Source organism: Proteus vulgaris (assembly GCF_016239305.1).
Lineage (GTDB): Bacteria > Pseudomonadota > Gammaproteobacteria > Enterobacterales > Enterobacteriaceae > Proteus > Proteus vulgaris_C.
The window spans coordinates 1-216,121 of record NZ_JAEHOQ010000004.1; the positions used below are offsets into that span (position 1 = coordinate 1).

General features: G+C 37.9%; 193 protein-coding genes, 1 pseudogene and 1 riboswitch. Of the genes and pseudogenes, 99 read left to right on the plus strand and 95 right to left on the minus strand.

The window, feature by feature from the left end:
- The first annotated feature begins 187 nt into the window (after positions 1 to 187).
- On the plus strand, positions 188 to 874 hold the full coding sequence (locus JEP40_RS03700; RefSeq protein ID WP_198622521.1) for a FadR/GntR family transcriptional regulator: 687 nt from the start codon (positions 188 to 190) through the stop codon (positions 872 to 874).
- Positions 875 to 956: 82 nt separating this feature from the next.
- Entirely contained in the window at positions 957 to 2,351 is a 1,395-nt protein-coding gene (mdtD, locus tag JEP40_RS03705; RefSeq protein WP_198622522.1) for a multidrug transporter subunit MdtD, read from the plus strand.
- Positions 2,352 to 2,417: 66 nt separating this feature from the next.
- Here the strand turns inward: mdtD and rbsK are convergent, their stop codons facing one another.
- The gene (gene rbsK / locus JEP40_RS03710; RefSeq protein WP_198622523.1) at positions 2,418 to 3,347 is read right to left on the minus strand and encodes a ribokinase; all 930 of its coding nucleotides are present in this window, start codon (positions 3,345 to 3,347) and stop codon (positions 2,418 to 2,420) included.
- A gap of 279 nt (positions 3,348 to 3,626) precedes the next feature.
- Here rbsK and ravA point away from each other — a divergent pair, with 279 nt between their 5' ends.
- Positions 3,627 to 5,126, plus strand: coding sequence for an ATPase RavA (gene ravA, locus JEP40_RS03715; RefSeq protein WP_198622524.1), 1,500 nt, complete (start codon positions 3,627 to 3,629; stop codon positions 5,124 to 5,126).
- Between the two features lie 7 nt (positions 5,127 to 5,133).
- The gene (gene viaA, locus JEP40_RS03720) at positions 5,134 to 6,591 is read left to right on the plus strand and encodes an ATPase RavA stimulator ViaA (RefSeq protein WP_198622525.1); all 1,458 of its coding nucleotides are present in this window, start codon (positions 5,134 to 5,136) and stop codon (positions 6,589 to 6,591) included.
- Here the strand turns inward: viaA and asnA are convergent, their stop codons facing one another.
- Positions 6,592 to 7,584 carry an aspartate--ammonia ligase gene (gene asnA, locus JEP40_RS03725; protein WP_109399003.1) on the minus strand — a complete coding sequence of 331 codons (993 nt, stop codon included), beginning with the start codon at positions 7,582 to 7,584 and terminating at the stop codon, positions 6,592 to 6,594.
- A 159-nt stretch (positions 7,585 to 7,743) separates the two neighbouring features.
- Between asnA and asnC the strand changes: the two genes are divergently transcribed.
- The 15 genes from asnC (at position 7,744) to glmS (ending at position 22,700) form a co-directional block, all read left to right on the plus strand.
- Positions 7,744 to 8,205, plus strand: a complete 462-nt coding sequence (gene asnC, locus JEP40_RS03730) for a transcriptional regulator AsnC (RefSeq protein ID WP_198622526.1) — start codon at positions 7,744 to 7,746, stop codon at positions 8,203 to 8,205.
- 100 nt (positions 8,206 to 8,305) lie between these two features.
- Positions 8,306 to 8,746, plus strand: coding sequence for an FMN-binding protein MioC (gene mioC / locus JEP40_RS03735; protein WP_198622527.1), 441 nt, complete (start codon positions 8,306 to 8,308; stop codon positions 8,744 to 8,746).
- 377 nt (positions 8,747 to 9,123) lie between these two features.
- The gene (gene mnmG, locus JEP40_RS03740; RefSeq protein WP_198622528.1) at positions 9,124 to 11,022 is read left to right on the plus strand and encodes a tRNA uridine-5-carboxymethylaminomethyl(34) synthesis enzyme MnmG; all 1,899 of its coding nucleotides are present in this window, start codon (positions 9,124 to 9,126) and stop codon (positions 11,020 to 11,022) included.
- Complete coding sequence (gene rsmG, locus JEP40_RS03745) at positions 11,019 to 11,645, plus strand: 16S rRNA (guanine(527)-N(7))-methyltransferase RsmG (RefSeq protein ID WP_198622529.1); 627 nt, start codon at positions 11,019 to 11,021, stop codon at positions 11,643 to 11,645. The genes mnmG and rsmG overlap by 4 nt, the downstream gene beginning before the upstream one ends.
- A gap of 613 nt (positions 11,646 to 12,258) precedes the next feature.
- Positions 12,259 to 12,636 (plus strand): F0F1 ATP synthase subunit I, encoded by a 378-nt coding sequence (gene atpI, locus JEP40_RS03750; RefSeq protein ID WP_115351345.1) that lies wholly within the window; start codon positions 12,259 to 12,261, stop codon positions 12,634 to 12,636.
- Between the two features lie 31 nt (positions 12,637 to 12,667).
- Positions 12,668 to 13,492 carry a F0F1 ATP synthase subunit A gene (atpB, locus tag JEP40_RS03755; protein WP_072071088.1) on the plus strand — a complete coding sequence of 275 codons (825 nt, stop codon included), beginning with the start codon at positions 12,668 to 12,670 and terminating at the stop codon, positions 13,490 to 13,492.
- Positions 13,493 to 13,537: 45 nt separating this feature from the next.
- Positions 13,538 to 13,777 (plus strand): F0F1 ATP synthase subunit C, encoded by a 240-nt coding sequence (gene atpE, locus JEP40_RS03760; protein ID WP_004246596.1) that lies wholly within the window; start codon positions 13,538 to 13,540, stop codon positions 13,775 to 13,777.
- Positions 13,778 to 13,838: 61 nt separating this feature from the next.
- Positions 13,839 to 14,309 carry a F0F1 ATP synthase subunit B gene (atpF, locus tag JEP40_RS03765; protein ID WP_193017162.1) on the plus strand — a complete coding sequence of 157 codons (471 nt, stop codon included), beginning with the start codon at positions 13,839 to 13,841 and terminating at the stop codon, positions 14,307 to 14,309.
- A 12-nt stretch (positions 14,310 to 14,321) separates the two neighbouring features.
- Positions 14,322 to 14,855, plus strand: coding sequence for a F0F1 ATP synthase subunit delta (gene atpH / locus JEP40_RS03770; protein WP_072071086.1), 534 nt, complete (start codon positions 14,322 to 14,324; stop codon positions 14,853 to 14,855).
- Positions 14,856 to 14,869: 14 nt separating this feature from the next.
- Positions 14,870 to 16,411, plus strand: a complete 1,542-nt coding sequence (gene atpA, locus JEP40_RS03775; protein WP_072071085.1) for a F0F1 ATP synthase subunit alpha — start codon at positions 14,870 to 14,872, stop codon at positions 16,409 to 16,411.
- A 58-nt stretch (positions 16,412 to 16,469) separates the two neighbouring features.
- Positions 16,470 to 17,333, plus strand: coding sequence for a F0F1 ATP synthase subunit gamma (atpG, locus tag JEP40_RS03780; RefSeq protein WP_036933511.1), 864 nt, complete (start codon positions 16,470 to 16,472; stop codon positions 17,331 to 17,333).
- A gap of 34 nt (positions 17,334 to 17,367) precedes the next feature.
- Positions 17,368 to 18,750: a F0F1 ATP synthase subunit beta gene (gene atpD, locus JEP40_RS03785; protein ID WP_064718357.1), complete on the plus strand. Its 1,383-nt coding sequence runs from the start codon at positions 17,368 to 17,370 to the stop codon at positions 18,748 to 18,750.
- A 21-nt stretch (positions 18,751 to 18,771) separates the two neighbouring features.
- Positions 18,772 to 19,188: a F0F1 ATP synthase subunit epsilon gene (locus JEP40_RS03790; protein ID WP_006534340.1), complete on the plus strand. Its 417-nt coding sequence runs from the start codon at positions 18,772 to 18,774 to the stop codon at positions 19,186 to 19,188.
- Between the two features lie 152 nt (positions 19,189 to 19,340).
- Complete coding sequence (gene glmU, locus JEP40_RS03795; RefSeq protein ID WP_198622530.1) at positions 19,341 to 20,714, plus strand: bifunctional UDP-N-acetylglucosamine diphosphorylase/glucosamine-1-phosphate N-acetyltransferase GlmU; 1,374 nt, start codon at positions 19,341 to 19,343, stop codon at positions 20,712 to 20,714.
- 159 nt (positions 20,715 to 20,873) lie between these two features.
- Positions 20,874 to 22,700 carry a glutamine--fructose-6-phosphate transaminase (isomerizing) gene (gene glmS / locus JEP40_RS03800; RefSeq protein ID WP_198622531.1) on the plus strand — a complete coding sequence of 609 codons (1,827 nt, stop codon included), beginning with the start codon at positions 20,874 to 20,876 and terminating at the stop codon, positions 22,698 to 22,700.
- A gap of 194 nt (positions 22,701 to 22,894) precedes the next feature.
- On the opposite strand, the gene JEP40_RS03805 is transcribed toward glmS, so the two are convergent.
- Positions 22,895 to 23,533, minus strand: coding sequence for a TetR/AcrR family transcriptional regulator C-terminal domain-containing protein (locus JEP40_RS03805; protein ID WP_198622532.1), 639 nt, complete (start codon positions 23,531 to 23,533; stop codon positions 22,895 to 22,897).
- A gap of 117 nt (positions 23,534 to 23,650) precedes the next feature.
- Here JEP40_RS03805 and JEP40_RS03810 point away from each other — a divergent pair, with 117 nt between their 5' ends.
- Positions 23,651 to 24,751, plus strand: coding sequence for an HlyD family secretion protein (locus tag JEP40_RS03810; RefSeq protein ID WP_198622533.1), 1,101 nt, complete (start codon positions 23,651 to 23,653; stop codon positions 24,749 to 24,751).
- Positions 24,741 to 26,273 (plus strand): MFS transporter, encoded by a 1,533-nt coding sequence (locus JEP40_RS03815; protein WP_198622534.1) that lies wholly within the window; start codon positions 24,741 to 24,743, stop codon positions 26,271 to 26,273. Before JEP40_RS03810 ends, JEP40_RS03815 begins: the two co-directional genes overlap by 11 nt.
- A gap of 106 nt (positions 26,274 to 26,379) precedes the next feature.
- Here JEP40_RS03815 and JEP40_RS03820 read toward each other — a convergent pair whose 3' ends face one another.
- Both JEP40_RS03820 and JEP40_RS03825 read right to left on the minus strand, forming a co-directional pair.
- A complete protein-coding gene (locus JEP40_RS03820) occupies positions 26,380 to 26,829 on the minus strand; it encodes a DUF411 domain-containing protein (protein WP_198622535.1) in 450 nt (149 codons plus the stop codon).
- Between the two features lie 494 nt (positions 26,830 to 27,323).
- The gene (locus JEP40_RS03825; RefSeq protein WP_198622536.1) at positions 27,324 to 27,716 is read right to left on the minus strand and encodes a YgiW/YdeI family stress tolerance OB fold protein; all 393 of its coding nucleotides are present in this window, start codon (positions 27,714 to 27,716) and stop codon (positions 27,324 to 27,326) included.
- A 361-nt stretch (positions 27,717 to 28,077) separates the two neighbouring features.
- Between JEP40_RS03825 and satP the strand changes: the two genes are divergently transcribed.
- The gene (gene satP, locus JEP40_RS03830; protein WP_072070516.1) at positions 28,078 to 28,641 is read left to right on the plus strand and encodes an acetate uptake transporter; all 564 of its coding nucleotides are present in this window, start codon (positions 28,078 to 28,080) and stop codon (positions 28,639 to 28,641) included.
- A gap of 23 nt (positions 28,642 to 28,664) precedes the next feature.
- Here the strand turns inward: satP and JEP40_RS03835 are convergent, their stop codons facing one another.
- The 3 genes from JEP40_RS03835 to JEP40_RS03845 form a co-directional block, all read right to left on the minus strand.
- On the minus strand, positions 28,665 to 29,249 hold the full coding sequence (locus tag JEP40_RS03835; protein ID WP_198622537.1) for a rhomboid family intramembrane serine protease: 585 nt from the start codon (positions 29,247 to 29,249) through the stop codon (positions 28,665 to 28,667).
- An 87-nt stretch (positions 29,250 to 29,336) separates the two neighbouring features.
- Positions 29,337 to 30,248 carry an N-acetylglucosamine kinase gene (gene nagK, locus JEP40_RS03840; protein WP_198622538.1) on the minus strand — a complete coding sequence of 304 codons (912 nt, stop codon included), beginning with the start codon at positions 30,246 to 30,248 and terminating at the stop codon, positions 29,337 to 29,339.
- A gap of 157 nt (positions 30,249 to 30,405) precedes the next feature.
- Complete coding sequence (locus tag JEP40_RS03845) at positions 30,406 to 30,957, minus strand: NADAR family protein (protein ID WP_198622539.1); 552 nt, start codon at positions 30,955 to 30,957, stop codon at positions 30,406 to 30,408.
- Positions 30,958 to 32,320: 1,363 nt separating this feature from the next.
- Between JEP40_RS03845 and JEP40_RS03850 the strand changes: the two genes are divergently transcribed.
- From JEP40_RS03850 to JEP40_RS03890, 9 genes are all read left to right on the plus strand, one after another.
- A complete protein-coding gene (locus tag JEP40_RS03850; protein ID WP_198622540.1) occupies positions 32,321 to 32,719 on the plus strand; it encodes a hypothetical protein in 399 nt (132 codons plus the stop codon).
- A 171-nt stretch (positions 32,720 to 32,890) separates the two neighbouring features.
- Complete coding sequence (bcsA, locus tag JEP40_RS03855) at positions 32,891 to 35,011, plus strand: UDP-forming cellulose synthase catalytic subunit (RefSeq protein WP_198622541.1); 2,121 nt, start codon at positions 32,891 to 32,893, stop codon at positions 35,009 to 35,011.
- Positions 35,012 to 35,013: 2 nt separating this feature from the next.
- The gene (bcsB, locus tag JEP40_RS03860) at positions 35,014 to 37,365 is read left to right on the plus strand and encodes a cellulose biosynthesis cyclic di-GMP-binding regulatory protein BcsB (protein ID WP_198622542.1); all 2,352 of its coding nucleotides are present in this window, start codon (positions 35,014 to 35,016) and stop codon (positions 37,363 to 37,365) included.
- 11 nt (positions 37,366 to 37,376) lie between these two features.
- Positions 37,377 to 41,075 carry a cellulose biosynthesis protein BcsC gene (locus tag JEP40_RS03865; protein ID WP_198622543.1) on the plus strand — a complete coding sequence of 1,233 codons (3,699 nt, stop codon included), beginning with the start codon at positions 37,377 to 37,379 and terminating at the stop codon, positions 41,073 to 41,075.
- A gap of 15 nt (positions 41,076 to 41,090) precedes the next feature.
- On the plus strand, positions 41,091 to 41,561 hold the full coding sequence (gene bcsD, locus JEP40_RS03870; RefSeq protein ID WP_198622544.1) for a cellulose biosynthesis protein BcsD: 471 nt from the start codon (positions 41,091 to 41,093) through the stop codon (positions 41,559 to 41,561).
- 39 nt (positions 41,562 to 41,600) lie between these two features.
- Entirely contained in the window at positions 41,601 to 42,512 is a 912-nt protein-coding gene (locus JEP40_RS03875; protein ID WP_198622545.1) for a sensor domain-containing diguanylate cyclase, read from the plus strand.
- Positions 42,513 to 42,682: 170 nt separating this feature from the next.
- Positions 42,683 to 43,642 carry a UTP--glucose-1-phosphate uridylyltransferase GalU gene (galU, locus tag JEP40_RS03880; RefSeq protein ID WP_232799142.1) on the plus strand — a complete coding sequence of 320 codons (960 nt, stop codon included), beginning with the start codon at positions 42,683 to 42,685 and terminating at the stop codon, positions 43,640 to 43,642.
- 72 nt (positions 43,643 to 43,714) lie between these two features.
- On the plus strand, positions 43,715 to 44,743 hold the full coding sequence (locus JEP40_RS03885) for a glycosyl hydrolase family 8 (RefSeq protein WP_198622546.1): 1,029 nt from the start codon (positions 43,715 to 43,717) through the stop codon (positions 44,741 to 44,743).
- 310 nt (positions 44,744 to 45,053) lie between these two features.
- On the plus strand, positions 45,054 to 45,482 hold the full coding sequence (locus JEP40_RS03890; RefSeq protein WP_198622547.1) for a TOBE domain-containing protein: 429 nt from the start codon (positions 45,054 to 45,056) through the stop codon (positions 45,480 to 45,482).
- 122 nt (positions 45,483 to 45,604) lie between these two features.
- Here the strand turns inward: JEP40_RS03890 and JEP40_RS03895 are convergent, their stop codons facing one another.
- From JEP40_RS03895 to fdnG, 7 genes are all read right to left on the minus strand, one after another.
- Complete coding sequence (locus JEP40_RS03895; RefSeq protein WP_198622548.1) at positions 45,605 to 47,254, minus strand: LTA synthase family protein; 1,650 nt, start codon at positions 47,252 to 47,254, stop codon at positions 45,605 to 45,607.
- A gap of 108 nt (positions 47,255 to 47,362) precedes the next feature.
- The gene (selB, locus tag JEP40_RS03900; protein ID WP_198622549.1) at positions 47,363 to 49,225 is read right to left on the minus strand and encodes a selenocysteine-specific translation elongation factor; all 1,863 of its coding nucleotides are present in this window, start codon (positions 49,223 to 49,225) and stop codon (positions 47,363 to 47,365) included.
- Complete coding sequence (gene selA / locus JEP40_RS03905; protein WP_198622550.1) at positions 49,222 to 50,613, minus strand: L-seryl-tRNA(Sec) selenium transferase; 1,392 nt, start codon at positions 50,611 to 50,613, stop codon at positions 49,222 to 49,224. The genes selB and selA overlap by 4 nt, the downstream gene beginning before the upstream one ends.
- A gap of 15 nt (positions 50,614 to 50,628) precedes the next feature.
- A complete protein-coding gene (gene fdhE / locus JEP40_RS03910) occupies positions 50,629 to 51,549 on the minus strand; it encodes a formate dehydrogenase accessory protein FdhE (RefSeq protein WP_198622551.1) in 921 nt (306 codons plus the stop codon).
- 207 nt (positions 51,550 to 51,756) lie between these two features.
- On the minus strand, positions 51,757 to 52,413 hold the full coding sequence (gene fdoI, locus JEP40_RS03915) for a formate dehydrogenase cytochrome b556 subunit (RefSeq protein ID WP_198622552.1): 657 nt from the start codon (positions 52,411 to 52,413) through the stop codon (positions 51,757 to 51,759).
- On the minus strand, positions 52,410 to 53,348 hold the full coding sequence (gene fdxH / locus JEP40_RS03920) for a formate dehydrogenase subunit beta (RefSeq protein ID WP_036933457.1): 939 nt from the start codon (positions 53,346 to 53,348) through the stop codon (positions 52,410 to 52,412). The genes fdoI and fdxH overlap by 4 nt, the downstream gene beginning before the upstream one ends.
- Before the next feature lie 11 nt (positions 53,349 to 53,359).
- On the minus strand, positions 53,360 to 56,407 hold the full coding sequence (fdnG, locus tag JEP40_RS03925; RefSeq protein WP_198622553.1) for a formate dehydrogenase-N subunit alpha: 3,048 nt from the start codon (positions 56,405 to 56,407) through the stop codon (positions 53,360 to 53,362).
- Between the two features lie 178 nt (positions 56,408 to 56,585).
- On the opposite strand from fdnG, the gene fdhD reads away from it, so the two are divergent.
- The gene (gene fdhD / locus JEP40_RS03930) at positions 56,586 to 57,416 is read left to right on the plus strand and encodes a formate dehydrogenase accessory sulfurtransferase FdhD (RefSeq protein ID WP_198622554.1); all 831 of its coding nucleotides are present in this window, start codon (positions 56,586 to 56,588) and stop codon (positions 57,414 to 57,416) included.
- On the opposite strand, the gene JEP40_RS03935 is transcribed toward fdhD, so the two are convergent.
- The 3 genes from JEP40_RS03935 to umoA all read right to left on the minus strand — a co-directional run bounded on the left by JEP40_RS03935 (position 57,413) and on the right by umoA (position 59,859).
- Positions 57,413 to 58,177 (minus strand): GNAT family N-acetyltransferase, encoded by a 765-nt coding sequence (locus JEP40_RS03935; RefSeq protein ID WP_198622555.1) that lies wholly within the window; start codon positions 58,175 to 58,177, stop codon positions 57,413 to 57,415. The genes fdhD and JEP40_RS03935 overlap by 4 nt on opposite strands.
- 31 nt (positions 58,178 to 58,208) lie before the next feature.
- Positions 58,209 to 59,072 carry an ATP-grasp fold amidoligase family protein gene (locus tag JEP40_RS03940; RefSeq protein ID WP_198622556.1) on the minus strand — a complete coding sequence of 288 codons (864 nt, stop codon included), beginning with the start codon at positions 59,070 to 59,072 and terminating at the stop codon, positions 58,209 to 58,211.
- Positions 59,073 to 59,322: 250 nt separating this feature from the next.
- Positions 59,323 to 59,859 (minus strand): UmoA family flagellar biogenesis regulator, encoded by a 537-nt coding sequence (gene umoA, locus JEP40_RS03945; protein ID WP_198622557.1) that lies wholly within the window; start codon positions 59,857 to 59,859, stop codon positions 59,323 to 59,325.
- A gap of 199 nt (positions 59,860 to 60,058) precedes the next feature.
- Here umoA and JEP40_RS03950 point away from each other — a divergent pair, with 199 nt between their 5' ends.
- From JEP40_RS03950 to JEP40_RS04000, 11 genes are all read left to right on the plus strand, one after another.
- A complete protein-coding gene (locus JEP40_RS03950; protein ID WP_198622558.1) occupies positions 60,059 to 61,027 on the plus strand; it encodes a nitrilase family protein in 969 nt (322 codons plus the stop codon).
- A 175-nt stretch (positions 61,028 to 61,202) separates the two neighbouring features.
- On the plus strand, positions 61,203 to 62,090 hold the full coding sequence (locus tag JEP40_RS03955) for a LysR family transcriptional regulator (RefSeq protein ID WP_198622559.1): 888 nt from the start codon (positions 61,203 to 61,205) through the stop codon (positions 62,088 to 62,090).
- Between the two features lie 428 nt (positions 62,091 to 62,518).
- The gene (locus JEP40_RS03960; protein ID WP_198622560.1) at positions 62,519 to 63,319 is read left to right on the plus strand and encodes a Slam-dependent surface lipoprotein; all 801 of its coding nucleotides are present in this window, start codon (positions 62,519 to 62,521) and stop codon (positions 63,317 to 63,319) included.
- A 181-nt stretch (positions 63,320 to 63,500) separates the two neighbouring features.
- Positions 63,501 to 64,862, plus strand: a complete 1,362-nt coding sequence (locus tag JEP40_RS03965) for a surface lipoprotein assembly modifier (protein ID WP_198622561.1) — start codon at positions 63,501 to 63,503, stop codon at positions 64,860 to 64,862.
- Between the two features lie 41 nt (positions 64,863 to 64,903).
- Complete coding sequence (locus tag JEP40_RS03970) at positions 64,904 to 67,954, plus strand: TonB-dependent receptor domain-containing protein (protein WP_198622562.1); 3,051 nt, start codon at positions 64,904 to 64,906, stop codon at positions 67,952 to 67,954.
- A 27-nt stretch (positions 67,955 to 67,981) separates the two neighbouring features.
- Positions 67,982 to 68,782, plus strand: coding sequence for an energy transducer TonB (locus JEP40_RS03975; protein WP_198622563.1), 801 nt, complete (start codon positions 67,982 to 67,984; stop codon positions 68,780 to 68,782).
- Between the two features lie 189 nt (positions 68,783 to 68,971).
- Positions 68,972 to 69,931 (plus strand): Fe2+-enterobactin ABC transporter substrate-binding protein, encoded by a 960-nt coding sequence (gene fepB / locus JEP40_RS03980; RefSeq protein WP_198622564.1) that lies wholly within the window; start codon positions 68,972 to 68,974, stop codon positions 69,929 to 69,931.
- 3 nt (positions 69,932 to 69,934) lie between these two features.
- Positions 69,935 to 70,942, plus strand: coding sequence for a FecCD family ABC transporter permease (locus tag JEP40_RS03985; protein WP_198622565.1), 1,008 nt, complete (start codon positions 69,935 to 69,937; stop codon positions 70,940 to 70,942).
- Entirely contained in the window at positions 70,939 to 71,979 is a 1,041-nt protein-coding gene (locus tag JEP40_RS03990; RefSeq protein ID WP_198622566.1) for a FecCD family ABC transporter permease, read from the plus strand. The genes JEP40_RS03985 and JEP40_RS03990 overlap by 4 nt, the downstream gene beginning before the upstream one ends.
- A gap of 206 nt (positions 71,980 to 72,185) precedes the next feature.
- The gene (locus JEP40_RS03995) at positions 72,186 to 74,267 is read left to right on the plus strand and encodes a TonB-dependent receptor (RefSeq protein ID WP_198622567.1); all 2,082 of its coding nucleotides are present in this window, start codon (positions 72,186 to 72,188) and stop codon (positions 74,265 to 74,267) included.
- 83 nt (positions 74,268 to 74,350) lie between these two features.
- Positions 74,351 to 75,130, plus strand: a complete 780-nt coding sequence (locus tag JEP40_RS04000) for an ABC transporter ATP-binding protein (protein ID WP_198622568.1) — start codon at positions 74,351 to 74,353, stop codon at positions 75,128 to 75,130.
- A 75-nt stretch (positions 75,131 to 75,205) separates the two neighbouring features.
- On the opposite strand, the gene JEP40_RS04005 is transcribed toward JEP40_RS04000, so the two are convergent.
- The 9 genes and pseudogenes from JEP40_RS04005 to rpmH all read right to left on the minus strand — a co-directional run bounded on the left by JEP40_RS04005 (position 75,206) and on the right by rpmH (position 82,339).
- The gene (locus tag JEP40_RS04005) at positions 75,206 to 75,667 is read right to left on the minus strand and encodes a DUF1097 domain-containing protein (RefSeq protein WP_198622569.1); all 462 of its coding nucleotides are present in this window, start codon (positions 75,665 to 75,667) and stop codon (positions 75,206 to 75,208) included.
- 404 nt (positions 75,668 to 76,071) lie between these two features.
- The gene (locus tag JEP40_RS04010; RefSeq protein WP_198622570.1) at positions 76,072 to 77,385 is read right to left on the minus strand and encodes a type II toxin-antitoxin system HipA family toxin; all 1,314 of its coding nucleotides are present in this window, start codon (positions 77,383 to 77,385) and stop codon (positions 76,072 to 76,074) included.
- Positions 77,386 to 77,643 (minus strand): helix-turn-helix domain-containing protein, encoded by a 258-nt coding sequence (locus JEP40_RS04015; RefSeq protein WP_004249771.1) that lies wholly within the window; start codon positions 77,641 to 77,643, stop codon positions 77,386 to 77,388. It lies immediately after the preceding gene.
- Between the two features lie 335 nt (positions 77,644 to 77,978).
- Positions 77,979 to 78,188: pseudogene (locus tag JEP40_RS04020) on the minus strand (RES family NAD+ phosphorylase); the annotation flags it as partial.
- 261 nt (positions 78,189 to 78,449) lie between these two features.
- Entirely contained in the window at positions 78,450 to 79,814 is a 1,365-nt protein-coding gene (mnmE, locus tag JEP40_RS04025; protein ID WP_198622571.1) for a tRNA uridine-5-carboxymethylaminomethyl(34) synthesis GTPase MnmE, read from the minus strand.
- Between the two features lie 137 nt (positions 79,815 to 79,951).
- Positions 79,952 to 81,592 carry a membrane protein insertase YidC gene (gene yidC, locus JEP40_RS04030; RefSeq protein WP_198622572.1) on the minus strand — a complete coding sequence of 547 codons (1,641 nt, stop codon included), beginning with the start codon at positions 81,590 to 81,592 and terminating at the stop codon, positions 79,952 to 79,954.
- Between the two features lie 2 nt (positions 81,593 to 81,594).
- Positions 81,595 to 81,855 (minus strand): membrane protein insertion efficiency factor YidD, encoded by a 261-nt coding sequence (gene yidD, locus JEP40_RS04035; protein WP_072070482.1) that lies wholly within the window; start codon positions 81,853 to 81,855, stop codon positions 81,595 to 81,597.
- Positions 81,819 to 82,178, minus strand: a complete 360-nt coding sequence (rnpA, locus tag JEP40_RS04040; protein ID WP_071788569.1) for a ribonuclease P protein component — start codon at positions 82,176 to 82,178, stop codon at positions 81,819 to 81,821. Before rnpA ends, yidD begins: the two co-directional genes overlap by 37 nt.
- A gap of 17 nt (positions 82,179 to 82,195) precedes the next feature.
- Positions 82,196 to 82,339, minus strand: a complete 144-nt coding sequence (rpmH, locus tag JEP40_RS04045; RefSeq protein WP_036933424.1) for a 50S ribosomal protein L34 — start codon at positions 82,337 to 82,339, stop codon at positions 82,196 to 82,198.
- Positions 82,340 to 83,093: 754 nt separating this feature from the next.
- Between rpmH and dnaA the strand changes: the two genes are divergently transcribed.
- Genes dnaA through gyrB form a run of 4 tightly spaced genes read left to right on the plus strand, consistent with a single transcriptional unit; the run spans position 83,094 to position 89,137 of the window.
- Entirely contained in the window at positions 83,094 to 84,494 is a 1,401-nt protein-coding gene (dnaA, locus tag JEP40_RS04050; RefSeq protein WP_198622573.1) for a chromosomal replication initiator protein DnaA, read from the plus strand.
- Between the two features lie 4 nt (positions 84,495 to 84,498).
- The gene (gene dnaN, locus JEP40_RS04055) at positions 84,499 to 85,602 is read left to right on the plus strand and encodes a DNA polymerase III subunit beta (protein WP_109409835.1); all 1,104 of its coding nucleotides are present in this window, start codon (positions 84,499 to 84,501) and stop codon (positions 85,600 to 85,602) included.
- A gap of 11 nt (positions 85,603 to 85,613) precedes the next feature.
- Complete coding sequence (recF, locus tag JEP40_RS04060) at positions 85,614 to 86,702, plus strand: DNA replication/repair protein RecF (RefSeq protein ID WP_072070479.1); 1,089 nt, start codon at positions 85,614 to 85,616, stop codon at positions 86,700 to 86,702.
- Positions 86,703 to 86,722: 20 nt separating this feature from the next.
- Positions 86,723 to 89,137 (plus strand): DNA topoisomerase (ATP-hydrolyzing) subunit B, encoded by a 2,415-nt coding sequence (gene gyrB, locus JEP40_RS04065; RefSeq protein WP_198622574.1) that lies wholly within the window; start codon positions 86,723 to 86,725, stop codon positions 89,135 to 89,137.
- 87 nt (positions 89,138 to 89,224) lie between these two features.
- On the opposite strand, the gene asd is transcribed toward gyrB, so the two are convergent.
- Positions 89,225 to 90,331: an aspartate-semialdehyde dehydrogenase gene (gene asd, locus JEP40_RS04070; protein ID WP_198622575.1), complete on the minus strand. Its 1,107-nt coding sequence runs from the start codon at positions 90,329 to 90,331 to the stop codon at positions 89,225 to 89,227.
- Between the two features lie 473 nt (positions 90,332 to 90,804).
- Here asd and JEP40_RS04075 point away from each other — a divergent pair, with 473 nt between their 5' ends.
- A complete protein-coding gene (locus tag JEP40_RS04075; protein WP_198622576.1) occupies positions 90,805 to 91,374 on the plus strand; it encodes a class I SAM-dependent methyltransferase in 570 nt (189 codons plus the stop codon).
- 55 nt (positions 91,375 to 91,429) lie between these two features.
- On the opposite strand, the gene JEP40_RS04080 is transcribed toward JEP40_RS04075, so the two are convergent.
- The gene (locus tag JEP40_RS04080) at positions 91,430 to 92,917 is read right to left on the minus strand and encodes a PLP-dependent aminotransferase family protein (RefSeq protein WP_198622577.1); all 1,488 of its coding nucleotides are present in this window, start codon (positions 92,915 to 92,917) and stop codon (positions 91,430 to 91,432) included.
- A 127-nt stretch (positions 92,918 to 93,044) separates the two neighbouring features.
- Here JEP40_RS04080 and JEP40_RS04085 point away from each other — a divergent pair, with 127 nt between their 5' ends.
- Complete coding sequence (locus JEP40_RS04085; RefSeq protein WP_198622578.1) at positions 93,045 to 93,503, plus strand: GNAT family N-acetyltransferase; 459 nt, start codon at positions 93,045 to 93,047, stop codon at positions 93,501 to 93,503.
- A gap of 94 nt (positions 93,504 to 93,597) precedes the next feature.
- On the opposite strand, the gene JEP40_RS04090 is transcribed toward JEP40_RS04085, so the two are convergent.
- Complete coding sequence (locus JEP40_RS04090) at positions 93,598 to 94,335, minus strand: tetratricopeptide repeat protein (protein WP_198622579.1); 738 nt, start codon at positions 94,333 to 94,335, stop codon at positions 93,598 to 93,600.
- Positions 94,336 to 94,443: 108 nt separating this feature from the next.
- On the opposite strand from JEP40_RS04090, the gene murQ reads away from it, so the two are divergent.
- The 3 genes from murQ (at position 94,444) to JEP40_RS04105 (ending at position 97,328) form a co-directional block, all read left to right on the plus strand.
- Positions 94,444 to 95,343, plus strand: a complete 900-nt coding sequence (gene murQ, locus JEP40_RS04095; RefSeq protein WP_198622580.1) for an N-acetylmuramic acid 6-phosphate etherase — start codon at positions 94,444 to 94,446, stop codon at positions 95,341 to 95,343.
- 432 nt (positions 95,344 to 95,775) lie between these two features.
- On the plus strand, positions 95,776 to 96,081 hold the full coding sequence (locus JEP40_RS04100; protein WP_004249763.1) for a helix-turn-helix domain-containing protein: 306 nt from the start codon (positions 95,776 to 95,778) through the stop codon (positions 96,079 to 96,081).
- Positions 96,078 to 97,328 carry a type II toxin-antitoxin system HipA family toxin gene (locus JEP40_RS04105; protein ID WP_198622581.1) on the plus strand — a complete coding sequence of 417 codons (1,251 nt, stop codon included), beginning with the start codon at positions 96,078 to 96,080 and terminating at the stop codon, positions 97,326 to 97,328. Before JEP40_RS04100 ends, JEP40_RS04105 begins: the two co-directional genes overlap by 4 nt.
- 280 nt (positions 97,329 to 97,608) lie before the next feature.
- Here JEP40_RS04105 and JEP40_RS04110 read toward each other — a convergent pair whose 3' ends face one another.
- From JEP40_RS04110 to JEP40_RS04170, 13 genes are all read right to left on the minus strand, one after another.
- Positions 97,609 to 98,499: a DUF3800 domain-containing protein gene (locus JEP40_RS04110; RefSeq protein ID WP_198622582.1), complete on the minus strand. Its 891-nt coding sequence runs from the start codon at positions 98,497 to 98,499 to the stop codon at positions 97,609 to 97,611.
- Positions 98,500 to 99,136: 637 nt separating this feature from the next.
- The gene (locus tag JEP40_RS04115) at positions 99,137 to 99,292 is read right to left on the minus strand and encodes a hypothetical protein (RefSeq protein WP_198622583.1); all 156 of its coding nucleotides are present in this window, start codon (positions 99,290 to 99,292) and stop codon (positions 99,137 to 99,139) included.
- Entirely contained in the window at positions 99,282 to 99,500 is a 219-nt protein-coding gene (locus JEP40_RS04120; protein WP_162556809.1) for an ogr/Delta-like zinc finger family protein, read from the minus strand. The genes JEP40_RS04115 and JEP40_RS04120 overlap by 11 nt, the downstream gene beginning before the upstream one ends.
- A 295-nt stretch (positions 99,501 to 99,795) precedes the next feature.
- The gene (locus tag JEP40_RS04125) at positions 99,796 to 102,498 is read right to left on the minus strand and encodes a DUF927 domain-containing protein (RefSeq protein ID WP_198622585.1); all 2,703 of its coding nucleotides are present in this window, start codon (positions 102,496 to 102,498) and stop codon (positions 99,796 to 99,798) included.
- Entirely contained in the window at positions 102,495 to 102,725 is a 231-nt protein-coding gene (locus JEP40_RS04130) for a hypothetical protein (RefSeq protein ID WP_198622586.1), read from the minus strand. The genes JEP40_RS04125 and JEP40_RS04130 overlap by 4 nt, the downstream gene beginning before the upstream one ends.
- A complete protein-coding gene (locus tag JEP40_RS04135; RefSeq protein ID WP_332873042.1) occupies positions 102,725 to 103,288 on the minus strand; it encodes a host cell division inhibitor Icd-like protein in 564 nt (187 codons plus the stop codon). The genes JEP40_RS04130 and JEP40_RS04135 overlap by 1 nt, the downstream gene beginning before the upstream one ends.
- Positions 103,289 to 103,292: 4 nt before the next feature.
- Positions 103,293 to 103,826 (minus strand): GPO family capsid scaffolding protein, encoded by a 534-nt coding sequence (locus JEP40_RS04140; RefSeq protein WP_198622587.1) that lies wholly within the window; start codon positions 103,824 to 103,826, stop codon positions 103,293 to 103,295.
- Positions 103,823 to 104,839, minus strand: coding sequence for a P2 family phage major capsid protein (locus JEP40_RS04145; RefSeq protein WP_198622588.1), 1,017 nt, complete (start codon positions 104,837 to 104,839; stop codon positions 103,823 to 103,825). Before JEP40_RS04145 ends, JEP40_RS04140 begins: the two co-directional genes overlap by 4 nt.
- Positions 104,840 to 104,856: 17 nt before the next feature.
- Entirely contained in the window at positions 104,857 to 105,723 is an 867-nt protein-coding gene (locus JEP40_RS04150) for a hypothetical protein (protein ID WP_198622589.1), read from the minus strand.
- 31 nt (positions 105,724 to 105,754) lie between these two features.
- The gene (locus tag JEP40_RS04155) at positions 105,755 to 105,988 is read right to left on the minus strand and encodes a helix-turn-helix transcriptional regulator (RefSeq protein ID WP_198622590.1); all 234 of its coding nucleotides are present in this window, start codon (positions 105,986 to 105,988) and stop codon (positions 105,755 to 105,757) included.
- 361 nt (positions 105,989 to 106,349) lie between these two features.
- Positions 106,350 to 107,039, minus strand: coding sequence for a hypothetical protein (locus JEP40_RS04160; protein WP_198622591.1), 690 nt, complete (start codon positions 107,037 to 107,039; stop codon positions 106,350 to 106,352).
- A gap of 1 nt (position 107,040) precedes the next feature.
- On the minus strand, positions 107,041 to 108,306 hold the full coding sequence (locus tag JEP40_RS04165; protein WP_198622592.1) for a tyrosine-type recombinase/integrase: 1,266 nt from the start codon (positions 108,304 to 108,306) through the stop codon (positions 107,041 to 107,043).
- A gap of 186 nt (positions 108,307 to 108,492) precedes the next feature.
- The gene (locus tag JEP40_RS04170) at positions 108,493 to 109,356 is read right to left on the minus strand and encodes a YicC/YloC family endoribonuclease (protein WP_198622593.1); all 864 of its coding nucleotides are present in this window, start codon (positions 109,354 to 109,356) and stop codon (positions 108,493 to 108,495) included.
- 125 nt (positions 109,357 to 109,481) lie between these two features.
- On the opposite strand from JEP40_RS04170, the gene rph reads away from it, so the two are divergent.
- Both rph and pyrE read left to right on the plus strand, forming a co-directional pair.
- Positions 109,482 to 110,198, plus strand: a complete 717-nt coding sequence (rph, locus tag JEP40_RS04175; RefSeq protein ID WP_072070469.1) for a ribonuclease PH — start codon at positions 109,482 to 109,484, stop codon at positions 110,196 to 110,198.
- An 80-nt stretch (positions 110,199 to 110,278) separates the two neighbouring features.
- Positions 110,279 to 110,923 carry an orotate phosphoribosyltransferase gene (pyrE, locus tag JEP40_RS04180; RefSeq protein WP_198622594.1) on the plus strand — a complete coding sequence of 215 codons (645 nt, stop codon included), beginning with the start codon at positions 110,279 to 110,281 and terminating at the stop codon, positions 110,921 to 110,923.
- Between the two features lie 308 nt (positions 110,924 to 111,231).
- On the opposite strand, the gene slmA is transcribed toward pyrE, so the two are convergent.
- The 3 genes from slmA to coaBC all read right to left on the minus strand — a co-directional run bounded on the left by slmA (position 111,232) and on the right by coaBC (position 113,598).
- The gene (slmA, locus tag JEP40_RS04185) at positions 111,232 to 111,834 is read right to left on the minus strand and encodes a nucleoid occlusion factor SlmA (protein WP_072070467.1); all 603 of its coding nucleotides are present in this window, start codon (positions 111,832 to 111,834) and stop codon (positions 111,232 to 111,234) included.
- Between the two features lie 110 nt (positions 111,835 to 111,944).
- Positions 111,945 to 112,403: a dUTP diphosphatase gene (gene dut / locus JEP40_RS04190; RefSeq protein WP_109409849.1), complete on the minus strand. Its 459-nt coding sequence runs from the start codon at positions 112,401 to 112,403 to the stop codon at positions 111,945 to 111,947.
- Positions 112,387 to 113,598, minus strand: a complete 1,212-nt coding sequence (gene coaBC / locus JEP40_RS04195; RefSeq protein WP_198622595.1) for a bifunctional phosphopantothenoylcysteine decarboxylase/phosphopantothenate--cysteine ligase CoaBC — start codon at positions 113,596 to 113,598, stop codon at positions 112,387 to 112,389. The genes dut and coaBC overlap by 17 nt, the downstream gene beginning before the upstream one ends.
- 296 nt (positions 113,599 to 113,894) lie before the next feature.
- Between coaBC and radC the strand changes: the two genes are divergently transcribed.
- From radC to JEP40_RS04230, 7 genes are all read left to right on the plus strand, one after another.
- Positions 113,895 to 114,566, plus strand: a complete 672-nt coding sequence (gene radC, locus JEP40_RS04200) for a RadC family protein (protein ID WP_198622596.1) — start codon at positions 113,895 to 113,897, stop codon at positions 114,564 to 114,566.
- A 247-nt stretch (positions 114,567 to 114,813) separates the two neighbouring features.
- Positions 114,814 to 115,050 (plus strand): 50S ribosomal protein L28, encoded by a 237-nt coding sequence (gene rpmB / locus JEP40_RS04205; protein WP_036914542.1) that lies wholly within the window; start codon positions 114,814 to 114,816, stop codon positions 115,048 to 115,050.
- An 11-nt stretch (positions 115,051 to 115,061) separates the two neighbouring features.
- Positions 115,062 to 115,229: a 50S ribosomal protein L33 gene (gene rpmG / locus JEP40_RS04210; protein ID WP_006534250.1), complete on the plus strand. Its 168-nt coding sequence runs from the start codon at positions 115,062 to 115,064 to the stop codon at positions 115,227 to 115,229.
- 149 nt (positions 115,230 to 115,378) lie between these two features.
- Positions 115,379 to 116,506 carry a glycosyltransferase family 4 protein gene (locus tag JEP40_RS04215; protein WP_198622597.1) on the plus strand — a complete coding sequence of 376 codons (1,128 nt, stop codon included), beginning with the start codon at positions 115,379 to 115,381 and terminating at the stop codon, positions 116,504 to 116,506.
- A 138-nt stretch (positions 116,507 to 116,644) separates the two neighbouring features.
- Positions 116,645 to 117,646, plus strand: coding sequence for a glycosyltransferase family 9 protein (locus JEP40_RS04220; RefSeq protein ID WP_198622598.1), 1,002 nt, complete (start codon positions 116,645 to 116,647; stop codon positions 117,644 to 117,646).
- Positions 117,647 to 117,649: 3 nt separating this feature from the next.
- Complete coding sequence (locus JEP40_RS04225; protein ID WP_198622599.1) at positions 117,650 to 118,753, plus strand: glycosyltransferase family 4 protein; 1,104 nt, start codon at positions 117,650 to 117,652, stop codon at positions 118,751 to 118,753.
- Entirely contained in the window at positions 118,753 to 119,922 is a 1,170-nt protein-coding gene (locus JEP40_RS04230) for a glycosyltransferase family 4 protein (protein WP_198622665.1), read from the plus strand. The genes JEP40_RS04225 and JEP40_RS04230 overlap by 1 nt, the downstream gene beginning before the upstream one ends.
- Positions 119,923 to 119,929: 7 nt before the next feature.
- On the opposite strand, the gene rfaL is transcribed toward JEP40_RS04230, so the two are convergent.
- Positions 119,930 to 121,183, minus strand: a complete 1,254-nt coding sequence (gene rfaL / locus JEP40_RS04235) for an O-antigen ligase RfaL (protein ID WP_198622600.1) — start codon at positions 121,181 to 121,183, stop codon at positions 119,930 to 119,932.
- Between the two features lie 99 nt (positions 121,184 to 121,282).
- Between rfaL and mutM the strand changes: the two genes are divergently transcribed.
- Positions 121,283 to 122,107 carry a bifunctional DNA-formamidopyrimidine glycosylase/DNA-(apurinic or apyrimidinic site) lyase gene (mutM, locus tag JEP40_RS04240; RefSeq protein ID WP_198622601.1) on the plus strand — a complete coding sequence of 275 codons (825 nt, stop codon included), beginning with the start codon at positions 121,283 to 121,285 and terminating at the stop codon, positions 122,105 to 122,107.
- On the opposite strand, the gene coaD is transcribed toward mutM, so the two are convergent.
- The 3 genes from coaD to waaA are packed head-to-tail and all read right to left on the minus strand — an operon-like array spanning position 122,104 to position 124,635.
- Complete coding sequence (gene coaD / locus JEP40_RS04245) at positions 122,104 to 122,589, minus strand: pantetheine-phosphate adenylyltransferase (RefSeq protein ID WP_109419621.1); 486 nt, start codon at positions 122,587 to 122,589, stop codon at positions 122,104 to 122,106. The genes mutM and coaD overlap by 4 nt on opposite strands.
- On the minus strand, positions 122,579 to 123,358 hold the full coding sequence (locus JEP40_RS04250) for a glycosyltransferase family 2 protein (protein WP_198622602.1): 780 nt from the start codon (positions 123,356 to 123,358) through the stop codon (positions 122,579 to 122,581). Before JEP40_RS04250 ends, coaD begins: the two co-directional genes overlap by 11 nt.
- Positions 123,358 to 124,635 (minus strand): lipid IV(A) 3-deoxy-D-manno-octulosonic acid transferase, encoded by a 1,278-nt coding sequence (gene waaA / locus JEP40_RS04255; RefSeq protein WP_198622603.1) that lies wholly within the window; start codon positions 124,633 to 124,635, stop codon positions 123,358 to 123,360. Before waaA ends, JEP40_RS04250 begins: the two co-directional genes overlap by 1 nt.
- Before the next feature lie 201 nt (positions 124,636 to 124,836).
- On the opposite strand from waaA, the gene rfaQ reads away from it, so the two are divergent.
- The 5 genes from rfaQ to JEP40_RS04280 all read left to right on the plus strand — a co-directional run bounded on the left by rfaQ (position 124,837) and on the right by JEP40_RS04280 (position 130,202).
- Entirely contained in the window at positions 124,837 to 125,901 is a 1,065-nt protein-coding gene (gene rfaQ / locus JEP40_RS04260; RefSeq protein WP_198622604.1) for a putative lipopolysaccharide heptosyltransferase III, read from the plus strand.
- On the plus strand, positions 125,898 to 127,028 hold the full coding sequence (locus tag JEP40_RS04265; protein ID WP_198622605.1) for a glycosyltransferase family 4 protein: 1,131 nt from the start codon (positions 125,898 to 125,900) through the stop codon (positions 127,026 to 127,028). The genes rfaQ and JEP40_RS04265 overlap by 4 nt, the downstream gene beginning before the upstream one ends.
- Positions 127,025 to 128,128, plus strand: coding sequence for a glycosyltransferase (locus JEP40_RS04270; protein ID WP_198622606.1), 1,104 nt, complete (start codon positions 127,025 to 127,027; stop codon positions 128,126 to 128,128). Before JEP40_RS04265 ends, JEP40_RS04270 begins: the two co-directional genes overlap by 4 nt.
- A 36-nt stretch (positions 128,129 to 128,164) precedes the next feature.
- Positions 128,165 to 129,127: a polysaccharide deacetylase family protein gene (locus JEP40_RS04275; protein ID WP_198622607.1), complete on the plus strand. Its 963-nt coding sequence runs from the start codon at positions 128,165 to 128,167 to the stop codon at positions 129,125 to 129,127.
- Between the two features lie 67 nt (positions 129,128 to 129,194).
- A complete protein-coding gene (locus JEP40_RS04280; RefSeq protein ID WP_232799144.1) occupies positions 129,195 to 130,202 on the plus strand; it encodes a glycosyltransferase family 9 protein in 1,008 nt (335 codons plus the stop codon).
- A 17-nt stretch (positions 130,203 to 130,219) separates the two neighbouring features.
- On the opposite strand, the gene JEP40_RS04285 is transcribed toward JEP40_RS04280, so the two are convergent.
- The 4 genes from JEP40_RS04285 to rfaD all read right to left on the minus strand — a co-directional run bounded on the left by JEP40_RS04285 (position 130,220) and on the right by rfaD (position 134,198).
- On the minus strand, positions 130,220 to 131,125 hold the full coding sequence (locus tag JEP40_RS04285) for a glycosyltransferase family 2 protein (RefSeq protein WP_198622609.1): 906 nt from the start codon (positions 131,123 to 131,125) through the stop codon (positions 130,220 to 130,222).
- Between the two features lie 122 nt (positions 131,126 to 131,247).
- Positions 131,248 to 132,204: a lipopolysaccharide heptosyltransferase RfaC gene (gene rfaC, locus JEP40_RS04290; RefSeq protein ID WP_198622610.1), complete on the minus strand. Its 957-nt coding sequence runs from the start codon at positions 132,202 to 132,204 to the stop codon at positions 131,248 to 131,250.
- A complete protein-coding gene (gene rfaF / locus JEP40_RS04295; RefSeq protein WP_198622611.1) occupies positions 132,201 to 133,250 on the minus strand; it encodes an ADP-heptose--LPS heptosyltransferase RfaF in 1,050 nt (349 codons plus the stop codon). The genes rfaC and rfaF overlap by 4 nt, the downstream gene beginning before the upstream one ends.
- Positions 133,251 to 133,259: 9 nt before the next feature.
- A complete protein-coding gene (gene rfaD, locus JEP40_RS04300; protein ID WP_198622612.1) occupies positions 133,260 to 134,198 on the minus strand; it encodes an ADP-glyceromanno-heptose 6-epimerase in 939 nt (312 codons plus the stop codon).
- A gap of 271 nt (positions 134,199 to 134,469) precedes the next feature.
- Here rfaD and kbl point away from each other — a divergent pair, with 271 nt between their 5' ends.
- Positions 134,470 to 135,669, plus strand: a complete 1,200-nt coding sequence (kbl, locus tag JEP40_RS04305) for a glycine C-acetyltransferase (protein WP_198622613.1) — start codon at positions 134,470 to 134,472, stop codon at positions 135,667 to 135,669.
- Positions 135,670 to 135,678: 9 nt separating this feature from the next.
- Positions 135,679 to 136,704 (plus strand): L-threonine 3-dehydrogenase, encoded by a 1,026-nt coding sequence (tdh, locus tag JEP40_RS04310; protein ID WP_198622614.1) that lies wholly within the window; start codon positions 135,679 to 135,681, stop codon positions 136,702 to 136,704.
- Positions 136,705 to 136,755: 51 nt separating this feature from the next.
- On the opposite strand, the gene JEP40_RS04315 is transcribed toward tdh, so the two are convergent.
- The 3 genes from JEP40_RS04315 to rimO form a co-directional block, all read right to left on the minus strand.
- Positions 136,756 to 137,721, minus strand: a complete 966-nt coding sequence (locus tag JEP40_RS04315) for a divergent polysaccharide deacetylase family protein (RefSeq protein WP_198622615.1) — start codon at positions 137,719 to 137,721, stop codon at positions 136,756 to 136,758.
- Between the two features lie 2 nt (positions 137,722 to 137,723).
- A complete protein-coding gene (envC, locus tag JEP40_RS04320) occupies positions 137,724 to 139,016 on the minus strand; it encodes a murein hydrolase activator EnvC (protein WP_198622616.1) in 1,293 nt (430 codons plus the stop codon).
- A gap of 215 nt (positions 139,017 to 139,231) precedes the next feature.
- A complete protein-coding gene (gene rimO / locus JEP40_RS04325) occupies positions 139,232 to 140,560 on the minus strand; it encodes a 30S ribosomal protein S12 methylthiotransferase RimO (RefSeq protein ID WP_198622617.1) in 1,329 nt (442 codons plus the stop codon).
- Positions 140,561 to 140,913: 353 nt separating this feature from the next.
- Between rimO and JEP40_RS04330 the strand changes: the two genes are divergently transcribed.
- The 5 genes from JEP40_RS04330 to JEP40_RS04350 all read left to right on the plus strand — a co-directional run bounded on the left by JEP40_RS04330 (position 140,914) and on the right by JEP40_RS04350 (position 144,453).
- Positions 140,914 to 141,351, plus strand: a complete 438-nt coding sequence (locus JEP40_RS04330; protein ID WP_109373443.1) for a rhodanese-like domain-containing protein — start codon at positions 140,914 to 140,916, stop codon at positions 141,349 to 141,351.
- A gap of 69 nt (positions 141,352 to 141,420) precedes the next feature.
- On the plus strand, positions 141,421 to 141,891 hold the full coding sequence (secB, locus tag JEP40_RS04335) for a protein-export chaperone SecB (protein ID WP_006534205.1): 471 nt from the start codon (positions 141,421 to 141,423) through the stop codon (positions 141,889 to 141,891).
- The gene (gene gpsA, locus JEP40_RS04340) at positions 141,891 to 142,907 is read left to right on the plus strand and encodes an NAD(P)H-dependent glycerol-3-phosphate dehydrogenase (RefSeq protein ID WP_198622618.1); all 1,017 of its coding nucleotides are present in this window, start codon (positions 141,891 to 141,893) and stop codon (positions 142,905 to 142,907) included. The genes secB and gpsA overlap by 1 nt, the downstream gene beginning before the upstream one ends.
- A 167-nt stretch (positions 142,908 to 143,074) precedes the next feature.
- Complete coding sequence (cysE, locus tag JEP40_RS04345) at positions 143,075 to 143,896, plus strand: serine O-acetyltransferase (RefSeq protein ID WP_072064676.1); 822 nt, start codon at positions 143,075 to 143,077, stop codon at positions 143,894 to 143,896.
- Positions 143,896 to 144,453, plus strand: a complete 558-nt coding sequence (locus tag JEP40_RS04350; RefSeq protein ID WP_198622619.1) for a serine acetyltransferase — start codon at positions 143,896 to 143,898, stop codon at positions 144,451 to 144,453. The genes cysE and JEP40_RS04350 overlap by 1 nt, the downstream gene beginning before the upstream one ends.
- Before the next feature lie 72 nt (positions 144,454 to 144,525).
- Here JEP40_RS04350 and trmL read toward each other — a convergent pair whose 3' ends face one another.
- The 12 genes from trmL to rfbA are packed head-to-tail and all read right to left on the minus strand — an operon-like array spanning position 144,526 to position 156,401.
- Complete coding sequence (gene trmL / locus JEP40_RS04355) at positions 144,526 to 145,029, minus strand: tRNA (uridine(34)/cytosine(34)/5-carboxymethylaminomethyluridine(34)-2'-O)-methyltransferase TrmL (protein ID WP_036933349.1); 504 nt, start codon at positions 145,027 to 145,029, stop codon at positions 144,526 to 144,528.
- A gap of 3 nt (positions 145,030 to 145,032) precedes the next feature.
- Positions 145,033 to 146,043 carry an NAD-dependent epimerase gene (locus JEP40_RS04360; RefSeq protein WP_198622620.1) on the minus strand — a complete coding sequence of 337 codons (1,011 nt, stop codon included), beginning with the start codon at positions 146,041 to 146,043 and terminating at the stop codon, positions 145,033 to 145,035.
- 25 nt (positions 146,044 to 146,068) lie between these two features.
- Positions 146,069 to 147,235 carry a nucleotide sugar dehydrogenase gene (locus JEP40_RS04365; RefSeq protein ID WP_198622621.1) on the minus strand — a complete coding sequence of 389 codons (1,167 nt, stop codon included), beginning with the start codon at positions 147,233 to 147,235 and terminating at the stop codon, positions 146,069 to 146,071.
- An 18-nt stretch (positions 147,236 to 147,253) separates the two neighbouring features.
- Positions 147,254 to 148,360: a glycosyltransferase family 4 protein gene (locus tag JEP40_RS04370; RefSeq protein ID WP_198622622.1), complete on the minus strand. Its 1,107-nt coding sequence runs from the start codon at positions 148,358 to 148,360 to the stop codon at positions 147,254 to 147,256.
- A 1-nt stretch (position 148,361) separates the two neighbouring features.
- The gene (locus JEP40_RS04375) at positions 148,362 to 149,426 is read right to left on the minus strand and encodes a glycosyltransferase (RefSeq protein ID WP_198622623.1); all 1,065 of its coding nucleotides are present in this window, start codon (positions 149,424 to 149,426) and stop codon (positions 148,362 to 148,364) included.
- A gap of 35 nt (positions 149,427 to 149,461) precedes the next feature.
- Entirely contained in the window at positions 149,462 to 150,658 is a 1,197-nt protein-coding gene (locus JEP40_RS04380) for a hypothetical protein (RefSeq protein ID WP_198622624.1), read from the minus strand.
- A 32-nt stretch (positions 150,659 to 150,690) separates the two neighbouring features.
- The gene (locus tag JEP40_RS04385; RefSeq protein WP_198622625.1) at positions 150,691 to 151,737 is read right to left on the minus strand and encodes a glycosyltransferase; all 1,047 of its coding nucleotides are present in this window, start codon (positions 151,735 to 151,737) and stop codon (positions 150,691 to 150,693) included.
- Positions 151,724 to 152,287: an acyltransferase gene (locus tag JEP40_RS04390; RefSeq protein WP_198622626.1), complete on the minus strand. Its 564-nt coding sequence runs from the start codon at positions 152,285 to 152,287 to the stop codon at positions 151,724 to 151,726. The genes JEP40_RS04385 and JEP40_RS04390 overlap by 14 nt, the downstream gene beginning before the upstream one ends.
- 7 nt (positions 152,288 to 152,294) lie before the next feature.
- Positions 152,295 to 152,987 (minus strand): WbqC family protein, encoded by a 693-nt coding sequence (locus JEP40_RS04395; RefSeq protein WP_198622627.1) that lies wholly within the window; start codon positions 152,985 to 152,987, stop codon positions 152,295 to 152,297.
- A gap of 5 nt (positions 152,988 to 152,992) precedes the next feature.
- Positions 152,993 to 154,096 (minus strand): DegT/DnrJ/EryC1/StrS family aminotransferase, encoded by a 1,104-nt coding sequence (locus JEP40_RS04400; protein WP_198622628.1) that lies wholly within the window; start codon positions 154,094 to 154,096, stop codon positions 152,993 to 152,995.
- Positions 154,097 to 155,533, minus strand: a complete 1,437-nt coding sequence (locus tag JEP40_RS04405) for a lipopolysaccharide biosynthesis protein (RefSeq protein ID WP_198622629.1) — start codon at positions 155,531 to 155,533, stop codon at positions 154,097 to 154,099.
- Positions 155,534 to 155,537: 4 nt separating this feature from the next.
- Complete coding sequence (gene rfbA, locus JEP40_RS04410; protein ID WP_198622630.1) at positions 155,538 to 156,401, minus strand: glucose-1-phosphate thymidylyltransferase RfbA; 864 nt, start codon at positions 156,399 to 156,401, stop codon at positions 155,538 to 155,540.
- 537 nt (positions 156,402 to 156,938) lie between these two features.
- Between rfbA and JEP40_RS04415 the strand changes: the two genes are divergently transcribed.
- Positions 156,939 to 158,045 carry a glycosyltransferase family 2 protein gene (locus tag JEP40_RS04415; RefSeq protein WP_232799145.1) on the plus strand — a complete coding sequence of 369 codons (1,107 nt, stop codon included), beginning with the start codon at positions 156,939 to 156,941 and terminating at the stop codon, positions 158,043 to 158,045.
- Between the two features lie 10 nt (positions 158,046 to 158,055).
- Here JEP40_RS04415 and JEP40_RS04420 read toward each other — a convergent pair whose 3' ends face one another.
- The 3 genes from JEP40_RS04420 to cpxR form a co-directional block, all read right to left on the minus strand.
- Complete coding sequence (locus JEP40_RS04420; protein WP_198622631.1) at positions 158,056 to 158,949, minus strand: ATP-grasp fold amidoligase family protein; 894 nt, start codon at positions 158,947 to 158,949, stop codon at positions 158,056 to 158,058.
- A 65-nt stretch (positions 158,950 to 159,014) separates the two neighbouring features.
- On the minus strand, positions 159,015 to 160,382 hold the full coding sequence (gene cpxA, locus JEP40_RS04425; RefSeq protein ID WP_198622632.1) for an envelope stress sensor histidine kinase CpxA: 1,368 nt from the start codon (positions 160,380 to 160,382) through the stop codon (positions 159,015 to 159,017).
- Between the two features lie 12 nt (positions 160,383 to 160,394).
- The gene (cpxR, locus tag JEP40_RS04430) at positions 160,395 to 161,093 is read right to left on the minus strand and encodes an envelope stress response regulator transcription factor CpxR (RefSeq protein ID WP_023583423.1); all 699 of its coding nucleotides are present in this window, start codon (positions 161,091 to 161,093) and stop codon (positions 160,395 to 160,397) included.
- A 186-nt stretch (positions 161,094 to 161,279) separates the two neighbouring features.
- On the opposite strand from cpxR, the gene cpxP reads away from it, so the two are divergent.
- A complete protein-coding gene (gene cpxP, locus JEP40_RS04435) occupies positions 161,280 to 161,843 on the plus strand; it encodes a cell-envelope stress modulator CpxP (RefSeq protein ID WP_232799146.1) in 564 nt (187 codons plus the stop codon).
- 134 nt (positions 161,844 to 161,977) lie between these two features.
- On the opposite strand, the gene fabG is transcribed toward cpxP, so the two are convergent.
- Complete coding sequence (gene fabG / locus JEP40_RS04440) at positions 161,978 to 162,733, minus strand: 3-oxoacyl-ACP reductase FabG (protein WP_006534171.1); 756 nt, start codon at positions 162,731 to 162,733, stop codon at positions 161,978 to 161,980.
- Between the two features lie 533 nt (positions 162,734 to 163,266).
- Between fabG and pfkA the strand changes: the two genes are divergently transcribed.
- Both pfkA and JEP40_RS04450 read left to right on the plus strand, forming a co-directional pair.
- Entirely contained in the window at positions 163,267 to 164,244 is a 978-nt protein-coding gene (pfkA, locus tag JEP40_RS04445; protein ID WP_109409901.1) for a 6-phosphofructokinase, read from the plus strand.
- Between the two features lie 265 nt (positions 164,245 to 164,509).
- Positions 164,510 to 165,511 (plus strand): sulfate ABC transporter substrate-binding protein, encoded by a 1,002-nt coding sequence (locus JEP40_RS04450; protein WP_198622633.1) that lies wholly within the window; start codon positions 164,510 to 164,512, stop codon positions 165,509 to 165,511.
- Between the two features lie 105 nt (positions 165,512 to 165,616).
- On the opposite strand, the gene tpiA is transcribed toward JEP40_RS04450, so the two are convergent.
- Positions 165,617 to 166,387, minus strand: a complete 771-nt coding sequence (gene tpiA, locus JEP40_RS04455) for a triose-phosphate isomerase (RefSeq protein WP_069366847.1) — start codon at positions 166,385 to 166,387, stop codon at positions 165,617 to 165,619.
- Between the two features lie 106 nt (positions 166,388 to 166,493).
- Entirely contained in the window at positions 166,494 to 167,129 is a 636-nt protein-coding gene (locus tag JEP40_RS04460) for a DUF1454 family protein (protein WP_198622634.1), read from the minus strand.
- A gap of 97 nt (positions 167,130 to 167,226) precedes the next feature.
- On the opposite strand from JEP40_RS04460, the gene JEP40_RS04465 reads away from it, so the two are divergent.
- A complete protein-coding gene (locus JEP40_RS04465) occupies positions 167,227 to 167,658 on the plus strand; it encodes a DUF805 domain-containing protein (protein WP_198622635.1) in 432 nt (143 codons plus the stop codon).
- Between the two features lie 62 nt (positions 167,659 to 167,720).
- Here the strand turns inward: JEP40_RS04465 and fpr are convergent, their stop codons facing one another.
- The gene (gene fpr, locus JEP40_RS04470) at positions 167,721 to 168,467 is read right to left on the minus strand and encodes a ferredoxin--NADP(+) reductase (RefSeq protein ID WP_198622636.1); all 747 of its coding nucleotides are present in this window, start codon (positions 168,465 to 168,467) and stop codon (positions 167,721 to 167,723) included.
- A gap of 337 nt (positions 168,468 to 168,804) precedes the next feature.
- On the opposite strand from fpr, the gene emrD reads away from it, so the two are divergent.
- On the plus strand, positions 168,805 to 169,989 hold the full coding sequence (gene emrD / locus JEP40_RS04475) for a multidrug efflux MFS transporter EmrD (protein WP_198622637.1): 1,185 nt from the start codon (positions 168,805 to 168,807) through the stop codon (positions 169,987 to 169,989).
- A gap of 102 nt (positions 169,990 to 170,091) precedes the next feature.
- Here the strand turns inward: emrD and glpK are convergent, their stop codons facing one another.
- Entirely contained in the window at positions 170,092 to 171,624 is a 1,533-nt protein-coding gene (gene glpK, locus JEP40_RS04480) for a glycerol kinase GlpK (RefSeq protein ID WP_198622638.1), read from the minus strand.
- A gap of 42 nt (positions 171,625 to 171,666) precedes the next feature.
- Positions 171,667 to 172,482, minus strand: coding sequence for an MIP/aquaporin family protein (locus JEP40_RS04485; RefSeq protein WP_109409908.1), 816 nt, complete (start codon positions 172,480 to 172,482; stop codon positions 171,667 to 171,669).
- 293 nt (positions 172,483 to 172,775) lie between these two features.
- Between JEP40_RS04485 and zapB the strand changes: the two genes are divergently transcribed.
- Positions 172,776 to 173,018, plus strand: coding sequence for a septal ring assembly protein ZapB (gene zapB, locus JEP40_RS04490; RefSeq protein ID WP_072064652.1), 243 nt, complete (start codon positions 172,776 to 172,778; stop codon positions 173,016 to 173,018).
- Between the two features lie 92 nt (positions 173,019 to 173,110).
- Here zapB and rraA read toward each other — a convergent pair whose 3' ends face one another.
- The 7 genes from rraA to priA all read right to left on the minus strand — a co-directional run bounded on the left by rraA (position 173,111) and on the right by priA (position 181,136).
- Positions 173,111 to 173,614: a ribonuclease E activity regulator RraA gene (gene rraA / locus JEP40_RS04495; RefSeq protein ID WP_166539335.1), complete on the minus strand. Its 504-nt coding sequence runs from the start codon at positions 173,612 to 173,614 to the stop codon at positions 173,111 to 173,113.
- Between the two features lie 109 nt (positions 173,615 to 173,723).
- A complete protein-coding gene (locus tag JEP40_RS04500) occupies positions 173,724 to 174,641 on the minus strand; it encodes a 1,4-dihydroxy-2-naphthoate polyprenyltransferase (protein WP_109409910.1) in 918 nt (305 codons plus the stop codon).
- Positions 174,642 to 174,738: 97 nt separating this feature from the next.
- The gene (hslU, locus tag JEP40_RS04505) at positions 174,739 to 176,073 is read right to left on the minus strand and encodes an HslU--HslV peptidase ATPase subunit (RefSeq protein WP_198622639.1); all 1,335 of its coding nucleotides are present in this window, start codon (positions 176,071 to 176,073) and stop codon (positions 174,739 to 174,741) included.
- Positions 176,074 to 176,085: 12 nt separating this feature from the next.
- Complete coding sequence (gene hslV / locus JEP40_RS04510) at positions 176,086 to 176,616, minus strand: ATP-dependent protease subunit HslV (protein ID WP_165121928.1); 531 nt, start codon at positions 176,614 to 176,616, stop codon at positions 176,086 to 176,088.
- Positions 176,617 to 176,728: 112 nt separating this feature from the next.
- Positions 176,729 to 177,526, minus strand: coding sequence for an SPOR domain-containing protein (locus tag JEP40_RS04515; RefSeq protein ID WP_198622640.1), 798 nt, complete (start codon positions 177,524 to 177,526; stop codon positions 176,729 to 176,731).
- 70 nt (positions 177,527 to 177,596) lie between these two features.
- The gene (cytR, locus tag JEP40_RS04520; protein WP_198622641.1) at positions 177,597 to 178,628 is read right to left on the minus strand and encodes a DNA-binding transcriptional regulator CytR; all 1,032 of its coding nucleotides are present in this window, start codon (positions 178,626 to 178,628) and stop codon (positions 177,597 to 177,599) included.
- Between the two features lie 306 nt (positions 178,629 to 178,934).
- On the minus strand, positions 178,935 to 181,136 hold the full coding sequence (gene priA / locus JEP40_RS04525) for a primosomal protein N' (RefSeq protein ID WP_198622642.1): 2,202 nt from the start codon (positions 181,134 to 181,136) through the stop codon (positions 178,935 to 178,937).
- Between the two features lie 203 nt (positions 181,137 to 181,339).
- On the opposite strand from priA, the gene rpmE reads away from it, so the two are divergent.
- On the plus strand, positions 181,340 to 181,552 hold the full coding sequence (gene rpmE, locus JEP40_RS04530) for a 50S ribosomal protein L31 (protein ID WP_151436601.1): 213 nt from the start codon (positions 181,340 to 181,342) through the stop codon (positions 181,550 to 181,552).
- Between the two features lie 213 nt (positions 181,553 to 181,765).
- The gene (gene yjjJ, locus JEP40_RS04535; protein WP_198622643.1) at positions 181,766 to 183,070 is read left to right on the plus strand and encodes a type II toxin-antitoxin system HipA family toxin YjjJ; all 1,305 of its coding nucleotides are present in this window, start codon (positions 181,766 to 181,768) and stop codon (positions 183,068 to 183,070) included.
- A gap of 205 nt (positions 183,071 to 183,275) precedes the next feature.
- Here yjjJ and metJ read toward each other — a convergent pair whose 3' ends face one another.
- Positions 183,276 to 183,593, minus strand: a complete 318-nt coding sequence (gene metJ / locus JEP40_RS04540; RefSeq protein WP_036933283.1) for a met regulon transcriptional regulator MetJ — start codon at positions 183,591 to 183,593, stop codon at positions 183,276 to 183,278.
- A gap of 282 nt (positions 183,594 to 183,875) precedes the next feature.
- On the opposite strand from metJ, the gene metB reads away from it, so the two are divergent.
- From metB to ppc, 5 genes are all read left to right on the plus strand, one after another.
- On the plus strand, positions 183,876 to 185,036 hold the full coding sequence (gene metB, locus JEP40_RS04545) for a cystathionine gamma-synthase (RefSeq protein WP_198622644.1): 1,161 nt from the start codon (positions 183,876 to 183,878) through the stop codon (positions 185,034 to 185,036).
- A 9-nt stretch (positions 185,037 to 185,045) separates the two neighbouring features.
- Positions 185,046 to 187,484: a bifunctional aspartate kinase/homoserine dehydrogenase II gene (locus tag JEP40_RS04550; RefSeq protein ID WP_198622645.1), complete on the plus strand. Its 2,439-nt coding sequence runs from the start codon at positions 185,046 to 185,048 to the stop codon at positions 187,482 to 187,484.
- 123 nt (positions 187,485 to 187,607) lie between these two features.
- Positions 187,608 to 188,120 carry a TIGR00645 family protein gene (locus JEP40_RS04555; RefSeq protein WP_198622646.1) on the plus strand — a complete coding sequence of 171 codons (513 nt, stop codon included), beginning with the start codon at positions 187,608 to 187,610 and terminating at the stop codon, positions 188,118 to 188,120.
- 84 nt (positions 188,121 to 188,204) lie between these two features.
- Entirely contained in the window at positions 188,205 to 188,366 is a 162-nt protein-coding gene (locus JEP40_RS04560; protein ID WP_198622647.1) for a YtxH domain-containing protein, read from the plus strand.
- Between the two features lie 473 nt (positions 188,367 to 188,839).
- A complete protein-coding gene (gene ppc / locus JEP40_RS04565) occupies positions 188,840 to 191,476 on the plus strand; it encodes a phosphoenolpyruvate carboxylase (RefSeq protein ID WP_109409917.1) in 2,637 nt (878 codons plus the stop codon).
- A gap of 60 nt (positions 191,477 to 191,536) precedes the next feature.
- Here the strand turns inward: ppc and JEP40_RS04570 are convergent, their stop codons facing one another.
- Genes JEP40_RS04570 through proP form a run of 3 tightly spaced genes read right to left on the minus strand, consistent with a single transcriptional unit; the run spans position 191,537 to position 195,497 of the window.
- Complete coding sequence (locus JEP40_RS04570) at positions 191,537 to 192,514, minus strand: glycosyltransferase (protein ID WP_198622648.1); 978 nt, start codon at positions 192,512 to 192,514, stop codon at positions 191,537 to 191,539.
- A gap of 39 nt (positions 192,515 to 192,553) precedes the next feature.
- Complete coding sequence (phrB, locus tag JEP40_RS04575; protein WP_198622649.1) at positions 192,554 to 193,984, minus strand: deoxyribodipyrimidine photo-lyase; 1,431 nt, start codon at positions 193,982 to 193,984, stop codon at positions 192,554 to 192,556.
- A 10-nt stretch (positions 193,985 to 193,994) separates the two neighbouring features.
- Positions 193,995 to 195,497 (minus strand): glycine betaine/L-proline transporter ProP, encoded by a 1,503-nt coding sequence (gene proP / locus JEP40_RS04580; RefSeq protein ID WP_198622650.1) that lies wholly within the window; start codon positions 195,495 to 195,497, stop codon positions 193,995 to 193,997.
- A 710-nt stretch (positions 195,498 to 196,207) separates the two neighbouring features.
- Here proP and JEP40_RS04585 point away from each other — a divergent pair.
- Positions 196,208 to 197,221 (plus strand): LysR substrate-binding domain-containing protein, encoded by a 1,014-nt coding sequence (locus JEP40_RS04585; protein WP_072070616.1) that lies wholly within the window; start codon positions 196,208 to 196,210, stop codon positions 197,219 to 197,221.
- Between the two features lie 65 nt (positions 197,222 to 197,286).
- Here the strand turns inward: JEP40_RS04585 and JEP40_RS04590 are convergent, their stop codons facing one another.
- The 3 genes from JEP40_RS04590 to JEP40_RS04600 are packed head-to-tail and all read right to left on the minus strand — an operon-like array spanning position 197,287 to position 199,732.
- The gene (locus JEP40_RS04590) at positions 197,287 to 198,465 is read right to left on the minus strand and encodes a M20 metallopeptidase family protein (protein WP_198622651.1); all 1,179 of its coding nucleotides are present in this window, start codon (positions 198,463 to 198,465) and stop codon (positions 197,287 to 197,289) included.
- On the minus strand, positions 198,465 to 198,914 hold the full coding sequence (locus JEP40_RS04595; RefSeq protein WP_006534124.1) for a hypothetical protein: 450 nt from the start codon (positions 198,912 to 198,914) through the stop codon (positions 198,465 to 198,467). Before JEP40_RS04595 ends, JEP40_RS04590 begins: the two co-directional genes overlap by 1 nt.
- The gene (locus tag JEP40_RS04600; RefSeq protein WP_198622652.1) at positions 198,911 to 199,732 is read right to left on the minus strand and encodes a DUF3100 domain-containing protein; all 822 of its coding nucleotides are present in this window, start codon (positions 199,730 to 199,732) and stop codon (positions 198,911 to 198,913) included. Before JEP40_RS04600 ends, JEP40_RS04595 begins: the two co-directional genes overlap by 4 nt.
- Before the next feature lie 569 nt (positions 199,733 to 200,301).
- Here JEP40_RS04600 and poxB point away from each other — a divergent pair.
- Entirely contained in the window at positions 200,302 to 202,026 is a 1,725-nt protein-coding gene (poxB, locus tag JEP40_RS04605; RefSeq protein WP_198622653.1) for a ubiquinone-dependent pyruvate dehydrogenase, read from the plus strand.
- An 80-nt stretch (positions 202,027 to 202,106) separates the two neighbouring features.
- On the opposite strand, the gene argE is transcribed toward poxB, so the two are convergent.
- A complete protein-coding gene (gene argE / locus JEP40_RS04610; RefSeq protein WP_198622654.1) occupies positions 202,107 to 203,270 on the minus strand; it encodes an acetylornithine deacetylase in 1,164 nt (387 codons plus the stop codon).
- 100 nt (positions 203,271 to 203,370) lie between these two features.
- On the opposite strand from argE, the gene argC reads away from it, so the two are divergent.
- The 5 genes from argC (at position 203,371) to oxyR (ending at position 209,082) form a co-directional block, all read left to right on the plus strand.
- Positions 203,371 to 204,375 carry an N-acetyl-gamma-glutamyl-phosphate reductase gene (argC, locus tag JEP40_RS04615; RefSeq protein ID WP_198622655.1) on the plus strand — a complete coding sequence of 335 codons (1,005 nt, stop codon included), beginning with the start codon at positions 203,371 to 203,373 and terminating at the stop codon, positions 204,373 to 204,375.
- 20 nt (positions 204,376 to 204,395) lie between these two features.
- Complete coding sequence (gene argB / locus JEP40_RS04620) at positions 204,396 to 205,169, plus strand: acetylglutamate kinase (protein ID WP_198622656.1); 774 nt, start codon at positions 204,396 to 204,398, stop codon at positions 205,167 to 205,169.
- Positions 205,170 to 205,244: 75 nt separating this feature from the next.
- On the plus strand, positions 205,245 to 206,453 hold the full coding sequence (locus tag JEP40_RS04625; protein ID WP_198622657.1) for an argininosuccinate synthase: 1,209 nt from the start codon (positions 205,245 to 205,247) through the stop codon (positions 206,451 to 206,453).
- Positions 206,454 to 206,530: 77 nt separating this feature from the next.
- Entirely contained in the window at positions 206,531 to 207,913 is a 1,383-nt protein-coding gene (argH, locus tag JEP40_RS04630; RefSeq protein WP_198622658.1) for an argininosuccinate lyase, read from the plus strand.
- Between the two features lie 251 nt (positions 207,914 to 208,164).
- Entirely contained in the window at positions 208,165 to 209,082 is a 918-nt protein-coding gene (gene oxyR, locus JEP40_RS04635) for a DNA-binding transcriptional regulator OxyR (RefSeq protein ID WP_198622659.1), read from the plus strand.
- Here oxyR and sthA read toward each other — a convergent pair.
- On the minus strand, positions 209,074 to 210,471 hold the full coding sequence (sthA, locus tag JEP40_RS04640) for a Si-specific NAD(P)(+) transhydrogenase (RefSeq protein ID WP_198622660.1): 1,398 nt from the start codon (positions 210,469 to 210,471) through the stop codon (positions 209,074 to 209,076). The two genes, oxyR and sthA, sit on opposite strands and share 9 nt — an antisense overlap.
- Positions 210,472 to 210,670: 199 nt before the next feature.
- Here sthA and fabR point away from each other — a divergent pair, with 199 nt between their 5' ends.
- Positions 210,671 to 211,357 (plus strand): HTH-type transcriptional repressor FabR, encoded by a 687-nt coding sequence (fabR, locus tag JEP40_RS04645; RefSeq protein ID WP_072070605.1) that lies wholly within the window; start codon positions 210,671 to 210,673, stop codon positions 211,355 to 211,357.
- The gene (locus JEP40_RS04650) at positions 211,357 to 211,758 is read left to right on the plus strand and encodes a YijD family membrane protein (RefSeq protein WP_036933245.1); all 402 of its coding nucleotides are present in this window, start codon (positions 211,357 to 211,359) and stop codon (positions 211,756 to 211,758) included. The genes fabR and JEP40_RS04650 overlap by 1 nt, the downstream gene beginning before the upstream one ends.
- A 123-nt stretch (positions 211,759 to 211,881) precedes the next feature.
- On the opposite strand, the gene trmA is transcribed toward JEP40_RS04650, so the two are convergent.
- Positions 211,882 to 212,979, minus strand: coding sequence for a tRNA (uridine(54)-C5)-methyltransferase TrmA (trmA, locus tag JEP40_RS04655; RefSeq protein WP_198622661.1), 1,098 nt, complete (start codon positions 212,977 to 212,979; stop codon positions 211,882 to 211,884).
- 113 nt (positions 212,980 to 213,092) lie between these two features.
- Positions 213,093 to 213,302, plus strand: a riboswitch (cobalamin riboswitch).
- Positions 213,303 to 213,370: 68 nt separating this feature from the next.
- Between trmA and btuB the strand changes: the two genes are divergently transcribed.
- A complete protein-coding gene (gene btuB / locus JEP40_RS04660; RefSeq protein WP_198622662.1) occupies positions 213,371 to 215,227 on the plus strand; it encodes a TonB-dependent vitamin B12 receptor BtuB in 1,857 nt (618 codons plus the stop codon).
- Positions 215,172 to 216,038, plus strand: coding sequence for a glutamate racemase (murI, locus tag JEP40_RS04665; protein WP_198622663.1), 867 nt, complete (start codon positions 215,172 to 215,174; stop codon positions 216,036 to 216,038). The genes btuB and murI overlap by 56 nt, the downstream gene beginning before the upstream one ends.
- Positions 216,039 to 216,121: the final 83 nt, after the last annotated feature.

Below are 216,121 nucleotides of genomic sequence, written 5' to 3' on the forward strand. Positions count from 1 at the left end.
ATGCGCATTATAGGGAGATCTCGGATTAGCGCAAGTGTTTTTTAAAAATAATTTTTCGTTCGCTTTTTTTTTCAACAAAATACGGGAAAGTGCTCTATTTCTATGCTGATAGAGTAAAATCCGAACAGCTTTCTATAGCTGACTCACGTAAGATAGAAGATAAATTATGGTATAGGTAACCTTTATTATGCAATTTAGCGAACAACGTTCAGCTTCTCAAAAAAATCTTTCTTATATTGTTGCTGAAAAATTAGGTAAACAAATTCTTTCGGGCCATTACGAACCTGAATCTTTGTTACCAGGAGAAATAGAATTAGCAGAATTACTCTCTGTCAGTAGAACCGTTATTCGAGAAGCAATAAAAATGCTTGCCGCAAAAGGGATGCTTTTACCTCGTCCAAGAATAGGCACTCGAGTAACCCCAATGCAGAATTGGAACTTATTAGATAATGATCTTCTTAATTGGTGGATAGACAGTGGTGAATTTAATAAAGTCAGTCACTACTTCCATCATGTTCGTTTAGCCATAGAGCCACAAGCCTGTTATCTAGCTGCCTTTAATGCAACCGAAAGTCAAAAACAGTCTCTTTCTTTATTTGGTAAAGAAATGCAGTTACTTAATGAGAATTTTGACAGACAACATTGGTTAGATATTGATACACAATTTCACTACCTTATTTACCAAGCAAGTGGTAATCCATTTTTTGCTTCTTTTGGTTCTTTATTCCTTTCTGCTTATAAAAAGTATTTCGACCTTATTGTGGGTAATGAAACTGTTCAGCCAGAAACACATAACCAGATTGTCCAAGCTATTATTGATGGTGATGGAAAAAAAGCACGCGATCTCTGTTTAATCTTATTAACGAGTGATTGAATAGTTTTAATACAAAAATTGAAGGTTTTCTGTTTATAATGAAGCGATAATCAAAATATAGAACAAAGACGGTATATGCTTCATGTTGAAATCCGCCAAAAATATGTCTGGGTTGCCTTGGATAGCTGCGATGGCTTTTTTTATGCAGGCTCTCGATGCAACCATTCTTAATACGGCATTACCTGATATAGCCAAGAGTCTTAATCACTCGCCTCTGGCCATGCAATCGGCCGTTATTAGCTACACATTAACTGTGGCATTATTAATTCCAGTTAGTGGATGGCTAGCCGACAGATTTGGAACTCGCCAAATTTTTATTATTGCGGTTTCTTTATTTTCTGCTGGCTCTTTATTATGTGCACTTTCTCCTAACCTCTCTTTTCTTGTTATTTCACGAATTATACAAGGAATAGGTGGAGCAATGATGATGCCAGTTGCTCGCCTTGCTTTATTAAGAGCCTATCCACGTAGTGAATTATTGCCTATTTTAAATTTTGTTACGATGCCAGGGCTTGTTGGTCCAATTGCAGGGCCTCTATTAGGTGGGATCCTTGTGACTTACGCCTCTTGGCATTGGATATTTATTATTAATATTCCTATTGGCTTATTAGGTATTTTTTATGCCATAAAGCACATGCCTAATTTTACTATGCCAAAACGTAAATTCGATTTACTGGGTTTTATTTTCTTTGGCTTTGCCTTAGTGATGCTTTCCGTTAGCCTTGATCTTTTTGGTGATAAAAATATTTCTCGCTATATTCCTATAGCCGTTATTTTGGGTGGTTTTTTTCTACTTGGTTTATATATCAATCATGCAAGACGCCACCAGCAGCCACTGATCCCATTAAATATTTTTAAAACACGAACCTTCTCTGTCGGTATTGCAGGTAATATTGCAACACGATTAGGAACTGGCTGTATTCCTTTTTTAATGCCACTTATGTTGCAAGTAGGTTTTGGTTACCCAGCTATTGTTTCAGGTATGATGATGGCACCAATGGCGTTAGGTTCTATTTTAGCAAAATCTTTTGTCACAAAGATCTTAGTTAGATTTAGTTATCGTCGAACTCTCTTTGCTATCACCATTATTATTGGCTTAATGATAACGCAGTTTTCACTTCAATCTCCTGACATGTCTATTTACTATCTTGTTATCCCACTCTTTTTATTAGGCGTGGTAATGTCGATACAATTTACGTCGATGAATACAATTTCATTAGCTGACTTAACAGATAATAATGCGAGTTCAGGAAATAGTGTTTTAGCTGTTACCCAACAGCTGGCTATTAGTTTTGGTATTGCTGTCAGTGCGTCTATCTTAGGATATTTTGATACTCAAAACGTTGGTACTACTGTTGATAACTTCCACTATACTTTTATTACGGTAGGTATCATTACATTACTGTCCTCCTTTGTGTTTTTACTCCTTGATAAACATGATGGCGATAACCTGACGAATAAAAAGAAAAAAGCCTGATAGTTTTATTCAAACTAAAAAGAGAGCATATGCTCTCTTTTTCTTTATATAGATAGAAAAAATGCTCTACAAGGATGATGCTAAAAAAGTATCTACTTCATGACGCCAAGGTACAGAGGGTTGAGCACCAGAACGAGTCACAGCAATTGCAGCTGCGGCATGAGCAAATTTTATGGCTGACATCATAGACTGTCCTTCTAATAAGGCAGTTATTAAAGCGCCATTAAAGGTATCACCAGCAGCAATAGTATCTACGGCTTTCACTTTAAAAGCAGGGACAATACATCCCTTATTGTTTTGCTCGCTAACCCAAACACCACGACTTCCTAATGTAATAAGAACTGTTTTAATTCCTTTATTATGCAAAACCTCAGCTGCTTGCTGTGCACTTTTATCATCAATGACTTTAATTCCAGTCAAATATTCAGTCTCTGTTTCATTTGGCGTAATAATATCAACCAGTGACAGTAATTCATCAGGCAACGCTTGAGCAGGGGCTGGATTTAATATTACCTGCACATTTTCTTGTTTCGCCATTTCAGCGGCTTTCAATACCGAATCAAGCGGAGACTCTAATTGCATTAATAATGCATCGGCTTCTTTTATAATACGACTATGACGTTGCACATAGTGCGTATCTAACCGGCCATTAGCTCCGGCATGAATACCAATAATATTTTCTCCTTGCTGATTAACAAAAATCAGGGCAACACCAGTTGCTTCATTATCAATTAGCTCAATACTATGAGTTTTAATGTTGTCAGTAATTAATTGTGCCTTAGCTTTTTGGCCAATATCATCATTTCCCAAACAAGCTAGAAATGAAATATTAGCACCACAACGCCCAGCAGCAACTGCTTGGTTAGCTCCTTTACCGCCGAATACCATTTGAAATTGATTACCTGAAATGGTTTCACCAGGAAGCGGAAAATGAGCAACATTAAGAATATGATCAGCATTAACACTACCTAAAATCACAAGTTTCTTCGCTTCCATGATTTTTCCTTACTCTCAATAATAAATTCTAAATGCACTGCATAAATAACATGCAATATTTTAAACCGATCATCTCAGCAACATTAATGAAAAAACGTGATCACCATCGAAACGTTTCGCTAGTAAAACAAAAAAGAACCAAAATAAGCAGTAGGAAGCTGAATCGATTTTTGTTATAAACAATTTGTGTGCTAATAGAATGTTTGACTATATGTCGGCAATCCTTTTCTGATATTTTCGGGGAATAATGAAAATAAGTACCCACTATTAGGAGTGTTTATGCAACTAGCAGAACGGATTTCACAACTTAGCCAATACCTTGAGACTGGGCTTTATGAACGACAGTCTGCAATCCGTCTTTGTTTACTTGCTGCTCTGAGTGGTGAAAGTGTTTTTTTACTTGGTCCTCCAGGAATTGCTAAAAGCTTAATAGCAAGAAGGATGAAAGAAGCATTTAAAGAGGCAAAAGCGTTTGAATATTTAATGACACGTTTTTCCACTCCCGAAGAAATTTTTGGCCCTTTATCTATTCAAGCCTTAAAAGATGAAGGTAAATACCAACGTTTGGTTGATGGATATTTACCCGATGCCGAAGTTGTCTTTCTTGATGAAATATGGAAAGCAGGACCTGCTATTCTAAATACGCTATTAACAGCAATAAATGAACGTAAATTTAGAAATGGGGAAACTGAAGTCAGCATCCCAATGCGCTTATTAGTTTCAGCTTCGAATGAATTACCTGATTCAGATAGTAGCCTTGAAGCGCTTTATGACCGAATGCTTATCCGTATTTGGCTAACAAAAGTACAAGATAAGAAAAATTTTCGTGCTTTACTCGTTAATAAAGAAGTTGGCTCTTTTCATATTCCTGCTCATATTCAAATTACCACAGAAGAATTTTCACGCTGGCAATCGGAATTAGAAAAAATCACATTAGATGACCATTTATTCGATTTAATTTATCAGCTTCGCGAGTCTTTAGATAAAAGTGATGCTGCTCCTTATGTTTCGGATAGACGTTGGAAAAAAGCGGTTCGTCTTTTACAAGCTAGTGCATTCTTTAATGGCCGCAGTGCTATTTCGCCATTAGATTTTATTTTATTAAAAGATTGCCTTTGGCACGATCAAGCATCATTTGCATTATTAGATAAATTGTTACACAGCCTTTTAACAGAACAAGCTTATCACCAACTAGAATTGATCAGAAAAACAGAAGGCTTGTGGGCCGAATGGATGCAATCAACGAGAAGCAAACAAGATCAACAAGCTTTTCGTTTTGAAAAACAAAGTGGAATGTTTGGCCGTAATGTTCATTTTACTCTACCAGAAAAAATGCAGGCAGATAAATACACGCTGTTTTTACACATACCTCTGCATATTCATAGTATTCAAGTTAACTTTATTACATTTGAACACAAAGCATTAGAAAACTTCTTATCTAAAGGAGAAGAATTGTCTGCACGTTTAAATGGTATTGGTTTTCCTCAATCTATTAATGCCCAAATTCGTCCAGATGGCGTATTAGAAATTTTAGATGTAAGTCGACGTACAACCTCTCTTTACCAACAACAAGAAACAGCACCTACGCCTCCTATTGAGAATAACAAAGAGTGGCAAGATAAATTAAAAGATCTGACTCAAGAAATTTATGGTGAACAAGAAAAATTTAATCATCATCAACCAAATTTATTTATTGATAATGATTGGCTTATTTCCATAGAGCAAAGTTTTGTTCAGCTAAATGAAAAACTCTCTCAATTAAAAAGCCAAATAAAGTGATGAGATTATGCTGACACTTTCAACATTAGATATGCTTTTAGCTATAAATGAAGGGCAACTTATCGAAGAAGTTATTATTGCTATATTAGCCTCTCCTCAATTAGCTGTTTTTTTTGAAAAGCACCCAAGATTAAAAAAAGCATTACTTAAAGATATCCATCAATGGAAAAAAAGCCTACAACAAAGAGTTAAAGAAACATTAGTACCTACTATGATTGCTGATGAATTTGCCCTTTACCAACAAACGCAATCATTAGGTAATGCGATATTTAATCAGCAAGTTGAACACATTATTGCTGAATTAAATAAATTAGATTCCTCTTTTATTGAAGAAGCCTCTCAGCTTATAAAAACGAACAAGCCGTTTTCTCCAGCCCAGCAAGCTTTATTTATCCAACACTGGCGGATAAGTTTAATTTACCAAGTCACGGCATTACACAAAGCCTTATTTAACCAAGAACAAGAGCAACTCCTCGCTGAACTACAAGAACGTTTAGCATTAAGTGGAAGCTTAAGCCATACATTTTCAGAAAATGAGCGTGCGGCAGGACGATTATGGGATATGAGCAAAGGAGTATTAACGAAAACGCCTTTTGATGAAAAAATTATTCAACGCTATAGCGATTTTCTCGATCAACAACCAGAATTACACAAACTCGCAAGTTTGTTAGGTCGTAGCAAAACAGCCAAATCTCTTCCTGAAGAGAGTATTATTTTTGAACCTATAACTATTGTTGAAAAAGCGCCTGATACGACACCTGAACAAGTTAATGGTATTGGGCTCAGTGACGATATCTTACGCTTACTACCCGCTGAGCTCGCCTTGTTAGGTATTAATGAAATTGAGTATGAGTTTTATAGAAAGCTGGTGGAAAAACAACTTAATACTTACCGATTACAAGGTGATAATTGGCAAGAGCGTACTGTCTTGCGTCCAGTAACTCATCATCATGATGAAGAAAGACCTAGAGGGCCTTTTATTGTATGTATTGATACATCAGGCTCGATGGGAGGATTTAATGAACAGTGCGCAAAAGCTTTTGGGTTAGCACTAATGAAAATAGCGCTTGCAGACAATCGTTCGTGTCATGTGATGTTATTTTCAACGGAAACGGTTCATTACCAGTTATCCTCATCTAACGGTCTACAAGATCTTATCAAATTTTTAAATCAATCATTTAGAGGGGGTACGGATTTAAGTGCATGTTTGGATGATGTTGCAGAAAAACTAAATAGCCCAGCATGGAAAGATGCTGATGCTGTTGTTATTTCTGACTTTGTCGCCCAAAGGTTACCCGAAAACCTAATCAACAAAATCAAAAAAAGCCAACAGCAACAGCACAATCGCTTCCATGCGGTTACCCTATCCAATTACGGTAAACCCAATATCATGAAAATCTTTGACCATATATGGCGTTTTGATACTGGATTAAAAAGTCGCTTGCTTCGACGCTGGCGTCAATAATTACAGCATATCAGCGAAAGCTAAACGGGTATCTTTTTCCCACACACCGCACTGTACTTGACCAATATGCTCTTTTTGTAGAAGTAACATCACTAAACGCGATTGGCCAATACCGCCCCCAATAGTTTGTGGCATATCGCCATGCATTAATGCCTTGTGCCAATCAAGCTCTAAGCGCTTAGTATCATCCGTTAATGTTAATTGACGCATTAATGTTTCAGGATCGACACGGATACCCATTGATGACAATTCAAATGCATCTTGTAATACCGGGTTCCAGACTAAAATGTCACCGTTTAAACCTTCAAATCCATCTTCGTTTGGTGTCGTCCAGTCATCATAATCAGGTGCTCTGACATCATGAGATTCACCACTAGAAAGCTTACCGCCAATACCAATTAGGAAAACAGCACCATATTCTTTTGCTATCGCTTTTTCACGGCCTTTAGCATCAAGGTCAGGATAACGACGCAATAACTCTTCGGTGTGGATAAATTGAATTTGATCTGGCAGGAACGGTACCAGACCAAATTCTTCGCTGACGGCTTTTTCAGTTTCTTTTATTGCCTGATAAATTTTACCCACTGTCTGCTTAAGATAAGGAACAGTACGATCCTTAGCTTCCATCACTTTTTCCCAGTCCCACTGATCAACATAGACAGAGTGGATCTGAGTTAAGCGATCTTCGTCTGGTCGTAACGCTTTCATATGTGTATAAAGACCCTGACCAGAACTAAATCCAAAACGACCTAATGTTTTACGTTTCCATTTTGCTAATGAATGGACTACTTCAAAGGTAGAATCTGGTAAAGATTTGACTTTAACTTGTACCGCCTTCTCATGCCCAGATAAGTTATCTTGAGTTCCATCACCAAGGCGACTTAAGATCGGTCCTTGAACTTCAATCAGTCCTAATTCTTTTTCCAGCAGACGAGAAAAATATGATTTAACAAAGCTAATTTGCTGTTGAGTCTGAATGAATGATTTTTCCATTTTTATATCCCTAGTGGTGATGTTGTGTTTCGCTGATATAGATTAAGCAACAAAACAGGTACTAAATTCAATATACTTCATTAAAAATAGCCTTGCTTGTTTTAAATCGTTAAAAATAGCGCTATAAAAATGAATTATCGTTAAAAACAGGAGGAGTTTATGGACAATATTTATCAGATCGATAATCTCGATCGTGACATACTTCACGCATTAATGGCCAATGCGAGAACACCTTACGCTGAATTAGCTAAAAAATTCGAAGTAAGCCCAGGCACAATTCATGTTCGTGTCGAGAAAATGAAGCAAGCGGGAATTATTACGGGGACACGTGTTGATATCAGTGCAAAGCAATTAGGTTTTGATGTCTGTTGCTTTATTGGCATCATTTTAAAGAGTGCAAAAGATTACCATACAGCATTAGATAAGTTAGATAAGTTAGATGAAGTCGTAGAGGTGTACTACACAACGGGACAATACAGTATTTTTATAAAGGTAATGTGCAAAAGCATAGAAGCACTACAAGACGTACTTATCAACAAAATTCAGACAATTGATGAAATCCAATCAACAGAAACATTGATCTCACTGCAAAACCCGATAGTAAGGACGATCAAGCCATAAGGGTAAATTCTTATTTTTTTTTATAACCACATTATCCACAGGTAGATCCCAAGTGATTCACAGCGTACAATAGCGCGTCTTGAACATAAGGAGATCATTAATGAAAAAAGTCACTCTAATTAGTGGCAGTACTATGGGTAATGCTGAATATGTCACAGAACACCTTGCAGAGATCTTATCTGAAGAAGGTTTTGAGACTGATTTACACCATGGGCCTTCACTTAATGATCTTCCTAATGAAGGGATCTGGCTGGTGGTTACCTCCACTCATGGTGCAGGTGATATTCCTGACAACCTACAGCCTTTTGCTGATGAAATTTCGGCAGACTCTATTGATCTTAGTAATGTCTCTTTTGGTGCTATCGGTATAGGAAGTAGTGAATACGACACTTTTTGTGGCGCGATCAGGACATTGGATCAAAAATTAATAGAAAAAGGGGCTACTCGCCTTGGTGATCGTCTCGAAATTGATATTCAAAAGTATGACATTCCGGAAGATCCAGCTGAAGAATGGATAGCTTCTTGGAAAAATTTACTTTAATTTGCACAAAAAAACAGCAAACAGATGTGGATAACTCTGCTTAAAAGCAGGGGTTAACCCGTAGTTATCCATTGTATAAGCCTCTATCAATAAATGACCTGTGTATAAGTCGTCATTTTGATCCCAGCTTATCAGCAGATAGATCACGGATCATTCACAGTATATGATCCTTTACACTTTTATGATCTTTAAATAGAAAATCCACTTATCCACAGAGGATCGCCTCCTTAATAAAAGATCTAATAAAGAGATCTTTAAATAAAAAGATCTTTAAATAATTACCTGCGGATCAGCTCGCTTGTATCTGTCAAAAAGTTGAGTAGAATTCGTTTTCCCAATGCAACACATTCAGCATTCGTAACATTTAAGGTTCACACATGTTTTATCCAGAACACTTTGACGTCATTGTGATCGGTGGTGGTCACGCCGGTACAGAAGCCGCTATGGCTGCAGCTCGTATGGGGCGTCAAACCCTATTACTGACCCACAATATTGATACTTTGGGCCAAATGTCTTGTAACCCAGCTATTGGTGGGATTGGTAAAGGGCATCTGGTAAAAGAGATCGATGCCATGGGTGGATTAATGGCAACAGCCATTGACCATGCCGGTATTCAATTTAGAACTCTTAACGCAAGTAAGGGACCCGCTGTAAGAGCGACAAGAGCACAAGCAGACCGTGTTCTTTACCGCCAAGCTGTTCGTACCACACTGGAAAATCAACCTAATTTAATGATCTTCCAACAACCCGTAGAAGATCTGATTGTTGAAAATGACCAAGTAACGGGTGCAGTTACTCGTATGGGATTAAAATTCCGTGCTAAATCAGTAGTTTTAACTGTAGGAACTTTCCTTGATGGAAAAATCCACATTGGTTTAGAAAACTACAGTGGTGGTCGTGCAGGAGATCCTCCTTCCGTTTCACTATCACACCGATTACGCGAATTACCTTTACGTGTTGGTCGCTTAAAAACAGGAACGCCACCTCGTATAGATGCTAGAACCATTGATTTTAACCAATTGGCCGTTCAGTTAGGTGATACTCCAATGCCTGTTTTCTCGTTTTTAGGTAATGTGGATCAGCACCCAGAGCAAATGCCTTGCCATATCACATACACTAACGAAAAAACCCACGACGTTATCCGTAATAACCTCGATCGTAGCCCAATGTATGCAGGTGTCATCGAAGGAATAGGGCCTCGTTATTGCCCATCTATTGAAGATAAAGTGATGCGATTTGCTGATCGTAATTCACATCAGATCTTTTTAGAACCTGAAGGTTTAACCAGTAACGAAATTTACCCAAATGGCATTTCAACAAGTTTACCTTTTGATGTTCAAATGCAAATCGTAAATTCCATGAAAGGTATGGAAAATGCGAAGATCATTAGACCAGGTTATGCCATTGAATATGACTTCTTCGATCCAAGAGATCTAAAACAAACGCTAGAAAGCAAATTTATTAACGGGTTATTTTTTGCTGGCCAAATTAACGGTACAACTGGTTATGAAGAAGCTGCTGCTCAAGGTATGCTTGCAGGACTTAATGCAGCGCGTTATGCCTATGATCAAGAAGGTTGGTTCCCACGTCGAGATCAGGCTTACATCGGTGTATTAGTTGACGATCTTTGTACTCTTGGTACAAAAGAGCCATACCGTATGTTTACGTCTCGTGCGGAATATCGTTTGATGCTACGTGAAGATAACGCAGATTTACGTCTGACAGAAATTGCTCGTGAATTAGGTATGGTTGATGATAATCGCTGGGCTCAATTTAGTGAAAAAGTGGAACTTGTTGAAAAGGAACGTCAGCGTTTAAGAAATATTTGGGTTCACCCTCAAGCAGATAAAGTTTCTGAAATCAATGGGTTACTAAATACACCATTATCTAAAGAAGCTAATGGTGAAGATTTATTGCGTCGTCCTGAAATGACGTACGAGACACTGAAAAAAATAGCTCTTTTTGCACCAGGTATTGACGATTCAAAACCACAAGCGGCAGAACAAGTTGAGATCCAAGTTAAATACGAAGGTTACATTAATCGTCAACAAGAAGAGATCGAAAAGAAACTGCGTAACGAAAACGCGGCATTACCGATAGATCTTGATTACAAGCAAGTAAGTGGGTTATCTAACGAAGTTATTGCCAAACTTAACGATCATAAACCGACATCTATCGGTCAAGCATCACGGATCTCAGGTGTAACCCCCGCAGCTATCTCTATTTTATTAGTGTGGTTAAAAAAACAAGGCTTATTACGCAGGAGTGCATCATGAGTGACTTACTTAATCGGCTAAAAAAGCTGGCTAAGCAAGCCAATATTGAGCTAACAGATATTCAGGCTGAAAAGCTAACGGGTTATGTGATGATGCTTGATAAGTGGAATAAAGCGTATAACCTGACCTCAGTCAGAGATCCACAACAAATGCTAATCCGCCATATATTGGATAGTATTGTGGTTAGTCAATACCTTGAAGGTGAACGATTTATTGATGTAGGTACTGGGCCCGGATTACCAGGTATTCCTTTGGCGATAATGCGCCCCGATCATCACTTTGTTTTATTGGATAGCTTAGGTAAGCGAGTTCGCTTTATGAAGCAAGTTCAACATGAACTGGGGCTTCATAACATCGAGCCTGTTCAATATCGTGTTGAAGAGTACCAACCTGAGAAACCTTTTGATGGTGTTATCAGTCGTGCATTTGCATCTATGAAAGATATGCTTTCTTGGTGTTCTCATTTGGTAGCTGAAGAACAAGGATATTTTTATGCATTAAAAGGGCAAATTCATCAAGAAGAGTTGGATGAACTTGCTGATAATGGATTAAAAGTACCTAAGAAAGTGATCAGTTTATCCATTCCTGAATTGAATGAACAAAGGCATCTGGTGATTATTTAATCAGTTTTTACCTGTCTTATTGACCTTTTTTTCGTTTTTTGTGCTCTGGCGATAATATTTACAATGTTATCGCCATTTGTTTTATGGGGAATTATAGGATGCATTAAATTTCACCTCAATAAAACAATAAATTAACATTTTGTTATCTTTTGCGTTAATTCACTTTGTAGCTTGAGTTTTTCTTATTTTATTTCCAAAATAAATTAATAATTCTGTGCATTATAAAAATATTGAATTTATTTAATTGAAAATGGGTCAATTTTTTTCTAATTGACACTAAATTGTTCATAAAAGGGCAGTTAATTGTTAACTTAGTTATATATTTTATGAAATAAGTTTTATTTATACTTTTATATTTGTGACGTCTATCACGCTATTTATTTTATTCGGCTCTATTATTTTTACTCTTTTTGTTCTTAATCATTTTTCATAAATGGAACCTTGGTAAGAAATTTAAATTAATCTTCACTTTTTCGCTACTTATTGATTGAATTCATTGCCACGCCCCGTATAATTTGCTCGTTTTTGTCACTTGACACTTTATAGCAAAGACAGTTTGATACATCATTCAGTAATACCTTTTACGATAGCTAGTCTGGAGAATACAAACGTCATGTCTGTCTCCCTCTACAACGGGAAAGTTGCACTGAAACTGTTATTTTTGCAGTTTATGACTTTTGTTATTCTCAGTGCGGGTTTCTACTTAAAGAGTACAGACTGGAGTTTTTCGGCTTTTTTAGGCGGAATGGCATGTTGGTTACCCAATATTGCTTTTCTTTTGTTAATGCGCCTACAAAAAGTCAACGAAGAAGAAGCTCCAGTTCGCATAAACTGGCTTTTTGCTTTCAGTGAAGGGTTGAAGGTTATATTATCAATAGCCTTGCTGATTGTTGCTTTAGGAGTGTTTAAAGCGGCATTTGCACCACTGGTCATGACCTACTTAGCGGTGCTTGTTATGCAGGTCGTTGCACCAGCCGTCATTAACGGTTAGCGTTTTTAACAACAAAAGGGTAATTGGCATCATGTCTGCATCAGGAGAAGCATTAACCACTAGAGACTACATAGGTCACCATCTGAATAACCTTCAGTTGGACCTACGTACTTTCGAGTTGGTCAATCCCCATGCTGAAAATGCGCCATCATTCTGGGTGTTAAATATTGACTCACTTTTCTTTTCAGTATTAATGGGAGCATTATTCCTATGGCTGTTTAGAAAAGTAGCAGTAAGAGCAACCAGTGGCGTACCGGGAAAATTCCAGACTGCAGTAGAAATGATCATCGGTTTCGTTGATAGCAGCGTTCGTGATATGTATCACGGAAAGAGCAAGGTCATTGCACCTTTGGCATTGACTGTGTTCGTTTGGGTGCTGTTAATGAATGCCCTGGATTTATTACCAATCGACTTCATCCCTTATATCGGTGAACACATCTTAGGGTTACCAGCGTTACGCATCGTTCCGACTGCGGACGTGAGTATTACTCTTTCGATGGCAATTGGTGTATTTATCCTGATCCTTTTCTATAGCATTAAGATGAAAGGCATAAAAGGGTTTACTAAAGAGCTGACTTTACAGCCTTTTAATCACCCAATTTTTATTCCTGTAAACTTAATCTTGGAAGGGGTAAGCCTGCTATCAAAACCTGTTTCACTCGGTCTTCGACTGTTTGGTAACATGTATGCAGGTGAACTGATCTTTATTCTTATTGCTGGTCTGTTACCGTGGTGGTCACAGTGGTTATTAAGCCTTCCTTGGGCGATATTCCACATACTGATTATTACGTTACAAGCCTTTATTTTCATGGTTCTAACGATTGTTTATCTGTCGATGGCATCTGAAGAACATTAATTATTAACTCTTTGAAGAAATAACTGAAACAAACTGGAGACTGTCATGGAAAACCTGAGTATGGATCTGCTGTACATGGCTGCCGCTATTATGATGGGTTTAGCTGCAATCGGTGCTGCAATCGGTATCGGAATCCTCGGAGGCAAATTTTTAGAAGGTGCTGCTCGTCAGCCTGATCTGATCCCTCTTCTGCGTACACAGTTCTTTATCGTTATGGGCCTGGTTGACGCCATCCCAATGATTGCTGTGGGTCTGGGCCTTTACGTGATGTTTGCTGTTGCCTAATGATGGTAATGAGCAGTAAAAGCATCAAGTTAGTTAATAACCAAGAAAGAGGTATTGTGCTGTGAATTTAAATGCAACAATCCTCGGCCAGGCCATCGCATTTGTCCTGTTTGTTTTGTTCTGCATGAAATTCGTATGGCCACCAATTATGGCGGCCATTGAAAAACGTCAAAAAGAAATTGCTGACGGTTTATCATCTGCAGAACGTGCTAAAAAGGACTTAGATTTAGCGAAAGCCGATGCAGGCGATCAGCTAGCGAAAGCAAAAGCAGAAGCACAAGCAATCATTGAATCAGCGAATAAACAACGCACTCAAATGATTGAAGAAGCTAAAGCAGAAGCAGAGCAAGAACGTAGTAAGATCGTTGCACAAGCTCAATCCGAATTGGATGCAGAGCGTAAACGTGCTCGTGAAGAACTTCGTAAACAAGTCGCAATGCTGGCTATCGCAGGTGCCGAGAAAATTATTGAACGTTCCGTGGATGAAGCTGCTAATAGCGACATCGTTGATAAACTGGTCGCTGAACTGTAAGGAGGGAGGGGCATGTCTGAAATAGCAACTGTAGCTCGCCCCTACGCCAAAGCAGCTTTTGACTTTGCTGTGGAAAACCAGGCTGTCGATAAATGGCAGGTTATGCTGGCGTTCACCGCTGAAGTAGCACGCAATGAGCAGGTAACCGAATTACTTTCTGGTTCTTTAGCATCAGAAAAACTGGCTAACATCTTCGCTGACCTTTGTGGCGATCAATTAGATGAACATGCTCAGAATTTAATTCGTGTTATGGCTGAGAATGGCCGTTTATCAACGTTGCCTGAAGTATTGAGCCAATTTATTCAATTGCGCGCAGTACTAGAGTCAACGGTTGACGTTGAAGTAACTTCTGCCATTGAGCTAACTAAACAGCAGCTAGCTAACATTTCTGCAGCGATGGAAAATCGTCTATCACGCAAAGTGAAGCTGAATTGCAAAATTGATAAGTCTGTTATCGCAGGCATGATTATACGCGCCGGTGACCTCGTCATCGATGGCAGTATTCGTGGCCGTTTAGAGCGATTAACTGACGTCTTGCAGTCTTAAGGGGACTGGAGCATATGCAACTGAATTCCACTGAAATCAGCGAACTGATCAAGCAGCGCATTGCTCAGTTCAATGTAGTGAGTGAAGCTCACAATGAAGGTACGATTGTTTCCGTCAGTGACGGTATCATTCGTATCCACGGTTTAGCCGAAGTTATGCAGGGTGAGATGATCGCACTGCCGGGTAACCGTTTCGCTATCGCACTAAACTTAGAGCGCGACTCTGTTGGTGCGGTTGTGATGGGTCCTTATGCTGACTTAGCAGAAGGCATGAAAGTTAAATGTACAGGTCGTATTCTGGAAGTACCTGTAGGGCGTGGTCTGCTTGGCCGTGTGGTAAACACACTGGGTGAGCCGATTGATGGTAAAGGTGCAGTAGAGCATGATGGTTTCTCACCTGTTGAGATGATTGCTCCTGGTGTTATCGACCGTCAATCTGTTGATCAGCCTGTACAAACAGGTTACAAATCCGTCGATGCCATGATCCCAATCGGTCGTGGTCAGCGTGAATTGATCATCGGTGACCGTCAAACAGGTAAAACTGCACTGGCTGTCGATGCGATTATCAACCAACGTGACTCTGGCATTAAATGTATTTATGTCGCTATCGGTCAGAAAGCCTCTACTATTTCGAACGTTGTTCGTAAATTAGAAGAACATGGCGCGTTAGAAAACACCATTGTTGTTGTTGCTTCTGCATCAGAATCAGCAGCACTGCAATACCTAGCTCCTTATTCAGGTTGCGCAATGGGTGAATACTTCCGTGACCGTGGTGAAGATGCCCTGATTATTTATGACGACCTGTCTAAACAGGCTGTCGCATACCGTCAAATTTCACTGTTACTTCGTCGTCCACCAGGACGTGAAGCATACCCAGGTGACGTTTTCTATCTTCACTCCCGTTTACTTGAGCGTGCTGCTCGTGTTAATGCTGAGTACGTAGAAGCATTCACTAATGGTGAAGTTAAAGGTAAAACCGGCTCTCTGACTGCGTTACCAATTATCGAAACGCAAGCAGGGGACGTTTCTGCATTCGTTCCTACGAACGTAATCTCTATTACCGATGGTCAGATCTTCTTAGAATCTAACCTGTTTAACGCAGGTATCCGTCCAGCTGTTAACCCAGGGATCTCCGTATCTCGTGTAGGTGGTGCAGCTCAGACTAAGATCATGAAGAAACTTTCTGGTGGTATCCGTACTGCACTTGCGCAGTATCGTGAGCTGGCAGCATTCTCACAGTTCGCTTCTGATCTGGATGATGCTACCCGTAAACAATTGAACCACGGTCAGAAAGTGACTGAATTGCTGAAACAGAAACAGTACGAACCAATGTCTGTCGCACAACAGTCTTTAGCGCTGTATGCCGCAGAACGTGGTTATCTGGAAGATGTTGAAATTTCAAAAGTTGTGCCATTTGAAGCGGCTTTATTAGCTTATGCTTCTCGTGAACATGCTGATTTATTGAAAGAAATCAACCAGACTGGTACTTATAACGAAGAAATCGAAGCGAAGCTGAAAAGCGTGCTAGAAAACTTCAAAGCGACTCAGTCCTGGTAATAACTATTCGGCCTAATAGTTAAACATTAGGCCGTCTGGTTCATGAGGAGAAGCAGAAATGGCCGGCGCAAAAGAGATACGTTCGAAGATCGCCAGTGTGCAAAACACACAGAAGATCACTAAAGCGATGGAGATGGTCGCCGCGTCGAAAATGCGTAAAACGCAGGAACGCATGGCAGCCAGCCGTCCTTATGCAGAAACCATGCGCAGTGTGATTGGTCACCTTGCGTTAGGGAATCTGGAGTACAAACATCCATACCTCGAAGAGCGTGAAGTTAAACGTGTCGGGTACCTGGTTGTTTCGACCGACCGTGGTTTGTGTGGTGGTTTGAACATTAACTTGTTCAAAAAACTGCTGGCAGACATGAAAGAGTGGTCTGAAAAAGGTGTACAGGTAGATTTAGCACTAGTGGGTTCTAAAGCAGCTTCATTCTTCGGCTCTGTGGGCGGAAATGTTGTTGGTCAGGTAACCGGCATGGGCGATGATCCAAAACTGTCAGACCTTATCGGTCCAGTCAATATCATGTTGCAGGCTTATGACGAAGGTCGTTTAGATAAACTGTATGTGGTGGCAAATAAGTTCATCAATACCATGGCTCAAGAGCCTAAAATTCTTCAGGTTTTACCATTACCACCAGGTGATGATGAAGAGCTGAAAGAAAAATCTTGGGATTATCTGTACGAACCTGATCCTAAGGCGTTACTGGATACTTTACTGCGTCGTTATATCGAATCGCAGGTTTACCAGAGCGTCGTAGAGAACTTAGCGAGTGAGCAGGCCGCCCGAATGGTCGCGATGAAAGCCGCTACAGATAACGGTGGTAACCTGATTAAAGAACTGCAATTGGTGTACAACAAAGCACGCCAAGCAAGCATTACTCAGGAACTTACAGAAATTGTGTCTGGTGCAGCCGCGGTATAACAGCTAGGTTTACGAATTACGTAGAGGATTCAAGATGGCTACTGGAAAGATTGTCCAGGTAATCGGCGCCGTAGTGGACGCCGAGTTCCCTCAGGATAGCGTCCCTAAAGTATACGACGCTCTTGAGGTTATGAATGGTAAAGAAAAACTGGTGCTGGAAGTTCAGCAACAGTTAGGCGGTGGTATCGTTCGTTGTATCGCAATGGGTACATCAGACGGTTTAAGCCGTGGCTTAAAAGTTGAAAACTTAGGCCACCCAATTGAAGTACCAGTAGGTAAAGCAACACTGGGACGTATCATGAACGTTCTGGGTACACCTATCGATATGAAAGGTGATATTGCAACTGAAGAACGTTGGTCTATCCACCGTGAAGCACCAACCTACGAAGAGTTATCAAGCTCACAAGAACTACTTGAAACCGGTATCAAAGTAATGGACTTAATCTGTCCGTTTGCTAAAGGTGGTAAAGTAGGTCTGTTCGGTGGTGCGGGTGTTGGTAAAACAGTTAACATGATGGAATTGATCCGTAATATCGCGATCGAACACTCAGGTTACTCTGTATTTGCTGGTGTTGGTGAGCGTACTCGTGAGGGTAACGACTTCTATCATGAAATGACAGATTCTAACGTTCTTGATAAAGTATCGTTAGTTTATGGTCAGATGAATGAGCCACCAGGAAACCGTCTACGTGTAGCATTGACGGGTCTAACAATGGCTGAAAAATTCCGTGATGAAGGCCGTGACGTACTGTTATTCGTCGATAACATCTATCGTTACACCTTAGCCGGTACAGAAGTATCAGCACTGTTAGGTCGTATGCCATCAGCGGTAGGTTACCAGCCAACATTGGCTGAAGAGATGGGTGTTCTACAAGAACGTATCACTTCAACCAAAACAGGTTCAATTACCTCTGTACAGGCTGTATACGTACCTGCGGATGACTTAACTGACCCATCTCCAGCAACAACGTTTGCTCACTTAGATGCGACAGTTGTACTGAGCCGTCAAATTGCTTCATTAGGTATCTACCCTGCGGTTGACCCACTGGATTCCACCAGTCGTCAGTTAGACCCACTGGTAGTTGGCCAGGAGCACTATGATGTCGCTCGTGGTGTTCAGTCTATCCTGCAACGTTATCAGGAACTGAAAGACATCATCGCTATCTTAGGTATGGATGAACTGTCAGAAGAAGATAAACTGGTTGTTGCGCGTGCGCGTAAGATCCAGCGCTTCCTGTCTCAGCCATTCTTCGTTGCTGAAGTATTTACCGGATCACCGGGTAAGTTCGTTTCCCTGAAAGACACTATCCGTGGCTTTAAAGGTATTCTGAACGGTGATTATGACCACCTGCCAGAGCAGGCGTTCTACATGGTTGGTACTATCGAAGAAGCAGTAGAAAAAGCTAAGAAGCTTTAATACGGCTGACGGGAGGTTGATATGGCCGATACATCGTTCCACCTGAAAGTTGTCAGCGCTGAAAAGCAGTTATATGACGGCGAAGTCAAACGAATTCAGGTAACTGGTAGCGAAGGTGAGCTCGGTATTTATCCGCAGCACACCCCGTTATTAACTGCCATAAAACCGGGCATGGTACGTGTCGTAAAAACATCGGGCGAAGAAGAGGTTATCTACCTTTCAGGTGGTATTCTCGAAGTTCAGCCGACGGGCGTCATTGTACTAGCAGATACAGCTATCCGTGGTCGTGATTTGGATGAAGCGAAAGCGTTGGAATCTAAGCGTAAAGCTGAAGAACACATTCAATCCTCTCATGGTGACGTTGATTATGCTCAAGCATCAGCAGAATTAGCCAAAGCGATTGCGAAACTACGTGTAATCGAATTGACTCGACGTTGATGTAAATAGGCAGTCTATGAATAAAAAAGCCAGTTGGTTCTTAGCTAACTGGCTTTTTTGCGTCATGAAATATTTTGTGTGACGAAATATGTAGTATTATTTGGCATAAACAGGTTTACTTGCCATTCTTTACGGGAGTTATCGGGTTAATTATGTCTAATTCAGCTAAAAGCGTTGTTATTCTTGCTGCGGGAAAAGGCACCCGCATGTATTCACAGTTGCCTAAAGTTCTTCATAAACTTGCAGGTAAATCCATGGTTCAACATGTGATTGATACTGCTAAGTCATTAGGTGCTCAACAAACACATCTTGTTTATGGGCATGGTGGTGAACTAATGAAAGAAAAATTAGGTTCACAACCTGTTAATTGGGTACTACAAGCAGAGCAACTAGGAACGGGTCACGCAATGCAACAAGCTGCGCCTTTCTTTGCTGATGATGAAGATATCCTGATGCTTTATGGTGATGTTCCACTTATTACCAAAGAAACATTAGAACGTTTAATAGAAGTCAAACCAGAAGGCGGTATTGGTTTATTAACGGTTATTTTGGATAACCCAACTGGCTATGGTCGTATTGTTCGTGAAAATGGCGAAGTGACAGGCATTATTGAACAAAAAGATGCATCTGAAGCACAACTCAAAATTAATGAAATCAACACGGGTATTTTAGTAGCCAATGGTGGTGATTTAAAACGTTGGTTAGGTAAGCTCAATAATAACAATGCACAAAAAGAGTATTACATTACTGACATTATCGCGTTAGCGCATAAAGAAGGTCGTAAAATTGAAACGGCTCACCCTCGTCGCCATAGTGAAATGGAAGGTGTGAATAACCGTTTACAACTGGCTGCATTAGAACGTATTTACCAAACAGAACAAGCAGAGCGCTTATTATTAGAAGGCGTCATGTTGCTTGATCCTGCGCGCTTTGATTTACGTGGAACATTAACTCACGGTAAAGATGTGGTGATTGATACCAACGTTATCATTGAAGGCGATGTAACTTTGGGAAATAACGTTGAAATTGGCACGGGCTGTGTCCTAAAAAACTGTGTGATTGGGGATAATTCTATTATTAGCCCATATACGGTGATCGAGGATGCAAATTTGGCACAAGAGTGTACTGTTGGCCCATTTGCACGTCTTCGTCCAGGCAGTGAATTAGCAGATAAAGCTCACGTTGGTAACTTTGTTGAGATGAAAAAAGCCAGCTTAGGTGTTGGATCTAAAGCAGGTCATCTGACTTACTTAGGCGATACTGAGGTGGGGGCTAACGTTAATATCGGTGCAGGTACTATCACTTGTAACTACGATGGTGCGAATAAATTCAAAACTGTTATTGGTGATGATGTCTTTATTGGTTCAGATACCCAATTAGTGGCGCCAGTTACTGTTGCTAATGGTGCAACCATTGGCGCAGGTACAACTCTCACTAAAAATGTGAATGAAAACGAATTAGTGATCAGTCGAGTTAAGCAAACTCATATCAGTGGATGGAAACGTCCGGTGAAGAAAAAACAATAATTTTAAGAGAAGGGCGTATATTTAATTAGCGCCCTTTTCTTGTACGCTATTATTCTAAAAACAAAAAATATCCCCGTTTTCTACAATGGCTTGGGGAGCAAACCAATCAGGTATAAGACATCCAAGTGCGAATAAACGCACAGTTTTAGGAATAACACAATGTGTGGAATAGTAGGTGCAGTTGCACAACGCGATATCGCTGAAATCTTAATTGAAGGCTTACGTCGTTTAGAATACCGTGGATATGACTCTGCGGGTTTAGCCGTTGTTGATAATGACTGCAAAATGACACGTTTGCGTGAAGCTGGCAAAGTGCAAATGTTGGCTGATGAAGCAGAAAAAAAACAAGTAATTGGTGGTACAGGTATTGCTCATACTCGTTGGGCAACACATGGTGAACCTTGTGAAGATAATGCGCATCCTCATGTATCAGGCACTATTGCGGTGGTACACAATGGTATTATCGAAAACTACCAAGAACTGAAAGCAGAATTAATTAAAAAAGGGTATCAGTTTACCTCTCAAACAGATACTGAAGTTATTGCTCACTTGGCAAACTGGGAGCAGCGCCAAGGTGGCACATTACGTGAAGTTGTACAGCGTGTTATTCCTCAATTACGTGGTGCTTACGGTACTGTAATTATGGATAGTCGCACACCAGAATTATTAGTGGCTGCGCGTTCTGGTAGTCCGCTGGTGGTTGGTCTTGGTGTGGGAGAAAACTTCCTTGCTTCTGACCAATTGGCATTATTGCCAGTGACTCGTCGATTTATCTACCTTGAAGAAGGGGATATTGTTGAAATCACGCGCCGCCATGTTCATATTTTTGATGTAAATGGCGAAGAAGTTAATCGTGATACGATTGAATCTAATGTTCAATACGATGCGGGTGATAAAGGTGTCTATCGCCATTACATGCAAAAAGAGATCTACGAACAGCCTCTGGCGATTAAAAACACCCTTGAAGGTCGTTTAAAATCAGATTCGATTGATCTAAGTGAGCTAGGCCCTAAAGCTGAAGAGATCTTATCTAAAGTTGAACATATTCAAATTGTAGCCTGTGGAACGTCTTATAATGCGGGTATGGTTTCTCGTTACTGGTTTGAGTCTTTAGCGGGTATTCCTTGTGATGTCGAAATTGCATCAGAATATCGCTATCGTAAACCGGCAACTCGCCGTAATAGCTTATTGATCACATTATCCCAATCCGGTGAAACTGCAGATACGTTAGCGGCGCTACGTTTATCTAAAGAGTTAGGATATTTATCATCACTGGCGATTTGTAATGTTGCGGGCTCTTCTTTAGTACGTGAATCTGAATTTGTTTTAATGACTAAAGCAGGTGCTGAAATTGGTGTTGCATCAACCAAAGCATTTACAACACAGTTAACCGTTCTATTAATGCTGGTGGCATATATGGGACGAATTAAAGGTGTTTCAACATTAGAGCACGACGTTTCAACCGCATTACATGCATTACCAAGCCGTATTGAAAGCATGTTATCGAAAGATAAAGTGATTGAAGCATTAGCTGAAGATTTTTCAGAAAAAAGCCATGCTTTATTCTTAGGTCGTGGCGACCAATACCCTATTGCGGTAGAAGGTGCATTAAAGTTAAAAGAGATCTCTTATATTCATGCTGAAGCATATGCTGCTGGTGAATTAAAACATGGCCCATTAGCATTAATTGATGCGGATATGCCTGTTATCATTATTGCGCCAAACAATGAATTATTAGAGAAATTAAAATCTAATATTGAAGAAGTACGAGCACGTGGTGGTTTACTGTATGTGTTTGCTGATCAAGATGCTGGTTTTGAAGAAAATGAAACGATGAAGTTAATTTCTTTACCTCATGTTGAAGAGCTTATCGCACCTATTTTTTATACTGTACCGTTGCAGTTGTTGTCTTATCATGTTGCTTTAATTAAAGGTACTGATGTAGACCAACCTCGTAACTTGGCAAAATCAGTTACAGTTGAATAAAAATTAGCTTTTTATAAGTAATTTATTGTTATTTATACTTAAACCCAGTGATATTTTAATCGATTCACTGGGTTTTTTATTATATTTACAGCATTTTTTCCCTTTAGTTATAAATAATATTTATTAAACAAGGGAAGGATTGCTGATTAGTAATAACTCTAATAATAATAAAAGTTAATAATGATTAATATTTATCATTTTTCATTAATTTGATGTTGAAAGCCGAGTAACAATTGCTCTAACCCAAATTCAAAACGGCTTGTAAAATCATCGGCAAAAAGTACATCTCTTGCTTGCCAAGTTTGAGGAAATTTATCTTGGACTAATTGCTCAAATGCCTCTCTTTTATTCATTAATTCTACTTTCTCAATAAGCATGACGGATTGTTGTTCAATACAACATCCTAAAATAAAATAGAGTAACGCCATTGTCATCTTGCTGGCTAATTGAGCTGAAGCACCAGACTGCATAATTGCATTAATAAAAGTATTATTTATACGTAATACATTTTCAGAAATAACATAAGTACCCGCAAATACTCTGGCACCGTCTCTATGACGTAAAAATGCGTTTCTTAAATCACCAGAAAGGCGTGTTATATCTTTTTTCCAATCATTATGAAATTCAAAATCTACAGCAACATCGCTAACTATTCTATCCGCAATCCCTTCAATTAACGTCTGTTTGTTATCAAAATGCCAATAGAGAGAGGCTGCTTTTATCTGTAAAGCATCCGCTAGTTTACGCATTGTTAAGCCTTCAATACCTTCTGTTTCTAGTAATGTAAGGGCGGTATCTAATACTTTTAGCCGTTCAATTTTAGGTATTTTCATAAATAATTCTCATTCCCTCTTTTTTATCTAACAATGTTAGTTTACCATATTTATACAGACTAACAATGTTAGATTGTGATTTGAGTGAGTGGAAATATCGTTATTTGGGAATGAAATATGAAAAACATATCATCAAGAAAAGAAAAAATAATACAATTTATAATGACCTATACTCCTTGGATTGCGGTCATTTTAGTTATTATATTGATTACAACCGCAACGTTAGATTGGGATAAATGGTGGAGTGATGCACGATATCAAACTACTGATAATGCCTACATAAAAACAGACCCCACAATATTAAAGTCTCGAATGACGGGTTTTATTTCTGAAATAAAAAAGGAGGATTATCAGTTCGTTAAACAAGGAGATATTATTGCTAGTATTAATAATAATGAACAGTTACTTAATAAAGAAGCGGCTATTGCTGAGTTTAAAAAAGCACAATTACAGCTTAATAATTTAAAAGAAGAAATAAAAGCTTCTGAACTTAATATTGAAACTTTACATAATCGCTATGAAGCGACAGTGATTGATGTTGCTCAAGCGAAAAGAAATCCTTTATTACGAAAAGATTTAATTCGAAGTGGTGCTATAACTCAACAAAACTACCTTGATGCGCAATCTGATTTACAGCGTTTAATAAAATTACAAAGCGCAGCTAAAAATGAATGGGAACAAGCCAAACAATCATTGGTGTTACTTAAAGCTCAAGAAGAAATACGTCTAACAGAAAAAAATATTGCTCAAACGCGTTATCAACAGACTGAAACAGAACTAACTTATACAAGAATAGAGGCCCCTTTTGATGCTCAGCTAAATAAGATAAAAGTGAATCTTGGCAGTTTAGTTACGCCGGGTACAGAAATCGTAACACTGACTCCTCTAAATCATATTTATATCATTGCGAATTTAAAAGAGACACAGATAAAAAAAGTTCTTCCTGAACAATCTGTTTCTATCAAAATAGATGCTTTTCCTAATGAAATATACCAAGGAAAAGTTCGTTATATTGGTGCACAAAGTAGTGGTGAGTCTGCACTTATTCCTGCCGATAATGCGAGTGGTAATTTCACTAAAGTTGTTCAACGTATTCCTGTTTACATCACTTTTGATAGTAATAATAAATTATTAGCTAAATTGCGTGCTGGTATGTCTGTAGAGGTAAAAATAGACACAGAAAGTTTATCTACAGAGGATGTTGACAATGACGCTTAATTTCTTGTTTGGTGTACAAGAAAATAGACCTTTATTTATAGTATGTTCTGTTTTTCTTGGTGCTATTTTATCTACGCTATTTATTCGTATGTTTTCTATTTCTTTAGCCGATTTACGAGGCATTTTTGCTCTAGATATAGTGCAAGGTTCTTGGTTAAACGTAGCAATTAATTCTGCTCAATTAATCAGTATGACATTAGTGCCTTGGTTTATGGTGATTTATGGTGCTGAAAAAATATTAATTAGCTCAAGCTTATTACTTTTTGTTTGTTGTATTTTTGTCTCTAGTTGTGGCGATTTTATTGGTTTGCCTTTTTTATTAATACTACATTTTTTGATTGGTTTTTGTTTGGGTGTTTATTTGCCAATGACAATTTCTTTGGCATTAAGAAGTTTAAACCCTAATGTATGGTTAATCGTTATGGCTGCTTATAGCCTACGTGTTTCAGTAGGAATGGATGCAGGAATAGGAATTTCAGGTTCAATATTTGAAATCTTAAGTTGGCGCTGGCTCTATTGGATTTCAATGTTATTTTCGTTCGCTATTATGTTTTTTGCTTGGCGTGGAATGCCTATTTCACCAATAAATAAAGAGCAGCTAGCACAAAGTGATTGGGGAGGAATGACATTAAAATGTCTAGGATTAACGCTGTTATATATCGGTGTTATTCAAGGTGAATTGCTTGGATGGTGGGATTCAGGGCTGGTTATTTCTTGTTTACTTGGTAGTGCTATTCTAATGTTCACTTTTATCATTAGAGCTGTAACTTATAGCAAAAGTTTTGGATATTTAAATTGGCTCACAAATTATAATTTAAGGCTCTGTTTTGTCATTGCTTGTTTATACGGTTTTTTAATGTTACCCAACTCATTATTTGTACCTTCCTTTCTGAGTATTGTTGCTGGTTTGAAAGCTCAACAAATAGGAGAAGTAAGCAATATTGGCTTTATCACCTATCTTCTTTGTAGCCCTTTAGCCATTATTATTGCACGTCGACTAGAGCCTCGTTTAGTAATGATGATAGGTATTACTATTATTGGTGTTTCTTGTTTACTTGGCCATCAAATTACTTATCAGTGGAGAGCGAATGATTTCTTTTTGCTTATAGTGGTACAAGCAATTGGAGAATGTATTTTATTAATTGGTTTAATTGCTTCATTTGTTACCAATATTAAACCCAGTGAAGCGTTGCATCTTGGGGCTTATATTTCGATAGCAAGGGTATTAATGCCAGCACTAGCTGGAGCTTTAATGAATACATATTTACGAATATCTTATGATACACACCAAGACTCATTAAGAGGTTATGTTCAAACAGGGGAACAAAAATTATTAGGAAATGGGCTTGATAACTTTCAAGAAATCAAGGCATTAATAGAGAGAGGATCTCATGTCGCTTCTTTTATAGATGGATTTCATTTAATGACATGGTTTGTTGTTTTAGGATTGATTTGTCTATTTTTTTTAAAGCCTTCACCTGTTAATCCTATCGTGCCAACATTATTTACTATCAAAAAATAAAATTCTGCCTGTAAACTGAATACAGGCAGAGGAAAATAGCACTATCGGAGAGATATATCGCTATTAAAACAACACTACAGTAAGAACAAAACTAAATAAGAAAAAACTAGTTGTAAGACTTAAATAAAGACTGGTTACCTGACTTATCAAAAGCGATCACTTGATAAGGCTCTTTATAATCACCCGCATACATACCTAAACTTCCTGCTGGCATACCTGCAACCGCAATACCGGATTTAGATTTATCTACTAAGTTGATATTTTTTAAACTATCGACAGGAATATGCCCGACTAAGTCCTTACCTTGGTATGTTGCCAAGTGACAACTCAATAAATTATTTGGCACGCCTGCTTGTTGATATTTTTCCATTAATTGTGTTTCTGAAACAATATTCACTTTAACGTTAAAACCTGCTTCTTTTACGCCATCAGCCCATAAAGTACAGCAACCGCAACTATCTGTTTTATAAACTTCAATAACATTATGAACTGACGCGTAAGTTGTGCTTGAAAATGCTGAAATTGCAATAATAGAAGTCAGTAATAACTTTTTCATTGTTCATTCCTTTTATTAAATTGATAGATAGAACAATAATCTTTCCCCCTACGGGAAGGTCAATTTAATAAAGGTATAAACACGTAGAGTTTTGTAAAAAAATATTTATATAAAACAAAGATATAAATAATACTCCGTTTATTCTTTCTTGATATTTTTGGGTATATTAGTTGATATAAAAAGAAAAAAGCCTGCATAGCAGGCTGAAAATGGAGAAAATAGGGTAAACGTAGAGTTAGGATGTAAACGATTATGAGGGTATTTCATTAGTTAAATCACCTCTTGCGAAGAGTGATTGTGCTTTAACTGATAGGAAGTATAAACCTAAACTTAACCTGAGGTTAAAGCGGATAAATTTGTATAAGGTATACAATTTTATTGATTGAATTTTTAAAAAATGAAAAATAAAAACAATAAAAGCTAATTAAATTAATTAATTAGCTTTTATTGTAAAATGTATTGGTTTCCTTTAGATACAAATTATTTGATGTTTATTATTTAATAATTGTAATTTGTTTTACATCGATCTCAGTACTTGTCCACTCTTTATCTACTTTACCTTCAATTCTGACGGTATTATCTGGGGTTACTGTTTGCCCGCGCCATCTTTTATTATCAATATCTACATTGATACCGCCGGTACTATCTTCAAAAACATATAGCTCATCACCTATTTTTTTTGTGATTTTGCCAGTTAAGATAACCCAAGTGTCATCAGAAAGATCTTTTGCTTTAGCAACAGTGGTTTCACTAATAGAGGGACCTTTAAATCCACCTTGTTCTATTGGTGCTTGAATTGAACCTTGAAAACCACCTTGCTGTGTTGTATTTGCTTGAGATGCAAACGCTAACGTACTACCAATTAATAATACTAGAATTTTTTTCATAACAAGCTCACTTGTAGGTTAATAATACAACTAATTATTGAGTGAGATTTTATTTCATTTTCATGTATAAAACCGCATATTAAGGTAAATTTCGGTATTAATATATCAACTGATTGATATTATCCCTTAAATTATAGTCCGTTATTTTTCTTTGTGTTTTTTATTAATATAAGCATCTATCACTAAATACTTCTTTTCTCTAAGGTAAATCAACTGGTTATTTCCCCTTAGTCTCAGTGTGGGCGTTTATTCAAAAATATACCCTTCGGGATCATTGTTTTTAGATGTATTACCTCTTATTATCCAGCGCCTTCAAATTTTTTTTAATTTTCCCCTATTATTTTTAGAGGTTTTAGGTTTTATGACTAACGAACGCATTGCCAATCCGGGTCCATTAGGTTTAATGGGTTTTGGTATGACAACGATTTTGTTGAACATACATAATGCCGGTTTTTTCCCTGTTGTCTCTGTCATTATGAGTATGGGAATTTTTTATGGTGGGATCGCACAAGTTATTGCTGGTATTTTTGAGTTCAAAAAAGGCAATACTTTTGGCGCAACCGCATTTACCTCTTATGGCTTCTTTTGGATCACATTAGTGGGAATTTGGTTATTACCCGTAATGGGCTTGAGCGAACCCACAACCCCTGTTTTTTTAGGTGTCTTTTTAGCATTATGGGGAATATTTACCTTTTTTATGTTTATTGGCACATTAAAAGCCAATAGAGCATTACAATTTGTTTTTTTAAGCCTGACAATTTTATTTGCCTTGCTAGCAATAGGAAATATTACTGGTAATGCACTGATTTTAAAAATAGCCGGTTTTGAAGGCATTATTTGTGGCGCCAGTGCTTTTTATCTAGCAATGGCTGAAGTATTAAATGAGATGTATGGCAGAACAATATTGCCAATCGGTCACAAATAATTGTTGTATAGAGAAGTGGCTTTTTATTTAGCCACTTCTACTACTTGGCTTTTTCGTCGTACTAATTTTCTTGCACACCATGCATAAAATAATCCCGCAACCACACCTGCAATATGTGATTCAGTCGATACACCTAATTGACCTGGAATTAACCCATAGGCCATTGAACCATAATAAAATAGAACAAAAAGGGCTATGACAATATCGATAATTTTACGGCGTGTAAATGCGTGAGCAATCAACAAAGACCATAATCCAAAGATCCAGCCACTAGCACCAACATGAATAGCATTTCGTCCAAAAATCCAAACCAATAAACCACTTACGATAATAATAAATAAGCTTGATAAAACATATTCTCGTAAAGATTGTGTCATGGATAAAAAGCTAAGAATAAGAAGAGGAAGTAGATTACTAAAAAGGTGAGACCAAGAGCCATGTACAAAAGGGGCGATAAAAATACCTATTAATCCTTCTCCAGTTCTTGGAATAATTCCCCATTGAAGAAGTGAAATAGGCAATAGAGAGTCAATTAATTGAAGTAGGATTAATGTGATAGTTAATCCACCAAGAAAGGTTAATCTTTTTTTAAACCAAATCTTATCCATAACGATAGCCTTAATACAGAGTGACGTAGATAAAACCATTTTGATAGAAGAGCCTTTAATAAAAGAAGAAAGGCTCTTTTTTGTTTATCAGTCTAATAAATTAAGGCAAGCAGCTCCACGGGCGCCACCTGCATCACCGTGACGCGCTTTTTCTATTGCTGGAATTTGCGCATTTCCATAGACACAGTGTGAGAGATATTCAGGCAATTGGTCATACAATGCATTAAATTGTGATAATCCACCACCAATAACAATTAAATGCGGGTCAAGTACAGTAAGAATATTACTAAGGTAAATCGCAAGTACTTTCATATAGCGATCAACGTGTTCTTCTGTTTTCTTATCCCCAGCATAATATTGCTCAACGATATCAACAGCTCTTTGTGGTGCAAGATTGAAGGCTTTATACATACGTTCAAAGCCTCGGCCTGATAAATACGTTTCAAAACACGCTTTTTTACCACAACCACAGATAATTTTTGGCATTGTATCGCCTATGACGTTATCTGCATCTACATTTAAATTCATATGGCCAATTTCACCGGCAATGCCATTTTTTCCAGAAAGCACTTTGCCATCAACAACAAACCCTCCCCCGACACCTGTACCTAAAATAAGGCCAAGTACAGAAGGATGATGACGAAATTCAGGATCCCATGCTTCTGATAAGGCAAAACAGTTAGCATCATTTTCGACTTTAACAGGCCTATTAAGTATCTGTGCGAGATCATGAACCATAGGTTTGTATTTGGCCGCTGGAACATTGGTGGTAAATACAGTCCCTTCTTTTGAATTTACAATACCAGGCACACCTACGCCAATTTTTCCTTTACATCCTAATTCGTTGTCAGCTTCTAAAGTTAGTTCCTTAAAAACATTTAATAATGCTTGATAGTCATTTTTAGGTGTAGGAACTCGTTTTTGCCATACTTGAGTCAGATCTTTATCAAAAACGGCAAGCTCAATTTTTGTGCCGCCCATATCAAAACCATAATACATATCAGTCTCTTAATTATTCTGTAAATATTATTTATAGTAACAACAAGGTTGTTGCTACCGTGCCATTTCTATTTCAGTCAATATTTAAGTTATCTCTACTGTTTATATACACTAGGTAAAGAAGAACAGTGATTGGTGACAGTTGAGTTTTTTTTACCTATTGATGATTGTCTTCCATTAAAACACTACGTACTTTCATTAGAGCAAAGCCTAATAAATTTAATCCATTCCATAAAAGGGGATTACTGATCTCTTTGTCTTGTTCGCTTAAACCTACACCCCATATCTTATCAACGGGGCTTGCTTCCACAAGCACACGATTGCCTGTTGAAATTAAAAAAGCACCCAATACATTATTTTGAGAAAATTTGGCCATATTGGCTCGGATAACGATATTCATACGTTGCTGTTCCCAAATTTCTTGGTTAAATCCTTTAACTTCTCGGCCAAGAGCTTTAGCTGTACCTGGGTTTGATGTTGCAATAATGCGCTCTCGTATTTCTATATCATTAAAAAGCTTTGCTTTCTCTGCCATCATATAGTGTTCAGCACTGACGTAACGAACATCATCTAAGATAAAAGGTGCTGGATACCATTGGCTAAAGCAACTTTTTGTGACTTCATCTGTTTTATTTTTGTGTCCCCAAAAGTAGATAAATTTTATTTTCTTACCTGTACGGAAATCTTTCTTTAATTGTTCTAAATCCATTTTTTTTCCATTATCACGAAGGCTTTCTTCTTATCTAATAAAGATAGCATAGAAGTAAAGAAGGATAGAGTGCCTTTTTGTGATTCTGTGAGTGGGTGAAGCGATTCCGCTATTTGTTCATATTGATATAATTAAGCGTCTTTTTTTGATTGGTTTTTATCAAATAATAAAAAAATAGAACTTAAACCCGTAGGATTGTTCTTAAAAAAAACATCTGAAAAGTATATTATTTTATATGATTACATAAAAAGATTATCTCAAAGTGATAGTACGTTGTTAGTATAAAGATGTAGTTGATTAAGTATTTTTAATATAAAAAAATACGATTATGGGTATTTATACTAATTATTAGTATAAATAACTATTATTTTATTAATTATATAATAAATTCAGTTAGTTGCTTGTGCTTCACTGTGTTTTTTCATTGTTACATTTATAATTTGAACTATATCACGCTTGTTGGTTTGTTAAGCTAAATTAACAATACTGTTTTAGGTATCAAATATCACTTGAGTTAATTATCCTGAAATACAGGTTATTCTTAGTGGTATTTACCATAAGTAAATAATAATGTTGCTCATAGTTAGATAATCTATTTTTGTCTATTTTGTTAGTGTGTTTTTTCTAGAACTTAACCAACTCTGATGTATTTAATTTTTACTCAATAAAAACAGCTCATCTTAATATGATAAAAAGCAATAAATTCCCCTTTTGAGTGTAAAAAATAAATCATTTTTGATGATGATCAATATGGATTAATAATATTTGACATTTTTTCTGCTCTTTTTTAGAGAGTGAATTTAATAAAAATATGAAGATTTTTTTAATTTGATCTTGAAAGGTTCTTTAGTTTTTAGAGGAAATAATATTAATTAATGATTATTTTAGAATTTTATTTTTATAAAATATATACAAATTGTTATTAGTTAATAGTAGTTATTATCCGGTTTTTGAACGTGTTTTTTTGTGTAAAAAAGACGCTATTTTTAATGATAATAATGAATGCTGAATTAAGTAAAAATACTCGGTTTTATAAAGTGAAAATGAGTAATGCTAAAATTTTTACGCTTTTTTTGATGTTGTATTTTTGATTAAAATAATTATACAATTTAATTTAAATAATCATTATTCCTAATTAGATGGTGTTTATTTGTAATTAAAAAAATAAGTATTTATAAGATTAATTTACCCTACATAGTTGATGTTCATTAATTGATAGTTTAATAAGGGGGCTAAATGTGGATTTATAAAGATATATTTAAAGCTGTTTTAAATTTATCTCTAAGGATCATTCTCTCTTATTTTTTATGAGCATCAAATTATTGAACAAGATTTAATGTGCTGTTATTAAAGGGGCCACACTATGTATGATGATATAAGTAACTTAAAAGATAAGTTCCAGGAGGATGCCTTTGCTTTTCAAGAGTTTCCTTCCTCTGTAACACAAGATGTTGATAATAAAACAGAACAAAAAATCACAAGTAATGAAGATAATAATAAAATTAGTAAGTTAAGTAATAATACGTTTTTAGAAACTTCACTTTCCGTGAAAAACGAACAAAAACAACCTATTACTGTTTCGCCAACTCCTTCTTATCACCAGGATGCTTTAGTTGTTAAAGCAAAGAAAGACAATTTAATTAAGAGTAAGAAAAATTTGTTAGCAGATAATAAAATATTTGATAACAATGAAACAGATAGAGTTCATGCACATGAAAATATATCACTAAAAGATATATTGTCATTTATTGCCTCTGTTTAATTCAAATAAGTAACACTCTTTGTATAAATAAAAAATATTGACTGGTGTCAATCTTTAGCCATTGTTATTTTATTTTTTAAGCTGGGTTTATTTCTTTTCGATATTTATTTATATCGACGGGCAACCTTTGTCTTAAGAAAAGAGCTATGGCGATGACAAAGGTATGGGTTTATGAATAAAATATTTAAAACATTAATTACGGCTTTCTTATTGATAACAATGTTTTCACTCATTGTTATGCCAATGAGTGCCGAACAACAATATATATTCGGCATTATCAATATATTTTTGTTATTTGTTATTGGCTTTAAAAAATCAAAAAAACGATTATTAACAATGGTTTTTATATCGTTGTTGATGTCAACACGTTATCTTTACTGGCGTGCGACGAATACCCTTAATTTTAATACAACTATCGAAGCTGTTTTAGGTAGTGGTTTATTTATGGCTGAAATTTATTCTTGGATTATTTTGGTCTTAGGGTATTTCCAAACATCATGGCCATTAAATAGAAAAATAGCTCCTTTACCTAAAGATATTTCTCAATGGCCAACCGTTGATATTTATATACCAACATATAATGAAAGCTTAGATGTGGTACGTGACACTGTTTTAGCGGCACAAGCTATCGATTATCCTCAAGATAAAATGAAAGTGTATATCCTAGATGATGGTAGCCGTGAAGAGTTTAAACAATTCGCTGGTGATGTGGGTGTAACTTATATTGAACGTGAAGTTCATGATCATGCCAAAGCAGGTAACTTAAACCACGCGATGGGATTAACAGATGGTGAGCTCATTTGTGTTTTCGATTGTGACCATATTTCAACCCGTATTTTCTTGCAAGCAACGGTCGGTAGCTTCCTTGAAGATCCTAAACTGACACTTATTCAAACGCCACACTATTTCTATTCTTCTGACCCCTTTGAACGTAATTTAAGTGCAGCTAAAGATGCACCACATGAAGGCGCACTTTTCTATGGTCCAGTACAGCGCGGTAATGACAACTGGAATGCGACATTCTTTTGTGGTTCATGTGCGGTTATGCGTCGTAGTGCGCTTGAAGAAATCGGTGGTATTGCCGTTGAAACAGTAACAGAAGATGCCCACACAGCGCTGAAATTACAGCGTCTAGGTTGGAACTCTGCATTTATTGATATTCCTTTAGCGGCAGGTCTTGCAACAGAACGTTTAGCATTACATGTTAACCAACGTATTCGTTGGGCGAGAGGAATGACACAAATATTCCGCGTTGATAATCCAATGTTAGGTCGTGGTTTAACATTTCCTCAGCGCCTATGTTATCTCAATGCCATGCTCCACTTTCAGTACGGTTTGCCTCGTATTATCTTTTTGACTGCGCCGTTACTGTTTATGTTATTTAACCTCAATATTATTGCTTCATCCGCCAGCATGATATTCGCCTATGCATTGCCACACTTAATCATGTCGGTTTATGTAAACTCAAAAAATATCGGTAAATATCGTTATTCTTTCTGGGGTGAAATTTATGAAACTGTCATGGCTTTTAGCTTGGTATTGCCCACGCTACTTAGCCTAGTTTCACCAAAATTAGGTAAATTCAACGTAACAGATAAAGGTGATTTACTAGATAAAAGCTATATGGATTACCTCACTGTACGCCCTTTGATTATTACTGCTCTTCTTTTAATTACGGGTATTTCATGGGTCGTTATTCGTTATTTATTAAACGATTTCCAAGGTATTGATCCTTTGGTTATTGTTTTAAACCTGACTTGGGCAACTTACAGCTTATTTATCATTCTTGCATCGATTGCTGTCGGTAAAGAGACTCGCCAGATTCGTAAACATACGCGAATTAAAGCCTCTCTTCCTATTACATTGCATTTTGATGATGGTGCGGAATTAAGTACCACCACTGAAGATATTTCAATGGGTGGTGTTCGTATCGCAGTGAATAAAATGGCGGAATTACGCCAACGCAATGTCACTTCAATCACTCTAAATGTTCAACGTGATGAGGTTTCAGTTCCGGCTGAAATAGTTAGTTTAGAAAACAACCAATTACGCCTTGAGTTTTTACCTATCAATTTAAATGTTCGCCGTAAATTGGTGCGTATTATCTTTGGTCGTGCGGATGCATGGATCCATCAAACAGATTACAAAGATAAACCTTTTAAAGAATTGGCGGGTATTACTCGTTGTATTTTTGAATTGTTCTTTGGTCGTCGTCAAAAAGTAAAACCAGTGACAACAAGAACCAAAGCTAAAACATCACTCTCTGTGCAATCTATTAACGGGGATGACTAAGCATGAAAAAGAAACTGACATTAATGCTAAGCCTGACTGCTATAGCGATTGCGAGTATTAATTTATCTCAAGCGGCGACAGGTATGTTAGAACTCGGCGGCGAAATTTTGCCTGACCCGACTTCTTATACTCAATCACCTGTGCAACAAAATACCAATAATCCTATCCGAATGGGGGATGTGGCATTATCAGATGCTCGTAATATCGAAGAACAATTAACGTTGGCACAGATGGGAAACCCATCGCCTATCGTATTATCAGGAAGAAGATTACTTTCTGGTGTGACTTTTAATATGGCGAATGATTTATTTATTGATAACGCCACCCTAACAATGAAAGTGAAAGCATCTCAAGGATTAGTTCAATCGGATCAAACACTTCATTTAATGTTAAATGGTCAACCTATGGGATTTCTACCGTTAGAAGAAGGTGGGCAAGAGCATGAGTATGTTTTAGAAATCCCTGAAATGATGTTGACGAATGTGAATAATCTGAGTTTCCGTTTAGCAAGTCGTGATGCATTAGATGAAAATCAATGTACACCACCATTAGCTGAAGGACTTAGCCTCGTTATTTCACCTGATTCATCATTAGATTATCGAGGTCGTTGGATTAATGGCGGGTACAGTCTGGAACGATTGCCCCTACCGTTCTTTGATCCCGACAGAATGACAGCGACCTCGTTACCTATCATATTGTCAGATAAACCTGACCATGCAGAGGTAACAACAGCAGCGATTGCAGCATCATGGTTTGGTAGTTTTAGTCATGATATTAAGCAAGTTGATTTACCGGTTTTAATGAACCAATTACCTGAAAGTGACGGTATTTTAGTTGGTTACTCAGGACAAACTATTGCAGGCATTACTCTTCCTTCGGGGAATAGTGGGCAATTAACTATTGTTGATAACCCCGTTGATCCTGTTTTCAAATTATTACTGATCAGTGGTGATAATGAGAAATCATTACGTCAGGCAGTATGGGCGCTAAACAATGGTAAATTGCCACAAAATGATCACTTAGTTGTACCTTCTCAAACATTGACAGTACGAAAAGATTACGATGCGCCACGTTGGTTAAACACCAATAAACCGGTCACATTGGGTCAAATTGCTAATGGTAGTGATGATTTCTCACGTCAAGGTATTAACCATGCGCCGAATCAGTTTTCATTTCGTGTATCACCAGATCTTTTTTGGTGGGATGGTGATGCGTTACCTTTAGAATTGAAATATGTTTTCCCTCATTCAGATAAGCTCAATAGTCGACGTTCTTCATTGATTGCTTCTTTGAATAATCAATTTTTAGGTGCGTTATATCCAGCACGATCAGAGCCTTTAGGCATGTTAAGACAATGGTTAGGTATGGAGAGTGAACAGCAAAACAGCACACTCTATTTAAATCCTCGTCAAATTTATAGCCAAAATCAATTGCAGTTTTATTTTGATTTACGTGAGCCAGATGATTCTCCCTGTATTTTAACGGATGGCAGTAGCTTGATTAGCCAAATTGACCCGCAATCAACACTGCAATTTAAAAATACTTGGCACTATTCAAGAATGCCGAACTTGGCGTATTTTTCAGGGGCTTCATTCCCATTTAGTCGCCGTGCTGATTTTTCACAAACCACACTGTTATTACCTGAAAATCCGACAACAGAAGAGCTTTATACCTTAGTTAACTTAATGGCGAGATCAGGTTATTCCACAGGTACACCGGTTTCTCATGCTTCTGTTTTTTTAGGAGCTAAAGCGCTAGAAAAAAATAATCTTTCTCAACAAGATATATTAGCAATTGGTTCATTAAGCAGTGACGGTTTTTTACCAGCACGTTTTTCACAACAAGCATTCTCTTTTTTAAATAAAAATATCGAGATCAAATCACAGTCATTGCTTGATAAAGCGAAAGGCTGGATTGCAGGTGATTATTTATCTCAAAGTGGTGATGCCGCTAATTATCTTGCTTCCGTAAACAACTGGCGTGGCATGGTGAGTTTTATCTCACCTTGGGCAAGCGATAGGGTTGTCGTATTAGTGACGGCTAAAGGTAATGATTCGATAAAAACCATTATCAACGATTTAAATTTAGCTCAAATAAATGCGGCCATTAAAGGCGATATCACTCTGATTAGTGGTAAAGATACAGTAAGAAGTTTCCATTTAGGCGAACATTTCTCTCAAGGTGACTTACCTTTATTTCAACAATTTCTTTGGTATAGCTCTAGGCATGTGTATTTGCTTGGTCTTTTAGCTGTTGGTTTTTGTGCATTGACGGGCTTAGTGACTTATTACTGGTTACAACGTCGTTCAACTCGTCGTTTACATCAGATATCACAGCATCGTTCAGGTAAATAGGAGTATATGGGATGAAAAACCACGCACTTAACATCATCGTTAAAGTTATCTATGCAGGTTGCATTTTAAGTGCTTCAAGCCAAGTACAAGCTACGGCGAATGATGTAAATACAACAGCTACTGATCCAAATATTGTGAGCTCTCTTATTGAACAAGCTAATTATTGGCATGGTAGAGCGCATGATGCGCGTGCAGTAGAAGCACTGCAAAAAGTGTTGATTATGGAAAGTAATAACCAAGACGCTTTATACTTAATGGCGTTCTTTACAGCACAGCAAGGGAATGAAAAGCAAGCGACCTATTGGCGCGAAAAACTTGCACAAGTCGCACCGCAAGATCCGCGTATTGAAGGATTAAAAAATATCCGATCATCACAATTTAGTGATCAACAATTAGGTTATGCCAGGGAATTGGCAAAGAAAGGACAACATGAAGAAGCAATAAAAGCGTATCAACGTTTATTTGTTAGTAGTGAGCCACCAGAAACACTGGCATTAGAATATTATCAAACTATGGCTGGTGTACCTGCAATGTTGCCACAAGCCATTTCAGGGCTAAAACAACGGGCAGCATTAATGCCTGATAATAAAGAAACACAAAGAGCGTTAGGGCTGACGCTAACCTATAACGAAGAAACTCGCCGTGAAGGGATAACAATTTTAGGTAATGTTTCAGGCGATGAGTCAGCTAAAAAAGGTCTTCGTCAAGCACTGCTATGGCTGAATGTTCGTCCTGATGATGAGGTGTTATATAAAACTTATTTACAAGCAAATCCGAATGATAAAGCGGTTGCTGAACATTTCCAAGGTGCTATTCAAGGTAATGCACGTCAAGCAGGTTATACCGCTTTAAATAAAGGTAAATTGAAAGAAGCTGAAGGTTATTTTAAACAAGCATTATCAGCAGATAATAATGATGCACAAGCATTAGCGGGGTTAGGTTATACCGCATTACGTTCAGGTGATTTAGCAACAGGTCAGCGCTTATTAAATCAAGCAGCACAATCAGGAGGCGAGCAGGGCAGTAAATGGAAGCAACAAGCTGAGGATGCCGGTTTCTATGCACAATTACGTGATGCGCAACAACGTGCTAAACAAGGAAATATTCAGCAAGCAATTGATAAATTAGCACCTTTAACGAGTGCTTCAGGTGAGAAAGGATTATCCGCTAACTTGCTACAAGCTGATTTATTACGTAAACAAGGTAATTTACCCGCTGCGCACCAATTATTAGCTGGTCTTTATCAACAAAATAGTCGTAATGAAAAAGTCATTTCTGCTTACTACTATTTATTGGTTCAGGAAGGGCAGAATACGAAAGCAGAGCAATTACTGGCTCAACAATCAGCCTCTTTACGTCAAAAACTTACTGCGAATACAGATCCTTCAGAAACATTACGTCGTGAAGCACAAAAAGCGTTAGAAAATGGTAACCGTGTTCAAGCAAGACAGTTGCTGACACAAGCACAACGTAAAAATCCACAAAATAACTGGGTTTATCTTGATTTAGCTCGTTTAATGGCTGCTGATGGCGATAGTGTTGGTGCAAAAAATATTATTTCACAATTGCAAAATCGTAAAACAAGAGACACAGATTACGTTGCTTCTCTATTTTATGTTGAGCAAAAAGAATGGGATAAAGTCTTTAATTTATTAAGTAGTCATAATCAACAGACAGAAGCTGAAAAAGAGTTATTACAGCGCGCTCGTTTTCATCGTCAACTTGCGCAAGCGGAGCATTATCGCCAAGCTGGCAATCTTGTTGCGGTACGTAATACCTTGCGTCCTTTAATTAACCAAGTTGCTGATTACCCAAATGATGTTGGCGAATTAGCTGAAAGATTGGTAAGCAGTGGATTAAATGATGAAGCGTTGCAGTTAGTTGAAAATGATATTGCCAAAGGCACTAAAGGCTCTGTAGGTAACTATGCGGGTCATATCAATGTACTCAATGAGTTAGGTCGTTATACACAAGCATCTAGCTTGATTAACGATCCTGCATTGCAACAAGAAACACCGATTGTTGAGAAGAAACGTTTAGAGGTAGCTACCAAAGTTGCGCAAGCTGACAGCTTACGTGAAAAAGGTGAAATTAAAGCGGCTTATGACACACTGGTTGTCGCTTTAAAAACATCCCCTAACGATCCTGATTTATTAATGGCATTAAGTCGTGTTTATTTAGCACAATCCATGCCTGAACAGTCGAATAAAATTCTCTCTTATTTGGAGAAAGAGCAAGGAAAAGATACCAAATTAATCCAAGCTCAAATTGAAGTTGCATTAGCGCAACAAGATGGCCGAAAAGCACAGCAGTTATTGCAACAAATTCCGTCTTCTTCACAACCAGCTTATTTATTACAAGCAGCACAAATAGCGCAGTTAAACGGTGAAAACCGTAAAGCTTTAACCTTGTTACGCAGCGCGCAATGGCAAAATAATGATAGTGCATTGAATACCTCTGCAGGTCAATTACGCGCATTAGAGAGCGATAATACAGCCATAGCAGGTTCTATCTATGAACGTAAAGAGATGGCATCAGTTCAACGTTCTATCCGTGAATTAGAAGAAAAAGTTTCACCGTGGGTACAAGGTGGTGTTGCTGTGCGTCATCGTAATGGTGATAAAGGATTATCTAATGTCACTGAAATTTCTGCACCAATCAGTATTTCAAGTGTTCCTGGAGAGGAGTTCCGCTGGGAGTTTAATGTAACTCCAGTTTCTATGACAAGTGGCTCAGTTTCTGGTGAGAGAGCAAATCGCTTTGGTACAGGTCAGCTTCAACATGCTGAACGTTTTGCTAAAAATAGTGATAACCATGATGAGAAAAATAAAATTAATGCCGACGAAGCCGGTAGCCAACGTGCTTCTGGTGTTGAATTAGGATTACGTTTATCTGACAAAAATGTCAGCTTTGATGTTGGCTCAACACCATTAGGTAAAGATACGGCAACGGTTGTCGGTGGTCTCACATATTCACCTAAAATTGGCCAAAATGGGCAATTAACACTGACTGCAGAGCGCAGAGCCATCAAAGATAGTCTACTTTCTTATATGGGACGTACTGATCCTACGACGGGTGAAAGCTGGGGCCGTGTAACACGTAATGGTGCCAAAGCTCAATATGCTTGGGATGATGGCAAAGTTGGCGCTTATGTCGGGGGTGGTTTTTATAACTATGAAGGTAAAAGTGTTGCGAGTAATGATGAAGTGAAAGCATGGATGGGATCTTACGCTAAGTTCTATAAAGATGACCAGCAAGAGGTGAAAGCTGGTGTGCACGTTGATTATATGAACTTTAGAAATAACCAAAATAACTTCTCATTAGGGCATGGCGGTTACTTTAGTCCACAAGATTATGTTTCTGTCTCATTACCTGTTGCTTATACCCGTCGTTTTGAAAAAGGTGAAGTGTCCTTAAATGGTGCGATAGGTATACAAAGTTACAAACAAAAAGGCAGTGATTATTTTCCAACACATAGTTATATGCAAAACGCCTTAAATAAACATAACGCAAGCGATCCTCGTATTAAATCTCGTTATGAAGAAAAAGACGAAACAAATATTACTTACAGATTAGGTTTAGACGCGAAATATTATTTAAACAAAGAAACCGAGTTAGGTGTCAGCTTATCGCATGATACATCCGGTGATTATGCTGAAGATAATATGTGGTTACACCTAAAATATACTCCAGACTTTCTGTCTAAATAATTAAGGAAACAAACAATGAATAAGCATGACAGTGATATCTTACAATTACCTTTTGAAAGTGGCTGGCAAGATCTAACTCAATTATTATTTTTTCAAGTATTAAATGACAATGATATTTCTACCGCTGAAAGTAAATTAAGAAATATTGGTAAAGATATTGCATTACGCTACCCTTTGCCAGAAAGTGAAAATATTCAATTACTTGAATCACATATTAATCGCGTATTAACGCTATTCAAATGGGGGTTTGTCACCATATCTCCTGCAATGAGTGAGCTTTTATTAGTGCATTGTGCTTGGCCTCATTTTACACAAAGTCAAGATGACGTTCAGTGGCGTGTTGCAAGTGCTGGTGTATTAGAGGGGTTATATGAAGGATGGTTAACCAATCAAGGTGGCAACGCAAAAATGCAAGTGCATCGTCAACCTACTGATGCTAAAGATGTCTTTATTTTTCGCTATGCACATAATTCATCAGCTGAATAATAATATATATGCTTTATTGATGAGCATCGGAGGTCAAAAATGAATGAAATGATATTTAATGATGATAATTCTAAATGCTTATTAATAAAGCAGTTTACTAATAATGTTTTTATGATGTTAGTAACTGATATTAATGGCACTATAGTTTATGCTAATGAAAAATATTGTGAATTTAATAACGTTCATTTTGAAAATATAAAAGATAAAAAGTACAACATGTTTTATTTAATTGATAAGAATCAAATCAATTATTGTGTAAACGGTAATAATGATAATAAGGGTGTTTATCGATTAGAAGCAAAGAGAAATAATGAATCTCAACAAGAAGTATGGGAGGATATTAGTATTATTCCTGTATTTGATAAAGATAATTTAATTTCTCATTATGTGTTTATTAGCTTGGATATTACTGATAAAGTAGAGTTAAGAAATGAGTTATTTAGTAAAAGCTATATTGATTCATTAACCGGAATATCAAATCGATTAAGTATTGTTGAAAAAATTGAAAATGAGCGATTAAATATTTCACATCCATCATCATTTTGTCTTGGTATTATTGATTGTGACAAATTTAAATCAATTAACGATCAGTTTGGGCATCATGCTGGTGATAAAGTATTGTGTGAAATATCAAAGCGATTATCGCAATTAGAAAACAGCGAAGTTTATTGTGGCCGACTTGGCGGTGATGAGTTTGCTGTGCTTTTCCCTAAAGGATTACGTTCTTGTTCAGTGATTCTATTAGAAATTATAGAATCACTTTGGAAATCAATGGAAAAGCCAATCAATATTAATTCAGATTATATGTTAACGCCTTCTATTAGTTTAGGTATTGCAGAATATCCTAAAGACGGAAAGACATTATCTGAATTATTAAAATCTGCAGATGAAACACTTTATTCCATAAAAGAAATGGGTGGTAATAAATACGGGTTTTATTCTGGGTTTTAAATAGAGAAGATTTTTAAATAAAGATATATGAAATAATATTATCTCTTTTTAATAAAGAGGGAGGTAACTATATATTTAAAATATATCTCGTGTTTCTGATGAAATGTAAGAGCAATTTAAAATAATACTAAAGATTAGTTTTAGATAAATATCTATTAGAGGATTTTATTATGATGAAAGCTGTTATCCCTGTTGCTGGATTAGGTACTCGTATGTTACCTGCAACGAAATCAATTCCTAAAGAAATGCTACCTATCGTTGACCGCCCTTTAATTCAATATATTGTTGAAGAGTGTGCTCAGGCAGGTGTTGAGGAAATTATTTTAGTCACTCACTCTTCTAAAAATTCAATTGCGGATCATTTTGATACCAGTTTTGAATTAGAGAATATGCTTGAACAGCGTATTAAAAATAAATTATTAGAAGAAGTACGTTCAATTTGCCCTGAAAACGTCAAAATTGTGCAAATTCGTCAAGGTCATGCATTAGGTTTAGGTCACGCTATTTGCTGTGCACATCCTGTGATAGGCGATAATCCATTTATTGTTTTACTCCCAGATGTTTTATTGAATGCACACTATTGTGATCCTAAACATGATAATTTATCCGCAATGATCAAACGTTTTGAAAAAACAGAACGTAGCCAAATCATGGTTGAACCAGTACCAATGAGCCAAGTGCAACAATATGGTGTTGTGGATTGCAAAGGTGTTTTCTGTCCTCAAGGTAATTGGGCGCCTATTCGTCGTATTGTAGAAAAACCAAATCCAGAAGACGCACCATCTAATCTTTCTGTAGTAGGTCGTTATGTTTTCTCTTCGGCTATTTGGGCATTATTGGATGGTCTGCCTGCAGGCGTTGGTGGTGAAATTCAGTTAACTGATGCGATTGATTTATTATTGAAAAAAGAAACAGCTGAAGCTTACACCTTAGTGGGTAAATCTCACGATTGTGGTAATAAGCTGGGATATATGAAAGCCTTTGTTGAATATGGTTTACATAATTCCGCTTTAAAAGAAGAATTCGCTTCTTGGATGCAGGATTTTTGTGTAAAAACATTGTTACCTAAAACAGAAGTCATAGAAGAAGACGAAATCAATAAAGAACAAAAGATAGTTGCTATCTTTTGAGTTACCTTGAAATAACATGCAATATGCCGACCGAAATAAGATAACGGTCGGCAATAGCAGGAGAGAAAGGCAATGTCTTTTAGGCACTTATCTCGTTGTAATTATCTATTTTTTACCTTTTTTATTTTAGGTTTGTTACTTATGGCTTCTCCCTCAATACAGGCCGCAGATACTCAAACCGGATGGCAGCAGTTTAAAGAACGCTATATTAAGGATGATGGGCGTGTTATAGACAGTGCTAATAACAATATCTCGCACTCAGAAGGTCAAGGTTATGGGATGCTGATGGCGGTAATGAGTGACGATCATGAAACATTCAATAAGCTGTGGCGTTGGACTGCGGCTTCTCTTTATCGGGGCGATTTAGGGTTATTTAAATGGCGTTATGAGCCTGAAAACAGTGAACATACCCCTGATCCTAATAATGCAACTGATGGTGATATTTTAATTGCGTGGGCATTATTAAAAGCCGGTGAAAAATGGAATGATGAAAGTTATCTTTCAGCTTCTGATTCTATTCAGCACGCTATTTTAGAACATACCTTAGTTAAAACAAAAAACTATACTGTATTACTACCGGGGATTAATGGCTTTAAAACACCGGAAGAGATTATTATTAATCCATCTTATTTTATTTTTCCGGCATGGAAAGATTTTTACCGTACAAGCAAAGATATTCGTTGGAAAGCGTTAATTAATGATAGCCAATCTTTGCTCAGAAATATGCGATTTGGTGAATATCAATTACCAACAGACTGGGTGAGTTTATATCCTGATGGAAAGATAGAGCCTAGTGAAAAATGGCCAGCACGATTTAGTTTTGATGCTATACGTATTCCGCTTTATTTAGGTTGGGCACATGATGAATTAGCCTTACAACCCTTTGTGCAATATTGGCAACAATTTGATCGTTATAAAACACCTGCTTGGGTCAGTATTGATGGTCAAGAGCGTGCGGAATATAACCTCACACCAGGTATGATGGCGGTGAGAGATTTAACGATGAAAACACCTATTGAAGATGTTGATTTAAGTAAAGATACGGATTATTACTCTTCCGCTTTACACTTATTAGCGGCATTTGCTCAGAATGGGCAATAAGTATTTTTAATTAAAACAATAGATAACTTAAATTATCCTTAACTAATAGATTAATTAAGTTATCTATTTCGTTTATGGCAATAATGATAAAAATAAAAAAGAGATAACTTACTGAATTTATTTCTATTAACTTGCTAGAACATTATTTATTTTCTCTATCTTTATTTTTTTAACGCTATGTTTTTAAATAATAAATAAACTTTAAACTATGATCTAAGAATAATTTATTTAATGGTATTTATGATAAAATTATCTCAATGACTTGATAGTGTTATTTATATAATTTCTCATCAATAATAGAGGTAGATAAATGAAAGTTTCAGCACGCAATCAGTTAGTTGGTAAAGTTATTGATATTATTGAAGGCGCCGTTAATAGCGAAGTCATTTTATCGTTAGCGCATGGTGAAAAACTGGCAACCATTATTACTAAAGAGAGTTGTGACAGTTTAAAGATTAAAAAAGATGGCGAAGCAATTGCCATTATTAAAGCGCCATGGGTTGTTTTAGCACTACCTGACTGTGGTTTGAATTTTTCTGCACGTAATCAGTTTGCAGGAAAAGTGACTCAAATTGTACAAGGTGCTGTAAATTCAACGGTTCATTTAGAAACACCGAAAGGCTTAGAGCTGACTGCGGTTATCACAAATGAGAGCTTGCAAGAGATGAAACTGGCAAAAGGCAGTGATGTTTTAGCGTTAGTGAAAGCATCTAGTGTGATCGTTGCAACGCGTAAATAATAGTATTCAATATTTTGAGATAATAAGTTTTGAGATAAAAAAGAGGCTAGATAACTAGCCTCTTTTTCGTTGATATTAATCAGATTTATAATCCCGATCACCGATTATTTAAGTGATAAAAATTAATCATCAGCGACACCCGCTACTTTCAGTTTGTCGTAAATATAATTTTTATAACTGTTAATTAATTTTTCGTCTTCACAGTCATTTAATTTACCTTCACATAAGTGTCGCATTTGAATATTGGCCTTATAGAAAGGTGATAATGGTAAACGTGCGCGCTCTAGTATCATTCCACCTAAGAAGCTTATATCCGTTAACTCACCTGTTGAAAGTGACGCACCTTGCGTTAGGTTATCTCTCAATGTGAATTGAGTGATATGTGCGGGGTTGGTAAATGGTGATTGGTAATTATTTAACTCAATATTAGGTTGATGATCACCAAAATAGAGAAACATTGTCGGCTTTTCTCTTTGGGCGACAAAATTGGAGAAATCTTTAATTGCCGGATCACTGGTAATAATTTTTTCCATATAGTGGCTAAATTTACCCGGTGCATTACTGCTTTCTGTTTGACCTATTATTTGGTAATCATCAGTATGAGATTCATCATAAGGGCCATGCTCATACATCGTTAATGAAAATATAAACAAAGGTTTATCTGTTCGTTTTTTAAGAACTTCTTCGATATAACCCAGCATATCTTGTGTTGATATTTTCCAGAGATTTTCTTCCAAATGTCCAGGATAACCCAACTCTTGTGGTTGAATAATTTCATCAACACCCATTTGCTCATAAGCATAACCAGCATGATAAGCACTGCGATTAAATGGGGTGAGTAAAACCGTGTAATAGCCTTCAGCTTTGAGTTGGCGGAATAAACTTTCATTAAGATTATCGACAACAAAATAGAATACCGAGTTCTTACGGGCACCAAAATCGTCAGTATTTAATCCAGTTAAGATAGAAAACTCAGAAAGCCAAGTACCACCACCAAAGGTTTGTACACGTAAAGGACTTTGAGCACTCACACCTTCATCTTTTTGGAACATAAATAAATCAGGTAATGCGAGATCTTTATCAAATTGATAAATGGAAGGATTAACCGTTGACTCTTGTAATAATACGATGATATCAGGCTTTATTTCAGTTTGTGTATCAGGCAATACCGTTTTTCTTGCTTTTTCAAGGAAGTAGTCAGCACTTTCTTGAAAATATGGAGGATGATATGTCGTTTGGTAACCTGACATAATTAAATTAGTGACGGTACCTCGGCCACCAGGTAATGTACCTTCCCATTCCGCTTGCCACTTTTCTACAGTAAAATGGATGGTAATAACGCCAACAACCATTAGCAGTAAGCTACTTATACGCAATGTTAGGTGTGATTTTTTGGAAAAACGCCAAGCAATCAACATATTGACCAGAAGCCATATTAGCATTGCAACTAATGCCACACCGGCTTCCCAATAATGTCCTAATGTCCCTAAATTTGAACTGTCAAAGGCTAAATCAAAGTCAGAGAACATTAATGTCTCTTTGTAATAATGGACTTTAAGTTGGTTAATAAATTTAGTGATCAGGAAAAGCGTACCAGTTGTAATGACAGAAAATAAAATACGCGCCGATAAAATAAAGAAAAGAGAAAAAAGAATAAAATAAGCACTCACAGAGAGTAGGGCTGTATAAATAAGGCTCGATTTTTCAAAAACAATAAACAGGGAGCCAATAAGAATAAGTGCAAGGTAAGCACTTCCTAATAGTTTTTTCATATCTCTTCCGAGTATAGCCATAAAGAATGGGATTTAAATTTTACAAATATTGTAGGCGATAATCTTAATTAGACTGAATAGATTATTCAGCCTAATTATATTCTTTATTTAGAATAGCCCTTTATCTCGTAAAATATGAAGATCTTTTTTGCGCCGTGTAAAACCTGTACGGTCAAAATATTCTAAGATTTGTACTGCTAATTTACGCCCTACAGATAACTCATCGCGAAAATCCGCGGCGGTGACACTGCCATTACTCTCATTATATTTCACAATAATGGAGGCAAACTTTTCTATAGATGCATGGGTGTAGTAGCGATCAGCAATTATGGGGATAATTAAACCTAGTTGTGCGGCCTTGCGTAATAATGAACGAATTTCTTTTTCATCATTTTTCATTTCATTTGCAAGATCACGTACCCACCAAGGTTCAGATTGCTCAAAATAGACTTTAGCTTGTTGCCATAACGACTCTTGTTCTGGCGAAAAAGCAAGACCATGAGTTGGAAGGTGAAGCCAGCCTCGACTTTGACTAATTTCGCCATCTTTTCGTAATTGATCAATTAAGTGATAAACCAACTCATCATGATAAGTTGGTAGCGCCATGCGTTTTAAACGTGAACGTCCGACTCCCATTTGATCATTATGTTGTTGGTGATATTCCTCAAGTGTATTGAGCAATTTTTGTTTTGCATTATCAGCATTTTCTTTAGAAAGAATAACGCCAGCAACGTTGATTAGGTCAAATGTTTCTAGTAGCGGAGTCAGCGCACTTTCGGTTAATTGCTGAGCCCATGCAAACTGATTTAGCGATAATTCACCTTTTGGTAAACATAAGGCTAAATTGGCACTGACACTGTCTGCATTATCAAGTTGATGTAACCAAGCTAAGAACTCACTTTGTCGTTTTCCTCTACGTGGCGAATGCAGATGTAAGACTTTTGCTGCTGCTAATGTACGTTGAGCACTAATATCACGTAAAATAAGTCTGTCGTTATCCACCAGCCAAAGTGGTTCATCAAGAATAAGTTCAGCTAATTGAGGTGTTTCGTTAGCATCATTTAAGAGCGCAACACGGCCTGTAATATGGCGAGTACCGTGATGAATATGTACAGGCTGCCAATGCTTTAAAGGTTCATCAGCGATTAAACTGACTAAGACTTTATGGGTTTGATAGTTAGGTTCTTGAGAGAGCAACCAATCGCCACGCGAGACATTATCTTTACTGACATCTCCAGTGATATTAATGGCAATACGATGACCGGCTCCAGCACTTTCTACGGGTTGATTTTGTGCGTGTAATGCTCTTATTCTTACTGGTTTATCAGCACCTGTTAGCCAAAAAGTATCACCAATAGCTATTTGCCCAGCGAGGGCGGTACCCGTAACCACTAACCCAGCCCCTTTGATACTAAAAACGCGGTCTATCGCTAAGCGAAAGCGTTTATGCCATTGAGGGTGTTGTTGTTCTTGTTGGTGAAGGTTAACAAGATAGTCACGAAGCGCTGGGATCCCTTCGCCAGAAGGTGCTGAGGTGACAAAAATATCAGGTTGTTGCCAGTCTAAATTAGCTAATACATCAGTTGTTTGTGAACGAACTTCTTCAATTCGTTCTGGTGTAACACGATCTGCTTTAGTGAGAATAACGGTAACTTGAGGACAGCCAGCAAGGCGTAAAATAGAGATATGTTCGATAGTTTGAGCCATCACCCCATCGTCACAAGCCACAATTAACAGCGCATGAGAGATCCCCCCAACGCCAGCAAGCATGTTAGAAAGAAATTTTTCATGACCGGGCACATCGACAAAACCAATAGACGTTCCGTCATCTTGACGCCAATAGGCATAACCTAAATCAATGGTCATACCTCGTTTTTTCTCTTCGGGTAAATGGGTTGTATCTACCCCAGTAATGGCTTGTATAAGTGAGGTTTTTCCGTGGTCTACGTGACCTGCTGTTGCAAAAATCATAGTAAAAGTGCCTGTATTAATGCATTTTCATCCTCAAGACAGCGCAGATCAAGCCACAGGCGACCATCAGTAATTCGACCTATAATGGGCTTTTCTAAATCACGCCAAAGTGCGGCTAACGCATCTAACTGGCTACCTTTTCCATCTTTTGCTTCAAAGGTAAGAGCTGCACTCGGTAAACTTTCAATAGGTAACGAACCACTGCCTATTTGAGACGCACATGAGGATATCGTGATATGGTAATTTTCCCCATAATATGCCTGAAAATGAGGCAATAACCGTTGCGCCATATCATGAATTTCTGTTTGTGTCCGAGTTAACAAACGTAATGTCGGAATTTCAACTACCATTTTTTCTGGCTGCTGATAAAGGCGTAATGTGGCGCCTAATGCCGCTAATGTCATTTTATCAACACGTAGAGCACGCTTTAAAGGGTGGCGTTGAATAGCTTCAATCCATGCTTTTTTACCTAAAATGATCCCAGCTTGAGGGCCACCTAATAATTTATCACCGGAGAAGGTAACAAGATCGATACCTTGTTGTAGATAATCTTGAGGCATCGGCTCTGAAGGTAAACCTAAAGCCGCTAAGTCAGTCATTGAGCCACTGCCTAAATCAATAGCGGTAGGTAAATTCATCTCTTTACCTAAAGTGGCTAACTCATCACCATGAACTTCTGCGGTAAAGCCTTGGATAGCGTAATTGCTGGTATGAACTTTCATCAGCAATCCCGTATTTTCATTAATGGCGTTACGATAATCTTTCAAGTGAGTGCGGTTTGTTGTACCCACTTCTTTGAGTGTACAACCTGCCTGTGTCATCACATCAGGGATACGAAAGGCACCGCCAATTTCCACTAATTCACCACGAGAAACGACGACTTCTTTATTGGGTGCAACGGTTGCAAGCATCAATAAAACGGCAGCGGCATTGTTATTAACAATACAGGCATCTTCAGCCCCCGTTAATTCACATAACAAATCAGCGATAGCGCGATCACGGTGTCCTCTTGAAGCGCCATCGAGAGAATATTCTAAAGTTGCAGGGGAGCGCATCACTTGGCTAACGGCTTCGATAGCAGATTCAGCTATTAATGCTCGGCCTAAATTGGTGTGTAAAACCGTTCCTGTTAAATTGAAAACAGGTTTAATTAACGATTTTCGTTGTAATGTAATGCGATTTTGTAATTCATTAGCCCACTGGTTATGCCATACAGGTAGGTCATTATTTTGGCGAATAATGATACGCGCTTCTTCTTGTAACTTTCGTAAATGCTCAGTAATAAATGTCTGACCATAAGAAGCAACTAAAGCCTGAATTTCTTCTTGATGCAGCAACTTATCAATAGACGGTAGTTGGCTGTAAAGTGAGCGCGTATCATTTGTCATACTAGTACCTAATTATTATTCATTTGGGAACAGGAATGGGTTAATGCTACTACGAGCAAATCCTTCTTCTTCCATTTTTGCATCAAGCACAATAGATGCTAAATCATCAGCGACAGCATCGACATTCGCATCTTTTTCTTGATATAAAATTTTCAGATAGCTTCCACAGTCACCACAGCTTTCTACTTTAACTGGAGCATTTTCACTGTCTAATGACCAGTAATTTAATTTACCCGTTAGCTCACAGTTGGTGCATTTAATACGCACAACATGCCACTCGGTTTCACATAAATTACAATGTAAATAGCGTAAGCCTTGTGTTGTTCCGATTTGTACCATGCTTGTCACAGGCATACTGTTACAAACAGGACAGAATTGACGATTTTCACCATATTCTGTTTTTGCTTTACCCGGAATATTAGAGGCCAATTGTGCCCAATAAAGGGATAATGCAGACCAAATAAAGACTGATTTATCCGCGGATACTTTTGAATATTCATCATTAAGTAATGCTGTCGCCATCTCTTCTAATTCAGTTTCAGAAGCTTTAGATAGGTTTTCTAATGTGATAGTGACACTTTCTGGTACAACTGGACGTAATTCAGCAATAATCGAGGCTAATAAAGCGCGCCAATGTTTACTGCGTTTGAATGTTTTTTTGTCTAAAGGTGCAACACCCGCTTGCTGTGTGAGAAGTGGCGCAAGATCAATGACTAATGGGTTGTCATGGAGTGCTTTTTCTTGTGCCTTAGCAATTTCAGCTGCAAATTCAAGGTAGTCTGCAAAAGGATTATCTTTTGCAAGTGTTTGAAAACGTTCAGCACGACGTTGATAAAGATTTTTCAGATTAGGGAATAATACCGGTGGAATAAAACTAATACCTTTTTCTGATTGCTCTTTACCTAATTGCTCTTTAGGAACGATGCGAATACTCATAACGTTCTATCTTCCTATTATCTTAAATTTTATAGTGAATACCCACAGGGTTTGGCTTCAGAATAAATCAAATACAAACACGAAGCCATGACAGTGGGTAATAATAGCGTGATTTTATTGTTTTTTTACGCCTTAAAACTAGACGTAAATTGAATAAAAAACGGAGGCTAACAAGCCTCCGTTTGTTCAGAAATACACTTTAGGGCATTATTTCTGTGACTGCTTTTCGGCTTCTTTTTTCTCTTCTTCGAGAATTTCACGATACCAACGAGGATGGTGCTTTTTAGCCCAACCACGAGTTACCCAGCCTTCAATCATGCTACGAATTGAACCTTTTACCCAGAACGCCGCATAAGCATGAACAAATACGGTGATTATCAGTAAAATAGCTGATAATGAGTGAACTAATAAGGCAATTCGAATCACTGGGATTGAGAAATACTCTGCGAAATAAGGACGCCAAATGATAACACCACTGACTGTGAGTAAGACTAGGCTAATACTTAATGTCCAGTAAATGCCTTTCTGACCTAAGTTGTAGTGACCAATATCGCCAGCTTCTTCATTTTGCAGTACTTTATGAATATTTTTAGCCCAGACTAAGTCATCTTTATCAATAAAGTTGTGCTTCAGATATCTGAAGAACATGAAGAGAAAGAGAAACGCCATCACGCTACCCACGAATGGGTGTAACAGACGCGACAGTTCTGGTGTGCCTAAAATATTCATGAACCAGTTCAGAGATGGGAAGAAGAAACCCAATCCGCTGATTGCAGTAAACAGAAAGACAATCACTACTAACCAATGGTTAATACGCTCAGAAGCGGTGTGGCGAAGAATTTTATCGCCTTTCTTCTTCATCATTTCTGCTCCTCCTTATTCACAGAGGTCTGTGTTTTAGAAGATGCTTCCATCTCTTTGAGCGCTTCTTCTTCATCTTCTTCAGTTGTACGGTTTGGACCGACGCCTAAATAATGGAAAATCGCACCCGCGAAGGTTGCGGCAAAGCCAACCGCTGCTAATGGTTTCCAGATACCTTTCCAGAATTTCACCGTTGAGCTAATTTCTGGGTTTTCTGGTAAACCATGATACAGATTTGGTTTGTCAGCATGATGGAGAACATACATCACGTGTGTACCACCCACACCTTGTGGATCGTAAAGACCTGCGTTGTCATAACCACGAGTTTGCAGTTCTGAAACACGTTCGCTTGCAAGATTGATCATCGCTTCTTTCGAACCAAAATGAATCGCCCCTGTAGGACAGGTTTTCACACATGCAGGCTCTTGGCCGACTTCAACACGGTCAACACATAACGTACATTTGTAAGCACGGTTATCTTCTTCATTAATGCGAGGCACGTCAAAAGGACAACCTGCAATACAATAACCACAACCAATACAGTGCTCTGATTGGAAATCAACAATACCGTTAGCGTATTGAATGATGGCACCTTCCGCTGGGCACGCTTTTAAACAGCCCGGATCAGCACAGTGCATACAACCGTCTTTACGGATCAACCATTCTAGCTTGCCATTCTCTTCAACTTCAGAAAATCGCATCACTGTCCATGATTTTGCCGTTAAGTCAGTTGGGTTATCGTAAACACCAACGTTAGTGCCAATTTTATCGCGAATATCGTTCCATTCAGAACAAGCAACCTGACAGGCTTTACAGCCAATACAGGTTGTTACGTCGATAAGTTTTGCCACTTCTTCCTTGTAATCCCGCACGTGAGGTGCGGGAGTAAGAGAATTGGTGGCAGAGCGACGAATAATGTCTTGGGATTGCAGTGACATAATTTATCTCCTTACACCTTTTCCACATTAACAAGGAACGCTTTAAACTCAGGCGTTTGTGTATTTGCATCACCAACAAATGGCGTTAACGTATTGGCAATAAAGCCTTTGACAGCAACACCTTCAAAGCCCCAGTGGATAGGAATACCAATGGTATCTACTTTGCGTCCATCCACATCAAGGGTTCTAATACGCTTAGTTACCACGGCTTTGGCTTTGATATAACCACGTTTTGAGCTGACTTTAACGGTATCGCCTTGAACAATGCCTTTTTCTGCGGCTAAACGCTCACCAATTTCAATAAATTGTTGTGGCTGAATAATCGCATTCAAGCGCGCGTGTTTAGTCCAGAAGTGGAAATGTTCTGTCAGACGATAAGTTGTACCAACATATGGGAAATCTTCTGCTTTACCCATATCTTTCCAGTCATCTTTAAAGATACGCGCTGCTGGGTTTGAAACCACATTTGGATGCAGTGGATTAGTACCCAATGGTGTTTCAATTGGCTCATAGTGCTCAGGGAATGGACCTTCTGCCATCTTATCGATAGCAAACAGACGTCCCATACCTTCCGGTTGCATAATAAATGGACCAACATCAGAACCTGGTGCTGCGTTGCTATAGTCAGGTACATCAATACCTGTCCATTTGCTGCCATCCCATTCGATTAGCTTACGTTTAGGATCCCATGGTTGGCCTTGTGGGTCTGCCGATGCACGGTTATAAATAATGCGACGGTTAAGAGGCCATGCCCATGCCCAACCTAATGTATTACCCAATCCTGATGGATCGGAGTTATCACGGTTAGCCATTTGATTGCCTTTCTCTGTCCAGCTACCTGCGAAGATCCAACAGCCACTTGCTGTTGTACCATCATCACGTAACTGAGCGAATGAGCTAAGCAGTTGACCTTTTTTCAGAATGATATTGCCATCAGCGTCTTTTAAATCGACTAATGCTCTACCATTACTTTCTTGTGCAACTTCTGCGGATGTTGGATTATCAGGATCAAAGTAATCCCAAGTCATATTCAACACCTGCTCTGGCATCGCACCGCCTTCTTCTCTATAGAGTTGGCGTAAACGATGGAAAATACCTGATAAAATCTCAGCATCAGGGATAGCAACACCCGGGGCATCTCCCCCTTTCCAGTGCCACTGTAACCAGCGACCAGAGTTAACGATAGAGCCGTCTTCTTCTGCGAAACAGGTCGTTGGTAAACGGAAGACTTCAGTTTGAATATCTTCTGTTTTAACGTCGTTCTCTTCACCGTGGTTCTGCCAGAAACATGATGTTTCAGTGTTTAGCGGATCCATTGTGATAAGGAATTTCAGTTTTGATAATGAACGAACAACTTTGTTCTTATTCGGGAACGAAGCAACCGGGTTAAAGCCTTGGCAGATATAGCCATTGACTTCACCTTTATCCATCATGTCGAAGTATTGTAGAACGTCGTAAGGTTTATCCCACTTCGGTAACAGTGAGAAGCCCCAATCATTATCACGTTGAGCATTATCACCATAGAATGTCTTCATCATGCTGACGAAGAATTTAGGATAATTGCCCCAATAGTTAACTTGTCCCGGTACTGTCGCTTTTGGCGTATTCGCAGCTAAGTATGTGTCTAATGAAGTCTGCTTCTCAGAAGGCAGAGTCATATAACCTGGTAAGCTTTGGGATAATAAACCGAGGTCAGTTAAGCCTTGAATATTGGAGTGACCACGTAGTGCGTTAACCCCCCCACCAGCCATACCCATATTACCTAACAGTAATTGGATCATTGCCATGGTACGAATGTTTTGAGCACCAACAGTATGTTGAGTCCAGCCTAATGCATACAGGAAAGATGCTGTTTTATCTTTCGCTGCTGTTTCAGCAATATATTCACAGACTTTTAAGAAATCATCTTTTGGTGTACCACAAATCTGAGTAACGACATCAGGCGTGTAACGGCTAACGTGTTGTTTTAACAGATTCCAGACACAACGAGGATGTTGTAATGTGGTGTCGCGTTTTGCGAAACCATTTTCATCCATCTCGTAGTTCCAAGTGGTTTTATCGTATTTACGTTTTTCTGCATCATATCCACTGAATAAACCATCATCAAAATGATAGTCTTCACGGACAATCAAGCTAGCATTGGTATAAGCCTCAACGTATTCTTTTTGATATTTCTTATTTTCAAGCAGATATAAGATAACGCCCGATAAGAACGTAATATCAGTACCAGAACGGATAGGCGTATAGAAATCCGCAACAGCCGCAGTACGGGTGAAGCGAGGATCAATAACAATGAGCTTGGCGTTATTATGGATTTTAGCTTCCATCGCCCAGCGGAATCCCACAGGGTGTGCTTCTGCCGCATTACCGCCCATAACGACGATAAGGTTGGCATTTTTCATATCAACCCAGTGGTTGGTCATCGCACCGCGACCAAATGTTGGAGCAAGACTTGCTACCGTTGGTCCGTGTCAGACACGCGCTTGGTTATCGACAGCCAGCATCCCAAGAGCTCTTGAGAATTTCTGAGTTAAAAACCCAGTTTCATTGCTTGCTGCAGAGGCGCAAAGCATACCTGTTGTTAACCAACGGTTGACTTCTACACCTTCTTTGTTGAATTTCTGGAAGTTGGCATCGCGGTCTTTTTTGATTAAGCGCGCAATACGATCAAACGTTTCTTCCCATGAGAGTTTTACCCATTTATCCGAGCCGGGTGCACGGTATTCAGGGTGTTTTAAACGACCTTCACTGTGGATGAAATCCACAAGACCAGCACCTTTAGGGCATAATGCACCACGGTTTACTGGATGGTCTGAGTCACCTTCAATATGGAATATCGTTTCTTTTGCGTTTTTCGCGCCATCGCCCAGACTATACATTAATAGTCCACAACCGACAGAACAGTACGTACAGGTATTGCGGGTTTCACGGGCTCTCAGTAATTTATACTGACGCGAGCCTGCTAGCGCAACTGCTGGTGCAAAACCGAGCGCCGCCGCTGTAGTACCTGCCATACCGCCAGCACAGATCTTAAAGAACTGTCTTCTGCTGACCTGCATGGGGTCTCTCCTCATCATACATTGCTTTTACTGACTCTGATTTTCTTCACGAAAATGGAGCTGATTGTTTTTTTATTCCTATTATCCTTAATAGGATCAGGTTCATTGCCTGATAGGTAGTGTAAAATCGTTTTACCCGTATTGTTATTATGTATTAATAAATTTAGGAATTCATCTTATGGATGAAACAAAATCGACAAAATTGTTAACTAAACGTGTAATCATTGGCGTAGATCAAACAATTGTGCAACACAAAGGATCGCTTAACAGACAAGAAGACGATTATATTGCACTCGAAGTTCCTGTTGCATTAGTGTACAACGGAATTTCTCACGTTGTTATGATGGCAAGCCCTAAAAATTTAGAGTTATTCGCTGTCGGATTTTCTTTATCCGAAGGCATTATAAAGTCTTCTAATGAAATTCGCAGTATTGAAATTGTTGAAAGTTGTAACGGGGGTATTGAAGTTCAAGTTGAATTATCAAGCCGACGTTTTATGGGATTAAAAGAGCGACGCCGTAATATGACTGGGCGTACAGGTTGTGGGATTTGCGGAACAGAGCAACTTGAAGAGATTTTTCGTCCTATTACGCCATTACCTTTTACACAAACATTTTCACTTTCAAATCTTGATAAAGCGTTAGAGCAGATGACAACCGTTCAAGAAATCGGTGAATTAACAGGCTGTACTCATGCCGCTGTTTGGTTATCACCAGAAGGTGAAATGCAAGGGGGTTGTGAAGATGTTGGTCGTCATGTCGCACTTGATAAGCTTTTAGGTATGAAAGCACAAGAGAAGTGGAGTGAAGGCGCAGTATTAGTCTCTAGTCGTGCCAGTTATGAAATGGTACAAAAAGCGGCTATGTGTGGTGCTGAAATTTTATTTGCAGTTTCTGCGGCAACCTCTTTAGCTGTCGAAGTCGCTAATAAATATAATGTGACGCTGGTGGGTTTTTGTCGTCGTGGAAGAGCAACTGTGTTTACTCACCCACAACGACTAACTGATTAATGAATATCGTGGAACATCCAAAGGTTAGGTTCAAGATAAGTACCATATTGGCGTTGAATATCAATATTCACCGGTGCAAGCCCCATAGGAATGGCATAATCACCACTAATTGGAAATTGTAACGAAGTCCATTGTTCCCACGTTTCTTTTGGGGCTTCGATCTTCATAGATTGTGGGGCTATTTTGATAATCGTTGCACCTAAACGCCAATGTGTACGTATCCAAGGATCAAAAGGTTCATTGTTATCATTTTTCCATTGGCAATATTCTTCAAAAGAGTGCAATGGATAGCGGTGTTTTAATGTTGGTCTAACAGGGACAACAACACCAAGATAACCTTGTTTTTTTGCGTAGTCTTTTAACGTATTAATTAAACGTTGAGGAATACCTTGACCACGATAACGACTATCAACAGTCACTGATAATGCAGAAATAAGTTGGCATGGGAGTTGTTTTTCATCTGCTTGCATACCTAATTCAAATACACAATCCCAACCATTATCAGGAAGTGCATCAAAACGGCTATGTTTCCAAGGTAAAGCAACGGCATTTATTACGCCAACAACGTTCTCTTGGTCATTTTCTTTTAATACAGCGAGAAATTGGTAATGAGAAAAAGGATGTGTATATAAGCGATCCCAATAGCTTTCATTAATCGATGTTCCCATCATAAAATCAGGCCAATGGTCTGCTATCATTTTTTCTGCTTTTTCGAGTAAATCAGTACGAGACTGAAAACTAGTAATTACGATATTCTTCATAGTTAACTTATTAATAAACGTAGTAAGTGAATTATGACCACAATGCACCTAATTTGTAATCCCACTCTTTCGGTTTGATGGGGATCCGCCCTGCATTTGGAGTAAAGGTCATTTCGCTAAAGATAAGTTTATTTTCAGACATTAAAAAATCAACACGGCAATAATTAAAGTTATCAGCCATTTTTGTGGCTAACTGCAACATTTTTTCAAATTGGATTGGTTTTTCAACAGGTTTGGGCGTGTTGGGATCTTCTAATGTGAAAGGTTGTAGCTGCCAGCTTGTATCATACACATTTATATACTCATTTCCTTTGGTATCAGAGATATCAATTTCGGCATAATGAGGTTTCCCATGAAAGCAATGAAGACGACAAGTTGTTGGGATCATAGGGCTTTGTGTATCGAACAAATCAATATATTCTTCACAAATAATTTGAGGTTTTATATTTTTGTAGTGCCATTCTCGCGTTACTGGATAGAGGTTACGTTTTAAATGAAAATGGAGTTTTTTCTTTGCTTTTTCAAAATTAAAGGTTGATTTATCAAGGCATATCACAGTACTTCCACTGTCATGATTGCATTTTAATACAAAGCGTGAAGGGAGTTGAGTGATATCTATTTCATCAGGATGTGAATAAATTTTAATGATAGGAACAAGGTAAGATGGACCTATTTTTTTTATCACATAGTCTCTCACTTTAATCTTATCCGCTAAACACGTATAAATTGGATTTCTATCAAATAACATACGCGCATTGATTTTTTCATTTAATGAGATCGGTATTTTAAAATCGGGCTGATAACCTAAGTTACGAATAAATTTATTTTTTAAGTAAATACGATCTGGTAATGCGATAGTACGAAATTGTTTGAAATAATATTCTATAATTTTCATAAGCGAATTTATATATGAGTTTATTTTTATATTAAGAAATAATTAAATTTATATTAAAGGAGTATTAATTTAGTAATGTAGTGGTAAGTTCTAAAATGAATAATATAAAAACAATATCTATTTCTAATTTTTATTAACATAGATATCAATACATCAACATAGAGAATATTGGCTGAGATTATTTTAAATTAATATAAAAATAGCGACATTAAGAGATAATTAACAAGTATGAAGATTGATTAAGAATATATTAATTAGATGACCATTTAGTTATATGAATAGGTTTATCCCAATTATTAAAGCGTAATCCTTTGCCAGTTCTATTTCCGTGAGCATCTAATATTTCATAATATTCTTCAACGATTTGGCTACGACCACGTTGCCATTCATTGGTTGTTGCAAAAGGATCGATTAAATAGATATCACCGACAACGGTATATAGCTCACCTAAATAGCGAATTTTTTTTGTACTGCTATTTGAATAATGCGAAAACATAATTTGGTAGGTTTTATAGTGTTCAGGTTGACCATAAGGGCCATATTTCATTGCAATATAACGAATACCTTGATGATCAGAGTGGTTTGTACCACCAGGAACGGGCATATCTGGGGTGATATTAAAAAGAGTATACCGAGAGCTTGCGGTAGGTTGCCTTAATGCTTGTCGATAGCTTTGTGTATCAAGCCCTGTGGCGTTCCATGTTCTGTCCACCAGTCCATTTCCTGCAAAACAGGAAACAGAGGATCCTAATAATGAAAGAATTATAAATAGGAACTTAGCAAACATAAATACTCCTTTATTGCCATTATGATGCCAGAAAATAAGGTATCTATTCCGTGAAACAGAGATGTAGAACCCTGTTATTTCTTGCTGTAATCCCCATCGATTCCAAATGGTTATCTAAAATAAAAAATAAGTGATTGTATTTTGAACAAAAAATACGTTTTTATAGTAAGAGAAAAAGAGACCTAATAGGTGAAAACGTATGAATACATTCCAAACACTGCGTGTCGCGACAGTGCAATTTCAGCATAAGGCGAACGATAAAGTTAATAATTTAGCGAAAATTCATCAGTTTATTGATAAGGCTGCGATTGAAAAGGTAAATGTTTTAGTTTTTCCTGAGATGTGTATTACGGGGTATTGGCATGTTCCTAAACTATCAGAACAATCAGTGTATGCATTAAGTGAAAGAATTTCGGATAGTGGGTCATTAGCGTTAATAAAACAAAAAGCGATAGAGCATCAGATGGCCATAGGTGTTGGATTAATCGAACGGGATGAAGATAACTCTCTTTATAATACATGGGTTGTTTGTATGCCTGATGGCTTATTACATAAACACCGTAAATTACATGCCTTTGAACATCCGATCATCAATAGTGGTGAGCAATACACAGTATTTGATACCCCTTGGGGCGTCAAAATGGGGATACTTATTTGTTGGGATAATAATTTGGTTGAAAATGCGCGAGCTAATGCATTATTAGGTGCTGATATTTTGCTGGCGCCTCATCAAACGGGGGGGACAAATTCACGAAGTCCATATAGCATGAAGCCCATTCCGATGGCACTTTGGAAAAACAGACATCAAGATCCACAATCATTACAAGATGCTTTTCAAGGAGAACATGGACGAGGTTGGTTAATGCGTTGGCTACCAGCAAGAGCTCATGATAATGGGATGTTTGTGCTCTTTAGCAATGGTGTTGGGCGAGATGAGGAAGAAATTCGCACTGGTAATGCGATGATTATTGATCCTTATGGACGGATCGTAAAAGAAAGCAACGCTATTAATGATGATATGGTTATTGCCGATATTGATCTTACATTATTAGAAAATGCCACAGGAAGACGTTGGCTAACAGGGCGAAGACCAGAGTTGTATTCGATTTTGACAACGACATTAGGTAATGAGCAAGATCCGATTTCGGTGCGATTTGGTAAAGCATAATTCAATAAAAAAACAGCTTACATCTTGTTAGCTGTTTTCGTTTTAGTTAGAGAATAATTTCAAAGAAAAATAGATCATTTCATTTAGCAGATTATTAGTCTTGGTTATTAATTTCATTTGTTTATTTTATGGTAGAATAATAAAAGGAAAAATATTGTAGGATTAATGATTAATCATGGATACTCGTTTATTGAACGCATTTGTTGTACTGGCTGAAACGGAACATTTTGGTGAAGCCTCATCGAGGCTTTGTATTAGCCAGCCTGCACTCACTAAACAAATAAAAACATTAGAATCTCAATTGGGTATTACACTTTTTCAACGTGGGCGCCAAGGTGCAAAACTTACTCTAGAAGGGCAATATTTACTCAACCAATGTCAATCAGTATTAAGAGAAGTTCGTCTTCTAGAAAAACAGGCTCGCCAATTAATTGAGCCTCAAAAGATCGAGCTTTATGCTGGGTTTGGCTTGTCATCATTAAGCTTTATCACCCCTTTATTGGCTAAAATTAAGCAAGATCACCCTGATATTACGGTTCATATTGATGATATGCCCTCTAATATAATGGAAGATAAATTACTTTTAGGTGAATTGGATTTAGCTTTTTCACGTTTGCCTATTTCTGAGCCATTAAAAGGTCTCCAATTAGCACAAGAGAGACTAATGTTAGCGGTTCCAATACAAAATATTACGGTATTAGAGGTGGATGATAATCCGTTACGCTATTTTGAGACGCTTGGGCTTATTCAACTTGTGCCTGAAAAAGGAAAAAAGCTTTATCAGCAGATCCATGATTTTTTAAAGTATCATCAAATAAAGCCTCGAGTATTACAACAATCACAAGATATTCAAACACAATTAGCGTTAGTGGCCGCAGGTTTGGGGGTCGCTTTTGTTCCTAAAAGTGCTGAACTTATCTGTGATAAGCAAAAAGTAACACTATTACCACTTTCTGGTTTATATACACAATGGGAAATAGGCATTATTTGGAATAATAATATAAAAAATAAAGATCGTGATCTTATTATAAATATAATTTCTGAAGAAATAGATATAGTTTAACTGATTAAGTATTATTTTTTATTTTCTGGTTTTATTGTTTTTATAATTTTAATCTATAAGAACTTTAAACTCCCAATTAATATTAATTAGTTTTAAAATGAAGTGATTTAATTAATTGCGAGATTGCTCACAAAAAATAACATAAAATAATAATGACTTTTTAACGTGTTTTAATAAAAAATTAAATTAAAACATTATATTAAGTTTATCTCCATGACATAAATAAGGCTAATTAAAATTATTGTTATTAAAAAGAGTTATTTACAATGAAGGAGATTTATTTAATATGGTTCACCGACAACACAGCAAGCTTTATATTCGTAAGTGAAGTTAGAAAGATAAAGTATAATTATCTCTGTAAGTGGCTACTTGTTATTTATATTTTTAATAAGTAGCCACACCCTCAAATAAATAATATGGAAATTATTATGAAAAAACTGAATAAAATAACTTGTGCGTTATTCGTATTAATGGGCACCCATGCTGTACATGCTGAAATCCATTCTAATCAAAGTGGTCCTTTCACAACGATGAAAGTGGGAGCAAGTGATGCTGTTAATCAAGGTCCTCATCAATCCGCGGGTGGAGAGCCTGGTGTTGGTGTTAGCACAGTAGGAGGCGGGAAAAAAATTGGTTTTGCTTCGTTAACATCGCCAATGATGAGTGGTGGGGCGGACAGTAATGGAATTTACACTATTCAGCCTAATGAAAGTACGCCTGCTAGTCATAGTGATATGGGTGTTTTTCACTTTGCCAAAATCACTGATGCCAATGTCTATTTTGGTGACTGGGCAAAAACAACATCAGCAACAGATGCGACACATCAAACCTATTATGTGGGTAAAGATGTCACAACCACATTACCGACAGATAGCGCCACTTATACAGTAATTGGTGTTAGCCAATACAGTGGTAATAACCTACTTTCAGGTACGTTTGATGTTGATTTCTCACAAAAGAAAATTGAAGGTTCATTGGTTAATAGTCAACGTACAGTTGAGTTAGAAAGTGGAAATCTTTATACCGCAAATAACCAAGTGACGTTTTCTGCGGATGCAAAAGAAGGCACAACATCAGGAATTGTTGAAGGTGCCTTTTTTGGCGAAAGTGCTGAAGGATTAGCGGGTATTGTGGTGTTCAGTTCGGACCATACAAAAGATATTGGTTTTGGTGGTATCAAAGATAGCAGTGGAAATGAAGAAACGATAGTAAGCACGGACGCTTCTTAAGTTTTAAAATAAATATTATAGATTTATTCGGTAAAATAATCGGTTAATTCGTTAAAGTGGTATTAGTGGTCATTAAGCTAAATGTTAGCAACAGATAATCTGGTATAGGGTTATCTGTTTTTTTTTATCTAAATTAAGCCGATCTAAAGGAATTATTTTTTTATTATTATAAGGATATACCATGAATTATTATAAACCCTTAATAAGAGGGGAATTGGCTTTACTGCTAAGTTTATTTTCATTTAATGGGAGTGCAAAAGAGAGCAACGACAAGTTATTTTATTATCTTGAAACAAAGAGTACAGCTGAAGTGGGTCAGCAACTTTATCACTATTTGCAACAACAGCAGTGGCAAAAAGCAGAAAGATTACTGCTTTATTATCAACAACAACCTCAATATGAAATATTACTTGTTAATTACACAAAGGCGTTACTGGCACAGAATAAAGGTGATTTTTTAAATGCTGAGTTTTATTATCAGCAACAGCTTAAGCAAAAAGCCGATTTTATACCGGCGCAAACAGGATTAATTCAGCTTTATTTTCATTTGCGAGAATATAAAAAAGCACAGCAACAACTTAATCAATTAAGCAATATTATTGATTTGCCAAAAGATATTGTCCAATCTATTGAGTTTTATAAGGTTAAGTTAACATCTTATTTTCAAGGCCAACGTTTCTATCAGCTTAGTTTCTTCTATGATGATAATATTAACCATGCACCTGATTTAGCTGAACAAATTGTCTCTCAATCCACTCAAAGAAAAATCACCCTAAAGGGTGCAAAACCTATTACATCAACAGGTCTTACCCATTATTTTTCTTTTTATCAGCCTTTTAGTATTTATTCTCACCATACTTTCTCTTCTTATAATTATGTACAATATATAGATTATCACTCTTACCGTAACGCTAATTTTTTTGCATTATATACACAATTAGCTTATCGCTATCAAAGAGATCAATATCAGTGGTCAATGACACCTTATTACGAAATAAAATCATCACGGGAACAATATGAATATCAAGCATGGGGAAGTGAAACACAATTTTCTTATTTTATTAATAAAAAGCAAGCTATTAATTTAAGCTTTGATTATAAAATAAAAAAATATCAAAAAGCATTAAATAATTTAAATAGTCAGCGATTTAGTTATAGTTTTTACCATAATTATTATTTTAATAATAGAGTTAAGTTAGTTAATCAATTAAATTATCAGTTAGGACGTAAAAAAAATACTTTATTAAATTATCAGCTGTATGATATAAAAGCTGGTGTTTATTATCCATTGTCAGTGAGTTGGAATATCTCTCTTTTTTTACAGTATCAATTTAAATACTTTAATAATTATAACCCTTTATTAAAAAAAAGAAGAAAAGACAATGGATTCGTTTTTACAACTAATATTAAAAATAAATCACCTTTTATTTTAGGGTTTTACCCAATAATAGAATTACGTTATACCCGAAGATTAAGCAATGTGGATTGGTTATATCAATATCAGCAACATGAAGTGTTATTTAAATTAGAAAAGCAATTTTAATTAAATTAGTTACTTCCTTTATTAATTGAGTAGGTAAAACAATGCATACAATGCTTTTTAGAAAGCGGAAAATTGTTTCAATCTTCGTTTCTCTATCGCTATTTTCTCCGTGCTTTTATCTGCAAGCCAAAGAAGATAAAACCGATCTTGGTCATATTCAGATTTCTGATAATAAAGAAAAAGATAAAAAAGGTTATTCGCAAGTTTATGAGAAAGATGTTTCTAATGTTTATTTAGGAAAAGAACTCTTAGAGCGTTATCAAGGTGCCTCTCCTGCTGATTTACTGAAAAGTGCGATTGGGGTTTATAGTGGTGAAGCACGCAATGGTGGCGCGCTTGATCCTAATATTCGGGGGATTCAAGGGCAAGGCCGCATACCTGTTACTGTGGATGGAACAGAGCAGGCAATAACTGTGTATCGAGGTTATAGTGGTGCATCTAATCGTAACTATATTGATTCTAATTTGATTAGCAGTATCTATATTGAAAAAGGCCCTTCATTAACGCCAGATATGAAAACCGGTATTGGTGGCGGTATTGCGGTAAAAACCTTAGATATCCGAGATGTTGTGCCTATTGGTGATTCTTTTGGAATTAATTTTAAAGGGGATATCAGTAATAACTCTACACGGTATAAAGAAGTTTATACAAATATGATTGAAGATTACCGCTATTATCCAAGGTTCTATCAGCAAAATGCTTACCTTATTGATCCTGCTTTAGAAATAACTCCTCAAAAAAGCAAATTACAAAACTTTCAAGATTATTCATTCCGTCTTGGGATTGGTTTTGAAGAAGAAAAGTTTAACTTATTATTTGCTTATGCACTGCGAGAAAAAGGAAATTACTTTGCAGGAAAAAGAAATGCTAAAAAATATAGTGAAAATAATAAAGAATTATTGGAATCAGTTCATGTAAGGGATGGGACAAAAATTTTTGATCCTTATTTACCTTTTATTGCTCATATTTATCGACCTGATAATGAAGTACCTAATACCTCTAATCGTAGTCGCTCCGTTCTAGTTAAGGGAACGTTATTTTCTGAATCAATGCACCGTTTTTCCATTAATTATCGATACACTGACTTACTATTTGGCGACATTATGCCATCACGTCTAAGTTGGGTTCGTTATGATAAAAATTTAGTCAATCAGTGGCCTTTGGGAAATATTACACAACAGGCAGGAACATTAACCTATCAATATAAACCAGAAGATAAAAAAACAGATTTACTATTAAGATTATGGGGTAATTTAACTATGGGTCATACTAATACTCGAGGAGGAAAGCCACGAGAGCCAAAACAAGTTGACACATTTTCTAATAGAAATACACAATGGAATCTCAATTATGAAACTGGATTTATTGATACTTCTTCTCTTTATCAAGAGAACAATCGCTATGGTATCGATTTATCTTCGATATTTAAATTATCGCCTCAATTTTCTATTTCATTTTCCAGTAATTATCAATTTGAAAAATTAGATAGTGATGAATTGGAAGTACCTGTAGCTTTTGATTTTGTTACCGCAGGGCGAGCAGGGCAGCGTCATGAAATTAATTTAGCTCTTTCCACAGATTGGAAGCCGTTTTCTTGGTTAGCTATTACTGCGGGTGGCAAATACCATTATTATCATTTAACAGATACTTTTTTAAATAATAAGCGACGGAATAACGTAAAAGGTTATGAGAAAACTCCCTCTATTAGAGGATATTTAGTAAGTTATAAAAGAACATTGACACAGGAAGAGTGTTATTTAGTTGGCACTCTATGTGGAATTACGGAACAACAGTTACCAGAAAAATATAAAAGAGTAATAAGAGATCCTGAACTTGGAGAAAAAAGAAGGATAGTGCAAGAGTATAAATTAACTCATCCAGAGTATGAAAAACTACCTGGTAATATAAAAAAAGAAATTAATCGTATAATAAAAAGTTCAAAACAAATACATTTTGAAAATAGAACATATCTCCGTGATGAGAAAGGGAATATTGTTTTTAACTCTACTACTATGAGACCAATGAAAACGGAATTATTATATTGGGGTCTTGATGAAGATGGAGAGTTATTAAAAAGCAATAATATTTTGTTAAACGGTTATCTTAATATGGATGAAAAAGTAGCTCACCCAATTACAGGTAATTTAGTTAATAAATATGAAATGGGTATTTCTAGTCCTACACCTATCTATCTTGATGATGATAAAGATAAATTTGCACCAGAGCCCAGCTATCATCATGGCGCATTTTCACCCTTAGTGTCTGCGACGGTATATGCCAACGATATATTGCGTTTTTATGGACGTTATACCGAGCAACTACGGTTACCTAATCTATTTGAAAATACCAGTGGCTTTTCAGGATCAAAAGCGCGTTATTATGGTTTTAAATTAAAACCTGAGCGTGCGAAAAGCACTGAGTTTGGGGTTATTTTCGATTTTACCGATTGGCTAAATATAGAGCGCCATGCTGATGTAAAAATAAATTATTTCCATACCAATATCGAAAATGTGTTTGATAGAGATGCGAATTGGCAAATTAGGCAATTTGAAAAGCAAGTATTAGAGGGGCTGGAAGTTCAAGCTCGTTTTGATAATGGTTTTATTTTTATGGATACAGCTTTAGTTTATAGCCATAAAAATAAAGTATGTGATAAAAATGCCTTTAGTAACTACGATCCTTCAGGGTTATTAAGTGTTAAACAATGTATGACGGGGGGTTATCCTGGTGGTTTTTTACGTACCTCTATTCAGCCTAAATATTCGGTTAATTTACATTTAGGGACTCGTTGGTTAGATAATAAATTAGAAGTTGGAAGTCGCTGGCTTTATTCATCAGAAGTGGAAAATAAAGATGAAAAATGGCTAAAAGAAAAATTACCACGAGAAATGTACGGTCAAAATAATAACCCAATGCGTTGGGCAAAAGTCTTTACCGTTGATGCTTACATTAACTATCAATATAGCCCTAATTTATCGTTTGAAATAACGGGCAGTAATTTATTAAACGAATACTACATTGATCCTTTAACGCGATCAGGTATGCCTGCGCCCGGAAGAACATTCCGATTGGGTGTGACTGCACAATTTTAATTAAAAGAGAGTAAGGAGCTTTTATTTATGTTGGCACTTTCTGTCAGGCAACCGCTTAATATTTATTATTGGCTGATTGGCATATCGTTAGTTTATATCGCCATATTAAGTTGGGTGTTGCGTTCACTTTCTATGACAGAAAGTGCACACCATATTCATCAGCAACAAGAAAATACATTATCCGTTTACCAAGTGGTATTTTCACCGCCCCAACAATCTACTGTCGTGCATGAGCTTATTGATAAAATTGAACCTCAAGACAGCGCCATTATTTTACCGAGTTCAGAAAAAGGGGAGTTTGTTGAAGCAAAAAAAAAACCACCTAAAAAAATAAAAGAGAAGCCCATACCTATAAAACCAAAATCAATTACACCAGTAAAAAAACAGGTGGTACAAGAAAAAGTAGAGCCGATAAAACAGCGTGATTTAGAAAGCCAAATAGCGCAAACGGCTTCAGAAGCATCGGCAGAAAGCTTAACGCAACATACAGCAAGCTCGTTAGCCGGAAGAAGTCATGCATTAAGTGAGAAAGGAATAGGGCAAGGTGAATCTGACAATCACTATATTAGTTCACTGCGTCGAGAAATAGAGCGTCATAAACGCTACCCATCACAAGCTCGTCGCATGCAGCATGAAGGCCAGGTGGTGGTGAGTTTTTCACTAACATCAGAAGGCACAGTTTCAAGGGTTGAGATAGAAAGTACTTCTGGTATTTCTTCCCTTGATAATGCGGCTATTGCTGCGGTTAAACGCGTAAAATCGATAGGACCTAAGCCTGAAAACCTATTGAACCCTTTAATTGTCTCATTAGATTTTCAATTAAATTAGTGAACCAGTGAAAGCACTTAAGTTAAATTTAAACTTAGGTGCTTTTTTATAAAGTTATTTTTTGTGCACTCATTCGCATTTTTCCAATTACAAGTACATAAATGTCTATTGTTAATGATATTGATTATGATTAACATTAATAATTGCATTTATTATTTAAAGTAAAGCTTGCTTACTTGGAAATTAGTTATGTTTAAATTCGCTGTCTCTACTGCCTTTTTTTTCCTTTTTTCTCTCTTTGTTAATATTGCTAACGCTTCTGATGTAGGCGCAGATAGTCAATATTGGCCTCGTACATTTACTAGTGTGGATGGCTCTAAAGTTGAAATTAAAGCAAAGCCACAACGTATTTTATCTGCGTCAGTTTCTATCACTGGGACATTACTCGCAATGAAAGCGCCCGTCGTTGCAAGTTCAACCGCGGCAAATGGCCAATATTTTGCTCAATGGGATAAAGTGGCAAAAGAAAGAGGGGTTGAGAAATTATGGTCAGCAGGCAGTGTCTCATTAGAAATGGCTTATCTTTATGCACCTGATTTAATCGTTGTTTCCGTAAATGGTGGTGATACGGTTTATCCTCAAGTTGAACAACTTCAACAAATCGCCCCTACTATTGTTTTAGATTACGGCAAACAGAGTTGGGAAAGCTTGGCCTTACAATTGGCACAAGCGACAGGCCAAGAAAAAGAGACGGATACACTACTACAGCATTTTTCAAGCTTAGTAAAAGAAGGCAAAGAAGCACTACAACTTCCAGAAGGTCAGGTCAATATTATCTCTTATTTTGGTGCCGGTACCGTTAATCCTGTTTCATTACCTACCAGTCCTCACGCGGTATTATTACAACAACTTGGTTTTACCATTGAAAGTGCAGATCTTGCATGGCAGCCGAAAGATAAGCCTGTTTCTGATTTTGTGTGGGCTCAATATGAGCATTTAACGCAACTCACCGCACCAACCACTTTTCTCTTAAGTGGAACCGCCAAAGAAGCAGATGTGTTTATGGCTGATCCTATCCTTGCAAATCTGCCTTCTGTTAAAAATAAGCAAGTTTATGGTTTAGGCGTAAATTCATTTCGTATTGATTATTACAGTGCACAAGAAATTATCAACGATATGGTTGCGCGTTTTAATTCGCATAAGCAATAACGTATGTTTACTTCTCATTACGCCATAAAGTGGGGAATAAGAGGTGCTATTCTCCTATTGTTCTTTTTTGCACTATTAAGCTTATTTGTTGGAAGCCGGCATGTTTCTATGTACACAACATGGCAGGCTTTTATCAATTTTGATACGACAAATAGTGAGCACTTATTAGTACGTTATCTACGCTTTCCTCGCACATTATTAGCCATAGTCATCGGTGTTGCATTAGGTGGAGCTGGAACGTTAATGCAAGCTTTAACACGAAATCCACTAGCTGATCCGGGACTATTTGGAATTAATGCCGGGGCAATGGTCGCGATCGTCTCTGTTATTGCATTAACGGGGATCACTGATGTCACTATTTATATGTGGTTTGGTTTATTAGGCGCTTTTTTAGCGGGTATTGGAGTGTATCTTCTTAGTGGAGTAAGACACGGGCTTAATCCCGTTAGAATGGTACTTGCAGGCGTTGCTCTTTCTGTCGTTTTACTGGCTATTACTCAACTTATTACGGTCAATAGTGATGAACGTGTTTTTGATCAGTTCCGTCATTGGGTCGTGGGTTCATTGCAAGGGCGTAGTTTCGATGTTTTGTACCCTATTACTGTGTTGGTTGTGATTGGTAGTGTGATTGCTTACTCGCTAACACGCTCGTTAGATATAGTGACATTAGGTGATGATATTAGTCATGCGTTAGGTGCGAATCAAAAACGAGTTTGGCTATTGTCAGCATTTTCGATAGTTCTTCTTGCTGGAAGTGCTACCGCTGCGGTTGGACCTATTAGTTTTTTAGGCTTAACAGCTCCTCATTTTGCTCGCCGTTTAGTCGGTGCTGAATATCGAAAGATCTTACCTATGTCGATGTTAATTGGTGCATTAATCATGCTGATGGCGGATTGTTTAGGGCGATTAATCGGCACACCAGGCGAAATCAGTGTCGGTATTATGATTTCACTTATTGGTGGGCCTTTCTTTATTTATTTGGTTAAACGTTGGCGGATCATTACATTATGAAATCTAAAAATAATGAGATTGTCTACCAATTGGGTACATGGTCTTGGCGCTTCTCTCTCAAAGATATTGTCATCGCTTTTATTCTGTTTTTTTTGATGATTTTTCTCGCTTTTTTTGCTCTGACAACCGGTAAGTTCCCCATCGAATTTTCTACGTTAATAGATATTATTGTCGGGCAATCAGAAGGTGGTATTAAAGAAAAAATTGTAATGGATATCCGTTTACCTCGACTACTTACCGCAATGGGTGTTGGGGCCGCATTAGGTATTTCAGGCGCTATTTTCCAGTCAATTTCCCGCAATGTTTTGGGCTCACCCGATGTTATTGGCTTTACAACCGGGGCAGCAACAGGGGCATTACTGCAAATCATTATTTTTAATGGAGCGGTTGTGGATATCGCTATTTCTACGTTAATAGGTGGAATGGCAACGGCATTAATCGTTTATCTGCTGTCATTAAAAAATGGTGTTATGTCCGGTTACACCATGATTTTAATCGGTATTGGCATCGGTGCCATTTTACATGCCTTTAATGGTTTATTGTTGGTAAAGGGCAATATTGATAATGCCATTATGGCCAATCTTTGGCTTGCTGGTTCGTTAAATGCTCGTACTTGGTCGCATGTTTATCCTACTTTTATCGGTTTACTGCTGCTTGTTCCTCTCATTGTTTTTTATGCTAAATCACTCACTTTAATGGAAATGGGGGATGATATGGCACAACAATTAGGCGTCAATGTTGGCCGAGTAAGATGGGTGATGATTTTTAGTGCGGTATTACTCGCTTCATTAGCGACTGCCAGCGCCGGACCGATTGCTTTTGTTGCACTCGCAGCACCTCAATTAGTGATCCGATTAAGCCACTCAGGAAAGCTACCCATCGTAGGCTCTGCACTAATGGGAGCACTTCTTTTGCTTTCTGCTGACGTATTGTCACAAAGCCTACCTATTGATGTCACGATGCCCGTAGGTTTAATGACGGGTGTTATTGGCGGACTTTATTTGTTGTGGCTACTAACACGAAAATATAAAGCCTAGACTGATAATGATTTTTATTACGTATATATAATGATTATCATTTTATATAATGTTAATGAATAATAATAAATAAAGTAAATATTTATCAACTTATGGATGAGTGAAAAGGATGGTCGCCAAAAAGACTTATTAAATTTTTAGGATGTAATGTGGGTATTTTATAAATCGTCTAATGGCATGCTCTATGGCATGAAAGGTATAGACTTATGTCTGCTGTTCTTACTCTACGCGCTAAAAAAGCCACAATAACAACACTTGTACAAGTGGCTTTATTAGGAACGCTATGTATTGCGGTTCCTTATGTAAATGCACAAGAAATAGAAAAAACATCAAGGCTACAAGATAACAAAAAACACGATGAAAAAGTGGATGTGTTAATTGTAACGGGTGAGAAACTCAATAAATCTATTTATGACACCGGCTCAAGTGTCACAGTGTATGATGCGAAAAAAATAGAAGCTATTCCAAATGCGGATGTGAATACATTACTGCAAATGACACCGAATATTGTTGATAATGGGAATAGCAATGCTTTACCCGCTATTCGGGGTGTTGATGGTTCAGGGCCAGCACAAGGAGCAATTGCTTTTTTAGGCGGTACTCGCCCAAGAGTTAACTTCTCTGTTGATGGACGCTCATTTACCTATAATGAATTTGGTTATGGCGCTCAATCGTTATGGGATGTGAATACCGTTGAAATTTTCCGTGATCCGCAAAGTTATGTGCAAGGTCGAAATGCTATTGCTGGTGCAATTTTGGTGAAAACTCAAGATCCAACATTCTATTGGGAAAATGCAGTAAAACTGGGGGCGGGGCAGCAAGATCTTCGTGAATATGCCGTGATGACTTCTGGGCCACTGATTGAAGATAAATTAGCGTTTCGTTTTACTGCAGAAAGACAAGAGCGTGAAAGCTTTGTGCATATGGATAAATACTCTCCGACAGGTGATCCGCGAGATATTCACTCCAATACATTTCGCGGAAAACTGCTCTATGACTCTTTAGATAATCCTGACTTTAAAGCCAAGCTAACAGTCAGCCATCTTGATAGTCGATCACCGCAAAATGAAGCTAATATGGCGAGCAATCTTGCACCGAATGCAGCATCACGCTTCCGTCCTGTGATTAAACGTAAAACAACCAGTGGTATTTTAAATACCACATGGGAAGCGAATGACAATTTAAGTGTTGAAAACACTCTGATTTATACTGACTTTTCAACACGTCGCTTAACAGAAGCACAAAGCCCTCGTGCAGATATTGATGCTAAAGAATTTGAATTTGAACCTATGCTCCGTTTTAAAACGGACAGTGAAGCATTAAGCGGGATTTTTGGTCTACGTTATTTCCATGCTAAACAAGATGAATTTGTGAATATCTTTGGTGGCAGTTATTTTGATGATAAAACAGAAACAGCTTCCGCTTATGGTTCATTAACTTACGCACTATTTCCTAAAATTGATGTCACGTTATCCGGGCGTTTTGAACGGGAGCACCATACTCGTAACGGGGGGAGTGCGACTGTTGCTATCGATTTTGATGAAACCTATAACACTTTCTTACCTAAAGCGGATATTGCATGGAAACCGGGTGTGAATCAAACCGTCGGTTTTGCGGTAGGGCGTGGTTATAACGGAGGGGGTGCCGGCGTGACGATTGGTAAGCCAATTGTCACTTATGTTTATTCCCCAGAATATGTGTGGAACTATAGCCTTTATACACGTAATAGCCTGCTTGACAACAAATTAAGTGTGATGACGAATTTGTTCTATAACGACTATAAAGATATGCAATTACCTTTCTATTTGGGGCCAAATTCTTCCACTATTCGCAATGCGAAAAAAGTAGAAACTTACGGTGCGGAATTAACGGTGGCTTATCAACCAATAGACTCCCTTGAATTAAATACAGGTGTCGGTTTATTAAAAACCAAAATTAAAGACTTTGGTAATAGTGGTATTGAAGGCAAAGAGCTGGCTCGTGCGCCAAGTTACACGGCGAATGTCGGTGCTAAATATCAATTAACTCAGGCTATGGATATTAGCGGTAATGTTCAGTTCTCGGGTGATTATTTCTCTAATGCGAATAATGCGGATAGTGGAAAAGTCGATAGTTTTTGGTTAGCCAATTTACAGCTTGGATATAACTTTAAATGGGGTAGAACAACGTTATTTGCTCAGAATTTATTTGATTCAGATAAACGAATTCTTATTCCAGATAATAATAAAGATACCGCTATTTATCAGCGCCCACGTATGATCGGTGCTTCAGTAGAAGTTCGTTTCTAAATATAAATCACAGAAAAGGGTGATGTTAACTTATCATCACCCTTATTTTATCTAATGTGATAATTCAATAAAAAGATAATGTTATGCACAATAGCCGATTACAGACACACTGTTTAACGTTGGGATATCAACAAACAACGATTTGCCAAGATATTTCTCTTTCTATTCCTGATAAAAAAGTCACCGTCATTATTGGTCCTAATGGTTGTGGTAAATCAACGTTATTGCGCAGCTTGTGTTGTTTATTAAAACCATTATCAGGTCATGTTTCATTAGATGGACAGCCTTTAACTGCATTGCCAACTAAAAAGTTAGCTCGTCAAATCGCGTTATTACCACAAACGATGCAAGCACCTTCGGGGATCACTGTAGCTAATTTAGTTGCAAGAGGGCGATTTCCTCACCAAAGCTTTATGCATCAATGGAGCAGAGAAGACAAGTTAGCCGTAGAAACGGCAATGAAAGAGACCGGAATAGTTGAATTTGCAGATAAAACGGTAGATTCATTATCTGGAGGACAAAGACAACGGGTTTGGGTTGCGATGGTATTAGCGCAACAAGCGGAGATTTTGCTGTTAGATGAGCCAACAACATATTTGGATATTGCTTATCAAATAGAATTACTGAATATCTTTCGAAAGCTTAATCAACAACAAGGGCGTACTGTCGTTGCTGTTTTACATGATTTAAACCAAGCTTGTCGTTACGCAGATAACCTAGTGGTCATGGTAAAAGGTCAAATTATTGCACAGGGCCAGCCACAATCTATTATTAATGAGGCATTAATAAAACAAGTTTTTGATTTAGAATGTAAAATTATTTCCGATCCTATTGTTGGAACACCAATGATAGTACCTTGCTAACTTATTGTTGAGCAATAAAAAAGCGGCTTTAGTGTGACTAAATACCGCTTTTCGATTTGGGTTAGCATAAATAAATTACGCTGTTTTGGGCCATTTATTGGCAACCCAAATTCCACTCATTTTCATTGCATAACCAAATAAAACACCCACGATTAGTGAAGGGATGGTTTGAGTGAGATCGCCTTGCGCAGCAAAAATGGTGCATGCTCCAATAAAAGTGCCGGGAATATAAGCAAGTAAGGCGCTTTTAGCTTGAATGCACATTACAAAGGCAATAACACCCGTTACGGCATAGCCGAAAACAGAAATATCATTAAAAATCTGGCTACCATAAATAATGGCTAATGCCCAAATTACGCCACTCATAATGGTTGCTATTGTGACCGCTAATCCTTTAATGCCTTCCTTAGGATAAGCAAAATAAGCGGTACAACCTAAAAAGCCAGCCCAGCTTAATAAACCAAATTGATTAGCAATAAATGCCCAAATGGCAGAAAGAATGCCTGTTGTCAGCGCAGTAAAATAAAGCGTTCTCACGATAGACTCTTAAATATAAGGGGGATATTTACCCAGTTAACTAAAGGCGAAGTTTAACATTGTCATTAGTTAATTTACTATATTTAGATCATTAAACATCATCATTTAAATACATATTTTTTCTATATGTAAAATCTATTTTTCTTTAAAAAAAAGAAAAAGACAATGTAAACGATTGCGTATTGGAATCATGATTAAATAAAAAATAACTAGGTCTATTATTCAATATTTATTATTAATAGTTTAATTAAAAAATAGTATTAAATAATATAAAAGTAAAAAAGTTAAGTAATTTATCTTACTCTTTTTGAAAAATTTTATTTCTTAAGTTTAATCGTAATGCATTTAACTTTTACCTGCTATAGCCGTTAAATTCAGAATTACACGCTATAGCAGGTAAGCAGCTAAATATTAGCTAATCTAATAGCACGTGCTTTCATTCCATCCAATATTGTATTGCTAATCTCAGAAGGGAAATTGTCGGGTAGTTGCTGTTTTACGCGTTGTATGACATCGTCCATTTCTTGATAAAAATAATGAAGAATATCGCTCATCAATGAAGGATCGAAACCGACAGCTTCAGCTGTTTGGTAAAAATGGCGAGGGAAAATTTGTTCTATTGCGTATTTTTTACCTCGGCTTGCTTTTAATCCCATAGCAAGTTTTGCATCTCGTGGATTAAGTCCTCTTCCTCCGAAATTGGGATAGATAGACATAATGTCATAAAGAGGAGTGAGATGGAAACGTCCTTCTTGGTTGATAAAAACAGAAAAATTCTTTGCATGTCCATCTGTTGCAGCCAAAAGCCAAAATAGCACTTGCGCCTTCATAAAATGAAAACGATCTTGATCGGCATTTGATGAGCCAAGTAAATATTTCATAATATCGATAATGCCAGGCCCTCCTTCATTTTCATATTTTAGAGCAGAAGGTATATTTAAAATTTGGCAAAAATCTTCTTGAGGTAAACGTATTATCCACGATTTATCTGATGAATATTTTCTATCAAAACGTTCTACAGCAAGCGCTTTAATATTTTTTGTTTTAATAATAGAGCAGTGAGGGACGGGAAGATCAAATTCTTTGGCAATTAAGGTACAAAGATACTCATTTTCTACACTATTGGATAAATCCATTGTATAAGAATGACTTTCAATAACGCCAATTGGCAGTTTAATAATGTGGGTAGTGGGTGTGTTATTATGTGGTACGCACCAATGATTATCTTTTAAAAGTAACGCGGTTTTTTCTTGTGCTCCAGCGATGGAAATTCTGAAATCAGTATATTCTTCAAGCATACCGAGTGGAGTATTGGATTGATATCCTAGTAGAATTCTCTCAAGCTCAGTATCATCGAGTTTGTGATATGCTATTTTTTTGATATTCGCGGGCGTACTGCCACTAGGAAGTAACCTTAATGCACCAACAGTATCTGCACCGATAGCCGCTAATAGATCAAAGGGTTGACTTGAGTTCGCATTATAGCGACTCACAATACGATTTCTAATTTCAGTATTATCAGGTAACAGATTATCAAAGAAATTATAGACACAGTCTCCTTGATATTCTTGAAGTTGTAATGGCATCGAAAGAGAGATAGGACGACTTCCTAGTTGATTAACCCAATCTTCAGCATATTGGAATGAATGCGCACCTGAGCTTTTTTTAGTAAAAATGCCCACATAGTATTCATTCATATATACATCAAGACTCGCCATTTACCACTCCTCCTTCCACTCACTTTTGTGTGCTAAATTATTTTTAGCATCTTTAGGATGAATTTCCATCTCTAAATTTAGTGCGGAGAGTAGTTTGAAAAAAGTTTCTAGTTTGGTGGAATTAGGATTAAGTTCAAAATTGGACACGGTATCTTGTCGGATCCCTACTTTTTGGGCAACTTTACTTTGAGACAGTTTTTTTGTTAATCGGACATCCTTTAGATGTACGCTGAGTTGATAGGCGTTAATTATAATCATTATCTTCTACCGGTTATAGGCGTTAACATCTAATATACCTGTTATAACGTGTAGATCAAGATCTAATGGTTATAGCGTGTAGAATTAAAACTACCTGCTATAACCGGTAAGTTAAAATTTACACGGTATAGCGGGTTAATACAGAAGCTGGAAAATCTAGCTGTGTTACTCATAACCTCGGCTGACGTTTAGTCTTATAAAGACCAAGCTTATTTTTTAACACTTCATAGGGGGAGTTACCAGCATGGGCTGACCGTCAAAGGCGTCGTAGTTCGTCTTAGAACGGGAAGCTTTTATGGGTGCTACTATGAGTTGAAGATAGGTAGATCTGGGGAGGGAGAAACATGTTTTCTCGGTTCTCTTAAATCAACAATAATTAGTACTGCTGGGATTTCAAACTCAGCTACCGTTGCTATTTCACCAGTGTGCGGTCTAATCTCAGAGATCGCTGTATCTGGCATTGATCCTAAATATAAATATGGAATACCTGTTGGGTTCGCTCGCCCATGATTAGCATATCGATTTGGAGGTGCTCCCATATCTTCATTTATTGTTGTAATGAGTTTTTCAAGTGCCTGACCGAATTAAAAGTGCCATACTTCATCTCAACAGTGTGTCCATTCGATGTGATTTTTAGCTCAAAAAACAAACAATTACATTCGAGGAATTTAAAGATGGGCATAATCAGGACACAAAAATCACGTATAAACTCGCACGGCGATGGACCAGTACAGAAAGTAAAAGCTCGCATTAACATGTAGTTAATGCGAGTTAGTGAACGTTCTCAGGCTAGGATAGACTAAAACTTATTTCCCAATACAAAAGCTAGAGAAAATACGACCTAATAAGTCATCTGAAGTAAATTCACCGGTGATCTCACTTAATGCTTGTTGAGCGAGTCTTAACTCTTCTGCCAATAACTCACCTGATTTTGCATAAACTAGTTGCTCATGACCTTGCTGTAAATGTTCTGCTGCAGTATTTAAGGCTTGTAAGTGGCGACGGCGTGCTAAGAAGCCACCTTCAGTGTTACTATTAAAGCCCATCGCTTCTTTTAAGTGTGAGCGAAGTAATTCAATCCCCATTCCATCACGTGCAGATAAACGGATCATTGGGTAATTACCTTGAGCTGTGATCTCGACATTTTCACCGGTTAGGTCAGATTTGTTACGAATAACAGTAACGGGTAAGGTGTTTGGTAATCGAGCCATAAATTCAGGCCAGATATCTTCAGGTGTTGTTGCATCCGTTGTTGTGCTATCAACCATAAAGAGCACTCTATCTGCTTGCTCAATCTCTTTCCAAGCACGCTCAATACCAATACGTTCAACTTCATCGCTGGCTTCACGTAAACCCGCAGTATCGATAATATGCAACGGCATACCATCAATGTGGATATGTTCGCGTAATACATCACGCGTTGTACCAGCAATATCTGTAACAATTGCGGCTTCTCTGCCAGCTAATGCATTTAATAGACTCGATTTACCCGCATTAGGACGACCCGCGATAACCACTTTCATCCCTTCACGTAATAAGCTACCTTGGCGAGCTTGAGCACGAACATCATCCAACTCAGCAATAACAGCGTTAAGTTTTCCTTCAATGATACCGTCAGAAAGAAAATCAATTTCTTCATCTGGGAAATCAATGGCTGCTTCAACATAAATGCGCAAATGGGTTAACGATTCCACCATCTCGTTAATATGAGAGGAAAATGCACCTTGTAATGAGTTAATTGCTGAGCGCGCTGCTTGCTCTGAGCTGGCATCAATTAAATCGGCAATGGCTTCTGCTTGTGCTAAATCGAGTTTGTCATTTAAAAATGCACGTTCAGAAAACTCACCAGGATTAGCGATACGTACACCAGGAATTTGTAAAATACGTTTTAGTAATAAATCAAGAATAATTGGGCCACCATGGCCTTGCAGTTCTAAAACATCTTCACCCGTAAAAGAGTTAGGGTTAGGGAAGAAAAGGGCGATACCCTGATCAAGCACGGAGTTATCTTCGTTACGAAACGGCAGATAATCGGCATAACGAGGTTTAGGCAATTTGCCTAAGACGGTTTGTGCCACAAGAGCCGCTTTAGGCCCAGAAACGCGCAGGATACCAACACCGCCTCTTCCAGGAGGTGTGGCCTGAGCGACGATAGTATCAGTGCTATGCATGGTGTACTCGCTTAATCAGAATAATCATTAATCATCTAAAATTAAAAAACAGAAGGCGGTCTATAATGACCGCCTTCGCTATTTTATGTCACTTTCCTTTGAATGTAACCAAGGAAGAGGTTTTTCCTCATATGACCTTATTTTTTGTCTCTGCTGTGTAAGCCACGTTTTTCCAGACCGCGGTAAATTAACTGCTGCTGGATGATGGTCACTAAGTTACTGACGATATAGTACAGAACCAGACCTGATGGGAACCACAGGAAGAATACAGTAAATACAACCGGCATAAAGGTCATGATCTTTTGTTGCATCGGATCAGTTACTGCAGTTGGAGACAGTTTCTGAATGACGAACATAGTTACACCCATTAATAATGGCAGGATGTAGTATGGGTCTTGTGCAGACAAATCTTGGATCCATAACATAAATGGAGCATGACGTAATTCAACTGAGCCCATCAGCATGTAATACAACGCAAGGAAGATTGGCATCTGGATAATCAGCGGTAAACACCCACCCAGAGGATTCACTTTCTCTTGTTTGTATAACGCCATCATTTCTTGGCTCATACGTTGTTTGTCATCACCAATACGCTCACGCAGAGCAGCCAGTTTTGGTTGCAGTAAACGCATTTTCGCCATGGAGGTGTACTGCGCTTTGGTCAGCGGGTACATGATACCACGAACGATAAAGGTGATCATGATGATGGAGAAGCCCCAGTTACCGATAAAGCTGTGAAGGAATTTCAACAGTTTGAACAGTGGCTGAGAGATAAACCATAACCAACCATAGTCTACAGATAGGTCTAAATGTGGCGCGATAGCAGACATTTCAGACTGGATCTCAGGGCCAACCCATAATGTAGAGGTGATGTCAGCTGTACTATTTGGTGCAATAGTGACAGGTGCTGATTTATAACCAATCAGAGCAATGGATTTATTTTCTAAAGTAATCGAGTAGAAGTTATTGTTCTGACTATCTTTAGAAGGAACCCATGCTGTTGCGAAGTATTGTTGTAACATCGCAATCCAACCATTATTCGTGGTTAGAGATAAGTTTTTATCTTCGATATCACCAAAACTATATTTTTTATAGTTGGTTTCATCTGAGGAATATGCCGCACCACGATAAGTGTGTAGCGCAAAGTTGCTACTACCAGTATCACGGCTTTCTGGCAATTTAACAGATTGCTTTAACTGACCGTAGAAGTTCATTGTCAGTGTTTTATCTGTTGTATTCTCAATTTTATATTCAATACCGATATCGTACTGACCTTTTTTCAGAATAAAGGTTTTGACGAATTTTACGCCATCTTCATTCACAAAAGTCATAGGTACGCGTAATTCATCTTGATTTTCACCAAGTATGAATTCGTTTTTATCAGCAGTATAGACTGGGCGAGATTTCTGATCTGGACCATCCGGGCCGATTAAGCCACTTTGAGCCTGATACAGGAATTGAGGTGTAGTTTCCAGTAAACGGAAAGGTGTCTGTGAATTAAGCTCGGCGGGATAGGCTAACAAATCAGCCTCATCGATTGTACCGCCCTGAGTATTGATACTAAGATCAAGTACGTCAGTTTTTACGGTAATCAATTTTGCCTGCTCATTGCTGTTACCAGTTACAGCAAGACTATCACTACTTGGCATGTCCGCTTGTTGCGAGATCTGAGTAGTAGTGGTGGTGTTTTGTGAAACTTTATCACCCTCCCACTGCTGCCAGATCAGGAAAGAAACGAACAGCAAAGCGATGAATAGAAGATTGCGTTGCGAATCCATCGTTAATTTTCTCTGTTATCGTCGTTTTTTCTAGGTGGGACAGGATCATCACCACCTTCGTGTAAAGGGTGGCATTTTAATATGCGTTTCACTGTTAACCAACTACCTTTTATCATTCCAAACCTGCGCAATGCCTCAATTCCATAATGAGAGCACGTAGGATTAAAACGACAACGAGGCCCCAACAGAGGACTAATCCCCAGTTGATAGCCCCTAATCAGCAAGATCAGGACTTTTGAGCCAAGCGACAATGACGACGCCATAATTTACCCAACACTTCCGTCAATTGGTGGTTATCAAGTTCTGCAACCCCTTTTCTTACTAATAACACAAAATCCATCGGCGGTAATTCATGCTGATGTAAACGAAAGTATTCACGGGCTAATCGTTTAATACGATTGCGCTCATGAGCACGTTTAACGTTTTTCTTTGCGATTGTTAGACCGATGCGGGGATGCCCCAGCTCATTCTGGCGACCCAAAATAGTAACTTCTGGTGAACTCGCGCGTTGTGGTTGCTGGAAAACAAAATTGAAATGCTTGGGAGTTAACAAACGTAACTCCCTTGGAAAAGCGAGCTTAACCACGGAATGGTTAGCTTTTATTATTTCGAAGAAACGGTCAGACGAGAGCGGCCTTTCGCACGACGGCGAGCCAGAACCTGACGACCATTTTTAGTGGCCATACGAGCGCGGAAGCCGTGGTTACGGTTGCGCTTCAGTACAGACGGTTGAAAAGTGCGTTTCATGGCGATTTCTACCTACTTAATATAATTACTGATTCAGCAAATGCGTTGACAGACAGGCGTGCAATAAATAAACAAACCGGTACTTCAATCGCAGCATCAATGATGGAAAGATGCGGGATTGTAATAAAATCACTCAAATGCGTCAATCAAGATGACGCTTTAAGTACCGATTTTTGTCGTCTTTTTTAGCAAACCCGATAATCAATCCTGACTTATGCGCAACGAGTACGCTTATTAGCGACCTAAAAGAGAGCCTTAATAAGTGACTTTGTTGGTACAAGCACGCAGGGTGCAAGATTATACGGACTCATGGTGAAAGCGCAAGGATCTTTGATGGATCAAGTGAGAGATATTTGATCACTTACCATAAGAAAGAGAGATTTATGCAAAGAGAAAGTTATCCCCAATTGCTAATTGTAGGGCGACTCAAGTACACTAGAATGCCTTTGCATATTTCATTTGGTGAATTATCACAAATCATCAAGCCTGTGGATAAAAACCATAAAAACTGTGCAAAAGAAAGAGGATCTTCGTTTCATTTTGCGATATGATCCCCCGTCACGATCAGAATAGCCAGTCTGCGATCGTGAATCACGATGTAAATAAATCGTTGTCACCAAGAGTTGTTCCTTATTAAGAATTGAAGAGGAACGATGTTGTGCACTTTGTGTTTAAGCACGCTGTGTTTAGTTGCATTGTACAACTGCATTTTTCCTGTTTATTTTTTAGTCTTGTTTTTTTAGGGGAGTCCGCCGTGTCACTTTCGCTTTGGCAGCATTGTCTTGCCCGATTGCAGGATGAGTTACCTGCCACTGAATTTAGTATGTGGATACGTCCCTTGCAGGCAGAATTAAGCGATAATACGCTGGCGCTGTATGCACCTAATCGTTTTGTTTTAGATTGGGTAAGAGAAAAATACATTAATAATATCAATGCGTTATTAGTGGATTTTTGTGGCTCTGAAGTCCCTTCTTTACGCTTTGAAGTAGGTAATAAACCTGCATCGACACGTACAACGGAAAGTGTTCCTAAAGCTGTTGTACACCCAACAGTAAATACGGCACCTACGTATAGTCAGCCTGTTCGCCCTAGCTGGGATAATCAACCCGCATCTCAACTGCCTGAGCTGAATTATCGCTCTAATGTTAACCCAAAACATAAGTTTGATAACTTTGTTGAAGGTAAATCTAACCAGCTAGCGAGAGCTGCAGCAAGACAAGTTGCTGATAATCCTGGTGGTGCTTATAACCCACTCTTTTTATATGGTGGAACAGGGCTTGGTAAAACGCACTTGTTACACGCAGTGGGTAACAGCATTATGGAACGTAAAGCGAATGCAAAAGTGGTTTATATGCACTCTGAACGTTTCGTACAAGATATGGTAAAAGCGTTACAAAATAATGCGATAGAAGACTTTAAACGTTATTACCGTTCTGTGGATGCACTATTAATTGATGATATTCAATTTTTTGCCAATAAAGAGCGTTCACAAGAAGAATTTTTTCATACCTTTAACGCATTGTTAGAGGGTAATCAGCAAATTATTTTAACCTCAGACCGTTATCCAAAAGAGATTAACGGTGTTGAAGATAGATTAAAATCACGCTTTGGTTGGGGATTAACGGTAGCGATTGAGCCACCAGAACTTGAAACCCGAGTCGCGATTTTGATGAAAAAAGCGGATGAAAACCAAATTCAGTTACCTGACGAAGTGGCTTTTTTTATTGCTAAAAGACTTCGTTCTAACGTCCGTGAGCTTGAAGGTGCATTAAACCGAGTAATTGCTAACGCGAATTTTACAGGTCGTGCGATTACTATCGACTTTGTACGTGAAGCATTACGTGATTTACTCGCTCTACAAGAAAAATTAGTCACTATCGATAATATTCAAAAAACAGTTGCTGAATATTATAAAATTAAAGTGGCCGATTTACTGTCGAAGCGGAGATCCCGATCGGTTGCCCGTCCGAGGCAAATGGCAATGGCGCTGGCAAAGGAACTCACAAACCACAGCTTGCCTGAAATCGGGGATGCCTTTGGTGGTCGTGATCATACAACTGTTCTTCATGCATGTCGTAAAATAGAGCAATTGCGTGAAGAAAGTCACGATATCAAAGAAGATTTTTCTAACTTAATCAGAACATTATCATCCTAGCGCTATGAAATTTATCATTGAACGTGAACAGCTTCTTAAGCCGCTACAACAAGTGAGTGGCCCTTTGGGTGGTCGTCCTACCTTACCTATTTTAGGTAACTTATTGCTTAAGGTGACTGAGAACACCTTATCACTAACAGGAACTGACCTTGAAATGGAGATGGTGGCGAGAGTTAACCTCAGCCAGTCTCATGAAATTGGCGCCACAACTGTTCCTGCGCGTAAGTTTTTTGATATTTGGCGTGGGTTACCAGAAGGCGCAGAAATCAGTGTTGAGCTCGATGGTGATCGCCTTTTAGTGCGCTCAGGTCGTAGCCGTTTTTCATTATCAACTTTACCAGCATCTGATTTTCCTAACTTAGATGATTGGCAAAGTGATGTTGAATTTACCTTGCCTCAAGCAACATTAAAACGCCTCATTGAATCCACACAGTTTTCAATGGCACATCAAGATGTGCGTTATTACCTCAACGGTATGTTGTTTGAAACTGAAAATACAGAATTACGCACAGTTGCAACAGATGGGCACCGTTTAGCCGTATGTTCGATGGATATCGGGCAATCTTTACCTGGCCACTCAGTTATTGTCCCTCGTAAAGGTGTTATCGAATTAATGCGTCTACTGGATGGTGGTGGTGAGAGTTCACTGCAACTGCAAATCGGTAGTAACAATATACGTGCGCATGTGGGTGACTTTATTTTTACCTCGAAGTTGGTTGATGGTCGTTTCCCTGACTATCGTCGCGTATTACCGAAAAACCCAACAAAAACAGTGATTGCAGGTTGTGATATTCTTAAGCAGGCATTTTCTCGTGCTGCAATTTTATCTAATGAGAAATTCCGCGGTGTGCGTATTAACCTCACAAGTGGTCAATTGAAAATCACAGCGAACAACCCTGAGCAAGAAGAAGCAGAAGAAATTGTTGATGTTCAGTATCAAGGTGAAGAAATGGAAATTGGCTTTAATGTCAGCTATCTCCTTGATGTATTGAATACCTTGAAATGTGAAGAAGTTAAGCTGTTACTAACGGATGCCGTTTCAAGTGTTCAAGTTGAAAATGTGGCAAGTTCTGCGGCTGCTTATGTTGTTATGCCAATGCGTTTATAATAGTCACTAACATGATTTTATCCCGTTTATTGATCCGCCATTTTAGAAATATTGAACAGGCGGATCTGCCATTAGCGGATGGCTTTAATTTTCTTGTTGGACCAAACGGGAGTGGTAAAACAAGTATACTTGAAGCGATTTACACCTTAGGACATGGACGAGCATTTCGTAGTTCTCAAGCAAATCGCGTGATCCAACATGATGAAAATGAATTTATTCTTCATGGGCGCTTAAGTGGGCTTAATGAAGAGAGCCGTGGCTATGCGATTGGATTGAGTAAAGATCGCGAAGGTAATAGCACGGTACGCATTGACGGAAGCGATGGTCATAAAATTGCAGAATTAGCAAAATTGTTACCCATGCAATTAATTACACCTGAAGGTTTTACCTTACTAAATGGTGGGCCTAAATATCGTCGCGCGTTTATCGATTGGGGTTGTTTTCATAATGAACCTCGATTTTTCGCTGCATGGTCGGATTTAAAACGTGTTTTAAAGCAACGTAATGCAGCACTAAGGCAAGCAACGTCTTATCGACAGCTGATGCCTTGGGATAAAGAACTTATCTTATTAACGCAACAGATAAGTGAATGGCGAGCTCAATATACCGAAGATATCGCTAAAGATATTGAAGAAACGTGTCGTCTGTTTTTACCTGAATTTTCGCTGAAAGTCAGTTTTCAGCGAGGCTGGGATAAAGAAACTGATTATGGTGAGTTGCTAGCACGTCAATTTGAACGTGATAAAATGTTAGCGTATACCTCACTTGGTGCTCATAAAGCAGATCTACGCATTAGAGCAAATGGCACGCCAGTAGAAGATATGTTGTCACGAGGTCAGCTCAAGCTATTGATGTGTGCTCTGAGACTGGCGCAAGGTGAATATTTCACTCGTAAGAATGGGCAAAGATGCCTGTATCTGCTCGATGATTTTGCTTCCGAATTAGATGCAAGTCGGCGTCAGTTATTAGCCGAGCGTCTAAAATCTACGCAAGCTCAAGTGTTTGTCAGTGCGATAACACAAGGGCAAGTGAAAGATATGCTAGATGTAAATAGCAGGCTATTTAGCGTAGAACGTGGCAAAATAGAGGTTAAACCATAGGAATAAAGCGAGAAACGTTGATGTCGAATACATATGACTCCTCAAGTATCAAAGTATTAAAAGGGCTGGATGCGGTGCGTAAGCGCCCGGGGATGTATATCGGGGATACAGATGATGGAACCGGTCTGCATCACATGGTCTTCGAGGTGGTCGACAACGCAATCGACGAAGCCCTCGCGGGTTTCTGTGATGAGATTATTGTCACTATCCATTCAGATAACTCCGTCTCTGTTCGAGATGATGGTCGTGGAATTCCAACCGGCATTCACCAAGAAGAGGGTGTTTCAGCAGCAGAAGTTATTATGACGGTTCTGCATGCTGGGGGTAAATTCGATGATAACTCCTATAAAGTCTCTGGTGGACTTCATGGTGTAGGGGTTTCTGTTGTTAATGCGTTGTCTGAAAAACTCGAACTGACTATTCATCGCGATGGAAAAATCCATCAGCAAATTTATCGTCATGGTGTACCTGATGATCGCTTAAAAGTAATTGGTGATACTGAAAAATCAGGAACATTTGTTCGCTTCTGGCCTAGTCTTGAAACCTTTAAAGGTGAGACTGAATTCCAGTATGAAATTTTAGCAAAACGTCTTCGTGAGTTGTCATTCTTAAACTCAGGCGTTTCTATCCGTTTAATTGATAAACGTGATAATCGTGAAGATCATTTCCACTACGAAGGTGGTATTAAGGCATTCGTTGAATACTTAAGCCGTAATAAAACGCCAATTCACCAAAATGTATTCTATTTCTCCACCGAAAAAGATGGTATTGGTGTTGAAGTTGCGATGCTATGGAATGATGGTTTCCAAGAGAATGTTTATTGTTTTACCAATAACATTCCTCAACGTGATGGTGGTACACACTTAGTCGGTTTCCGTACAGCAATGACGCGTACGTTAAACAACTATATGGATAAAGAAGGCTTTAATAAGAAATCAAAAATCAGTGCAACAGGTGATGATGCTCGTGAAGGTCTGATTGCGGTTATCTCTGTTAAAGTACCTGATCCTAAATTCTCGTCACAAACAAAAGACAAACTGGTTTCTTCTGAAGTTAAAACAGCCGTAGAAACGCTGATGAATGAGAAGCTGGTGGAATACCTGTTAGAAAATCCAAATGACGCCAAAATTGTTGTTGGCAAAATTATTGATGCTGCTCGCGCTCGTGAAGCTGCACGTAAAGCACGCGAGATGACACGTCGTAAAGGCGCTTTAGACTTAGGTGGCTTACCAGGTAAATTAGCAGACTGTTCTGAACGTGATCCTGCTTTCTCTGAACTGTATTTAGTGGAAGGGGATTCTGCGGGTGGCTCTGCAAAACAAGGGCGTAACCGTAAAACGCAGGCTATTTTGCCGTTAAAAGGTAAAATTCTAAACGTTGAGAAAGCGCGTTTTGATAAAATGCTGGCGTCTCAAGAAGTAGCAACATTAATTACCGCATTAGGTTGTGGTATCGGTCGTGATGAATATAACCCAGATAAACTGCGTTATCACAGTATTATCATCATGACGGATGCCGACGTCGATGGTTCTCACATTCGTACCTTGTTACTGACATTTTTCTATCGTCAAATGCCAGAAATTATCGAACGTGGTCATATCTTTATTGCTCAACCACCACTTTACAAAGTGAAGAAAGGGAAGCAAGAGCAATACATCAAAGATGATGACGCGATGGACGAATACCTGATGTCTATCGCACTTGATGGCGCAGCACTTTATATTAGTGAACATGCACCAGCAATGCACGGTGAGCAACTTGAAAAATTGGTTGTTGACTACCATGCTGCACATAAAATTATTCGTCGTATGGAGCGTATTTATCCACTGAGCATGTTAAACAGCTTGGTGTATCACTCAACGCTCACAGAAGAAGATTTATCTGATAAAACCAAAGTTGAAGAGTGGATGAGTGGCTTGGTCAACCGTTTAAATAATGCGGAAGAGCAAAGCAGTACTTATAGCTATACTATCACTCAAAACGATGAAAACCGTTTATTTGAGCCTGTATTACGAATTCGTACTTACGGTATTGATACAGACTATAAACTGGATTATGACTTTATCCACAGTAGCGAATATCAACGTATTACTCATTTAGGTGACATTATCGGTAACCTGATTGAAGATGGTGCGTTTATTGAACGTGGAGAGCGTCGTCAGGTGATTTCAAGCTTTGAAGAAGCGCTTGAGTGGCTAACAAAAGAATCACGTCGTGGCCTTGCTGTACAACGTTATAAAGGTCTTGGTGAAATGAACCCAGAGCAATTATGGGAAACCACCATGAACCCAGATACACGTCGTATGATGCAAGTGACTGTTAAAGATGCGATTGCAACGGATGAGTTATTCACTACGTTAATGGGTGATGCGGTTGAACCACGTCGTGCCTTTATCGAAGAGAATGCGCTGAAAGCGGCAAATATTGATATCTAATTACGAGTGATTTCATCACATAAAATAAAAACCAGCTAATTAATTAGCTGGTTTTTTTATATTTATAGACGATATTTTATCGAAAGATTAACGCAGAATATTCAGCATACGGCGTAAAGGTTCTGCGGCACCCCATAACAATTGGTCACCAACAGTAAAAGCTGAAATAAATTCAGGGCCCATATTCAGTTTGCGAATACGCCCTACAGGTGTGCTCAATGTACCCGTTACTGCTGCAGGTGTTAATTCTCTAATAGTCAATTCACGATCATTAGGAATGACTTTTACCCAGTCGTTATGGCTGGCAAGTAATTGTTCAATTTCCGCAACAGGTAAATCTTTTTTCAGTTTTAAAGTAAATGCTTGGCTGTGGCAACGCAATGCACCAATACGAACACAAAGACCATCAACAGGAATAATATTTGAACCTGTGTTTAAAATCTTATTGGTTTCTGCTTGTCCTTTCCACTCTTCACGACTTTGGCCATTTTCTAATTGTTTATCAATCCAAGGGATCAAGCTACCCGCCAGAGGAACACCAAATTGCTCCGTTGGCATCGCACCACTGCGCGTAAAGTTAGTCACTTTACGTTCGATATCTAAGATGGCTGAAGCTGGGTTTTCAAGCTCTTTCACGACTTGAGTATGTAGCGAGCCCATTTGTGACAGTAACTCTCTCATATGACGAGCGCCAGCCCCAGAAGCTGCTTGATAGGTAGAGACACTTGCCCATTCCACTAAGTTGTTAGTAAATAGACCACCTAATGACATCAGCATTAAACTGACCGTACAGTTACCACCAACAAACGCTTTAATGCCTTTGTTTAAGCTGTCTTGAATATGTTGACCGTTGACGGGATCGAGAATAATCACAGCATCATCATTCATACGTAACGCAGATGCGGCATCAATCCAGTAACCTTGCCAACCTGCTTGGCGCAGTTTTGGATAGATTTCATTGGTATAGTCACCGCCTTGGCAACTAATAATAATATCGAGTGATGCTAGGGTATCAATATCATAAGCATCTTGCAGAGTGCTACGGTGATTACCATAAGCAGGTGCTGCTTCACCCAATTGAGATGTGGTGAAGAAAACAGGGTTTATCCCATCAAAATCACGTTCTTCAACCATTCTTTGCATTAAAACGGAGCCGACCATACCACGCCAGCCCACAAAACCAACATTTTTCATTGTAGTTACCCTGTCTTTGTCTGTAGGAATAGTGAGAGACCTCACACTAACCTGACAAAATATAGAGATAGGTGCAAGTGAATTTATTGATTATTTACCAAAGAATTAGAAGTGTTTCTTATAGTCTTCGTAGAGTTAACAAAAGAAAGTCACAGAACGAACAAATATCAATGAGTTGTTAAAAAAGAAAATAGGCTTGCCATAAAAATGTAAGAATATTCTGTTATATCTTATTTTATTTTTTTGGATAAATAAAAATATATTCTTGTTTAAGAAAATAGAGTAAAAATAGAAAAATGTAAAATAGTGTAATATATAAGAAAAACGTATTTACTTAGAGGTCACTCCACGCTTTATACTAAATACTACTGTTTAATAGATGATGTATTTTCATAAATAAAAAATAATGATGAATGTTCTTCATTTTATTTGAATTTTATTTTACCACTTATTAAGTGGTGTTAGGAGGCGAAATGGATATATCAACGGTCATTCCATTATCTACGTACTACTCGTATTTAAAACGGTTTGTGATTTCACCAACCACGATGGGTACTATCGCGCCTTCATCTCGCTGGTTATGTTATGAAATGCTGGATAAACTCAATTGGCAACAGGATATTCAAGTTGCAGAGTTAGGTGCTGGCACAGGGGTTATTACTCAGCAAATTTTAAAAAGAATGTCAGTGAATTCTTCATTAGATGTTTTTGAAATAGAACCTAGTTTTGCAACAGAATTAGATAAAATCAATGATAATCGATTAAAGGTTTATACCGCGTCAGCGGAGAAATTAGACAGTCATTATAATATGATTATTTCAGGATTACCTTTTTTATCTATACCAAAGAAAACAGGTTTAAGAGTTTTAAAACGAGTGCATAATGAGTTATTAAAAACACAAGGTTGTTTTGTCTTATTTCAATATACCACTCGATATGAAAAAACGTTATCTCGTTATTTTCATTTAGAAAAGAAATTAGTCATGCTTAATGTTCCCCCTGCTTGGGTTTATTATTGCACGCCTAAAAATAAGATAGGGTAAATGCAAGGCTTGCTCGCTTTTTATATTGTAAATAACAAATAAGAATAGATGTTATTTATTTAGATAAAGTTTGAGCAAGCAAGATAATACTCTTTTCAATTTCATTTGGATTATGAGCAGCATATCCTAATAAAACACCTTTCTTTGGATATGTTTGAATACAGTAACGCGCCAAAGGCTGTATGGCTAATCCTATTTCTCGTGCTTTTTTCACAACATATTCTTCTGTATAACCTGACTGTAACCAGCATACAATATGAATACCTGAATCCGAGGGCTCAACATGAAAAACATGGGATAGATGTATTTTTATGGCATTAGTTAACACTTGATAGCGTTCATAACAGGCTTTTCGTATTCGCCTAACATGACGTGCATAATGCCCTTGAGAAATAAACAGCGCTAATGTTGCTTGCTCTAAAAAACCTGAATGTGAATCGGTGTAGTATTTAGCGACTTTAAAGGCTTCAATTAAAGTTTGAGGTACGACTAAAAAGCCTAAACGAAACCCGGGATACATCATTTTTGAAAATGTTCCAGCATAGATAACTCGCTGATATTTATCTAACCCTTGTAGAGATTGAATAGGTTTAGAGTGATAGCGAAATTCGCTATTGTAGTCATCTTCGAAGATCCACATATTATTGGAAGATGCCCATTCTAATAATGCAATACGACGTGAAAGTGAGAGCGTATTACCTAAAGGAAATTGATGAGAAGGGGTTGTAAAAACAAGTTTTGCGTCTGGGCACTGCTCTATTCCTTGAGAGATATCCATTCCATCAATATCTGAACCTATTGGGTGTGATTTTATACCATAGGAAGTGAAGATACCTCGTGCACTGTCATAACCAGGATCATCTAGCCAAACGGTATCTCCCTCTTGTAATAGCACTCTAGTGGTAAGATTAATCGCTTGCTGTGTACCATTTACAATAATGATTTGCTCAGGCTGGCAAGAGAGCCCACGAGTTGATTGAACATATTGGCATATCATCTCTTTTAATGGCGTATAGCCTGTTGGCGAATTAAATGTTGCGAGTGCTTTTTTGGATTGTCGCCAAACCCGCCCTAATAACCTTCCCCAGAGTTCATGAGGAAAAAGATCCACACAGCCAACGCCAACATGAAATGTAGGGCTACTATTGATGTTTGGTTGTGACTGTTGCCAAAAAGCGTGTGCTTTTTGCATATTGGGATTTAGCGTTTCTAATGAATTTTTAATGTGTGATGAAGAAACAGAGTGGATTGTTTTGGTCCATTTATCTGAAATAATGGCATCAGGGATTGTGTTTGCAACAAAAGTTCCCGCACCACAACGAGTAAATAAGTAGCCTTCGTCAATTAAACGTTCAAAGCCTGCAATAACAGAGTTGCGAGAAATCGACATCATTTCAGCCAATGTGCGACTTGATGGTAAACGGCTACCAGATGTTAAGCGCCCATCTAAAATCGCTTTTCTAATCGCGTGGTAAATCTGAGAACCAATAGGTCCTTCTTCTAAAACAAGGTTAGGAAAATAAGCCGTTTTTTTCTGTTTCATAAAGTGGATCCTATAAAAACACAAAAAGTGTACCTTATTGAGAGCCAAAATTAAACGTACCATGACCACGTTTAAAGACAGGTGATACTTTTTTATAGCATTAATGAAAGTAGAAGGACGTGAAGAGATGAGCACAACACCAATAACTGTTTCAATTCAGTTTGTTGAACAAGAGCATTATGCTCAATGGTTACCACATTGGCTAAGTTATCAAGCATTTTATAAAGTTGAGTTATCAGAAGAGATAACATTAAAAACATGGGCACGTTTTTTTGATGAAAAAGAACCTGTTTATTGTGTCGTAGCAATGGATGGTGAAAAGGTATTGGGTTTTGTTCATTATCTTTTTCATCGCTCAACATGGGCTGAGAGTGATTTTTGTTATTTAGAAGATTTATTTGTTTCACCAGATACACGTGGTCGCCATGTAGGTAAGCAACTTATTGAGTTTGTTCATCAACAAGCAAAACAGCGTAATTGTGCTCGTTTATATTGGCATACGCAGGAAACCAATTTACGTGGTCAGCGCTTATATGACTGGGTAGCAGAAAAACCAGGTGTTATTGAATACCGTATGGCGCTGTAAAAGTACGTTAGGCAGGACAGATAGGGTATAAAAGAGATAGCAATATTTGCCATCTCTTTTCTGAATTAGGGTTATTTATTAGATTCAATTTGGGTTAATTAAATGCTTGTTGGCAATAAAACTCATTGCCAACTTTTTTTGCTTCTTCACATGCTTGATTCATTAATTCACCAGCTTTTTGTTTGTTTGGCTCGATAATATGATATTGGCCAGAGAACATAAAAGAAGCCATTGCTTGAGCAAATCCTTCAAAAGTCATTTCGTTAGCTTTTACAAACCACATATTGGCTTTTTCTGTATCTACAGGTACATTACCAACACCACTATAGATAAGCCCTAACCAAATTGGAGCGTAAACAAGCTCTTGTTGATGAGTCGCGGCGGCTTCTTCTAATAATATAATCGCTTTTTTGTGATCTGTTTCACCAGATAATGGCGCAATGAGAGCGGTTGCTAAACTTATTTTACCTCTTATGCTTCCTTTGTTTACCGCGAGAGTAGCTAATTTCTTTGCTTCGATATAATTATTTTTAAAATAAGGATCGGCATTAAATAAGTAGATATCAGCAAGCAGTGCGTAGGCATCAGCATAATCATTTTTTATCGCTTCATTTGCCCACAGTTGTGCATTAAGAAGGTTTTTTTCTACGCCCGTTCCCATCAAATACATTTCGGCTAACTGATATTGAGCTTGTGCATTATGGTTTAGTGCTTCTTTACGAGTATCTTCAAATTTTCTTTTATCTTGTTCTTCAAAATTAGCGTGTAAAGAAAACGAACAAAAAAGTGTAAATAGACTGATAAAGGTCGAAATATATTTAATAAATGTCATGTAGAGTGCCGTTTGTAATGATTTTGAAAATCTTACCAATAATAATGGTATAAAAGCAGTTAATTTCTTCGACTTAATCATATGAATAATAATATTGGGAGAGCCAAAATGGCTATTGATCTTAGCAATCTGGTGACTGAAAGTAGGAATCATGACAGTGAGAATATCGATACGCTTTCAACGTTGGATATGCTAAGTGTCATTAATAATGAAGATAAAAAAGTGCCATTTGCGATAGAAAAAGTGCTACCTGCAATTGCACAACTCGTTGATAAAGTTGCTATTGCATTTACACAGGGTGGACGCCTTATTTATTGTGGTGCGGGGACTTCAGGGCGATTAGGGATTTTAGATGCTAGTGAATGCCCGCCAACCTACGGTACTCCTCATGAAATGGTGATTGGTTTAATTGCGGGTGGGCATAAAGCGATTTTACAAGCTGTCGAGAATGCAGAAGATAATACGCAATTGGGTGAAGAGGATTTACGCCAACATAATTTTAATGAGCAAGATATTTTAGTGGGTATTGCAGCAAGTGGCAGAACGCCTTATGTGATAGGCGCTTTACAGTATGCAAAATCACTCGGAGCGATAACGGGAGCGATTAGTTGTAATCCTGAAAGCCCGATAGCCAAACTTGCTGATATTGCTATTACACCGATTGTGGGTGCAGAAGTGATAACCGGATCATCACGTATGAAGGCGGGTACAGCACAAAAACTTATCTTAAATATGATAACCACAGGTGCGATGATAAAAATTGGCAAGGTATTTGGTAATTTAATGGTGGATGTTGAAGCAACCAATGCCAAATTGGTTGAGCGCCAAATTCGTATTGTAATGCAAGCCACAGAATGTGAACGAGCTACGGCTGAACAAGCTCTATCACAATGCCAACGCCATTGTAAAACGGCTATTTTGATGATTTTAGCGGGCGTAGATGCACAACGAGCGATACAGATGTTGGCTCAAAATAAAGGATTTATTAGACAAGCACTGGCTAACTGACCGTTATACAGACTTGATTTTAAGCTGGGTGATAAATGCTATCTCCACATTATCTTGGTGTGTTATTCGTCGCAACGTTAAGCTCAGGTGAACAGATCTCTGTTGGAGTCTTGGCTCAGAATCGGCAAGGCGTTTTTCCCGTTCTGTAAAACGCATAGACGAGTACTCAACTTGCATTTCACACTTTTACGCGTAAAAGTGTAATTTGGTGTCCTTTGGTGTCCTTTGGTGTCCTTTGGTATTCAGGGATCCACATCATCACCTTGGCCAATGTGCAAACTAAACCTAAAAGTAGGATATAAATCCAATTATATTGAGTAAAATAGGAATATAGTCCCATATTTAACTTGTTGGAGTTGCTTGGACTTCAAAGTTGGACTATATTCCTAGTAATGATTAAATAATGGGATTATAGTCCTATGGATTGGTGATATGGCTAAGCGTGATTTGCACAATGTACTGTTTCCAAAGCAGCGCAAAATCCTGACTCATTTTGGTGAAGACTTATTGTTAGCGATGAAACGACGTGGTTTTACAAAAAAGCTGTTGTGTGAACGTACAGGCTTTGATCATAAAACCGTGAACAAAGTCTTCGCAGGTGATCCGGGCGTTGCCATAGGTACTTACTTAAAAGTGATGGCCGTCCTTGGCATGGAAAGCAACTTTGCAGAAATGGCCGCCCATGATGAAGTGGGTATTAAGCTGCAAAATATAAAATTGCTGGAAGGTTCAAGATGAGCCGTACAATCGTCGAAGTCTATGCTGACTGGCAACCAATTGAAGCGCCTTTGTTAGTTGGGCAGCTTGCTTACAGCGATTCAAGCCGAGGTGGCGTGTTTAGTTTTACCTACGATAAAACATTTTTAACCTCAGCCTATCGCTTGCAAATTGATCCAATCCTAACGCTTCACTCCGGTGAACTTTACAACGATGAAGCCGATAAAAACTTTCGTGCATTTCTTGATTCATCGCCCGATAGATGGGGACGTATTTTAATGCAACGGCGTGCAGCCATTGAAGCGCGCAAAGGCATTCGAGCAACAAGTCGATTAAACGAATTGGATTACTTGTTGGGTGTGCACGACTCTTACCGGATGGGTGGTATTCGATTTAAACGAGTAGGCTCGAATGCTTTTTTGGACGACAATTCTGAATTTTCTGCGCCGCCAATGACTTCTCTGCGAGAGCTAGAGCACGCAGCCATACAGATTGAAAAAGACGATAACATCGACAGTGACGAGTATTATCGCTGGTTAAAAATGCTGATTTCTCCAGGCTCATCATTAGGTGGTGCAAGGCCCAAGGCTTGTGTGACAGATGAGCAAGGCCACTTGTGGATTGCCAAGTTTCCCAATTTAAATGATACCCATGACGTGGGGGCGTGGGAGATGGTCTGTTATGAATTGGCCTTGGCAGCAGGTGTTGACATGTTTCCAAGTGAGATTAGGCAGTTTTCCTCTGGGTATCATACCTTTTTAACAAAACGGTTTGATCGTGACGGTGAAAAGCGGCTGCATTTTTCATCGGCCATGACACAGCTTCAATACTATGATGGTGAACAATCTCAAGGTGCCAGTTACTTAGAGATTGCTGAATTTATTTCCAATTGTGGTGCACAAACTGAAGCTGATTTAGCACAGTTATGGCGACGTATCGTGTTTAATATTGCTGTGTCCAACACGGATGATCACCTGCGTAACCATGGATTTTTATTAACAAAGAATGGTTGGAAGCTATCACCTGCTTATGATTTAAACCCGATAGTGGGTAAGCATGGCCTGCATCTGAATATTACCGATGTAGACAACGCCTTAGACTACCAATTAGTATTTGATGTAAAAGACTTCTTCCGACTTTCGCAAACCCAAGCTACGCAAATTTACGATGAAGTATTAATTGCGGTTAAGCAATGGCAAACCGTTGCTAAGCAGCTAGGGATCAGCCGAGCTGAGCAAGCCATGAAAAAATCGGCGTTTAACGTTTAATGAGTAAGTGAAACTATACAGGTAGTTGGTAACGGACATCTGCAAAACGATTTGGATGGGAAAAATAAAAAAGCCCTTTATTTACAATAAAATAACAGGGCTTTTAAAGCATTCTTAGATGGGCCAAACACTATTCAATATTTTGGATCTGATTATACAAAAACAACCTAACGCATTGATAATGCAAAATTTATAATTTTATCTGTCATTTGAGGTACACGATAGGGTACATGATTATAAAAATACAATAAGTGCTTAACTTACTGTATTTTTATTGTATTTAGATGAAATTATCCCTGATAAACCTACCTTGGTTATCGAGGTTATCATTCTGCCAGCCTTTATTTATCCTGTAACCTGTAGGCTCAAATTTCCAGATTCTTATACAATGATGCAAATAATTTTCAGTATCGCCATTGGTTCCTGTGGATTCGAACCAGTTAAATGCCTTTGAACCTCTAGTCTGGGCATCGATATCTTTAAGCGTATTATAAATATGCTTGGCTAGCTCCAGCTTTATTTTTTGTTTTTTAGTCATTCCTCTACGGTTATTTTCTCTACGTAAATGGAATTTATTACCATAATAACCCGCAGCCCCCATCATGAGATCGCAAACCTGTAATCTCATAGAGTGCTTGCTATTTTCATATGTAACATTGAGAGTTATGTCATTTCTATTTAGCGTTTGGGGCAGTCTCTCAATGTAATCTTTGAGCTTGGTTTTATGTTTTTCGCTAGAATGACCATCTAACCTTACTAAAATTTCAATACCATTAGGATTATCTTTAGGTAAGAATTTCATCCCAAACATATGTTTAATATACTGATAGTAAATTTTGAACTGAACATCTAGTTCTGAGGTGTCAGGAGAGGGATCTACATGAAATGAACGATCACGAAACATTTGTCTATATTTTATGTTTCTAGTTAGTATGTAATGCTTTAAACAATCAATTAATTCAATATAGTAACTTTTGTTTAGTGCAGATACGTTAGACCATTTTACTTCATGAAGTATACCGGAGCGAATTTTTATATTCAGCAAAGCAGTCTGTAAACTGTCAATATCAGATTCAAGACCTATTATTCCACCAAAAAAACAATGATATCTATTTGGTGGTGGTGTTCCATGTGTCCATGCTTCATCTGCAAATATTTGATATTTAGCCATAAAAACCCCAAAAAAAAACCCTTTTTCCTTAAAGCGCCGCAAATCATACAATCTGAAGCTTGGGAATCAGGGTTCGTATTTAGTATTAACTAATTTTAAAAAAAATACAACTATTTTTCGCCTGATTAATAGATAAGGTGATCAATGCTGCATTTTCCTTACCATCTAACACTGAATCTTATTTATACCAGAAATTTGTGATAAATGTTGATGTATATGCTCATTTGCTTGATGAGGAAGCTTTTATTTATGCTTATCATAAATTAATTCGTTATTAACTTTAATTAAGAGAAGTAAAATAAAAACTCACGTAAAATGCACTACTCCGCACCCGCCTGCACAATTTGGATCTAAAAATTATTTCAGTTTGAATTTTTTACAAAACATATCGTGAGAACGCATGGTGACTGGGTTCTTTGCGTCAGCATCAAACTGAAATGATTGAAAAGGATTTCAGATTATTTCAGTTTGACGAAAAAAAGAGAGAAGTAAGTAGATTTGTAATGCCATGAAAATAAAAGAGTTTTCATACTTTACGTGAGAATTATTTTTAATGTAAACCTCACATGAAAAACTGAAATGCCCAATTCATGCGGGTTCACAGAAAATTCAAACTGAAATCGAATGAAAAAATAAATCAAGAGTGGGGCGGTAACAATGGATGTTTTACTTGTTCTGATATGAGAGCCTGAATAATTTTTATTGCATCCTCAGCACTAAATCCAGATAAATTAATCACCATTGAATTTTGGTTCACTTCGACAGAAATAGACGGTGTTGTTTTAAATAACATGGCTATTTTCTCCTTGCTCAATGAAAGAACGTGATTTCGTTGATTTACCGGGAGTAATCACATGTGAAAAAGTAACATCTAAAACAAACGTCATTCCACACTCTAGGTTATTACAAGAACAATATAATTCAGGGTCATTGTTTTCGCCTTTCATTTTAATGTAATGGATCTTCGCTTTTGTGGAGCATTCAGGGCAGAGGACTTTCATTACTTTCACGTTATTCTCCTTATCGGGCGTTATGCCTACCAGAAAAAAGCCAATTAAATACATCTCTTGCTATTTTGATGGGTAACACGGGTAACATGGGTTACAATGTTGAATATAAAGAAATTATTCTGTTACCTAATTAAAAAATAAAAGGGTAACAAGGGTAACAAAGCGGGTATGTTACCCATTGTTACCCATAAAAAAGTTAAATGGGTAACAACTAAAACCCTTTAAAATCAATCTTGTAACCCAAGTTACCCTTGTTACATTAAAAAGATAAGAGGGTCAGTTTTTCTTACTCTATTTCGGAACAACCTAAAACTTCGCTATTAAAGATATAAACCCGTTTAACGCCTATTTCTGGCAGGCGAATACTGGTCTGTGGTTTGCCGTCTTTACCTGTTTCAAGCCACCCTTTTTCAACACACAAACGCACCACTTTACGGGTATCAAATCCTTTACAGATTTCTTTCCATGCGGTAGGTAACACATAAAAGGTGATACTGCTTTCACCGTTACCTGTGTCTTTCTCAACACGCCTAAAACCCATCATGCTTACAGGTCGGCTGTATTCATCGTACCAATCCGCAAAACGGCTAAATTGATGTCGAGAAATAAAATCACTGACTTGCTCCAATGCGGTCATATCTTCCTGATTTGCCGTGTGCCCGCGTTCTTTCATCCATGCGGATAAGCATTTCTTCGCCGATATAAACGCTTCGCCTTCTTTCCAGCCTGTAATACCTGCACGCGTAGCCATTTCCCCCGCCATAGCGACTAACGCAAAACGTGTAATAGCGCGCCCCACTTGATTCCCTGCATTTTCAGGCATCAATTTTGTGGTGTACTCTTTCAATAAGGCTTTAGCGGTATTCGACACATCAGATAAATTGTTAGTGATGTATTTAAGCCAATCACGAAAGGGCGTACCGTGATAGCGCGTGACTGCATGTTCAAGGTATTCGGCAATCGCTTTACCACTGGTAAAGTGGTGTAAGTCTTCAAAAACACCGTATTTACCGGAGTCACTCAGAATTTGTATCATCCGCACTTCAACCCCTGCATAAGTGCGTTCGCCTGCGTTTGAGGCGTGTTCAACAAGCGAGAGTTCCCCTGTTGATAGGAATAAGAGATTCCAACGGTTAGTCTCTCGGACACTGCCGTCCGTTTTAGCACGGGCTTTCCCTTGCCCATTTGCCAGCATATAAGCAATATTCCCCGCTTCACGTCCGTCTACTTCCCTGATTTCATCTAACATCAACGTGGCATCATTACGACGGCAAGCCGTTCCTTCAAGGGCATTCCCCGTGGCGCGCCATGTATACCAATAATCCGTACCGCCACACACTGACGATGCCACTTTCATTGTGGTTGTTTTACCGTCTGTGGATTCACCTTTTAAGTGATAACCGCCACCGCCTACACCTGCTAACCGTAATAAAGGGGAAGCAAAGGCAAGGCTCACCGAAAAGGCAAGGCGGGCATTACCGACACAATATTTACCAATATGCTCACGCCATTGTTCGCTTGTACCTGAGACTCTAAAGTCTTTACCTTGAACACTGGATGTTTGTAAAATTACCGAGTCCGCCCCGTTGCCGACCACTTCATCTTGTAGAACGTACACATTGCCATGCCAACCCGTTTTATTTACACAGGTAACCTTTCTTTCTGGACGACAAAGGGAGATATACTCCATTAAATGGGCGCGCGCCTGTCCTGAGATATTGATATAAGATAATCCGTTCACCAAAAGCACTCGGCGTAATTCTTCCCCACTTCCGCTTAGCATCTCCATAGGCATTGCCCATTTACGGCAATTACCGTAAGTGTCTTCCCATTCCAATAAGCGTCCGTAGTTACTCCCATCCGCATCACACGTAATCGCGGTAACTTTTATTGGACTGCTGATTTTGATGTTTCTGACTTCGATATCACCGTCTGATTTAGTGATTTGTTTATCAAACCACAGGTATTCTTGCGTAAGACGAAAACCTTGCGGTAAACGGGTACGGTCTTTGCCGTAATACGTCATTTCCTCAAAGAACGCTTCTTTGAGCTTTTCAAGGCTATTTTCTTGTCGGAAATCATCCCAATCGGCTTTATAGTGTGTTGGTGGTAATGTCACCCATCCGTCAACCGCTTTCCCTGCACGCTCCGCCCACATTTTGCCCGTGTTGTCTTTACCATCCACAAAGTCATTATCCCCTGCGATAATTATCTTCGTTTCAGGGTATTGCGCCCGTAGCTGTTGAGCGACTTTCACTAAGTTAGTCGCGGAAACACTCGCCACAATCAACGCATCAAGGCATTTTGAGAGACTTAATCCCGTGGCAAAACCTTCTGTGATAACGATTTGCTCTAAAGGCGTCTTCTCTGGCTGGCGAACAACAATAAAAGAGCCTGAAAGGGTCGAGCCTGATAACAGACTTTTTTCACCGTTTAGGCTAATCAGTTGCCCGCCTTTAATCAGCAAATCAGTACCAACCAACGGAAGCAATAAAGAGCCTACTGGAAAGCTAAACTCACCCTGTGTATACTGTTGGCGAGTTATTAAGCATTGATGGTTGGCTAACCCTTTATTGATTAAATACTGGCTTTCGCCCAAAGAACAAAAGGCTTTTATTTTTTCATAATGTTCAATGCCTTTCTTAGCGCTAACTTTCTTCAGGGGAGTTGGCGCTATTTCTTTAAATGCGGGTAATAAAATAATTTTATTCACTTCCTGACACGCTGTTTTCGTCTCTTTTCCTGTTACCAACTTGACTAAATCTAACCCGTCACCGTGCCCACATTGGTTACAAAACCATGTGCCTTTACCGTTCTTATCATCAAAACGAAATCGGTCTTTACCGCCACATTTAGGGCATGCACCATGTTTATGATTATCAGGTACGGTTATACCGAGATTTGCTAGGATATAGAGCCAACGCCCTTGTGACGCATTCACAATATCGGTGACAGAGGGAGTTTCTGCTGAAAAATGAGTCTGAGTCATGACTTGATCTCCTCATTCATTAAACTGCTTTCTTGAATAATGGATTCCATTTGCTCAGAAAGGCATTCCATCAGTGCAGTCATACCCTCACAAGAAACTAGCTTGCTTCCTGTCATACTATGACTAATGAGTAAATCGGAGATAAAAGCAGTCGCTTGAGCGGTGCGTATAAGCGTTCTTTCACCTTCTTGAGATAACACGACATTACGATTAATAATGTGTTTCATTATGCATTTCCTCCTGTGCGCAGAGGAATTTGACCCGCAAATGATAAAACATAATCACGAGAGAGAGACAAACGAGCATCATGTTCATTAGATGCAGTTACTTCAAGACGACAAGGTTTAGCCGAGGTATCCGCGCGTTTAACGCTCAAAAAGAGGAATTGGATTTGAGTAGGGGTAGGGATAGCCATCATGATGATGATCTCCAGTAACTTAGTTAAGGAGTCACCGCGAGAGTTTCCACGCTCAGTAAGGGCGGTGACGTTATCAGGGGTGGAAATACTGGAGTTACTGGAATCCAGCCAGTCCGAGGACTGCCCTAACAACGCCACCATAGAATCTGTATAGGCGTAATTCGCCATAAGGTAGGCATTGATATAGACACAAAAAAAGACGCTAGGCGCGTCATGTGTCGCCAGTAACTGATTCAGGTTTCCACGCCTGACGTTAGATTTTGCTAACGCATCAGCAATATAGCCCATCCATTTAAAGGTATGCAACACTTTTATTATCCTTAAAAAAGTTGAATAGGAAATGAAATGAAAAGCCCAGCTGAAACTGGGCATCGCATTAACCCGCAGAGATAGCGGAAAACCAGAGGTTTTTGGCTTGCTTCAAGCCTTTATCTAAATGAAAAACGGAAGGTGAACTTAAACTCAACTTACGTTTTCTTCGGGAAAAATGTGCTCGATTGATACTAAATTGAAGCCTATCCGTTCCTACACTGGCGGGGCTATCCGTGACGGCAAGTCCACCTAAATAAAATATCCCTTTACCTTGAAAATCTTCTTCTACTTCGATGGAGCAAAATAGCTTTTGTCCTTGTGCGTTGTAGCTCAGTAACTTTCCATTCGGTCTTAAACGAACGTAGAGCTTTGTTTCACCGTCAACGGTATCCACTTTGGCATCGAGCACTTCGCCTAAGTTATCCAAATTGCGGTTATGCTCTTCCCAAATTAATGCGGTGTAATAACTGGGGTCGTAATACTCGGCAATATCCGTTAGCCACTGTGCCTCAATTTCTCGCTTATCCATACTTGTAAGCCCTGCCGTTGCGACACATATCCAACTGGTTGTTAACTGAGATGTATTTTTATCACTCATAAGGAATAGACTCCTTCCTCAATCTCAATGGCACTTTCATCAATCGCAGCATACAAATTGATATCACCTAAGCCATAACCCTCGTTACGTAAATAGCTATGCTCATAGGCTGAACGGTCATCAACAAACTCCGCTCTAAAGCGACGGCTTCCTGTTTGTGTGTAGATATGCAAATTATCAAGGCGAGTAACCACAATGCGTCGCCCAGGCATAAAGGGAGGTACAATAGCAAGACGACCTGCAACGGTACTGAGCATTTTTTGACTGGCATTTAAATCCGATGGGCTGTTAGCGCCATTAAATAAGGATGTACGATACATACCTGCTAATTCAGCGCCCACAAGTACCACTAAGCGAGGGTCTTCGCGGTATTCTTCGGGAATTTTTTGCATAATGAGGTAATTCACCAACGCATCTAAATTAGGAAATTTTCCATCCTTACCTAAGGTAATTTTGTCAGTAATAATTTGAGTACCATCATTCGTGGTTTTGGCGATTTCATGCCAACCGATATTAACATCTTGCCCTTTAGGGAATTTTTGCGGATTGGTCGGATAGTTACAAAAGTGACCATTAAAGCCAATGCGTAACATATCTAAAGCAACCGCTTTTGACATATAATCGGACATGGATTTATTGATATGGTCATCATCCCCACTGCCACTATTGCAAATTAAAGATAATTGTTGATACGTGAGCGAACAGCAGGTATCCATTTCTTCTAGCGCAAAAGGTGTTCCCGAAAAGGCGACATTTTTATAGAAACGGCTTTCAACTTCTCGCCCCGTATGCAGTGAATTATTCCCTAAATTAACGGTATCCCCTTTAGCTTCATCAACATCAGCAAGCGTTAATTGATTAATTAACCAATTGGAATCCATTAATGCCACACGAATTAAATTCGTTGACGGTTCTGATAATGAAAAATAACGACGCGCTGAAGATAAATATTTTACGCCACGGGTAAAATTCTCGTGGAAAACCCTTGCGCCTTGAGGTGCAATATAAGACATAATTAATTTCCTTATTATTAAATAAATGATTTAGTCATTAAGTGTTTTTTATCGTGAACTTCTTTCTCTTGAGTTAGAATATAATTCACATAATCATCTGCGCTCAGAATGGTTTTTATAATCCAATCTGTCTGACTGTAATAATATTGATATAACTCTACACCTCGTTGGTGCTCCCACATTCGCAATTTGTATCTATCATTAGAGGGCGTGCAAGAATTAAGAATACGTAAGATATTTTCATTCAATTTTTCAAAGGATGATTCAATATATTGATACGCATCTTTATATTTCATCGGTTTTCCATAAAATACATTTATACGAAATTTATTCCCTTTATATATTTCATCAGGAATGATATTCATCTGTTTTTTGTTAATGTTTTTTATGTTTTCTTGTGGAAGAGATTGAATGATTATTCTCAATAACCCAAAAATGCCATTGAAATCATTTAATTGCTCTTTGGCAACAAGTAAATTACTTTCATGCTGACTTACTCTAGCAGAAAGACTTTCTTTCCAAGCCTTTACTGATGGGGCGCTATCAGGTTTTTTAAGTCCACCTTCTTCGGCTCTTTCTTTTATATTTTTTGCTAAATCGTAATTCTTTGATAATTCAGTAACGATTTCTTCATTTCGTTTTGAAATAGTTTTCCCTCTTTCAATTAACGCAATAACTTCTTCTATTGAGGGTTCGATATTATCTAACGTTAACCCTGTAAGCTTTTGCAATTGTATTAATTGATTTTTAATTTGAGTAAACTTAAATAGTTCAATAACACGAATAATAAAGCCATTATCTTCATGTGTTTCATTAAATGGAATAGCTTTGTAATTTGCAATGGCGTGTAAATGTTCATCTTTATAAAAAGTGAGTTTATTCATTATTTATCCTAATTTTAAATAAATGGTTTATTTACTGTATTCTCTGTATCTTTTTCTCTTCTACCCAATTTCTAATTTCTTCAGCATCAAAAACCATTAAACCGGCATCTAATTCAAAGGGCAGTGGTATTTTTTTCAATTTTACCCATCGGTTAAGCGTTGCATCTGATATACCTAAAAAATCTGCAGTATGTCTTTTGCGTGCATTTCCACAAATTGGATATGGCGTGTTATTTCTCATACGAGAATTCCGTTGCTTACTCATAGCGTGTTTAGCCTCCTTGTGATTTGTTAGGAGTACTCTAGGAGATATAAAAATCTTAATCCATTGAAACTGGAATCCATTGAAAAAAATAGGCATTCCATTAAAAAATACCTTTTCCATTGAAACTTTTTTAATTCTTTTTATTTGCGTTTTTTAATCTTTATTTTATATATCAATGCGTTATGTGTAAATTTGTTAATGATTAATATCTGTATTCCACATATCCATACTTATCCGTGTGTATCCGTTCTTATTTGTGTGTATTTATAATTTGCCAGTAATAATGCTATGATTTGCAGAAGGAGGGTTACTGGCAATTTAGATTAGGATTAATTATATGAAATTATTTATTAATATTTAATTATTCATCTTTTAGTTCAAATAATGCGTCTTTAATCTTTTGTGAAAAAGTTGAACTTCCTACACCTGATAAATCGATTTTTTCATCTTTGGCTATTTGGCAAATATCGTTATATATATGGCTAATTATTGGATTGCCTATAGTTTTTCCATAATTTTTTGATGTGTCATTTTCATTTTTATTTTTTTCCTGAAGCAGGCATATCAATAAACCAATGAGTTTAAATGTACCTTTTATCTCATCATTTTTTCTGTATGAACCTTGTCCTTTCTTATTTTCATTGGTAGTTTTATCAACAAGTGCTTGACCACCAAATGATTTAAAATATTTTTTCCATTTACCATCTTTTTTATATTCTTTGTATATGTTGTCTAATGCTTTTTTTATCCTAATACTGATTATTTCTGGTGTTTCATCTTTTATATATTGATAAGCACATCCAAACACGACATCAGAGTTAACTTCGGTATTAGTTCTTATGGTAAAATAATGAAACTCTTCTAGGTTTATAGCTCTGATATTACTTAGTATTGCAGTTCTTAGTGCATTTAACTCATCACTAATATCGTTAGGAATATCTTTATTAGATATATATGGATCTAATCCATATAAAGATAATGTTATTGCATTAGTGGTCACTAGCTGTTGTGTTGTTATTAACTCTAATTTATTGAGCTTTGGTATTTTCATATCAGCACCTATAAGTAGTATTTGTCGAAATAATATCGTTAATGCCTGTTTTTTCTAAGAGCACTAATAAGTCACACCATTTTTTTAATGCAATTTTCCTCTCTTCAAAATAATCATGCCGATTATAAATACCTTCGACTCCCTTTATGCGGTGATTTAGACAGCGTTCAGCAACAAAAGGATCTACTCCTAGTGATGCTAAATGAGTTCTAGCTGTTCGTCTAAAATCATGAATAGTAAAGTTTGTTATATTGGAGGGTAATGCTCGTCTAACTTTCGCCAAAGCGACTGATAAAGTAGATTCTTGAATATGAGGGATCATTCGGCTTTGCATTTTTCTAGCAGGTAATACATATGTGCTACCACAAGCTATAGATTTTAATTCTATAAACCAGTCAACTACTGTTGGGCAGAGTGGGATATCAATAGCATCCCCATTTTTACTTCTTTCTGCAGGGAAATGCCATACAGATTTATCAAAGTTAAATTCACTCCATTGAGCTCCACATAACTCCATCTTTCGAAGACATAAAGCGAGTAATATCTTGAAACTAATTTCATTTTGTCGGCTGATTGATGATGTTCTAAATGTTTTTAAAACGATAGTTAATTCTTCTCTAGTCAACCATCTATCCCTTGGTATTTCTTTCCCGCCAGCATCTGACACTTCAAAAGCAGAACAAGGATTAATTTCTATCATTTGCCTTTTAATTGCATAATCAAACATACGCCTCACCCAGCGTAGGACATCTGTTGCAATAGTGGGAGCACCTCTGTCAACAATATTTTTTAACATATTATCAATATGCCTAGGCTTTATATCTTCTAATTTCATATGCCCAATATGAGGATTGATATCTTTATCTATGCGCCTGCGTAAAATATCAGGATGCTTCCATCTTGGTAATATTTGTCTTTGATAATATTCAGATGCTAAATCAGATAGTTTGATTGCATTTTTTTCAGATTCTATTTTTGCTAAAGCTTCTGCTTTTCGTTCTTTTTTTTCCATGGCTACGTCATAGCCTAAAGAGACTCTAGCCGATAATTCTTTTGTTAACTCTCTTGCTTTAGCTAGAGATAAATCAATATATGAACCTAGTACCATCACTCTGGATAAGCCAGAATATTTGTACCTAAACCGCCATACTGGATATTTATAGGTTTTTCGGTAACACAGATATAAGCCATTACCATCCGCTTTTCCTTCAAATCGTTCACCAGACCTTATCCATGCTTTAATTTCTTTATCTGTAAGTTTTGGCATTACGCATCCTAGTTAAAATATAAGTGTACCCCTAGTCTGTTATCTTGAATACTAAGAGGTACATTTAAGGGGTACATATAAATCATGCGCTATTGTGACTCATCCTGCAATCCTCTGATAACAAAAAAGCCAGCAAATACAAGGTATCTACTGGCTTGATGATAGGCTGTAAACCGCTAAGAAATCTTACTCAATATTTTGGATCTGTTCACGCATCTGTTCGATTAATACTTTTAATTCAATAGCAGAATTGGTGACATCAGTATTAATTGATTTGGATGCGAGTGTATTGGATTCACGGTTAAATTCTTGCATCATAAAATCAAGACGACGACCTACCGCTTCCTTTTTCACAAGAATTTTGCGTGTTTCTTTAACGTGGGCTTCTAATCTATCAAGCTCTTCAGCAACATCTAAACGTTGCGCTAACATCACTAACTCTTGCTCTAAACGATTATTATCAACTTGAACTTGAGCTTCTTCTAATTTGCTGGTTAAACGCTCACGTTGCCAGAGTAAGATTTCTGGCATTTGGGTTTTCACTTTCACCACTTCTGCGCTAACGGCATCTAAACGTTGCTCGATAAGTTCTTTGAGTGATTGTCCTTCTGCTTCACGACTAGCAATAAATGCGTCAATTGCTAAATCTAATTCAGCTAAAAGCTCAGTACCAATGGCATCTAAATCTTGCTCTTGTGCTGAGATAACACCCGGCCAACGTAAAATATCAAATGGGCTAATAGTGCCTTCATGGCTGTGGCTTTTTACCCAATTGGCAGAAACAATCAGTTGTTTTGCCAGATTTTCATCAAGATTAAGTTCACCTTGAAAGCGAGCGTTAAGATCAAAACGTAAGTTACATTCAATTTTACCACGAGTTAAGCGATTACGTAGACGTTCACGAATAACCGGTTCTAAACTACGTAATTGTTCAGGTAAACGAATATAAGTTTCAAGGTAACGTTGGTTTACGGAACGCAGTTCCCATGCAGCGCTACCCCAGTCTTTTTTGATGTCTCGGCGAGCAAAAGCGGTCATGCTACGGATCATAATAGGGTCTCAATAGTGTAAAAGATGATACGATTATAACCCTAGGCGTCGATACAGGATAGGCATAAGCCATTTTAGGTCGTATAATGCGCCCCCAATATGTCAGAGAAAGCGGAGATAACACCATGCGTCCAGCAGACAGACAAGCAGACCAAGTACGCCCTATTACCATTACTCGCCATTATACAAAACATGCTGAAGGTTCTGTATTAGTTGAGTTTGGTGATACTAAAGTCTTGTGTAACGCCACTGTAGAAGACGGTGTACCACGTTTTCTTAAAGGACAAGGGCAAGGATGGGTGACCGCAGAATACGGCATGCTTCCTCGCGCAACCAATAGCCGTAATGCACGCGAAGCGGCTCGCGGTAAACAAACTGGCCGTACTATGGAAATTCAGCGTTTAATTGCTCGTTCATTACGTGCTGCGGTTGATTTAAAAGCATTGGGTGAATATACCATCACTGTTGATTGTGATGTTATTCAAGCTGATGGTGGTACACGTACGGCGTCTATCTCTGGCGCTTGCGTAGCATTAGTTGATGCATTAAATAAAATGGTTGAAGAAGGTAAGCTGAAAAAAAGCCCTCTAAAATCAATGGTGGCTGCAGTCTCTGTGGGTATTGTTGATGGTGAACCATTATGCGATCTTGAATATGTTGAAGATTCCGCAGCAGAAACTGATATGAATGTGGTGATGATCGATGATGGTCGTATGATTGAAGTTCAAGGTACGGCAGAAGGTGCACCATTTAGTCATGAAGAATTACTTGCTTTACTCGCCCTAGCGAAGGGGGGATTAGAGAAGATATTTGAAGCGCAAAAAGAGGCGCTTAAGCAATAAATTTTATATTTAAGGCGACTGAGAAGTCGCCTTTTTTATGCCTAAAATTTGTCATTAAGTAACGTAGAGAGGAGAAAAAAATGAAAGCCTACCAACGCCGCTTTATCGAACTAGCATTAGCAAAAAATGTGCTGAAATTTGGTGAGTTCACACTAAAATCAGGACGAGTGAGTCCTTACTTTTTTAATGCCGGTTTATTTAATACAGGGCGTGATTTGGCTTTACTGGGGCAGTTTTATGCGCAAACATTATTAGATAATAATGTGTCTTGTGATGTGTTGTTTGGGCCTGCTTATAAGGGTATCCCCATTGCAACGACAACGGCAGTCGCATTAGTTGAACATCATGATATTGATATTCCTTATTGTTTTAATCGTAAGGAAGCTAAAGATCATGGGGAAGGGGGAACATTAGTAGGAAGTCCTTTAAAGGGTGATGTCGTGATCGTTGATGATGTTATCACAGCCGGTACTGCTATTCGTGAATCAATGGAAATTATTAAACAGCATGATGCAACGCTTTCCGCTGTGCTATTAAGTTTAGATAGACAAGAAAAAGGGCGAGAAGAACTTTCTGCAATACAAGAGTTAAAACGTGATTATCAATGCCAAGTGTATTCGATTATTACTCTGGATGATTTAATTAACTATCTAAGTGAGAATGAAACGTTATCTGAGCATTTACCTGCAGTGAAAGCTTATCGTGAGCGCTATGGCGTTAATTAATAAAGTTAAAATACGATAAATAACTGATTGATTGTAGATAAAAAAAAGCCCTCGCCCAATAATGGGCGGGGTGAGTAGTACAATGAATCTTCTGTGATAATTACCACAGATATTGAAAATATAAAAAGGACTTTTACAGCAGGGGCAAAGCGATTCGCTAATGCCACAATGTAGGAACTGCACAAATGCCATTCCTGATAAATACATTGAGGTACTTATGTACCAGAGGACGCATGTTAACACAAATAAGAAAAAAACGGCATATCTGTCAATTTCAAATTCTTGAGTTAAATCACGAGTCCATCATTTCATTGTAATTGTGCCAATATTAATGGCCAGCGAGCTTCAAATTCTTGGGTCGGTTGATAGCGAAATTCAGTACGTACAAAGCGCGCTAACATACCTTCACAAAAAGCGAGTAGTTGTGAGGCAAGCAAGGCTTCATCATGTAAGAAAGCGCTACCTTCACGAATTTTACGCTCTTTGATAACTTGTCGAAGCTGAACTTCAATACGCTCATAAAGTTGATTTATGCGACCTTGTAATCTGTCTTGCTCAAACATTAAAGCATGACCTGTTAAAATACGAGATAGCCCTGGATTTTTTTCAGCAAAACCGAGGATCAAGATAAGAATTAAGCGAATTCTAGCTATCGTTTCTTTTTCGTCCTTTAAGATCAAATTAATACGAGAAACTAAGCTGTCTTCGATAAACTCAATCAAGCTATCAAACATTTTTGTCTTACTTGGGAAATGTCGATAGAGTGCCGCTTCAGATACACCGACAGTTGCAGCCAGTTTTGCCGTTGTAATGCGTTGGCTACCATCACTTGACTCTAACATCTGAGCAAGTGATTGTAAGATTTCATCCCGTCTATTTCTTTTCTTTTTGGTTTCTTTTTCTTCTGCCATGACTGATAAGGCCCCTGCTAAAAGCAAAACAAATCAGTAAACCTTTGCACTCAATTTCAGTGCAAAGGGAGTGATATCGTCATTGAAATAATTAATGCAAGACGTCGTTATTATTGGCGGCCGGAATGACCAAAACCGCCACTACCACGTTCCGTTGCGGTAAAATCTTCAACAATATTAAATTCAGCTTGAACAACTGGTACGATAACCATTTGAGCAATACGTTCGCCCGGCTCGATGGTGAACGCTTTCTGCCCACGATTCCACACTGATACCATCAGTTGGCCTTGGTAGTCAGAATCAATCAGGCCAACTAAATTACCTAATACAACACCGTGTTTATGACCTAAGCCTGAACGAGGAAGCACCATTGCTGCTAAACCTTCATCGGCAATATGTACAGCGAGACCTGTCGGTAATAATTCAGTTTGCCCCGGTTCAAGTACCAATGGTGCATCAAGGCAAGCACGTAAATCTAAACCAGCAGAGCCTGTTGTGGCATAAGCAGGAAGTGGATATTCCTGACCAATACGAGCATCAAGAATTTTAACATCAATTTTTTTCATCATAGTGTTTGGCTATCTCGTCAAGTAGGCGATGGCTAAGTTGTGCTTTACTACTGTGTGGTAAACGCGTTTCTCCATTAGCCCAAATAAGGTGTAATGCATTATTGTCACTGTTAAAGCCTTGATTTTCTATTGAAACATCATTGGCACAGATTAAATCGAGCTGTTTCTGTTCTCGTTTTTTGCGGGCATATTCTTCCACATTCTGGGTTTCGGCTGCAAATCCAACAACAAAAGGACGGCGCTCAATCATTTTTCCGACACTGGCAACAATATCGGGGTTTTTTACCATAGTGATGGTGACTTCATCACCTTGTTTTTTAATTTTTTCCGTCGCAACAAGTTTAGCGCGATAATCTGCAACGGCTGCACAACCGATAAAAATATCTTGTGAAGGCGCTAGTATCATCACTTGTTCATACATTTCTTGTGCGCTTTCAACGTCAATACGTTTAACACAAGAGGGTGTCGGTAATGTGACAGGCCCTGCGATAAGCGTGACATCCGCTCCACGTAGTGCGGCGGCTTGTGCAATTGCAAAGCCCATTTTTCCAGAGCTATGATTGCTGATAAAACGTACCGGATCTAGGGCTTCACGAGTAGGTCCTGCGGTGATTGTGATTTTTTTACCCGCAAAATCTTGTGGTTGTGAAGCCAGTTGTTTTTCAGCTAATGCGACAAGCTCTAAAGGATCTAGCATTCGCCCTGGGCCCACATCACCACAAGCTTGGCTACCTGAATCAGGTCCCCAAATTAAGCTACCGCGTTGCCCTAAAGCAGATAAATTCTCTTGTGTAATAGTGGCTCGATACATCTGCTGGTTCATTGCAGGGGCAATGGCAATAGGTGCACTACTGGCTAAGCAGAGGGTAGTGAGTAAATCATTAGCTATTCCTGCGCGTAAACGGGCGATAAGATCGGCCGTTGCTGGTGCCAGTAGAATTAAATCAGCCCATTTACCTAATTCAATATGTCCCATAGCTGCTTCTGCTGCGGGATCAAGTAGGTCATCAGCGACAGGGAAGCCAGAAACCGCTTGTAATGATAATGGCGTGACAAAAGCATGTGCTGCGGGTGTCATTACAACACGGACAATAGCACCTTTATCACGTAAACGGCGAACAAGTTCAGGTGCTTTATAGGCCGCAATACCACCACTAATACCGAGAATAATCTTTTTGTTGTGAAGTGTAGTCATGATGAAATGCCTAAGTACATAAATAATTGTCCGCAATTTTACCACAAGGTATCTATGAATTCGGAATTCTATGTAACCTCATGTTTTATTGATTAAATTTTTGTGGGTCATCTCGCACAATTTTGATATGTGTCTTTTTCATACAATATAAGCAGTTTATAGTAAATTGACTGTATAAAACAACAGTTGTTTTATGATTGGCATTTAATGATGTGTAATAAAAAGACAACAATGCAATTAATATAAAGAAAATCAATTACTAACCCTAAAACCTTTACTTAATAAGGAGCCCAAGGATGGAAAATCAATCGGTTAGTGCGCTTTTACCCAGAGAAAAATTATTACTTTATGGCGTAGGATCTCTTTCGGATATTGAATTACTAGCGCTTTTTTTACGTACAGGAACATATGAAAAATCAGTATTAGAGTTGGCGGCTTTTTTACTAAAAGAGTGTGGCTCTCTGTATCATGTTATTAATGCTGATTATGAAACGTTAGGGCGCTTTAAAGGTGTAGGGATCGGTAAATTTACCCAGCTCCAAGCGATTAATGAGATGGCACAACGCTTTTCAACAATGCAATTTATGTATAAAAATGTACTTTCTTCTTCAGAAGATACCAAACATTACTTACAAAAATTACTTCATTGGCGAGATAGAGAAGTGTTTGTAGTGTTATTTCTTGATAATCAAAATCAATTGATTGCTTTTGATGAAATGTTTAAAGGTACGATTAATCGAGTAGAAGTTCATCCCAGAGAAATTGTTCGTCAATCAATAAAAAAGAATGCAACATCCATCATTCTTGCTCATAATCACCCTTCTGGTATTAGCGAACCAAGTCTCGCAGATAAAGAAATAACTGAAAAAATTTTTCTGGCTTGCCAGTTAGTTGGTGTAAAAGTACTCGATCACCTTGTAATAGGGCATGACGACTGCGTTTCTTTTGCAGAACGTGGTTGGTTGTAGCAAATATTTTTGTAATTATTGTCAATCTTTATTTGTACGGGTCTTGAGCGTTGAGGCCATTGGGCGTATACTACGCCACCTTTGAGGATCTTGGGTTTGGCGAGAAGAGCCTATCTCAGCAAGTTTTTTCTGAGGTGTTAACACAGTTTTTCAATCGTTAAAAGTTGCTGAGATGGGCTCCAAAGCCTGACGAGGCGGTCAAACCTGATACTAAAGCTCGAGCTGATTAGATTTTTGGAGAATAGACATGTCCCGAGTCTGCCAAGTTACCGGCAAGCGTCCTGTGAGTGGAAACAACCGCTCTCACGCATTAAACGCGACTAAACGCCGTTTTCTGCCAAACCTGCACTCTCACCGTTTCTGGGTTGAGTCTGAGAAACGTTTCGTAACTCTGCGTGTATCTGCTAAAGGTATGCGTGTGATTGATAAGAAAGGCATCGAATCTGTATTAGCAGATTTACGTGCCCGTGGTGAGAAGTTCTAAGGAGCTGAAAAATGGCTAAAGGTATTCGCGAGAAAATTAAACTCGTCTCTTCTGCTGGTACAGGTCACTTCTATACCACTACGAAGAACAAACGCACTATGCCAGAAAAACTGGAAATGAAAAAATTCGATCCAGTTGTTCGTCAACATGTGCTTTATAAAGAAGCTAAAATTAAATAATTTTAGTTTTCTTAAAAAACCCGACCTTTGTGTCGGGTTTTTTGTTATCTGAGGTTTGCTAAGTATAACAAAGTAAAGCTATTGTGATCTTCGCTCGCTCTTTAGTTATACTGTGGCTCTTTTGAATTCATTGGGTGAATGGATTGCGGATGAGTAAGTCAGTGCTATCAATATTACATACAGAATCATCTTGTGGGTGGGGTGGTCAGGAAATTCGTATACTGACAGAAGCTCAAGGCATGATCCGTAGAGGGCATAAAGTTGCACTTGTGTGTTGCCCCACATCTAAAATTGCTAAAGCAGCACCTGATTATGGTATTGATGTTTTTACATTACCTATTGAAAAAAAACGTGTTTCTGCATTAAAAGCACTTCGTCAGTGGCTGAAATCACATCATCACCAATTTGATGTTATTAATACCCACAGTTCTACCGATGCATGGCTAGTGGCTGTTTCTTGTGCCACATTACGCCATTCACCAGTAGTTATCCGTACTCGACATGTTTCTACAGATGTTTCTCGTTCGCTGCCTACTCGCTGGCTCTATCTTTCATCTAGTGCCCATATCGTGACAACAGGTGAGAAATTACGTCATACACTGCATCAACATAATCAATTTCCGTTAGAAAAAATGACATCAGTACCTACTGGTATTGATTTACAACGCTTTTTTCCACAGGATAAACAGTGTGCCAGAGCGAAAATAGGTATCCCTAATAAACCAACGTTAGGGATAGTGGCGACTATGCGAGTATGGAAAGGGCATAAATATTTAGTCGAAGCATGGAAATCATTACACCAACAGTTTCCTGATTGGCAATTAATTTTTGTCGGTGATGGACCTCAGCGTAAAAATTTAGAACCAATGGTTAAAAACGAGGGATTAGCGCAGAGTATTTTCTTTTTAGGCAATCGCAATGATGTGCCTGATTGTTTAAATGCGATGGATTTATTTGCATTACCTTCTTTTGGTAATGAAGGTGTACCTCAAGGCATTATGCAGGCAATGGCCTGCGGTTTACCTGTTATTTCTACAACGGTAGGCGCTATTAGCGAAGCAGTTATTGATGGTAAAACCGGTTTTACATTGCCACCACAAGAACAAGAAGTACTAACAAACCATTTAGCTAAATTAATGGGCTCAGAACAATTACGTGAACAGATGGGAAAAGACGCGCTTGAACATGCTGTTGCACGATTTAGCTTGGATAATATGCTAGATAAGATGGAAAGGATCTTTATTCAGGCAATTAACGATAAAAATAAATCAGTATGATTAATGTTGATAATAAAGTCGTGAAACGATTATCTCTATTATCAACTTAGTGTATTCATATTATTGATGAATATTTGTAATACTTTTTAGTGTATAGTCTGAGAAGTAAATGTATCATTTAAGCCAAATAAAAAGCATATGGATCCAAATAATATATTGGTTATAGCGATAGCCCGTTTCGGTGATACATTACTTATCACACCGGTTATCCATGCATTAAAACAGCGTTGGCCTAATGCTCATATTCATGTGTTTGCACATAAGCGTAGTGCATGCATTCTTGAGCATAATCCTGATATTGATTGTATTAGACATTTTTCTAAAAAAAGAGCTATTTGGGCAGGCAGGTTACCTCATAAGCCTTATGATTTAGCGCTAGTATATGGCAATGATAGTGAGCTGGTGAGCTATGCTCGTCGTCAATCTCACCATACTGTGACTTTTTCTGATAAGTCGCAACAGCAAACTGATGTGACTTGGGTTGAACGTCCCAAATCGCCGATGGTTGCACAAAAAGAACGTGCCTTATTAATTAATGCGTTAGGGATTTATCCGAGTTGTTGGCAGTTACGTTACTTTATCAGTGATGAAGAAACCAGTTTTGCACAACAGTTTTTAAAAGATAATTCATTAATTAATAAGAATATTATTGGTTTTCAATTACAGAGTTTTCCGGCTAAAGCCTATAGAGATTGGCCTGTGGAGAACTTTCTGCAATTAGCAAAGCAGATAATTTCCCATGACGCGAGTACGTATTTCTTGCTATTAGGTAGTAAGGAAAGTGAACAACTCTCCATTGATTTAGCGAAAAAAATCGGTGAAGAGCGCTGTTTAGCCTTAGCTGGTCGAGTTTCAATGCGACAAAATGCAGCAATTATGGCAAATTTATCGCTTTATGTAGGGGTAGATACAGGGCCTACACATTTAGCAGGGGCTTTAGATATCCCAATGGTGGCGTTATACCATAGCTATCACCCAGGATGCTATTTAGCGCCATTACAACATTCTTGTTGTCAGGTTATCCAACACCCAACCTCGTTGGAAAATGCTCGTCGCGAAGACAATATGGCTGAAATATCAGTTGAAGAAGTGTGGAATGCAGTGCGTAATATCATTGATGGAATGAAGGTGAAAAAGTAATCCATGAAGATCGGTATAATTGATGTCACAATCACCATGTCTTATGGCGGGATCCAAACAGCGGTTTGGGAACTGGCTAAGCAATTACATGATGCTGGACATGAAGTTCATCTTTATGGTGGCAATGGCGATATTCGACACAATCTGGCTGGACGCCAAATACAGGTTCACACTTACCCTTATACCCCAAGAGATAAAGTGATTGATCTTGGTGGGCGTTTTCGTCGTATTGTTGAGCGTTATACTTTTGCGCGACATGCCAAAAAAGAGGTGATCAGCCAACATTTTGATTGGGTGATTTTAACAAAGCCTTTTGATTTTTTTTGGCCCTCAATGATGCCTAAATCATCCTCAACTCGCTTTTGTTATATGAGTGGAGGGACTAGTTTCTTTAAAGGTGATCGCAGGTTAGGTAAAAAGATTTCAGCATGGGTTGCATGTAGCCACTTTAATGCTTGGCAAATCCAACATCATTTTAAGCAGTTTCCAAACGTGATTTATAATGGTGTGGATATTGAAAAGTTTAAACCTATGACTACGTCATTGCGTGAGCAATTAGGAATAAATGAGTCTACTTTTTTACTCTCATTTGCAGGACGGTTAGTGGGTTGGAAAGGCTTGAGTGTCGCAATTGATGCGATAAGCCAATTAAAAGATGAAGATGTTAAGTTGCTGATTATTGGTGCTGGTGATGATCTTGAGCGCTTAAAAAAGAAAGCAATTGCTAAAGGTATTGCAGAGCAAGTTATTTTTCATCAGCCTGTCGAACATAATGTATTACCTGAATTTTATGCAGCAAGTGACGTAGGTATTTTCCCGAGTACAGGAGATGAGGCCTTCGGTATTACGATTGCAGAAGCGATGGCGTGTGCAAAACCTGTCATTGCAAGCCATATCGGGGGTATTCCGGAAGTGGTGGGTAATGAAGGTACCGCTGGGCTTCTCGTTGCACCAGGTAGTGCAGATGAAATTGTGATGGCGATTAATCATCTTCGTGCATTACCGGATAGAGGCAAAAGCATGGGAGAGCAGGCTCGTCTACGTATTGAATCACGTTATACATGGCAACACTCTGCGCAACGTTTATTACAGGCATTGGCGTCATAATTATGAATATTGCCTATCTTGATCCTTATCCAGTGCCTGACTTACGTGTGGCTTCATTACAAATTTTACAAAATGTGGATGCATTCGCTCGAGCAGGCGCCCAAGTGACATTAGTCACACCTAAAGGGCAATATCGGGATAGTGATATATTAGGTCGCTCAATTCACACTAATGCGAATTTAGTTTCTTTAAGGGATATTCGCCGTAAATGGTATTTTCCATTTAATTCACAAAAACTTTTCTCATTACAGATAGCGCGCTGGGTAAAGCAAAATAATGTTGATGCGTTGTTTACCCGTAATTTAAAACTAGCTTGTTATCTTTGTGAAAATTATCCAGAAATTCCTCTCTTTTTTGAAAGCCATGAAATTTTCGCTCAATCTTTTGCAGAGTCTCATTCATTTGAGAAAAAAAAGAATCGTGCTAAATATCATAAGCTATTAAAAATGGAGAAGTTGGTTTATAGCCGAGCGACGGGTATTTTTGTTCTTACTTCATTGTTAAGAGATGATATTGTTTCGCAGTATCAAGTGATTACGCCAATAACCGTGGTTCCTGATGGCGTTGATTTACATGCTGTGGCTGATTATCAGGCCAAACCGTTAATTTCTGAGAAAAACTTTACTGAGGTGTTGTATTTAGGGAGCTTGCATAAATGGAAAGGCATTCCAACCATGATGCGAGCAATGAAATACCTTGATAATGCAAGGCTTAATATCGCTGGAGGAACACCGGAGCAGATTGAAGGATTAACTTTATTAGCTCAAGAAATGGATGTAAAAGATAAAGTGAATTTCTTGGGGTTTATTGATCCCAAAAAACGCTTTGAAGCAATTGGTCAACACGATATCTGTGTACTTCCGCTTACGTTAACTAGCATTGGAAGTCGTTACACTTCACCGCTTAAGTTATTTGAATATATGGCGATGGAAAAACCTGTGGTAATTTCAGATTTTCCTTCAATTCGTGATGTTGTAGATGAGAAAGCGGTGAGTTTTGCCGATAGTGGTGATGCGCAGAGTTTTGCAAAACAGATAATACAGTTAAGAGAAAACCCGCAACGAGCTAAAGAAAAAACAACTCATGCCCGCTCTCTGGTTGAAAACTATTACAACTGGGATAAGCGGGCAGAGACGATATTAAAAAAAATAGAGAAGTTAATTAAGTAACCTATTGTTATTTATCTGATGGTGTGACTGATTGATTATTAAGTAAAGCATGACGCAATGCCAACATTAGTCCCACCAAAATACCTACCTGATTGATATAGGCATTTTCAAATAATCCTCGTAATACATAAACGCCTAAGAAAGACATTAGTAATACCAAGGCGGCTTGGCGAATAATCCCGTGATTTTTTCTTATTAGTTGGATACCTTGGGCAATAATCGAAGAGCAGAAATAAAGAATACCCAATAGCCCTAAAATACCACCAGCAAACCAGAAAGCTAAAAAGATATTATGAGGGCCGATGGATTTTTTAAATTTCCAATTTGGATAGTCTTTAACTCGTTCATTATAGACGTTATGGTAAAGTTGATTACCATAACCATAGCCTTTTATCGGTTGTTCTAAAATAAGGTCTAAAGCTGAGCCTTGAGTGCCGTTATCAAATCGATTTCCACTATTTATATTGGTTAATTTATACTGAAATTTTTTACTAAAAATTTGGTTAGTGAGTATTTGTGTTGTATTAACATATAAAAGAGCACAAGAGATTAAACCGATTAAAATTAAGAGCCATTGGCGATTAATAACTAAGATAAGTAATGTACTAATTGCTATTGCTACCCATGCACCACGAGCTAATGTTCCTAACGTTATAAAAATAAAAGATAAACTAATGGCGACTAATAATAACCAAGTAATAATTGAGTTTTGTTTTTTTAAAGCCCACAAAGCCAATATAATAGGAAAGAAAAAAAGAAGAGCATAGGAAACTTCTCTATGAATTAACTGGCTTGTTGTTGTAAATGGCCAAATACCTCTCTGATACTCCAAATAATATTGCACTAACTCTTTAACCATAATCACCAGCAACCCAACCGCAAAAGCTACCATCACCATCTTGGCTATATCAGCAGGTTTCTCTTTATACAATACAATCGGAAAGGTAACGGCAAAAAGCAGTAATCCATTTAAAATGGGTTTATTAATTTCTTTTATACTGATGCTGGGCTCGACAGAAATTACAATGGAATAGCCAATCACCAACAATAAAAACAGTAGTGAAAATGACAGATTATTTTTAAATATTTTACAGATAGCCTTAAAATCACGTATCAGATACCACAATGCTGTTGCACCGATTAATCCCATTACAATGTTTTTATAACGGGTGATATCTGGTAAGTAGATCAATATAATGTAAAGCCCGATAATGGATAAATTCCAAAGGGATTTTTTACTACAGTCTTTAAACACCATCATAATAATCTGCTATCGTCCTTTATGCTTTTATGGAAGCTGATCATACAATAAAAATGATGTTATCGCTGTATCTCTTATCTGATAATCATGGAGTCACCTGTGCCTGAATTGCCAGAAGTCGAAACCAGTCGCCGAGGCATTGAACCTCACCTTGTGGGTAATGTGTTGCACTATGCTATTGTGCGTAATAGTAAATTACGCTGGCCAGTCTCTGAAAAAATAAAAACCTTACTGGATGAACCTATTTTAAGTGTGAAGCGTCGTGCTAAGTACTTGCTAATAGAACTTAATACCGGGTGGATCATAATCCATTTGGGGATGTCAGGGAGTGTGCGTATTTTATTAGAGGAACAGCCTGAGGAAAAACACGATCATATCGATTTAATTTTTCGTGATGGCAAAGTATTGCGTTATACCGATCCACGACGCTTTGGTGCTTGGTTATGGTGTGAAGATTTGGCAACCAGCTCAGTATTAGCCCATTTAGGGCCAGAGCCGCTTTCTGATGAATTTAATGCCGAATATTTATATCAACAGTCAAAAAACAAAAAAACAGCTATTAAACCGTGGTTAATGGATAATAAATTAGTGGTGGGTGTCGGCAATATTTATGCTAACGAAGCACTATTTTCATCGGGTATTATGCCAGATAGAAAAGCCAATAGCTTAACACAAGAAGAGTGTGAGGTTCTTGTTACGGCGATCAAACGGGTGTTAACGCGCTCAATAGAGCAAGGTGGGACGACACTTAAAGATTTTCTGCAGTCTGATGGTAAGCCCGGTTATTTTGCACAAGAGCTCTTTGTTTATGGGCGTAAAGACAAACCTTGTTTAATTTGTGGGCAACAGATTGAAAGTATAAAGCAAGGGCAACGTAGCACATTTTTCTGCCGACATTGCCAACATGGTGACAACGAGCGTTAAATTTTGCCGAGTTTTTTTAGCATTGCGGTGGTGACAACTTCAGGTAAAAAGGTAGAAACATCACCATCGTGGCGTGCCACATCTTTAATTAAAGATGAAGAGACAAAAGAAAGGTTTTGAGATGGCAGTAAAAATACGCTATCAAGATCAGGTGCAAAGTGACGGTTCATATTCGCCAGTTGCCATTCATATTCAAAGTCAGAAACGCTACGAACACCGCGAATTAAAATCGTCGCTTGTTGCTGTTTAGCAAAATTGGCCATTAACTCACTAAAACCCACTACTTCAACATTGGGTAAATGACTCGTAACTTCTCTAGCTAAATTGACGCGTTCTTCTAAGGTAAACATCGGATTTTTACGGGCGCTATCAGCAATAGCTAATAAAACTGTATCAAACATACCCGCTGCGCGGGTTAAAATATCGATATGACCATAAGTGATGGGATCGAATGTTCCGGGGTAGATAGCTTTATTTTTCATGATCGATTGTCTTCTGGCTGAGTTCCCATAAAGAGGCATATTTATTAAAGGTATACTGTGCATTAACAAATGCCAATATCAAACCTTGCTTTCCATCTAAAAAACCCATTCTTAACAACCAAGTCTTAAAAAAAGCACCTAATGTATGACTTAAAATTGAACTAAAACTAGTTTTTTTACCTTGTTGGTGACGCTCTTTTGCCCATTCGGTGGCATATTTTAACTGTTTTTGCTGAAACTCCATTAAATCACGGCAAGTTAGATGCAGAAGATCACCTTGCAATGTTTTGACTGTTGCGCCTTGAGTTTCTAACGATTCATGAACCAAATTATTGTTATATTGATAATGTTCACGAGCATATAAACGTGTGACTTTATCGGGATACCAACCGCTGTGTTTCATAAACCGTCCCATAAACAAGTTACGGCGAGCACAGTTATAAACCACATTTTCTTCAGGTTGTTGCAGTATCTCGAGGATACTAGTTTTGAGTTCAGGTGTGATACGTTCATCACTATCGATCATAAAAATATAATCGCCTGTGGCATATTGCTGCGCCAATTGGCGCTGTTTACCAAATCCTGGCCACTCACTGTTGACAAAGACTTTCGCCCCTTTTTCTATTGCAATACGACAGGTGTCATCTTGACTCCCCGAATCTAACACAATGATTTCATCAGCCCACTGCACGGAGTCTAAGCATTCACCAATGATATCAGCAGCATTTTTGCTGATCATCACGACAGAAAGGCGCTTACTCAGGCTCATCAGTGACTCCGAGGGGGAAGATAGGGTGAAAGTAAGGTGAGTAAACGCAGTAATGCTCCTTGATTTTCATAAAGCACTTCAACAGCATGGCGACCATAGTAACGGCGGTAATCTTCATCATTAAGCAGTGAGGCGATCGCGGTTGCCATTGATTGACTGTCCGTGACAGTAATTAATCCTTCAGCTTGGTCAAGCTTGGCACAGATATTTTTAAAATTAAAAGTATGAGGTCCCATAATGACGGGAATAGCATGCGCTGCGGCCTCTAAAGGATTATGACCACCTCGCTCGACTAAACTCCCCCCCACAAAAGCCAGATCTGCAATGCCATAGAGCAACATCAGTTCACCCATAGTGTCGCCAATGACGACTTGAGTCTGTGCATCAGGAACAGCATCAGTACTACGTAATGTGTACTTTAATCCCGCTTCGCGTGTTAATTGTTCAGCTTTAGGAAAACGTTCAGGATGTCGAGGAACTAAGATTAACAAAAGTTGTGGAAATTGTGTCAGAAGCTTTTTATGGGTCTCTAAAATAATGGTTTCTTCACCTTCATGGGTACTCGTTGCAATCCAAACAGGGCGGTGAGCTGCCCATTGGCGACGTAAAGCAACGGCTCTTGCGGCTAATTCAGGGGTGACAGAAATATCAAATTTTAGGCTACCTGTAACATGCAAATGTGAACGTTTAAGCCCTAATTCAATAAAACGCTCACCATCTTCTTGGTTTTGAGCAGCGATTAAGGTGATTTTTTGGAGCATCGTTTTGACAAAACTACCTAATTTTTGATAACCGGCAGCTGAGCGTTCTGATAAACGTGCATTGGCAATAATCAACGGAATTTTTCGTTGATGCAGTTTTGAAATCAGGTTAGGCCACAATTCGGTTTCCATAATGATAACCAATTTCGGATCGACCGTTTTAAGAAAACGATTAACTGAACCAGGTAAATCATAAGGAAGATAGACATGGTAAACATCATCACCAAACGCAGAACGCACACGTTCTGAACCTGTCGGAGTCATAGTAGTGACTGTTATAGGTAAATCAGGATAGTGATGGCGAAGGGCGCGAACAAGCGGCACTGCGGCGAGAGTCTCACCCACAGAGACGGAATGTAATAATATCCCTTGAGGCACGACTTTGCCTTTGCAAAAGCCATAGCGCTCTCCCCACCGTTTTCGATAGGCGGGTGCTTTACGGCTACGTAATAAAAGACGCAACCAAATCAGAGGTTGAATAAGGTAAAGAAGTACCTGATATAAACGCAACAACATGCTATCAAATTCACTTATCTGGACGAACGCTTATAGTATCACACTGTGTAGTAGAAAGTGTGTAAAAACAAACGTTGTGGCGATAAACAACGCGGTATAATGCTTTTTTATTAATTTTAACAGGCTTTATTCAGGAAACTTGATAGAATTTTTTTTATAATCAAATCACATTGCTAATTATTCAAGTACATTTGGAATGTTATGAGTGAAAAAATGAAGTTAATACAAAGGGTTCTTATTATTAAGTTACGACATCATGGTGATACTTTGTTGATTACCCCTGTTATTAATACATTAAAAGCTAATTTTCCAAATGCTGAAGTTGATATATTAATCAATAAAGAAACGATGCCAATGATTGAGCACTTTTCTTCTATTCATCATATCTTTGTACTAGACAAAGCATGGAAAAATGAAGGGAAGCTAGCAAGGTTACGTCATGAATGGAAGTTAATAACCGATTTAAGAAATCAACAATATGATGTTGTTATAAACTTAGCCGATCAATGGAATAGCGCAATAATAACGCGTTTTACGGGGGCTAAAATTCGTGTTGGATATGATATTTATAAACGTCAAAGCCCTATCTGGAAAAAATGTTTTACGCATTTGATCCCGCTAGGCTCTGTAGATAACAAACATATTGTTGAGCAAAATTTAGCGCTCTTGCAACCATTACAGTTGCCTAAAATAGATACTCAAGTATCAATGGCATATAGTCATCAAGATAAACATATCGTTACCGAAAAATTAAAAACGCATAAAGTATTGGGTAGTTATATTGTTATTCAACCTACATCTCGATGGTTTTTTAAATGTTGGGATGAAAGTAAATGGTCGAAATTAATTGATGCTTTAGAACAAGAAGGAAATCAAATTGTTTTAACATCAGGTCCCGATCCAAGAGAGCAAGAGATGGTTGAAACTATAATTAAAGGGTGTACTTCAAACAGTGTGGTTTCATTATCAGGACAACTCTCTTTACCTCAACTTGCTACGTTAATTGATCATGCTCGTTTATTTATTGGGGTTGATTCTGTTCCCATGCATATGGCCGCAGCACTTAAAACTCCTCTTATTGCACTCTTTGGGCCATCAAAATTATTTCATTGGTCACCATGGGAACATATTGGTGAAGTGTTATGGGCGGGAAATTATGGTGAACTCCCTGATCCTGATGATGTCAATACCAACACACAAACGCGTTATCTTAGTTTAATACCTGTCGAAGATGTACTGAATGCCGTAAGGGGACAACTAAAATGAATTCATTCCGATTGGCTATAGTGCGTCAAAAATACCGACCTGATGGGGGGGCAGAACGATTTGTTTCTCGAGCACTTGAGGCATTAGATAATCAAGCCGTAGAACTTAATGTGATCACGCGTTCATGGATTGGAGCCGTACAACCTCAGTGGCATATTCATATTGTCAACCCAATGAAATGGGGGCGAATTAGCCGTGAAAAAGGCTTTGCTCGAGTAGCAAGACAATGTTGGCAAAAAGAAAAGTTCGATTTAGTGCAAAGTCATGAACGTATTGCAGGATGCGATATTTATCGTGCAGGAGATGGTGTTCATCACCGCTGGTTATCACAACGTTCGCGTGTTTTAAGCCCATTACGTAGTCAATTATTGCTTAATAGTTGTTATCACCGCTATGTAATGAAGGTTGAAGAAGAGATGTATCATTCACCAGAACTAAAACGCGTTATATGTAATTCAGAGATGGTAAAACGTGAAGTGATGGAAGACTTTGGAGTTGAAAGTGAGCGCATTAGCGTAATTTATAATGCGATTGATAATCAGCGATTTTTTCCAGCAACAACACTTTATCGTGAGCAATTACGCCAGCAATACCATATTCCTGTTGAAGCAAAATGTTTTATTTATGTGGGCTCTGGGTTTGAACGTAAAGGCTTAAAAGCGGCCATAGAAGCAATCAGTTGTACAAGTGCACATTTGATTGTGGTTGGACAAGATAAAGAGCAGAAAAAATATCAGCAACTTGCTCATCAATTAAAAAGTCATGATCGAGTTCATTTTTTAGGTGTGCAAAAAGACACCTTACCTTTATATCAAATGGCAGATGGTTTATTGTTACCCACTTTATATGATCCTTTTCCTAATGTTGTTTTAGAAGCAATGGCATGTGGTTTACCAGTGATCACTAGTTATACTTGCGGTGGCTCTGAATTTATTGAGCAAGGTGTTAATGGTTTTGTCACTGATGCACTAGATATTTCGGCAATGGTAAGTGCAATAGAAACAATTTCTGCCGATAATCTTGATAATAGAATGTCTAAAGCTGCCCGAAATAAGATATTGCCTTATACGCCAGAGCATTTATCTCAACAACTGATTGGGCTTTACCAAAAGGTTCTTAGTTTATGAAGGAACATATCCTTTTTATTATTGATGGATTACCTGGTGGTGGTGCTGAAAATGTCACTATCAGGCTATGTCATGGTTTAAGCCAGCGTGGTTATACCGTTACGTTACTCTCTTTAGCCGAAAAATGTGATTATTCTATTCCCGCTAATATTGAGTTATTGATTGATGCAGATAGTTACCGTGGGTTATTTCATCGACAAACTGAACTGAAACGTCGAGCAAAATCAATGGATAATACGCTAAAATCGTTATTTTCACGTAAAGGTATTCCATCACTTGTTGTTTCGAATTTGCATAAGACAGATAGGATAGTCGCTTTATCTAAAGAGTTGGCAGATAAAAATACGTGGTATTGCATTCATGGTATATTTTCCCAATCTTATTTAGGTAATAAAACCGGTTTTTCTCGTTGGTTAAAACAAAAGAAGATCCAAAAAGTATATCAAGGGAAAAATATTATTACGGTTTCCAATGCGGCAGGACAGGATTTGATCCAAAATGTGGGGGTATCACCACAACAATTAAAAACAATTTATAATCCGTTTGATATTCAAGAAATTAGAAATCTAGCTTTAGAAAGTAATTCGTATCAGGGGCAAGATTATTTACTGCATATTGGTCGTTTTCATGAAGTTAAACGACATGACAGATTATTAGAAGCATTTGCGTTAGCGGATTTACCTTGTAAATTATTTATTGCAGGACAAGGCTCTTCTGAAGTGACAACTAAAATTAAAAATAAAATAGTAGAGCTTAATTTAGAAGATAAAGTGAGTTTAATTGGTTTTTTAGCAAACCCATTTGCTGTTATTAATGATGCAAAAGCGGTTGTTTTGAGCTCTGATAGCGAGGGTTTAGGCAATGTGTTAGTTGAATCTTTAATTTGTAATACACCGATTGTGAGTACCAATTGTCCAGGTGGTATTGGTGAAATTATGGAAGGTGAGCTTGCTAATTATAAAGCAGAGCTAAATGCAGCATCGTTAGCCGAAAAGATGCGATTGGTTTATTTTACGCCACCTGAAATTACACCAGAAATGTACCAAAAATTTGATATTGATGAAGTGATTGATCAGTACATATCACTTATTAAGTCATAAAGTTATTTATTTCTAAAGAAGGCGTAAGGTATTTCAATGACTAAACCAGCATTTATTATCACATTAGATACTGAAGGTGATAATCTTTGGGAAAATAAGGGTGGGATCACCACTCAAAATACGCACTTTCTTCCTCGTTTTCAGCAACTTTGTGAACGTTTTCATTTTAAACCTGTTTGGCTAACAAATTATGAAATGGTAATGGATGATGCCTATATCGAGTTTGCTCGTGATGTTATTGCACGTAATACGGGTGAAATTGGTATGCACTTACATGCTTGGAATAGCCCACCATTAACGCCTTTAACGGATGATGATTTACGTTATCAGCCTTATTTAATTGAATATCCCAAAGATCAAATGCGAGAAAAAATCGCATTAATGACTGAATTACTTGAAGAGAAACTGCAAACCAAAATGTTAAGCCACCGTGCGGGTCGCTGGGCATTTAATGAGATTTATGCGCAACTCTTGGTTGAATTTGGTTATCAAGTCGATTGCTCTGTTACGCCTAAAGTAGATTGGCGTTTTACTAAAGGCGATCCTGCACAAGTGGGTGGAACAAATTACACCCATTTTCCAAGCCATGCTTATTTTATGGATCTAGAAGATATCACTAAACCAGGTAATTCATCGTTGCTAGAAGTGCCAATGAGTATTCAATATAAGCACTCGCCTTTAATGAATAAATTTAAGCAAGGCTACGATAAGTTAAGAGGTAAGCAACGAGCCCCTTCAGTAAATTGGCTTCGCCCTAAAGGCGAAAATGCCCAACAGATGATTGATGTTGCTGAAAAATCGTTAGCTCAAGGTCATGACCATATTGAGTTTATGTTGCACTCGTCTGAATTTATGCAGGGTGGTAGCCCAACGTTCCGAACAGAAAAAGATATTGAAGGGCTTTATGATGATTTAGAAACGTTATTTAGTTTTCTATTGGATAAAGTGCAGGGAATGACGTTGGCTGAGTATTATCAAAGTAAGATGCAGGCAAAATAAGATGAAGTTAAAGAAATTAAAATGGGTACATAATTTCCTAATTATCTATAACCTACTTTTAGGAAAGATGAAAAAAACGGATACATTTTCATCAGATATTCAATTTAACAGTATTCTTATTTTCTCTACAACAGCGTTGGGGGATTTTATGTTTAATACTCCCGCGATAAGAGCTATTCGTGCACATTATCCTGATGCACATATCACATTGGTTTCCAGCGAAAAAAATAGATTATTAGTTGAAAAATATGATCAAATAGACAGTGTGGTTTACTGGGATAATAAAATTAGAAATCTACTTCCTATCGCACTACAGGCAAAAAAATATAAACCTGAATTAGCGGTTATATTGCATTCACATCTTCCTTATGATGTGTTATTTGCCGTAATGGCGGGTTGCCAGTATATCTTACGTAATACCTTTCATATTATCCCAAAATGGTTTCAAAAATGGATTATTGCAGAGCATCAGCCCCCTAATTGCCATATTATCCAAAGTAAACTTAATATTATTCATTATTTAGGAATAGATAGTGCTGATACAAGAATGGAAATTCCTTGTAAAATAGAACAATTAGATAAAGGAAATTATCATATTGTTGGATTTCAAATGGGGGCATCAACGCAAGAACGTAGATGGCCTGTTAAATACTTTGTTGAATTAGCGCAGAAGCTTATTGATAGTAAACCAACAATACAAATTAAATTAATAGGATCTCCGCGAGAACTAGAATTACCTGAAGAATTTTTTGTATTGTTGCCAGAAAAATATCATAGCAATATTGAAAATTTAGTCGGTAAAACTTTATTGCCTGATTTGTTAAGTCAGATAAAAATAATGGATGTATTAGTCACTGGGGATACAGGACCTCTGCATTTAGCAATAGCGTTACAAATACCTACAATTAGTCTATTTGTAACTGCTGATCCAAAATGGACAGGGCCTTATCAAGATCCTGATTTACATAAAGTGATTGATAAATATTTACCAATAAATAGCACTGAAAAAGATATAATGGCTGCTATTAAAGTGGATGAAGTATTATACGCATTAAATGAAAAGATAAGGAAATGATCCCTTATCTTAAGTAATTAACTAAATTTAATTTTTAAATATCTTTTCTTTATACTTAGTCTTATTTTTTTATCAAGAATAAAACTAAGCATATTGACTTCATTAATTCTATTTTTTAATTTTTCGATAGTTTCTTTTTTTAGTTCCTTTTTATATTTATATAAATGAATTATACAGTGCGATATATTTAAATGGAGGTGTTTTTTGGGTAGTGTATCTAGCATGGAGATTATAGCTTCAGCCATCAACTCTATTTTTTCTTTACTTAAATTATTTGATAGACTACTTGGATGTTTTATATAGTTATATAAAATACTATCAGAATATAGGAATCTATTGGATAGATTTAGATATTTTGGGAAGAAAAAAGCGTCTTCATAGCAAAAAACATCAGGAAACTCTATTTTTAACATCAGTTCTCTTAAGAAAAATTTACTACAAAGATGAGCTTGAAATTTTTTATGAACTAAAAATTCAGATATAATTTCATCTTTACTTTCTATTTTATATTTTATATTTTCTTGTTTTTCTATTATTTGTTTATCATTAAATACTTCTTGTATTTTTGTTATAAGGAGATCTGGTTTTTCTTTATTTAGAATAGAAAAAATATCTAGCATATCAAAATCAGAAAGAAAATCATCACCATCTATAAAAGTAATATATTCACCTTTACATAAGGGAATAGTGTATTTTCTTGCTTTGCCAACATTATTAAAACAAACTTTTTTATAGTAAAAAGAAGGATGTGTATTTATATATTCTTTTAATATTTCTTCTGTTCTATCGGTTGAGTTATCATCAATAAGAAGCACTTCATAGTCATTTTGATTACAATTTCTAAGAGCATAATTAATTGAATTAACACATTTTTCTATTAGTGTTTCTAGATTTTTTATATTAATGATAATAGATAAAATCATAATAAATCCTAAAATAATCTTGATGGTAAGGTGTGATGCATAGAGTCAGAAATATATTTTTAGGTGTAATCATAACGTCAATAGAGTCAATTAAGATTACTTTTCTGTTTACTGAAGCTAGATTAGTTAAAGTATTGAAAAACATCATGTGCACTTATCTCCCCAATATCCCCACCTTCCGCTTTTACAGAAATTTGGGCTTTACCGTAACCGCCGATTAGGCCGGGATCGGTAGGGCCAAATAGGGTGATATTGGGTTTATCTAATGCGGCCGTTAAATGGCTTAATCCGGTATCTACAGACACCACACTTTTAGCCCCAGCAATAACCTGAGCCACTTGGGCTAGCGACATTTTTGGCAACACATCAACGTAGTCAAAATCTTTTGCTAGGCGAATGGCTCGTTGATGCTCATGCTCTGCACCCCAAGGTAATTTAATGCGTACTCCAGAATCTGCAAGTAGGGCGATTAACTCTCTCCAATGAGATTCAGGCCAGTGTTTTTCATCACGTGTTGTTGCGTGCAAAAATACCAGATAAGGGCGTTCATCAAAGATGGGAAGTGAGAGAAAATGTTGTGCAATACCATAATCCCCCTGAGATTGTGGTATGGGATAGCCCAAGCTTAGTGCAAATAGTTGGCGAATTCGTTCAACAGCATGCATTTTTTTACTGACATTATGGCGAATGTCGTAAAAGAAACTTGCTAAAGGCTCGCGGGCGCATTGACGAGAATAACCATGTTTAGTGCCTTTGGCGTATCGAGTTACTAAAAATGCACTTTTCAGTAAACCTTGCGCATCAATAACGGTATCATAATGATGAGTTTGAATAGCACGACGAAATTGTACACGTTCTGCGCGAATAGGCGCACTAAACCAGTTTTTTCGCCAACGGCGTATCGCCACAGGAATAACTGTATCAACGGCTTGATGCCAGCTAGGGATCTGTGCAAAGCCTTCTTCGACTACCCAATCAAAACGAATATCAGGATAAACATTTATTGCATCAGTTAATGCTGGCAAAGTATGTAAAACATCGCCCATGGAAGAGGTCTTAACGATTAATACCCGCTTCACGCTGATGGCTCCGTTGACAATAAATTTTCTAATTCAGCAAAAACCTTCTCTGGCTGAATATCAATTAAGCTTTGGTGATAGCCTTGTTCGGCATCCCCTTTACGTACTTTTTGATAGCCAGTAATTAAACGGATCACGCGCGCTTTATGTGATAAAGGAGGGGTAAAGTCAGGGCTACTTGGGCCATAAAGTGCCACTAACGGACGCTCTAATGCGGCAGCAACATGCATTAAGCCAGAGTCATTACTGACGACCGCTTTACAAGATGCAATTAAATTAACCGCCTGCTCAAGACTGGTTTCGCCAGCAAGATTAAAACACGCTTCACGTGCTTCTGGTGTTAAGGTTTGTTTTATCTCTTCACCCGCGTCTTTATCTTTTTGAGAGCCAAACAAGAAGATTTGATAACCTTGCTCAATCAGTTTCTGTGCTAAAGTGGCGTAATGGTAATGAGGCCAACGCTTAGCGGGGCCAAATTCAGCACCTGGGCAAAAACCAATAGCAGGACGTTGAGTAGATAATGAAAATTGATGCAATGTGGTAGAGATATCACTCTCGGTTACGGATAACTTAGGCCATAACAGAGGTTGAGGTAAATCAGTCGCTTTTTGCACCTTTTGTTTGTCATAAGCAAGTGCAACATAGCGTTCAACCATTAAAGGAAATGCGTCTTTGTCTAAAGGTCGTAAATCATTTAATAGCCCATAGCGCATTTCTCCACGCCATCCTGTGCGTTTAGGAATATCTGCAAAGAAAGGGACTAATGCAGACTTAAACGAGTTAGGTAATACATAAGCGTGAGTATAACCTTGCTCTTTTAATTGTTTTCCTAAACGACGGCGTTCACCAATGGCTAAAGCACCGTGTCCTAATGGCATTGGGATCGCATTATCAACTTCTGGCATTTTTTCGAGTAATGGACGACACCATGCTGGTGCCATTACATCAATCGTTGCCGCCGGATGTAATGCTTTCAATGTTCGATAAAGACTTTGGGACATCATCATATCCCCGACCCATGACGGCCCTACCACAAAGATTTTCATAAACAGTGATTACTTACCTTGATTTAACCATTGCATATAAAGCTCTACGCCTTCAGCAACTGTTTTAAAAGGTGCGGAATAACCTGCTTTACGTAAATTTGTGAGATCAGCTTGAGTAAAGGCTTGATAACGACCTTTTAATTTTTCAGGGAACTCAATATGTTCGATAGAAAGATCTTTATCTATATGATGAGCAATAACGGCATCGGCAACGGCTTGGAATGATTCAGCACGGCCTGTACCGCAGTTAAAAATACCGGATACATTATTACGCCAGAACCATAAATTAACCGCAGCCACATCTCCAACATAAATAAAATCACGTTGGAAGGTTTCGCTACCTTCAAATAATTTTGGATTTTGGCCGGCATTTACTTGGTTATTTAAATGGAATGCAACACTTGCCATGCCACCTTTATGTCCTTCACGAGGGCCATAAACATTAAAATAACGGAAGCCACAAATCATCGAATCTGCTTCAGGTAAAATTTGGCGTACATATTCATCAAATAAGAATTTTGAATAGCCGTAGACATTTAAAGGTGCTTCGTATTTTCTATCTTCGATAAAATTATCAGTGCGACCACCATAAGTGGCTGCAGAAGAGGCATATAAGAAAGGAATTTGGCGTTCAAGACAGAAATGAAGTAGCTCTTTAGAATATTGATAGTTGTTATCCATCATATATTTGCCATCCCACTCAGTGGTAGAAGAGCAAGCACCTTCATGGAAAACAGCATCGATATCACCAAAATCATCACCAGCAACAACGCTCGCAATAAAATCTTCTTTATCCATATAATCGGTGATATTTAGATCAACTAAATTAACGAATTTGGTGCCATCCTTGAGGTTATCAACAACCAAAATATCGGTATAACCTTCATCATTTAATGCTTTAACAATATTGCTGCCGATAAAACCTGCACCGCCCGTGACGATAATCATGTGGCTACCCCTTCATATAAAAATCTTAAAATTAGCTCTAGGTCTATAATAACACTGAACAGCGTTAACGGTAGTATTCATCACGGAACAACAGACTGAAATTCTCAAAAAATGCAGTGTGTATTAGTGATCTTAATTACATAAATAACATTATTTATTTACATTTGTCGTTTTTAATAGAGTAAAGGCATAGAATAAGAAACAAAGTTGACTATATTATAGTCAAACTATTTATGTGTTCACTTTTCAGCTTGCTGTCTTAGGAGAAAGTATGTCTACTCCCGCATTTTATCAACAAATTAATCAACAACTCGAACAAACTCGTCAAGATGGTCTTTTTAAAAGTGAGCGCATCATCACCTCTTCACAAAGTGCTGATATCGCAGTTGCTGACGGAAGCCATGTTATTAACTTCTGTGCTAACAACTATCTAGGTTTAGCAAATCATCCCAAGCTGATTGAAGCGGCAAAAGTAGGTATGGACAGTCACGGGTTTGGTATGGCATCTGTCCGTTTTATTTGTGGTACTCAAGATTCACATAAAATATTAGAAAATAAAATTGCTGAATTTTTAGGTATGGAAGATGCCATTTTGTATTCATCTTGCTTTGATGCCAATGGTGGATTATTTGAAACACTAATGGGCCCAGAAGATGCCATTATTTCTGATGCCTTAAATCATGCATCTATTATTGACGGTGTGCGTTTATGTAAAGCGAAACGCTATCGCTATGCCAATAACGATATGGTAGAACTTCGCACTCAACTAGAACAAGCCAAAGCAGATAATGCCCGTCATATTATGATCGCTACTGACGGTGTGTTTTCAATGGATGGTGTTATTGCTGATCTAAAATCTATTTGTGATTTAGCAGATGAATTTGGTGCTCTCGTCATGGTTGATGATTCCCATGCCGTGGGCTTTGTAGGAGCACAAGGTCGGGGCACCCATGAATATTGCGATGTAATGGGAAGAGTCGACATTATTACGGGTACTTTAGGTAAAGCGCTAGGCGGTGCCTCTGGTGGTTATACCGCAGCACGTAAAGAAGTGGTTGAATGGTTACGTCAACGTTCTCGCCCTTATTTATTCTCCAATTCATTAGCCCCTGCAATTGTTTCAGCCTCTATTGCTGTTTTAGATATGCTGAAATCAGGAGATGAAATACGTGCTCGTTTATGGCGCAACGCCTCTCTTTTTCGTGAAAAAATGAGTGCCGCTGGTTTTACATTGGCGGGTGCTGATCATGCCATTATTCCAGTGATGTTAGGTGAAGCTAAATTAGCGCAAGAATTTGCAACTCGTTTACTTGATGAAGGAATTTATGTCACAGGATTCTTCTATCCTGTTGTACCACAAGGGCAAGCACGTATACGTACGCAAATGTCGGCTGCACATACTCCAGAGCAAATTGAACGAGCAGTGGCAGCATTTATTAAAATTGGTAAACAACTTAATGTGATTGCATAAGGCTCCCATATGAAAGCATTGTCAAAATTAAAAGCACAAGAAGGTATTTGGATGACCGATGTTCCAGTACCTGAACTTGGTCATAACGATGTGATGATCAAAATTCGTAAAACAGCGATTTGTGGCACTGATGTTCATATTTATAACTGGGACGAGTGGTCACAAAAAACAATTCCTGTGCCTATGGTCGTCGGCCATGAATATATCGGTGAGATTGTTGCGATAGGACAAGAAGTTAAAGGCTTTAATATTGGTGATCGTGTCTCGGGTGAAGGGCATATCACTTGCGGGCATTGTCGTAATTGTCGTGGTGGTCGCACTCATTTATGCCGTAATACTATTGGTGTCGGTGTAAATCGTCCAGGTTGTTTTGCTGAATATCTAGTTATTCCTGCTTTTAATGCGTTTAAAATTCCAGACAACATTCCTGATGAATTAGCTGCTATTTTTGATCCCTTTGGTAATGCTGTACATACTGCGTTATCTTTTGATTTAGTGGGTGAAGATGTGCTGGTCTCTGGCGCTGGTCCCATTGGAATTATGGCGGCAGCAATCTGTAAGCATGTTGGGGCTCGTCATGTGGTGATCACCGATGTGAATGAATATCGCCTTGGTCTCGCGAAAAAAATGGGTGTTACCCGAGCCGTTAATGTTAGCAAAGAGAACCTGACTGATGTTATGAAAGAGTTGGGTATGACCGAAGGATTTGATGTAGGTTTAGAAATGTCTGGGGCACCTCCAGCGTTTCGTACTCTGCTTAACACCATGAATCATGGTGGTCGTATTGCCCTTTTAGGTATTCCACCTTCGGATATGGCAATTGATTGGGGACAGGTTATCTTTAAGGGGCTGTTTATTAAAGGTATCTATGGTCGTGAAATGTTTGAAACATGGTACAAAATGGCCGCGCTTATTCAATCAGGTCTTGATCTTACTCCAATTATTACTCATCAATTTCCAATCGATGAATTCCAAAAAGGCTTTGATATCATGCGTTCTGGCCAATCAGGTAAAGTGATCCTAGATTGGCAGTAATAAGCGATCATTAAGCAAAAAAAGAGCCTTTCAAGGCTCTTTTTTGTTGCGTTACTTTTCAATTTCATCCATTGAATTAGGACTAGGTGGAGAGGGTAATTTCTTTTTTTCTGATGAGCCAAATCCATTGGATAATGTATTAATCAGCGTACTTTTTTTCATCGAAATAATCGCTTCTTGCGCAGGTTTTAACCATGACGCAGGCTTTTGTTCCTGTGGTTGCTCCGTCGGTGGTGCAACTTTGGGTGGTTCGGGCTGTGCTGGTTTTTCTGTTTGCGGGTTTAATAAGCTACTTGGTGCGACTAGTTGAATATCAGCAGGGAGTAAAGGTAGTTGTTGTTGCAATGCTCTGACAGTAGAAGGGTGAGGGTGTCCAATAGCGATGGCTGAGCCATTTTTTCGCGCTAAAGCAATTGCACGAGCAAGTTGTTGGCGAGTCTCAGCTTCTGTTTGTACGTTATCGAGAAAAACATGACGACGCAAAGAGGGAACACCCGCAGCTTTGGCCGCAATGGCTGCTTGTGTATTACCAATGGTTACGCTATCTAAAAAATAGAGGTTTGAGTGATTAAGCGCTTTAATAACTCTATCCATCGCTTGTCTATCTGATGTCATTGCACTGCCCATATGGTTATTCATACCGACAGCGTAAGGGACATTATTAATAGCATGTTGAATAATACGGTTAATTTCAGTCTGATCCATTGACGGTTTTAGGGTATCGCGCTCTAGAGGTTGCTTGCTAATGGGCGCCATTGGCATATGGATGAGAATTTCACGCCCTTGTGCATGAGCTTTATTCGCCACTTCTTTTCCATGAGGTGAATCAGGCAAAATGGCGATAGAAACCGCAGTTGGAAGTTGCAAAATTTGGTTATCTTCTTTTTTACGATAACCAAAATCATCAATCACAATGGCTAATTTGGCTGCAAATGCAGGTGTACTCACAACCAGACTTAGCAACATTAAACTAAGTAAAAAAGCACTCTTGCGTTGTAATGTGCCAAGTAATTTCAAACCTACCTCCCAAGCCAAGGAACAGGGTTCACTGCTTTTCCTTGACGTCTAATTTCAAAATAGAGTGCTGAACGCTCTTGTCCACCACTATTACCGACTAAAGCAATAGATTGGCCCGCTTTTACTTGCTGACCGACATTCACTAAAGCACTTTGGTTATAACCGTAAAGGCTCATATCACCTTTCCCGTGTTCAACCACGACAACCAAACCATAACCTTGAAGCCAATCTGCAAGTAATACACGACCATCAGCAATCGCTTTTACCTCAGTGCCTTGGGCTGCTGGTATCACAATTCCTTTCCAACGTAATTCACCAGAGCCAGAAATAGATTCACCAAAACGGTGTAATAAAGAGCCCCTAATTGGCCAAATGGCTTGTCCTGCAGGTTTACCTAAACCGCCTGTACGTGACATCAATGATTGCTCTTCAGCCGTTGGTTTATAGGTTGAACCTCGCTGTTGGGCTTCACGTTGTTTGGCGGCGATGCGGGCAGCTTCTCGAGCTTCTCGCTCTGCGCGGGCTTTAGCTTCTCGCTCTGCTTGAGCGATTTTATTTCTTAATTGGGCTTCGTTAGCTCGCATAGTGGCTAAGTTTTTCTGATCCGCTTTTAAGGTGGATTCAAGTTGGGTTAGTGTTTTTTGTCGAGCCGCTAATGCGTTATCAAGCTTTTGTTTTTCTTGCTGCTGTTTAGTTAAGACTTGTTTTTGTTCGTTCTGCTTTGCTTGCTGTGTGGTTTTTTCTGCCTCAAGTTCTTTTGAGGTTTGAGTCAGTTCGGCCATTGTCTCTTTTCGTGCGTCGTTGATATAGCTGTAATACGCTAAAATACGCTCTTCACGCTGACCTTCTTCACCACGAAATAGGAGCTCAATACCTTGGTGTTTACCCTGACGATAAGCGGCATCCATTTGGCGGGCTAATAACTCTTGTTGTGAATGATATTGTTTTTGCAGGCGTGCAATATTCGCGGTGATCGTTTTGATCTCTTTGCCTAAAGTTTGTAAACGACTTTGAGTTTCATGCACAGAACGACTTGCATTAGAGATTTGTGTTTCTTGTGTTTTTAATTGATTAAGAAGTGCAGTACGTTGTTTTTGTTGTTCTTGCACTTGTTTTTCTTTTTCCGCAATCGTGGTTTGTAGATCTTTTAATTGATTGCGATTATCTGTTAATGAATTGGCAAAAACAGGGGTGACTGAAAAGAGAGTTGTACTAATAAGCAACGTGATTAACGGTAAAGAAAATACACGAAAAGACTGATGTGTTTTTTTTTGAAGATCCATTTTCTCTGCCATCTGACCAACGTACCTTTCATAACAGTTTGTAAGATTATTTCATGCCACAAAACAACTGACCAGCTAACATGAAATAAAGCCGAAATTTCAGATAATACCTAACAGGTAATCTATTCAATTAATAAGAGATTATAAAGCAATAATAGAAGGAGAGATGAAAAAAGAGGCAATCCGTGTGACAGCGCAATAAAATATCACGCTGTCCACGAGAAAGATTATTCGACGATAGTACCCCAAAGGTCATATTCATCTGAATGTTCAATAAGAACACGAACGATTTGCCCGGGTTCAACGTCAAACTGCTCATTAAGATAAACTGCGCCATCAATTTCAGGTGCATCAGCCATACTACGACCGATTGCACCTTCTTCATCGACTTCATCAATCATAACAAATAGCACTTTGCCAATTTTCTCTTGTAAGCGTTCAGTCGAAATTTGTTGTTGTAGTTTCATAAAACGGTGATAGCGTTCTTCTTTCACTTCTTCAGGTACTTGATCGGCTAATTCATTCGCTTTCGCGCCATCAACAGGGCTGTATTTAAAGCAACCAACACGATCTAAACGTGCTTCGGTGAGGAAATCCAATAACATTTGGAAATCTTCTTCTGTTTCACCCGGAAAACCAACAATAAAAGTAGAACGTAAGGTTAATTCAGGGCAAATTTCACGCCAACGTTTTACACGCTCTAAGGTGCGTTCAACAGAGCCAGGGCGCTTCATCAGTTTTAAAACTTTCGGACTTGCATGTTGCAATGGAATATCTAAATAAGGCAAAATTTTGCCTTCAGCCATTAAAGGAATAACTTCATCAACATGTGGGTACGGGTAAACATAATGCAAACGAACCCAAATCCCTAATTTTGCGAGCTGTTCACATAGACTCACCATACTGGTCTTAACCGGCATTCCATCCCAAAATCCTGTTTGATGCTTAGTATCAACACCATAAGCAGAGGTATCTTGTGAGATAACCAGTAATTCTTTTACCCCTGCGTTGACTAATCTTTTAGCTTCATTTAATACTTCACCAATTGGGCGACTGTCTAAATCACCACGCATTGATGGGATGATGCAGAACGTGCAACGATGATTACACCCTTCAGAAATTTTCAAATAGGCGTAATGACGAGGTGTTAACTTGACACCTTGTTCGGGTACAAGGCTGATAAAAGGGTTGTGATCAGGTTTTGGCACATAGTGATGAATATGCGATAAAACTTGTTCATAACTATGAGGCCCTGTGATTTCGAGTACCTTTGGGTGCACTTCACGAATTTGATTTTCTTTTGCACCTAAACAACCAGTAACAATGACTTTACCGTTTTCATCGAGTGCTTCACCAATTGCTTCTAGTGATTCTTGTACTGCGCTGTCAATAAACCCACAGGTGTTGACGATGACTAAATCAGCATCATTATAGGTAGGAACAACTTGATAACCTTCTGTACGCAGTTCGGTTAGGATACGTTCAGAGTCCACTAAATTTTTAGGACAACCTAATGAAACGAATCCAATTTTAGGCACTTGATTTGTTTGCGACATGCTCGTGTTCTCAATACTTTTAAATAAATAACAGATTGTTGTTTCTCAGACAGGTATGAATTTTACGCAAAGGGTGATTTCTACGTAAATAGCCATTATAAGGGATGCTGATTTATTAATAGCTTGCCTGAAGAGGGATCTTGTAGAGTAAAAAGGAGTGACCTTTTTAATTCATCATTTTTCATAAATCCGGTGCTAATGGTACATAAATCCGTCAATAAAAAAAATGATTGTTGAGAAACTTTCCGCAAAAACTGAAAGAGAAACGCAGGAATAGGCTGTAATTGCGCCATGACAAAGGTATACTTTGGCTCTTTGATACTATTTTTAACTAACGAGAGTGATTGCATCCTATGCTGCAAGAAGTAATGCAATTTTTCAACCGGCACACCCTGTTAAGTTTTGTTTGGGTTGCGCTGCTGGTGGCGGTCATTGTATTGACCTTTAAAGGGCTTTTTTCTAAGACGAAAAATATTTCCCGTACAGAAGCGATTTCTTTGATAAATAAAGAGAATGCGGTATGTGTTGATATCCGTAGCCGTGATGAATTCCGTAAAGGACACATCATTGATTCTATCAATTTAACGCCTTCTGAAATCAAAAGTAATAATATTGCTGAGCTGGAGAAATATAAATCACAGCCAGTTATTGTTGTGTCACCATCAGGTATTGAAGGTGCAAAACCTGCAGAAAGCCTAATTAAACTCGGTTTTGAAAAAGTCTTTATCTTAAAAGATGGTCTTTCAGGCTGGAGTGGTGAGAATTTACCACTGGCTAAAGGTAAAAAGTAACGAGCGGGCAGATTGAGTTCTATACTTACTGCTATTCAATTAATAAGGATATAAAAAGGTAAGATTATTATGTCAGAACAGCAAAACCAAGAGATGACTTTTCAAATTCAACGTATCTATACAAAAGATATCTCTTTTGAAGCGCCTAATGCCCCACAAGTTTTCCAAAAAGAGTGGCAACCAGAAGTTAAATTAGATCTGGATACTTCTTCTAATACTCTAGCTGAAAACGTCTATGAAGTTATTCTGCGCGTTACTGTAACCGCAACAATGGATAACGAAACTGCATTCCTGTGTGAAGTTCAACAAGCAGGTATCTTTACCGTTGAAGGTATCGAAGGCACTCAATTAGCACATTGCTTAGGTGCATATTGCCCTAACGTTCTGTTCCCTTACGCTCGTGAATGTATCACTAACTTAGTTAGCCGTGGTACTTTCCCACAACTGAACTTAGCACCTGTTAACTTTGATGCGTTGTTTATGAACTATTTACAACAGCAACAAACTGATGCGGCTAATGAAGGGGCTGAAGAAGCTTAATGAACGCTTCTATGACAGTTATCGGTGCCGGTTCATACGGCACCGCTTTAGCGATTACCTTAGCGCGCAATGGTCATGACGTTGTACTTTGGGGTCATGATCCTGCGCATGTTGCTGCATTAGAGCAAGCACGCTGTAATCAGGCATTTCTGCCCGATGTTTCCTTTCCTGATAGTTTATACATGGAAGCTTCTTTGCAAAAAGCCATTGAAGCCAGCCGTAATATTCTGGTTGTGATCCCAAGCCATGTTTTTGGTGACGTATTACAGCAGATCAAACCCTTTTTACGTCAGGATGCGCGTGTTGTTTGGGCGACAAAAGGACTTGAGGCTCATACTGGTCGCTTATTACAAGATGTAGCGCGTGAAGTATTAGGTAATGAAATCCCGCTTGCAGTTTTATCTGGCCCTACTTTTGCCAAAGAGCTTGCGGCAGGTCTGCCTACTGCGATATCTGTTGCATCAACGGATAATACCTTCTCTGAAGAGTTGCAGCAGTTGTTCCATTGTGGCAAAAGTTTCCGTGTGTATAAAAATCCTGACTTTATCGGTGTGCAATTAGGTGGTGCGGTAAAAAACGTGATTGCTATTGGCGCAGGTATGTCTGATGGTATGGGGTTTGGTGCGAATGCACGTACAGCACTAATTACTCGTGGCCTTGCTGAAATGAGCCGTTTAGGTAAAGCATTAGGTGCAGATGCTGCTACTTTTATGGGAATGGCGGGTTTAGGTGATTTAGTTTTAACCTGTACTGATAACCAATCTCGTAATCGTCGATTTGGCATGATGCTAGGTCAAGGTTTTGATGTTGATACAGCCCAAGAGAAAATCGGGCAAGTGGTTGAAGGTTATCGCAATACCAAAGAAGTTCGCGCATTAGCAGAACAAGTCGGTGTTGAAATGCCTATCACAGAGCAGATCTACCAAATTTTATATCAGCATAAAGACGCGAAAGAAGCGGCATTATCTTTATTAGGCCGAGCCACTAAAGATGAGATAGACAGCAATCTGCTCTAAGTCTATTTTAGATAATCAGTCGTATTAGGCATTGTTTTAAGGTATTGGTTTAAGACCTTGTTTAAAATATTGTTTTAAAATATGGCTTTAAGGTATCCGTTTCGGTTTTAAACATAAAAAGCCTAAGTTTTTACTTAGGCTTCAATGTAAAAAGAATGAGAGTGAGTATGTCGCTAGAAGAGCTAAAAAGAGTCTGGGATCATATTAAAAATGAAGCAAGATGTTTGGCAGATTGTGAGCCGATTTTGGCGAGTTTCTTCCATGCGACATTACTCAAACATGAAAACTTAGGTAGCGCCTTAAGTTATATGTTGGCGAATAAGCTGGCAACCCAGACTATGCCTGCGATCGCTGTTCGTGAGATTGTTGAAGAAGCATATCGTAGCGATAATTCTATGATTGAATCAGCGGCTTATGATATTTCAGCCGTTCGTTTACGCGATCCCGCAGTTGATAAATACTCTACACCTTTGCTTTATCTAAAAGGTTTTCATGCCTTACAAGCTTATCGCATAGCGCATTGGTTATGGAACCAAGATCGCAAAGCGCTTGCCGTGTATCTGCAAAATCAGATTTCTGTGACCTTTGGTGTCGATATTCATCCGGCTGCTCGCATTGGTCATGGCATTATGCTTGATCACGCAACAGGTATTGTGATTGGTGAAACCGCTATTGTTGAGAATGACGTTTCTATTCTACAATCCGTCACTTTAGGGGGTACAGGTAAAACCTGTGGCGATCGCCATCCTAAAGTACGTGAAGGTGTGATGATTGGTGCAGGTGCTAAAATACTCGGTAATATTGAGATTGGTCGCGGTGCCAAAATTGGTGCGGGATCAGTCGTTTTACATGAAGTTCCTGCACACACTACAGTTGCTGGTGTTCCTGCTCGCATTGTTGGCAAGCCAACGAGTGACAAGCCTTCACTCGATATGGATCAACACTTTAATGGAGTGGTGCCTGGTTTTGAATGTGGTGATGGCATTTAATGGCATTAGCAGAAGTGACACTTTCTGAACTTAAGGCTTGTTTACACGCCGAGTATATTGGTGATAACAAGCCTTTTAGTTGGATAAGACTATTTCATCGCGTCTTTTTCTGCCAACGTTCACGTTATCTATTTTGGTGGCGTGTCGCCCAATTCTTTTATTTTTCTAAAAATCGTTTTCTTAAAAAATTAGGCATTCGTATTGGTGCTAAAAACAATCGTAAATATTGCAACGATATTTCATTAAGAACGCGCATAGGTAAAGGTCTTTCATTACCTCATCCCATAGGGATCGTACTGACTAATTATTGTCAATTAGGTGAGAATGTGACGTTAATGCAAGGTGTCACCATTGGAGTAAAAGAAAAGGATGGCAAAGCAGATATTCGAGTTGGCAACCATGTTTATATTGGCTGTAATTCTTCGATTATTGGCGGAGAGATAGAGATTGGTGATAATGCAGTGATTGGTGCTCATGCATTAGTATTAAAGGATGTAGGGGAAGGGTGTCGATATATTACAAAAGTCGTTACCGAAATTAGACAATCGTCAGAGTAATAAATTAAGTTTTTAGCCGTTTGAAATTTAAAAAAGCGCTGGTCATTATTTATGATCAGCGCTTTTTACATTTCAGTCTCTTAATAACGCACCAGGATAACCTAGTTGACGCCATGCCTCGAAAACAACAACAGCTACCGTATTTGATAGGTTCATACTACGGCTATCAGCAAGCATCGGAACTCTGATTTTCTGCTGTGTTGGCATATTATCCAATACATAAGGCGGTAAACCACGGGTTTCAGGACCAAAAAGGAGATAATCTCCATCTTGATAGCTGACATTACTATGCGCTGGTGTGCCTTTTGTCGTTAACGCAAATACACGTGCGCCAGTTGGTGATTGTGCATTATCAGGGTTTAAACCTTCACTTTCTAAAAAAGCATAGTAATCGTGATGCTGTTTAATATCAGCAAACTCACGATAATCAAGCCCTGCACGACGTAGACGCTTATCATCCCAAGTAAAACCCAATGGTTGGATCAAATGAAGATGAAAGCCTGTGTTAGCGCACAGGCGGATAATATTACCCGTATTCGGTGGAATTTCGGGTTCAAATAAGACGATATTGAGCATGGTTTATTTAACTTGATAATAGTTTTTATACCAATTAACAAACTGTTTTACACCTTCATCTACATTTGTTTGGGGTTTATAGCCAGTTGCTTTAAATAAATCCTCAGTATCTGCCCATGTGGTGTAAACATCACCAGGTTGCATTGGTAACATGTTTTTATCTGCAGTCTTTCCTAAGTGAGTTTCTAATGCACTAATGTAATCCATTAAATTAACTGGAGAACCATTACCAATATTATAAACCTTATAAGGTGCAGAACTGTTAGCCGGAGTTCCTATACTTACTTTCCAATCTTGTTGTTGTGTTGGTATTACATCCGCAATACGAGCAACACCTTCCACGATATCTTCGACATAAGTAAAGTCACGTTTCATTTGGCCATTATTATAAATATCAATTGGCTCATCGTTGATAATGGCTTTAGTAAATTTAAATAATGCCATATCAGGACGACCCCAAGGGCCATAAACGGTAAAAAAGCGTAATCCAGTTGTTGGTATACCATATAAATGAGAATAGCTATGAGCCATTAATTCATTAGCTTTTTTCGTTGCCGCATATAAAGAAACAGGGTGATTAGCTTGATCATGAGGTGAAAATGGTAATTCATCATTTAAGCCATAAACAGAACTGGAAGAAGCATAAACAAGATGTTTAATATTGTTATGACGACAACCTTCTAAGATTGTCAGAAAGCCAGTTAAATTGCTATCAGAGTAAGAAAATGGGTTAATTAGTGAATATCTAACCCCAGCTTGTGCAGCTAAATGAATAACTTTATCAAACTTCTCAGTTTCAAATAGACTAGCTATTTTTTCTCTATCAGCTAGATCAATAAGAGAAAATGAAAAATTATGTAGTTTATTCAGAATGTTAAGTCTGGATTCTTTTAAGGAGACATCATAATAATCATTGAGATTATCAATACCAACAACAGTTTCACCTTGTTGGATTAGTTTTTTTATTAGATGAAAACCAATGAATCCTGCTGCACCAGTGACTAAATATTTCATTACGTAATTAACCCGTATTTATTAATTAATCGTTACCAAATAGGTCACGAGTATAAACTTTTTCTTCAACGTCGTTTAGCACTGATGACATTCTATTGGTAATAATAACATCCGAGATTGATTTAAACTCATTTAAATCACGAACTAATCTTGAGTTAAAGAAGGTTTTTTCTTTCATTTCAGGTTCATAGATTACCACTTCAATACCTTTGGCTTTAATACGTTTCATAATGCCTTGGATAGAAGAAGAGCGGAAATTATCAGAGCCAGATTTCATAATTAAACGATAAACACCCACGATTTTTGGCGATTTAGCGATAATTGAGTCGGCAATAAAATCTTTACGTGTGCGATTTGCTTCAACGATGGCACTAATAATATTATTAGGCACCGAGTCGTAGTTTGCTAACAGCTGTTTGGTGTCTTTTGGTAAGCAGTAACCGCCATAACCGAACGATGGGTTATTATAATGGTTGCCAATACGAGGATCTAAGCAGACGCCTTCAATGATTTGTTTTGCATTTAAGCCATAAGCTTGAGCATAGCTATCTAACTCATTAAAGTAAGCGACACGCAATGCTAAATAAGTATTAGCAAATAGTTTAATCGCTTCTGCTTCTGTAGAATCAGTGAATAGAACATCGATATCTTTTTTCAGTGCGCCTTGTTGTAAAAGGTCTGCAAATTTTTGTGCTCTTTCTGATTGTTCACCAATCACGATACGAGAAGGGTATAAGTTATCGTAAAGTGCACGACCTTCACGTAAGAACTCAGGAGAGAAAATAATATTATCCGTATTATATTTCTCTCTCATTTCTTTTGTAAAACCAACAGGAATGGTTGATTTAATAATCATTGTCGTGTTTGGATTATATTCTAAAACATCACGGATAACAGACTCTACAGAAGAGGTGTTAAAGTAATTTGTTTTAGGATCATAATCGGTAGGCGTTGCAATGATAACAAAATCCGCATCTTTATAAGCGAACTCTTTATCTAAGGTTGCAGTAAAATCAAGTTCTTTGGTTGCCAAAAATTCTTCAATTTCTTTATCTGTAATTGGAGAGATTTTTTTGTTCAGTAATTCAACTTTTTCTTTATTGATATCTAACGCAACAACTTTGTTGTTTTGGGAAAGAAGTACCCCATTAGATAGACCGACATAGCCGGTTCCTGAGATTGTGATTTTCATTTTTTCTTAATCCTAATCTTATAAAATTTCTTTTAAAGCATCTAAATATTTCTTAATAACAATTTGTTCATCAAACTCATATTCGATTTTTTTTCTACTATTTTTACCCATTTCTAATTTATTTTCATAAGGTAATTTAATAAATGTATCTATTGCATCGACTAAGCTTGATACAGATTTAGGTTGGCATAAGTACCCATTTAATCCATGAGTAACAGTTTCCCGGCAACCAACATTATCAGTAGTAATTATTGGTTTTCCCATAGCTCCCGCTTCTAGCAATGTTTTTGGTACTCCTTCTCGATAAAAAGAAGGTAATACTATACAATCAGCTTGAGCTATTTCATATTCAACAGTATCAGAAGTGCCCAAATAATTAATAATACCTTCTGAAACCCAACTATCCATTTGTTTTTGGGTAATTGCTGATGGGTTATTAACGCCAATAAAACCTAAAAGGCAAAATTCAACTTTATCACCATATTTTTTTTTCAAAATACGAGCAGCATCAGCATAAAAGGTAATTCCTTTCTCATATAACATTCTTGCAATTAGTATAAATCTTAATTTATTTTTATTTTCTAATTGTGATAACTTAAAACGGGATAAATCAACACCAGAGCCTGGTAATAAATCTATTTGTGATGTATTTACGAGGTTTTTTTTTAAAAAGTATATTAGATCATCTTTATTTTGAAAAAATATTTTTTTTACTTTTCTTTGGCTATATTTATATAGAAATTCCAAGAAAAGCCTAGTGAGGGATTTTTTTATAAATTGTGAACCTAAACCTGCAATATTATTAATACAAGGAATATTAAATAATTTTGCTGCTAATGTACTATAAATATTTATTTTAGGTGTAAAATTAAATATAGCAGTTATTTTTTTATTTCTATAAAAATTGATAAAAGAGAATACAGTTTTTATATCATTGAATGGATTTTTTCCATTTGTATCTATATACAAATTGTAAAAATCACATCCCAGATCTTTCAATTTTATAGTATAACTATCTTCTGGGGCAATTATGAGTACATTATATCCTAGAGAAATTAATGTAGTAATAGTATTTTTTCGAAAATTATATAAATACCATGAAGTATTAGCAGAAAAAATAACCATATTAATTTCCTTTTAATTTATTATATAATAATATATATTCATTTGTGGTTTTTTCTATTGAAAAACTTTCTTCAATCTTTCTTCTAGATGATTTTTTTATGAGATTACTTTCCTCTATAGGAAGACTCAAATACTCATTTATTTTATCTTTAAGTTTTTCGCTATTATTTATTTCAATAAGTTCAAATACGCCATCTGATAATTCAATTGTACCACCACAATTTGTAGAAATAACTAAACTCTCGCTTGACATTGCTTCAGCAACTACTAAGGGTAATCCTTCCCACTGTGAAGATAATATAAATAAGTCACATGCAGAATAATATTTATAAGTATCCTTTTTTATACCTAATAGAAGAACATGATTAGATAATTTATATTCTAATATTAATTTATTTATTTGCTCCCGTTGTGGACCATCTCCAATAATAAAAGCTTTAAAATCATTTCGTGTTTTTGTGAGTAGTTGTATTGCTTTTAAAAGATTAGGATAGTCTTTGGGGATATCTAGCCGGCCAATCGATAGTAGCATTTTTTCATCATTATGTAATCCCAATTCCTTTCTTATATTTTTTCTGTCTGCTTCATTATATTTAAATTTTTCTGTATTAACTCCGTTTTTAACACATAACATTTTTTCTTTGCTAATATATTTATTTCTAATAAAAGTTTGTACTGCATCATCACTTACATTAGTTGAAAGATCAGAAAATATATTTGTTAACCTATACAGAAACATTCTAAGTTTTCCTCCCTCATACTTGCTATGTGAGGTAGTAATCAATTTTGATTTTTTCGAGAAAGGTTTGGCCAATCTGCAAAGAATATTTGCATGATAAAGGTGACTATGTATTATATCTGGAGAGAAAGATTTAATAATTTTAATTAATTTAGGATAAGCCATTATTACTTTATTATTTTTATTATCGATATCTAATGATATTATTTTTATATTATTTATTGGAGAAATAACAATATCTTTTTTTAATGTAACAATGATAACGTCATGTCCTTTAATATATAAAGAATCTGCAAGATTAACTAATAAGTTTTCAGCTCCACCCATACTTAGACCTGTTATAACTAGTAATATCTTCATTTTTAGTTATGAACCTTTTTATTTATATTTTTAGACGATGAGTCTATGAAGTAATTAAATAATGATAGAAATATTATTAATATATAATCTCCAACAGTTCTTGATAATAAATAGGGTCCTTTAAAATTGTAGAAAATAAAACATAAAATAATAGATATAATAAAATAATAACTTCTTTTATCTTTCTTAGATTTATTTAGCATTATAGCAAAAATATAATAATAAAAGAAAAGTATAAGGGAAAAAATAATTATTCCTCCCTTAAATAAGGCTTGTATGTATCCTACATCAGAAAAAACCTGAGGATTTAATGCATTTCCAAAAATAAAAACTTGTATATCTTGAGGTATTCTATAATGGTTGTTAAATAGATCATTTGTACTATGGTCACCTTTTTGCGTTATGATTAGGTCAAAGACAACCTTTATTTTTTCGAAAATTGCAAATATAAAATCATTATGAAATATACTTAGTAATATAAGACCAAGAATAAACGTTAATATAATTATAAAAATATGTTTTTTACTTAATAATAAAAATAAAAAAGGAGTGACTAATAGATTAAACAATAATGCTGTTCTTGCCGTTAACAAGGAAGTAACAAAGAAAATAACAAGATAAAAAATATAATAATTTTTTTTATTATAACTATATAAGTATAACGAAGATAATAACCCAATATTAGAAATAAAGCCAGCAACTGGATATCCAGTAAAATAACCAGGTTTCCTTACTGTATTTACCATAAATTCAGGAAATTCAGGATTATAAAGGTTATTTACGATACCATATTTTATATGTAGAAAAAACTGCAAAAAAATAAGTATAGAGTTTAATAAAAAAATAAAAAGTAATAAGTTTATTATTTTAACAAAGTTGATTTTCAGATAAAAGATAATTATATAACAACTTAATAATATTAATAATTCTCTTATTGGATTTAATAGTACATTAGGTGTAATTTCTTGATTTATTAAACTTGTTATTAAAACATATAACTGGATAGAAAATAATATTAATGCTGAGTATATTACTTCTTTATTTATAGGTATTCTCTTAATTAAGAGAATATAGATTGAAAAAGGGATCAATAAGACTATTGTAAAATCAACATTACCTATTTTAGGAAAATAAAACAAAGAGAATAAGATTAGAAATAAAATAAATTTTCTTTGTGTGACAGTCAGTTTTGTCATCATGTGTTAACTATTTTAAAATTCAAATTAAATTATTATCTATTGCGATTTTTTAAATCTTTAATAAATATTATAAGTGGAAATAGTTTAAAAAATTTTCTCATATAAAAAAGTATTTTCTGATTTTTATTTGAATTCCGATTTTTTCTCCATGAGTTAAAGATTAATTCTTCTGCTTCAGTAAAATATTTATTTTTAATTAACTGATAAGTTGCAATTGTCTCTTGAGTAGAAATTGCTTTATCTATATAAAAACCATTAAATCCATCATCATTTTTCATAGAAGATAATAGATTACACATCTGATAGCAAAAATTAAGTATATTTTTTGCTGTAATTTTTTTTCTTGATGATGACCAAGATCCTGCGGAATTAACTCTATAAACGCATGATGTATGTGGTAAATAAATAGCACCATTTGATTTAGAGCAATACATTTGTAAAAAATAATCACCAACAGGTGCATCAATAAACCAATTAGGTAGTTCCTCCAAAGCTTTTTTCCTTACTAGAATTGAGGCAGTTGGTATAAAGCTTCCTCCTTTTATAATCACATCAGATAAATCAAATTTTCTTTCTTTATTTCCATAATTGGCATATTCAAGCAATTTATCATTTATAAATAATTTTTTTGTGGAAGTAAAACATATATTTATATCATCATTTTTTTCTAAAGTAATAAATTGTTTTTGTATTTTATATTCATCAATCCAAAAATCATCTCCTTCACATAAAGCAATATACTTTCCTAAAGACTGAGATATTGCATTTAAACCTGGCGCATTAACTCCATATTTTGAATATAAATTTTCTTCTGGTTTTATAATTTTTAGTATATTCGGATATTTTTCTTTAAATGAATTTAATATATTATTTGTTCCATCTGTTGAACAATCATCATGGATAATTATTTCAAATTTATATTTTGTTTTTTGCGCTAAAAAACTATTTATTGCATCAGATATATATAATTCTTGATTGTATGTACAGCAAATTATACTAATATAAGTAATATCAGTATAAATCCATTTATCCAATATTTCTTTTTCAGATAGAGGAGGAGTTAATTTAGTTATTTTCATTTTTTAAATATTCAGCTTCTAAATTTAGTAAATCTTTTTTTCTCTCTTTAATTCTTTTAGCAGGATTACCAAAATAGATTCCCCATGGTTTGGTGCTTTTAGTTACCATAGATAAAGCCCCAACGGCTGTCCCTTCAGCAATATTAACACCAGGCATAATAATAGAATTTGTACCAATAATTGAATGTTTTCCTATAGTGATATTTCTCTCTTTTAATCCTTTATACTTTAGAGGTATAGTTGGATTTGTCATTGTTCTACCACTATAATCATCAGTTCCTGTAAATACATGACATCCATATGCTAATCCAGAAAAATCTTCAAATAAAATACTACATTCTCCAGCACTTAAATTACAGAAAGCCGCAATGTGAATATTGTTTTTTAAGTAGATTTTTCCAGATAAAATAACAAAATCATCAATACGACAATTATTACCTATCTCAATTTCTTCTGGTCTGTATATGGAAGTTTTAGTGCTTATTTTACAGTTTTTTCCAATTTTTTTTAATCCAATTTTTAATAATTGTTCTTGAGTATAAAAAGACATTTTTCACCTATATAATTGTATAATTATTCAATTGGTCTATTATTTCGTCTCTACTACAATTCATTAAAATATCAATCATTGATGCATTTTTTATAAATTCTTTTGAATTTATTTGAGAATAAGGAGTTGAAATAGGATTTATAAACCCTAATTCAATGTTCCTCTTTGTAAATTCATTTTTGTCATAAAGTTCCATACCACCGTGAGCATTTATATATATATTAGCATTATTTATCTTACATAAATCATATATTTTCTCTTGGGCATTTTCGGTTCGATTATAGTTTATATTTGAGGAAAATTTATAATTTAAATTTAAATCAAGATATTCGAAAATTTTTATTATTGATAGTGATGTTATATTTGATACGTTTCTTTGTTCGTTGTTAAAAATTGATTCTATTAATGGGTATATATCATGAAAATTTTTTGCTTTAGAATATGACATTTCTATTGTAGATAAAATTTTTTTTGTTTCTTGTGTAAAATATAATTCATTTATTAATTTATTTTGTGAAGCACTTTCTATTGGTAATGTAAATAATAAGATTCCATTTTTAGTGATTATATTATTTCTATTTATATATCCTTTTTTGATATAATTAACATCATCATAAAATATAAACATATCACTATGATAAGCTAGTTGATAGTATCCTATATATGGAAATAGGTAAGGTTGCATTACGGCTAAAATCATAATTTTCAATTACCTTTAATGACGTTGATAATAAAATTAATATCATCTATGGATAAATTATGATGCATCGGTAAACAAATAACATTATCTGATACATATTTAGATATACTAAGGTCATATTTTTTATAATTCTTGGTTTTATAAAAATCAAAATCAGTAATTAAGGGGTAAAAATATCGTCTTGATAAGATATTATTTTCTCGTAGTCTGAAATATAAACTATCTCTGGATTCACCGTATTCTTTTTCATTAACGATAATAGGAAAGTACGAATAATTTAATTTCACATCATCTTCTATATCTAAAAAATAAATACCTTTTATGTTATATAATTCTTTTTTATATAATTCTGCAGAGCGTTTTCTTGAAGCTATAGCATCATCTATATATTTTAAACTAGCTAAGCCATATGCAGCTTGGATTTCATTTACTTTAGCATTAGAGCCTAGCATTGGAATTTCAGTTTCTGATTCATAGCCAAAATTTTTTAACTGATCTAATTTTTTTTTCATTTCGAGTGTATGACAAATAATTGCACCACCTTCAATTGTGGAGTAGGCTTTCGTAGCATGGAAACTTAGAATAGACAAATCACCCCAATTTAGTACCGATATATTATCTTTTTTAACACCAAAGGCATGCGCTGCATCATAGATAACTTTTAAGTTATATTTATCTGCAATTTCTTGTATTGCATCGTTATCACATGGAGTTCCATACACATGGACAGGTAATATCGCTGATGTTTTATCTGTTATTGCTTCTTCTATTTTTCTAGGGTCAAGGTTATATGTAGTAGGATCAATATCGATAAATACAGGTTTCAGATTATTTAAAACGATAGCATGACTTGTTGCCACAAAGCTATATGGTGTAGTAATTACTTCACCTTTTAATTCTAAAGCCTGTAATGCTGCAATTAGAGCTAATGTACCATTAGAATATAAACTAATATACTTTACCTCTAAATATTTGCATAATTCATCTTCAAGTAGCTGATGATAATGCCCGTTATTTGTTAACCACTTTCTGTTCCAGATATCTTCTAAATATGGTGTTAATTCTTCTAGAGGTGGAATAAGCGGTGTTGTAACTGTAATTTTTTCCATTTAACATTTCTTCTTAAAAATATTTGATATAATACTTCTAAAGAGATCGTATTGAAAAATACGAAGACTTATTATGTATATAATAGGTGTGATTACTAACATAAATATTATCTGAATATACTGACTTTCAAAATTTAAAGAAATTAGCCAGCTAGATAAACAACATATAATTGAAACTATCCAAATTGGAAATAAATATTTAAATTGTTTCTTAAAGTTAATAGTTGTTAATTTTCCTGTATAATAAGTATTTATTATTAAGGCAATATAAGACTGTACAACTATACCTATACAAATAGCCTTTATTCCTAAAGGAATTGTAGCTAATAAAGTAATAGTAACAACTATTTTTTTTATAATTTCTAATTTTAAAAAAAGATCTGAGCGACCTTTAACTTGTAATAAATTCAAATTAATTGCATGTATTGGGTATAGCATATATCCAATACATAGAATACTAAGTAATGTTGCCGCATAACTCCATTTTTCACCTAATATTATAAATATAAAAGGTTGTGAAATTATTGCTAAGCCTACTAATAGAGGGAATACAATTACTGCAGTTAATCTTAATGTTAAAAGATATATAATATCAAAGTTTTTTTTATCCTTCTGTATGTTACTTAACATAGGATAGGTAACTCTTTGTATTATATTAGTTAAGGTCATTGCAGGAATATAAGATAAATTTTTTGCTTGTGAAAATAGTCCAAGCTGATTAGCTGAAAATATTTTCCCTATAATTATTTGATAAATATTATTATAAATAGTATCTATTAATCCTGATATTAATAGCTTTGAGCCAAATCCAAATAAATAATGAAATGATCTCTTTGAAAATTTTTTCTTTGGTATCCAAGGAAAATATATATTAAGAAAAAAAGAATTTAAAGTATTAAAACTAAGAGTTTGTATTACTAATGCCCATACACCTAATCCTAAATAAGCAGAATATATAGATAATAGACTACTAAAAAAAACACTGAGTAATGATGCTTTTGCTAAGGTTTTGAAATCCATATTTATAGTTAATTTTGTGCGTTGAATGGTTGAAAACGCATTAACTATGATTACTAGCCCTAATATTCTGGTTAATAACTCAAGTTCTTTTTGATTATAAAAATCTGCAATATAAGGTGATGATATATATAATGTTACATAACATACAAAGGAAATAAATATATTAAAATAAAATGTAGTCGAAAAATCAGATTCAGTCTTAATCTTTTTTCTAATTAAAGCATTACTAAAGCCACTATCAACTAAGGTTTGTGCTATAGCAATAAAAATAGCTAACATTCCAATCAGGCCAAATGCGACAGGTCCTAGCATCCGACCTAAAACTAGCATAACTATGAGTTGTATTGCTTGTGTTGTTAGTCTTTCTATTGCACTCCATTTCAAACTATTGGAAGTCTTTTTTTGTAAGTCATCCATTATATTATTTCACTAGAGTTAATAAATATTCGCCATAGCTATTTTTTGCCATTAACTGTGCTCGTTTTAATATATCTTCTTTAGTAATCCACTTATTATTAAACGCAATTTCTTCTAGACAAGCAACTTTATAGCCTTGTCTTTTCTCTATAGTTTCAACAAATTGGGCTGCTTCAAGTAAGCTTTCATAAGTTCCTGTATCAAGCCATGCAAATCCTCTGCCTAGCATTTCAACATTTAGCTTATTTTTATGTAAATATATTTCATTTAGTGTTGTTATTTCTAATTCACCGCGTTTTGATGGCTTGATTTTTTTAGCTAGACTAATAACGTTATTATCATAAAAGTATAATCCAGTTACGGCATAATTAGATTTAGGCTCTAAGGGTTTTTCCTCTATCGAAATAACTTTTTTACTTTCATCAAATTCTACAACACCAAATCTTTTAGGATCTTTTACTTGATAACCAAATATAGTTGCTCCATTAGTTTTTGATGCAGCTTCCTTTAGTTTTGGCGAAAAGGCTTGACCATAAAAAATATTATCTCCTAAAACTAAGCATACACTATCACTACCAATAAATTCTTCACCGATAATAAATGCTTGAGCCAATCCTTCAGGTTTTGGTTGTATTGCATATTGAATAGAAATACCGAATTGCGAACCATCATTAAGTAAACGCTGAAAGCCATCTTGGTCTTCAGGTGTTGTAATAATCAGTATTTCTCTAATGCCTGCAAGCATTAATACTGATAAGGGATAATAGATCATGGGTTTATCATAAATAGGTAGTAACTGTTTAGATACACCCATTGTTATTGGATAAAGCCTTGTTCCTGAACCACCTGCTAAAATAATACCTTTCATTTTTAAACCTTAAGAAGGTATGTACATTTATTTTCTATAGAAAATAAATGTACATAAAATATTTATTAATTTCGTATTAATTAAACACTTTGTGTTAAAGAAACTATATCAAATTATACTTTCTTTAACACAAAGCTACCGCACTGGGTTTACGGCCCCCAGAGCGCCAAAATTCATCTAGAAAAACTCTTATCTATATGTAATATAAGAGTTTTATTATATAAGCATACTTTATCAATATGCTAAAAACCGCACTGAGAGTAGACTCTTCAAACCAGACGGTCAAGTAATAGCTCGGTATTTTAGCATTGATTGAGGATATATAAATACTGGAATAACGTTCAATTCGGGCAGATCATTCTGAATTACATCGTTAGGTGCTAGCAAAAAGAATATGCCACCTATTCTTCAATAGGTGGCAGGATATTTTGATACAATAGTTTAATTACTCTATTGAACTTACATGTACTATATGTTTATAGCGTTTATTCGGGATGGCTAAATTTCTGTTTGTGAGGAGATTGTCTATTTGGGAGGATGTTACTCACATTTCACCGTGAGAACTTCTTTAAAATTCAAATCACAGTAGTATTCACTAATCTCCTCCCTTCCTTTATAGTATCCGGTTACAAAAGAAAAAAATTTAAGCCAAAAATGAAAAATAAACCTAAAATCAGCGTATTGATGTCAGTGTACAATGATTCAATACATTTGAATGAAGCTATAGATTCTATTTTAAATCAGACTTTTAAAGATTTTGAATTTATCATCATTAATGATGGTTCTACCGATTTGTCTCTTGATATTTTAAAAGAATATGAAGAAAAAGATAGTCGAGTAAAAGTGTATACTAATGCATCTAATATCGGGTTAGCTAAATCTTTGAACAAAGGTTTTTTACTTGCTTCTGGTGACTATATTGCTCGAATGGATGCTGATGATTACTCATATCCAACTCGCCTTCAAAAGCAGTTTGAGTTCATGGAAAACCATAAAAATATTATGGTCTGTGGTACATCAATGGAAATCTATGAATACGACAACAAATTCATGATTCTTCCAATAAAGCATAATGCAATAGCCGCTGGATTAATTTTTGGAACTAATTTTTATCATCCAACAGTCATGTTTAGATCTGATTTTATTAAAAAAAATAAAATTATGTATCCAGAAGATTATAAATATGCTCAAGATTATGGGTTATGGATAAATTTATTAAAGCTAAATCAGGAAAATATTTTTTCCAATCTAGAAGAAGCGTTATTAAAATATAGAATTCATCCAGATAGAAATAGAAAGAACTATTTTAGTATACAAACCTCATTTGCTATAAAAGCACAAATTAATGCATTAGATATGTTTAATATTGAGGTGAATGAGGATGTATTATATAACTTGAACTTTTCAATTGAAAATCTAAGTTTAGATGATATAAAAAAATGTAATGCAGTTTTGGATAAGATTAAAACTAAAAATAAAGAACTTTGCCCTTATTTTTACAAAAATCTTGAAGTTGCTATTGTGCGAAAAAAAGTATCATTGTTTCGGCGTTGTGAGAAAAAAAGCCTTTTTTATCCTTATATGAAGGTTAAAGCAAGGCTTATTTACTTAATGAATAGGAAAATGATTAAGGCTCTAAACTAAGGGGGAATCCTTAGTTTAATTTTAGATAATTTCCAAATATCAGATCAACATTCTTGTTTTCTTCATTATTTAATTCTTTATCCATACCTGCTGATGGAATAAAGGTTAATTCTCCAAAATGAACTACACCATTATTTAGGTATAAATCGACTCTAACAAAAGGAAATGGTTTGGATAGCCTTTCTGCATATTCAAAGAGTTTTTGATAATTTTGAGGCTTATCTAAAATGGTTGAAACTTCATTATTCTTATAGTCAATACCGTAAGGTAATAATTCCCATTCTTTATTAACAAAATAAAATTTAGGATGTTGTGACTCTCTTTCAGTACAGATCATGACAAATAGAGGCTTACCATGAAAACAAAATAATTTGTAATCATATGGAAGTTCATTATTTTTTGTTTCTATGAATTTTTCACAAATTATTTTTTTAGAGATATCCTTATAAACAAATTCAACAGCTAATCGCCAATAGTCTTCATTTAGCCAAGTTGTTAATGTTTGCCTAATGTTATCTGGGGATATCTTATCTTTATCTCTGCAAATGATATTATAACCTGCACCATGATTGCATTTTAGTACAAATTTATTAGGCAACTCAGAGAAGTTAATATCGTCAGGTTGATCACATACTTGATGGATTTCATTGAGTATTTCTTCACAACCACAGTCCTTAACATATTCTCGAGCTGCGTATTTATCGGCACATTTTGTGACTAATGGGTTATTTTTATATAAATTTAACTTTAGGTGCTGTAATTTCTCATTAAATGTTTGTGGAAACTCTAAATTTAGAGTTTTTCTCATTCGTTCTTTATATATTGATTTAGTTACTAATTCTGGAAAAGTATCGCAATATTTATAACGTAATTTATTTCTTAAAATTTTCAGGTATTTATTCATAAAGGTAATAAAATATTATTTAGCAAAATCGTATTTTAAGGCTAAAAATTACATTTAGATAGATTTTACTTTGTTTTTGGCAACCAAATCTCAACCCTCAACCCGCCTAATGGGCTGTCATCGGCTTTAACATGGCCTCTATGTTGGCTTACTGCTGTCTCAACAATGGCTAATCCTAAGCCTGTGCCACCTGATTCACGATCTCTGGCTTCGTCAGTGCGATAAAATGGCCGGAAGATATGCTCTCTATCTTCTGGGCTAACGCCAGGGCCATCATCATCAACAATAATCGTGATACCTTGGTTTTGTTCAGTAAAGGCAACCTCAATGCGAGAATTTGAATAACGTAAGGCATTACGAACAATATTTTCAAATGCACTAGCCAGAGAATATGGATTACAGTAAATAGGCCATGCTCCCGGAGGTGTTGTCACTTGTAGCGTCTTATTACTTTGTTCAGCCTCAAATTTGGCATTATCTAAAATGTCATCCCACAGCTCATTGGCTTTTACCGTTTCGCGTAATAACTCGTTTTTATGTTGGTTGCGTGAAAGAACCAGTAAATCATTAATCATGCCATCAAGGCGCTGAGTTTCAGTTTCAATGCGCTCTAGTTCTTTACTTTCTCCACTACGACGACGTAATAATGCACTCGCTAATTGTAAGCGTGTTAATGGTGTTCGTAGTTCGTGAGAAATATCAGAAATTAACCGTTGTTGTGCCTCAACCATGCGTTCAAGAGCACTTATCATCTGATTAAAGCTGGTACCTGCTGCTAAAAACTCTTGAGGGCCAGTTTCTAGTTCAGGGTGAGGACGTAAATTACCTTTCGCAACATCATCAGCCGCATTTTTAAGTTGCCTTGCCGGTTTTGCTAAGCTCCAAGAAAGCCATACTAATAATGGTGTGCTGATAAGCATAGTAAATATGAGTAGCAATAACGGTTTATCAAATAATAAGTTGATGAAGTCAGATTGAGGGCTACTTGATGGACGAACGAGATAAAGCTGGTAATGATCTTCACCATCTCTTACTGAAAATGGCCCTAACATCTCAGAACGGCCATATTTTTTCTTTTTAGGGTGATCGGCGTTATCAGATTGACCAATAAAGTTTCTGACAACCTGCATCTCATTACGTTGAGCGCCGATAATGCGTCCTTCACTAGTCACGATAATTAAACGCTGACCAGGTGGAGCCCATTTATCAATAGCGCGGATTAATCGACGCCACCAAAGGAGATCGTTAGCTGGATCTTGAGCTAATTCCGCTTCGATATGTTGTTCTAGCATAACACCTTGACGGTACTCACTCTCTAAAAGAGGGGTAAGCTGGCGCGAGTCCAGCTTTGGAACCATCATAACTAGCATCAGAACTAATGCTAGCGTCAGCCAGAATATTGCAAAAATACGCGCTGACAGACTATTTATCATAAAGAATATTTATCAAGTTATTGAAACCATCAGATAACCACGGCCACGTAACGTCTTGAACCACGGTTGTCCATCTGTTCTTTCTGGTAATTTACGGCGTAAATTGGAAATATGCATATCAATCGCTCTATCAAAAGGTGTTAAGCGCTTACCAAGCACTTCTTGACTTAGATGTTCGCGTGATACGACTTGCCCCAAATGCTGAGCAAGTAGATAAAGCAAAGTAAACTCAGTTCCTGTTAACTCTAGCGGTTCGTTATCAAAACTCGCTTCTTGTCGGCCTGGGTTAAGTTGCAGTTTATCAACCTGTAATGTTGGAGATGTATTGCTATCAGTCTGTTTTTGTTCGCTCCAGTTAGAACGACGTAAAATAGCTCTGATACGAGCAACCAGCTCTCTATCATTAAAAGGTTTTGGTAAATAGTCATCAGCACCAAGCTCTAAGCCAAGCACTCGGTCAAGATCACTGCCCCTTGCCGTTAACATGATGACAGGGGTCTGGAAATTTTGGCGTAACTCTTTGAGTGTCTCAATCCCGTTTTTACGTGGCATCATAATATCCAGTAATAACAAGTCGATAGAAGCATCTAAAAGTTTAAGTGCTTGTTCGCCATCAGAGGCGATTACAACATTAAAGCCTTCCATTTCAAGTAGTTCTTTCAATAGCGATGTTAATTCGCGATCGTCATCCACTAATAAGATTTTATGCATTCGTCAATTCCTCCAAGAGAAAAATACGATAATAAATAGCGCGAATCTATGACTTTACGTTCTTTTACACGCTCTGACGCTAGTTTGCAGCCGCAACGGTATAGTAATCCACATAGCAAAGAATTACACATATTTAGGTAGCATTAATTAGGTCGGTATTAATCACCGAGTTTAGGAGTAAGAGCAATGCGTAAAGTAGCAGTAGTTGCATTAGCATCAATGTTTTTAGCAGCTCCGACGGTGGTATTAGCTGAAACAGCAAATACCAATCCGCCTACTGAGCAACAATATAATGGTAATTATCACTGCGATTATGGCTATGGTATGCATGGCGACCGTGATTATAGAGGTCACCGCGGACAACGTGGCCATATGATGAATAACGGTGGACATATGATGGATCGCAATTATGGCGGATCTCATATGTTTAACGGAATCACATTAACTGAGCAACAACGTACTCAAATGCGCGATTTAATGCGCCAGCATCATCAAGACAGATATAACGGAAACTACCGTCAACGTCATGAGAATATGCATAAATTAGTCACTGCACCTCAATTTGATGAAGCAGCAGTAAGAGCACAAATGCAAGATATGGATAAACAAGCGATTGAGCGTCATGTTGAGATGGCGAAAGTCCATAATCAGATGTATCAGTTATTAACCCCAGAACAGAAAGCTCAGTTGGAAAAGAATTACCAACAACAAATGTCAGACTTTGACCAACAAGGTCAACAAAACCAGTAATGAAGTAAGTAAGAGTGTAGTGCAGCAGTACCTAGTTAGAGAGTAAGTAGCAACAACGAAGTTTTTTCCTTGCCATAGACACCATCCCTGTCTTTTGCAGCCCCTCTGGAGAGGGGCTTTTTTTTGCCCAAAATCTACAACAACGCCTCTGGAGATTCAGGTAAAATCTGTCCGCCATCGACGATAATTGTCTGGCCTGTAATATATTTCGCTTCATTTGAGGCAAAGAAAGCGGCTGCGTAGCCGATATCTTCTGGCTCACCTAAAGTATGTGTTGGGATTGAAGCCTTCATCTGATTTAAATACGCTTCGCCTTGGGCTTGTAAGCCTTCAGTGAGGATATTTCCTGGCATCACGGCATTAATAGTAATACCATGACGTGCATATTCTAATGCTGCGCTACGCATAAAGCCTAGTTGTCCTGCTTTACTTGCACCGTAATGGCTCCAACCAGGATAGCCTGTGATTGCTCCCGTAATGGATGACGTGATAATCACGCGACCTTGTTTTTGTTTTTCCATGACACGAAGTGCGGCTTTCACTAAAAAGAACATACCTTTAAGGTTAACGGTATGCATTTTATCCCAATCAGCTTCGGTCATCTCTTTAATTGTTGCTTGAGGGAAAATACCGGTATTGGAACAAAGAATATCGAGTTTGCCATACTCTTTTACGACATCATCAACCACTTTTTCACAGGCGGATTGATGAGTGACATCAAGGTGCATAAACTCAACATTTAGTTCTTGTTTTGTTTTATTGCCAGCAACATCATCAATATCCGCAATAATCACCTTAGCACCACTATTTTTTAGGGCGATGACAATACCTTTACCAATGCCTTTTGCGCCACCTGAAACTAAAGCGATTTTACCCGTTAAATCAAACATAAAACCTCCTATTAAGTGTGAGTTCTACTGTATCAGTCTAGGTTGAAAAGCGGTAAATCACCCAGAGAACTTTGTTGTGGGTCACAAATGTATCTTAGATAATTTTTTTCTTTGAATGGATGACATCACAAAATAGAGAGATAAACGTCAGATAGAATGCTGTGCCAGAGAAAAACTGAATATTTATCAAAATATGCCGATGCTGTTTTTTAGCATAAATAGCGTTTTTTTGAGATGAATGCAAAAAGGCAGTAAAGTGTCTGTATAAAAAGTGTTAACTTATTAGTGAAACACATTTGAGATAAGCTAGTCTAAACTTTATACAGGCTGTCTGATTAGTTTAATGCGCATCAAGTTTATGAAAAAAAATGTACGATAATGATGAACTGGTAAAAAATATGCGTACAATGGTATTGTTGAATCAATTCAGCATTTACGATATCGGAAAATAACACCAGATAAGCCGATATTGAAATAAAAAGTTATTCCAACAATTTTGCAATAATTACATCGAATAAGAATCAGAGGTAATCATGGTCAATGGGATCAAAAGAATTGGGGTTTTAACAAGTGGTGGTGATGCACCCGGAATGAATGCCGCGATCCGTGGTGTTGTTCGTGCCGCACTAAGTGAAGGTTTAGAGGTCTATGGGATTTTTGATGGCTATATGGGGCTATATGAAAATCGCATGAAAAAGCTCGACCGTTTTAGCGTGTCAGATATGATCAACCGTGGTGGTACATTCCTTGGTTCTGCTCGTTTCCCTGAATTCCGTGAAGACAATGTGCGTGCTGTTGCCATTGAAAACATGAAACAAAATGAGCTTGACGCTTTAGTTGTTATTGGTGGTGATGGTTCTTATTTAGGTGCGAAAAAATTAACGGAAGCGGGTTTTCCTTGCATCGGTTTACCGGGCACAATCGATAATGACGTAGCAGGTACTGACTACACCATTGGTTATTTCACGGCGTTAGAAACGGCAGTGGAAGCAATCGACCGTTTACGTGATACCTCAACGTCTCACAAACGTATCTCTATCGTAGAAGTGATGGGCCGTTACTGTGGTGACTTAACATTGTCTGCCGCTATTGCCGGTGGATGTGAATTTGTTGTTCTGCCTGAAGCTGAATTACCGTTTGATCGTGATGAACTGCTGGCGGAAATCAAAGCGGGTATTGAGCGTGGTAAACGCCATGCAATCGTCGCAATTACAGAGCACGTTTGTGATGTGCATGAATTGGCTCGTTTTATTGAAGCAGAAACGAAGCATGAAACGCGGGCAACGGTATTAGGTCATATTCAACGTGGTGGTTCTCCTGTTGCTTACGATCGTATTTTAGCCTCACGTATGGGTGCTTATTCTGTACAACTGCTATTAGAAGGTTATGGCGGTCGTTGTGTTGGTATCCAAAATGAAAAACTGGTTCACCATGATATTATTGATGCGGTCATGAATATGAAACGTGTCTTTAAAGCTGATTGGTATGAAACAGCTAAAAAACTCTATTAATCAATAGTGTTACTGTAATACCCTAGCCTTTCTGAGTGCTATCCTTATTCGTGAACTGCTCTGATACATGTTATCTCTGTGTCAGAGTAGCTTCTCGAGTGAAAACATTTCATTTAATAATCCTATTCTCTTTTAATACCACCTAACATCCCTTGTATAGGTTGTTATATTCCTGTTATGTATATCAATCGGCTTTTTGTTATTTCATCGTTATAAAACTTTCTGTCAGCCTAGTTAAATATTTAACAAGAGGGGATGGAGAGATATGTTTAAACAATGGGGTTTATTATCAACGACTTTAGTCGCATTACTTTTTGCTAATAATTTATGGGCTAAAGATATTCAGTTATTAAATGTCTCTTATGATCCGACAAGAGAACTTTATCAACAGTATAACCAAGCATTTAGTCAATATTGGGAACAGAAAACGGGAGATAGAATCACTATCCGCCAATCACATGGTGGTTCAGGAAAGCAGGCGACATCAGTTATCAATGGTATTGAGGCAGATGTTGTGACATTAGCTCTTGCCTATGATATTGATGCGATTGCACAAAGAGGAAGTATTGATAAGCAATGGATAACACGACTACCAGATAACTCCGCTCCTTACACTTCAACGATTGTTTTTCTGGTGAGAAAAGGAAATCCTAAGCAGATAACGGATTGGGATTCACTGATAAAACCGGGTGTCTCCATTATTACACCTAACCCTAAAACTTCTGGTGGTGCAAGATGGAACTATCTTGCTGCTTGGGGATATGGGCTAAAAGCTAATCATCAAGATAACGAAAAAGCAAAAGCATTTGTGAAAGCACTTTATCAGCAAGTTGAAGTGTTAGACTCAGGAGCGCGAGGTGCAACCAATACATTTGTTGAGAGAGGTATTGGTGATGTATTGATTGCCTGGGAAAACGAGGCATTATTGGCAATTAATGAATTAGGTACCGATAAGTTTGAAATTGTTACACCTTCGGTTTCTATTCTTGCAGAGCCTACGGTATCGGTAGTGGATAAAATTGTCGATAAACGAGGAACACGAGAAATAGCCACAGCGTACTTAGACTATCTTTACTCAGCACAAGGGCAAGAAATTGCAGCAAAAAACTATTATCGCCCTAGAGATAAAGTGACTGCTGAGAAATATCAAAACAGCTTTCCAAAACTTGAACTATTTACGATTGATGAGATTTTTGGTGATTGGCAATCAGCACAGAAAATACATTTTGCGACGGGGGGTGTGTTTGATGAAATAAGCCGTCGTTGATGTGTCATAAAGCAAAAACAAAAAAATCACCTTCTGGTTTTATATTCAGCAAGGTGATTTTCTTTATTTTTTATCCATTAAAGGCGTAAGTCAGAAAGATAAAAATTATTTTTTCGCTTTCGCTTGTGCCGCTGCTTTAACGATAACGGCAAATGCATCTGCTTTCAGTGAAGCGCCACCGACTAATGCGCCATCAATGTCTGGTTGACCAAACAGTTCAGCTGCATTTTTATCGTTAACAGAACCGCCGTATTGAATGATAACTTGTTCAGCGATAGCTGCATCTTTCTTCGCGATATGATCACGAATAAATTTATGGACAGCTTGTGCTTGTGCTGGAGTTGCAGATTTACCAGTACCGATAGCCCAGATTGGTTCATAAGCAATAACCGCATCTTTAAATGCAGCTGCACCGTGTGCATTTAAAACAGCATCGATTTGGCGAGCACAGACTTCTTGTGTTTTACCAGCTTCATTTTCTGCTTCGGTTTCACCAATACATAATACTGGCGTTAAACCTAATTCTTTTAACACGCCGAATTTCTGAGCGATAAACTCATCAGATTCTTTATGATAAGTACGACGCTCAGAGTGACCAATGATAACGTATTTAACATCAACGTTTTTCAGCATTTCTGCTGAAGTTTCACCAGTAAAAGCACCAGATAAGTTAACACCTGTATCTTGAGCTCCTAATGCAATACGGCTTCCACCAATTTCATGGCGTGCTTGGCATAGGTAAACTGCGGGTGGTGCGATAGCAACATCACAACCTGCAACACCGCTAACTTCTTTACGTAGTGCAGCAATTAATTCATGAACCATATGAATGCTGCCGTTGAGTTTCCAGTTACCCATGACTAATGGATGGCGCATAACTTTTCCTCCAACCGAGTGGTTTAAATTTAGTTTGCTAATAAACATGAATTCTGTTGATACACAACAGTATAGAGAACAATGAATAGAATAGCTTTGTTTTTTATCACGGAATAGCTGAAACGATCTTGCTGTTTAAAGAAAGCTTAATCGGTTCAATGGCAAAGGTCGTTAATTGTTCGCCTTCATGCGCAATAATATAGCGGATCGCACCAACATTGTGGCTTACATAAGCCGGAGGTTGGTTTTTAAATGCAAACAAATCGAGAACTTCTTGAATTTGTGTAGGCGTGATTGAAGGGTCAAATTGAGTGATCAAGGCCATAATATATTGTGTGGTGATCTCACGATTCATTTTTTCTAATTCAGGTGAGTCTGGTGTGTGGATAAGTGTTAGTTGCAGGCTTTTAATTTTTTCACTACCACGTTCTAATATTGCTGAAGAGTAAAGATAAGGTGTAATTCGAGTTGCGGCTCTGACAAGCGGGATCGCAATATCGTGATTAGTGATAATTTTATATTCATTAAGCGATAGCAACGGATTTTGTTGATTGAATTTTGCTCGAAGCTCCGGAATAGTTATCTCAAAAACGGGTGCATCCTGTTTAAGATAAGCAATATCATCTTTAGTGGGCTGTTTTTGTGCGACAGATATCTCTGTTGCAAAAACAGTAGTTGGCAAACAAAGAGCAATGCTTATGATTATCAGGTATAACGTAGAAAGTGTACTTTCTTTTATCATCTGTCCTCCGTTTGTCAGCGCTGTTATTAGCTAGTCTGTATTATTTGATACTAAATGGACAGTGTAATTCACACATTAAGTAAATTATTGAGAATTTATGACCTTACAACATTGGGCATTTTCATTCAAAGGGCGAATTGGACGTCGTGATTTCTGGGCAGGTTTAGGTGCTTGTTTTGCTCTTTTTTTAGGCCTTTTTATTATCAATGATATGATTTATCCATTACCTGCCATTGTAATGTGGATATTGATCTTTTTTATTCTGTACCCTTTGTGTGCGATTTTCACTAAAAGACTCCATGATAGAAATAAAAGAGGAATATGGCTTTTATTGCTTTTACTTGCCGTGATGCTGGGGCTGGCTGATACAAGCAGTTTAGAACCTTTTTGGCAGTGGGCGATGGGGCGTTTTCTTCCTTCCTTTATCGGGATGATTATGTTGCTTGATTGTGGCGTATTTATTGGCAATCAAAGTGAAAACTACTTTGGTAAACATACAGAGCTAGTGAATTACCGTCGCTGGCGCTAATCCTTTTATTGAAATAAATCAGATAAGGGCAAAAAAGAAAATTGCCCTTATTTTTTTTCATATTACCAATATTGTTCACTGGTGATATGCCCTGGCTTGCGCCGTAAATGCTTACGCATTTCTCGTTGTTCTTTTAATAGTTGTTGGGTATCTCTTACCATTTGTGGGTTACCACATAACATAATATGGCTCTCTTCTGGGGAAATGGTTAACCCCACCGTTTTTTCTAAGGCACCACTTTCAATTAACGCCGGAATACGACCTGTTAATGAACCAATATGATTTTCACGGCTCACAATCGTTTGAATACGTAATTTTCCTTGGTAATGCTCAACCAGGTTTTCCATTAAAGGGAGATAACTTAAGTCATTAGCATATCGAACCGCATGAACAAGAACGATATTTTCAAATCTATCCAGATCTTGACCTAATTGTAAAATCGATAAAAAAGGCCCTATGGCTGTTCCTGTAGAAAGCATCCAAAGTGTATTGGCACTAGGAACTTCTTCTAATACAAAAAAGCCACTGGCTTGCTCGGTGACAAGTAATTCATTCCCTATTTCTAGAGCACTTAATTTAGGGCTTAATTTTCCTTCGGGTACAGTCACCAGATAAAATTCTAAGTTAGGATCATTCGGCGCATTCACATAAGAATAGGCACGTTGCACTCGTTCGCCATCAATATCTAATGCTAATTTTGCAAATTGTCCCGCTGTAAATTTATCAACAGGGGCATTTACAACAAGACTTATTAACGAGTCAGTCCAGCGATTAACTTGGATAACTTTTCCATTCACCCAATTTGCCATAGAGGTTATCTCCTTACGATAAACGCGTTTATGTCGCTTATTCATTCTAAATAGGAAGCGATTTTTTATTTATCAAGATGATGTGGTGGTATTATTTATCTGAGATTTTGTCAATGAATGACACAATATGTACATTTATATTGACAACTATGGTGTTTTTCTCTGACATTAGGTGATATACAAAAATTGCTGACTATCTCGCAAATTTCTACAAATTTGTTAACTTAGTCTCATTCTTAAAAGGTGTATATTTTGCAGAGTTTATTTTTATAAATTCTCTGTAGCGTACGCCTGTCCGTTAATTTATTTATTTGAAATTCCTGAGCAAAGAAAAGAAATGAGAAAGTTAGAGCATGCAAATCTATTATTATTGATAATTGCACTGGTTGCTGTGGGGCAAATGACGCAAACCATCTATGTTCCAGTGATTGCGGATATGGCGATTTACTTTGGTGAGCCGACAGGCGCTGTGCAGCAAGTAATGGGCGCTTATCTTTTTTCTTATGGTTTTTCACAGCTCATTTATGGGCCAATCTCCGATAAAGTAGGGCGTCGCCCCGTTATTTTAGTCGGAATGACGATTTTTTGTTTATCAACACTGGTAGCGATTTTTTCACAAAATTTAACCACACTGGTTATTGCAAGTACGTTACAAGGGATGGGAACAGGTGTTGCAGGTGTCATGACGCGTACTCAACCTCGTGATTTATATACAGGTACGGCATTACGTTACGCCAATAGTTTGTTAAATATGGGAGTTTTAGTTAGCCCATTATTAGCGCCGATGATTGGTGGTGTTGTGGCTCACTTCTTTGGCTGGCATGCGTGTTATATCTTCTTATTATTATTGGGAAGTAGCGTTCTTTTCTCTATGTATCGTTGGATGCCAGAAACTCGCCCAGTACAAGTTGAGAAACGTAAGATGCTGTCATCATTTTACTTACTACTTTCCAATAGTACCTTCAGTGCATTTTTGATTATGTTAATTTGTGCATTATCAGGTATTGCGGTTTTTGAGGCATCAAGTGGTGTCTTAATGGGCGGAGTATTAGGCTTAAATAGCATTACTATCAGTATATTATTTATTTTACCGATCCCTGCTGCGTTCTTTGGAGCTTGGTATGCAGGTCGTGAAGGTAAAACCTTTGTGCAACTGATGTGGCACTCTGTTTTTTGTTGTTTATCAGCCGGTATTTTAATGTGGATCCCCGGTTGGCTAAATATTATTAATATTTGGACTCTTCTGGTACCTGCGGCACTATTTTTCTTTGGTGCAGGTATGTTATTCCCATTAGCAACAACCGGTGCAATGGAGCCATTTCCATATTTAGCTGGCTCTGCGGGTGCATTGGTGGGTGGATTACAAAATGTGGGATCAGGTGTTGCAACATGGTTTTCAGCCTTGTTACCACAACATAATCAATTTAGCTTAGGTATGATTATGTTTGCTATGTCAGTGGCTATTATGCTTTGTTGGCTTCCTTTGGCTCACCGTTTTAGCCATGAAGAACATACTATTTAGATTATTGCTGTAGTAAATTAAACAAAAAATGCCGAGAATAGATATTTCTCGGCATTTTGGTTTTGTAGCCTAGGCTACTTCTCTCTCAAATCGTTGTATTAATTAAGCGCGATCTTCCCACTCTTGTGCTCGAGCAACCGCTTTTTTCCAACCGTTATAACGGTAGTTACGCTCAGTGGTTTCAATACCAGGGCGGAATTCTTTATCAATCGCCGCTTTATTTTTAACTTCTTCTAAATCGTTCCAGAAACCAATAGCAAGACCCGCAAGGAATGCCGCACCTAATGCTGTACTTTCACGGACAACAGGGCGTTCAACACGAGTACCTAAAATATCGGACTGAAATTGCATTAAGAAGTTATTAGCAACCGCACCACCATCAACACGCAATGATTGTAAACGTGCGCCTGAATCGGCTTGCATTGCATCTAAAACATCGCGTGTTTGGTAAGCGATAGATTCTAAGGTTGCACGAATAATATGATTACGGTTAGCACCACGGGTTAAACCGAAGATAGCACCGCGCGCATACGGATCCCAATAAGGTGCACCTAGGCCGGTAAAGGCTGGAACAACATAGACACCGTTAGTATCATTAACCTTAGTAGCGAAGTATTCAGAGTCGGTTGCTTCATCGATAAGTTTTAATTCATCACGTAGCCATTGAATAGACGCACCACCAACGAATACGGCACCTTCTAAGGCATAATTCACTTCGCCACGTGGGCCACAGCAGATAGTTGTTAACAAACCATGATTAGAGCGAACAGCTTCTGTACCTGTATTCATCAGTAAGAAACAGCCTGTACCATAGGTATTTTTTGCCATACCACTTTGTACGCAAAGTTGACCATAAAGTGCAGCTTGTTGGTCACCAGCCATACCCGCGATAGGAATACGTGTACCGCCTTTACCACCAATGTTTGTTTGGCCATAAACTTCTGAAGATGGCACCACTTTTGGCAACATATTGCGAGGAATATCCAGTAGATCAAGGATTTTCTGATCCCAATCTAAAGAGTGGATATTAAATAACATGGTACGAGAAGCGTTAGTGAAATCTGTAACGTGAACACGGCCTTGTGTCATTTTCCAAACTAACCAAGTATCGACAGTACCGAATAATAACTCGCCATTTTCTGCTTTTTCACGTGCCCCTTCGACATTGTCGAGGATCCACTTTAATTTAGTACCAGAGAAATAGGGGTCAACCATTAAGCCTGTATTTTGGCGAATATACTCTTCAACACCTTCTTTATCTTTTAAGCGAGTACAGAAATCAGCAGTACGGCGACATTGCCATACAATTGCGTTATAAACAGGTTTACCCGTTTCTTTATCCCATACAATGGTGGTTTCACGTTGGTTTGTGATACCGATGCCTGCTACATGATCAGATGGAATATCTGCTTTTGCTAATACTTCAACTAAGGTTGCACTTTGTGTTGCCCAAATTTCCATTGGATCGTGTTCAACCCAGCCTGGCTTAGGATAAATTTGAGTGAATTCGCGTTGTGAAATACTGACGATATTTGCATCATGATCAATAACTACGGCACGTGAGCTGGTTGTACCCTGATCAAGTGCAACAATGTATTTTTTTTCGGTATTCGATGTATTTGTTTCTGTTGTCATGTTAGTAACCTGTTCTGATAATCAACAATCTTGCTCTAAGTATTATTTATCGTCTTCAATTTTGCAGGTATCGCAAGGTAAGTGACGGCCAATTAATTTACGGTAAGCCAATGCACCCAAGATACCACCGATAAATGGAGCAATCATTGGAACTAAGAAATAAGGAATATCACGTCCACCAGTCAGTGCAATATCACCCCAGCCAGCAAAGTACGCAACCAGTTTTGGACCAAAGTCACGAGCAGGGTTTAAGGCGAATCCTGTTAATGGACCAAATGCACCACCGATAACGGCAATTAAGATACCAATTAGTAAAGGTGCTAATGGGCCTTTAGGTACACCGTTACCATCATCAGTTAAGGCTAAAATTAAGCCAACAAGGATAACGGCAATAATAACTTCGACAACAAAGGCATGTGCAACAGAAATTTGAGCTGCGGGATAAGTAGAGAATACACCGGCAGTGAAGAGACTTTCTTGTGAGCCTCTGACAATGCCATTAACTTGTTCGTAGTCGAGAAAAACACTGTAGTACATAAAGTACACAATGGCAGCGGCAAAGAAGCCACCTAACATTTGAGCAATAATATAAGGGATAACTTTTCTGCGTTCAAAGCAAGCAAATAACCAAAACGCAACGGTAACTGCCGGGTTCAAGTGAGCACCAGATGTGCCCGCGGTAAGATAAACGGCTAAGGCAACACCTAGCCCCCAGATAATACTTATCTCCCACAGTCCTAGCTCTGCTCCTGCAATACGTACTGCAGCAACACAACCAAGGCCGAAGAAGACTAGCAACGCAGTTCCGATAAATTCAGAAATGCATTGACCCATAAGAGAGGTTTTCGTCTGGCTCATATATTCTATCCTGAAAGAGGTTATTTATTGTTAGTATTCTTTTCGAATTGAAAAGATAACTGTGAATTTATCGTTAATGAGCGTAAACGAGAATAAGCGAAATTGAAATTTGTGTGTCTCATCAAGAAAATGAGTGAAAACGCTCTTAATTAGTGACTCGATCGACATTTGTAATGTGATCTGACCAGTGTTTTTGATAAATTGAAAAAAGAATGTAATTCCACGGAAGATGCTAGACAGTTGTTGATAGGCTACTTACAATCGGGAGTATCGATTATATGGGGGATTACAGTATGTCATTTGAAGTTTTCGAAAAGTTAGAATCAAAAGTACAACAAGCTATTGATACCATCACGTTATTACAGATGGAAATTGAAGAGCTAAAAGAAAAAAATGATGCGCTGAGCCAAGAAGTTCAAGAAGCGAAAGGATCACGCGAAGCTCTTGTTCGTGAAAACGAAGAGCTAAAACAAGAGCAATCAAGCTGGCAAGAGCGTTTACGCGCGCTGTTAGGCAAAATGGAAGACGTACAGTAGTTGTCTTTATTTTGTCTCTAAAGCCTAAAAACAAAAGCCACCAGACGGTGGCTTTTGTTTCTTAAATCATAAGAAAGCAGATGAAAGTAAAATTATTCTTCAATTAAATCTTCATCTAAGCCTAAAGGCTCTTCTGATAAGATGATCCCCGTGTTATCGGCATAAAGATAATCACCAGAGAAGAACGTAACACCGCCAAAGTTGACGCGGATATCGCTTTCACCAATACCTTCACTCGGGCAACCTGCTGGTATCGCAGCCATGGCTTGAATACCTAAATCAAGTTCTGACAATGTATCAACTTGACGTACTGCGCCATAAACGACAATGCCTTCCCATTCATTCGATACGGCAAGTTGCGCCAATTCAGCATCAATTAAGGCTTTGCGTACAGAGCCACCGCCATCAACTAAAAGAATACGGCCTTTGCCATTTTCTTCGAGTAAGTCATAAAGCAGGCCATTATCTTCAAAACATTTCACGGTGATAATTTGCCCACTAAAGGCACTTTGACCACCAAAGTTTGAGAAAAGCGGTTCTACGACATTGATATCTTCTTGATAGATATCACAGAGTTCAGAAGTATCATATTTCATAGGAGATTACGTCAGGTTGCCACAGGAAAAGCCAGTATATCCCTTAACAGGGGCTGTTGGCAAAAGACTCACTGAAAATTCAGTGAGTCAAATCAACAATCGGGCTAAATTATTCTAAAACTAAACCTAAAGAGAAGAGCACGTTAGTGAGTAGTGCCGCTTTTACCATATGTTCAAGTAAAGGGCGCATCGCTTCACCAGAATGATCGGCATTAACACGTTTGATATGCAGTAAAAGCATAGGGGTAGCGAGTAAAAATAACCACGCTGTCCAGCGATGCATATAAAGTAGAGTGAAGATAATTAAGCAAGCAATAGAGAGAAAAATGACACAGGTATGGTAAGTTCGTGAGCCAGCAGGGCCTAAGCGAACGGCTAATGTATTTTTACCCGCTTGAATATCACTTTCTAAATCGCGCATATTATTAATGTTTAGAACAGCGACAGAAAGTAAACCACAGGCTGTGGCAGGAAGTAGTGTGACAATATCAAAGGTGTTGGATTGTAAATAATAAGTTCCGATTACGCTTAACCAACCAAAGAATATTAAGACAGAAATATCACCTAATCCCATATAGCCATAAGGGCGTCTACCTACGGTATAGGTAATAGCAGCGACAATGGCGAGTAATCCCATCACTAAAAAGCCAATGGCATCTTCGGGTTTTTTGCACGCGACAATAATCAGTGCAATACCTGAAATGCAAGAGATGATGACATTTAATATTAAGGCTTTTTTCATTTGAGCTGGCGTTATTACGCCTTTTTGCATTCCACGAAGTGGCCCTAAACGCTCTTCTGTATCGGTGCCTTTTACAGCATCACCATAGTCATTAGCAAGGTTTGATAGAATTTGTAATGTACCTGCTGTCAAAATAGCAAGTAGTGCAATAGGTAGCTCAAAATGCCCCATCCAATACGCTAATGCGGAGCCAGTCACAATGGCAATTAACCCTAAAGGCAGTGTTTTGGGTCGTAAACTTTCAAGCCAGGCTTGAGTCCGGCTAGTGGAATTTAGAGAGCTCATGCTGAAATTCGATACTCATGTTCGTTGTTATTATAAAAATAAGAATGGGAGGCAAGCCTCCCACGTAAATATTGCTGATAAGGATCGCACAAGTTGATTATAAAATAAATCGACTCAGATCTTCATCTGCTACAAGCTCATCCAGATGCTGTTTCACATATTCTGCATCAATCAATATAGATTGACCTTGTCGTTCGCTTGCATCGTAGGAAATTTCTTCCATTAAGCGTTCTAAAACAGTATGTAAACGACGAGCGCCGATATTTTCGGTCGTTTCATTCACACGCCATGCTGATTCAGCAATTTTACGAATACCATCTTCAGTAAAGCTAATAGAAACCCCTTCGGTTGCCATTAAAGCTTCATACTGTTTTGTTAACGATGCATTAGGCTCTGTAAGAATACGCTCAAAATCTTCTGCTGTCAGCGCTTGAAGTTCAACGCGAATTGGCAGACGTCCTTGTAATTCAGGAATTAAATCAGAAGGACTGGAAACTTGGAAAGCACCTGACGCAATAAACAGGATATGGTCTGTTTTTACCATACCGTGTTTTGTTGAAACTGTACAACCTTCAACCAGAGGTAAGAGGTCACGTTGTACACCCTCACGAGAAACATCAGGGCCAGAACTTTGTCCACCACGTTTACAGATTTTGTCTACTTCATCAATAAAGACAATACCGTGTTGCTCTACCGCATCAATAGCTTGTTGTTTAAGCTCTTCAGGATTAACTAATTTAGCTGCTTCTTCTTCAACAATAAGCTTAAACGCATCTTTGATTTTCATCTTACGCGCTTTTTGTTTCTGCCCAGCTAAATTTTGGAACATAGATTGTAATTGGTTTGTCATCTCTTCCATTCCTGGAGGAGCCATGATTTCAACACCCATTGGTGTTGCAGATAACTCAATTTCAATCTCTTTATCGTCTAATTGACCCTCACGTAATTTTTTACGGAAAGATTGACGAGCAGCTGAAGGTTCAGAGGCTTGCTCTGTAACACCCCAGTTATTTTTTGCAGGAGGAATAAGTGTATCAAGAATGCGTTCTTCAGCCATTTCCTCAGCACGGAAACGATTTTTATCAATCGCTTGGCTACGCACCATTTTGACTGCAGAGTCGGTTAAGTCACGGATAATAGAATCGACTTCTTTACCTACATAACCCACTTCGGTGAATTTAGTTGCTTCTACTTTGATGAAAGGTGCATTGGCTAATTTTGCTAAACGACGTGCAATTTCAGTTTTACCTACACCAGTAGGCCCAATCATCAGAATATTTTTAGGTGTTACTTCATGGCGCAGCGCTTCGTCGAGCTGCATACGACGCCAGCGGTTACGTAGGGCGATTGCCACAGCACGTTTCGCTTTATCTTGACCAATAATAAATCTATCAAGTTCGCTGGCTATTTCGCGAGGAGTCATTTCAGACATGCTCTCAAATCCTTACTCTTTTGAAGAGAGTTCTTCAAAGTTGACATTATGGTTAGTGTAAATACAAATATCTCCAGCGATGCTCAGCGCTTTTTCAGCGATTTCGCGTGCAGAAAGTTCAGTATTTTCTAGCATGGCTCTTGCCGCTGCTTGTGCATAAGGGCCACCAGAGCCGATAGCAATTAAATCGTTTTCTGGTTGAACAACATCACCGTTACCCGTGATGATAAGAGATGTGCTTTCATCCGCAACAGCAAGTAGTGCTTCTAATTTGCGCAGCATTCTGTCTGTACGCCAATCTTTTGCGAGCTCTACCGCAGCTTTGGTTAAATGCCCTTGGTGAAGTTCTAATTTGCGTTCAAACAGTTCAAAAAGAGTAAAAGCATCAGCAGTGCCGCCAGCAAATCCCGCAATGACTTTGTCGTTATAAAGACGGCGTACTTTGCGAACATTGCCTTTCATGACGGTATTACCCATCGTCGCCTGTCCATCACCACCGATTACAACTTGGCCCTTACGGCGAACACTTACGATTGTAGTCATGAGTCAGCCCCTGGTTTAATCAATAAAAATGAGACGGGAAGTGCTTATATTTGAAATACAGCACTGCCCGTTATGTGAATTAGAATTATAGGTGGGGGAGAAAATTTATTTTTCAACCCCCAGAAGAGCGAAGAATACAACCAGATACGCCAGCACCCGCGGCTTGTCTATTTACTGAATTGGCTTGTTCTTTACTGTAAGGGCCTGATAATACACGTATCCAGCCATCATTACCTTTTGTTACACGACTTTCAACGCCAGAAAAAGCCAGTGTTGCTCTTACTGATTCGGCTTGTTCTGTATTTTTAAATGAGCCACATTGCACTAAAAAGTTTGCTTCAGTAACCGCCGGTTTAGGTGGTGTAACAACAGCAGGTGCAGGCACTTGCTCCGGTTGAGCCTGTATTGGTTGTTGAACAACAGAAGGCTGGGTTGTTGCTGGTGGTGTTATTCTCACTTGCGAGCGCGGAACTTCCCCATTGTAAGGAACTTCAGGTAACTGAACCGCGGGTTGACGTTTATCTGCTTCAATTTGTTGCAAAAATCTCAGTTGTTCAGGTGAAAGTGTTGCTTTCGGATTAATCTGGCTACCTGAAGAGGAAGATTCGGGCAATAAAGGTGTACCCACCTGACGATTTTCCAGTTCTTTAATGTACTGCCAACGCTCTTGCGGCTTAGGCGGTAAACTATTCGCTGGATGCTGCCCTGTGATTGCAGGTGCTGTTTCTACGACTTCTTTTTTATTATGCGTAATAAAATAGAGGCCACCGATAAACAGCGCCACAATTGCGATTGCCGCGATAAGTGTTGTCAAAGGCAGCCCTTTAGCAGCCTTTTTACTTTTACTTTTCGTTGTTTTTTTACGACGAGCAGATGTCTGCCCTCGTCCCACATAGTCTCGTTGTGCCACAGTTCGATTCGCTGATAATTAAAGGAATAGGTATCACAAACGATATGTTACTTAACATAGTGTGTTTTGCCTAGCTTTTAAGCTGATAGACACTATCTCTTATAATTAGCTCACAATCTAATAAGCGAGAACCGGGTGCGACAGGTCTACCTTGTAATTGGTCGAGCAACAACAACATAGATTGGCGTCCAATTTCATAACGAGGTTGTTCCATCGTTGTTAGTGCGGGTTCGCTGTAACGTGTGATATCAAGATTATCAAAACCAATAACAGAGAGATCTTTTGGGAGTTCTAACCCTAGCTTTTTCGCCTGCCACATAACGCCAATCGCCATAATATCACTATGGCAAAACACAGCAGTCGGTGGTTCTGGTAAAGAAATCAGTTTTTTCAGACTTTCTGCACCACTTTCATGGGTAAAATCACCACGAATAATATAATCTTCACGTAAAGGAACACCTGTTCTACGCATAGCTTGAATATAGCCTTGTAAGCGATAACGGCATAAAGGCATATCTTCTGGGCCCGTAATACAAGCAATACGCTTATGACCCATTTGCTGTAAATAGTGCGTTGCCCTAAAAGAGGCAGTGAGATTATCTATATGAACAGTAGGCAGCTCAAGTTCAGGTGCAAACTCATTTGCCATGATCATTGGAGGTAGGTTTTTCTGCTCTTCTTTGGAAACATCGAAAGGAATGTGTGAACCAAGTAGTAACATACCATCAATTTGTTTGGTGATAATGAGATTAATAAATGCATTTTCGTGTTTTTGCTGATGCTTACAATCACCAATAAGAACGAGATAACCATGTTGTGCAGCCGTTTCTTCAATGCCACACACAACATCAGTAAAAAAGGGATCACTGATGTTAGGGACGATCACAAGGATCGTTTTTGACTCATTGCGCTTAAGATTTTTTGACAGGTTATGTGGGTAATAGCCCACGTCAAGAACAGCCTGTTCAACTTTCTGACGGGTTTGTGAGGATACTTTTTCCGGATTCATTAAAGTACGTGACACGGTTGCTGTGGACACGCCGGCTGCAAGGGCAACATCTTTCATTGTTGCTTGCGTATTATCTTTATTATTCTGTTGCAAACCCCATACCTCCCTTTTGGATGGTTTAGTTAAACGATTGCTTTTTTATTTGTAAAAAAACCGCCGGTGCTCAAAAAAAAGATTTTATCGACGGTTTTAATTCGAGAAATATTCTAAATTGTTATTCTACCCGCTTTTTAAATAGATACTGTTACCTAGTTTGCATAAAAAGTGTGATACCAATCGTTTTTATGAGTTAGTTCGCAAAATTGATAAATAGTCTTGGACTGTAACTAGAATTTAATCAGAATTTTATTATCAACATAAATTTGGCTGAAATATATTCAAATAGACATAAAAAGACGATTAACAATCTGTTGGGTCAACATCAATATTCCATTTCACTTTCTTACTCTCAGGTAACGCCACAATTTGAGGATAAGTAACAGACATTAATTTTTGTAAATAACCCCGCGAAGGATGTTGTAGTAATAATTGCCAACGATAGTTTCCTCCGCGTTTAGCTTGAATAGCAGGAACAGGCCCCATAACCCATAAATTGGGATCTCGCATTGGATGCTGTTCAAAAAACTGTTTGAGTTGCCGTAAAAATTGAGGCGCACGTTGGTTATTATGATCTTCTGAGCGGATCATGATATGGCTGGAATAAGGCGGTAAGAAGGTGGCTTGTCGCTCTTGTAAAGCTTCTTTGGTAAAAGCATCATAGCCTTTTTCTAATAGCGTTAACAAAAGAGGGTGGTCAGGTTGGTGTGTTTGTAAATATACAGCGCCTTGCTTACCAGCTCGGCCAGCGCGACCTGATACTTGTGTGTAAAGCTGGGCAAAGCGTTCGGCCGCACGGAAATCACTGGAGAACAGAGCGCCATCAACATCCAGCAAAGCCACTAAAGTCACATCGGGAAAATGATGCCCTTTGGCCAGCATTTGTGTACCAATAAGAATGCGGGAGCCACCTTGGTAAATATCTTCAAGTTGTTGTTCTAAAGCCCCTTTACGGCTAGTGGTATCTTTATCAATTCGAGTTACAGGTGTATCAGGAAATAACTCACCAATCCCTTGTTCAAGTTGCTCTGTTCCTAGCCCTACAGGCATTAAATTAGTTGAACCACATTGTGGGCATTGGGCTGGAATTCGTCGTTGACTATCACATTGATGGCAACGCAACATACCATGCTTTTGATGTAGCGTGTAATAGTGATCACACCGAGGACATTCTGCTATCCACCCACACTCATGACATAACAATGCGGGGGAAAACCCACGACGATTTAAAAAGAGCATGGCTTGGTTCCCTGCATTAAGATGCTCTTTTATCGCTTTAATAAGGATAGGAGACAGCCCGGTTGTGAGTGGTTGCCCTTTTAAATCAATCAAGTGTTCGGTTGCTGGCTTCGCATTGCCTGCTCGTTGGGTGAGTGTTAACTGCTGATATTTTTTTTGTTCAACATTAAAACTGGTTTCAATTGATGGCGTTGCTGTTCCCATTACGATAGGAATATTTTCTTGTTTTGCACGAAATACGGCTAAATCACGAGCATGGTAACGCCAACCATCTTGTTGTTTATAAGAGCTGTCGTGCTCTTCATCGATAATAATAATGCCAAGATGTTGAAAAGGAGTAAGAAGTGCTGAACGTGTGCCAATAATAATAGCATTATCACCACGCTTGGCGCGCAACCAAACGGCTAAACGTTCTGTATCATTTAATCCAGAATGCAAAACATCTACAGGGGCATTAAAACGTGCTTTAAAACGACGAATAGTTTGAGGCGTTAAGCCAATTTCAGGCACAAGAACTAAGGCTTGCTTACCTTGTGCGAGAATTTTTTCTAATACACTTAAATAAACTTCTGTTTTGCCTGAACCGGTGATCCCTAATAATAGCCAAGGTGAGAATTGATCAGCTTGAGCCGTAATGGCACCAACTGCGATAGCTTGTTCGGTATTTAATTTAAATCGTTCACCTTGTACTGCAAAATCATTGTGCCAATATATGGGGGCCGGTTGTATTGGGCGTAAGTCCGCAAACTCTTTCTTTTTTAGGTTATTGAGTGTTGCTGTGGTGATATCGAATTCATCAAGCTGATGGCGATATAAAGGTGTACGACGAAGTGCGGCTAAGGCTTGTTGCTGTTTTTTCGCCCCTTTTAAACTGTTAAGGTCGATATTCGCTCCCTCTTTTGTGGCATACCATTGCCATAACGGAGTAAATTCAGCCGGCTTGCCTTGCCGTAACAAAATGGGCATGGCATGAAATAATACTTCCCCTAAAGGGTAGTGATAATATGCTGAAGCCCAATTTAACATATCCCACAGAACACCCGGGAAAAGTGTTTCAGTGTCGAGAATTTCCTCAATAGGTTTTAGCTTTTCGATAGGAAACTCACTGTGTGTGCTGAGCCCTTTGACAATACCTAGAGAACGGCGTTTATTCCCAAAAGGAACAATCACCCGATTGCCAATAACAGGCGTATTGATCTCTTCTGGTAACAGATAATCAAAGGAGGAGAACAGTGGTACAGGTAAAATTACCTGAACTATAGTCATATCAGGGTTTCCGAGTATTTTTGCGAAAAGGTAGCGTTAAGAATATCACAAAAAGTGTGCAGATTTCATTGCGCGTTTAGTGGATATTCTGTATGATCCGCCCCCTTTGGTAGATAAATTACCAGACACTTAATTTCAATCAACACGACGTGTGGTGTTCGGCTGTGGGCTGAATGGCGACACGGCCTTAGTAGAGGTTTTCCATGAAAAAAGATATCCATCCTAAATACGAAGAAATTACTGCATCTTGTTCTTGCGGTAACGTTATGAAAATCAACTCCACTGCAGGTCATAACCTGAATCTGGACGTTTGTGATAAATGCCACCCATTCTATACTGGTAAACAACGTGATGTTGCAACCGGTGGTCGTGTTGATCTGTTCAACAAACGTTTCAAAATCCCAGGCAGCAAATAAGATATTTGTTGTCACAAGATATCAGCAATGCCTAGTATCTTGCGGACAGTTTGGAATTGAAGAAAAGCCCAAAGTTTTTGCTTTGGGCTTTTTTTATGGGCAACGTTTTCTCTTTTTAAATAATGGTTGTTGAGAGTGACAAGCTAGATTACAACTGATAAGTTATCTATTCATAAATCTATTCATAAATCTATTCATAAAGTAACTAATGTTATGACAACACGCTCTGAAGTGATACGGCAAATACTACGTGATGGCCCTAAATCATCAAGGCAACTGACTGATATAATTAATGTTAGTCAGCCAACGTTATCACGGGCATTAAATGCGTTAGGTGACGATATTGTTAGAATTGGCTCGGGAGCTTCTATTCAATATGCTTTGCGTGATAGTTTCCGTGGGTTCAATTCTGTACCTATTTATCGCATAAATGAAGAAGGTAAAGTCAAACCTCTAGGTAAATTAACGCCAGTTTATTCAGAAGGCTTTGTTATGGAGCGAATAGATAATGTGAGTCTTCATAGCGAAGGTTTGCCGTGGTGGTTATTGGATATGCGTCCCCAAGGATATCTTGGGAGAGCTTATGCTTCTGCCTATTCGGCTGAGCTTGGTTTACCTCACAATCCAGAGCGTTGGTCTGATACAGATATAATTAGAGCATTACTGACTCATGGACATGATGTAGTGGGAAATCTGCTAATAGGAGAGCAGGCAAGAGATCAATTTTTGGGTATGCAGACACCAAAAATTGTTGAACGTGCTAAAGCGTATCCTATATTAGCGCGAACCGTTAGTTCGGGAGAAGATCCTGGTTCATCCGCTGGTGGGGAGCAACCCAAATTTTGCACCTATACAGATAAAGGCCATGTTATCGTAAAATTTACGGCTTCTGATGATAACGCTGTTAGTGAGCGTTGGCGTGATCTGCTTCAATCTGAGCATCTGGTATTAAAAGTACTTGGCGTTGAAACAGAGGTGTTTGATTTTGAAGGGCAACGCTTTCTTGAAATCCCACGATTTGACCGTGTAGGTCCATTAGGTCGTATAGGACTTTTTTCTTTACAAGCACTAGATGTTGAGTTTATAGGACGAGCAAGAGAGCCTTGGCCTGTGTTAGTTAATGAGCTAATTAAACAAAAACATGTTCATCCTGATGCTGCAATTAGCACAGTACGTCGCTGGGCATTTGGTATGTTAATTGGGAATACTGATATGCACCATGGCAACTTATCGTTTATCAGTAGCCATGGTCGCCCATATGCGCTTTCACCTGCCTACGATATTTTACCAATGGGATTTGCGCCTAAGTCTGGTGGTGAAATAGTTAATACGCTTCGCCCAGTAACATTACTTGATGGGATCAGTGGTGAAATCTGGCAGGAATGTTTAGAGTTAGCCGAGCAGTTTTATACTTTAGCTAATAGCTGTAATTGTTTTTCCGATAATTTTTCGCCATGCCTTAAAGCATTACGTAGTCATCTTGATGAAGCAAGTTCGCGTATATCTCGCCTAGGATAATGACAAATAGACTTAAAAAAATTAAGTTAAGATAATGCATTGCTGTGTTTGACGCAGATAACTGATGGGAAAAATCTTCGATGTATATCTAAATAACCCCCTTCGAGTAAAACCAAGGGGGTTGTCATAATCTGAAGCCCAAAGTTTTTGCTTTGGGCTTTTTTGTTCGTGTTAATCAAGCAATGAGTCAATAAATCGACGCTGATTAATACTCCCAAGTATCGGGATCAACCCCGTGCTGGCGCATTATTTCTTTTGCCTCTTCAGGGATTTCATCGTTACGCTCTTTACGTAAGTCTTCATCATTTGGGAGAGGCTGTCCGGTAAATGCGTGCAAAAATGCTTCACACAATAATTCACTATTGGTTGCATGTTTTAGGTTATTAACCTGACGGCGAGTGCGTTCATCGGTCAAAATTTTCAACACTTTCAATGGAATTGAAACTGTGATTTTTTTAACTTGCTCACTCTTTTTGCCATGCTCAGCGTAAGGGCTGATATATTCACCGTTCCATTCAGCCATGGATTACCTTTATTAATATCATTTAGTTGAAGTCAGAATAGGGTTAACCCACATTCTGATGGGCAATACCAGTTTATCATGACTTTTCTAAAACCACCGACTCTTCTGATTGAAGGTGAGAGAAAAAGTGATAGTTACTGGTGATATCCTTAATTCGGCTATTATTCCATTACTTAATCTATCCGTAAAGGAGTTTAGATGTCTAGATGTATTGACGTCTTGGTGTCTAATTAGATATGCTGTTGTCGACTTCCCCACTTATCGCTGTGACAAGGTGCCTGTATGACGAAGAAAACAGCAACAATTGCTATCCATAATGGGCTAAATGAAGACTCACAATTTGGTTGTGTAGTACCGCCTATCTATCTTTCTAGTACCTATAATTTTTTAGAATTTAATCAGCCTCGCGAACATGATTATTCTCGCCGTGGCAATCCTACCCGCGATATGGTGCAAAAAGCATTAGCTGAATTAGAAGGTGGTTTAGGCGCAGTTGTCACCAGTAGTGGAATGTCAGCAATTCATTTAATTTGCACAGTTTTTCTTAAGCCAGATGATGTCATTGTTGCACCTCATGACTGCTATGGGGGAAGCTATCGTCTATTTAACAGCCAACAAGAACGTGGAGCTTATCGTGTTATTTTTGTTGATCAAAATGATGATGTCGCATTACAACAAGCCTTAGCTCATAAGCCTAAAATTGTTTTTATTGAGACACCTAGCAATCCATTATTAAGAATAACGGATATTCGAAAGATCAGTGAATTAGCTCACCAACAAGGGGCATTAGTGGTGGCGGATAACACCTTTATGAGCCCGGTTTTACAACAACCTTTGACCTTGGGAGCCGATATCGTTGTGCATTCCTGTACAAAATATCTTAATGGACATTCTGATATTGTGGCAGGTGTTGTTATCTGTCAGAGTCAGAAATTGCTTGAGGAGTTAAGCTGGTGGGCAAATAATATCGGTGTTACATCTGGCGCGTTTGATAGCTATTTATTATTACGAGGTATAAGAACACTCGTGCCACGAATTCGACTACAACAAGAAAATGCACAGGCATTAGTGGCATTTTTACAGACACAACCTTTAGTCGATAAAATATATTACCCCGCACTGGAAAATCATGCAGGCCATCAAATAGCAAAAAAACAGCAGCAAGGTTTCGGTGCGATGTTAAGTTTTGAGTTAAAAGGAGGATTGGCGGTGATTAAACTCTTTTTATCTCAATTAACACTCTTTACACTGGCAGAATCTTTAGGTGGGGTAGAAACCTTAATTTGTCACCCTGCCACGATGACACATGCAGGTATGTCAGAAGAGGCGAAAAAAATAGCGGGGATCAGTCCCTCATTACTTCGGATCTCTGTAGGCATTGAAGATAGTCAGGATTTAATTAACGATTTGCAAAGTGCGTTTGATGCAGCAACTAAAAGGTAACCATGGATCATGAGCGTAGTGGCAATTAAACAACAGGCGGAACCGATTTGCCGCCAGTTACATAAATTCGGTGGTAGCAGTCTTGCAGACATAAAATGTTATCAACGTGTCGTGAATATCATGACAAACTATAGCCAACCTAATGATCTTATGGTGGTTTCAGCTGCAGGATCAACAACTAATCAGCTAATTAGCTGGCTCAAACTGAGTCAAAGTGATCGCATTTCAGCGCATCAAGTTCAGCAAACATTACGACGTTACCAATTATCCTTAATTGAAGGACTTCTTTCAAAAGAGAATGCAGAGCTTCTCTCTCAAGCCTTTATTGCTGATCTCGAACGTTTGAGTTATTTGCTTGATAAGCCTATTACAGATGCGACTTATGCCGAAGTTGTCGGTCATGGTGAAATTTGGTCTGCGAAATTAATGGCAAAATTACTGACTGAACAAGGTTTACCGAGTGTTTGGTTAGATGCCCGTGAGTTTTTGTGTGCAGAAAGAGCCGCACAACCTCAAGTGAACGAAACGTTATCTCGGCCATTATTGCAATCACTATTAGCCAAGCACCCTGAAAGTCGTTTTGTAGTAACGGGTTTTATTAGTCGTAACCAACAAGGTGAAACAGTTTTATTGGGTCGTAACGGCAGTGACTATTCAGCGACACAAGTCGGTGCGTTAGCTGATGTCGGAAAAGTGACAATTTGGAGTGATGTTGCGGGGGTATACAGCGCTGACCCACGTAAAGTTAAAGATGCCTGCTTATTGCCTTTATTACGCTTAGATGAAGCCAGTGAATTGGCGCGTTTAGCCGCCCCAGTTTTACATACACGTACATTGCAACCCGTATCAGGTAGTAACATTGATTTGCAACTTCGCTGTAGTTATCAACCAGAGCAGGGTTCTACTCGCATAGAACGTGTTTTAGCATCAGGAACTGGCGCGAAGATAGTCACAAGCCATGACGATGTTTGTTTAATTGAGCTACAACTCTCATCCCATCAAAACTTTGAGCAAGTAGTAAAAGATGTTGATGAATTACTTAAGCGTGCGCAAATTCGTCCTTTAGCAATTGGCGTGGATAAAGACAGTCAACTTTTACAACTTTGTTATACCAGTGAAGTGGCTAACAGTGCTTTAGATGTATTACAAGATGCGGTTTTGCCGGGTAAATTACATTTACGTGAAGGGTTCTCTTTAGTGGCGTTAGTTGGTGCGGGTGTGTGTAAAAATCCACTGCATTGCCATCGTTTTTATCAGCAACTTAAAGATCAGCCGGTTGAATTTATTTGGCATGCTGAAGATAACATCAGCTTAGTCGCTGTATTGCGCAATTATACTGAGCATCTATTACAAGGTTTACACCAAACTTTATTTAGAGCCGAAAAACAAATTGGTTTAGTGCTGTTTGGTAAAGGAAATATTGGCTCTCGTTGGTTAGAGCTTTTTGCTCGAGAACAAGAGCCGTTATCTGCACGCAGTGATTTTGAATTTATTCTTGCTGGTGTCGTTGATAGTCGCCGTAGTTTACTTGATTATCAAGGTATTGATCCTAGTCGAGCATTGGCTTTCTTTGATGAAGAATCAACAGAACATACTGAAGAATCACTTTATCTTTGGATGAGAGCACACCCTTATGATGATTTAGTGGTTGTTGATATTACAGCGAATGAATCCCTTGCTACATCTTATGAAGATTTTGCCAGCTATGGTTTTCATGTTATTAGCGCTAATAAAATTGCAGGCTCTGCATCAAGTTTACGCTATCGCACCACACGAGACGCCTTCTCTAAAACTGGCCGTCATTGGTTATATAATGCCACTGTAGGCGCAGGTTTACCGATTAACCATACAGTGCGCGATTTACGTGAAAGTGGCGATTCCATTTTATCAATTAGTGGTATTTTTTCAGGTACATTATCGTGGTTATTCTTACAATTTGATGGCTCTGTGCCGTTTAGTGAATTGGTAGAACAAGCATGGCAACAAGGGTTAACGGAGCCTGATCCGCGAATTGATTTATCAGGACAAGATGTAATGCGTAAGCTGGTTATTCTTGCTCGTGAAGCAGGTTATGACATCGAACCAGAGCAAGTACGAGTTGAATCTTTAGTGCCTGTACAAGCTGAAACGGGTTCGTTAGAAGAGTTCTTTGATAACAGCGCGTTGATCAATGAACAAATGGCACAGCGATTAGCGGCTGCCAATGAAATGGATATGGTATTGCGATATATCGCGCGTTTTGATGCCAATGGAAAAGCCAAAGTGGGAGTGGAAGCAGTGAGAAAAGATCATCCACTGGCATCATTGTTACCCGGAGATAATTTGTTTGCGATTGAAAGTCGTTGGTATCGTGATAACCCATTAGTAATTAGAGGTCCCGGCGCGGGGCGCGATGTGACTGCCGGTGCTATTCAGTCTGATCTCAATCGTCTTTCTCAATTATTGTAAAACGATATTTTCTTTTTAATCAAAACTATCAGTGATTTTTTTATTGCTGATAGTTTTCTGTGTATTTTTTTCTCTTCTATACTGAAAAAGATCATTATTAATTTGTGTAGATAGAGAGGAAATATGAATAGAGTTGTAGAAAAATGGATGTATCGCTCTCGTTGGTTATTTGCACCTGTTTATATCGGTTTATCGCTTGGATTATTGGCATTGACGATCAAGTTTTTTCAGTCAATGTACGAGATCTTGCCTAATATTTTTGCCTTATCTGAAGCTGATTTAGTTTTACGTTTATTATCGCTAATTGATTTGGCATTAGTGGGTGGGTTATTGATAATGGTAATTTTCTCAGGTTATGAGAATTTTATTACCAATATGGAAATCGAAGGTGCGAAGGATAAACTCTCTTGGTTAGGTAATATGGATGCAGAATCGCTGAAAAATAAAGTTGCTGCTTCTATTGTTGCTATCTCTTCTATTCATTTATTAGGGGTTTTTATGGACTTAAAAAATATCCCTGATAACAAGTTACTATGGTATGTGGTGCTACATCTGACTTTTGTTTTTTCCGCTTTTGTGATGGGATATTTAGAGAAGATCTCTAAACGAAGCAAGCGGGCGAATAAAACCAATTAAGAGTGATAAAATGAGAGCTACAACACGTCGTTATTTTTAACCTTGGCTATACTTAAATCATCTCTAGTCAGAAAGGAGCGATTAATGTCAAAAATTGAAAAACATGTTGATCAGCTAAAAGATAAAGCGACGGAGGTGAAGCATCGGACAGAAGAAGAATTATCTGAAGTTGCCCACGATATAAAACATGGTGCATCTGATCTTAAAGAAAACGTAGAAAAAAAGATTGATTCATTGAAAAAATGAATATGCTATTTGTTAACACAAGGCGCTGCATAGTCAGCGCCTTTTCTATTTAACAGGTATTGATATTGTGAAATAGGAGAAAAGACACCAGACAAATTATCAATATTAAAAAAAATCATCTAAATTTTTCGCCAGATAAATTTTTACGTATCCTCCCCTTTCTAGTAAAAAACTCTTCTTAGTAGATAAGAAACGAAAAAATGTCCTTATTCTTAGCAAAATTGAGCCAAAACAACACGAATATTAGCCATTCTTATAAGACTAAAGCCGTAATTAAATTTCAGAAAAATCCCCCAAAACGATTATTTTCTGATATGAATAGTAGGCTAAGTAAAAAAAGCAGTGTGGCTTATCACAAAAATCAAAATAAAGTCACATTAGAAATGAAAGTTAATTACACAACTGGGAGGACATGACTTTTCTAATAGGAAGATGCATGTTGTTACCGCCACAAAGACAAGGTCAGGAGTCTCATGAATCAACAATATTCTGCTATGCGTAGCAATGTCAGTATGCTTGGCAAGCTACTTGGAGATACGATAAAAGAAGCACTTGGTGAGGAAATTTTAGATAAGGTCGAATCTATTCGAAAATTATCTAAATCATCACGAGCAGGTAATGAAGTGCAGCGACAAAAGTTGTTACTCACGTTACAGAATCTCTCTAATGATGAATTATTACCCGTTGCTAGAGCATTCAATCAATTCTTGAACCTGACGAATGTAGCCGAACAATACCATAGCATTTCACCTCATGGTGAAGCCGCGAGTAATCCGGTGGCATTGGCAAAATTAATCTCTCGACTAAAAGATAAGAATTTTACGGATGCACAATTAAAAGAAGCCGTAGAACAAATCTCTATTGAGCTGGTATTAACGGCGCATCCAACCGAAATTGCACGTCGTACTCTGATCCATAAGCTGGTTGAAGTTAATACCTGTTTATCTCAACTCGATCATGATGATTTAGCCGATTATGAACGCACGAATATTATGCGTCGCTTACGCCAGTTAGTTGCTCAATCATGGCACACAGATGAAATTAGAAAAATCCGTCCAACGCCAATTGATGAAGCAAAATGGGGTTTTGCTGTTGTTGAAAATAGTTTATGGGAAGGTGTTCCCGCTTTCTTACGTGAATTTAATGAGCAGCTTAAAGAATCGATAGATTACAACTTACCAGTAGAAGCCTCACCTATTCGTTTTACATCATGGATGGGGGGAGACCGTGATGGTAACCCAAACGTTACAGCAGAAATTACGCGTCATGCTTTACTATTAAGTCGTTGGAAAGCTGCTGATTTATTCTTAAATGATATCCAAGTGCTTGTTTCAGAACTTTCGATGACAGAAAGTACACCTGAACTGCGTGAATTAGCGGGGGGTGCTGAAGTTGCAGAGCCTTATCGTGAAATTGCTAAACAGTTACGTACTCGCTTACAAGTGACCCGTGATTATTTAGAACAACGCATTAAAGGCCAACAATCTCTGCCACCTGAAGGGCTATTAATTGATAATGCAGAGCTTTGGGAACCACTTTATGCATGTTATCAATCGTTGACTCAGTGTGGTATGCGTATTATTGCCAATGGGCAATTGTTAGATACATTACGTCGTATCCGTTGTTTTGGCTTACAACTAGTTAAACTGGATATTCGCCAAGAAAGCACCAATCACACGGAAGCGCTCTCTGAATTAACACAATATTTAGAGTTGGGCGATTATGCGGCTTGGTCGGAAGAGCAAAAACAAACATTCTTACTGGAAGAATTAAACTCTAAGCGTCCTCTTATTCCTACAAATTGGCAACCTAGTGCCCCGACACAAGAAGTATTTGAGACTTGCCGTGTTATTGCGCAATCACCAAAAGATTCTATCGCTTCTTATGTTATCTCAATGGCAAAAGTGCCTTCTGATGTATTAGCAGTAAAACTTTTATTAAAAGAAGCGGGTGCGGATATTCGCTTACCGGTTGCTCCGTTATTTGAAACACTTGAAGACTTAAATAACGCTGAAAGCGTGATGACTCGTCTGTTTGATATTCCGTGGTACCGCGATTTAATTGATGACAAGCAAATGGTGATGATTGGCTATTCAGACTCTGCAAAAGATGCGGGTGTGATGGCTGCGTCATGGGCACAATATCGAGCTCAAGATTCTCTGATCAAACTTTGTGAAAAATCAGGCGTAACATTAACATTATTCCATGGACGTGGCGGTACCATTGGTCGTGGCGGTGCACCAGCTCATGCAGCATTACTATCTCAACCACCAGGAAGCCTGAAAGGTGGCCTGCGTGTAACTGAGCAAGGTGAAATGATCCGCTTTAAGTTTGGTTTGCCACAAGTGACAATTAGCAGTCTAGCTCACTATGCAGGCGCGATTTTAGAAGCTAACTTATTGCCACCACCAGAACCCAAAGCCCCTTGGATTGAAGTGATGGATTCATTGTCTGACGTTTCTTGTGCAATGTATCGTGATTATGTTCGAGGACAAGAAGACTTTGTGCCTTACTTTAGGGCGGCAACCCCAGAAGGGGAATTGGGGAAATTACCTCTTGGTTCACGCCCAGCCAAACGTCGTCCAACAGGGGGCGTTGAAACTTTGCGTGCGATCCCGTGGATCTTTGCATGGACTCAAAACCGATTAATGTTACCTGCTTGGTTGGGGGCAGGAGCCGCGTTACAACATGAAATCGATAGCGGAAAACAAGCGGTATTAGATGATATGTGTGAGAACTGGCCGTTCTTCAATACACGTATTGCTATGTTGGAAATGGTGTATGCCAAAGCGGATTTATGGTTAGCGGAATATTATGATCAACGTTTAGTTGAAGAGCGTTTATGGCCATTAGGAGCGAAATTACGTCAACAACTTTCTGATGATATTAAGAGTGTCTTGGCAATTTCAAAAGATGAGCACTTAATGGCGGATTTACCGTGGGTAGCGGAATCTATTGCGCTACGTAATGTGTATACTGATCCATTAAACGTACTTCAGGCTGAGTTATTACAGCGCTCTCGTACTCATAGTGAGTCTGATCCACGTATTGAACAAGCGCTAATGGTAACAATTGCTGGTATTGCAGCGGGTATGCGTAATACTGGTTAGTGCTTAGCGAGTGAAAAATTAAAAACAGCGCTTAATTAGGCGCTGTTTTTTTATGCTTATTTATTTTAAAGACGCGATAAATAAAATGCAATTAACACGAAAAATAAACCAGCGTTGATGCCAATTAGTTACCCCTTTATTAAGAGAAGAAAATAAAGAGTAACTAGAAAATTGTTTTGCGATTATTTTTTGATTTTGTGCATCACAACATTTACGAAAAAGAATAAAAAAACTACCTAATTCACGAACAGCTTGTTGGCGGAGTGCTTTCGCTAATAACTGATCAGATTGTTTATCTGCTTCTTTTAATAACTGTAAGATTATCTGCAAATAACTTTGGGTTCGTTTGGCTTCTTTTTGTTGGTCGGGTTTGCGTGTAATAGAGTCAGGATTAGCGCAGTAATAATAGAGAGGTTGGTTATCAAAACCCATTCGCTCTGCAACAAGCGCTAATTGTGTTGTCCACAGTATATCTTCATGATAAAGACCTTCAATAAATTGAAGTTGGTATTTTTTTATTAAGTCATGTCGGATTAATTGCAACCAAACGAAATGTGGCCATTGGTGTTGAGTGACGGCATGAATGATCCACTCACTGCCTTTTATGACTTTTTGATAAGGTTGTCGTTGATGGATTGTTTTTTGGTGCTTTTTAAGATCACATGGATTGTATCGTTCGCCATTGCCAATTAAAACATCAACGTGTTGCGTAACGGCTAGTTGATACCAATGTGCGAGCAATTCAGGTTTAATAAAATCATCGCTATCAAAAAAAATTATCCATTCACCTTGAGCATATTTTAAACCCGTATTTCTTGCGCTGGATAATCCTTGATTAGTTTGTTGATAAAGCGTCACACGCACATCTTTTTGGCAATAAGAGGTTGCGATTTCAGCACTATTATCTGTCGAACCATCATTAACAATAATGACTTCAATATCAGTGAAAGTTTGTGTGAGCACACTATCCAATAATCTCGTTATACGAGACGCTTCATTAAACATAGGAACAATGACAGAAATTTTGGGTATTTTCACAATATTGAGCCAGTTATCAATAAATAAAGTTTTGCTATCTTACCCCTTTTTTGCCTTTTCATAAGACTCAATCGCTCTTATTCGTGCTTTGGCGTGATCAACTATCGGTAATGGATAATCAAGAGAATTATTGGTTTTTGCGGCCCATTCATGAGGTGTGTGAATATACCGACTAGGCACATTGGCTAGCTCAGGAAGCCAATGACGGATAAATTCGCCATCAGGATCAAACTTGCGACCTTGGGTTGTGGGATTGAAAATTCGAAAATAAGGTACTGCATCGGTTCCTGTGGACGCAGCCCATTGCCAACCACCGTTATTTGATGCGAAATCGCCATCAATGAGCTGTGACATAAAATAACGCTCACCCCAACGCCAATCAATTAATAAATCTTTTATAAGAAAACTGGCTGTGAGCATACGTAAGCGGTTATGCATCCAACCTGTGTGATTAAGTTGTCTCATGGCGGCATCAATAATAGGAAAGCCGGTTAAACCTTGTGTCCAAGCATTAAATTCCTCTTCATCATTACGCCAATTAATTTTTTCAGTCCAAAGCTGAAAGGCAATGTGTTTGCATAAATGAGGATTAGCCACAATTAAGTGTTGATAAAACTCTCGCCAAACCAATTCGTTAAACCACACAAAGGCACCTGATGAACTGTTTTCTAAAAAATCAGGCTCCGTTTGGTATAGGCGATTAAAACATTGGCGAATAGATAGTAATCCAATCGAAAGATAAGGGGATAATCGACTTGTGCCATCAACTGCTGGAATGTCTCGCCATTTTGCATAATGTGGGACGCTTTCATAACAGAATTGTTTTAAGCGTTTAAGTGCCTCTTCTTCAGTGGCGATAAAAGAGGGCGAGCTTGTATTTTCAAGTGAAAACAGCGGGGCTTTTAAAGGTGATACAACTTTTTGATGTGTTCTGATCTCAGGGATCGGTAACGAAGCATTATTTTGTGAAAAAAAGAGTCGCAAGAATGCATTTCTAAAGGGAGTAAAAACCTTATACATCTCTCCTTGTTGGGTGACTACATTACCCGGTGGAATAAACACATTGTCATGATAGGCATAAACGGTTGTCTTATTCTCTAGTAACTCAGAGACTTTTTTATCACGGCGTTGCTCATTAAGGGCATATTGGTGATTGAAAAAAAGCGCAGTAACTTGATGTTGTTGGCAATAGTGCGCCACTTCATTGGCTGCATTTGAATAAGTATTACTAATCACTAATGTGAGTGGAATATTGAGTTTTGCCAGCGATATCGAAAGATTAAGTAACGCATCATGAATAAACGCCTGACATGACAAAGCCATATGATGGGCTTTCCATTGTTCAGGCGTAATGGTGAAAAGGGCATGCACCTGTGCGTGTTTATCTTGGCAAGCATTAAAGAGTGCCTTGTTATCCGTCACTCTTAAATCATTACGAAACCAAACTAAATGAACAGGAGACGGGTGCATGTAACCTCTCTTAATCTAATTTAGGATGTTGATCGATAAGGGATTGGCGTTTTTTCTGCAATGCTTCAATTTCCGCTTCGATATCTTCAACACGGTGTTCAATACTATCATAGTGCTCTGACAAAATTTCTTTAGCTTCTGATTTATCAGATGCTGCTGGTGTTGCTCCACGCAACGGTTTATTGGCAGTTTCAATCATCTTAATCCCAGTGATAAAACCGACAACGGCAACAATCATCAGATAATAAGCAGGCATATACAAATCACCTGTTGCTTCAACTAACCATGCAGCCGCTGTTGGTGTTGCACCCGCAATTAATACTGAGATATTAAATGCGATTGCTAATGCACTATAACGAATATGGGTCGGGAATATGGCTGGTAAAATGGATGCCATGACTCCAGTAAAACAGTTAAGTAAAACGGCAAGAATTAATAATCCTAAGAAAATTAACCCGATTTCATCACTGTTAATCATCATAAACGCGGGGTAAGCAAGGACAAATAACCCAATACTACCGCCAATAACAAAGGGTTTTCGGCCAATTTTGTCACTCAGTAACCCAATTACAGGTTGTACGAACAACATACCTATCATAATCGCGATGATGATCAGCACACCGTGATCTGCCGAATAGTTTAGGTTATGAGATAAATAACTCGGCATATAAGTTAATAACATATAGTAGGTGACATTAGTGGCAATCACTAAACCTACACATACGGTTAAACTTTTCCAATATTTCGATGCGATTTCACGTAATGAAACACGAGGTGGATCTTGAATAGATTTTCGGTCGTCGCTATTCATTGCATCAACATGTTGTTGGAATGCAGGTGTTTCTTCTAAAGCATGACGTAAATATAAGCCAATAAGACCTAACGGTAATGCCAAGAAGAATGGAATACGCCATCCCCATTCATGAAATGCAGCTTCACCCAAAATAGTTGAGATAAGTACAACAACCCCCGCACCCATGACAAAGCCTGCGATTGAACCGAAATCTAACCAGCTTCCCATAAATCCACGTTTACGATCTGGTGAGTATTCAGCAACGAAAATTGCTGCTCCTGAATATTCTCCACCAATAGAGAAACCTTGTGCTAATTTGGCAAGTAATAATAAGACTGGCGCCCAAATACCGATGGTTTCATATGCAGGGATAAGGCCAATGGCAAACGTACTGAGTGCCATAATAATGATGGTGACAGATAAAACTTTCTGACGACCAAATTTATCCCCTAGCATTCCAAATACAACACCCCCTAATGGTCTTATCAAGAAAGGTACAGAGAAGGTGGCAAGAGCCGCAATCATCTGTACGCCAGGTGATGCACCAGGGAAGAAGACTTGACCTAAAACGTAAGCAAGGAAGCCGTAAACACCAAAGTCGAACCATTCCATGGCATTACCTAATGCGGCCGCAGTAATGGCTTTTTTGAGCTTACTATCATCAATAATGGTTATATCATTGATTTGTAGTGGTTTGTTTCTTTTTTTCTTCATTTTCATATTAAGTGACCTTTATTAAGGTATTCGTAATTTCTTGTTATTCAATTAATTAAAAGAAATGAAGTGACTATTTGTTAGCGAGAAGAGTGAGTGATAAAAATTCACTAAAAAACAGCTTACTTCTACCAAAATTAAATAGTGATATTAAGCTAATAGATAAGAGAATATTTATTAAGTATAGATGAGTTTGAATAAGATAATAGGAAGTTTTCTTTATTGTTTTGATATAACAAAACATAGCCTCTAAGTATTAAAATGTGATCAATATCATAACGTAATTCTGCTTTTCTGTAAAATTTATGGTGTTAGTGATTGTAAATTTAGTTTAAGTAAAAGGAAAGTTTTTGCAATAAAAGGGTGAAAGTAAAATTAAAATTCTATTTTAATAACATGGTTTTAGGCTAGGTTATTGTTTTTTTTGATTCAGGCTAACGCATTCGCATGAGTCTTGTGCATAATACAAAGGTTGATAGATAAGTAGAAAATAATAACACCTTATTTTGCTTTATTACTCTTTCGAATAGTTAAGGTGAAGGTGTGGATAATGGAATAGATCTCGCTATTCTTATTATAAGATTAAATCAAGAGAGTATGACGAGATATCACAGTAGAGATATTAAAGATAGCTTATCTATTACTCATATTTAGAATAAAAATTTATAAAATTAATAATTAACCGCGCATTTGTGCAGATTAACCCAGGTACCTCTATGAACATTAATCAACTGAAAAGCTTTGTTGAAGTCGTAAAAAATAATTTCAACATTACTAATGCGGCTGAAAAACTCTACACCTCTCAACCCACAATTAGTAAACAACTCAAAATATTAGAAGATGAGCTCAGTGTGTCTCTGTTTGTCCGTAAAAATAATAATTTATTAGCACTAAGCCCAATGGGTAAAGAAGTGCATAAAATTGCCTGTGATATTCTTGGGCAAGTTGATCGAATTAAAAGCATTGTGGCTGAAGAGGATCGTAATAAAAAAGTTGATTTGCATATTGCAACAACACATACCCAAATTCGCTATTCATTACCCAATGTTATTGACCATTTTCGGCGCTATTACCCTAATATTTCCTTACATTTTCATCAAGGAGCTCCTGCTCAGTTAGCGGAAATGGTCAAAAATGGTGATGTGGATTTCGCTATCGCAACAGAGTCTATGCACTTGTATGAAGATTTAATTACCCTGCCTTGTTATCGTTGGACGCGAAGTTTACTCGTTCCTTACGACCATCCTCTCGCCGAATTACAAGACGATGAACAAGTCACTATAGAACAAATGGCAGAGTATCCATTAATTACCTATGTTTTTGGTTTTACGCGAGGATCGAAGTTAGACAAGGTATTTTATAAAAATAATCTTAAGCCTAAAGTAGCATTAACAGCGACGGATACAGAAATTATTAAATATTACGTTAAGCGCCATTTAGGTATTGGTGTTATTGCAACGGCTTCTTATGATGAAACGGAAGATAGTGGTGCATTAAAATGTATAAATATCGATCATCTTGTACAACCGAGTTATACCCATATTTGTGTCAGTAAACATACGCATATGAAAGATTATATGCATGAGTTTATTTCTCTTTATGCTCCTCATATTGATAAAAATATTATTCAGATGCCAGAACAGTGGGAAAGCCAATGGCACAGTAAAGAGGTCTATCAAGAATTACCTGATTTACGCTCTGTAAATATCAATAATAGCGTTGCAGAATAGATATCAAAATAAAAAAAGCCCGTTGTGCGGGGGCAATAACGGGCTTTGGGCAGAATAATAAAAGATTAGCGGGTCAGAATATTAACAAAAATCTGAGCACCGACTAATAAACAATCATCATCGACAAAATAAGGATTTGCGTGAAGGTAATTATTAATCCCTTTCGCTTGGTTACCACTTCCTAAGAAGAACATTGCACCGACTTTACCTTTAGTGGCATTAACCATATAGCTAAAGTCTTCACTGCCTGTCATAGGCTTACCGTTCGATTCAATATTCTCTTCTGGTAAAAATTTACGCATCGCATCTAGTAAACGCTGATGTGCAGTTGGATGATTTACAACAGCAGGGTATCCGCTATAGCTTAATGTGGTTTTAAATCCACCCGCTGTACTACGAGCCACAATTTCATCAAAACTCGCTTTCAGTATTTGGTCGGTATTTTCATCCATAGAACGGATAGTACCGCGAGCTTGAACGTGGTCAGCCAATGCGTTAGGGATAGTTCCCCCATTGATCATGCCACAACCAAAGACTGCTGGGCTAAATGGATCTGTTTTTTTCGCAACAACATAATCCATATAATCAATTAAGCGAGTCGCTTCGCGAATGGCATCTAAACCTTTGTGTGGTGTTGAACCATGTGCAGAAACCCCATAAACATCTAATGTCCATGCTGAGCCATAAGATGACATCACGCCATCATTAAAGCGTACACAACCCGTTTCAATAGCCGCATCATTATGAAGTGCATAGGTTTCATCAACGCCTTCCATGCAACCCATTTCAACCATTTTTTCAGCACCAGGAACACGCATATCTTCTTCAGCCATTTGGAAAATAAAGCGGACGTTCGCGCTCATCTCTTCTTTATTTTCGGCAAGATATTTTGCACTGGTTAATGCCATAGTCATATGGGTATCGTGACCACAGTTATGTGCACAGCCTTGGTGAATGGAACTGTGTTCATTATTGGTTAAGTCTGGCATTTCTAATCCGTCCATATCAGCACGGATCGCAATTAATGGGAATTCAGCATTAACAATTAAGTCAGCAGTAAAACCGGTATATCCATCAAAAGTTCTAATTTGATAACCAAAACTTTCCATTAATTCACGGCAATACTTTGATGTCTTATATTCTTCACCTGATAACTCAGGTATTTTGTGCAAGTCTTGTCGTGTTTTTTTACTAAAGTCATTTAATTGAAAGAGTTTTTCACTGACATTATAAATATTATTCATTAGATAACTCCCTGGATAGTAAATCCAATTTGCGCGACGATTGATGCTCCAAAGAAACAACATGTTGAAACAATCATGAAAATAAGAATAACTTTCCATGACATTTTCTTAAGTTCTTCTAATTGACCACCAACAGATAAACCAGCAAATGCTAATAAAGGTACACAACAAGATAAGAAAGAGACTTTACCAATAGAACTAATAAAGAAATCTCTTACTGGTGTTTCGGGTAAACAAATAAGTATCCCAATAATTGTTGCATAAGCAAATGTTGGTAAAGATGAAGGTAAATAATGTTTTGCAACGAGTGAAATAAATACCACTAATGACATAGCAATAAAGCTATCCCACATTGCATAAAGAGCGATCCCTGATGTTAACGTCTGAGTAAACATTGCCAGTAAAATAGCAACGAATACAAATTTCATATCAATAATTATATTTTTCATGCAGTTTTGCCTCTGGTGAAAATTTTATAAATTTTTTCTGAAAGAGGTAAACCTAAATAGGTTAATGACAGTGCGCCAAGTGCTGATGATAATAAGTTAGATGCAGCGGCAACACTTAATACTTGCTGTGCTAAAGCTTCATCAAGACCATTAATTAACGCACCTGATGCAGCACTTAACATTGAACCAGAACCCACGCCAGAGCCTGCAGCAAGCGCAAGTGGGTGCAATCCTGTTAATGGAGCAATACTACCTAATACACTAAACCATAAAGTACCGATAACAGAACCACATAAATAAATGGCTAATACACCAATATATTCTTGTGAGCCTGTACCAAACTTACCTTGAATAACAGCAATAGAAGGTTCACGGCTAATAGATGAACAAGCACCAATTGCACGACGACCAAATCCAAATTTAATGGCTAATGGAACTGCAATTAATACAGGTAATAAGTTTCCGAGTTCCTGAACAAATAAAGGAATACCGACACTTAAAATCATTTTAATATTAGGAACAATCATCCCTGCATATTGTGTACCTAAAATAAGTAGGCTAAAACCTACCATTTTACCGCAGAAGCCTTCTTCTTTTTCTGTAAATAATTTACCCCATACTTTAATTTTTTTACGAGTAAATCCAGAAGATATACACATACCAATAATGACAGCAAAGAGCATTGGTAGAATAGGTATTACTGCAATGCCAATCTTAATTTCTTTTTTACCAATCACGTATTGTGAAATAAAAATTAAGAAAAGGACTGCCAGAATACTAATAAAGAAAACCTTTATCGGACTTCTACTTTTGTCCATCCGTTAATCTCCGTCGAAAAATAATCAGGCTTTATTTTAGAGGACAAAAAGCAAAAGGTAGCGTGACCAATGTCATGTTTATTTCATACCTCTTTTTCATGGGGCATGAAATAATACAATGGTGATAAAATTATTAACAAATAGAAGAAAGTTAAATTTTTTAATAAAGACAGTGATTAAGGCTGAAATGAGTTAGCTTAATTGTTAATAAAGATGTGTAGTGAAAAATAATAATTAAAAATTATTTTAATTATTAAAATAATCCTATAAATAAATTTTGTCCATTATTTAGTAAATAATAATACGTTATTAATGAGATATATTCTTATTTAATGCGGTTATTATAAATTTAATGAATGTATTTGGAAGTGATATTTTATTTTTTACATTTTTACCGATGCTTACTTTATCACGACAGTGACATTATAGTGATTGGTGTTATTCTTTATATTTGAGTTAGTAAAATAAATTTCTCTGTAAGCAGGTAAGGGAAAGTAATCGAAGAACACAAGGAAATAGGCTTAGCTCACAGAGACACAATTTACCCAAAACTGAGGAAAGACATCACCATGAGTAAGCAAACAGTTGCAACTTATATTGCTAAAGTACTCCATAATGCAGGTGTAAAACGTATTTGGGGCGTGACAGGTGATTCACTCAATGGATTAAGTGATAGCTTGCGAAAGATGGGAACAATTGAGTGGATGGGAACTCGCCATGAAGAAGTGGCCGCATTTGCTGCAGGTGCAGAAGCCGCAGTCAATGGAGAATTGGCGGTTTGCGCTGGCTCTTGTGGACCGGGAAATTTACATCTTATCAATGGACTTTTTGATTGCCATCGTAATCATGTTCCAGTGTTAGCTATTGCTGCACATATTCCTTCTGCTGAAATTGGTAGTAATTACTTTCAAGAGACTCATCCTCAAGAGCTTTTTCGTGAATGCAGTCATTATTGTGAATTAGTCTCAAACCCAGAGCAGATCCCGCAAATTCTCGCTATTGCTATGCGAACTGCAATTTTGAAAAAAGGGGTGGCTGTTGTGGTTTTACCGGGTGATGTTGCACTAAAACCTGCCCCAGAAGATGCGCATGAAAATTGGTATCCGCTACAGTTCCCATTGATTATGCCCAATCGTTTTGAAATCGAAAAATTATCTGATGCACTGAATAACGCAAAAAATATTACCCTAATGTGCGGTGCTGGGTGTGCTCAGGCACACGATGAAGTGATTAAATTGGCTCAAACTTTAAAAGCGCCTGTTGTACATGCATTGCGAGGCAAAGAGTACATTGAGTGGAAAAATCCGTACAGTGTAGGAATGACTGGGTTAATTGGTTTTTCATCAGGTTATCATGCGATGGAAAATGCGGATACGCTGGTGCTATTAGGAACACAATTTCCTTATCGTGCGTTTTATCCATCAAAAGCTAATATTATTCAAATCGATATTAATCCAAGCAGTCTTGGTTCACATTGTCATGTCGATATGGCAATGATTGGTGATATTAAAGCAACGCTAAATGCTATACAGCCTCGTTTAAAAGAGAAAACAGATACCTCTCACCTTGATGCTTCATTGAAACATTACGCGAAAGCACGACAAGATCTGGATGCGCTTGCACAACCAAGTGAGCGAGAACTTATTCATCCACAATATTTAGCACGTAGATTGAGTGAGTTGGCAAATGACGATGCTATTTTTACCTGCGATGTCGGAACACCAACAGTGTGGGCAGCTCGTTATGTAGGAATGAATGGAAAACGTCGTTTGCTGGGCTCGTTTAATCATGGCTCTATGGCAAATGCGATGGCTCAATCTATTGGTGCACAAGCATTAGATAGAAAACGCCAAGTTATTGCAATGTGTGGTGATGGTGGATTCACTATGTTAATGGGCGATTTTATTTCGTTAGCACAAATGAATTTGCCAGTGAAAGTGATTATTTTTAATAACAGTGTATTAGGTTTTGTGGCTATGGAGATGAAAGCCGGTGGTTATTTAACAGATGGCACAGATTTGCATAACCCTGATTTTGCTGCCATTGCTAATGCATCTGGTATCAAAGGTATCCGTGTTGAAAAAGGGGAAGATCTGGATAAGGCTCTGAAAGAGGCTTTTGAACATGATGGCCCTGTGATTGTGGATGTGGTAACTGCAAAACAAGAGCTTTCTATGCCTCCTGAAATTAAGTTTGAACAGGCAAAAGGTTTTAGCTTGTATATGATGAAAGCGATTATTAATGGCCGAGGTGATGAAATTGTTCAACTCGCTAAAACGAATTGGTTACGTTAATCGCCTACCTGCAACTCGAATTATTTAGAGTATTAATTGAAGATAAAGACCCTATCAACATAAGCCGATAGGGTTTTTTATTATTGAGTTTTTTCTGTTAAACAGAAGTTTTCAATTAATTGCCCCATTAATTCACGAGTTGGCTCAATAAATGCCATATCAATAAATTCATCAGGTTGGTGGGCTTGTTCAATCGAACCTGGGCCTAATACTAAGGTAGGGCAGAGATCTTGAATAAATGGCGCTTCAGTACAGTAGTTTACCGTTTGTGCTTTCTCACCTAATAACTTTTCAATGACTGCAACCATTTTATGATCGGTTGGGCACTCATAACCGGGAATAGGATCGTGTAATGCTTCAACATTTAAGCGACCCGGCCAACGTGCTTTTACGGGCGCTAATGTTTCGTGCAGTAAATCATCTAAATCTTGTAATGTAAGCCCGGGTAATGGGCGAATATCCATATGAAGTTCGCAACAAGCACAAATCCTATTTGCTGCATCACCGCCATTAATATAACCAAAGTTCATGGTGGGATAAGGGATAACAAATGCAGGATTGTTATAGCGCGTTTTTAGCGTATCGCGCAGTGTACTAAGATGAGTAATGGATTCATGCATTAACTCAATCGCATTCACGCCTTTTTCTGGATCGCTAGAGTGTCCTGATTGCCCTGTAATACGTATCGCATTTGATAAATGCCCTTTATGAGCACGAATAGGTTTTAGGGATGTCGGTTCGCCAATAATGGCAAAATCAGGGCGGATTGTTGTATTGGCGGCAAAATAACGTGCACCTGCCATAGAGGTTTCTTCATCTGCGGTAGCGAGAATATAAAGAGGGTGAGTTAACGTATTAGTATCTACATCTCGCAATGCATCAAGAATAAAAGCAAAAAAGCCTTTCATATCTGCAGTGCCTAAGCCGTATAACTTATTTTCTTTTTCTGTCAGTGTAAAAGGATCTTGTGTCCAACGACCTTCATCAAATGGCACTGTGTCAGTATGACCACAGAGTAATAACCCGCCTTTTCCTGTTCCTAATGTTGCTAAAAGGTTAAATTTTCCTCGAGTTTCAGGTACAGGTTGAATTTCAATTGAAAAACCTAATGTTTCCAACCAATTAGCAAGCAAATCAATCAGCGCTTCATTACTTTGATCGTTTTTAGCGTCTGTAGCGCTGATAGAGGGTGTTGCAATTAATTGACGATAAATCTCAATAAATGTAGGTAATTTAATATTCACTGTTGACAGCCTTTCTTCATAATAGTATCAATATTCATGCACTTTTTTTGAATAAAAATACATTAATCGGTTTGTGTTCATAGTACAAGGTAAGAATGACATGTTAAATACTCTGATTGTAGGAGCAAGTGGTTACACTGGCGCTGAATTAGCCGCCTATCTTCAGCAGCATCCTCATGTGAATTTGAGCAGACTGATGGTATCAGCTCAAAGTGCAGATGCAGGAAAGTGCTTTTCTGAACTTCATCCTCAATATCGTGGCTTAGTGGATCTCCCTTTAGAGCCAATGGTTGATGTTGTTAAAGCGGCAGAAAATATTGATATCGTTTTTTTAGCAACAGCCCATGAAGTCAGCCATGACATTGCCCCGATTTTTTTAGAGCAAGGTTGTGTGGTGTTCGACTTATCGGGTGCTTATCGAGTACAAAACAAGCATTTTTATCAACAATACTATGGATTCGAACATAAGAATACAGATTGGTTATCACAGGCTGTTTATGGATTAGCTGAATGGAATGCTGACATTATCAGTCAGGCGCAATTAATTGCTGTGCCAGGCTGTTATCCAACGGTATCTCAGTTGTCATTAAAACCCTTAGTGGAAGCGGGATTGTTAGATACCGCGCAATGGCCAGTCATTAATGCTACCAGCGGTGTAAGTGGTGCGGGTAGAAAAGCCTCTTTAACCAGCAGTTTTTGTGAGGTGAGTTTGCAACCTTACGGTGTGTTTACCCATCGCCATCAACCTGAAATTGCAACACACCTGGGCATTGATGTGATTTTTACTCCCCACTTAGGAAATTTTGCCAGAGGGATCTTAGCTACTATCACCTGTAAGTTAAAAGCAGGCGTGACACAAGACGAAGTTAGACAGGCCTTTGACGAAGCTTATCAAGACAAGCCATTAGTGCGTATATATGACAAAGGGTTACCTGCATTAAAAGCTGTGGTCGGAACCGCGTTTTGTGATATCGGGTTTGCTCAACAAGGTGAACATCTGATTGTGGTGGGCGTCGAAGATAACTTGTTAAAAGGGGCTGCGGCGCAGGCGGTGCAATGTATGAATATTCGGTTTGGTTTCGATGAAACCGAATCACTTATTTAAATAATGAGTAGGGAAGTTTCATGGAACCATTAATTATCAAACTGGGTGGTGTACTCCTTGATAACGAAGAAGCGCTAACACGTTTTTTCACAGCATTACAACAATATCGTTCAACACACTCTCGCCCTTTGGTCATCGTACATGGTGGTGGCTGTTTGGTGGATGAATTGATGGGTAAATTGCAATTACCTGTCGTGAAAAAGCAAGGCTTGCGTGTTACACCTGCTGATCAGATAGACATCATTACAGGGGCTCTGGCCGGAAGTGCTAATAAGACCTTGTTATCGTGGGCAACTCAGTTTGGGCTTAATGGTGTAGGGCTTTCTTTGGGGGATGGGCAATTAGCGAAAGTCACTCAAATCAATGAAGAGTTAGGCCATGTAGGAAATGCAACTCCCGGCTCTCCTGATTTACTTAATTTATTACTGGGTGCGGGCTATCTACCAATTATCAGCTCTATTGGTATGACTGAGAAAGGTGAGTTGATGAATGTCAATGCAGACCAAGCTGCAACCGCTATCGCAGAAACATTGAATGCTGATTTAGTGTTGCTTTCAGACGTCAGTGGCATTTTAGATGGTAAAGGTCAGAAGATAGCAGAGATGTCAGCCGAAAAAGCACAGGCATTAATTGACCAAGGCATTATCACTGACGGCATGATTGTGAAAGTAAATGCAGCGTTAGAAGCCGCCAAAACACTCGGCCGACCTGTTGAAATTGCAAGTTGGCGCCATGCTGAAAAACTAACTGCACTGTTTAATGGTGTAGCAGTAGGAACCCGTATTTTAGCTTAAAAATGACTCTATAAATCTTATCGCTATTTGATAGTTGGCAGAATTTAAACAAATTAGGAATTGAAGGTTATCACTATGACTAAAGGTATTAAGAAAATCGTATTAGCGTACTCAGGCGGATTAGATACTTCGGCGATCATTCCTTGGTTAAAAGAGCATTATGATAACTGTGAAGTTGTCGCTTTTGTTGCAGATGTAGGGCAAAGCCGTGATGATTTAGTTGGTGTAGAACAAAAAGCATTAGCGTCAGGAGCATCTGAGTGTTATATCGTTGATTTACGTGAAGAATTCATCAAAGACTACGTTTATCCTGTATTAAAAACAGGTGCTTTATATGAAGGTAGTTACTTATTAGGTACTTCAATGGCACGTCCTGTTATTGCTAAAGCACAGGTTGAATTGGCATTAAAATTAGGTGCTGATGCTGTTGCTCATGGTGCAACGGGTAAAGGTAACGATCAGGTTCGTTTTGAAAGCACCTATGCGGCACTTGCTCCACAACTTAAAGTCGTCGCGCCTTGGAGAGAGTGGGATTTACGTTCTCGTGAAGCACTGCTGGATTATCTGAAAGTCCGTCATATTCCCACTACTGCTACACTTGAGAAAATTTATAGTCGTGATGAAAACGCATGGCATATCTCAACGGAAGGTGGTGTATTAGAAAGTCCATGGAATGCGTCAAATGACGATTGTTGGGCATGGACTGTCGATCCTAAGAAAGCACCAGAGACACCAGAATTAGTCACTGTTACAGTTAAAGCGGGTGAAGTTGTTGCTGTAAACGGCAAAACACAATCACCTTTTGAGTGTTTAGATACATTAAATACATTAGGTGTTAAGCACGGAATAGGACGTATTGATATTGTTGAAAACCGTTTAGTAGGAATGAAATCTCGTGGCTGCTATGAAACTCCTGGGGGTACTATCATGATGGCTGCTCTACGTGGTGTTGAGCAACTTGTTCTTGATAGAGATGCGTTTAAATGGCGTCAACAACTTGGTTTAGAGATGTCGTATGTGGCTTATGACGGTCGTTGGTTTACGCCAATTCGTGCTTCACTACAAGCAGCTGCTGAATCGTTGGCAAAAGATGTGAATGGCGAAGTGGTTTTAGAGCTTTATAAAGGCCATGTGAATGCCATTCAGAAAAAATCAGAAAATAGCCTGTACTCTGAAGAGTTTGCAACCTTTGGTGAAGATGAAGTTTACGATCACAGTCATGCTGAAGGTTTTATCCGTTTATATTCTCTGCCATCACGTATTCGTGCGCTGAGCAAGAAATAATGTGAAGCAATAGAGTGGTACTAATAAGCATCACTCTCACTCTTTTTTATTACACAGAATAAATACAGGAAACGATTATGGCACTCTGGGGTGGACGTTTTAGTCAGGAAGCTGATCAACGGTTTAAACAATTCAATGATTCACTGCGGTTTGATTTTCGACTGGCACAACAGGATATCTTTGGCTCAGTAGCTTGGTCTAAAGCGTTAGTTACAGTGGGTGTCTTATCGCAAGATGAACAAGCTCAACTTGAGCAAGCGTTAAATGAATTATCAGAAGAAGTAACAGCAAACCCACAATCTATTTTGCAAAGTGATGCAGAAGATATTCATAGTTGGGTTGAAAGTAAACTTATAGCTAAAGTCGGTGATTTAGGTAAAAAATTACATACAGGTCGTAGCCGTAATGATCAGGTCGCAACAGACTTAAAATTATGGTGTAAAGAAGAGGTGATCCATCTTCGCCAAGCGATTGTTGAGCTACAAAAAGCTTTAGTTATTACCGCAGAACAAAATCAAAATGCAGTGATGCCTGGTTATACCCATTTACAACGCGCTCAACCAATAACATTCGCACACTGGTGTTTAGCCTACAATGAAATGTTAGCCAGAGATGAAAGCCGTTTAGCCGATGCTTTGAAACGTTTGGATATCAGTCCGCTGGGATGTGGTGCATTAGCAGGTACAGCTTATGATATCGATCGTGAACAATTAGCGGGATGGTTAGGTTTTGCGAGCGCAACTAATAATAGCCTAGATAGCGTATCCGATCGTGATCACGTATTAGAGCTATTATCTTCCGCATCTATTGGGATGGTGCATTTATCTCGTTTTGCTGAAGATTTAATTTTCTTTAATAGCGGAGAAGCCGGCTTTATTGAATTATCAGATAAAGTGACTTCTGGCTCATCATTAATGCCTCAAAAGAAAAACCCAGATGCGCTTGAGCTTATCCGCGGAAAATGTGGACGTGTTCAAGGTGCATTAACGGGTATGATGATGACCTTAAAAGGTCTACCTTTGGCTTACAATAAAGATATGCAAGAAGATAAAGAAGGATTATTTGATGCCATTGATACATGGTCTGATTGTTTGCATATGGCAACATTAGTTCTTGATGGTATTCAAATCCGTCGTCCTCGTTGTGAAGAAGCAGCTAAACAAGGTTATGCTAACGCTACTGAACTGGCAGATTATCTTGTTGCTAAAGGCGTACCATTTCGTGAAGCGCACCATATTGTGGGTGAAGTAGTTGTCTGTGCCATTGAGCAAGGTAAAGCGATTGAAGAGCTTCCTCTTTCTGAATTACAGATGTTTAACGATAAAATTATGATTGATGTGTACGAGATTTTATCGCTTCAATCTTGTTTAGATAAACGTCTTGCAAAAGGAGGCGTTTCTCAAAAACAGGTCGCTTATGCGATAGAAAAAGCAAAAGAAGCACTAAATATGGATAAATAAAAAAAGAGTTTATTTAAGACAACTTACTGTTATTCCATAAGAACAGGGTATTCATTGCCCTGTTTTTTTATTTTGAATTGCCGATAATATCTGTACTCATCTTGAATTCTTTAGAATATGAAGTAATTAGATTTGTTTATTAAGAAAATATCAAAAAAGAGAGACAGAATAACATTCGACTGATAGAAAATTTTATCAGTTGCTATATTATCTATAGACATTAACTATCAGCAATAAATGTGGGATCTGCAATGAATATCCGTGATTTGGAATATCTGGTGGCTCTAGCTGAGCATAAACATTTTCGCCGTGCGGCAGATTCTTGCCATGTGAGTCAACCAACATTAAGTGGTCAAATTCGTAAGCTTGAAGATGAACTGGGTGTGATGTTGCTTGAACGAACTAGCCGTAAGGTTCTGTTTACGCAACAAGGTTTGTTGCTGGTGGATCAAGCGAAAACCGTTCTACGTGAAGTAAAAGTGCTACAAGAAATGGCTTCATTGCAAGGCGAAAGTATGGCAGGGCCTTTACATATTGGGCTTATCCCTACTGTCGGGCCTTATTTATTGCCTCATATTATTCCTGAATTACATAAGAACTACCCTAAGTTAGAGATGTACCTACATGAAGCGCAAACTCATAGCTTATTGGCTCAATTAGATAGCGGAAAACTCGATTGTGCAATTTTGGCCATGGTAAAAGAGAGTGCACCATTTATTGAAGTGCCTCTATTTGAAGAACCCATGAAATTGGCAATTTATGAAGAGCATCCATGGCATGAGCGCGAGTCTGTACCAATGGGCGACTTAGCGGGTCAGCGTTTATTGATGCTAGAAGACGGGCATTGTTTACGGGATCAAGCGTTAGGATTCTGCTTTCAAGCGGGCGCAAAAGAAGACACTCATTTTAGGGCTACGAGCTTAGAGACATTACGTAATATGGTCGCTGCTGGTAGTGGAATAACCCTATTACCAGATTTATCAGTACCTCAAGAGCAAAAACGTGATGGAGTTTGTTACTTAGAATGTACGGATCCAAATCCATCACGTTCTATTATTTTGGTTTATCGTCCCGGATCGCCTTTGCGTAATCGTTATGAACAATTGGCAGAGACAATCCGTGAACATATGACCGCCTTTTATGCAGAAAAACAAAGTACATTAAAATAAACGGTTTAAACCATTAAGTGCTGCAACACGATAGGCTTCAGCCATTGTTGGATAGTTGAAGGTCGTATTAACGAAATACTCGATAGTATTGCCTTCACCTTTTTGTTCCATAATCGCTTGGCCAATATGAATAATTTCTGCGGCACGTTCACCGAAGCAGTGAATACCTAAAATTTGCTTGGTTTCACGATGAAAGAGAATTTTCAAACTCCCTACATTCATACCCGCTATTTGTGCTCTTGCCAGATGTTTAAACTGAGAACGACCCACTTCATAAGGGATCTTCATTGCGGTGAGTTGTTGCTCTGTTTTACCAACAGAACTAATTTCAGGAATGGTGTAGATCCCGGTTGGAATATCTTCAATCAAGTGTGTTTCTGATTTTCCCGTTGTAATCGCTAAAGCTGCAATACGGCCTTGATCATAAGCTGCTGACGCTAAACTTGGATAACCAATCACATCACCTACGGCATAAATGTGTTCACAACTGGTTTGATAATGGGCGTTAACAGAAACGAGTCCACGACTATCTGTTTTAATGCCCACATTTTCTAAGCCTAGAGTGTCTGTATTTCCTGTTCGGCCGTTTGCGTAGAGTAGGCAATCCGCTTTGACTTTTTTGCCTGATTTTAGGTGAACAATAACACCATCATCGACACCTTCAATACTTTCGTATTCTTCATTATGACGAATAACGATACCGTTATTCCAGAAGTGATAAGAAAGTGCATCAGACATCTCTTGATCAAGGAAAGACAATAGGTGATCACGAGTATTGATTAAGTCTACTTTTACTCTTAACCCTCTAAAGATAGAGGCATACTCACAACCAATAACACCCGCGCCATAAATGATGACATGGTGAGGCTCATGCTCTAAATCAAGTATAGTGTCACTGTTATAAATACGAGAATGAGAAAAATCGACATCCGGTGGGCAATAAGGACGAGAGCCCGTTGCAATAATAAAGCTCTCAGCAGAGAGAATATCGCAAGTACCATCAGGGTAACGTACACTGATCCTGTGCTCGTCAATAAATGCCGCTTCACCCGAATACATTGTACAATTGTTGCGCTCGTAGAAACCTTGACGCATTTTAGTCTGTTGACTAATCACGGTGCTGGCTTGACGAAGTATTTGAGAAAAAGAGGAGTTAATAAGACGAGATTGGTCGCTATAAAGTGGGTTTTGATTAAACTCGATAATGCGACTTACTGCATGGCGTAGGGCTTTAGAGGGAATTGTGCCCCAATGAGTACAGCCACCACCAACTTTGTTATAACGTTCTATAACTGCGACGCGTTTTCCTTGTTTAACAAGCCCCATGGCCGCGCCTTCACCGCCAGGACCTGAACCGATAACAATGGCATCGAAATGAGAATGTTGCATAGGAAGAGACCTGTTTTATACAAACCGACAACGCTATATTAACATTAGAATGAATAATAGCCCAATTGACATTAAGGGCATTAGTCACACTTTGTTGAGTTTTTATGAGAATGTGTGTTTAGAGATGATTGTACGCACTGCTTTTTTAACAAAGTTTGATATATTGAGCATAAACCAAATTAGGATTATCAGGATTTCTGTGAGTAATAATATTGGCATCAGAGCTAAACAAAAAGAAAAAACCCGTCGCTCTTTAATTGAAGCTGCTTTTAGCCAACTGAGTGCTGAGCGTAGTTTTACTAGCTTAAGCTTACGAGAAGTAGCTAGAGAAGCTGGTATTGCGCCTACCTCATTTTATCGTCATTTTAAAGATGTGGATGAGCTTGGGCTAACAATGGTTGATGAAAGTGGACTGATGTTACGCCAACTAATGCGGCAAGCACGTCAGCGTATTGCGAAAGGTGGCAGTGTTATCAGAACATCAGTAGCTACTTTTATGGAATTCATTGGCAATAATCCTAATGCGTTTCGATTATTATTACGTGAGCGTTCTGGGACTTCGGCAGAATTTCGTGCCGCTGTCGCACGAGAGATCCAACATTTTATTGCAGAACTGGCAGACTACCTTGAGCAAGAAAGTCATATGCCACGTTATTTTACAGAAATGCAATCTGAAGCAATGGTCACTATTGTATTTAGTGCAGGCGCAGAAGCACTGGATATTGATATTGAAAAGCGTCAACAATTAGAAGAAAGATTAGTTTTACAACTGCGTATGATTGCTAAAGGTGCTTATTATTGGTATCGACGTGAGCAAGAGACGCAAACACCTCTACAAGATAACCCAGAAATAAAGAAAAAAACGCATCAGAAAGGAGACAAATGATGGAACAAAATCGCTGTGAAAAAAGCACGCTATTACTTGCCACAGTCATTGGTGTCGCTTTACATGGTACTTATTCGAGTTTTTTTAATTCATTTATTGAGACGTGGTCAGTTTTCCCACTAATCAGTTTAATTTTGGCAGTTTACTGTTTATATCAGCGTTATTTAAATCAACCAATGACCGATGGTATGCCTAAGCTGATTTTTTCATTCTTTTTATTAGGCTTATTCGGTTATAACGCTTACACCAGAACCGTTAACCCTGAATGGGGTTCAAACTTTTTCTCTTCTGTTTGTATTGTTATCGTTGCGTTGTGGATTTATCGTCAATTTAAACAGCGCCAACGCTTACGTCTACAGGCTGAAGAAGCTGAAAGAGCATCACAAGCAGAACAGTACTAGTCTGTACTTACCTCTTTGTTGTAAACACAGCGAAATTTTGACACCAGCAAGTTATCTTGCTGGTGTTTTTGTTTTTATTTGTGTTATTGAGGGATTTTTTACTCTAAGAAGAGAAATAAGCAGTTATCTTTTTTCTAATAACACACCACATTCCATATGATGAGTGTATGGAAATTGATCAAATAAAGCTAATTTACTGATTTTATGTGTTTTAATTAGCGTTTCTAAATTTTGACACAATGTTTCAGGGTTGCAAGAAATGTATAAAATGCTAGGGTAAGTTTTAACCAGCTCTACAGTTTTCTCATCTAAACCACTGCGAGGTGGATCGACAAAAATGGTTTCACATTGATAATCTCTTAAATCAATCCCTTCTAGACGTTTAAATTCTCTTACCCCATTCATTGCTTGCGTAAAGTCTTCTGCAGACATGCGAATAATTTTTACATTATCAATGTGGTTCATTGCTATGTTGTATTGCGCAGCATGAACAGATGGCTTTGCAATTTCTGTTGCCAGCACACGCTCAAAATTACGCGCAAGTGCTAATGAAAAGTTGCCATTACCGCAATACAATTCAAGCAGATCACCTTTCGCGTTTTCTGTTGCCTTTAATGCCCATTCCAACATTTTAATATTGACCTGAGCATTAGGTTGCGTGAAGCTATTTTCAACTTGGCGATAAATCATCTCTTTACCCGCGACAGGTAACACTTCATCAATAAAATCGTTATCGAGCATAATTTTTGTTTTATATGCACGACCAATTAACTGTACATCAAAGCCTTGGGCAATTAAGGTCTGGCGTAATGCTTGTGCTTCTTGTTGCCAAGTTTCATCAATTTTTTTGTGATACAGCAAAGAGACAATAATTTTATTACTCAACGTAGAAAGATAATCAATCTGAAATAGTTTCTTTCTAAGTGTTGGCTTGTCTTTTATTTCTGCCAACAAAGCAACCATCATTTTATTAATAAGTTGGCTGGCTACGGGAAATTGGTCAACACGAATACGCTGCTTAGTCTCTTGGTCAAACATAATATGATAGAGAGAATCTTCTTCATGCCAGATACGGAATTCCGCACGCATACGATAATGCTGTTCTGGAGATGAAAAAACCTCTGCTTCAGGCGCATTAAAAGGGGCCATCATCGTTTGTAGGCGTTGTGTTTTTTCATTCAGTTGAGACTGATATGTTTGCGTTGGTAATGAATTCTGCATGGTATCTCGCCTTTTTTTTGGCAGTAATAAAGTTAAGCGAGCGAAATTGTAGAGATCCTCATGAAGATGTCCAGTATTCTTCATGTTCAATTTCTGGACTCAATGGAGTTGAAATCGTAGCATAGTTGTTCGGTCTCCTTAATAGGAGTGAAAAGGGAATCTGGTGCAAAGCCAGAACTGACGCGCAGCGGTAATAGGATCAAGGATAATAAAAGACACTGCAAAGCACTCATATAAGTGCGGTGGGAAGTCATTATCTTAAATACACAAAATTGTTTATTTAACCTAGAGTCCGAAGACCTGCCGAAGACCTGTCGCATCTTAAATTAAATACGCGCTTTATTTAATTTTGGCGGCATCCTGCTACTTATTCTGTTGGATGCAGATTTTCATGAATAATAAAAAAGTTTTCTTTATTTCAAGTATAGCTTTGAGTGTAATGGTGAGCAGTTTTGGTGCGTTTGCTAATAACAGCGATACATTAAGTGTGACAGCAAACCGCTTTCAAGAGCCGAACTCTTCTATTTTAGCGCCTATTACGGTTGTTGAACGTGAACAGATCGATCGTTGGCAGAGTAATAGTGTGATTGATGTATTACGCAGAATGCCGGGTATTGATGTCGGGCAAAATGGTGGAATAGGGCAAATGAGCTCTATTTATGTACGTGGAGCTGAATCTCGACATGTGCTGATCTTGGTGGATGGTGTGCGTTTAAATCAGGCTAATGTGTCTGGTAGTTCTGATATTAGCCAAATTCCCCTTTCTCTTGTTCAACGTATTGAATATATAAGAGGGCCTCGTTCTTCTGTTTATGGTTCAGATGCAATTGGTGGTGTGATTAATATCCTCACAGAAAGAAGAACGGAAGGAGGAACGCTTAATGCCACAATGGGTTCTCATGGCTATCAAGAATATGATGGCTCTGTAAAACAGAAAGTTGGAGATAGAACGACATTAACGGTAGCGGGCAGTTATCTCTATACCAAAGGCTATGATGTAGAAGCAAATGGGAATACCGGTGGGCATCCACAACCTGATCGCGATGGATTTATGAACAAATCGTTGTGGTTAGGGGTTAATCACGATATTAACGATGACGTTTCTTTATATGCACGTGCTTATGGTTTTGATAATCGCACTGCTTATGATGCTTATTATGACAGTGGTAACGATATCTTAACGGATACAAGAGCACTATTTAGCCGTACCTATGACGGTGGTGTGAAGTTTAATCGTGATAACTACTCTTCTTCTTTAAATACCAGCTATAACTACACCAAAGATTATGACTATGAGCCTCGTTATGGTCGCTATGGTAAAGGAAGTCGTTTTACTAACTCCGAACAATATAATGTGCAGTGGGGTAATCACCTTTTATTAGAAAATGGCAGTGTAGGTGGAGGTGTTGATTGGCAACGCCAATCTATTAAAGCAGGCTCTAGTGGATTTCCAAATAAAGAACACTTCGACAATACCGGCTTATATCTAACAGGACAGCAAAAGTTAGGCGAGATTATCGCTGAAGCTTCAGTGCGTTCAGATAAGCACTCTGAATATGGTTGGCATACCACTTGGCAAACTAACTTAGGTTGGGAATTTATCGATGGCTATCGTGTGATTGGTGGTTATGGTACGGCTTTTAAAGCACCAACACTGATGCAACTTTATAGTGAATGGGGAAGTAATCCAAACTTACAACCCGAAAAGAGTAAACAGTGGGAAGGGGGCTTTGAAGGATTAACAGGGCCTTTAGAGTGGCGATTAACTGCATATCGTAATAATGTTGATTCGTTGATCCAAGGCGAATCGAGTTATCCATATCGTAATTACAATGTGGGCAAAGCTTTAATTAAAGGTGTGGAATTTACGGGTGAGATGGATACGTGGATTTTTCATCACACTTTTAACCTTCAATATATAGATGCAAGAAATAAAGAAACGCATCAACGTCTTGATCGTCGTGCTCGCCAACAGCTGAAATATCAACTTGATTGGCAAGTTGAGAAACTCGATATGGGAGTGACTTACCAATATATCGGTCAGCGCACGGATAAAGATTACGGCACTTATGAGAATGTTTCTTTAGGTGGAGTGAGTATTTGGGACTTAACTGCGTCATATCCTATTACATCACATCTCTCAATTCGTGGTAGAATAGCCAACCTGTTTGATAAAGATTATGAGACAGCTTATGGCTATCGCACGCCAGGACGTGAATACTTCCTCACAGGAAGCTACAACTTCTGATGCACAACTTACCGCTAACCCTACTGTATTAGTTTTTGATTCAGGGGTTGGCGGTTTATCTGTTTATCGTGAGATCCGTGAGAAATTACCGGATGCTCATTATATCTATGTTTTCGATAATGAAGCTTTCCCTTATGGTGAGAAATCACAGGAATTCATTATTGACCGTGTTGTTCATATCATTAGCGCGGTTGCTGAGAAACACTTTCTCGCGGCAATTGTTATTGCCTGCAATACCGCTAGCACGGTAAGCCTTCCAGCTTTACGTGCAAAGTTTACTGATATTCCTATTGTGGGGGTTGTTCCTGCTATTAAGCCCGCCGCTAAATTAACATGTAATGGTGTGGTTGGATTATTAGCGACGAGAGCAACAGTTAAACGTCCTTATACTCATGAATTGATTGAACGGTTTGCAACTGATTGCAAAGTTCACTCTTTAGGTTCGGCAGAGCTGGTGGAGTTAGCAGAAAGGAAACTTCATGGTGAGGAAGTTTCTTTAGATGAGCTTCGCAAAATTCTTACACCTTGGTTAAAAATGAAAGAGCCGCCAGATACTGTAGTATTAGGTTGTACTCATTTCCCTTTATTAGCAGATGAGATCCTTTCTGTTTTACCTGATGGCACACGAATTATCGATTCTGGCGCTGCAATTGCACGGAGAACTGCGTGGTTGGTCGTAAATCAAGCGAAAATAAAAGGTTCAAATGAAATTAGTTTCGCTTATTGCCTAAAAGAAGATGAGAATAGCGAATTACTAAAACCTGTTTTAGCAAGTTTTGGCTTTGAATCGCTCAGAAAACTGGCGCTTTAAGTGCAATTTGGTGGAAAATTCAACGGTCAGTAAAAAAACTCAAAAAAAGTGTTGCCAGCTTCACAAAACTCCCTATAATGCGC

Bases quoted from the DNA above. Each gene is read 5' to 3' on its own strand.
- coaBC (WP_198622595.1), bottom strand. From the start codon at position 113,598: ATGACTACACTTCACAACAAAAAGATTATTCTCGGTATTAGTGGTGGT.
- emrD (WP_198622637.1), top strand. From the start codon at position 168,805: ATGAGAAAGTTAGAGCATGCAAATCTATTATTATTGATAATTGCACTG.
- JEP40_RS03895 (WP_198622548.1), bottom strand. From the start codon at position 47,254: ATGAAAAAACTATTAGGAAGTGCTTACCTTGCACTTATTCTTATTGGC.
- JEP40_RS03985 (WP_198622565.1), top strand. From the start codon at position 69,935: ATGTTTACTTCTCATTACGCCATAAAGTGGGGAATAAGAGGTGCTATT.
- mnmE (WP_198622571.1), bottom strand. From the start codon at position 79,814: ATGCATAGCACTGATACTATCGTCGCTCAGGCCACACCTCCTGGAAGA.
- dut (WP_109409849.1), bottom strand. From the start codon at position 112,403: ATGATGAAAAAAATTGATGTTAAAATTCTTGATGCTCGTATTGGTCAG.
- JEP40_RS04015 (WP_004249771.1), bottom strand. From the start codon at position 77,643: ATGATTATAATTAACGCCTATCAACTCAGCGTACATCTAAAGGATGTC.
- phrB (WP_198622649.1), bottom strand. From the start codon at position 193,984: ATGCACCCGTCTCCTGTTCATTTAGTTTGGTTTCGTAATGATTTAAGA.
- bcsA (WP_198622541.1), top strand. From the start codon at position 32,891: ATGAATAAAATATTTAAAACATTAATTACGGCTTTCTTATTGATAACA.
- hslU (WP_198622639.1), bottom strand. From the start codon at position 176,073: ATGTCTGAAATGACTCCTCGCGAAATAGCCAGCGAACTTGATAGATTT.
- cpxA (WP_198622632.1), bottom strand. From the start codon at position 160,382: ATGATAAATAGTCTGTCAGCGCGTATTTTTGCAATATTCTGGCTGACG.
- JEP40_RS04275 (WP_198622607.1), top strand. From the start codon at position 128,165: ATGACTAAACCAGCATTTATTATCACATTAGATACTGAAGGTGATAAT.
- fepB (WP_198622564.1), top strand. From the start codon at position 68,972: ATGTTTAAATTCGCTGTCTCTACTGCCTTTTTTTTCCTTTTTTCTCTC.
- rpmG (WP_006534250.1), top strand. From the start codon at position 115,062: ATGGCTAAAGGTATTCGCGAGAAAATTAAACTCGTCTCTTCTGCTGGT.
- cysE (WP_072064676.1), top strand. From the start codon at position 143,075: ATGTCGCTAGAAGAGCTAAAAAGAGTCTGGGATCATATTAAAAATGAA.
- JEP40_RS03995 (WP_198622567.1), top strand. From the start codon at position 72,186: ATGTCTGCTGTTCTTACTCTACGCGCTAAAAAAGCCACAATAACAACA.
- fdhE (WP_198622551.1), bottom strand. From the start codon at position 51,549: ATGAGTATTCGCATCGTTCCTAAAGAGCAATTAGGTAAAGAGCAATCA.
- JEP40_RS03950 (WP_198622558.1), top strand. From the start codon at position 60,059: ATGAATACATTCCAAACACTGCGTGTCGCGACAGTGCAATTTCAGCAT.
- JEP40_RS04280 (WP_232799144.1), top strand. From the start codon at position 129,195: ATGAAAAAAACGGATACATTTTCATCAGATATTCAATTTAACAGTATT.
- JEP40_RS03875 (WP_198622545.1), top strand. From the start codon at position 41,601: ATGAATGAAATGATATTTAATGATGATAATTCTAAATGCTTATTAATA.
- fabG (WP_006534171.1), bottom strand. From the start codon at position 162,733: ATGTTTGATTTAACGGGTAAAATCGCTTTAGTTTCAGGTGGCGCAAAA.
- secB (WP_006534205.1), top strand. From the start codon at position 141,421: ATGTCAGAACAGCAAAACCAAGAGATGACTTTTCAAATTCAACGTATC.
- envC (WP_198622616.1), bottom strand. From the start codon at position 139,016: ATGGCAGAGAAAATGGATCTTCAAAAAAAAACACATCAGTCTTTTCGT.
- yidC (WP_198622572.1), bottom strand. From the start codon at position 81,592: ATGGATTCGCAACGCAATCTTCTATTCATCGCTTTGCTGTTCGTTTCT.
- rpmB (WP_036914542.1), top strand. From the start codon at position 114,814: ATGTCCCGAGTCTGCCAAGTTACCGGCAAGCGTCCTGTGAGTGGAAAC.
- JEP40_RS04150 (WP_198622589.1), bottom strand. From the start codon at position 105,723: ATGAATAAACTCACTTTTTATAAAGATGAACATTTACACGCCATTGCA.
- atpB (WP_072071088.1), top strand. From the start codon at position 12,668: ATGTCTGCATCAGGAGAAGCATTAACCACTAGAGACTACATAGGTCAC.
- JEP40_RS03845 (WP_198622539.1), bottom strand. From the start codon at position 30,957: ATGGATTTAGAACAATTAAAGAAAGATTTCCGTACAGGTAAGAAAATA.
- trmA (WP_198622661.1), bottom strand. From the start codon at position 212,979: ATGCAGAATTCATTACCAACGCAAACATATCAGTCTCAACTGAATGAA.
- JEP40_RS04265 (WP_198622605.1), top strand. From the start codon at position 125,898: ATGAATTCATTCCGATTGGCTATAGTGCGTCAAAAATACCGACCTGAT.
- argB (WP_198622656.1), top strand. From the start codon at position 204,396: ATGGAACCATTAATTATCAAACTGGGTGGTGTACTCCTTGATAACGAA.
- JEP40_RS04250 (WP_198622602.1), bottom strand. From the start codon at position 123,358: ATGAGCCTGAGTAAGCGCCTTTCTGTCGTGATGATCAGCAAAAATGCT.
- rpmE (WP_151436601.1), top strand. From the start codon at position 181,340: ATGAAAAAAGATATCCATCCTAAATACGAAGAAATTACTGCATCTTGT.
- glmU (WP_198622530.1), top strand. From the start codon at position 19,341: ATGTCTAATTCAGCTAAAAGCGTTGTTATTCTTGCTGCGGGAAAAGGC.
- JEP40_RS04395 (WP_198622627.1), bottom strand. From the start codon at position 152,987: ATGATTTTAGCCGTAATGCAACCTTACCTATTTCCATATATAGGATAC.
- atpG (WP_036933511.1), top strand. From the start codon at position 16,470: ATGGCCGGCGCAAAAGAGATACGTTCGAAGATCGCCAGTGTGCAAAAC.
- rfaF (WP_198622611.1), bottom strand. From the start codon at position 133,250: ATGAAAATCTTTGTGGTAGGGCCGTCATGGGTCGGGGATATGATGATG.
- JEP40_RS03815 (WP_198622534.1), top strand. From the start codon at position 24,741: ATGACGCTTAATTTCTTGTTTGGTGTACAAGAAAATAGACCTTTATTT.
- JEP40_RS03850 (WP_198622540.1), top strand. From the start codon at position 32,321: ATGTATGATGATATAAGTAACTTAAAAGATAAGTTCCAGGAGGATGCC.
- mnmG (WP_198622528.1), top strand. From the start codon at position 9,124: ATGTTTTATCCAGAACACTTTGACGTCATTGTGATCGGTGGTGGTCAC.
- asnC (WP_198622526.1), top strand. From the start codon at position 7,744: ATGGACAATATTTATCAGATCGATAATCTCGATCGTGACATACTTCAC.
- glmS (WP_198622531.1), top strand. From the start codon at position 20,874: ATGTGTGGAATAGTAGGTGCAGTTGCACAACGCGATATCGCTGAAATC.
- priA (WP_198622642.1), bottom strand. From the start codon at position 181,136: ATGACTATAGTTCAGGTAATTTTACCTGTACCACTGTTCTCCTCCTTT.
- metJ (WP_036933283.1), bottom strand. From the start codon at position 183,593: ATGGCTGAATGGAACGGTGAATATATCAGCCCTTACGCTGAGCATGGC.
- JEP40_RS04450 (WP_198622633.1), top strand. From the start codon at position 164,510: ATGTTTAAACAATGGGGTTTATTATCAACGACTTTAGTCGCATTACTT.
- JEP40_RS03810 (WP_198622533.1), top strand. From the start codon at position 23,651: ATGAAAAACATATCATCAAGAAAAGAAAAAATAATACAATTTATAATG.
- JEP40_RS04000 (WP_198622568.1), top strand. From the start codon at position 74,351: ATGCACAATAGCCGATTACAGACACACTGTTTAACGTTGGGATATCAA.
- argH (WP_198622658.1), top strand. From the start codon at position 206,531: ATGGCACTCTGGGGTGGACGTTTTAGTCAGGAAGCTGATCAACGGTTT.
- ppc (WP_109409917.1), top strand. From the start codon at position 188,840: ATGAATCAACAATATTCTGCTATGCGTAGCAATGTCAGTATGCTTGGC.
- JEP40_RS04560 (WP_198622647.1), top strand. From the start codon at position 188,205: ATGTCAAAAATTGAAAAACATGTTGATCAGCTAAAAGATAAAGCGACG.
- JEP40_RS03990 (WP_198622566.1), top strand. From the start codon at position 70,939: ATGAAATCTAAAAATAATGAGATTGTCTACCAATTGGGTACATGGTCT.
- sthA (WP_198622660.1), bottom strand. From the start codon at position 210,471: ATGCAACATTCTCATTTCGATGCCATTGTTATCGGTTCAGGTCCTGGC.
- oxyR (WP_198622659.1), top strand. From the start codon at position 208,165: ATGAATATCCGTGATTTGGAATATCTGGTGGCTCTAGCTGAGCATAAA.
- JEP40_RS03825 (WP_198622536.1), bottom strand. From the start codon at position 27,716: ATGAAAAAAATTCTAGTATTATTAATTGGTAGTACGTTAGCGTTTGCA.
- umoA (WP_198622557.1), bottom strand. From the start codon at position 59,859: ATGTTTGCTAAGTTCCTATTTATAATTCTTTCATTATTAGGATCCTCT.
- galU (WP_232799142.1), top strand. From the start codon at position 42,683: ATGATGAAAGCTGTTATCCCTGTTGCTGGATTAGGTACTCGTATGTTA.
- selA (WP_198622550.1), bottom strand. From the start codon at position 50,613: ATGACAAATGATACGCGCTCACTTTACAGCCAACTACCGTCTATTGAT.
- JEP40_RS04485 (WP_109409908.1), bottom strand. From the start codon at position 172,482: ATGAGCCAGACGAAAACCTCTCTTATGGGTCAATGCATTTCTGAATTT.
- JEP40_RS04460 (WP_198622634.1), bottom strand. From the start codon at position 167,129: ATGATAAAAGAAAGTACACTTTCTACGTTATACCTGATAATCATAAGC.
- JEP40_RS04225 (WP_198622599.1), top strand. From the start codon at position 117,650: ATGAAGATCGGTATAATTGATGTCACAATCACCATGTCTTATGGCGGG.
- atpI (WP_115351345.1), top strand. From the start codon at position 12,259: ATGTCTGTCTCCCTCTACAACGGGAAAGTTGCACTGAAACTGTTATTT.
- JEP40_RS03890 (WP_198622547.1), top strand. From the start codon at position 45,054: ATGAAAGTTTCAGCACGCAATCAGTTAGTTGGTAAAGTTATTGATATT.
- selB (WP_198622549.1), bottom strand. From the start codon at position 49,225: ATGATTTTTGCAACAGCAGGTCACGTAGACCACGGAAAAACCTCACTT.
- ravA (WP_198622524.1), top strand. From the start codon at position 3,627: ATGCAACTAGCAGAACGGATTTCACAACTTAGCCAATACCTTGAGACT.
- JEP40_RS04650 (WP_036933245.1), top strand. From the start codon at position 211,357: ATGGAACAAAATCGCTGTGAAAAAAGCACGCTATTACTTGCCACAGTC.
- rsmG (WP_198622529.1), top strand. From the start codon at position 11,019: ATGAGTGACTTACTTAATCGGCTAAAAAAGCTGGCTAAGCAAGCCAAT.
- JEP40_RS04165 (WP_198622592.1), bottom strand. From the start codon at position 108,306: ATGCCAAAACTTACAGATAAAGAAATTAAAGCATGGATAAGGTCTGGT.
- JEP40_RS03965 (WP_198622561.1), top strand. From the start codon at position 63,501: ATGAATTATTATAAACCCTTAATAAGAGGGGAATTGGCTTTACTGCTA.
- JEP40_RS04080 (WP_198622577.1), bottom strand. From the start codon at position 92,917: ATGAAACAGAAAAAAACGGCTTATTTTCCTAACCTTGTTTTAGAAGAA.
- JEP40_RS04420 (WP_198622631.1), bottom strand. From the start codon at position 158,949: ATGAATAAATACCTGAAAATTTTAAGAAATAAATTACGTTATAAATAT.
- asnA (WP_109399003.1), bottom strand. From the start codon at position 7,584: ATGGAAAAATCATTCATTCAGACTCAACAGCAAATTAGCTTTGTTAAA.
- rraA (WP_166539335.1), bottom strand. From the start codon at position 173,614: ATGAAATATGATACTTCTGAACTCTGTGATATCTATCAAGAAGATATC.
- JEP40_RS04385 (WP_198622625.1), bottom strand. From the start codon at position 151,737: ATGAAAATAACTAAATTAACTCCTCCTCTATCTGAAAAAGAAATATTG.
- fpr (WP_198622636.1), bottom strand. From the start codon at position 168,467: ATGGCAAATTGGGTGAATGGAAAAGTTATCCAAGTTAATCGCTGGACT.
- JEP40_RS04390 (WP_198622626.1), bottom strand. From the start codon at position 152,287: ATGTCTTTTTATACTCAAGAACAATTATTAAAAATTGGATTAAAAAAA.
- JEP40_RS04170 (WP_198622593.1), bottom strand. From the start codon at position 109,356: ATGATCCGTAGCATGACCGCTTTTGCTCGCCGAGACATCAAAAAAGAC.
- JEP40_RS04595 (WP_006534124.1), bottom strand. From the start codon at position 198,914: ATGAAAAATATAATTATTGATATGAAATTTGTATTCGTTGCTATTTTA.
- rfaQ (WP_198622604.1), top strand. From the start codon at position 124,837: ATGAGTGAAAAAATGAAGTTAATACAAAGGGTTCTTATTATTAAGTTA.
- tpiA (WP_069366847.1), bottom strand. From the start codon at position 166,387: ATGCGCCATCCATTAGTCATGGGTAACTGGAAACTCAACGGCAGCATT.
- recF (WP_072070479.1), top strand. From the start codon at position 85,614: ATGATTTTATCCCGTTTATTGATCCGCCATTTTAGAAATATTGAACAG.
- rimO (WP_198622617.1), bottom strand. From the start codon at position 140,560: ATGTCGCAAACAAATCAAGTGCCTAAAATTGGATTCGTTTCATTAGGT.
- rfaD (WP_198622612.1), bottom strand. From the start codon at position 134,198: ATGATTATCGTCACGGGCGGTGCAGGTTTTATCGGCAGCAATATTGTT.
- nagK (WP_198622538.1), bottom strand. From the start codon at position 30,248: ATGTATTATGGTTTTGATATGGGCGGCACAAAAATTGAGCTTGCCGTT.
- yjjJ (WP_198622643.1), top strand. From the start codon at position 181,766: ATGACAACACGCTCTGAAGTGATACGGCAAATACTACGTGATGGCCCT.
- JEP40_RS04365 (WP_198622621.1), bottom strand. From the start codon at position 147,235: ATGAAAATCACAATCTCAGGAACCGGCTATGTCGGTCTATCTAATGGG.
- JEP40_RS04600 (WP_198622652.1), bottom strand. From the start codon at position 199,732: ATGGACAAAAGTAGAAGTCCGATAAAGGTTTTCTTTATTAGTATTCTG.
- JEP40_RS04140 (WP_198622587.1), bottom strand. From the start codon at position 103,826: ATGAGTGATAAAAATACATCTCAGTTAACAACCAGTTGGATATGTGTC.
- JEP40_RS04135 (WP_332873042.1), bottom strand. From the start codon at position 103,288: ATGCCCAGTTTCAGCTGGGCTTTTCATTTCATTTCCTATTCAACTTTT.
- mdtD (WP_198622522.1), top strand. From the start codon at position 957: ATGTTGAAATCCGCCAAAAATATGTCTGGGTTGCCTTGGATAGCTGCG.
- JEP40_RS03885 (WP_198622546.1), top strand. From the start codon at position 43,715: ATGTCTTTTAGGCACTTATCTCGTTGTAATTATCTATTTTTTACCTTT.
- satP (WP_072070516.1), top strand. From the start codon at position 28,078: ATGACTAACGAACGCATTGCCAATCCGGGTCCATTAGGTTTAATGGGT.
- JEP40_RS04125 (WP_198622585.1), bottom strand. From the start codon at position 102,498: ATGACTCAGACTCATTTTTCAGCAGAAACTCCCTCTGTCACCGATATT.
- JEP40_RS04585 (WP_072070616.1), top strand. From the start codon at position 196,208: ATGAACATTAATCAACTGAAAAGCTTTGTTGAAGTCGTAAAAAATAAT.
- coaD (WP_109419621.1), bottom strand. From the start codon at position 122,589: ATGAAAAATAAAGCTATCTACCCCGGAACATTCGATCCCATCACTTAT.
- JEP40_RS04285 (WP_198622609.1), bottom strand. From the start codon at position 131,125: ATGATTTTATCTATTATCATTAATATAAAAAATCTAGAAACACTAATA.
- JEP40_RS03975 (WP_198622563.1), top strand. From the start codon at position 67,982: ATGTTGGCACTTTCTGTCAGGCAACCGCTTAATATTTATTATTGGCTG.
- JEP40_RS03960 (WP_198622560.1), top strand. From the start codon at position 62,519: ATGAAAAAACTGAATAAAATAACTTGTGCGTTATTCGTATTAATGGGC.
- dnaN (WP_109409835.1), top strand. From the start codon at position 84,499: ATGAAATTTATCATTGAACGTGAACAGCTTCTTAAGCCGCTACAACAA.
- asd (WP_198622575.1), bottom strand. From the start codon at position 90,331: ATGAAAAATGTTGGTTTTGTGGGCTGGCGTGGTATGGTCGGCTCCGTT.
- JEP40_RS04415 (WP_232799145.1), top strand. From the start codon at position 156,939: ATGTTACTCACATTTCACCGTGAGAACTTCTTTAAAATTCAAATCACA.
- JEP40_RS04075 (WP_198622576.1), top strand. From the start codon at position 90,805: ATGGATATATCAACGGTCATTCCATTATCTACGTACTACTCGTATTTA.
- hslV (WP_165121928.1), bottom strand. From the start codon at position 176,616: ATGACTACAATCGTAAGTGTTCGCCGTAAGGGCCAAGTTGTAATCGGT.
- JEP40_RS04555 (WP_198622646.1), top strand. From the start codon at position 187,608: ATGAATAGAGTTGTAGAAAAATGGATGTATCGCTCTCGTTGGTTATTT.
- radC (WP_198622596.1), top strand. From the start codon at position 113,895: ATGGAAAATCAATCGGTTAGTGCGCTTTTACCCAGAGAAAAATTATTA.
- JEP40_RS03835 (WP_198622537.1), bottom strand. From the start codon at position 29,249: ATGGATAAGATTTGGTTTAAAAAAAGATTAACCTTTCTTGGTGGATTA.
- fdxH (WP_036933457.1), bottom strand. From the start codon at position 53,348: ATGTCACTGCAATCCCAAGACATTATTCGTCGCTCTGCCACCAATTCT.
- JEP40_RS04220 (WP_198622598.1), top strand. From the start codon at position 116,645: ATGGATCCAAATAATATATTGGTTATAGCGATAGCCCGTTTCGGTGAT.
- JEP40_RS04375 (WP_198622623.1), bottom strand. From the start codon at position 149,426: ATGGGTGGAGCTGAAAACTTATTAGTTAATCTTGCAGATTCTTTATAT.
- JEP40_RS03865 (WP_198622543.1), top strand. From the start codon at position 37,377: ATGAAAAACCACGCACTTAACATCATCGTTAAAGTTATCTATGCAGGT.
- JEP40_RS04550 (WP_198622645.1), top strand. From the start codon at position 185,046: ATGAGCGTAGTGGCAATTAAACAACAGGCGGAACCGATTTGCCGCCAG.
- cpxR (WP_023583423.1), bottom strand. From the start codon at position 161,093: ATGCATAAAATCTTATTAGTGGATGACGATCGCGAATTAACATCGCTA.
- JEP40_RS04270 (WP_198622606.1), top strand. From the start codon at position 127,025: ATGAAGGAACATATCCTTTTTATTATTGATGGATTACCTGGTGGTGGT.
- JEP40_RS04380 (WP_198622624.1), bottom strand. From the start codon at position 150,658: ATGATGACAAAACTGACTGTCACACAAAGAAAATTTATTTTATTTCTA.
- JEP40_RS04145 (WP_198622588.1), bottom strand. From the start codon at position 104,839: ATGTCTTATATTGCACCTCAAGGCGCAAGGGTTTTCCACGAGAATTTT.
- glpK (WP_198622638.1), bottom strand. From the start codon at position 171,624: ATGACAACAGAAACAAATACATCGAATACCGAAAAAAAATACATTGTT.
- JEP40_RS04405 (WP_198622629.1), bottom strand. From the start codon at position 155,533: ATGGATGACTTACAAAAAAAGACTTCCAATAGTTTGAAATGGAGTGCA.
- mioC (WP_198622527.1), top strand. From the start codon at position 8,306: ATGAAAAAAGTCACTCTAATTAGTGGCAGTACTATGGGTAATGCTGAA.
- atpA (WP_072071085.1), top strand. From the start codon at position 14,870: ATGCAACTGAATTCCACTGAAATCAGCGAACTGATCAAGCAGCGCATT.
- murI (WP_198622663.1), top strand. From the start codon at position 215,172: ATGGCTATCGCACGCCAGGACGTGAATACTTCCTCACAGGAAGCTACA.
- rfaL (WP_198622600.1), bottom strand. From the start codon at position 121,183: ATGATGGTGTTTAAAGACTGTAGTAAAAAATCCCTTTGGAATTTATCC.
- JEP40_RS03805 (WP_198622532.1), bottom strand. From the start codon at position 23,533: ATGAAAATACCTAAAATTGAACGGCTAAAAGTATTAGATACCGCCCTT.
- rpmH (WP_036933424.1), bottom strand. From the start codon at position 82,339: ATGAAACGCACTTTTCAACCGTCTGTACTGAAGCGCAACCGTAACCAC.
- JEP40_RS04085 (WP_198622578.1), top strand. From the start codon at position 93,045: ATGAGCACAACACCAATAACTGTTTCAATTCAGTTTGTTGAACAAGAG.
- bcsD (WP_198622544.1), top strand. From the start codon at position 41,091: ATGAATAAGCATGACAGTGATATCTTACAATTACCTTTTGAAAGTGGC.
- JEP40_RS04090 (WP_198622579.1), bottom strand. From the start codon at position 94,335: ATGACATTTATTAAATATATTTCGACCTTTATCAGTCTATTTACACTT.
- fdoI (WP_198622552.1), bottom strand. From the start codon at position 52,413: ATGATGAAGAAGAAAGGCGATAAAATTCTTCGCCACACCGCTTCTGAG.
- zapB (WP_072064652.1), top strand. From the start codon at position 172,776: ATGTCATTTGAAGTTTTCGAAAAGTTAGAATCAAAAGTACAACAAGCT.
- JEP40_RS04370 (WP_198622622.1), bottom strand. From the start codon at position 148,360: ATGGTTATTTTTTCTGCTAATACTTCATGGTATTTATATAATTTTCGA.
- cpxP (WP_232799146.1), top strand. From the start codon at position 161,280: ATGCGTAAAGTAGCAGTAGTTGCATTAGCATCAATGTTTTTAGCAGCT.
- btuB (WP_198622662.1), top strand. From the start codon at position 213,371: ATGAATAATAAAAAAGTTTTCTTTATTTCAAGTATAGCTTTGAGTGTA.
- kbl (WP_198622613.1), top strand. From the start codon at position 134,470: ATGTCTACTCCCGCATTTTATCAACAAATTAATCAACAACTCGAACAA.
- bcsB (WP_198622542.1), top strand. From the start codon at position 35,014: ATGAAAAAGAAACTGACATTAATGCTAAGCCTGACTGCTATAGCGATT.
- JEP40_RS04100 (WP_004249763.1), top strand. From the start codon at position 95,776: ATGGCTAAGCGTGATTTGCACAATGTACTGTTTCCAAAGCAGCGCAAA.
- JEP40_RS04155 (WP_198622590.1), bottom strand. From the start codon at position 105,988: ATGAGTAAGCAACGGAATTCTCGTATGAGAAATAACACGCCATATCCA.
- JEP40_RS04160 (WP_198622591.1), bottom strand. From the start codon at position 107,039: ATGAAAATACCAAAGCTCAATAAATTAGAGTTAATAACAACACAACAG.
- metB (WP_198622644.1), top strand. From the start codon at position 183,876: ATGACGAAGAAAACAGCAACAATTGCTATCCATAATGGGCTAAATGAA.
- JEP40_RS04400 (WP_198622628.1), bottom strand. From the start codon at position 154,096: ATGGAAAAAATTACAGTTACAACACCGCTTATTCCACCTCTAGAAGAA.
- murQ (WP_198622580.1), top strand. From the start codon at position 94,444: ATGGCTATTGATCTTAGCAATCTGGTGACTGAAAGTAGGAATCATGAC.
- argC (WP_198622655.1), top strand. From the start codon at position 203,371: ATGTTAAATACTCTGATTGTAGGAGCAAGTGGTTACACTGGCGCTGAA.
- JEP40_RS03955 (WP_198622559.1), top strand. From the start codon at position 61,203: ATGGATACTCGTTTATTGAACGCATTTGTTGTACTGGCTGAAACGGAA.
- JEP40_RS04465 (WP_198622635.1), top strand. From the start codon at position 167,227: ATGACCTTACAACATTGGGCATTTTCATTCAAAGGGCGAATTGGACGT.
- JEP40_RS04590 (WP_198622651.1), bottom strand. From the start codon at position 198,465: ATGAATAATATTTATAATGTCAGTGAAAAACTCTTTCAATTAAATGAC.
- pyrE (WP_198622594.1), top strand. From the start codon at position 110,279: ATGAAAGCCTACCAACGCCGCTTTATCGAACTAGCATTAGCAAAAAAT.
- yidD (WP_072070482.1), bottom strand. From the start codon at position 81,855: ATGGCGTCGTCATTGTCGCTTGGCTCAAAAGTCCTGATCTTGCTGATT.
- JEP40_RS04105 (WP_198622581.1), top strand. From the start codon at position 96,078: ATGAGCCGTACAATCGTCGAAGTCTATGCTGACTGGCAACCAATTGAA.
- JEP40_RS04120 (WP_162556809.1), bottom strand. From the start codon at position 99,500: ATGAAAGTCCTCTGCCCTGAATGCTCCACAAAAGCGAAGATCCATTAC.
- trmL (WP_036933349.1), bottom strand. From the start codon at position 145,029: ATGCTCAATATCGTCTTATTTGAACCCGAAATTCCACCGAATACGGGT.
- fdhD (WP_198622554.1), top strand. From the start codon at position 56,586: ATGGATGAAACAAAATCGACAAAATTGTTAACTAAACGTGTAATCATT.
- JEP40_RS03700 (WP_198622521.1), top strand. From the start codon at position 188: ATGCAATTTAGCGAACAACGTTCAGCTTCTCAAAAAAATCTTTCTTAT.
- JEP40_RS04330 (WP_109373443.1), top strand. From the start codon at position 140,914: ATGCTGCAAGAAGTAATGCAATTTTTCAACCGGCACACCCTGTTAAGT.
- JEP40_RS03940 (WP_198622556.1), bottom strand. From the start codon at position 59,072: ATGAAAATTATAGAATATTATTTCAAACAATTTCGTACTATCGCATTA.
- atpH (WP_072071086.1), top strand. From the start codon at position 14,322: ATGTCTGAAATAGCAACTGTAGCTCGCCCCTACGCCAAAGCAGCTTTT.
- JEP40_RS03970 (WP_198622562.1), top strand. From the start codon at position 64,904: ATGCATACAATGCTTTTTAGAAAGCGGAAAATTGTTTCAATCTTCGTT.
- waaA (WP_198622603.1), bottom strand. From the start codon at position 124,635: ATGTTGTTGCGTTTATATCAGGTACTTCTTTACCTTATTCAACCTCTG.
- JEP40_RS04215 (WP_198622597.1), top strand. From the start codon at position 115,379: ATGAGTAAGTCAGTGCTATCAATATTACATACAGAATCATCTTGTGGG.
- atpD (WP_064718357.1), top strand. From the start codon at position 17,368: ATGGCTACTGGAAAGATTGTCCAGGTAATCGGCGCCGTAGTGGACGCC.
- JEP40_RS04500 (WP_109409910.1), bottom strand. From the start codon at position 174,641: ATGAGCTCTCTAAATTCCACTAGCCGGACTCAAGCCTGGCTTGAAAGT.
- JEP40_RS04110 (WP_198622582.1), bottom strand. From the start codon at position 98,499: ATGGCTAAATATCAAATATTTGCAGATGAAGCATGGACACATGGAACA.
- atpE (WP_004246596.1), top strand. From the start codon at position 13,538: ATGGAAAACCTGAGTATGGATCTGCTGTACATGGCTGCCGCTATTATG.
- gpsA (WP_198622618.1), top strand. From the start codon at position 141,891: ATGAACGCTTCTATGACAGTTATCGGTGCCGGTTCATACGGCACCGCT.
- JEP40_RS03790 (WP_006534340.1), top strand. From the start codon at position 18,772: ATGGCCGATACATCGTTCCACCTGAAAGTTGTCAGCGCTGAAAAGCAG.
- rbsK (WP_198622523.1), bottom strand. From the start codon at position 3,347: ATGGAAGCGAAGAAACTTGTGATTTTAGGTAGTGTTAATGCTGATCAT.
- JEP40_RS04010 (WP_198622570.1), bottom strand. From the start codon at position 77,385: ATGGCGAGTCTTGATGTATATATGAATGAATACTATGTGGGCATTTTT.
- JEP40_RS04360 (WP_198622620.1), bottom strand. From the start codon at position 146,043: ATGAAATATTTAGTCACTGGTGCAGCAGGATTCATTGGTTTTCATCTA.
- tdh (WP_198622614.1), top strand. From the start codon at position 135,679: ATGAAAGCATTGTCAAAATTAAAAGCACAAGAAGGTATTTGGATGACC.
- rfbA (WP_198622630.1), bottom strand. From the start codon at position 156,401: ATGAAAGGTATTATTTTAGCAGGTGGTTCAGGAACAAGGCTTTATCCA.
- pfkA (WP_109409901.1), top strand. From the start codon at position 163,267: ATGGTCAATGGGATCAAAAGAATTGGGGTTTTAACAAGTGGTGGTGAT.
- JEP40_RS04350 (WP_198622619.1), top strand. From the start codon at position 143,896: ATGGCATTAGCAGAAGTGACACTTTCTGAACTTAAGGCTTGTTTACAC.
- JEP40_RS03820 (WP_198622535.1), bottom strand. From the start codon at position 26,829: ATGAAAAAGTTATTACTGACTTCTATTATTGCAATTTCAGCATTTTCA.
- poxB (WP_198622653.1), top strand. From the start codon at position 200,302: ATGAGTAAGCAAACAGTTGCAACTTATATTGCTAAAGTACTCCATAAT.
- proP (WP_198622650.1), bottom strand. From the start codon at position 195,497: ATGAAAATGAAGAAAAAAAGAAACAAACCACTACAAATCAATGATATA.
- rph (WP_072070469.1), top strand. From the start codon at position 109,482: ATGCGTCCAGCAGACAGACAAGCAGACCAAGTACGCCCTATTACCATT.
- gyrB (WP_198622574.1), top strand. From the start codon at position 86,723: ATGTCGAATACATATGACTCCTCAAGTATCAAAGTATTAAAAGGGCTG.
- JEP40_RS04625 (WP_198622657.1), top strand. From the start codon at position 205,245: ATGACTAAAGGTATTAAGAAAATCGTATTAGCGTACTCAGGCGGATTA.
- JEP40_RS04115 (WP_198622583.1), bottom strand. From the start codon at position 99,292: ATGTTATTTAAAACAACACCGTCTATTTCTGTCGAAGTGAACCAAAAT.
- JEP40_RS04130 (WP_198622586.1), bottom strand. From the start codon at position 102,725: ATGAAACACATTATTAATCGTAATGTCGTGTTATCTCAAGAAGGTGAA.
- slmA (WP_072070467.1), bottom strand. From the start codon at position 111,834: ATGGCAGAAGAAAAAGAAACCAAAAAGAAAAGAAATAGACGGGATGAA.
- JEP40_RS03935 (WP_198622555.1), bottom strand. From the start codon at position 58,177: ATGAAGAATATCGTAATTACTAGTTTTCAGTCTCGTACTGATTTACTC.
- viaA (WP_198622525.1), top strand. From the start codon at position 5,134: ATGCTGACACTTTCAACATTAGATATGCTTTTAGCTATAAATGAAGGG.